The organism is Agathobaculum faecis (assembly GCF_014287995.1).
In the GTDB taxonomy this organism is placed as follows: Bacteria; Bacillota; Clostridia; order Oscillospirales; family Butyricicoccaceae; genus Agathobaculum; species Agathobaculum ammoniilyticum.
In genome coordinates, this window is sequence record NZ_JACOPL010000002.1 from 1 (window position 1) to 227,005 (window position 227,005).

General features: G+C 59.2%; 217 protein-coding genes, 3 tRNA genes, 1 riboswitch and 1 other annotated feature (1 of these 222 cut by a window edge). Of the genes, 113 read left to right on the top strand and 107 right to left on the bottom strand.

Features of this window, described 5'->3' with window-relative positions; genetic code table 11:
- A partial coding sequence (locus H8S45_RS01980) for a hypothetical protein (RefSeq protein ID WP_186949476.1) occupies window positions 1-618 on the top strand: 618 nt, incomplete at its 5' end.
- A 51-nt stretch (window positions 619-669) separates the two neighbouring features.
- Here the strand turns inward: H8S45_RS01980 and H8S45_RS01985 are convergent.
- Window positions 670-4,092 carry an S-layer homology domain-containing protein gene (locus tag H8S45_RS01985; RefSeq protein WP_186949478.1) on the bottom strand — a complete coding sequence of 1,141 codons (3,423 nt, stop codon included), beginning with the start codon at window positions 4,090-4,092 and terminating at the stop codon, window positions 670-672.
- A gap of 325 nt (window positions 4,093-4,417) precedes the next feature.
- On the bottom strand, window positions 4,418-6,679 hold the full coding sequence (locus tag H8S45_RS01990) for an S-layer homology domain-containing protein (RefSeq protein ID WP_054326642.1): 2,262 nt from the start codon (window positions 6,677-6,679) through the stop codon (window positions 4,418-4,420).
- 266 nt (window positions 6,680-6,945) lie between these two features.
- On the opposite strand from H8S45_RS01990, the gene H8S45_RS01995 reads away from it, so the two are divergent.
- From H8S45_RS01995 to H8S45_RS02005, 3 genes are all read left to right on the top strand, one after another.
- Entirely contained in the window at window positions 6,946-7,884 is a 939-nt protein-coding gene (locus tag H8S45_RS01995) for a glycosyltransferase family 2 protein (protein ID WP_054326641.1), read from the top strand.
- Window positions 7,881-8,294, top strand: coding sequence for a GtrA family protein (locus H8S45_RS02000; protein ID WP_186949480.1), 414 nt, complete (start codon window positions 7,881-7,883; stop codon window positions 8,292-8,294). The genes H8S45_RS01995 and H8S45_RS02000 overlap by 4 nt, the downstream gene beginning before the upstream one ends.
- A gap of 125 nt (window positions 8,295-8,419) precedes the next feature.
- Window positions 8,420-9,370 (top strand): S-layer homology domain-containing protein, encoded by a 951-nt coding sequence (locus tag H8S45_RS02005; RefSeq protein ID WP_147573745.1) that lies wholly within the window; start codon window positions 8,420-8,422, stop codon window positions 9,368-9,370.
- A 40-nt stretch (window positions 9,371-9,410) separates the two neighbouring features.
- Here the strand turns inward: H8S45_RS02005 and H8S45_RS02010 are convergent, their stop codons facing one another.
- Window positions 9,411-10,466 carry a tyrosine-type recombinase/integrase gene (locus H8S45_RS02010; RefSeq protein WP_082396893.1) on the bottom strand — a complete coding sequence of 352 codons (1,056 nt, stop codon included), beginning with the start codon at window positions 10,464-10,466 and terminating at the stop codon, window positions 9,411-9,413.
- A 224-nt stretch (window positions 10,467-10,690) separates the two neighbouring features.
- Here H8S45_RS02010 and H8S45_RS02015 point away from each other — a divergent pair, with 224 nt between their 5' ends.
- A complete protein-coding gene (locus tag H8S45_RS02015; RefSeq protein WP_186949481.1) occupies window positions 10,691-13,264 on the top strand; it encodes a X2-like carbohydrate binding domain-containing protein in 2,574 nt (857 codons plus the stop codon).
- A 136-nt stretch (window positions 13,265-13,400) separates the two neighbouring features.
- Here the strand turns inward: H8S45_RS02015 and H8S45_RS02020 are convergent, their stop codons facing one another.
- The 5 genes from H8S45_RS02020 to H8S45_RS02040 are packed head-to-tail and all read right to left on the bottom strand — an operon-like array spanning window position 13,401 to window position 18,817.
- Entirely contained in the window at window positions 13,401-14,231 is an 831-nt protein-coding gene (locus H8S45_RS02020; RefSeq protein WP_054326636.1) for an N-acyl homoserine lactonase family protein, read from the bottom strand.
- Between the two features lie 25 nt (window positions 14,232-14,256).
- Window positions 14,257-15,210 (bottom strand): ABC transporter permease, encoded by a 954-nt coding sequence (locus H8S45_RS02025; protein ID WP_107631328.1) that lies wholly within the window; start codon window positions 15,208-15,210, stop codon window positions 14,257-14,259.
- 11 nt (window positions 15,211-15,221) lie between these two features.
- Complete coding sequence (locus tag H8S45_RS02030) at window positions 15,222-16,169, bottom strand: ABC transporter permease (protein WP_054326634.1); 948 nt, start codon at window positions 16,167-16,169, stop codon at window positions 15,222-15,224.
- Window positions 16,166-17,683: a sugar ABC transporter ATP-binding protein gene (locus H8S45_RS02035; RefSeq protein WP_054326633.1), complete on the bottom strand. Its 1,518-nt coding sequence runs from the start codon at window positions 17,681-17,683 to the stop codon at window positions 16,166-16,168. The genes H8S45_RS02030 and H8S45_RS02035 overlap by 4 nt, the downstream gene beginning before the upstream one ends.
- An 18-nt stretch (window positions 17,684-17,701) precedes the next feature.
- The gene (locus tag H8S45_RS02040) at window positions 17,702-18,817 is read right to left on the bottom strand and encodes an ABC transporter substrate-binding protein (RefSeq protein WP_054326632.1); all 1,116 of its coding nucleotides are present in this window, start codon (window positions 18,815-18,817) and stop codon (window positions 17,702-17,704) included.
- Window positions 18,818-19,181: 364 nt separating this feature from the next.
- Between H8S45_RS02040 and H8S45_RS02045 the strand changes: the two genes are divergently transcribed.
- Genes H8S45_RS02045 through H8S45_RS02055 form a run of 3 tightly spaced genes read left to right on the top strand, consistent with a single transcriptional unit; the run spans window position 19,182 to window position 23,174 of the window.
- Window positions 19,182-20,159 (top strand): substrate-binding domain-containing protein, encoded by a 978-nt coding sequence (locus H8S45_RS02045; protein ID WP_054326631.1) that lies wholly within the window; start codon window positions 19,182-19,184, stop codon window positions 20,157-20,159.
- On the top strand, window positions 20,156-21,574 hold the full coding sequence (locus H8S45_RS02050) for a sensor histidine kinase (RefSeq protein ID WP_054326630.1): 1,419 nt from the start codon (window positions 20,156-20,158) through the stop codon (window positions 21,572-21,574). The genes H8S45_RS02045 and H8S45_RS02050 overlap by 4 nt, the downstream gene beginning before the upstream one ends.
- A gap of 13 nt (window positions 21,575-21,587) precedes the next feature.
- Window positions 21,588-23,174, top strand: a complete 1,587-nt coding sequence (locus H8S45_RS02055) for a response regulator (protein ID WP_054326629.1) — start codon at window positions 21,588-21,590, stop codon at window positions 23,172-23,174.
- A gap of 45 nt (window positions 23,175-23,219) precedes the next feature.
- On the opposite strand, the gene H8S45_RS02060 is transcribed toward H8S45_RS02055, so the two are convergent.
- From H8S45_RS02060 to H8S45_RS02070, 3 genes are read right to left on the bottom strand one after another with little or no spacing between them, the layout of a single operon-like run.
- Window positions 23,220-23,900 (bottom strand): PspA/IM30 family protein, encoded by a 681-nt coding sequence (locus H8S45_RS02060; RefSeq protein ID WP_054326628.1) that lies wholly within the window; start codon window positions 23,898-23,900, stop codon window positions 23,220-23,222.
- A gap of 36 nt (window positions 23,901-23,936) precedes the next feature.
- On the bottom strand, window positions 23,937-24,908 hold the full coding sequence (locus H8S45_RS02065; protein ID WP_153802376.1) for a hypothetical protein: 972 nt from the start codon (window positions 24,906-24,908) through the stop codon (window positions 23,937-23,939).
- Window positions 24,909-24,923: 15 nt separating this feature from the next.
- Complete coding sequence (locus H8S45_RS02070) at window positions 24,924-25,328, bottom strand: CBS domain-containing protein (protein WP_107631332.1); 405 nt, start codon at window positions 25,326-25,328, stop codon at window positions 24,924-24,926.
- Between the two features lie 252 nt (window positions 25,329-25,580).
- Here H8S45_RS02070 and H8S45_RS02075 point away from each other — a divergent pair, with 252 nt between their 5' ends.
- The 4 genes from H8S45_RS02075 (at window position 25,581) to H8S45_RS02090 (ending at window position 28,907) form a co-directional block, all read left to right on the top strand.
- A complete protein-coding gene (locus H8S45_RS02075) occupies window positions 25,581-26,603 on the top strand; it encodes an ABC transporter substrate-binding protein (protein WP_054326627.1) in 1,023 nt (340 codons plus the stop codon).
- Window positions 26,604-26,719: 116 nt separating this feature from the next.
- A complete protein-coding gene (locus tag H8S45_RS02080) occupies window positions 26,720-27,676 on the top strand; it encodes an ABC transporter permease (RefSeq protein WP_147573748.1) in 957 nt (318 codons plus the stop codon).
- Window positions 27,669-28,448 (top strand): ABC transporter ATP-binding protein, encoded by a 780-nt coding sequence (locus H8S45_RS02085; protein WP_107631334.1) that lies wholly within the window; start codon window positions 27,669-27,671, stop codon window positions 28,446-28,448. The genes H8S45_RS02080 and H8S45_RS02085 overlap by 8 nt, the downstream gene beginning before the upstream one ends.
- Window positions 28,449-28,523: 75 nt before the next feature.
- Window positions 28,524-28,907, top strand: coding sequence for a GNAT family N-acetyltransferase (locus H8S45_RS02090; RefSeq protein ID WP_054326624.1), 384 nt, complete (start codon window positions 28,524-28,526; stop codon window positions 28,905-28,907).
- A gap of 57 nt (window positions 28,908-28,964) precedes the next feature.
- On the opposite strand, the gene H8S45_RS02095 is transcribed toward H8S45_RS02090, so the two are convergent.
- The 16 genes from H8S45_RS02095 to H8S45_RS02170 form a co-directional block, all read right to left on the bottom strand.
- Complete coding sequence (locus H8S45_RS02095; protein WP_054326623.1) at window positions 28,965-29,528, bottom strand: manganese efflux pump MntP; 564 nt, start codon at window positions 29,526-29,528, stop codon at window positions 28,965-28,967.
- Window positions 29,529-30,075: 547 nt separating this feature from the next.
- A complete protein-coding gene (locus H8S45_RS02100; protein WP_054326622.1) occupies window positions 30,076-31,008 on the bottom strand; it encodes a transketolase family protein in 933 nt (310 codons plus the stop codon).
- Window positions 31,001-31,846: a transketolase gene (locus tag H8S45_RS02105; protein ID WP_054326621.1), complete on the bottom strand. Its 846-nt coding sequence runs from the start codon at window positions 31,844-31,846 to the stop codon at window positions 31,001-31,003. Before H8S45_RS02105 ends, H8S45_RS02100 begins: the two co-directional genes overlap by 8 nt.
- Before the next feature lie 59 nt (window positions 31,847-31,905).
- Window positions 31,906-33,036, bottom strand: a complete 1,131-nt coding sequence (locus H8S45_RS02110; protein WP_054326620.1) for an iron-containing alcohol dehydrogenase — start codon at window positions 33,034-33,036, stop codon at window positions 31,906-31,908.
- Window positions 33,037-33,128: 92 nt separating this feature from the next.
- On the bottom strand, window positions 33,129-34,100 hold the full coding sequence (locus H8S45_RS02115) for a transketolase family protein (protein WP_054326619.1): 972 nt from the start codon (window positions 34,098-34,100) through the stop codon (window positions 33,129-33,131).
- A gap of 26 nt (window positions 34,101-34,126) precedes the next feature.
- The gene (locus H8S45_RS02120) at window positions 34,127-34,957 is read right to left on the bottom strand and encodes a transketolase (protein WP_054326618.1); all 831 of its coding nucleotides are present in this window, start codon (window positions 34,955-34,957) and stop codon (window positions 34,127-34,129) included.
- A gap of 33 nt (window positions 34,958-34,990) precedes the next feature.
- On the bottom strand, window positions 34,991-36,028 hold the full coding sequence (locus H8S45_RS02125) for an NAD(P)-dependent alcohol dehydrogenase (protein ID WP_054326655.1): 1,038 nt from the start codon (window positions 36,026-36,028) through the stop codon (window positions 34,991-34,993).
- A 13-nt stretch (window positions 36,029-36,041) separates the two neighbouring features.
- Entirely contained in the window at window positions 36,042-36,821 is a 780-nt protein-coding gene (locus tag H8S45_RS02130; RefSeq protein WP_054326617.1) for an N-acyl homoserine lactonase family protein, read from the bottom strand.
- Window positions 36,822-36,827: 6 nt separating this feature from the next.
- On the bottom strand, window positions 36,828-37,913 hold the full coding sequence (locus H8S45_RS02135) for an alcohol dehydrogenase catalytic domain-containing protein (RefSeq protein ID WP_054326616.1): 1,086 nt from the start codon (window positions 37,911-37,913) through the stop codon (window positions 36,828-36,830).
- 30 nt (window positions 37,914-37,943) lie between these two features.
- The gene (locus tag H8S45_RS02140) at window positions 37,944-38,693 is read right to left on the bottom strand and encodes a DeoR/GlpR family DNA-binding transcription regulator (protein WP_054326615.1); all 750 of its coding nucleotides are present in this window, start codon (window positions 38,691-38,693) and stop codon (window positions 37,944-37,946) included.
- Window positions 38,694-38,810: 117 nt separating this feature from the next.
- A complete protein-coding gene (locus tag H8S45_RS02145; protein WP_054326614.1) occupies window positions 38,811-39,287 on the bottom strand; it encodes an RpiB/LacA/LacB family sugar-phosphate isomerase in 477 nt (158 codons plus the stop codon).
- Between the two features lie 235 nt (window positions 39,288-39,522).
- The gene (locus H8S45_RS02150) at window positions 39,523-40,266 is read right to left on the bottom strand and encodes an ABC transporter ATP-binding protein (RefSeq protein ID WP_054326613.1); all 744 of its coding nucleotides are present in this window, start codon (window positions 40,264-40,266) and stop codon (window positions 39,523-39,525) included.
- Between the two features lie 41 nt (window positions 40,267-40,307).
- A complete protein-coding gene (locus H8S45_RS02155; protein WP_054326612.1) occupies window positions 40,308-41,069 on the bottom strand; it encodes an ABC transporter ATP-binding protein in 762 nt (253 codons plus the stop codon).
- A complete protein-coding gene (locus tag H8S45_RS02160; RefSeq protein ID WP_054326611.1) occupies window positions 41,039-41,827 on the bottom strand; it encodes an ABC transporter permease in 789 nt (262 codons plus the stop codon). Before H8S45_RS02160 ends, H8S45_RS02155 begins: the two co-directional genes overlap by 31 nt.
- Window positions 41,824-42,615: an ABC transporter permease gene (locus H8S45_RS02165; protein WP_147573751.1), complete on the bottom strand. Its 792-nt coding sequence runs from the start codon at window positions 42,613-42,615 to the stop codon at window positions 41,824-41,826. The genes H8S45_RS02160 and H8S45_RS02165 overlap by 4 nt, the downstream gene beginning before the upstream one ends.
- A gap of 105 nt (window positions 42,616-42,720) precedes the next feature.
- On the bottom strand, window positions 42,721-43,833 hold the full coding sequence (locus H8S45_RS02170; protein ID WP_082396882.1) for an ABC transporter substrate-binding protein: 1,113 nt from the start codon (window positions 43,831-43,833) through the stop codon (window positions 42,721-42,723).
- Window positions 43,834-44,233: 400 nt separating this feature from the next.
- Between H8S45_RS02170 and H8S45_RS02175 the strand changes: the two genes are divergently transcribed.
- Entirely contained in the window at window positions 44,234-45,286 is a 1,053-nt protein-coding gene (locus tag H8S45_RS02175) for a zinc-binding dehydrogenase (RefSeq protein ID WP_054326608.1), read from the top strand.
- A gap of 100 nt (window positions 45,287-45,386) precedes the next feature.
- Here H8S45_RS02175 and H8S45_RS02180 read toward each other — a convergent pair whose 3' ends face one another.
- The 3 genes from H8S45_RS02180 to H8S45_RS02190 all read right to left on the bottom strand — a co-directional run bounded on the left by H8S45_RS02180 (window position 45,387) and on the right by H8S45_RS02190 (window position 47,946).
- Window positions 45,387-46,136, bottom strand: coding sequence for a DeoR/GlpR family DNA-binding transcription regulator (locus tag H8S45_RS02180; RefSeq protein WP_186949484.1), 750 nt, complete (start codon window positions 46,134-46,136; stop codon window positions 45,387-45,389).
- Between the two features lie 387 nt (window positions 46,137-46,523).
- A complete protein-coding gene (locus tag H8S45_RS02185; RefSeq protein WP_082396880.1) occupies window positions 46,524-47,372 on the bottom strand; it encodes a sugar phosphate isomerase/epimerase family protein in 849 nt (282 codons plus the stop codon).
- A gap of 16 nt (window positions 47,373-47,388) precedes the next feature.
- A complete protein-coding gene (locus H8S45_RS02190) occupies window positions 47,389-47,946 on the bottom strand; it encodes a VOC family protein (protein WP_054326605.1) in 558 nt (185 codons plus the stop codon).
- A gap of 696 nt (window positions 47,947-48,642) precedes the next feature.
- Between H8S45_RS02190 and H8S45_RS16835 the strand changes: the two genes are divergently transcribed.
- Complete coding sequence (locus tag H8S45_RS16835) at window positions 48,643-48,909, top strand: DNA-3-methyladenine glycosylase family protein (protein ID WP_390125103.1); 267 nt, start codon at window positions 48,643-48,645, stop codon at window positions 48,907-48,909.
- Between the two features lie 83 nt (window positions 48,910-48,992).
- Here H8S45_RS16835 and H8S45_RS02200 read toward each other — a convergent pair whose 3' ends face one another.
- From H8S45_RS02200 to H8S45_RS02215, 4 genes are all read right to left on the bottom strand, one after another.
- Window positions 48,993-49,352, bottom strand: coding sequence for a molecular chaperone Hsp90 (locus tag H8S45_RS02200; RefSeq protein WP_107631347.1), 360 nt, complete (start codon window positions 49,350-49,352; stop codon window positions 48,993-48,995).
- Between the two features lie 115 nt (window positions 49,353-49,467).
- The gene (locus tag H8S45_RS02205; RefSeq protein ID WP_082396878.1) at window positions 49,468-49,944 is read right to left on the bottom strand and encodes a phage holin family protein; all 477 of its coding nucleotides are present in this window, start codon (window positions 49,942-49,944) and stop codon (window positions 49,468-49,470) included.
- A gap of 278 nt (window positions 49,945-50,222) precedes the next feature.
- Window positions 50,223-50,756: a methylated-DNA--[protein]-cysteine S-methyltransferase gene (locus H8S45_RS02210; protein ID WP_107632159.1), complete on the bottom strand. Its 534-nt coding sequence runs from the start codon at window positions 50,754-50,756 to the stop codon at window positions 50,223-50,225.
- A gap of 191 nt (window positions 50,757-50,947) precedes the next feature.
- Window positions 50,948-51,023 (bottom strand) — tRNA-Thr (locus tag H8S45_RS02215).
- Between the two features lie 163 nt (window positions 51,024-51,186).
- On the opposite strand from H8S45_RS02215, the gene rpsF reads away from it, so the two are divergent.
- The 3 genes from rpsF to rpsR are packed head-to-tail and all read left to right on the top strand — an operon-like array spanning window position 51,187 to window position 52,280.
- The gene (gene rpsF / locus H8S45_RS02220) at window positions 51,187-51,483 is read left to right on the top strand and encodes a 30S ribosomal protein S6 (protein ID WP_054326603.1); all 297 of its coding nucleotides are present in this window, start codon (window positions 51,187-51,189) and stop codon (window positions 51,481-51,483) included.
- 14 nt (window positions 51,484-51,497) lie between these two features.
- On the top strand, window positions 51,498-51,986 hold the full coding sequence (locus H8S45_RS02225) for a single-stranded DNA-binding protein (RefSeq protein ID WP_054326602.1): 489 nt from the start codon (window positions 51,498-51,500) through the stop codon (window positions 51,984-51,986).
- A 21-nt stretch (window positions 51,987-52,007) separates the two neighbouring features.
- Entirely contained in the window at window positions 52,008-52,280 is a 273-nt protein-coding gene (rpsR, locus tag H8S45_RS02230; RefSeq protein WP_054326601.1) for a 30S ribosomal protein S18, read from the top strand.
- A 180-nt stretch (window positions 52,281-52,460) separates the two neighbouring features.
- Here rpsR and gyrA read toward each other — a convergent pair whose 3' ends face one another.
- The 8 genes from gyrA to dnaA all read right to left on the bottom strand — a co-directional run bounded on the left by gyrA (window position 52,461) and on the right by dnaA (window position 61,962).
- Window positions 52,461-55,001 carry a DNA gyrase subunit A gene (gene gyrA / locus H8S45_RS02235; protein ID WP_054326600.1) on the bottom strand — a complete coding sequence of 847 codons (2,541 nt, stop codon included), beginning with the start codon at window positions 54,999-55,001 and terminating at the stop codon, window positions 52,461-52,463.
- 70 nt (window positions 55,002-55,071) lie between these two features.
- Complete coding sequence (gyrB, locus tag H8S45_RS02240) at window positions 55,072-57,012, bottom strand: DNA topoisomerase (ATP-hydrolyzing) subunit B (protein ID WP_054326599.1); 1,941 nt, start codon at window positions 57,010-57,012, stop codon at window positions 55,072-55,074.
- A gap of 55 nt (window positions 57,013-57,067) precedes the next feature.
- Window positions 57,068-57,328: an extracellular matrix regulator RemB gene (gene remB / locus H8S45_RS02245; protein WP_054326598.1), complete on the bottom strand. Its 261-nt coding sequence runs from the start codon at window positions 57,326-57,328 to the stop codon at window positions 57,068-57,070.
- A gap of 174 nt (window positions 57,329-57,502) precedes the next feature.
- Window positions 57,503-58,603, bottom strand: a complete 1,101-nt coding sequence (gene recF / locus H8S45_RS02250; RefSeq protein WP_054326597.1) for a DNA replication/repair protein RecF — start codon at window positions 58,601-58,603, stop codon at window positions 57,503-57,505.
- Complete coding sequence (locus tag H8S45_RS02255) at window positions 58,600-59,124, bottom strand: hypothetical protein (protein ID WP_107631348.1); 525 nt, start codon at window positions 59,122-59,124, stop codon at window positions 58,600-58,602. The genes recF and H8S45_RS02255 overlap by 4 nt, the downstream gene beginning before the upstream one ends.
- Window positions 59,108-59,350, bottom strand: coding sequence for an RNA-binding S4 domain-containing protein (locus H8S45_RS02260; protein ID WP_107631349.1), 243 nt, complete (start codon window positions 59,348-59,350; stop codon window positions 59,108-59,110). Before H8S45_RS02260 ends, H8S45_RS02255 begins: the two co-directional genes overlap by 17 nt.
- A complete protein-coding gene (gene dnaN, locus H8S45_RS02265; RefSeq protein WP_186949486.1) occupies window positions 59,343-60,452 on the bottom strand; it encodes a DNA polymerase III subunit beta in 1,110 nt (369 codons plus the stop codon). The genes H8S45_RS02260 and dnaN overlap by 8 nt, the downstream gene beginning before the upstream one ends.
- 229 nt (window positions 60,453-60,681) lie before the next feature.
- Complete coding sequence (gene dnaA / locus H8S45_RS02270; RefSeq protein WP_107631351.1) at window positions 60,682-61,962, bottom strand: chromosomal replication initiator protein DnaA; 1,281 nt, start codon at window positions 61,960-61,962, stop codon at window positions 60,682-60,684.
- Between the two features lie 310 nt (window positions 61,963-62,272).
- On the opposite strand from dnaA, the gene rpmH reads away from it, so the two are divergent.
- The 14 genes from rpmH (at window position 62,273) to H8S45_RS02340 (ending at window position 74,572) form a co-directional block, all read left to right on the top strand.
- Entirely contained in the window at window positions 62,273-62,407 is a 135-nt protein-coding gene (rpmH, locus tag H8S45_RS02275; protein ID WP_054326593.1) for a 50S ribosomal protein L34, read from the top strand.
- 261 nt (window positions 62,408-62,668) lie between these two features.
- The gene (gene rnpA, locus H8S45_RS02280) at window positions 62,669-63,013 is read left to right on the top strand and encodes a ribonuclease P protein component (protein ID WP_054326592.1); all 345 of its coding nucleotides are present in this window, start codon (window positions 62,669-62,671) and stop codon (window positions 63,011-63,013) included.
- On the top strand, window positions 63,010-63,222 hold the full coding sequence (gene yidD, locus H8S45_RS02285) for a membrane protein insertion efficiency factor YidD (RefSeq protein ID WP_054326591.1): 213 nt from the start codon (window positions 63,010-63,012) through the stop codon (window positions 63,220-63,222). The genes rnpA and yidD overlap by 4 nt, the downstream gene beginning before the upstream one ends.
- A 116-nt stretch (window positions 63,223-63,338) precedes the next feature.
- The gene (locus tag H8S45_RS02290; RefSeq protein WP_054326590.1) at window positions 63,339-64,313 is read left to right on the top strand and encodes a YidC/Oxa1 family membrane protein insertase; all 975 of its coding nucleotides are present in this window, start codon (window positions 63,339-63,341) and stop codon (window positions 64,311-64,313) included.
- Window positions 64,314-64,316: 3 nt separating this feature from the next.
- Complete coding sequence (jag, locus tag H8S45_RS02295; RefSeq protein ID WP_107631352.1) at window positions 64,317-65,264, top strand: RNA-binding cell elongation regulator Jag/EloR; 948 nt, start codon at window positions 64,317-64,319, stop codon at window positions 65,262-65,264.
- 21 nt (window positions 65,265-65,285) lie between these two features.
- Entirely contained in the window at window positions 65,286-66,647 is a 1,362-nt protein-coding gene (gene mnmE / locus H8S45_RS02300; RefSeq protein ID WP_054326588.1) for a tRNA uridine-5-carboxymethylaminomethyl(34) synthesis GTPase MnmE, read from the top strand.
- Between the two features lie 258 nt (window positions 66,648-66,905).
- The gene (gene mnmG / locus H8S45_RS02305; RefSeq protein ID WP_147573752.1) at window positions 66,906-68,789 is read left to right on the top strand and encodes a tRNA uridine-5-carboxymethylaminomethyl(34) synthesis enzyme MnmG; all 1,884 of its coding nucleotides are present in this window, start codon (window positions 66,906-66,908) and stop codon (window positions 68,787-68,789) included.
- A complete protein-coding gene (gene rsmG, locus H8S45_RS02310; protein WP_186949488.1) occupies window positions 68,786-69,490 on the top strand; it encodes a 16S rRNA (guanine(527)-N(7))-methyltransferase RsmG in 705 nt (234 codons plus the stop codon). The genes mnmG and rsmG overlap by 4 nt, the downstream gene beginning before the upstream one ends.
- Before the next feature lie 194 nt (window positions 69,491-69,684).
- Window positions 69,685-70,506: a ParB/RepB/Spo0J family partition protein gene (locus H8S45_RS02315; protein WP_054326586.1), complete on the top strand. Its 822-nt coding sequence runs from the start codon at window positions 69,685-69,687 to the stop codon at window positions 70,504-70,506.
- A 150-nt stretch (window positions 70,507-70,656) separates the two neighbouring features.
- On the top strand, window positions 70,657-71,436 hold the full coding sequence (locus H8S45_RS02320; RefSeq protein ID WP_054326585.1) for a ParA family protein: 780 nt from the start codon (window positions 70,657-70,659) through the stop codon (window positions 71,434-71,436).
- On the top strand, window positions 71,436-72,311 hold the full coding sequence (locus H8S45_RS02325) for a ParB/RepB/Spo0J family partition protein (protein ID WP_054326584.1): 876 nt from the start codon (window positions 71,436-71,438) through the stop codon (window positions 72,309-72,311). The genes H8S45_RS02320 and H8S45_RS02325 overlap by 1 nt, the downstream gene beginning before the upstream one ends.
- A 10-nt stretch (window positions 72,312-72,321) precedes the next feature.
- Window positions 72,322-72,867, top strand: a complete 546-nt coding sequence (locus H8S45_RS02330) for a hypothetical protein (protein ID WP_054326583.1) — start codon at window positions 72,322-72,324, stop codon at window positions 72,865-72,867.
- Window positions 72,868-72,883: 16 nt separating this feature from the next.
- The gene (gene serS / locus H8S45_RS02335) at window positions 72,884-74,179 is read left to right on the top strand and encodes a serine--tRNA ligase (RefSeq protein ID WP_054326582.1); all 1,296 of its coding nucleotides are present in this window, start codon (window positions 72,884-72,886) and stop codon (window positions 74,177-74,179) included.
- A 3-nt stretch (window positions 74,180-74,182) separates the two neighbouring features.
- Window positions 74,183-74,572: a thioesterase family protein gene (locus H8S45_RS02340; RefSeq protein ID WP_054326581.1), complete on the top strand. Its 390-nt coding sequence runs from the start codon at window positions 74,183-74,185 to the stop codon at window positions 74,570-74,572.
- Between the two features lie 38 nt (window positions 74,573-74,610).
- Here the strand turns inward: H8S45_RS02340 and H8S45_RS02345 are convergent, their stop codons facing one another.
- Together H8S45_RS02345 and H8S45_RS02350 are read right to left on the bottom strand one after the other, a co-directional pair.
- A complete protein-coding gene (locus H8S45_RS02345; RefSeq protein ID WP_054326580.1) occupies window positions 74,611-75,054 on the bottom strand; it encodes a GyrI-like domain-containing protein in 444 nt (147 codons plus the stop codon).
- A 106-nt stretch (window positions 75,055-75,160) separates the two neighbouring features.
- The gene (locus tag H8S45_RS02350) at window positions 75,161-75,748 is read right to left on the bottom strand and encodes a GDSL-type esterase/lipase family protein (protein WP_159068133.1); all 588 of its coding nucleotides are present in this window, start codon (window positions 75,746-75,748) and stop codon (window positions 75,161-75,163) included.
- A 108-nt stretch (window positions 75,749-75,856) separates the two neighbouring features.
- Between H8S45_RS02350 and H8S45_RS02355 the strand changes: the two genes are divergently transcribed.
- Together H8S45_RS02355 and trxB are read left to right on the top strand one after the other, a co-directional pair.
- Window positions 75,857-76,180 carry a thioredoxin family protein gene (locus H8S45_RS02355; RefSeq protein ID WP_054326578.1) on the top strand — a complete coding sequence of 108 codons (324 nt, stop codon included), beginning with the start codon at window positions 75,857-75,859 and terminating at the stop codon, window positions 76,178-76,180.
- 21 nt (window positions 76,181-76,201) lie between these two features.
- Window positions 76,202-77,125 carry a thioredoxin-disulfide reductase gene (gene trxB / locus H8S45_RS02360; RefSeq protein WP_054326577.1) on the top strand — a complete coding sequence of 308 codons (924 nt, stop codon included), beginning with the start codon at window positions 76,202-76,204 and terminating at the stop codon, window positions 77,123-77,125.
- A 67-nt stretch (window positions 77,126-77,192) separates the two neighbouring features.
- Here the strand turns inward: trxB and H8S45_RS02365 are convergent, their stop codons facing one another.
- Together H8S45_RS02365 and H8S45_RS02370 are read right to left on the bottom strand one after the other, a co-directional pair.
- The gene (locus tag H8S45_RS02365) at window positions 77,193-77,861 is read right to left on the bottom strand and encodes a Crp/Fnr family transcriptional regulator (protein WP_107631356.1); all 669 of its coding nucleotides are present in this window, start codon (window positions 77,859-77,861) and stop codon (window positions 77,193-77,195) included.
- 63 nt (window positions 77,862-77,924) lie between these two features.
- A tRNA-Leu gene (locus tag H8S45_RS02370) sits at window positions 77,925-78,009 on the bottom strand.
- A gap of 166 nt (window positions 78,010-78,175) precedes the next feature.
- On the opposite strand from H8S45_RS02370, the gene H8S45_RS02375 reads away from it, so the two are divergent.
- The 7 genes from H8S45_RS02375 (at window position 78,176) to H8S45_RS02405 (ending at window position 85,568) form a co-directional block, all read left to right on the top strand.
- Window positions 78,176-79,513, top strand: coding sequence for a hypothetical protein (locus H8S45_RS02375; RefSeq protein ID WP_107631357.1), 1,338 nt, complete (start codon window positions 78,176-78,178; stop codon window positions 79,511-79,513).
- Between the two features lie 25 nt (window positions 79,514-79,538).
- Entirely contained in the window at window positions 79,539-80,228 is a 690-nt protein-coding gene (locus tag H8S45_RS02380) for a response regulator transcription factor (protein ID WP_054326573.1), read from the top strand.
- Window positions 80,229-80,305: 77 nt separating this feature from the next.
- Window positions 80,306-81,862: a sensor histidine kinase gene (locus H8S45_RS02385; RefSeq protein ID WP_054326572.1), complete on the top strand. Its 1,557-nt coding sequence runs from the start codon at window positions 80,306-80,308 to the stop codon at window positions 81,860-81,862.
- The gene (locus tag H8S45_RS02390; protein WP_054326571.1) at window positions 81,862-82,797 is read left to right on the top strand and encodes a DUF1385 domain-containing protein; all 936 of its coding nucleotides are present in this window, start codon (window positions 81,862-81,864) and stop codon (window positions 82,795-82,797) included. Before H8S45_RS02385 ends, H8S45_RS02390 begins: the two co-directional genes overlap by 1 nt.
- Window positions 82,798-82,878: 81 nt before the next feature.
- Window positions 82,879-83,745 (top strand): peptide chain release factor N(5)-glutamine methyltransferase, encoded by an 867-nt coding sequence (gene prmC, locus H8S45_RS02395; protein WP_082396870.1) that lies wholly within the window; start codon window positions 82,879-82,881, stop codon window positions 83,743-83,745.
- A 198-nt stretch (window positions 83,746-83,943) separates the two neighbouring features.
- Entirely contained in the window at window positions 83,944-85,104 is a 1,161-nt protein-coding gene (recA, locus tag H8S45_RS02400; RefSeq protein WP_082396868.1) for a recombinase RecA, read from the top strand.
- Complete coding sequence (locus H8S45_RS02405) at window positions 85,101-85,568, top strand: regulatory protein RecX (RefSeq protein ID WP_054326570.1); 468 nt, start codon at window positions 85,101-85,103, stop codon at window positions 85,566-85,568. The genes recA and H8S45_RS02405 overlap by 4 nt, the downstream gene beginning before the upstream one ends.
- 113 nt (window positions 85,569-85,681) lie before the next feature.
- Here H8S45_RS02405 and H8S45_RS02410 read toward each other — a convergent pair whose 3' ends face one another.
- On the bottom strand, window positions 85,682-86,011 hold the full coding sequence (locus H8S45_RS02410; protein WP_186949490.1) for a hypothetical protein: 330 nt from the start codon (window positions 86,009-86,011) through the stop codon (window positions 85,682-85,684).
- 113 nt (window positions 86,012-86,124) lie between these two features.
- On the opposite strand from H8S45_RS02410, the gene pepF reads away from it, so the two are divergent.
- The 5 genes from pepF (at window position 86,125) to H8S45_RS02435 (ending at window position 92,866) form a co-directional block, all read left to right on the top strand.
- Window positions 86,125-87,921 carry an oligoendopeptidase F gene (gene pepF / locus H8S45_RS02415; protein WP_186949492.1) on the top strand — a complete coding sequence of 599 codons (1,797 nt, stop codon included), beginning with the start codon at window positions 86,125-86,127 and terminating at the stop codon, window positions 87,919-87,921.
- Between the two features lie 133 nt (window positions 87,922-88,054).
- Window positions 88,055-89,386, top strand: coding sequence for a 30S ribosomal protein S12 methylthiotransferase RimO (gene rimO / locus H8S45_RS02420; protein ID WP_186949494.1), 1,332 nt, complete (start codon window positions 88,055-88,057; stop codon window positions 89,384-89,386).
- Window positions 89,387-89,388: 2 nt separating this feature from the next.
- Window positions 89,389-90,069, top strand: a complete 681-nt coding sequence (pgsA, locus tag H8S45_RS02425) for a CDP-diacylglycerol--glycerol-3-phosphate 3-phosphatidyltransferase (RefSeq protein WP_054326568.1) — start codon at window positions 89,389-89,391, stop codon at window positions 90,067-90,069.
- Window positions 90,070-90,213: 144 nt separating this feature from the next.
- On the top strand, window positions 90,214-92,121 hold the full coding sequence (locus tag H8S45_RS02430) for an NAD(+) synthase (protein WP_186949496.1): 1,908 nt from the start codon (window positions 90,214-90,216) through the stop codon (window positions 92,119-92,121).
- Between the two features lie 82 nt (window positions 92,122-92,203).
- Entirely contained in the window at window positions 92,204-92,866 is a 663-nt protein-coding gene (locus H8S45_RS02435; protein WP_186949499.1) for a VanZ family protein, read from the top strand.
- A gap of 46 nt (window positions 92,867-92,912) precedes the next feature.
- Here H8S45_RS02435 and H8S45_RS02440 read toward each other — a convergent pair whose 3' ends face one another.
- Window positions 92,913-93,260: a helix-turn-helix domain-containing protein gene (locus H8S45_RS02440; protein ID WP_054326564.1), complete on the bottom strand. Its 348-nt coding sequence runs from the start codon at window positions 93,258-93,260 to the stop codon at window positions 92,913-92,915.
- Window positions 93,261-93,441: 181 nt separating this feature from the next.
- On the opposite strand from H8S45_RS02440, the gene H8S45_RS16140 reads away from it, so the two are divergent.
- The 3 genes from H8S45_RS16140 (at window position 93,442) to H8S45_RS02455 (ending at window position 96,288) form a co-directional block, all read left to right on the top strand.
- Complete coding sequence (locus H8S45_RS16140) at window positions 93,442-94,056, top strand: SHOCT domain-containing protein (protein ID WP_054326563.1); 615 nt, start codon at window positions 93,442-93,444, stop codon at window positions 94,054-94,056.
- Window positions 94,057-94,163: 107 nt separating this feature from the next.
- Window positions 94,164-95,000, top strand: a complete 837-nt coding sequence (locus H8S45_RS02450) for a prephenate dehydrogenase (protein WP_054326562.1) — start codon at window positions 94,164-94,166, stop codon at window positions 94,998-95,000.
- 115 nt (window positions 95,001-95,115) lie between these two features.
- Window positions 95,116-96,288 carry an MFS transporter gene (locus H8S45_RS02455; protein ID WP_186949501.1) on the top strand — a complete coding sequence of 391 codons (1,173 nt, stop codon included), beginning with the start codon at window positions 95,116-95,118 and terminating at the stop codon, window positions 96,286-96,288.
- A gap of 48 nt (window positions 96,289-96,336) precedes the next feature.
- Here the strand turns inward: H8S45_RS02455 and H8S45_RS02460 are convergent, their stop codons facing one another.
- Window positions 96,337-96,930, bottom strand: a complete 594-nt coding sequence (locus tag H8S45_RS02460; protein WP_054326559.1) for an ECF transporter S component — start codon at window positions 96,928-96,930, stop codon at window positions 96,337-96,339.
- A 162-nt stretch (window positions 96,931-97,092) separates the two neighbouring features.
- Between H8S45_RS02460 and spoVAC the strand changes: the two genes are divergently transcribed.
- From spoVAC to H8S45_RS02480, 4 genes are all read left to right on the top strand, one after another.
- Window positions 97,093-97,545: a stage V sporulation protein AC gene (spoVAC, locus tag H8S45_RS02465; protein ID WP_082396864.1), complete on the top strand. Its 453-nt coding sequence runs from the start codon at window positions 97,093-97,095 to the stop codon at window positions 97,543-97,545.
- Window positions 97,542-98,570: a stage V sporulation protein AD gene (locus H8S45_RS02470; RefSeq protein ID WP_186949503.1), complete on the top strand. Its 1,029-nt coding sequence runs from the start codon at window positions 97,542-97,544 to the stop codon at window positions 98,568-98,570. The genes spoVAC and H8S45_RS02470 overlap by 4 nt, the downstream gene beginning before the upstream one ends.
- A gap of 5 nt (window positions 98,571-98,575) precedes the next feature.
- Window positions 98,576-98,932 carry a stage V sporulation protein AE gene (gene spoVAE / locus H8S45_RS02475; protein WP_107632161.1) on the top strand — a complete coding sequence of 119 codons (357 nt, stop codon included), beginning with the start codon at window positions 98,576-98,578 and terminating at the stop codon, window positions 98,930-98,932.
- 72 nt (window positions 98,933-99,004) lie between these two features.
- Window positions 99,005-99,967: a tRNA dihydrouridine synthase gene (locus H8S45_RS02480; RefSeq protein ID WP_242977877.1), complete on the top strand. Its 963-nt coding sequence runs from the start codon at window positions 99,005-99,007 to the stop codon at window positions 99,965-99,967.
- 108 nt (window positions 99,968-100,075) lie between these two features.
- Here H8S45_RS02480 and H8S45_RS02485 read toward each other — a convergent pair whose 3' ends face one another.
- The 5 genes from H8S45_RS02485 to H8S45_RS02505 form a co-directional block, all read right to left on the bottom strand.
- Window positions 100,076-100,957 carry an ROK family protein gene (locus tag H8S45_RS02485; RefSeq protein WP_186949505.1) on the bottom strand — a complete coding sequence of 294 codons (882 nt, stop codon included), beginning with the start codon at window positions 100,955-100,957 and terminating at the stop codon, window positions 100,076-100,078.
- A gap of 27 nt (window positions 100,958-100,984) precedes the next feature.
- Window positions 100,985-101,422, bottom strand: a complete 438-nt coding sequence (locus H8S45_RS02490; protein ID WP_054326556.1) for a PTS sugar transporter subunit IIA — start codon at window positions 101,420-101,422, stop codon at window positions 100,985-100,987.
- A gap of 14 nt (window positions 101,423-101,436) precedes the next feature.
- Window positions 101,437-102,084 (bottom strand): HAD family hydrolase, encoded by a 648-nt coding sequence (locus tag H8S45_RS02495; RefSeq protein ID WP_054326555.1) that lies wholly within the window; start codon window positions 102,082-102,084, stop codon window positions 101,437-101,439.
- A 75-nt stretch (window positions 102,085-102,159) separates the two neighbouring features.
- Window positions 102,160-103,566: a PTS mannitol transporter subunit IICB gene (locus H8S45_RS02500; RefSeq protein WP_107631369.1), complete on the bottom strand. Its 1,407-nt coding sequence runs from the start codon at window positions 103,564-103,566 to the stop codon at window positions 102,160-102,162.
- 74 nt (window positions 103,567-103,640) lie between these two features.
- Window positions 103,641-104,642: a Gfo/Idh/MocA family protein gene (locus tag H8S45_RS02505; protein ID WP_054326554.1), complete on the bottom strand. Its 1,002-nt coding sequence runs from the start codon at window positions 104,640-104,642 to the stop codon at window positions 103,641-103,643.
- A gap of 162 nt (window positions 104,643-104,804) precedes the next feature.
- On the opposite strand from H8S45_RS02505, the gene H8S45_RS02510 reads away from it, so the two are divergent.
- Window positions 104,805-105,614 (top strand): MurR/RpiR family transcriptional regulator, encoded by an 810-nt coding sequence (locus H8S45_RS02510; protein WP_054326553.1) that lies wholly within the window; start codon window positions 104,805-104,807, stop codon window positions 105,612-105,614.
- A gap of 38 nt (window positions 105,615-105,652) precedes the next feature.
- Here H8S45_RS02510 and H8S45_RS02515 read toward each other — a convergent pair whose 3' ends face one another.
- Window positions 105,653-106,336, bottom strand: coding sequence for an N-acetylmannosamine-6-phosphate 2-epimerase (locus tag H8S45_RS02515; protein WP_054326552.1), 684 nt, complete (start codon window positions 106,334-106,336; stop codon window positions 105,653-105,655).
- A 301-nt stretch (window positions 106,337-106,637) separates the two neighbouring features.
- On the opposite strand from H8S45_RS02515, the gene H8S45_RS02520 reads away from it, so the two are divergent.
- Window positions 106,638-106,859, top strand: a complete 222-nt coding sequence (locus H8S45_RS02520) for a hypothetical protein (protein WP_054326551.1) — start codon at window positions 106,638-106,640, stop codon at window positions 106,857-106,859.
- 84 nt (window positions 106,860-106,943) lie between these two features.
- Here the strand turns inward: H8S45_RS02520 and H8S45_RS02525 are convergent, their stop codons facing one another.
- From H8S45_RS02525 to H8S45_RS02550, 6 genes are all read right to left on the bottom strand, one after another.
- The gene (locus H8S45_RS02525; protein ID WP_054326550.1) at window positions 106,944-108,317 is read right to left on the bottom strand and encodes a penicillin-binding transpeptidase domain-containing protein; all 1,374 of its coding nucleotides are present in this window, start codon (window positions 108,315-108,317) and stop codon (window positions 106,944-106,946) included.
- Window positions 108,318-110,069: an FtsW/RodA/SpoVE family cell cycle protein gene (locus H8S45_RS02530; RefSeq protein ID WP_107631370.1), complete on the bottom strand. Its 1,752-nt coding sequence runs from the start codon at window positions 110,067-110,069 to the stop codon at window positions 108,318-108,320. It lies immediately after the preceding gene.
- 402 nt (window positions 110,070-110,471) lie between these two features.
- Window positions 110,472-110,831, bottom strand: a complete 360-nt coding sequence (locus tag H8S45_RS02535) for a hypothetical protein (protein WP_186949507.1) — start codon at window positions 110,829-110,831, stop codon at window positions 110,472-110,474.
- Between the two features lie 220 nt (window positions 110,832-111,051).
- The gene (locus H8S45_RS02540; protein WP_054326547.1) at window positions 111,052-112,245 is read right to left on the bottom strand and encodes a site-specific integrase; all 1,194 of its coding nucleotides are present in this window, start codon (window positions 112,243-112,245) and stop codon (window positions 111,052-111,054) included.
- 78 nt (window positions 112,246-112,323) lie between these two features.
- Window positions 112,324-112,530: an excisionase gene (locus tag H8S45_RS02545; RefSeq protein WP_002341493.1), complete on the bottom strand. Its 207-nt coding sequence runs from the start codon at window positions 112,528-112,530 to the stop codon at window positions 112,324-112,326.
- Window positions 112,523-113,665: an XRE family transcriptional regulator gene (locus H8S45_RS02550; RefSeq protein ID WP_147573768.1), complete on the bottom strand. Its 1,143-nt coding sequence runs from the start codon at window positions 113,663-113,665 to the stop codon at window positions 112,523-112,525. Before H8S45_RS02550 ends, H8S45_RS02545 begins: the two co-directional genes overlap by 8 nt.
- Window positions 113,666-114,191: 526 nt before the next feature.
- Between H8S45_RS02550 and H8S45_RS02555 the strand changes: the two genes are divergently transcribed.
- The 5 genes from H8S45_RS02555 (at window position 114,192) to brnQ (ending at window position 119,778) form a co-directional block, all read left to right on the top strand.
- Window positions 114,192-114,815: a helix-turn-helix domain-containing protein gene (locus H8S45_RS02555; protein ID WP_452039159.1), complete on the top strand. Its 624-nt coding sequence runs from the start codon at window positions 114,192-114,194 to the stop codon at window positions 114,813-114,815.
- 225 nt (window positions 114,816-115,040) lie between these two features.
- Entirely contained in the window at window positions 115,041-115,346 is a 306-nt protein-coding gene (locus H8S45_RS02560; RefSeq protein WP_147573769.1) for an ArsR/SmtB family transcription factor, read from the top strand.
- 128 nt (window positions 115,347-115,474) lie between these two features.
- Complete coding sequence (locus H8S45_RS02565; protein WP_407925828.1) at window positions 115,475-116,452, top strand: permease; 978 nt, start codon at window positions 115,475-115,477, stop codon at window positions 116,450-116,452.
- 282 nt (window positions 116,453-116,734) lie between these two features.
- A riboswitch (glycine riboswitch) is annotated at window positions 116,735-116,840 on the top strand.
- Between the two features lie 129 nt (window positions 116,841-116,969).
- Entirely contained in the window at window positions 116,970-118,337 is a 1,368-nt protein-coding gene (locus H8S45_RS02570) for an alanine/glycine:cation symporter family protein (protein ID WP_147573816.1), read from the top strand.
- A 139-nt stretch (window positions 118,338-118,476) separates the two neighbouring features.
- Window positions 118,477-119,778, top strand: coding sequence for a branched-chain amino acid transport system II carrier protein (gene brnQ, locus H8S45_RS02575; RefSeq protein WP_147573771.1), 1,302 nt, complete (start codon window positions 118,477-118,479; stop codon window positions 119,776-119,778).
- Between the two features lie 44 nt (window positions 119,779-119,822).
- Here the strand turns inward: brnQ and H8S45_RS02580 are convergent, their stop codons facing one another.
- Both H8S45_RS02580 and H8S45_RS02585 read right to left on the bottom strand, forming a co-directional pair.
- On the bottom strand, window positions 119,823-121,190 hold the full coding sequence (locus H8S45_RS02580; protein WP_147573772.1) for an esterase/lipase family protein: 1,368 nt from the start codon (window positions 121,188-121,190) through the stop codon (window positions 119,823-119,825).
- Between the two features lie 98 nt (window positions 121,191-121,288).
- Complete coding sequence (locus H8S45_RS02585; RefSeq protein ID WP_186949510.1) at window positions 121,289-122,587, bottom strand: hypothetical protein; 1,299 nt, start codon at window positions 122,585-122,587, stop codon at window positions 121,289-121,291.
- A 297-nt stretch (window positions 122,588-122,884) separates the two neighbouring features.
- On the opposite strand from H8S45_RS02585, the gene H8S45_RS02590 reads away from it, so the two are divergent.
- Together H8S45_RS02590 and H8S45_RS02595 are read left to right on the top strand one after the other, a co-directional pair.
- Entirely contained in the window at window positions 122,885-125,629 is a 2,745-nt protein-coding gene (locus tag H8S45_RS02590) for an S-layer homology domain-containing protein (protein ID WP_147573774.1), read from the top strand.
- 285 nt (window positions 125,630-125,914) lie between these two features.
- Window positions 125,915-127,282, top strand: a complete 1,368-nt coding sequence (locus tag H8S45_RS02595) for a citrate/2-methylcitrate synthase (RefSeq protein ID WP_054326539.1) — start codon at window positions 125,915-125,917, stop codon at window positions 127,280-127,282.
- An 84-nt stretch (window positions 127,283-127,366) separates the two neighbouring features.
- Here H8S45_RS02595 and H8S45_RS02600 read toward each other — a convergent pair whose 3' ends face one another.
- The 6 genes from H8S45_RS02600 to H8S45_RS02625 all read right to left on the bottom strand — a co-directional run bounded on the left by H8S45_RS02600 (window position 127,367) and on the right by H8S45_RS02625 (window position 133,721).
- Window positions 127,367-127,747 carry a desulfoferrodoxin family protein gene (locus H8S45_RS02600; protein ID WP_054326538.1) on the bottom strand — a complete coding sequence of 127 codons (381 nt, stop codon included), beginning with the start codon at window positions 127,745-127,747 and terminating at the stop codon, window positions 127,367-127,369.
- Between the two features lie 179 nt (window positions 127,748-127,926).
- Window positions 127,927-128,415, bottom strand: a complete 489-nt coding sequence (locus H8S45_RS02605) for a deoxycytidylate deaminase (protein ID WP_054326537.1) — start codon at window positions 128,413-128,415, stop codon at window positions 127,927-127,929.
- Window positions 128,416-128,442: 27 nt separating this feature from the next.
- The gene (locus tag H8S45_RS02610) at window positions 128,443-129,099 is read right to left on the bottom strand and encodes an ABC transporter ATP-binding protein (RefSeq protein ID WP_054326536.1); all 657 of its coding nucleotides are present in this window, start codon (window positions 129,097-129,099) and stop codon (window positions 128,443-128,445) included.
- A gap of 128 nt (window positions 129,100-129,227) precedes the next feature.
- Window positions 129,228-130,583 carry an MATE family efflux transporter gene (locus tag H8S45_RS02615; protein WP_054326535.1) on the bottom strand — a complete coding sequence of 452 codons (1,356 nt, stop codon included), beginning with the start codon at window positions 130,581-130,583 and terminating at the stop codon, window positions 129,228-129,230.
- A 66-nt stretch (window positions 130,584-130,649) separates the two neighbouring features.
- Window positions 130,650-132,146: a Na+/H+ antiporter NhaC family protein gene (locus H8S45_RS02620; protein ID WP_407923245.1), complete on the bottom strand. Its 1,497-nt coding sequence runs from the start codon at window positions 132,144-132,146 to the stop codon at window positions 130,650-130,652.
- A gap of 171 nt (window positions 132,147-132,317) precedes the next feature.
- Window positions 132,318-133,721, bottom strand: a complete 1,404-nt coding sequence (locus H8S45_RS02625) for an alanine/glycine:cation symporter family protein (protein WP_243182357.1) — start codon at window positions 133,719-133,721, stop codon at window positions 132,318-132,320.
- 397 nt (window positions 133,722-134,118) lie between these two features.
- On the opposite strand from H8S45_RS02625, the gene H8S45_RS02630 reads away from it, so the two are divergent.
- From H8S45_RS02630 to H8S45_RS02640, 3 genes are all read left to right on the top strand, one after another.
- Window positions 134,119-134,832, top strand: coding sequence for a radical SAM protein (locus tag H8S45_RS02630; RefSeq protein ID WP_307718891.1), 714 nt, complete (start codon window positions 134,119-134,121; stop codon window positions 134,830-134,832).
- Window positions 134,829-135,545, top strand: coding sequence for a queuosine precursor transporter (locus H8S45_RS02635; RefSeq protein ID WP_107631377.1), 717 nt, complete (start codon window positions 134,829-134,831; stop codon window positions 135,543-135,545). Before H8S45_RS02630 ends, H8S45_RS02635 begins: the two co-directional genes overlap by 4 nt.
- 874 nt (window positions 135,546-136,419) lie before the next feature.
- The gene (locus H8S45_RS02640) at window positions 136,420-136,593 is read left to right on the top strand and encodes a helix-turn-helix domain-containing protein (RefSeq protein WP_242977973.1); all 174 of its coding nucleotides are present in this window, start codon (window positions 136,420-136,422) and stop codon (window positions 136,591-136,593) included.
- 43 nt (window positions 136,594-136,636) lie between these two features.
- Here the strand turns inward: H8S45_RS02640 and H8S45_RS02645 are convergent, their stop codons facing one another.
- From H8S45_RS02645 to H8S45_RS02655, 3 genes are read right to left on the bottom strand one after another with little or no spacing between them, the layout of a single operon-like run.
- Window positions 136,637-137,914 carry a hypothetical protein gene (locus tag H8S45_RS02645; protein ID WP_054326533.1) on the bottom strand — a complete coding sequence of 426 codons (1,278 nt, stop codon included), beginning with the start codon at window positions 137,912-137,914 and terminating at the stop codon, window positions 136,637-136,639.
- Window positions 137,911-139,227: a DUF58 domain-containing protein gene (locus H8S45_RS02650; protein WP_147573776.1), complete on the bottom strand. Its 1,317-nt coding sequence runs from the start codon at window positions 139,225-139,227 to the stop codon at window positions 137,911-137,913. The genes H8S45_RS02645 and H8S45_RS02650 overlap by 4 nt, the downstream gene beginning before the upstream one ends.
- On the bottom strand, window positions 139,220-140,176 hold the full coding sequence (locus tag H8S45_RS02655) for an AAA family ATPase (protein ID WP_054326531.1): 957 nt from the start codon (window positions 140,174-140,176) through the stop codon (window positions 139,220-139,222). The genes H8S45_RS02650 and H8S45_RS02655 overlap by 8 nt, the downstream gene beginning before the upstream one ends.
- 208 nt (window positions 140,177-140,384) lie before the next feature.
- Here H8S45_RS02655 and H8S45_RS02660 point away from each other — a divergent pair, with 208 nt between their 5' ends.
- A complete protein-coding gene (locus H8S45_RS02660; RefSeq protein WP_054326530.1) occupies window positions 140,385-141,311 on the top strand; it encodes an AEC family transporter in 927 nt (308 codons plus the stop codon).
- A 43-nt stretch (window positions 141,312-141,354) separates the two neighbouring features.
- Here H8S45_RS02660 and H8S45_RS02665 read toward each other — a convergent pair whose 3' ends face one another.
- From H8S45_RS02665 to H8S45_RS02680, 4 genes are all read right to left on the bottom strand, one after another.
- On the bottom strand, window positions 141,355-142,782 hold the full coding sequence (locus H8S45_RS02665; RefSeq protein WP_054326529.1) for an MATE family efflux transporter: 1,428 nt from the start codon (window positions 142,780-142,782) through the stop codon (window positions 141,355-141,357).
- Complete coding sequence (locus H8S45_RS02670) at window positions 142,763-143,248, bottom strand: MarR family winged helix-turn-helix transcriptional regulator (protein WP_243182358.1); 486 nt, start codon at window positions 143,246-143,248, stop codon at window positions 142,763-142,765. The genes H8S45_RS02665 and H8S45_RS02670 overlap by 20 nt, the downstream gene beginning before the upstream one ends.
- 134 nt (window positions 143,249-143,382) lie before the next feature.
- Entirely contained in the window at window positions 143,383-146,010 is a 2,628-nt protein-coding gene (locus H8S45_RS02675) for a cation-translocating P-type ATPase (RefSeq protein WP_054326527.1), read from the bottom strand.
- Between the two features lie 359 nt (window positions 146,011-146,369).
- Window positions 146,370-146,552, bottom strand: coding sequence for a hypothetical protein (locus H8S45_RS02680; RefSeq protein ID WP_054326526.1), 183 nt, complete (start codon window positions 146,550-146,552; stop codon window positions 146,370-146,372).
- Between the two features lie 330 nt (window positions 146,553-146,882).
- Between H8S45_RS02680 and pyrR the strand changes: the two genes are divergently transcribed.
- From pyrR to carB, 4 genes are all read left to right on the top strand, one after another.
- The gene (pyrR, locus tag H8S45_RS02685) at window positions 146,883-147,413 is read left to right on the top strand and encodes a bifunctional pyr operon transcriptional regulator/uracil phosphoribosyltransferase PyrR (RefSeq protein ID WP_107631405.1); all 531 of its coding nucleotides are present in this window, start codon (window positions 146,883-146,885) and stop codon (window positions 147,411-147,413) included.
- A gap of 37 nt (window positions 147,414-147,450) precedes the next feature.
- On the top strand, window positions 147,451-148,368 hold the full coding sequence (pyrF, locus tag H8S45_RS02690; RefSeq protein WP_186949512.1) for an orotidine-5'-phosphate decarboxylase: 918 nt from the start codon (window positions 147,451-147,453) through the stop codon (window positions 148,366-148,368).
- A gap of 226 nt (window positions 148,369-148,594) precedes the next feature.
- A complete protein-coding gene (locus H8S45_RS02695) occupies window positions 148,595-149,689 on the top strand; it encodes a carbamoyl phosphate synthase small subunit (RefSeq protein ID WP_186949515.1) in 1,095 nt (364 codons plus the stop codon).
- Complete coding sequence (gene carB, locus H8S45_RS02700; RefSeq protein ID WP_186949517.1) at window positions 149,689-152,874, top strand: carbamoyl-phosphate synthase large subunit; 3,186 nt, start codon at window positions 149,689-149,691, stop codon at window positions 152,872-152,874. Before H8S45_RS02695 ends, carB begins: the two co-directional genes overlap by 1 nt.
- On the opposite strand, the gene H8S45_RS02705 is transcribed toward carB, so the two are convergent.
- The 8 genes from H8S45_RS02705 to H8S45_RS02740 all read right to left on the bottom strand — a co-directional run bounded on the left by H8S45_RS02705 (window position 152,861) and on the right by H8S45_RS02740 (window position 158,798).
- Window positions 152,861-153,040, bottom strand: coding sequence for a hypothetical protein (locus tag H8S45_RS02705; protein ID WP_186949519.1), 180 nt, complete (start codon window positions 153,038-153,040; stop codon window positions 152,861-152,863). The genes carB and H8S45_RS02705 overlap by 14 nt on opposite strands.
- A 109-nt stretch (window positions 153,041-153,149) precedes the next feature.
- Complete coding sequence (locus H8S45_RS02710) at window positions 153,150-154,310, bottom strand: bifunctional histidine phosphatase family protein/GNAT family N-acetyltransferase (protein ID WP_054326522.1); 1,161 nt, start codon at window positions 154,308-154,310, stop codon at window positions 153,150-153,152.
- Between the two features lie 3 nt (window positions 154,311-154,313).
- Window positions 154,314-155,222: a dihydroorotate dehydrogenase gene (locus H8S45_RS02715; protein ID WP_054326521.1), complete on the bottom strand. Its 909-nt coding sequence runs from the start codon at window positions 155,220-155,222 to the stop codon at window positions 154,314-154,316.
- Window positions 155,222-155,989 carry a dihydroorotate dehydrogenase electron transfer subunit gene (locus tag H8S45_RS02720; protein ID WP_054326520.1) on the bottom strand — a complete coding sequence of 256 codons (768 nt, stop codon included), beginning with the start codon at window positions 155,987-155,989 and terminating at the stop codon, window positions 155,222-155,224. The genes H8S45_RS02715 and H8S45_RS02720 overlap by 1 nt, the downstream gene beginning before the upstream one ends.
- A gap of 102 nt (window positions 155,990-156,091) precedes the next feature.
- Entirely contained in the window at window positions 156,092-157,222 is a 1,131-nt protein-coding gene (locus H8S45_RS02725) for an SLC13 family permease (RefSeq protein ID WP_262563736.1), read from the bottom strand.
- A gap of 108 nt (window positions 157,223-157,330) precedes the next feature.
- Entirely contained in the window at window positions 157,331-157,705 is a 375-nt protein-coding gene (gene rplL / locus H8S45_RS02730) for a 50S ribosomal protein L7/L12 (RefSeq protein ID WP_054326518.1), read from the bottom strand.
- Window positions 157,706-157,748: 43 nt separating this feature from the next.
- Window positions 157,749-158,336 carry a 50S ribosomal protein L10 gene (gene rplJ / locus H8S45_RS02735; protein WP_147573779.1) on the bottom strand — a complete coding sequence of 196 codons (588 nt, stop codon included), beginning with the start codon at window positions 158,334-158,336 and terminating at the stop codon, window positions 157,749-157,751.
- A gap of 11 nt (window positions 158,337-158,347) precedes the next feature.
- Window positions 158,348-158,515 (bottom strand) — a sequence feature (ribosomal protein L10 leader region).
- Between the two features lie 19 nt (window positions 158,516-158,534).
- Entirely contained in the window at window positions 158,535-158,798 is a 264-nt protein-coding gene (locus H8S45_RS02740) for a hypothetical protein (RefSeq protein WP_054326517.1), read from the bottom strand.
- A 105-nt stretch (window positions 158,799-158,903) separates the two neighbouring features.
- On the opposite strand from H8S45_RS02740, the gene H8S45_RS02745 reads away from it, so the two are divergent.
- A complete protein-coding gene (locus H8S45_RS02745; RefSeq protein WP_107631413.1) occupies window positions 158,904-159,077 on the top strand; it encodes a ribbon-helix-helix domain-containing protein in 174 nt (57 codons plus the stop codon).
- Window positions 159,078-159,137: 60 nt separating this feature from the next.
- On the opposite strand, the gene rplA is transcribed toward H8S45_RS02745, so the two are convergent.
- The 5 genes from rplA to rpmG all read right to left on the bottom strand — a co-directional run bounded on the left by rplA (window position 159,138) and on the right by rpmG (window position 161,410).
- The gene (rplA, locus tag H8S45_RS02750; RefSeq protein WP_147573781.1) at window positions 159,138-159,833 is read right to left on the bottom strand and encodes a 50S ribosomal protein L1; all 696 of its coding nucleotides are present in this window, start codon (window positions 159,831-159,833) and stop codon (window positions 159,138-159,140) included.
- A gap of 108 nt (window positions 159,834-159,941) precedes the next feature.
- Window positions 159,942-160,367, bottom strand: a complete 426-nt coding sequence (rplK, locus tag H8S45_RS02755) for a 50S ribosomal protein L11 (protein ID WP_054326515.1) — start codon at window positions 160,365-160,367, stop codon at window positions 159,942-159,944.
- 95 nt (window positions 160,368-160,462) lie between these two features.
- On the bottom strand, window positions 160,463-160,999 hold the full coding sequence (gene nusG, locus H8S45_RS02760) for a transcription termination/antitermination protein NusG (RefSeq protein ID WP_054326514.1): 537 nt from the start codon (window positions 160,997-160,999) through the stop codon (window positions 160,463-160,465).
- Between the two features lie 12 nt (window positions 161,000-161,011).
- On the bottom strand, window positions 161,012-161,242 hold the full coding sequence (secE, locus tag H8S45_RS02765; protein WP_054326513.1) for a preprotein translocase subunit SecE: 231 nt from the start codon (window positions 161,240-161,242) through the stop codon (window positions 161,012-161,014).
- Window positions 161,243-161,260: 18 nt separating this feature from the next.
- Window positions 161,261-161,410, bottom strand: a complete 150-nt coding sequence (gene rpmG, locus H8S45_RS02770; protein WP_054326512.1) for a 50S ribosomal protein L33 — start codon at window positions 161,408-161,410, stop codon at window positions 161,261-161,263.
- A gap of 261 nt (window positions 161,411-161,671) precedes the next feature.
- Here rpmG and ruvX point away from each other — a divergent pair, with 261 nt between their 5' ends.
- The gene (gene ruvX / locus H8S45_RS02775; protein ID WP_054326511.1) at window positions 161,672-162,115 is read left to right on the top strand and encodes a Holliday junction resolvase RuvX; all 444 of its coding nucleotides are present in this window, start codon (window positions 161,672-161,674) and stop codon (window positions 162,113-162,115) included.
- Window positions 162,116-162,176: 61 nt separating this feature from the next.
- Here the strand turns inward: ruvX and secA are convergent, their stop codons facing one another.
- Together secA and H8S45_RS02785 are read right to left on the bottom strand one after the other, a co-directional pair.
- Window positions 162,177-164,933, bottom strand: a complete 2,757-nt coding sequence (gene secA / locus H8S45_RS02780; RefSeq protein WP_107631416.1) for a preprotein translocase subunit SecA — start codon at window positions 164,931-164,933, stop codon at window positions 162,177-162,179.
- A 115-nt stretch (window positions 164,934-165,048) separates the two neighbouring features.
- The gene (locus tag H8S45_RS02785) at window positions 165,049-165,978 is read right to left on the bottom strand and encodes a calcium/sodium antiporter (RefSeq protein WP_107631417.1); all 930 of its coding nucleotides are present in this window, start codon (window positions 165,976-165,978) and stop codon (window positions 165,049-165,051) included.
- Window positions 165,979-166,274: 296 nt separating this feature from the next.
- Between H8S45_RS02785 and prfB the strand changes: the two genes are divergently transcribed.
- A complete protein-coding gene (prfB, locus tag H8S45_RS02790; protein ID WP_054326510.1) occupies window positions 166,275-167,399 on the top strand; it encodes a peptide chain release factor 2 in 1,125 nt (374 codons plus the stop codon).
- 29 nt (window positions 167,400-167,428) lie between these two features.
- Here the strand turns inward: prfB and H8S45_RS02795 are convergent, their stop codons facing one another.
- Window positions 167,429-168,334, bottom strand: a complete 906-nt coding sequence (locus H8S45_RS02795; RefSeq protein WP_147573782.1) for a LysR family transcriptional regulator — start codon at window positions 168,332-168,334, stop codon at window positions 167,429-167,431.
- A gap of 135 nt (window positions 168,335-168,469) precedes the next feature.
- Here H8S45_RS02795 and H8S45_RS02800 point away from each other — a divergent pair, with 135 nt between their 5' ends.
- The 4 genes from H8S45_RS02800 (at window position 168,470) to H8S45_RS02815 (ending at window position 171,224) form a co-directional block, all read left to right on the top strand.
- Complete coding sequence (locus H8S45_RS02800) at window positions 168,470-169,495, top strand: YeiH family protein (protein WP_147573783.1); 1,026 nt, start codon at window positions 168,470-168,472, stop codon at window positions 169,493-169,495.
- Between the two features lie 61 nt (window positions 169,496-169,556).
- Window positions 169,557-169,916 (top strand): sulfite exporter TauE/SafE family protein, encoded by a 360-nt coding sequence (locus H8S45_RS02805; RefSeq protein WP_054326509.1) that lies wholly within the window; start codon window positions 169,557-169,559, stop codon window positions 169,914-169,916.
- Window positions 169,916-170,293, top strand: coding sequence for a sulfite exporter TauE/SafE family protein (locus H8S45_RS02810; RefSeq protein WP_054326508.1), 378 nt, complete (start codon window positions 169,916-169,918; stop codon window positions 170,291-170,293). The genes H8S45_RS02805 and H8S45_RS02810 overlap by 1 nt, the downstream gene beginning before the upstream one ends.
- 46 nt (window positions 170,294-170,339) lie before the next feature.
- Entirely contained in the window at window positions 170,340-171,224 is an 885-nt protein-coding gene (locus H8S45_RS02815) for a DUF4349 domain-containing protein (protein ID WP_147573784.1), read from the top strand.
- A gap of 57 nt (window positions 171,225-171,281) precedes the next feature.
- Here the strand turns inward: H8S45_RS02815 and rny are convergent, their stop codons facing one another.
- Window positions 171,282-172,826 carry a ribonuclease Y gene (rny, locus tag H8S45_RS02820; RefSeq protein ID WP_107631422.1) on the bottom strand — a complete coding sequence of 515 codons (1,545 nt, stop codon included), beginning with the start codon at window positions 172,824-172,826 and terminating at the stop codon, window positions 171,282-171,284.
- A gap of 284 nt (window positions 172,827-173,110) precedes the next feature.
- On the opposite strand from rny, the gene pgeF reads away from it, so the two are divergent.
- From pgeF to H8S45_RS02840, 4 genes are all read left to right on the top strand, one after another.
- Window positions 173,111-173,911, top strand: coding sequence for a peptidoglycan editing factor PgeF (gene pgeF, locus H8S45_RS02825; protein ID WP_082397137.1), 801 nt, complete (start codon window positions 173,111-173,113; stop codon window positions 173,909-173,911).
- A 19-nt stretch (window positions 173,912-173,930) separates the two neighbouring features.
- Entirely contained in the window at window positions 173,931-175,541 is a 1,611-nt protein-coding gene (locus H8S45_RS02830; protein ID WP_054327372.1) for an ABC transporter substrate-binding protein, read from the top strand.
- A gap of 83 nt (window positions 175,542-175,624) precedes the next feature.
- Window positions 175,625-176,644, top strand: coding sequence for a tRNA 2-thiouridine(34) synthase MnmA (gene mnmA, locus H8S45_RS02835; protein WP_147573785.1), 1,020 nt, complete (start codon window positions 175,625-175,627; stop codon window positions 176,642-176,644).
- A 50-nt stretch (window positions 176,645-176,694) separates the two neighbouring features.
- Window positions 176,695-177,597, top strand: coding sequence for a DMT family transporter (locus tag H8S45_RS02840; protein WP_054327374.1), 903 nt, complete (start codon window positions 176,695-176,697; stop codon window positions 177,595-177,597).
- A 46-nt stretch (window positions 177,598-177,643) separates the two neighbouring features.
- Here the strand turns inward: H8S45_RS02840 and recG are convergent, their stop codons facing one another.
- Both recG and lexA read right to left on the bottom strand, forming a co-directional pair.
- Entirely contained in the window at window positions 177,644-179,686 is a 2,043-nt protein-coding gene (gene recG, locus H8S45_RS02845; protein ID WP_186949521.1) for an ATP-dependent DNA helicase RecG, read from the bottom strand.
- A 12-nt stretch (window positions 179,687-179,698) separates the two neighbouring features.
- On the bottom strand, window positions 179,699-180,289 hold the full coding sequence (gene lexA, locus H8S45_RS02850; protein WP_054327375.1) for a transcriptional repressor LexA: 591 nt from the start codon (window positions 180,287-180,289) through the stop codon (window positions 179,699-179,701).
- A 221-nt stretch (window positions 180,290-180,510) separates the two neighbouring features.
- On the opposite strand from lexA, the gene H8S45_RS02855 reads away from it, so the two are divergent.
- From H8S45_RS02855 to pth, 3 genes are all read left to right on the top strand, one after another.
- Window positions 180,511-180,861: an Asp23/Gls24 family envelope stress response protein gene (locus tag H8S45_RS02855; protein WP_054327376.1), complete on the top strand. Its 351-nt coding sequence runs from the start codon at window positions 180,511-180,513 to the stop codon at window positions 180,859-180,861.
- A gap of 93 nt (window positions 180,862-180,954) precedes the next feature.
- On the top strand, window positions 180,955-182,604 hold the full coding sequence (locus H8S45_RS02860; protein WP_107631427.1) for a DAK2 domain-containing protein: 1,650 nt from the start codon (window positions 180,955-180,957) through the stop codon (window positions 182,602-182,604).
- 51 nt (window positions 182,605-182,655) lie between these two features.
- Window positions 182,656-183,294, top strand: a complete 639-nt coding sequence (gene pth / locus H8S45_RS02865; protein ID WP_054327377.1) for an aminoacyl-tRNA hydrolase — start codon at window positions 182,656-182,658, stop codon at window positions 183,292-183,294.
- A gap of 36 nt (window positions 183,295-183,330) precedes the next feature.
- Here pth and H8S45_RS02870 read toward each other — a convergent pair whose 3' ends face one another.
- From H8S45_RS02870 to H8S45_RS02880, 3 genes are all read right to left on the bottom strand, one after another.
- Entirely contained in the window at window positions 183,331-183,597 is a 267-nt protein-coding gene (locus H8S45_RS02870; RefSeq protein ID WP_054327378.1) for a barstar family protein, read from the bottom strand.
- 66 nt (window positions 183,598-183,663) lie between these two features.
- Window positions 183,664-183,807, bottom strand: a complete 144-nt coding sequence (locus tag H8S45_RS02875; protein ID WP_147573789.1) for a sodium ion-translocating decarboxylase subunit beta — start codon at window positions 183,805-183,807, stop codon at window positions 183,664-183,666.
- Between the two features lie 15 nt (window positions 183,808-183,822).
- On the bottom strand, window positions 183,823-184,260 hold the full coding sequence (locus H8S45_RS02880; protein ID WP_054327379.1) for a hypothetical protein: 438 nt from the start codon (window positions 184,258-184,260) through the stop codon (window positions 183,823-183,825).
- 186 nt (window positions 184,261-184,446) lie between these two features.
- Here H8S45_RS02880 and H8S45_RS02885 point away from each other — a divergent pair, with 186 nt between their 5' ends.
- The 5 genes from H8S45_RS02885 to H8S45_RS02900 all read left to right on the top strand — a co-directional run bounded on the left by H8S45_RS02885 (window position 184,447) and on the right by H8S45_RS02900 (window position 190,841).
- Window positions 184,447-184,818: a BlaI/MecI/CopY family transcriptional regulator gene (locus H8S45_RS02885; protein WP_054327380.1), complete on the top strand. Its 372-nt coding sequence runs from the start codon at window positions 184,447-184,449 to the stop codon at window positions 184,816-184,818.
- An 18-nt stretch (window positions 184,819-184,836) separates the two neighbouring features.
- Window positions 184,837-189,138: a M56 family metallopeptidase gene (locus H8S45_RS02890; protein WP_147573790.1), complete on the top strand. Its 4,302-nt coding sequence runs from the start codon at window positions 184,837-184,839 to the stop codon at window positions 189,136-189,138.
- A 290-nt stretch (window positions 189,139-189,428) separates the two neighbouring features.
- Complete coding sequence (locus tag H8S45_RS02895) at window positions 189,429-190,556, top strand: sodium ion-translocating decarboxylase subunit beta (protein WP_107631429.1); 1,128 nt, start codon at window positions 189,429-189,431, stop codon at window positions 190,554-190,556.
- Window positions 190,557-190,574: 18 nt separating this feature from the next.
- Window positions 190,575-190,703 (top strand): hypothetical protein, encoded by a 129-nt coding sequence (locus tag H8S45_RS16525; protein ID WP_256435173.1) that lies wholly within the window; start codon window positions 190,575-190,577, stop codon window positions 190,701-190,703.
- Window positions 190,704-190,764: 61 nt separating this feature from the next.
- A tRNA-Val gene (locus tag H8S45_RS02900) sits at window positions 190,765-190,841 on the top strand.
- Window positions 190,842-190,906: 65 nt separating this feature from the next.
- On the opposite strand, the gene H8S45_RS02905 is transcribed toward H8S45_RS02900, so the two are convergent.
- Window positions 190,907-191,206, bottom strand: coding sequence for a helix-turn-helix domain-containing protein (locus H8S45_RS02905; RefSeq protein WP_054327386.1), 300 nt, complete (start codon window positions 191,204-191,206; stop codon window positions 190,907-190,909).
- A 124-nt stretch (window positions 191,207-191,330) separates the two neighbouring features.
- On the opposite strand from H8S45_RS02905, the gene H8S45_RS02910 reads away from it, so the two are divergent.
- A complete protein-coding gene (locus H8S45_RS02910) occupies window positions 191,331-191,612 on the top strand; it encodes an AbrB/MazE/SpoVT family DNA-binding domain-containing protein (protein ID WP_054327387.1) in 282 nt (93 codons plus the stop codon).
- 33 nt (window positions 191,613-191,645) lie between these two features.
- Here the strand turns inward: H8S45_RS02910 and H8S45_RS02915 are convergent, their stop codons facing one another.
- The 3 genes from H8S45_RS02915 to H8S45_RS02925 all read right to left on the bottom strand — a co-directional run bounded on the left by H8S45_RS02915 (window position 191,646) and on the right by H8S45_RS02925 (window position 193,000).
- Window positions 191,646-192,155, bottom strand: coding sequence for a CarD family transcriptional regulator (locus H8S45_RS02915; protein WP_054327388.1), 510 nt, complete (start codon window positions 192,153-192,155; stop codon window positions 191,646-191,648).
- Between the two features lie 126 nt (window positions 192,156-192,281).
- Window positions 192,282-192,821: a GNAT family N-acetyltransferase gene (locus H8S45_RS02920; protein WP_107631488.1), complete on the bottom strand. Its 540-nt coding sequence runs from the start codon at window positions 192,819-192,821 to the stop codon at window positions 192,282-192,284.
- 11 nt (window positions 192,822-192,832) lie between these two features.
- On the bottom strand, window positions 192,833-193,000 hold the full coding sequence (locus H8S45_RS02925; protein WP_162838363.1) for a hypothetical protein: 168 nt from the start codon (window positions 192,998-193,000) through the stop codon (window positions 192,833-192,835).
- 146 nt (window positions 193,001-193,146) lie between these two features.
- Between H8S45_RS02925 and H8S45_RS02930 the strand changes: the two genes are divergently transcribed.
- Window positions 193,147-193,461: a hypothetical protein gene (locus H8S45_RS02930; RefSeq protein WP_147573791.1), complete on the top strand. Its 315-nt coding sequence runs from the start codon at window positions 193,147-193,149 to the stop codon at window positions 193,459-193,461.
- A 46-nt stretch (window positions 193,462-193,507) separates the two neighbouring features.
- On the opposite strand, the gene H8S45_RS02935 is transcribed toward H8S45_RS02930, so the two are convergent.
- Window positions 193,508-194,791, bottom strand: coding sequence for an adenylosuccinate synthase (locus H8S45_RS02935; RefSeq protein WP_054327390.1), 1,284 nt, complete (start codon window positions 194,789-194,791; stop codon window positions 193,508-193,510).
- Between the two features lie 169 nt (window positions 194,792-194,960).
- On the opposite strand from H8S45_RS02935, the gene H8S45_RS02940 reads away from it, so the two are divergent.
- The 21 genes from H8S45_RS02940 (at window position 194,961) to H8S45_RS03040 (ending at window position 220,678) form a co-directional block, all read left to right on the top strand.
- Window positions 194,961-196,088: a cysteine desulfurase family protein gene (locus H8S45_RS02940; RefSeq protein WP_054327391.1), complete on the top strand. Its 1,128-nt coding sequence runs from the start codon at window positions 194,961-194,963 to the stop codon at window positions 196,086-196,088.
- Between the two features lie 34 nt (window positions 196,089-196,122).
- Window positions 196,123-196,824 carry a hypothetical protein gene (locus tag H8S45_RS02945; RefSeq protein ID WP_054327392.1) on the top strand — a complete coding sequence of 234 codons (702 nt, stop codon included), beginning with the start codon at window positions 196,123-196,125 and terminating at the stop codon, window positions 196,822-196,824.
- 33 nt (window positions 196,825-196,857) lie between these two features.
- The gene (locus tag H8S45_RS02950; protein WP_054327393.1) at window positions 196,858-197,349 is read left to right on the top strand and encodes a hypothetical protein; all 492 of its coding nucleotides are present in this window, start codon (window positions 196,858-196,860) and stop codon (window positions 197,347-197,349) included.
- A 34-nt stretch (window positions 197,350-197,383) separates the two neighbouring features.
- Complete coding sequence (gene thiI / locus H8S45_RS02955) at window positions 197,384-198,553, top strand: tRNA uracil 4-sulfurtransferase ThiI (RefSeq protein WP_054327394.1); 1,170 nt, start codon at window positions 197,384-197,386, stop codon at window positions 198,551-198,553.
- A 119-nt stretch (window positions 198,554-198,672) separates the two neighbouring features.
- On the top strand, window positions 198,673-199,902 hold the full coding sequence (locus H8S45_RS02960; RefSeq protein WP_054327395.1) for a competence/damage-inducible protein A: 1,230 nt from the start codon (window positions 198,673-198,675) through the stop codon (window positions 199,900-199,902).
- Between the two features lie 245 nt (window positions 199,903-200,147).
- Window positions 200,148-202,169: a 1,4-alpha-glucan branching protein GlgB gene (glgB, locus tag H8S45_RS02965; RefSeq protein ID WP_186949523.1), complete on the top strand. Its 2,022-nt coding sequence runs from the start codon at window positions 200,148-200,150 to the stop codon at window positions 202,167-202,169.
- Window positions 202,170-202,227: 58 nt separating this feature from the next.
- Window positions 202,228-203,439, top strand: coding sequence for a glucose-1-phosphate adenylyltransferase (locus H8S45_RS02970; RefSeq protein ID WP_054327396.1), 1,212 nt, complete (start codon window positions 202,228-202,230; stop codon window positions 203,437-203,439).
- Between the two features lie 10 nt (window positions 203,440-203,449).
- The gene (gene glgD / locus H8S45_RS02975; protein WP_107631494.1) at window positions 203,450-204,580 is read left to right on the top strand and encodes a glucose-1-phosphate adenylyltransferase subunit GlgD; all 1,131 of its coding nucleotides are present in this window, start codon (window positions 203,450-203,452) and stop codon (window positions 204,578-204,580) included.
- Between the two features lie 176 nt (window positions 204,581-204,756).
- The gene (gene glgA, locus H8S45_RS02980) at window positions 204,757-206,193 is read left to right on the top strand and encodes a glycogen synthase GlgA (protein WP_147573793.1); all 1,437 of its coding nucleotides are present in this window, start codon (window positions 204,757-204,759) and stop codon (window positions 206,191-206,193) included.
- A 39-nt stretch (window positions 206,194-206,232) separates the two neighbouring features.
- Complete coding sequence (locus H8S45_RS02985; protein WP_054327399.1) at window positions 206,233-208,680, top strand: glycogen/starch/alpha-glucan phosphorylase; 2,448 nt, start codon at window positions 206,233-206,235, stop codon at window positions 208,678-208,680.
- A gap of 186 nt (window positions 208,681-208,866) precedes the next feature.
- Window positions 208,867-210,771 carry a glycoside hydrolase family 13 protein gene (locus H8S45_RS02990; RefSeq protein ID WP_147573794.1) on the top strand — a complete coding sequence of 635 codons (1,905 nt, stop codon included), beginning with the start codon at window positions 208,867-208,869 and terminating at the stop codon, window positions 210,769-210,771.
- A 17-nt stretch (window positions 210,772-210,788) separates the two neighbouring features.
- Window positions 210,789-211,328 carry an NUDIX domain-containing protein gene (locus H8S45_RS02995; protein ID WP_147573795.1) on the top strand — a complete coding sequence of 180 codons (540 nt, stop codon included), beginning with the start codon at window positions 210,789-210,791 and terminating at the stop codon, window positions 211,326-211,328.
- Between the two features lie 61 nt (window positions 211,329-211,389).
- Window positions 211,390-212,088, top strand: a complete 699-nt coding sequence (locus H8S45_RS03000; RefSeq protein ID WP_054327402.1) for a response regulator — start codon at window positions 211,390-211,392, stop codon at window positions 212,086-212,088.
- Between the two features lie 3 nt (window positions 212,089-212,091).
- The gene (locus tag H8S45_RS03005; protein ID WP_107631498.1) at window positions 212,092-213,873 is read left to right on the top strand and encodes an ATP-binding protein; all 1,782 of its coding nucleotides are present in this window, start codon (window positions 212,092-212,094) and stop codon (window positions 213,871-213,873) included.
- Window positions 213,870-215,162 (top strand): hypothetical protein, encoded by a 1,293-nt coding sequence (locus tag H8S45_RS03010; protein WP_107631499.1) that lies wholly within the window; start codon window positions 213,870-213,872, stop codon window positions 215,160-215,162. The genes H8S45_RS03005 and H8S45_RS03010 overlap by 4 nt, the downstream gene beginning before the upstream one ends.
- Window positions 215,163-215,198: 36 nt before the next feature.
- On the top strand, window positions 215,199-216,023 hold the full coding sequence (locus tag H8S45_RS03015) for a hypothetical protein (protein WP_107631500.1): 825 nt from the start codon (window positions 215,199-215,201) through the stop codon (window positions 216,021-216,023).
- Window positions 216,024-216,180: 157 nt separating this feature from the next.
- A complete protein-coding gene (locus tag H8S45_RS03020; RefSeq protein ID WP_054327406.1) occupies window positions 216,181-217,476 on the top strand; it encodes a UDP-N-acetylglucosamine 1-carboxyvinyltransferase in 1,296 nt (431 codons plus the stop codon).
- A 69-nt stretch (window positions 217,477-217,545) separates the two neighbouring features.
- Window positions 217,546-218,355, top strand: coding sequence for an MBL fold metallo-hydrolase (locus H8S45_RS03025; protein ID WP_054327407.1), 810 nt, complete (start codon window positions 217,546-217,548; stop codon window positions 218,353-218,355).
- Window positions 218,337-218,819, top strand: coding sequence for a 23S rRNA (pseudouridine(1915)-N(3))-methyltransferase RlmH (gene rlmH, locus H8S45_RS03030; protein WP_186949525.1), 483 nt, complete (start codon window positions 218,337-218,339; stop codon window positions 218,817-218,819). The genes H8S45_RS03025 and rlmH overlap by 19 nt, the downstream gene beginning before the upstream one ends.
- Before the next feature lie 14 nt (window positions 218,820-218,833).
- Window positions 218,834-219,604 carry an esterase/lipase family protein gene (locus H8S45_RS03035; RefSeq protein ID WP_054327408.1) on the top strand — a complete coding sequence of 257 codons (771 nt, stop codon included), beginning with the start codon at window positions 218,834-218,836 and terminating at the stop codon, window positions 219,602-219,604.
- A gap of 132 nt (window positions 219,605-219,736) precedes the next feature.
- Window positions 219,737-220,678, top strand: a complete 942-nt coding sequence (locus H8S45_RS03040) for a 1-phosphofructokinase family hexose kinase (RefSeq protein ID WP_054327409.1) — start codon at window positions 219,737-219,739, stop codon at window positions 220,676-220,678.
- A 671-nt stretch (window positions 220,679-221,349) separates the two neighbouring features.
- Here H8S45_RS03040 and folD read toward each other — a convergent pair.
- From folD to yfmF, 4 genes are read right to left on the bottom strand one after another with little or no spacing between them, the layout of a single operon-like run.
- Window positions 221,350-222,201, bottom strand: a complete 852-nt coding sequence (gene folD / locus H8S45_RS03045) for a bifunctional methylenetetrahydrofolate dehydrogenase/methenyltetrahydrofolate cyclohydrolase FolD (RefSeq protein ID WP_054327411.1) — start codon at window positions 222,199-222,201, stop codon at window positions 221,350-221,352.
- 30 nt (window positions 222,202-222,231) lie between these two features.
- The gene (lgt, locus tag H8S45_RS03050; RefSeq protein ID WP_147573799.1) at window positions 222,232-223,179 is read right to left on the bottom strand and encodes a prolipoprotein diacylglyceryl transferase; all 948 of its coding nucleotides are present in this window, start codon (window positions 223,177-223,179) and stop codon (window positions 222,232-222,234) included.
- Window positions 223,180-223,209: 30 nt separating this feature from the next.
- A complete protein-coding gene (gene yfmH / locus H8S45_RS03055; RefSeq protein ID WP_186949527.1) occupies window positions 223,210-224,475 on the bottom strand; it encodes an EF-P 5-aminopentanol modification-associated protein YfmH in 1,266 nt (421 codons plus the stop codon).
- Entirely contained in the window at window positions 224,472-225,755 is a 1,284-nt protein-coding gene (gene yfmF, locus H8S45_RS03060; protein ID WP_186949529.1) for an EF-P 5-aminopentanol modification-associated protein YfmF, read from the bottom strand. The genes yfmH and yfmF overlap by 4 nt, the downstream gene beginning before the upstream one ends.
- Window positions 225,756-225,951: 196 nt before the next feature.
- Here yfmF and ylxM point away from each other — a divergent pair, with 196 nt between their 5' ends.
- Together ylxM and ffh are read left to right on the top strand one after the other, a co-directional pair.
- The gene (gene ylxM / locus H8S45_RS03065) at window positions 225,952-226,323 is read left to right on the top strand and encodes a YlxM family DNA-binding protein (RefSeq protein WP_054327415.1); all 372 of its coding nucleotides are present in this window, start codon (window positions 225,952-225,954) and stop codon (window positions 226,321-226,323) included.
- A gap of 1 nt (window position 226,324) precedes the next feature.
- Window positions 226,325-227,005, top strand: the beginning of a protein-coding gene (gene ffh / locus H8S45_RS03070; RefSeq protein ID WP_054327416.1) for a signal recognition particle protein. It continues 693 nt past the right edge of the window; only the first 681 of its 1,374 coding nucleotides appear in the window; its start codon is at window positions 226,325-226,327; the stop codon falls past the right edge of the window.

Consider the following 227,005-nt stretch of genomic DNA (forward strand, 5'->3'; position numbering starts at 1 on the left):
CACAAAATCACCGACCTGCCCGACCAGCCGAGCCTGCCGGCAAACGAGCTGAAAGCGCGGTTCGACAGCAGTCCGGAGGAGCTGCGGCAGGCGGTGAACGGAATCTGCGACGAGGCTTCACGGCTGGAGGCGCGTGTGGAGGGCATCGTGGTGGACACGTTCGGGGACACGATCGATCGGGAGATGCTCTCAGAGGAGCTTGCCGCCGAGCTGGACGCGAAAGCGACCCAGGCCGCGCTTACCGGCGTTGACAGCCGTCTGCAGTCCGCAGAAGCTACCCTGCAGGCGCACACCGCGCAGCTTGCACAAAAAGCGGAGGTGTATTTCGGCACCTACACCGGTGACGGCGCCGCCAGCCGTTTGATCAATATTGGTTTTACGCCAAAAGCCGTGATGGTGATGTGCGGCGGATATGCGACTTATTCCAAGGGTAGCCAGACCCATTGGTACGGCGGCCTGGCGCTGACGGGAAAGCCGGTGAAAGCATCGGACGGCAGGTCGGTATTGAACATCGAGGCGGGTGGTTTCCGCGTTTACACGGAGAGCACGCAGGTTTTTGCCGACTATGTCATGTCGAATACGGCAGAGCGGTCTTATCACTACATAGCCGTGAAGTAAAAAGGGAAAACCCCTCTCGAAAGAGAGGGGTTTTCGAATGCAAGCACGGAATTAAGCAACCGTAGTGGTAGCGGTGATAACCAGATCACCATTTACAATTGCGACACTCGATACTGCGGTATTGGTCGCGCCCGTCAGCGTGACATTGTTTGCCTGAATCGTCGATGCAAATTCGTTGTTGTTCGCATCAGTCAACTCGACAGTAATCTTCACAACAATCGTGTCACCTGTTGCGATGGTATCGCCGTCAACATTTGCAATAACGCAAGCAGCCTTGTCAACAACCGGAGTTGCCGTGTTAACCGCAACCGGGGTCAGAGTGGCGGACAGCGTACCCGGGTTGTAAGCATTCAGAGAGCCAGCATTAGTCGCTTCTGTAAAGTTTGCAATCGTCACAGCAGCAATCTTCTGCGTTGCCACCGAGAACTCCTGAGTATCCTCAGCGCTGCCAACCTTAACTACCAGCACATAGTCGCCAGCCGGCAGAGTAGCACCCTGAGTCAGCTTGCCCTGTGCAGCAGTTTCATTGTTGCTGGTGATAAAGCCAAACGGAGTCGTTTCGGTAACATTAGTGGAGTCTACCAGGTTGGTGCTACGGGTGGTAGCATCAGCTTTGGTGTAAACTTCCATCTTCGGGGTCTCGCCGATTGCATTCTCGTAAACAACGTTTACATCAAATGCAGTCGTACCGCCGAAAGTCAGGGACGGAGCCGCAGACTTGATTTCAACGGTAGCAGCAGACGGATCCGGAGCCGGGGTAGAGCCGTTGGCCGTAAAGGTCGCGGTAACATTGCCTGCGCCGGTAACGATCAGCGAATCAAACAGGTTGTATTCGCCGCCCTTGACAGACAGGGTAACCGTACCGTCGTTGTCGTTAGTCTCGATATCGGCAACATTGGTCAGCGTCAGCGTGCCATCCTTGTCAGCGTAGAACGAAAGCTGCATGATCGCGCCTTCGTAAGCCGCGCCCTCGTCGGTGTCGTTCGTGCGGGTGTTCAGCCACTGTACGTCAGACAGGCCGGAGATAGAGGGCAGCGTGTAAGCGCCATAGCGCTTGCCGGCGATCTCGTTAACGTCGATTACAATAACCTCGCCGCCGTATACCAGCAGGTTGGTCGCGTAGTAGGTAGTGCCGTTAACCTTCTGGCTATTCGCCTTGGTTGCAACGCCATCTTCCAAGCCGGTGCCAGCCTTGGAGTCAACGTACAGAACAGTGCTGTAATCATCCAGATCCTCATACGGGAGGTTAATCGTGCTGGATTCGATCGTGGTGCCCTTGGAGTTAACAGAGGTGATGGAACCAGCCGTTACACCAGAGGTGATCGCAACAGCGTCGGTCATGACCTTGTTGCCATCCTCATCATTGATCGCGGTGTAGCCAACGATAGTACCCTTGGTGAAGTCGTTCTCGCGGGACTTCTCAGCTACAACCTCAACGTTTTCAGCGCCGGTCCAAACGGTGAACTTGATGTTGCCGTTGGAGAGCTTAACAGCGTCCTTGGTGATGAAGCCGTAGTTCGCATTCGAAGAAATATTGTCGAATGTAGTACCCAGAGAACCGTTGCCGTTGAACTCAACAGCGATAACGGAAGCGCGGTTCAGGCCGTCTACGTCGGAGGTGAAGTAGCCCAGAGTAGCCTGATACAGGTTGTTGGAGCTGCCATCGACATCGAGCGTACCGTCGCTTACCAGCGCCTTGAGCTGCTTGCCGGTGATGTGCTTGATGTCAGCCTTGGTCGTGTTGGCCGGCGTACCGTGGCTGTCCGTCGTCCAAACGATAACGTCTGCGCTGTCAGAAATGCGGTCAGTGTCGACCTTATCGCCAGCGGTATCCAGATCCTCCTTGCCCTCGTAGGTGAAATCACCGTAGAAGTCAGCGGTGGAGGCAAGGGCAATCAGCTCATAGGTGCTGCCGGACTTGCTGTACTCGTAGAACTGGCCGGGAACAATAGCGGTACCCTTATCGCCGTTCTGCTGCGTAAAGTAGGTGTTCTTCAGGTTGATGGTCGCCTTGTCGCCGTTCGGGAACATGACGCGCGCCTGATCGTTGGACAGGCCGTCCTGGCCAACATAGGACACGAACAGAACGTCGGTCAGCTTGTCGGAACCAGCGGAGGTCTTGTCAGCGTAGAACAGAATGCCGTTTACGGCAACATATTCCGCCTCAACACCCGGCTTTACGTTGGTGTTGATGTCCTTGTTGGAGGAATCGGTTTCATTGAACCACTCGTCGCCGATCTGGTACTGCTTCCAGCCGGTCTTATCCTTGGTGGCCTCAACAGTGCCGGTCGCCTTGGAGGCTACGACGATATCGTTGTTGTCGTTGTACAGGTTCTTGGTGATAATGACCCAGTCGTCCTTCTCAACGTCCTCGTCGATCGTGTCTTCGGAGAACTTGTAGGTTTTGCTGCCCGCGATGATCTGCGAGGAAGCGACATAGGTAACCTTGGCAACGTCTACCGTCTTGATGTAAGCGGTATCGATCTTGTTGTTGTCATCGGTGTCGATCAGGGTGATCACGTCCGCCGACTGCTGATCCTTGAACGCGCCAGCCTTCCAGTTTTCGTTCAGCTCTTCGCCGTCACGGATTACAGTCACGCCGTCGGTTTCAACCGAGTAGCTCTCGTCGTCAATGACGATCTTGCCGGCGTCGACGCTGATCTCGTTCTGATTGACCGTGACAACACTGTTGTCGTCGATCGGGTAAACGCCGAGAACAGAGTTGTTCTTGCCGTCCTTGAACAGAACCTTGACCTTCTGGCCCAGCAGGCTCGAGTAGTCGGTGTCAACCTTGACAAAATGCTCGTCGTCGCTGTCGCTGTCGGTGCGGTCAGAAGAGGACATCTGGATATCGAGGTCGGAGCCGTCGATGCTGATCAGCGTACCAACGTTGGTCCACAGGTCCATCCACTTGCGGCCAACGGAGATCGAAGAGCCGCCCAGAGCGAGGCCGTCCTCGGAATCGTTGACGAAATCCTCAACGATTTCGGAGTAGCGGACAGCGGTCATATCCAGCGCGTTGGCGAGGATCTGCGCCGCGTCCTGACGGGTGCAGGCGCCGGTGATGGAAGAGTTAACGTCGTTCAGCAGGCGGTTGGTGGTTGCCAGGGTGACGGTGTTGGTCAGCCACTTGGTGCCGGTCAGACCAGCCTTGTCCGCGCGGTAGCCGCCCAGAACGAGCGCCATCTTGAGCGCTTCGCCGGTGGTTACGTTGCCGTCCGGATCGAACTGGGTCGCGGTCTTGCCCGCAACGATGCCGGTATTCTGCAGGTACTTGATGTAGCCCTGATACCAGCTGTCGGTCAGGTCGGTGAACGAAGTCGGGTTGTTCGCATGAGCGGAAGCGTCGTCGTTGCCGCCGTTGCGGATGACATAAATCATCTTGGCAAACTCAGCGCGGGTGACGTCTCCCTCAGGATTGAAGCTGCCGTCGCTGTAGCCATTGATAATGTTCAGCTCCGTCAGCAGGTCCACGGCTTCTGCGTTGAGACAATGTCCGCCTCATCCGTGAACGCCGCACCGGCAAACATGGTGAACGCGCATGCGAACGCCAGCACCAGTGCGAGAACCTTTTTCTGATGGCGGGCCTGTTCCTGATTTTCCCCTTAATCGCCCCGTTTTCGGCCAAATATCTTCTATTTTGCAACAAATCGAAAAAAACGCTTTTTCGCCGTTCCCCTGAAAACAGGAAAAGCTTTTTTCTCCTCCTCCCGCAGTTTCCGGCCGCTTTTTTACAAAAAGACAGCCCTCCTGCCGCGTCAGTATCCACGGCAGAAAGGCTGCTTTATTCACCTTTTATTCAGAGCATCGTCAGCAGCTTGGCAAATTCCGCGCGGGTAAAATTACCCGCCGGCTGCAGCGTACCGTCCGCATAGCCCTTGACCAGTCCCTTTTGCATGCACAACGCCACGGCGGCACGGTACTCCGGTGTGATCGTCTCCTGGTCGGAAATGGACGACAGGAGCTCGTCCGTTTCCGCCTCGTCCGGCAGCGCGCTACCTTTACCGACAAGCAGGTTCGCGAACACCTGCATGGCCTCCTCTCGGCTGATCAGGGCGGTAAAGTCAAGCTCCAGACCATCCAGCAGGCCTGCGGCCTGCATCGCGCTGACATCCTTTGCATACCAAGCGTCCGCGCTGACGCCCTCCAGCACCGTATCCGGCGTCTCGAGCGCCGCGCTCCGCGCGATGGTCGCACACAGCTCTGCGCCTGTGAGCAGGTCGTCCGGCCGGAACAGCCCGTCCGCGTCGCCCTGCATAACGCCGTCCTGCTTGACCTGCTGAATATACTCCGCGGCCCAATGGCTGTTGGGAACGTCACGGAAGCCGGTCAGGCTGGTCTCGCGAATAAACGGCGTTTTCAGCGCCTGGTAGCATTCGCCCGACTGATCGACCGCCTCCTGCAGCTGCTCGAATGTGAGCAGGTAACTCTCGGTATAGGCGCGGCGCGTTTCGCTCTCATATTCATTATAATAATAGGTCACGCCCTTTGTGCTCATGCGCGGGAAGCTGTACAGGTAAAACGCGTGCGTATCCGGCAGGAGCGCCTTGACCGTTTCCACATAGCCGCTCGAAAGAAGATCGTTCAGCCCATACTGCTCGCCCGTGCGGATATCAAACGCCAGGTTATTGTTCCAGACTGACGAGCCCGCGCCCTTTCCGCTGACGCAGTTCGCCCAAACCACCAGCACGGAACCCTCCAGCGACGCGCCGTAACCGCCTTCGAGCGCCTCATACTCCGCCGACACTGAGGGGCCTTCCAGGAAAAATTTGCGGATGGCCTCATTGATCTTCTTCTGCACATCGGCATCCGGCAGACCGGAGATCTCCGGAAAATCCACGTTCCAGCCATATTCGCTCCCATCCGCCTGATAGCCGAAAAAGCGCTCGTAATGCACGGTGGTCGCCGTGATGCCCTTGCCGAGATCGAACGAGGTCGGCTGCTCGAACAGCGTCCGCCCGTCGGAAAGGTTAACATACTTCTGCTTTCCGTCCTGCGTGACGCGCACCACGTTCTCGCTGAGCAGCGTCGGATTTTCCGCATTCTTCAGGCTGGCGAAATAGCCGCCGTTCTTTTTGAAAAAGATCAGGCTCCCGTCCGAGGTCCCGTGCCATGCCAGGCCGTAGCGCAGCTCGTCAAAGCCGCCGACATAGCTAAGCGTGCGGTAGGCGATGTTGCCGTTGGCGTCCACCGCCGCGGCCGAGCCGTCCTCGCTACGCGCCGCGTACAGCCCGTCCCCCATATAGGACAGGTAATAGTAGGTCGGCGGGGTGAGCAGCTTGCCTGTGGTGTCCATCAGCCCCCAACGGTTGGCCTGGCGGACCATGGCGACGCCACCGTGGAATTCCGAGATCGTGTTATACAGGAAATCCGTGATATAGCTGCCGCTTTCCAGAGAATACAGCGCCTGATTGGTCCCGTCGGAAAGCACAACCGTATCTGTGCCGAAAATGGTCATATAGGACGGGGTGATATGATGCTCCAGCGTGTAAAGGGTCTGCCCCTGCGTGTCGATGGCAAGGTAGGCGCCATCGGTCGTGCGCACCAGCGCGCGGCCGTTCAGGAAAACGCCTGCGTCGCTGTATTCCCCTTCAAAGGCCGCCGTACCATCCTGCCTGACGTAGGAATACAGGCCGGAGGCCGGGCTTTTGCAGAGCAGCAGGCCATCCGAAAAGAAATCCAGCGCGCCCGCGTAGGAGCCGACCAGCTCCCCCTGCAGGGTGTAGTAGACGCTGTGGTCGGCGTAGCGGTACGCCACCATATCTTCGGAAAAATCGACCGACACCGGCGACGCGGTATAAGGGATAACCAGTCTCCCCTCCCGATCGATCACCGCGGTCTGCCACTTTTCATCCTCGACCGCGGCCAGGCCGCAGTCCGCGAACTCGCCCGCCTGCGCATAGGCGAACGAGAGTACGGTCCTGCCCTCTTCGTCCAGATAGCCGGATCGGCTCACGCCGTCGATATCCGTGCGGGTCACGGGGAAGATCGTGCCCGCCGCCGCGGCTCCTATCACCATGATACACGCCACAAACAGGGCGGAAATTGTTTTTTTGAGCATAGTCATTTCCATCCTTGGATATTATCGTAATTAAATTATAGCGTTTCCTCCCATTTCTCACAATAGCAGGCGGAAAAGTGTAACAATCGTGACATAAGCGGGTATAATGTTACAGGTTTGTTGCAATGCGGCCGTTTTTTCTTTACATCGATATGGCAAGGGATTAAAATAATTCCAGAGTATAAGGCTCCACTGCCCCATCCGCGCGGTCTTTCGCGGCTCCAACGTAGTGCCTGCCTTTGACCGCTTCAGAGAGGAGAAAAGCCATGCCCATAATCTCGATCGTGGTCCCCTGCTATAACGAGGAGGAGGCGCTGCCCCTGTTCTATCAGGAGGCAACCCGTGTTGCCGGGGAAATGTCAGGGATCGATTTTGAATTCGTATTCATCGACGACGGTTCGCGCGATAATACCCTGTCCGTGCTGCGCCGCCTTGCCGCGGCGGACAGACGCGTGCGGTTCGTATCGTTTTCACGCAATTTCGGTAAGGAGGCCGGCATGCTCGCCGGTCTGGAGGCCGCGACGGGCGATTACGTCGCCCTGATGGACGCGGACCTGCAGGACCCGCCCGCCCTGCTGCCCGAGCTGTATCGCGCGGTCACCGAGGAGGGCTACGACTGCGCCGCCACCCGCCGCACCACCCGCGCAGGCGAGCCTCCCATCCGGTCGTTTTTCGCGCGCCTGTTTTACCGGCTGATCCATAAAATATCCGACGCGGACATCGTGGACGGCGCGCGCGATTACCGCCTGATGCGGCGCGCCGTGGTGGACGCGATCCTGTCCATGCGCGAGTACAACCGTTTTTCCAAGGGAATATTCGGCTGGGTGGGCTTCCGCACCAAATGGATCCCGTTCGTCAACGTCGAGCGTGTGGCCGGCGAAACCAAGTGGTCGTTCTGGAAGCTGTTCCGCTATTCGCTGGAGGGGATCGTGGCTTTCTCGACCGTACCGCTCGCGCTCGCATCCGTGCTGGGCGTGCTGCTGTGCCTGATCGCGTTCGTGTTCATCCTGGTGGTGCTGGTCAAGACGCTGGCGTTCGGCGATCCGGTCGGCGGCTGGCCGAGCATGATATGTGTCATTCTGTTCCTCGGCGGCGTGCAGCTTCTGTGCATCGGCATCCTCGGTCAGTACCTCTCCAAAACCTATCTGGAAACCAAGCGACGGCCGATCTATCTGGTGCGCGAAACGGAGGAAGGCATCAAATGAGCAGGCTGTCCGGCATTATTGACCAAAAGCTCGCCAGATTCCTGATTGTGGGCGTGGTCAACACGCTGGTCGGCACGGCGATCATGTTCGGGCTGTACAACCTTGCCCACTGCTCCTACTGGGTGTCAAGCGCGGCCAATTACCTGCTGATCAGCATCCTGAGCTTTTTCCTCAATAAATACTTTACCTTCCAGAGCAGCGAAAGGAGCGCGGGGGAGATCGTCCGCTTCGCGCTCAACATCGCGGCATGCTATCTTTTGGCCTACGGCATCGCCAAGCCGCTGTGCCGCGCACTCCTGTCCGGCGTGGCCGCGGGCGTGCGGGACAACGTCTCCATGTTCGCGGGCATGTGCCTGTTTACCGGCTTCAACTACCTTGGGCAGCGGTTTTTTGCGTTCCGCGGGAAATAAGCTTGCAATCCGGCCCGTATTGTGCTACCTTTTTTATAAAGGAGGTCCGCCACGGCGGGCATACCGGTTTCATCCAGAGAGGGAGCCGGAAAGGCCCTTCTCTGAGAAAAAGAGGAGGGTTTTTTGTGAAAAAATGTTTGCTTTCCCTGATTCTGGCCGTGTCTCTGTGCATGGGGTTAACCGTTCCGGCGTTTGCCGCACAGGCTGGGGACACCACGCTGACCGATATCCACGGCTGGCAGTACACGCTGTCCCAGCCGATCATCGGCACGGAAACCGTGCAGGACGTTATTGGGGGAGACGAGTTTACCGTGCTTCTCGTTCCTGCCGGCACGGTGCTGACGGTGGATGCGCCGCGCGGCTTCTGTGTCAGCACCTATGATGCAACAAGGGGCTGGATCACCACATTTGATCTCCACATCAATACGCTTGCGCTGGAAACCGGCAAGACAGTGATGTGTGTCCAGGACAACGGCGGTGCGTATGCCGGCGAGCAGCGAACCGCTTTCCGCGCCGTGGAGCAGGGCGGCTCCACGACCCAGCCCGCACAGGACACGGAAACCGATACCGGCTTTTCCGACGTAAAGAGCGGCGCCTACTACGCGGACGCAGTTGCCTGGGCTGTTGAGCAGGGCATCACCACCGGCACCAGCGACACCACCTTCTCGCCCGAGGAGCTTTGCACCCGCGGCCAGATCATCACTTTCCTGTGGCGCGCGGCGGGTTCGCCCGAACCGGAAAGCATGGCGGGATATTTTGCCGACGTTTCGAAGGACAGCTATTATTTCAAGGCTACGCAGTGGGCAAATGAGCAGGATATGACCACCGGAATCGGCTTTGATCCGGACTATTCCTGCACCCGCGCGGATGCGGTGGACTTCATGTGGAAAATGGACGGCAAGCCGGAATCGGCCGCGCCCGCCGCTTTCACCGACGTTCCGGACTACTATGCGGACGCGGTGGCTTGGGCGGTTGAGCAGGGCGTCACCACCGGCACCAGCGATACCACATTCTCCCCGTCCGATACCTGCACCCGCGGCCAGATCGTCACCTTCCTGTACCGCGCATTCGCATAAAGCAAACGTAAAAAGCGGCCATAAGGCCGCTTTTTACGCTTTACTGCAGCACGATCGCGGGCGTCGCGCCCTTGGCGATCGAGATCTTCTCCACATAGGGAACATGCGCGTAAACGTTCGCCGTGGTCGCGATATCCGCGTGGCCCAGCCATTCCTGGATCTGCTTGAGCGAAAAGCCCTGCTGGAGCAGGATGGTCGCAACCGAATGGCGCAGGTCGTGGAAGCGGATGCGCGGCAGCGCCGCCTTACGGCATACCCGCTCGAATTCGCGCGAAATATAGTCCGGCCGGAGGGGCGAACCGTCCTCATGGCAGCAGACATAGTCGGTCTTGCAGTATTTTTTGCCGTACCGCTTGCGGTTTTCGTTCTGGCGGCGGCGCAGGTCGCTCAGATAGCGCTTGAGTGAGTCGGAAAGCGGCAGGGTGCGGTAGCTGGACTTGGTCTTGACGCTGTCCGCGTAGATGACCCGCCCGCCCGACTGCACCGCCGTATGGTTGATGACCATGGTGCGGGCGCGCAGGTCGATCGCGCTCCAGCGCAGGCCCGCGCATTCGCTGCGGCGCAGGCCGTAGGTGGCCGCCAGCACGAACGCCGCCTCGGCCGGCGAGTGCAGCGCTGCGGCCAGGAATACGTTGATCTGCGTGCGGTTGTACACCTGCCCACGGTATTTGTAGCGCTTGGGCAGCATCACGTTGTCCGACGGGTTGAGCGGGATGATCTGCAGCGCGACCGCGTATTTCAGGCACTTGTGCATGATGGAGTGGAATTTGACGATCGAGGTCGGCGATAGGCCCTGCGAAAACTTCAGGTTGACAAAGTCCTGGAAATCCATCGGCCGCGCGGTGGCGAGCGTGGTGCCGCGCGCGGTGAAGAACGGCCGGATGTGCTTTTCAAACGCGTAGCGGTAGCCGTCCATCGTGTTTTCGCGGACCTGCGTTTTCATCTGGTCGAGCCACTGGTCCATAAAATCCACGAAAGAGGTTTTGGCCTCCTCCGAATAGCGCAGCCGCATCAGGTCCTCAGGACGCAGCATGAAGTGGATGTAACCGTCCTCCTCATAAATATGCGGCATACCCATAACAGGTGACATGTCCATCTTGATAAATCCCCTTTCCGCTTTTTTGATTGGATTTTATTTTATCACAAAAATTCGTATTTCGTCGAATTTTGTCGGTTTATTATGGATTAAGGGGCAGACGCTTCCATTTATGTATGATTTTTACATTGTTTAGGGTTCGGCCGCGTTTTCAAAAAATAACAGTACACAAACATTTCTTTTAATGGTAAAATAGGAATAACAATACCGAAGAGGTGATCGCTGTGAAAAGACTGATATCCGCAGTGCTGGCGGCCGCCATGCTGCTGTGCATGCTGCCGGCCGCGCTTGCTGCGTCCGATATCGAAAACCACTGGGCAAAAACCTATCTGACCGAGCTGCACGAGCTGGAGATCATCAACCCGTCCTCGTCCGGCCAGTACACGCCGGACCAGCCGATCGCCCGCTGGGAATTCATGCGCTATATCAACCGAGCGTTTGACTTCACCGAAAAAGCGTCCATCAGCTTTACCGACGTACCCTCCGGCTCCGCTTATTACGACATCGTCGCCACCGCTGTCTATTACGGCTATATCAACGGCGTGGGCAACAACAAAATGGACCCGCAGGGTACGCTTACGCGCGAGCAGGCCGCAACCATCCTGGGCCGCCTGCACAAGTATACGCCGGACGCCGATCCGGACGACATGACGTTTTCGGACAAATCCGCGGTGAGCAGCTATGCCCGCGCATACGTCGCCGAGGCGGTCGCGCTCAAGTACATCAACGGCTATCCCAACGGCACCTTTAAGCCGCAGGGTACCATCACCCGCGGCGAGATCGCCAAGATCCTATATTATTTTCTCGGCACCTCCCTGCATAAGGAGGGCGGCAGCTACACTGGCGCGGATCTGGACAGCGTTACCGACAACGTCTCCATCACCCTGCCCTGCACCCTGTCCAACGCAACCATCGACGGCAACCTCTATATCACCGAGGGGGTTGGTGCCGGAAGCGTGACCCTGCAGAATGTCACGGTGGAGGGCAGGATCATCGTCTCCGGCGGCTCGGTCGTGCTGAACGGCGTGTCCGCGCTCGACCTGACCGTTTCCAGCCCCTGCGACCAGACGCTCTCCGTCACCTGCTCGGGCAACACCAGCATCGCGCATACTGAGGTGCAGTCGGACGCCATGCTGTATGAAAGCGGCCTGGGCATCAGCGCAGGCGGCCTCTCCGATCTGGACGTCAACGGCGAAAACCTTTCGCTGACGCTGGACGCCGCACTCTGGGACGTCAACGTCAAGCAGGCCTGCACCATCCTCACGACCGGCAGCACCACGATCGACAGCCTGACCGCGGACGGCAAGGTCACGCTCACCGGCGGCGGCTCGGTACAGAAGGCCGCGCTCAACGTCAGCGGGTGCGACCTGGTGATGGAGCCCTCCACTGTCGAGCTGGCCAGCGGCGTGACCGCGACCATCGCCGGAGAGAGCGTGCAGTCCTCCAACAGCATTTCCATCTCCCCCGCCGCGCTGACGTTCGACGCCGGCAACGCGGATTCCATCGCCCATTCCTATGACTTTACCTTCAACGCGGATAAGGACGACCTGGTCCGCATCACCGTGGATGGCGACACGCTCACGCTCGGCGAGGATTACAACCTGCTGACCGATAAAAACGGCATCCGCATTTACAAGACCTATCTCACCACGCTCGAGGCCGGCACCTATACGGCCAAGCTCACGTTCTCGGACCGCTCGACCGCCGCGCTCACTATCATCACGAGCAATTCCGGCCAGATGGCGGTCAGCCCTTCGCAAATCACGTTTGACAAATACGAGGAATCCGCGGGCTACGCCAATGTGCCGCTCACGGTCTCCACACCGGCCGGCGTGACGCTCAGCAGCATCAAGCTCGGCAGCACAGTACTCGAACGCGGCACGGACTACACCTACAACACCTCCACCGGCCAGGTGGTGCTGATGGCCGAAACGCTCGCCAAAAAGAGCAAGGGTTCGTACACCATCAGCTTCGTACCCAGCAAGGGTTCGACCACCACCTGCTCTCTGACCATCACGGACTCCAAGCCGGTCAACAAGATCGCGCCGGAGGAGGTCGATTTTGACGCGAACACCAGCTCCGGCGGCTACCGCGATATCACCGTCACCCTGACGCCCGCCAACGGCGCGGAGCTGCGCAGGATCCGCTGCAATAACAAGGAGCTGGAGGAGGACTGGCAGTATAAGGTCAGCGGCAACCAGGTCACGCTGAACAAATCCGCGATTTCCGAATTTGCGGAAAAGGGCGCGTCCTATGCGGATTTCACCTTCGTCATGTCGAACGGCCAGAACCCCACGCTCCGCGTCAACTATGTCACCACCTATGCGCTGACCGCGAGCGTCGTGGACGACCTCGGCCTGCCGATCGAGGGCGCGTCCGTCACCTTTACGCCTGCGGACTCCGCCACCGGCACGGCCACCCAGACCGCCACCACAGACGAGGACGGCAAAGCCACCGTATACGTCAAGCGCGGCTCCTATACGCTGACCGCGGCGCATGAGCGCTTTACCGAATCGATCTCGCAGACAACGAGCGTATCCTCCTCCCGCACGGTCAAGATGACCGGCGAGATACTGGAAAACGTGCAGGTTGTCGTCACCAACAAATACGGCGCCATGCTGTCGGGCGCGGTCGTTTCGATCGGCGGCAAGGCGGCCACCACCGGCGCGGACGGCGTTGCCTCGTTCAGCCTCCGCCGCGACAATTATGTCATCCAGGTCTCCTGCAGCGGCTATACCACAACGACCAAACCCATCACAGTCACCGGCAGTATCCGCACACAGGTGCAGCTTGAGTGACGGCTATACCGGAACAACAACGCCGCCCGGCGCAGGCTGGGCGGCGTTTGTTATTTCCCAAAACGAAAGGCCGGTTTATCCGGCCTTTCGTTTGTCCTGACAAGGGACTGGTATAAAGAGAAGAAAAGAAGTTCGTTTACCGGTAAAATGATGGGAAATGGCGGTAGCTGCGGTCCTCCTCCAGATCATGCGAAAAAATCAGCTTAGCCTGGTATTCCCGCTCGAGCCTGCGCAGGCGTTTGACGCTTTTTTCATAGCCCAGACTGTCGTACAGGATGGTGGTCGGCCTGGTCGGCGGGCCGTAATTGAGGCGGCAGGAGCAGGCGTCGTTCGGAAACAGGTAGTTCCCGTTTTCCGCCTCCAACAGCAGCACCGCAACCGCCGGTGTGTGTCCGGACATCAGGAACAGCCGGACGCCTGGGAACAGCTCGACGTCCTCCTCAAGCAGGTGATAGGTAATCCCGCCCGCGGTGACGACGCTGCGCCAATAGGGGGAGGTGGTCTTCCGCTCCTCGTCATTGGTCAGTGCGGAGAGGCAGGCATACGCAAAATCCTCTCGGGGTACATACACGTTCTGCGCTGCTTTGGTACCCTTGAAAAACTTGATGCCGCCCGCGTGGTCATAATGCATATGGGACAAAATAATACAGGAAATATCCGAAAGCTCGATGCCGTGCCTGGGTAATATCCGATCGACATAATCCTCCCGTTCCATGCGGGGCTGGAAATATTCCTTCCAGTAATCCGGACGGGGGATGCCGTCTTCCCCGTCTGGGAAATCGCCAACATCATACAGGATATAGCCAGCCTCCGGATGGCGGATCAGGATAAACGACGCGGGAAACTCGGAGAACACGCTCTCCGTCCGCGGCTGGTGCGCGGTCGCCGGATTGGGTACCGCCACGTTAAAGGCCGGATCGTTCCAGATCGACCCATACCGGATGATGGCAAATTCAAGTCCTTTCATTTGTTTTGCTCCTTTATGCAGGGGGTTAGTCGTCTTTCTTCATTCCGCTGAGCAGCAGGCCCACCAGGATGATTACACCTTGGATGATATTCTGGTCCCCTGCGTCCATGTTGAGTACCGCGATCAGGCTGGACATGACCACCATGAACAGGCTGGCGAGTATGGTGCCGAAAATGCTGCCCTTGCCGCCGGTGAACGCCGCGCCGCCGAGCAGCGCGACCGCGATCGAGCGCGTCTGGTAGTCCTCGCCGAGCTGCAGGCTGGCGGTGCCGATATAGGCGGATATCTGCAGCCCTGCAAGCGCGGCAAACAGGCCGCAGAGCACATAGCAGGTCAATTGTATCCGCACTGGATCAACGCCCGACTGGTACACTGCCATTGGATTGACGCCGGTCGCCATGATATACCGTCCGATCGGCAGGAAACGCATGACCAGTATCACCACCGCCGCTATCACCAGCCAGACGATTGCGGCCATCGGTATCTTTCCGGCAAAGCCGGTACCCAGAAAACGGAAGTTATCCGGAATCGAGCCTTTCGGCGAGCCGCCGCTGTACAGCAGCGTCACGCCCAGCAGCAGCGTGCTCATGCCCAATGTAACCACAAAGCTCGGCATATGCATGACCGCGCACAGGAAGCCGTTGACCAGACCCACCACCATGCCGATGCACAGGCATAACAGCGCGACCGGCACGGCGCGGGACGGGTCGTTCATCATCATCTGCGCGGCAACCACGTCGATCAGCACCATGACTGCCGCGACCGACAGATCCAGCCCGCCGATCATCATAACGATGGTCTGGCCGATCGCGACCAGGATCATCGGCGCCGCCTGTCGGGTAAAGTCAAGCAGGTGCGCCGGCTTGACCGAGTTCGGGGACACAAAGCCCAGTATCACCACCAGCAGGAGCAGGCCCCAGAAAATGATGGGAACGTTCAGCCTGGCAAAGCGGTCTTTCCATTTTATGCTTTTTTCCATTTGCACCGCCCTCACCCTTTCTGCTTATCCTTGATTGAGAATACCAGCACCGTGACCAGCAGGATTAAGCCCTTGAAAACATACTGATAATACGAGCTGACGCCGACCATGTTCAGGATATTGCTGATTCCGGTCAGGATAAAGGTCGAGGCCAACAGGCCCACGATATTGCCCTGGCCCCCGAACAGGCTCACGCCGCCCAGTACGCACACGGTCACGGAATCCATACTGTAGGTCTCGCCCAGCGTGGCGTCGCCCGAGCCCATGCGCGCGGCGACGCAAATGCCGCCCACCGCCGCCAGGACCGAGCACAGGATATGCGCCTGCATGCGCACCCGCCCGACCGGTATGCCGGAAAGTGCGGCGGTCGTCGGGTTGCCACCGACCGCATACAGATTCCGTCCCAGACGGCGGCTGCCCAGCAGCCAGACCAGCAGCGCGCCGGCCACCGCCCACAGCAGCACCGCGTGCGGGAAAATGCCGATCCGCCCGAACAGCAGATCCATGAATTCATAGGGGATCGACCCGCCCGGTACGGGCCGGATTTTGAGCGCGACGCCGTTGACGATGCACATGGTGGACAGCGTCATGATAAACGGCGGGATGCGCAGGCGCACGATGCCGAAGCCGTTGAACACACCGACCAGCGCGCCCGCGGCCAGCGTAAGGAGGATATTGAGCAGGATACCCGCCGCGCCGCCGGACAGCTCCAGCGACATGATCGCGGTAGACATGCTGACCACCGCGCCGACCGACAGGTCAATGCCCGCCAGCAGTATGGTCAGCACCTGGCCGAGCGCCACGATGCCAAGCCCCACCGCCTGCTCCATGATGTTGCCGAGGTTGATTCCGGTCAGGAAGCGCGGAGAGGATACCGCGCCCACCACCGCAACGGCCAGCAGGATCGCGTAAACGATAAACAGATTGTCATGCCTTTTGATAAACGCACGCAGATTCATACCGCCGCCTCCTTCGCCACGCCCGTCGCAAGGCGCATCACGCTTTCCTCGGTCGCGTCCGCCGCTGCAAGCTCGCCGCTGATGCCGCCGCCGTAAACAACCAGGATGCGGTCGCTGACATTGAGCACCTCCATCAGGTCGCTTGATACCATCACGACTGCGACCTGTTCCTCGCGCGCCAGCTTTTTGAGCAGCGTATAAATCTCGATCTTTGCCGCCACGTCGATGCCGCGCGTGGGCTCATGCACCAAAAGGACCTTGGGTGCGGGCGACAGGCATTTCCCGAGCAATACCTTCTGCTGGTTGCCGCCGGACAGCTTTCGCACCAGCTTGGCCGAGCTTTCCGCCTTAATGTTCATCAGCTCCATGTAGCGCTGCGTTTCCTGCCGTTCCGCCTGCACGGTGAGGAACGGTCCGGTCTTCAGCCTGCGGAATACCGGCAGGCTGATGTTGCGATAGATCGGCAGGTCCAGGCACAAGCCCTCGTTCTTCCGGTCATCGGTCAGGAAGGTGACGCCGTGCGCCATCGCCTCCCTGGTGCTGCGGATACGGACCTCCTGCCCGTCAATAAAGATTTTCCCCGCGGCCAGCCGGTGCAGCCCAAACAGCGCACGCAGCAGCTCCCGCTGTCCCTGTCCCTCCAGTCCGGTCACGCCGAGTATCTCTCCCGCGCGGACGGAAAAACTTGCCGGCCCCTTGCCGGGCGCAATCACCAGGCCTTCGGCCTGCAGCCGTACCTCTCCCGCCGCCGCCTCGTCGCGCGGCGGGAAAATATTATCCAGCTTGCGGCCGACCATCAGGCTAACCACCTCGTCCTTTGTCGTCTCCTCCGTGCGCAGGGTCGCGGCCATAACACCGTCCTTGAGCACGGTAATACGGTCCGAGATATCAAACACCTCGTTTAGGCGGTGGGATATGTAAATGATCGTCCGTCCTTCGTCCCGCAGCCGACGCATGGCTGCGAACAGCGAGCTTACCTCTACCGGCGTGAGCGCCGCGGTCGGCTCGTCCATAATGATGATCTGGGTATCCAGCTCGATCGCTTTCATGATCTCGACCATCTGCTGCTGCGCCACCGTCAGGCTGCACACCGGCGCATCCGGTTCCAGTTCCATGCGCATCATGCGGGACAGCTCCTCTGTACGCCGCCGCATGGCTGGAAAATCAAGGTTCCCACCCTTTTTCCGCAGTTGACGCCCTAAAAAGATATTTTCCGCGATGCTCATGTGCGGCACCAGATTAAATTCCTGATGGATGATGCTGACGCCCGCCTGCTGCGCCTGCAGCGTGCCGGTGAATTTGACTGGCTTGCCGTTCAGGTACAGCTCGCCCGACGTCGGCTGGTAGACGCCGGAAAAAATACGCATCAGCGTGGATTTTCCGGCGCCGTTTTCCCCAACGAGGGTATGGATCTCGCCGGACGTACAGCTAAAGTTTACATGATCAAGCACCAGGTTATCGTAAAACGATTTGCAGATGTCCTTAGCTTCGAGAACCGTCTGTCGCAAATCCATTCCCTCTCTTCCTGTCAGTCACTCAAGATAGTACTGGTCCGCTACCTCCTTGGGCATCTTGGTGTTGCACCAATAGGCATCCGAGTATTCCGGCCGGACATACTGGTCAATATCGGCGTCGGTAATCGTCGGCACCGGAATATAGTTGTACTTTTCGATCGGCTCGCCGGCCAGCGCCTTGAGCGCGGCCTCAAGCGCGACCTCGCCCTGCCAAGCGGCATCGCTCGCCGCGATGGACTTGAAGCCTTCGGACTGCGCTTCTTTCCACAGCTTGAGGAAACCGTTGCTGTCCTCGCCGGTCATCGGTACCAGCGGGCGTCCTGCCGCCTGGAACGCTTCGATCGCGCCTTGCGTCATGGCACCGCCCTGCGACCATACGCCGTCAATATCCGGATAGGCCGCGAGCGCCTGCTCGGTCGCCTGCTTGCCCTTGTCATAGGCCCAGTCGGCATAATAGGTGGCGAGGATATTGATGTTCTTGCCGCCGTCCGGCAGCTCGTCCAGCGCTTTTTGCAGCCCTTGGTGGCGCATCTCGCCGACACCCGCGCCGGCCGTGCCGTCCAGAACGATGATGTTGCCCTTGCCATCCAGCTCATTGAGCAGCCATTTGCCCATAACATAGCCGAACTCGATCGCGTCCGTACCCACATAGCCGGTAAACGCACTCTCGTCCTCTACCTCGGAGTTGAAGACAATGACCGGTATGCCCTGGTCGATCGCTTTCCTGGTCACCGCGTTGGTGGCGGTCGTGGAGCCCGGCGCGACCAGCAGCGCATCGATGCCGCGCGCCATCAGGTCCTGAATATCGGATACCTGCTTGGAGGTATCGCCGCCCGCGTCCGTCGTATACAGGGTCACGCCCGCCTGCTCGGCCGCGTATTCCAGCTCGCGCACCATCTGCACGCGGAACGTGTTGACCACCGAGATGTTGGAAAAGCCAATGGTATACGGCCCGTCCTTCTTGAACTGCGAGGTATCCACCATGCCCTCGCCCACATCCGTGGTTTCGGCCTGGGCGTCACCCATATCCTCATCGGTCTGGCCGCCTGTTGTCTGGCCGCCGTTACCGCAGGCGGTCAGGGTCAGCATGCCCGCCAGCAGCAGGCTCAGTAATGATAGCATTCTCTTTTTCATAATATTGCCTCCTTATCTCTTGTCTCTTTCTTCTCCGTCTCCTGTCGGATCGCAGTTTTAGTATAAGGGTCAGTTCCCCGCATGGAAATGCACAAACTTACGAGAAATTTTCGCAGCCCGCCCCACTAACAAAAAAATATCAGAAAAATTCGTACCTCCTCCATTTTCCGCATTATTTTTTCTACATTCCCCATTTATTTTTCGTATTTTTTGCAAATATACAACATTTTCCTACACAATGCACCCATGCGGAATTTGTTTCCAGTTGCAACAGCCTCCGGTTTCCGATATGATTTTTTATTATGGTATACTGTTGCGGCCGCGCGTTTTATCCGCTGCGCCGGACGGAAATGGAGGAATGCTCATGCCGGTCAGAAAACCGCTCCTGCTCGCGATCGCCGCGATTGTCGCCGGCATGCTGCTGGTGGAAAGCGTGATCCTGTTCCAGCCCTCCGGCCGCGGCACGGCCACGCCTGACGTTGTGATCGGCCTTGTGCTGACCGACTGCGAGGACGACTGGAAGCAGCAGATGTACGACAGCATCCAGCAGGCCGCGCGCCGCAGCCATATCCAGGTAACCACCATCCAGACCGCGCGCACGCAGGCCGACCAGATCGACGCGATCCGCACGCTCCTGGTTTACCGGACGAATGCCATCATCTTTTCCCCGGTAATGGAAAACGGCTGGGAATACATCCTGTCCGAAGCCGCAGAGGCTGAAATCCCGCTGATTACGATTAACGAGCGTCTGTCCCAATCCGCCGCGGGCGGCCCGCAGGATAGCGCCTGTCAGGTCTACCATGTCGGCTTCGACTATTACGCCCTGTCCGGACAGCTTGCGGCAACGCTGTGCCAGAGCGGCAGCGACGGGTTCCAGCTCGTCCAGCTCGGCGGCACGGTAGCCTCCTCGGCGGCGCACGATATCTCGGACGGGTTTCAGGATTCGCTTTCCCAAAGCAGCCAATACCGTCTCTGCTTCAGCGTGGGCGGGGATTATATGCGCTCGCGCGCCTATGAGCTGATCCGCTCCCTGCTGCGCAACGAATATGAATTCGACACCGTGCTGTCCTATAACGATGGAATGACGCTCGGCGTGATCGACGCGCTCGAGGCAAACGGCCTGCGGCCGGGCAGCGACGTGCGTATATTTTCCCTCGGCGGCGGGGAAAGCGTGATGCAGGCCTTTTCCGATGGCAAAATCAACGCGCTCGGCCAGTGCGACCTCACCGATTTCGGCACAACGGTCATCGATCTGGTCTGGATGCTGGAACAAGGCGGGTCGCCCGCTGAGAACACGCTTCTCCCCGGGACCCTGCTGGTCAACGGAGGGATCGGGCCATGAAAAAACAGCAGAGCATTCAGCGCCGCCTGCATTCCTCTTATCTGTTCATCGTGGGCCTGCTGTCCGTGCCGACCATACTTCTGCTCCTGTTCCTGCTTCCCACGACCGCGCGTTACCACCAGCATATCAACTATATCTCGGATGCGCGCGCCATCGTCGATCTGTCCGGCGCCCGCCTGGAAAGCGAGCTTTGGGATATCGTTGCCGGAAACCAGGCTTACCAGGCAGGAGCGCAGGAGCACATCATGGATGAGATCTCCACCCGCCTGGACCGCCTGCTTTACGAAACCGAAATCTATGAAAGCCGCCAGCAGGTAGAGGCCGCCGTGCGGCTCGTGGATACGATGTCCTCCTATATGGAGGAGCTGGGCGCACCCTCCTACCGCCATTCGGTCATGTATTCCAACGAGCAGATCCTGCGCGAGATCCGAAGCGTGTCCGACCTGCTCCACACGGTCCTACAGGAGTATATTTTCATTGAGATCGGCGTGATCTCGGATATCAACGGACAGTTGCGCTCCTGCTCGATCGCAATCACCTTTCTCGCCGCACTGCTGCTGCTGGTGATCATCATGGCGGCGGTGGATTCCTGCCGGTCGGTGCAGCGGGACATCCGCGAGCCGATCGGCAGGCTGGAGGCCATGTCGGTCCAGCTCGCGGCGGGCAATCTGGAGGCGCGCGCCGCGCCGCCCTCCGTATCCGAGCTGGACACCCTGACCCGCAGCCTCAACACCATGGCCGACCAGCTTGACGAGCTGATCGAGAACCGCATTGCGGACCAGCGCAGTCTGCGCAAAGCAGAAATGCGCACCCTGCAGGCGCAGATCACCCCGCATTTTATTTATAACACGCTGGATACGATCGTCTGGCTGGCACAGCAGAAGGAAAATCAGGCGGTCGTGGATATCACTATGGCGCTGACCCAGTTTTTCCGTATCTCGCTGAGCGGCGGCAGCGACTATATCACTGTCGGCCAGGAGCTGTCCCATGTGGAAAGCTATCTGAAAATACAGGCCGTGCGCTATGAAAGCATCATGCAGTACCGCATCGATGTGGAGGCGTCGCTCGCCCCCTGTCCCATACTCAAGCTGTTGCTTCAGCCCCTTGTGGAGAACGCGATCTATCACGGCATCAAGAAAAAGCGGGGGCGCGGCCTGATCACTGTCACCGGCCGGCGCAATCCCGACCAGACCATGACGTTCTCAGTGTCGGATACCGGCATCGGCATGCCCGCGGAGCGGCTGGCAGAGGTGCGCGCGGCGCTGACCTCGGACGCCGGCCCGCAGGCCGGCTTCGGCCTGTACAACGTCAACCAGCGTATCCGCCTTTATTACAACAACTCCGGCCTGGATATTCAAAGCGCCTACCGGTCCGGCACGACCATATCATTCACCATCCCCTGCCGTATGGACTGACGGAGGAAACACCATGTATCAATTATTTATTGTGGACGACGAGGAGGTCGTGCGCAAAGGCATCCGCGAACTCCTGCAGAGCGCGGAAAACCAATACGCCATCTGCGGGGAAGCCTCGGATGGCGAGCTGGCCCTGCCCATGATCCAGGAGCTTAAGCCGGATATCCTGCTGACCGATATCCGCATGCCCTTTCTGGACGGCCTGGAGCTGTGCGAAATGATCCGCGCGAAAATGCCTTGGGTGCATATCCTCATTTTGAGCGGCCACGACGAATTTGAATACGCGCGCAAGGCGGTCTCGCTCGGCGTGGATGAATACATCCTCAAGCCGGTCACCATGCCGCAGCTTCTGGGAAGCCTGGAAAAGACCGCGCGCAAGATCGAGGAGGAGCGCGCCTCCTATTTCACCGGCCTGGATACGGAAAACGCCTCCGCGCGCAAACGCGGTGTAATGGTCAGCCATTTCCTCAACGAGCTGCTGGATGAGGTCTTTTCCGCCTCGGACGCGCTGGCGCGGGCGGAAAAGCTCGGCCTTTCGCTCGCCGCGCGGCAATATCTGATCTGCTGCCTGGACATCCGCTCGGATACAGGGGATGTTTCGGAAAGTCTGCTGCGCCGCCAATTCTGCCTGCTGCTCGGCCGCATGCTCGACGAACGGGAGGATATCCTGTGGTGCGGCCGCGGGGACGGCTTCCTCCTGCTGCTCAAGGCCGGAGAAAATGATGGACTCCTTGAAACCGCCTATGAAACCGCGCAGGCGCTCAAGCACGAGGCCGAACGCATGATGAACGCCAGCCTTTCCGCCGGCATCGGCTCGATCGTGCCGCGGCTGAGCGAGCTGCCGCGCTCCTATCAGGATGCCAGGCGCTCGCTCGGCGGGCTGGTCGGCCAGCCGCACGGCTCAATCCTCAGCGCGCTTGATCTGGAACACGGCCTGTTCCCCCAGTTCGATTTCACCGAAGCAGTCCCGCTTGCGGAACGGTTGCGCCACGTGTCGCAGGAGGATATCGATTTCCTGCTCGAGCACCACTTCGGCTCCGCGCGTGAGGAAAACGGCTCCAGCCTATTGTACCGGTATTACCTGCTGGCCGATCTGGTCGTTTCCTCCATGCGCCTGCTGCAGAGCATCGACGCGGAGCAGCCCGCCATCCTGCGGGACGCTGGAAACAGCGATACCCTGATGAAAGCTGTTGTGACCTATCCGGACACGCTTGCCTTTGCCCGCTCGCTGGTGGAGGCCGTCATCCTGCAGCGCGACCGCAAGCAGGGCGTGCGGTACGGGGAGGAGCTGCAACGCGCCAAGGACTATATCCGCCGGCATTTTGCGGACAACGACCTTTCGCTCAACACGGTGGCGGCCGAGGTGGGCTTCAGCCCCAACCATTTCAGCACGGTATTTTCCCAGCAGATGGGACAGACCTTTGTGGAATACCTGACGCGGTTCCGCGTCGAGCGGAGCAAACGCCTGCTGCGCGAGACCGACCTGCGGCTCGCCGACATCGCCTACGCCATCGGCTACAATGAGCCGCACTATTTCAGCTATATTTTTAAAAAATACACCGGCATATCGCCCAGTGTCTACCGGAAACAGGCGCAATAAAAAGGGGAGAGCGGCTTCGCTCTCCCCTTTGCTCTGGCTGACCGGTTACAGGCCCATCTCTGCTTTCAGTCTGGCAAGCTCTTCGTCTACCGCGGAGGAAGCGCCCGCTTGGGCGTATTTCTTTTCCAGCTCCGCGGCCTCGTCCTTCGGCTGCCCGTTCAGCTCGGCCATCGCGCTTGAACGGTCAAGCATCTCGTCGGCCTTGGCCTCCATGCGCTCGAACGCGCTCATCGCGCCCGCGGCCTTGTCCGCGGACGAGGAAAACTCGTTGACCTTCTGCTGGGTCTTGGCAACCGCGACCTTTGCCTTAATCATTTCGCGGCGGGCGTTCAGCGTGCCAATGTCCTCGACCAGCTTATCGTGCATCTGGCGCATCTTCTGTGCGTTTTCGTGCGCGGCGTCATAGGTCGCCTGCAGCGAGGCGGCCTTTTCAGTAAGCCGCTGCTTTTTGGCGAGGAACACGCGCGCGTCGCCCTCATTTCCAGCCTGCAGCGCCTTGCGCGCCAAACCGTCGTATTTTTCGGTCTCGACCCGATTATCCTCCACCATGCGCCTTGCGCGAGATTCCTGCGCCATCACGCCCGCGGTCTCCTTTTTTACCTCGGCCAAGTTCTCGGTCAGGTCGCGCAGGTATTGGTCGATCATTTTCGCCGGATCCTCCGCCCGATCGAGCAGGTCGTTGATGTTTGCCTTGATAATGTCGGTGAAACGTTCTAGAATGCCCATGATTTTTTACTCCTTTTCCACACGGTTTCTTTTTGCTTATGGTTTATCCTCATATTTCTTTGCCAGATCCTCAACTTCCTGGTCTTCGAACTTTTCCAGCGGCGTTTTCAGGATCTCCTCGGTGCGCTTCTGCTCCCGCTCCCGCTGCTCGCGGCGCTTTTTGAGCGTCAGGAACACCAGAACCGCCACGACCACCACGGCGGCGCAGACCGCCACCGGCACCACGGGCGATCGGGTCACGGTCATGATCCGCTCGCCGGTTTTGGCAAAGGCGTTGGAGAAAATCTCCTCCTCACTAATCGAATAGTCACTGTAATACCGGTCCAGATAGTCGGCAAGGATGCCGACCGCCTCGTCGTCCATCACGGACTTGGCCATGCTACCGGCCGTATAGCCGCAGTTATAGGAGCCATGCCCGTCGTCGCAGAACACCAGCAGGAAATGCCCCTCATCCTGAAATAGCTGCGGATACAGCTCCTCCGCTTTTTCGGTCAGCTCGCTGACCGAGGTAACCGCGCCGTTTGGCAGCAGGTACAGGTAGGGCTGCACGCCCGTTTCCCGATAAAACTGCTTCATGCCGGCCTCCAGACGGTTGGCGTTGCCAAACCAACCGCCCTCGTCCGTATAATAGCCGGTCTCCTGCACGGCCGAGGCGGGCAGCTTTTCCCGCTCCACCGTGGACTTGGCCACCCCGCCGCCTGAGGGAATACCGCCCGAAGCCAGCAGAACACCGATAAACAGCAGCACGGCGATCACGGCGACCAGCACCGTCATACCGCGTCCGCCGCCGTTCCCGCCGCTCGGCCCGCCTCCACCGTAGTAGCGGCGCGAATTGTGAATAATAACCGGTCCCGTGCGGAACCCGCCGAAGCCGCCGTGGAACCCGCCGCCGCCAAAGCTGCCGCCGCTGCGTCCCCCGCCGCCGGAAAAACCGCCGGAGGACCGTCCGCCGCCGCGAAAGCCGCCCCCGCCGCGGAACCCGCCTCCGCCGCCGCCTGATCTTCCCATTATGTTCCCCCTCCGTCAGTTTTTTTCCGCCCTGCAGGTATCGCGCAGGTGCTTGATCACGTCATGCCGCGTGACGATGCCGATGAACATGCCGCGTCCATCCGCGACCGGCACAAAGTTCTGCGCGGTTACGAGATCCACCATATCCTCCATTTTGGCGTCGATGCTCACCGACCGGTGCCGCACACGGCGCTCGACCTCGCCCACGGTCATTTTTTCGAGCTGCTCAGGCGTTTTGCGCAGCAGAAGGCGCAGGAAGTCCCCTTCCCCGATCGTGCCGATGTAACGCCCATTATGGTCGATCACCGGAATCGCGGTAAACCCGCTTTTCATCATATCGTCAAGCGCCTGCCGCACCGGACAGTCGTCGAACAGGTACGAAACCTCTATTTTCGGTTTGAGAAAAAAAGATATGTTCATATGGTTTTCCTCCGTTTGATTCCTTTGTTATTGTATAATGCCGCGGCCTTTCGGTCAACCGTTATCGGTCAATACTTACAGTTTATTTACAATTTGGCAGGGTATTCTTGTAAAAGTTGACAGCCAGCCGCGACCGCAGCAAAAAAATGTGCCCTGCAGCCTTGACTTATGCTCTTTTAACTGCTAAACTGTAAAAGTCAACAGGCTTTACCGGTTTTTGACACGCATTTTATGCAGAAAAGGGGTTTACTCATGAAAAAGAGATTGCTCGCCGCACTGATGGCCGGCGCGATGGCGCTTTCCATGGCTGCCTGCGGCAATTCCAACACTGATTCTACGACGCAGGACACCGGCAGCGGGGACGATGCCGCCGCACAGGCCGGCGATTACAATGTCGGTATCGTGCAGCTTGTACAGCATGAAGCGCTCGACGCAGCAACCCAGGGCTTTCAGGATAAACTGAAAGAGCTGATTGAGGCGGCCGGCGGCTCGGTCGAATACGCTTACCAGAACGCCGCGAATGATTCGGCCAACTGCTCCACCATCGTCAACGGCTTTGTTTCTTCGGGCGTGGACCTGATCATGGCCAACGCAACGCCTGCGCTGCAGGCCGCGCAGGCCGCGACCGCGGATATCCCGATCCTCGGCACCTCGATCTCGGACTACGGCACCGCGCTCGGCGTGGATAACTGGACCAGCACCTCTACCAGCGGAACCAATATCTCCGGCACGACCGACCTCGCCCCGCTTGACGGGCAGGCCGAAATGTTGCAGGAGCTGTTTCCGGATGCAAAGAACGTGGGCCTGCTGTTCTGCTCGGCCGAGCCGAACTCCCGCTACCAGGTGGACACCATCAAGCCTTTCCTGGAGGAGATGGGCTACACCTGCACCGAGTACGCCTTTACCGACTCGAATGACGTAGCCTCCGTCACCCAGAACGCGGCTTCCGCCTGCGATGTCATCTATATCCCCACGGATAACACCGCCGCCTCCTGCACGGAAGCGATCGCCAACGTGGTCCTGCCGGCGGGCGTGCCGGTTATCGCGGGCGAGCAGGGCATCTGCGAGGGCTGCGGCGTGGCGACCCTGTCCATCGACTATTACGAGCTGGGCGAGGTCACCGGTGAGATGGCGTTCGAAGTCCTTGTAAACGACGCGAACCCGGGCGAAATGACCATCGAACCCGCGCCCAACTTCACCAAGATGTACAACGCCGCCAACTGCGAGACGCTCGGCGTCACCATTCCGGACGGCTACGAGGCGATCGGCCAATAACCCGACCCACCGGACGAAAAAAGCGGAAAAGGCTTTGCTTTTCCGCTTTTTTTTGTTATACTATATGTAATGTGCTTTTGCACTTTATCAGATGATTACTTATTGGGGGAATCAAAGTGGAATTCTTCTCCAACCTGCTGTCCGCGCTGCCCGGCGCGGCGGCACAGGGTTTGATCTGGGGCCTGATGGCGATCGGCGTGTTCATCACGTTCCGCGTGCTCGACCTGGCCGACCTGACGGTAGACGGCACCATGGCCACAGGCGGCGCGGTGTGCATCATGCTGATGACGAGCGGTGTCAACGTCTGGGTGGCGCTGCTGTGCGCGTTCATCGCGGGCATGCTGGCCGGCCTGATTACCGGTATCCTGCATACCTTTATGGGCATACCCGCGATCCTCGCCGGTATCCTGACGCAGCTTGCGCTGTTCTCCATCAACCTGCGCATCATGGATAAAAAGGCCAACATGGCGATCAACCCGAACAATTATGACCTGCTGGTATCGCTGCGCAACGTCAAGCAGCTCACCCTCGAAAACCCAATCTTTGTCGCGGGGGTGTTCACCGTGATCGTGATTGCGGCGCTGTACTGGTTCTTCGGCACCTCGCTCGGCTGCGCTATCCGCGCCACCGGCGCCAACCCGAACATGAGCCGCGCACAGGGCATCAACGTCAATTTCAACAAGGTGCTCGGCCTGATGCTGTCCAACGGCCTGGTCGCGCTGGCCAGCGCGCTGTACTGCCAGTACCAGGGCTTCGCGGATGTCAACGCCGGCCGCGGCGCGATCGTTATCGGCCTGGCGGCGGTCATCATTGGCGAGGTCGTGTTCAGCCGCATTTTCCGCAACTTCGCGCTGCGCCTGCTGGGCGTGGCGTTCGGCGCGGTGATCTACTATGTGGTCATCCAGGTGGTGCTGACCGCCGGCCTGGACACCAACGACCTCAAGCTCATCACCGCAGCGGTCGTGGCGGTCTTCCTCGCCATCCCCTACTGGAAGAACAAATACTTCAAGGGCGCGGCCAAGGCGGTCGCCAAGTCCGGCGGCACGGAAAAGGAGGAGGACGGCAATGCTTGAGCTGAAGGGCATCTATAAAACGTTCAACGCGGGTACGGTCAACGAAAAGCGCGCCATCGACGGCCTGGATTTGACGCTGGAAAACGGCGATTTCGTCACGGTTATCGGCGGCAACGGCGCGGGCAAGTCCACCACGCTCAACCTGATCGCGGGCGTGTATCCGGTGGACGCGGGCCTGATCCGCTTAAACGGCTTCAACCTCACGAACCTGCCCGAGCATAAGCGCGCGCGCTTCCTCGGCCGTGTATTTCAGGACCCCATGATGGGTACGGCCGCCACCATGGGCATTGAGGAAAACCTCGCCCTGGCCTACCGGCGCGGCAAGTCGCGCGGCCTGGGCCACGGCATTACCAATGAGGAACGCGCCCTCTACCATGAAAAGCTCGCCACGCTCGGCCTCGGGCTGGAGGACCGCATGACCAGCAAGGTCGGCCTGCTGTCCGGCGGGCAGCGCCAGGCGCTGACGCTGCTGATGGCGACGCTGCAGAAGCCCGATCTGCTGCTGCTCGACGAGCACACCGCCGCGCTCGACCCCAAGACCGCAGACAAGGTGCTGCAGCTCACCGAGGAGATTGTCGCGCGCGACAACCTGACCACGCTGATGGTCACGCACAACATGAAAAACGCGATCCAGTACGGCAACCGCCTGATTATGATGGACGCGGGCAAGGTGATCGTCGATATCCGCGGGGAGGAAAAGAAAAACCTCACCGTGCGCGACCTGCTGGAAAAGTTCAATATCGAAAACGACCGCATGCTGCTCAGCGAATAACGGCGGCAGCCGGTTTCAGGAAAAAGGGCGCTTGTTTAGGCGCCCTTTTTCCCATATGATAAGAGGAGGATGAATATGGAATACAAGGTGGACGACCGGACGCTGCGCGCGGATGTGTTTCTCCCTTTCGTCAATGCGGTATGGCCGGGGGAATATGATCGGGAGCGGACGCAGACCGCGTTATCCAAAACCATCAATATCACCGCGTATGACAGCGGGACGCTTGTGGGATGCCTGCGCATCCTTTCGGACGGTTATTACTTTGGGACCATCACCGAGCTACTCGTCCTTCCCTCGCACCAGAGGCGGGGGATCCGCAGCCGGCTGCTCCGGCTCGCCCAAGCGCATACCCCGACCATGCTGTACTTCGGCGCGCAGCCGGAGGCGCAGGCGTTTTATGAGAAAAACGGCTGCCCGCGCGGGCTGACCGCGTACACTATCCCCAAAGACCACCGCTGATCCGCTTTTGCAGAAAAGGACGCCTTCCGGCGTCCTTTTCTCCTGTTTTGGCGACCATTACCCCAACACGCCCAGATGCTCAAGCAGGATCTTGAGCCCCATCAGGATCAGCACAACGCCGCCAAACAGCTCCGCACGGGCTTTATACTTCGCCCCGAATACGTGTCCTATCTTAACGCCCGCGCAGGACAGGCTAAAGGTCGTGGCCCCGATAAAGCACACCGCCGACACGATATCCACCTGCAGAAACGCGAACGTCACGCCCACGGCCAGCGCATCGATGCTGGTCGCCACCGCGAGCGGCAGCATTGTGGCAAAGGAAAAGGAATCGCTCAGGCTTTCCTCCTCCTGCGCGCGCGACTCGCGGACCATGTTGCCGCCGATCAGGGCCAGCAGCACAAACGCGATCCAATGATCCACGCTGGTAATCAGCGTTTGGAACCGCACCCCGAGCGCGAACCCGATCAGCGGCATGAGCATCTGGAAACCGCCGAAATACAGCCCCGTGACCAGCGCATGCCGCAGCCTGAGCGTGCGTACGCTCAACCCCTTGCAGATGGATACCGCAAACGCGTCCATGGACAGCCCCACCGCGATAATGAACAGCTCCAACAAACCCATTTCTTGTCCTCCTTGTCGTACACGGGCGGCAGAAAAGCATAAAAAATAAGACCCATCTGCCTCCTCGAACAGATAAGTCTCGTCATTTCATGCAAAGCCAGAGGAGCGTCCTCCCCAGTATGTTGGCCCTGCCGCACGGCTGGAACGCTCCGTGCCGACTACTCCCTTATTGCGCTTTATCATACCATATGCAGGCGCAGAAGTCAATATGATCTGCGGCAGGAGATGCGGGTTTACAGCGTATATTTCATCATATTATACAAATTAATATATTTACTTTTGTGCTATTTGTTTAAATATCGTCTTGTTTTCTCCTCTCAAACCGCGTATGATAAATACCATCCAAAAATCAAACCGCAAGGGAGGCCACAGAACATGAACAAGTTTTTGCAGGCGATCTGCACCATGAGTGAGCGCTCGATCGAGAACAATACCTATGTGCGCTATCTGATCCGTCAGTACAACATGCCGGAAAAGAAAAAGCGCGGCTGAGCCTGCGCCAAAGGGATGCCCCCATCCGAAGCGAATGCTTCGGATGGGGGTATTTTTATGCTTGCGCAAAGGCGGCCACGGCTTGGGCAATGCTTGCCGCGTCAAGGCCGTATAGCTGCGCCATATCGGGATATTCGCCGGAGCTGGTGTAAATATGCGGAGCGCCGATGCGTTTGATGCGGACCGGACAGTCCTCTGCACATATGTCGGCCACGATCGAGCCTAATCCACCGACGGTAAAATGCTCCTCCACCGTGACGATCTTTCCTGTCTCTGCCGCTTTGTGGATGGCATCACGGTCGATCGGCCGCAGTGTGTGGATCCCCACCACTGTCGGACGCAGGCCGGAGGCTTTGAGCTGTTCCACAGCCTCCAGTACATTCGGTGTCAGGTTTCCGGTCGAAATAATCGAAATATCGGATCCTTCCTCGTAAATGACCGCTTTTCCCAGTTCAAAAGGGCGGCGCACTTCCGGTACCGGCAACGCGGAGTTGTGAACGCGCATATAGACTGGCCCGCGATAGGTCAGCATGGCCTGGAAACAATCCTCCAGCTCATAGGCGTCCTGCGGTGCAAGAATCATCACATCAGGTATCGCCCGTACCAGTGCAATATCATCCAGTCCATAATGAGTCGGTCCCAGATCTGAATAGCTGAAGCCGCAATTCCGGCCGATCACCTTAACATTCTGGTGCATATAGCCGAGATCGATGCGGAAAAACTCATACGGTCGGCCAGTGACGAATGGGGCGGGGGCGCAAAAGATTGGCGTCAGGCCGCAGGTCGCCATACCGGAGGCCACACTTTCCGCACCGGCCTCCATAATACCCATTTCATAAAACCGGTCAGGGTACTTTTCAATAAACGGCCCAAAACCGGAATTCGGTCCGCTGTCCGCGGACAGCAGAACAATGCTGGGGTCCTTTTCCGCCGCCGCCATCATGCAGTCACTAAGCGCATTTTTAAAGCTCTTTACCTGATTACTCATTCTCAAGCGCCTCCAATTCTGCAGCATTTTCCTGTTCCGCCAGCTCCATCTCCTCAGGAGTCGGCAGCCAGAAATGGTATTTCCCTACATTTTCGGCCTTGGAAAAGCCCTTTCCTTTAATGGTTTTCGCAATAATCAGCGAAGGTCTTCCCTTTTCAAACGGCAGCGCATCCAATATCTGCACGATCTGTGCCATGTCGTGTCCGTCGATCTCACGAACCACCCAGCCAAAGCCCTCGAAATGCGCACGAATCGGTGAAAAATCCATGATGCGGGTCACATCTCCGCCAATCTGTAGGCCGTTGTTATCGACAATGGCAGTCAGATTATCCAGTTTATAATGGTGGGCGATTGCTGCCCCCTCCCAGTTCGTCCCCTCGGCAAGTTCACCATCCCCTAAGATGGTAAAAACCCGGGAGTCAAGCCCCTTTGCGCGTAATGCCAGCGCCATACCGCAGGCAATCGACAGGCCATGTCCCAGCGCGCCGGTATTTGCTTCAATTCCGGGCAGCTTTTTCATATCTGGATGCCCGGGCATGCGGCAGTTCAGACAGCCATAAGTATCCAGCAGGTCCTCTGGAAAAAAGCCTTTTTGGCACAGCGCGGTATATTGTGCAAGGCATTTGTGTCCTGCGGAAAGCACGAACCGGTCGCGGTCTTCCAGCTCCGGATTGTTGGGATCTACTTTCATTGTATGGAAATACAGCGCAGTCACGATATCAATACAGGAATTCGCGCCGCCCAAGTGTCCCGCCTTATGCGCCTTGCACATGCGGAGGATCTTTTGCCGGCATTTTGCCGCCGTAACCCGTAGTTCCTTGAGTTCTGTGTTGTTCATAAATCAATTCACACCTTTCTGATCGTCACAAGGCTTTTGTTCAGTTTTTCTTTTGCCGCTTAAAAACGGCGGCGGTAGATCTCAGCTGCCTGTTCCCGGGTGAATGGCACATAGCTCGCTACAAGTAAACGCTGCTTTGAGGCAAAAATGCTTTCGGTAAAGGGCTTGATATCCTGCTCTGTCATTCCCGTTTCCCGCAAAGGACGGTTGGGATACAGCTGGTTCAGCATTTTCTCCAAACGCTCAAACACAGGTGCTTCCCCGGCAAAGCCCGCTTCCTGTAGCGGCTTTTCTACAATGTCTTTCAACTCGGCAAGCGCCCCCTCCGGCCTAATCTGGTCATATATGGAGAATACGGCGGTCAAAAACTGGTAGATAGACTCACCGTGGCTTATTTTGTACTTTTCTCCCAGAGGATATGCCAACGCATGTACCGGACCCGCGCCGCCATTATTCACCGCCATGCCCGCCAGACAGCTTGCCTGGATAAAATCCTTTGCCAGCAGCGCTTTATACGCGGCACCTTTTTCGATCAGCTGCCTGTAGCCATTCAGGATCAACTGCACGGCCCGCGCCCCAACCGCGCGCGCCATCTCATTACCACGCGCAGCGGATACATAGGATTCCATCGAATGTCCCAGCGCGTCTACCGAGCAGTGAATGAAAAATTTAATCGGCAGTTCCGCTACCAGTTCGGGTACCAACACCGCATGGTCCGCGCTCAGGCGTTCATCCATAATCGCGGTTTTAAGGCCGGTGTCTTTCATTGTGATAATGCCGCCAAACGTTACCTCACTGCCCGTGCCGCAGGTCGTCGGCAGAATAATAAGCTGCTTATCCGTTTCAAAGGGCTGTTCTCCCCGTATTATCCGTCCTATCGGCCGGGCATCGCGAATGATCAGCACCTTTGCAATGTCGATCACGCTGCCGCCACCAACTGCAACCACGCGGTCGATTGGGAACGGCTGCATATCGGCCAGTATCTGATCTACGGTTTCCTCTTTCGGTTCCCCCGCATCGTATTTGTCCTTGAGAATGATCGGGCAGGACAGGCCCGCAGCTTTGATAAACCGTTCGTACAAAAACGTCTCGGTCAGCAGCAGGTCGCGCGGACCAAGTGCAAACTCTGCTGCAAACGCGGCAAATGTATCAATACAATGGACTTTAGGCTTGACACAAAATAACTGCATAGATATCTCCTCCCCTACAGAAAGGCAATGATCGTTCCAGCCGCCCGCCCCTGTCTTGGGCAGGCGGCTGGCTTCACGAGACATACCCCCGGTTATTTTTTGGCTGAAATCGCGTCCTTGGCCGCCGCCGCCACGTCGGCCGCAGTCATTTTCATGCAGATCTGTAGCTCGGGCGTGGTAGCGACCTCTCCGAAGCGATCCTGTATGCCGATACGGCGCAGCGGTGCAGCACAGCCGCCCTCGGCCAATACCTCTGCAACTGCAGAACCAAGTCCGCCGATTATGGAATGGTTTTCCGCGGTTACGATCGCACCGGTTTCGGCCGCGCATTTCAGGATGCACACCTTGTCGATCGGCTTGATGCAGAACATATCCACGACACGGGCTGAGATGCCTTCTGCCATCAGCTTTTTCGCGGCTTCCATGCAGGTCGTCAACATCAGGTTGCCCTCCGCAATCAGTGTCACATCCGTACCTTCAACCACTACATTGGCCTTGCCGATCTCGAACGTAGAGCCTTCCTCATAGATTTTAATATTACCCGTGCGCTGGACACGAAGATAAAACACACCCTCGGTATTCGCTGCCTGATCGACTGCCCATTTCATCATTACTGTATCGGTCGGCTCAAGGATCGTAATTCCCGCGATGGGCCGCATGAGTGCCAGATCCTCGTTCGCCTGATGCGTGCCTCCGTTTTCCCCTGCAGAGATTGCGGGATCGGATCCAACGATTTTAACGTTGTTCTGCGCATAAGCACAGGAGATGTAATTCTGGTCGCACATGCGGCGCGACGCAAACGCGGCAAATGAATGACAGAATGGGATTTTGCCGACTGCTGCCATCCCGGCGGAAACCGAAGCTAGCGATTGCTCTGCGATGCCGATATCAAAAAAACGCTCCGGATATGCTGCTTTAAACTGTGGCGCGTTAATGCAGTTGGCCAGATCGGCTTCCACGTCAACGATATTTTCGTTTTTCGCGGCCTGCGCGAGCAACTCATCCATATAGGCGCCCTTGAGGTCAAGTTCCTCGACAATATTTTCCTTTGCAAGCTTGATCATGTCCTGTTTTCCTCCTCTTTCCAATCTCAAAGCGCGGCCAGCTCGGCCTTGAGCGCCTCGATTGCGCCCGCGACCATCGCATGATCCATGCCCTTAACGCCGTGGTTACCGTTCACGGCCTCCTTTTCCGGCCAGCCCTTGCCCTTAACCGTGCGCAGGTTGATGAAACCCGGCTTGCCGGCGGCGCGGCACTGCGCGACCGCATCCGCGATCGCGGCACAATCATGGCCATCTACATCAAGTGCGAACCAACCGAAATCCTCTGCTTTCCGGCGCATGTCGCCCAACGGGCATATGGTATCGGTGAAATCATCAAGCTGTTGTTTGTTGTTATCCAGCATAATGATGAAATTATCCAGCTTTTGTGCGGGTGCGATTTGCATAGTCTCCCAGACCTGTCCCTCCTGCGCTTCCCCATCACCGATAATAGCGAAAACCGTGTTCTTCTTTCCGGAAAGCTTGAGGCCCATTGCCATCCCGCAGGCGCACGAAACACCCTGTCCCAGTGAACCGGCCGTCATATCGATGCCCGGTGTCAGATTTTTATCCACATGGCTGGGAAGATGCGTACCCAGGTGGTTGAGCGTATACAACCAGTCCATCGGGAAAAAGCCGCGCAGCGCAAGCGCCGAATACAGTGCCGGCCCACAGTGCCCCTTGGACAGTACCAGGTAATCACGATCCTCCCACTGCGGATTTTTCGGATCATGCCGCAGCACGCCGGCATACAATACCGCAATCGCGTCCGCAATCGACAAGCTGCCGCCGACATGGCCGTGCGAGTGCTCGGCCAGCATATCTAGCACATGAATACGGATCTCATATGCCAGCCTTTTCATTTCTGTTACATTGCTCATGTTTTTCGTCCTTTCCTTATTTGAAATAATCCTCTATTCCATTGTGATAACCGCTTTGACGCAGTTCACTTTGTCATCCACCGCATGATCAAACGCCTGCTGTGCCTGTTCAAACGGGTAGGAGGCGGAAACAATCCGCTTTACATCAATCCGACCTGATGCAACGGCCTGAAGCGCGATAGGATAAGTGTTGCAGTAGCGGAATACCGCGCGCACCTCTGCTTCTTTTTTATATAGATTGCGAAAGCTGAACGGCACGTCCGGCATGATGTTGCCGACCATGACAATCGTTCCCCCGCGCCCAACGATATGGCTGGTCTGCGCTGCCGTAACCGGACTGCCCGCTGTTTCAAAAACGATATCAACTCCTGCCCCGCCGGTCAGTTTCATAATCTGTTCGACCGTATTCTGTGTACCTGAGTTTACCGTGTCGGTCGCACCGAGTGCGAGCGCCTTATTCAGATGGCTGTCAAACAGATCGCAAACGATAATGCGCGATGCGCCCCAAGCCTTTGCCGCAAGCAGCGTGCATAGACCAATACAGCCGCCGCCCAATATAGCGACCGTTTTCCCAATCGTTACACCGCTGCGCTGTGCTGCGTGTATGCCGACGGAAAGCGGTTCCAGCAGCGCACCTTCTGTCATAGACAGATTATCCGGCAGCCGGTATGTTTTGAATGCCGGATATTTAATGTAGCGTTTGAGCGCGCCCTCCACCGGCGGCGTTGCCAGAAAGACAACATCCGGACAGAGATTATAACGCCCGCTCTCACAAAACGCGCATTTTCCGCAGGGGACACCCGGCTCGATTGCTACACGGTCTCCTACCTGAAAATCCTTTACATTTTCCCCGACCTGGTACACAACGCCGGCCGCTTCATGCCCCAAAACAAACGGCAGCGAATTTGGGAAAATTGAAAACGCCTTTCCCTCATAGAAATGCATGTCTGAGCCGCAAATGCCAACGCTCTTAACCGCAATCCCCAGCTCGTCTGTGCCGACCTCCGGCATGGAAACGTTGCACAGCTCAAATTTGCGTACATCCGTCATGACCATTGCTTGGTTCTGCATATTGCTCCACCTTTCAATCATAATAGCCCTCCATTGATTTGGTCAGCGTGCGGAACTGCTCCATATCATGGCCAAACAGGATATCTGCCCCTTCGTCTTGACTACGCTGGACAATACGCTCCACGGTTTTTACATAACCCTTGGCATCATATGCGATACCGGCGATCTGTACCGGTGGGCCGATGTGCTCCTTTGTATAGATAGTATCCGCTGCCAGCAGATATTTCGCGCCGCTGTCCAGTTCTGCCAGGATTCCCAGCATGCCATAGGAGTGGCCCGGTCCAAAATTCAGGATACGAAGCCCGGGCAACAGAGTAAATTCCTCTATATCCTCCGGCACCGGCCTCCATCTGATTTCTGCCTTGAGCCAGCTTTCGATATCCGACTGCATATGGAAGCCGGAGAAATCACGGCGGACATAATCACGCAGAGTTTTGCAGAGTTCCGTCCTACTGACGATTACCTCGGCATTCGGAAAAAATTTCAACCCACCTGCATGATCGATGTGCAGGTGCGACACCACCACATACCGGATATCGTCACACGCAAGGCCGAGTTGTGCAAGCCGTTCCTGCACATACCCGTTTTCGCCCGCGATGTAAGGGTTCACCTGCATATGCGCAGGCCAGGCGCCGCTCATGCCGTCCGGATCGCATCCTGTGTCAAACAGTACATATCCCTCCGGCGTATCAAATAGAAAGCTGTGGATCGGTATATCCGCTGTGCCTCCGCCTGTTACCTTGTTGTCACTTATAATACGGATCACACCGTTATCCAGCACATACATTTTCATACGCGTTCAAGCCTCCGGTACGAATGGGGCGTTTGGGTCTCCATTTGGATGAATAACCACCTTAAGCGCGGATTTATCTGTTTTATTGGTGTCCAGCGCGTGGAAATAGTCATCCAACGAAAAGGTATGTGTGACAAGTGTGCTCACATTGCACTTACCACTCCCCATATATTCGACCGCGCGCGGAAAATTATTGACCTGGCAGCTTACGCCAATATAGCTCTGGTTATTATAATGCAAATTATTTAGGAATTGAGCCGGGTTTTCCAGGGAAATAGCAGCATGATAGCTGCCATACTGAATCATGCGGCCACCTTTTTTAAGCAGCTTGACAAGGGTTTCCACCATAGACCAAGCGCCAGAAGTATCAATGATGCAGTCTATCCCATCTGGGAATGCCGCGCGCAGCTTTTTCAGGTTAGCTTGCTGGTCATTCCGGTCAATCAGCAGTGTTGGTACACCATAGCTTGCCAAAGTGTCCAACCTTGATTGCACCAGCCCGACCGCGACCGACCGCATCGCGTTGGAGAAATGGCAGAGCTGTGCAAGGATGATGCCGTGCGGTCCCATACCGCTGACGACAACTTGCTCGCCCGGCCGAATATTCGCTCGATCGAGAGCTTCTATCGCACAGGCAACCGGTTCGGCCACACTTGCTTCATCAAAGGAGAGGGTGTCAGGCAGCTTGACAACATTATCCTGACGGATAACCAGATACTGGGCAAAACCGCCATTGATGTTATGTCCGAGGGAGCCAAAGTTTTCACAGAACAGCGCCTTCCCGTTTTTGCAGTACCAGCACTTGCCGCATGGAACCGCATTATCCGCGGTCACTCGGTCGCCGGGCTGGAATGTCGTAACATTTTCCCCGACCTCCTGCACATAGCCTGCGAATTCATGCCCGTTAATCACAGGGTAACGCGCCAATCCGGTGCCGGTGGTATCATGCCCGATCTCTGCCCATTTACAGATGCCGCACGCCATCACCTTGATAATCACGTCATCCGCTCCGCAGGATGGATATGGAACCAGCTTGACAGAAGCGTTTTCTCTGCCGGCCTTTTCATAGACCAGCGCCTTCATCATCTTCATGCTGTGCTTTCCTCTCCTTTTCGATTTTATTTACTTTGCCACGATCACCTTAACGCCCAGCTTATCCAAATGGGTGGCAAGATCTGGGGAGGCGATCGGCTCGGAGGTAACGATGCAGTCTATCTCCTCAAATCGCGCAAATACCATAAGCGCGTCAATGTCAAATTTTCCGTGTTCAATCAACAAGATTACCTGGTCCGCAGCACGGATAAACGCCCGTTTGACTTCGGCCTGAAACGGTGTAACGCAGCTCAGTCCCTCCGTCCCCCGCACGCCGGTTGTGGATAAAAACAGCTTAGAAACATGAATCCGGCTTACATACTCCTCCACTTCTCTTCCAACCAGCGCGGCTTCCCGCACCCGCAGAAAACCGCCGGTCAGATAGGTCTGTATTTCTCCATGCGTTGAATACAAATGTGCGACTGGGATGGAATTTGTGACAATGGACAGGTTTTTCATTCCAACCATCTGATAGGCAAGCGCAAGGGTTGAGAAACCAGAATCGAGCAGCAGAGCGTCCCCCTCCTCAACCAGCTTGACTGCCGCACGGGCAATCGCAATTTTATCGGCTGAAAATTCCTTCATATGTACTATTTCAGGCTGGATATATTTGGCGTAGCCGTGCGTGCGCAAAATATATCCGTTCTTTTCCAGAAACGTCAAATCGCGACGAATTGTAGCGGGTGAATCTCCGACCCTGCGGATAATGTCGTTCACCGACATCTTTTCCTCCCGCACCAGCATGTCATATATTTTTTCCCTGCGCTCATCATTTTTCATACGCTACCTCGCCCACCATGGCTTCAAAACAAAGACTTTTCCGGCTACGTTCCGGTCATTTTCTGAAGCCGTTTACATTCCCCTGCCGAAAGCGCCTGTTATCCGCTTTGCCGTATTTTATTTGCCAAACTGCTCGTCTTCATAAGTAGCAAGATCCTTAGCACCATTTTTGATACGCTGTACGCGGAACTCCGGCAAACCCTGCCCCCATTCTGTTTTCATAAAAACGTCAATCATCTCGCATGCCATACGAAGGCTGGTCGTCGTTCCTCCCAATGCAATGATATTGGCGTCATTTACAATTCGGCTTTCGCGTGCCGCATACCAGCTTTCACACAACGCACAGCGAGCGCCTTTATTTTTATTTGTTGCAATGCTGATCCCCATTCCTGTTCCGCACATCACAACACCGCGATCACATTCGCCGCCTGTTACTTTTTCCGCTACGTTTCTGCCCACGATCATGTACGGGACAACATTCTCCTGATCTGTTGTTCCAACTTCCACAACCTCATGTCCCATAGCCCTCAGGTGCTCCAGTACCCCAGCACGAAGCTCCAGTCCGCCAGGATCTACACCAAATGCAATTTTCATTTCAACCTCTCCTTTTTGATTATAAAAAGATTTTTATGATTATATTTTAATCTTTTATTGATTAATAATCAATATTTTTTTGTTTTTTCATCGTTATATACAATTATTGATTAATTAATTTGTATATAAATAATTTTATAGTCATACTTCTATCAACAAAACAGACTTATTGAATTTATTCTATGAGTTAATCTATTTTTTTTATTGTTATATTAAAAAATCCAAACATTTATATTTACCACCACTTGATCATTTCGGTGATATGCTCACGATATTCTATAAACTGTGCATCCGCAACATTCCGAGGATACGGTAAATCAATATTTACCTCCTCTTTGATTGTTGTAGGCTTGGGCGACATAATCAGGCAGCGTTGTGCCAAATATACGGCTTCCTCGACATTGTGGGTAATAAATATAACGGTGGCTCCGGTTTCTTTCCAAAGCTTGATGACCTCATCCTCCAGATAGTATCTCATTTTGATATCCATTTGTCCGTATGGCTCATCCATAAGCAGCAGGTCTGGATACATCGCAAAGCTTCTGCCAATGACAACGCGCTGCTGCGCGCTGGCAGATAGTTCTCTTGGATAAGCGTTCATTACTTTCTCCAATCCGAGTAATTTTGCCATCCGGGCAACACGTTTATCAATTTCATCCTTTGAATAATGCTTGATCTCTAAATTAAAGCGTAAATTTTTTTCTACGGTCAGCCAAGGAAAGGCAGATGGCTCTTGAAATACAAAGCTCAAATTATGCTTTTTGGGGTCTGCAGGCTCTCCATCAATCAGGATCTCCCCTGCGGTCGGTTCAATCAGCTTTACCAGAAGGTTTAAAAAGGTAGTTTTCCCACATCCTGTGGGACCTACAATGCAAACAAATTCCCCCTTTTTTATATCAAACGAAGCATTATCCAAAACCAGCAGATCGCCAAATTTCTTTGTTAAATTACGGACTTTAACCTTGGTTTCCTCGCTCACAAAAGCACCTCCAGCTATTGATAAAGTAATAGGAACCTGAATTACAGCGCCAGATCCACTTTGGAAGCAATTTCATTGCGCAGTTCCAAAAAACGCGGATCCATATTGTTGCGTGGACGGGGCAGATCAGGAACAAACTCCTCCACCACTTGACAGGGCTTATTGCTGAGCAAAACAATCCGATCACCCAAGGTAACCGCTTCCTCCACATTATTGGTGATAAATACAATCGTGCATTTTTTCTGCTGCCATATACGCAGGATCTCTTCCTGCATTTGATACCGCGTTTGCGCATCGAGCGCGCCAAAGGGTTCATCCATTAAAATAATGTCAGAATTTGTCGCATAGGCCCGTGCGATACCGACTCGCTGCTTCATTCCTCCGGATAGCTGGGATGGATAACTTTTCTCAAATCCCTCTAGTCCCACTAGTTTAATGTATTCCATTGCTTCCTTGCGTCGCTTTTCCTTTGGAACCCCTTTAAATTTTCCATTCATCTCCACGTTCTCCAGAACGGTTTTCCAGGGATAGATCGCATACTGCTGAAATACAACGCCTATATTTCCATATACCTTTCGATTATCAGAATAAATGACCTGTCCTGCATCCGGCTCCTCCAGCTGCGCCATAACATTTAACAAAACGGTTTTTCCGCATTGGCCTGGCCCAAACAGAACAAGGAATTCATTTTCGCGTACCTCCAGGCTGATACCATCCAATACTTGCAGAGTACCGTTTTTGGTCGTAAAGCTCTTTTTAATGTCTTTTAGAACTACTTTTGTTTCAGGTATAGCCACGGACATAACACCCTTTCCAGTTTTGTAAATAGAAAATTGTATACAGCACAACCAACTGCTATCAGAATCATAGTCGCCATGACCATCTCATAATTCATACTGTCCATTGCAGATAAAATCACATATCCGAGGCCCGACCGGGCGACGATCATCTCTGACGCAACAACGCTCATCCAGCAACTGCCTAGCGAGGTTCTCATCCCTGCCACAATAGCCGGAATACTGTCCGGAAGGACGATATTCTTTAGCATGTTTGTATTGTTGGCACCCAAAATTTTGCCTGCCTTTATCAGTGTGGGGTCAACATGCGTCATACCATGGTAAGTATTGAGGCAGATCGGCACAAACGCACCGAATACGATCATGATGATGTTTGTTTTATCCCCAATCCCGAACCACAGGATAAATAATGGGATCCACGCAAGACCCGGCACCGGACGGATCATTTCAAAAATCGGCTGAAAAATCGCCCGGAAGGTTTTGAACCATCCCATAAGTACACCGAGTACGATGCCTATAATACATGAGAATACAAAACCTAGCGTAATGCGCTTCATGCTCGCGCCAATATGGACCAGAAGGGATGCGCTGCCTACTCTTTTCCGCTCAAACATTTCCACCAGCATAGAGACGGTTTCAATCGGTGTCGGTACGCGGGTATTGAGTCCGTAGATATGCCAGGCAATAAAAAACAGAACAACGGAAATAATGGAGAGAATCCATTTCCAATTACTGAAAAATTCTAAATTTTTTAACTGCTTCATTTCGGTTCCTCCGTAGACCAGGGCGCTATATTCCGTTCCAGAATACTCATCACATAGTTAATCAAGAAGCCGATGATACCTATTACCACAACACCGAGGAAGATCAGGTCTGTATCCATCAGCTTTCTTCCCTGATTCATCATATAACCCAAGCCAATCGTTGCAGCAACCATTTCAGCCGCTACCAGCGTAGCAAAAGCAATACCGAGAGAAATGCGCAGGCCTGTAAAAATCATGGGGATGGCAGATGGGATACCCACTCTAAAAAACATCTGCGCCCGCGAGGCTCCTCCAACCTGTGCAACATTCAAAAGCACCTTTTTGGTTCCTCTGATGCCCGTCCATGTATTGATTGTCAGCGAAACCATAGAACCAATAAAAATAATGCAAACCTTGCCGCTGTCGCCAATCCCGAATATCAGTAATACGATCGGCACCCATGCAAGCGTTGGAATCGGACGGAGCATTTCAAATATCGGGCGAAAAAAGCGTTCTGCCCCCTCAAAGAATCCCATCAGCAGGCCAAGGGGGATACCAATGATACAAGCCATGGCAAAGCCTTCTAAAACAATACGCAGGCTCGCCCAGGTATTCGCCTGAATGGTGGCGCCGTCCGGATATTCTGAACTAAGCTTTTCGATAAACAACTCAATGACTGAAGACGGTGCAGAAAGCTTGCCTGGGTCCACCAGTCCCAGACGGACAATCAGTTCCCATCCCACAAAAAAAACGATCAGCGAAATTACGCTTATCACCGTATACCGGTTCAGCTTTTTCTTCTTTTGCATTTACTAATGATCTCCTTTTAAAGATATGGCTGCTTGCACAGGTAGGTGAAAGCAGCCATATACCAATCCATAGCGTTACCTAATATCACACGTCAGGTCAAGGAGTTAGCTTTGTTCCGCCTCCAGCTCATCCAACGCGGCAAGGATAATGTCGTCGGCAATATAATCATCAGCGTTATATTCTGCAAACACCTCATCACTCATCTGATCCACAGAGTTCATAAATTCTGCAATCTTCATAAACCCATTGGCACAGATGCTGTCTTCGCCGCCCTCAAAATATTGACGGCTCCATTCCAGTGTAGGCATCTTGTAAAATGCACAGTCATTTGCTGCGCTCTCCTCGGTAACATCGACGTTATATTCGCTCTGCCAAATGTACATCCATTCTTTAAATAGGTCATCATCGTTTGCAAACTCATTTTGCGCGCGCATGACGCCCTTTGCAAACCCTTTCAGCGCTTCCTGTTTATTTTCCAGAGCATCTGGGCAGGCCATGATGGTTGCGATATTATCATAATCCGGATACAGTTCATCCAGGGAAGCTACCATTGTATAGTGCTCCGGATCCGCCTCAAATTCATTCCAGTTGGGGATGCCTGCTACCATAACGTCTCCCTCACCAGCTGCAAACGCTGCGGGGATCTGGTTCTGCTCCATATCGATCGAGGTCACATCATCGCTTGTCAGACCCAGCATCTCAAGAATGGCATTGATCGTATAGTGTCCGGACTGGCCCTTGGTCCAAAGCACAGTCGAGTTTTTCCATGCATCCGCCGATCCATAAATATTCGGATACTTTTCAATATGCCCCTGACCCGAAGTAATGATCTCGGAATCATTGCGCGCATACACACGGTAGGCCGCGTTGTCCGGGGCAAGATAGCAAAGCAGCTGGGAGCCAAAAGTCGTTGCGCCAGTCGTCGACATCATGCTTCCAAGAGAATACAAATCGATCTCCCCAGCGCGGGCCGCGTCATTGATCGAAGTACCGCTGTTGAAAAATGTAATCTGGAGGTCAACGCCGTAGTCCTCAAAATACCCCTGCTGCAGCGCATACCAAACCGTTACAGAGGTTGCAGTCGAGGGTGCGCCATAGAGCAATGTGGTCAGTTCGCTTCCATCAGAGCTAGTGGAGACATCATCGTTGCTGTTGCCACAGCCAACCAGTGCAAAGATCAGGGACAATGCTAAAATAGTACTGACTAACCTTTTCATAATATCCTCCTAATTTTGCTGCGCTACAGAAAAAATCAGAATTTCTTATTTTATAATCTTTTTCTGTTCTGTTGCAGCTTTATTATGATCACAATTATATATTCGCTCACTTGATATGTCAATATTGATAAATTATATAAATATTTATCAATCATTTTATGATCATTTCACAACTATTTTTTTCTTATATTTTAAATCCTATAAATTATTTGTTATATAACACAAATAGATAGATATTATTTTATTTATTTTCGTAGTTTTGTGTGTACATCGCCGCTTTATTCTTGACTTTCTTTTTGAAATAATATATCCTATATCTATCGTATAATCAATTTTACAATCACTATAAAATCAATTAATGTGTTTTATCCTCATTATAAAAGAATAAGGAGTGATTATAATGAAGGCTGTCTACCGGTATGGTTATGAGCCAAGGCAATATGAATTCCGTGATATGCCGGATCCAACCTGCGGTCCGGAAGATGTCATTATAGAGGTCAAATACGCTGCCATATGCGGTTCTGATGTTGCTACATATTTTAATGGGGGTGAAAAGGGAGGCATTTGCATTGTCGGGCATGAATTTGCCGGTACTGTAGTGCAGGTCGGCAGCCAGGTATCCGATTGGAAGCCCGGCGACCGTGTTGTTTCCGATAACACAGGACATGTCTGCGGAAAATGCCATGCCTGTACCAGCGGGTTATTCCTCAACTGTATGGAACGAGTTGCCCTTGGCTATGGCATGGATGGCGGTTTTGCCAAATATGTCAAAATACCAGGAGAGATCCTTCGTATCCATAAATGGGCTTTAATGCGTATCCCTGATGGGGTCCCTTATGAATACGCTGCCATCCTGGACCCTATCTGTAATGCTTATAAAGCTGTAGCTCAGGAATCCGGCTTACGGCCGGGCGAAAGCGCAATTGTTTTTGGCCCCGGTCCAATCGGGCTTTTAGCGACGCAGTTCTGCCATATCATGGGCGCAAAGGATGTCATAATGGTTGGCCTTTCTGCTGATAAAGCGCTTCGGCTTGATGTAGCATATGAAATGGGGGTTACTGAATTCATTGCATCGGATGCCGAGGACTTTGTTTCCCGCATCCACGAGGTTTGTGGAGTGGAAGGGGCTGATGTAGCGATAGACTGTGCCGGAGCCCCCTCAGTGCTCCTCCAGGCCATTTCTGGTGTGCGCAAGGATGGGACCATTGTTAAGGTTGGCGCGAGTACTGCTCCACTAAATTTTTCATTGAATGATTTAACATACCGCGCGCAGATTGTGAAGGGCCACCATGCCTATGATGTCATCTCATGGAGAAATTGCCTTGGCCTTCTTTCTAAAAACATGCTTCGGCTTGATCCGCTTATTACGCATATCCTCCCCTTGGAACAATGGGAGCGCGGCATCCATATGATGCGCAACCGTGAGGGCATAAAAATACTCCTGCAGCCTTAACCTTTCAATAAAAAACTGGTTTGGGACATAGTTCCCAAACCAGTTTTTTATTGTGATTCTATTCAAAACCTATACTGCAAAAGCATAAAGCTATATGTATTCATTGTTCCGCTATAATCAATTCCACCTGATTCTTTTCCAAGGCCATCAACTGCGCCTGATTCCTGATGGGCTGATCCACAATAATAATATCTAAATTTTTGAAGTCTGCAAATACACGAAGCGAATCCTTTTCAAACTTTTTTGCGTCGGCGAGTACAACAACTTTTTCCGAAGCTTCAATCAACGCACTCTTCAGGTTTGCTTGGAACGGTGTAACACAAGCCAGCCCCTGTGTTCCCCGCACACCTGTGGTTGTTAAAAACAAAATAGGGAATTTCATTGTACGAATATATTTTTCCGCCTCCGGACCAACCAGAGCTTCCTGCCTTCCCTCCAGATATCCGCCGATCACATAAGTCGTAACGTTGGTTGCCGCCAAAACATTAGCAGCGGTCAGTGAATTAGTAATCACCGTAATATCATCACGATTCGTTATTTGCTGCGCCAATGCCAGAGCAGAAGCGCCGGAGTCCAAAAAGATCGTCGAATTTGCCGGTATCAGTTTTGCTGCTTCCCGGGCAACCGCTACCTGCCCATCCGTTATCCTGATCTGGTGGACAATATCAGGCTGGATATATTTCGCATAGCCACGGCTTCTGCTGATATATCCGTTTTCCTCTAAAAAAGTTAAGTCTCTTCGGATTGTTGCTGGAGACTCTTTCATTATTTCGATCAAATGATTGACGGAAACAATACCATTTTTCATTAAATAATGAATAATATCCTGTCGCCGCTTTTCTATGTTCATAATGAGCCCCTCTATTTTATTATTATTTCCCTTTAAAATGACAAAAAAAGTCTAAAATCCTGTATATGTTTATATTAACAGTACAAGAAAGTAATGTCAATTATCTTTTGCCTGATACATCCTTTTTCTGACAATCTGTTTTTTCTTTCCAGAGGAGCTGCCGGTTTCTGAAAATACAAACCGGTTTCCAGCCTAACATCATGCCACTTCAAAGCAGTCGCCTGCTTTTATATGGTATGATACCAAATACTATTGAAAGCAATCCATATCCAATAAAAGCTGGAAATACAAGCACATATCCGCCAAGCCAGAACAGCAGACCCTGAAATAAAAGCACTATCACATCCAATGAAGCCATCATATATCGTCTGTGTAAGATTGTTTTTGTCATAGCACCTGTTGTTGCAGTGCTCTGTGGATGGTTTTCAAATCCATATGGGCAAGTGCGTCAAAGTTATCTTGCTCGGAGAGCGGGGAAGCTGTATAGTAATTTTCCGTAATGTAGCTTCCCTGATAGCCAAGCGTTTGAATGATGTTCATAACTTCATCAAAATGTCCGCAGCCCTGCCCGAGCAGGGTGCATCCGATACAATTATCTGGTCCATCCTTCAGGTGAAAATGATCGATTTTATTTAACCCGATCTGTTTGATTTCCTCTCGGGGATCAGCGGTATGGAATCGGATGGGATTAAAAATATCATAGCATATTCGTAAGGAAGGGCCGACTATATCACACATCCGTTTGATTTCCCAAACATCTAATGCGCTTTCAAATACGACCGTAATATCCTTTTCCCCTGCAATTTCGCACGCCGCGCGCAATGATTCAGAAAACTGAACAAAATCCCTTTCATTTTTTATCTGGCACATGAAGCCGGATGTAAGCATCAAACGTGGGATCTCCAGTGCGTAGCATGCCTTGACAGCTTCACATATGCTTTCCAAACCAACTCTTCCACATGCACTATCCAAGGGATGAATCATACAGGCCTGCCTGCATAATGTCCATAAATGTAGTGAATGGATTTGTAGCCCTGTATGATCGATTGCCCGGCGGTATTCATCCTGAATTCGTTGATCTGATAATGGATAACCGGCCTCCGATCCTCCCCTCTCTGCAATTTGTATGCAATCGAAGCCGATACGGGCTGCACATTCTATTGCCTCTACACCAACAAAAGGTAATACCCATTCGCAAATCCCTACTCGCTTCCTGTTACTATCCATATATGTCATCTATATCCTCCTATCGTCAGTTTCCGACATATCCTTCTGGATTTCCTGCAAGGGGATGGTTGGCCAATGGACCAACAACAATATTTCCGGCCTCAATAATAATTCCAAGCAGATCGCGTAAATCGTAAAAATAAAAATCTTTCTTTTCTCCATTCGGCATGGGTGCGCCCATCGTACCACAGGTCAGCGGTGGGATTCCCATTTGTTCCATTTTTTGAATAAATACCGTCCTGTCATGGATTTTACATGCGATATGATGAATTCCATTCTTTCCACCATTCTGGATCAGAAAATCTGAATATGGGTTTCCTAAGTTCTTATCCAACGGTTCAATGATTTCAAAGTCGATTCCACCCAAATCAAACCGATAATACTTTATATAAAATTCACAGTGCTTCCCAAGATATCTAGCCCCATCGAATTCACCACGGTCATAAAAATCTTTTGTACATCTTTTAATCAAAGTTGATTCATCTATATCAAATAGTTCACGAAAATTTTTCATTACCGCTTCCATATCATTCACGCAAATACTAACCTGAAATATAAGATCAATTTTTATTTTATCACTCATTTTTATCCTTTCCTTTCTATTATTCTTTATATATAATATTTTTTGCAACCAAATATATTATTTTAGATTATTCCATTAAAAATACGTTTTATTATGTATTATTGATTGTAATATGATATTATTTGATTATATTTTAATTTATATATATTGAATATGCAAGTTTTTTCCCATATAACCTGTTTTTTTGTAGCATTATACAAATCAGATTCTTATTTCTTGTTATACATCCTTTAACTACCTATAGTTAAATCCTACTAAAAAAGGGTATTGCCATATTGACGGTCCTTCCCCCACCTATCCATTATCCTTGTTTTCCATCCTGCAATATGATAGAACCAATATGTAAACCGCACGATCCTGCTGCAAATGAGGTGTCTGCCACTTGTATTTTCAATATGGCAAAGCGGAAACGGATTATCTAAAAAAGAAAGACGCCCGATTGGGCGCGTTGATCGATCAAATCGGTCCGATCCGCCGTGAGACCGACCCCGACCTGTTTTCCGCAGTTGTCCACCACATTGTCGGGCAGCAGATATCCACCAAAGCCCAGACTACCATCTGGAACCGGATGCGGGAAGCGCTCGGCACAGTTGACGCGAAAACCGTCATATCCGCCGGTTCCGCAAGGCGGAATATATCCTCGATTTTGCCCGCAAGGTCCAAAATGGCGCGTTTGATCTGGAACAGGTCTGGCATATGTCGGATGCGGAGGCGGTCGCCGCGCTTTCTTCCCTCAGGGGGATCGGCGCATGGACCGCGGAAATGATCCTTCTGTTCTGTATGGAGCGACCGGATGTATTCAGCTTTGATGATCTAGCAATCCAGCGCGGGCTGTGCATGGTGTACCATCACAGAAAGATCGACCGCCGTTTGTTTGAGAAATACCGCCGCCGGTTCAGCCCCTTTTGCAGTGTTGCAAGCCTGTATCTATGGGCTGTCGCAGGTGGGGCTGTGGAAAGATGAACGACTACGCGCCAGTACACAAAAAAGCGCGGGAAAATAAAAAAGCCGGAGATTTTCTCCGGCTTTTTTCCAACGATTAACGCTTATTTTAAAATATCTTCCTTTTTCGCAAGGATGTCCGCTACAATCGCGCACGCGGGGCAATCACAATATTGTGCTCCTGCCGCCTTTATCTCTTTGGCATGAGCCACAATACCGGCCGCAGTATCCGCGCCGAAATACGCCGCGCCTTGTTCCGACCCTGCAAATCCAATCAGGTTATCGATCGGCATGATATCCGCTTCCAGCTCCTCAACATACTTGCCTGTCTGCTCCTTTTCCGCAGCCGTACCGACCGCAGACAGCCAGGCTTGCGCAGCGGCTTTTGTTTCGCTGCTGCAGGTTGGCGCCTGCATCAGTTCATGCGTTTTGGCGGTAACATACTCCAGTATTTGTCTATCCATTGATCATATCCCCGCTTTCTTTATAAGGATTTGTCCTTATTCTATCATGCCAGTACACAAAGCGCAAGATGGCACCGTCTACCCCTGAAAAAAACATCCTACTCTGTCGTTTTTTTTACTTTTCTTCCCCGCTGTCCTTCGGAATCACCCGATCGCCCGCATCATTTACAACCGTCCGCACTGCGTTCAGTCCCTTGACGAATATTTCCGGTACGTCGATGCCCAGCGCCACCATATTTTCCACAATGGAGGTCAGTTCATTGATGATATACACCGCCAGTACAAACCAGCCCAAAAGCTGCAGAAAGCCCAAATCAACTCCAAGCTGCGCCCCCAGTGAAATCAGGAAGCCCGATACCGAGAACGCAATTGCGATAATCACCCAATAGCTGACCTTTTTCAAAACGCCGCGCGCCCCTTTCTCGCTCGACAGCGTTTGGGTTGCCCTTGATTTTGCATACCCGTATATGCAGTCGATCACATTGAGCGCCAGGAACAGAAGGAACACAAACCAGTATTCCCCAAATATCCACGTCAGAACCGCGATCACTGCGCCCCACAGCAAATTTGCCTTGTCAAAAAATTCCTGCATTTTTTCTCTCCTTTTTCTGATTTTTCCCATACCTATGGATAACTCCCCATCCCCGCCGCATGCCATACCACAGTCCGGTCATGATATCGTTAAAATCCCTGTCCTTTTGACCTCTGGTGGTCAATCCCGCCGCCTATATTTTTTGATATGTTGGGGCGTTCAGCAAAGCAAGGGCAGGCATACGGATTTCGCGATAAAAAAACCGCGCCCGCCCACAAAAGGGAGGCGCGGTTTCCGCTTTGAAAAGGAATGATGCAGAAAGACGCTTATATTTTCTTTTAAGGCGCCGTACTGTGTTTTGGCACAAAATACTCTTTCTTCAGGGCGCCCTCCAATTGGAGAAGGGCAATTTTTTTATCAATGCCGCCGGCATATCCCGTTAAGCTGCCGTTTGCTCCAACAACGCGATGGCAGGGGACGATAATGGATATCTCATTTCGCCCAACGGCTCCGCCCACCGCTTGGGCAGACATACGTTCCAAACCGCGCCTGGCCGCGAGCTGCTTTGCGATCTCCCCATATGTCGTGGTCTGTCCATAAGGGATAGAGGAAAGGATTTCCCATACCTCATTTTGAAAATCCGTGCCGATAAAATGGAGCGGGATTTTGAAATCCGGCTCTTTCCCCGAGAAATAAATAGCAAGCCATTTTTTAGCTTGTTCGAATACCGGAATCTCCTTTTCCTCACGCTCTTTGTCCAGATAAAACGCAAAATATTTTTGCCCCGCAAACCATAATCCGGTTAGGCCGAGCTCATCTGCGGCCAGCAAAATCTCCCCCAGGGGAGACTGGTAATGACTGATATACTGCATATTATCCCTACCTATCAGAAGCACCCTTTGTTCCCGTTTCTTTTTCTGCTCTATTATAATTTTACCATACAAGCTCCATAATTGCCAACAGCAGAAGCATTATCGGAACCCGAGGAGACACTGTCAGGTATTCAGAAAGCTTATTGGAAAAGAGTAAAAAACCCGTTATTTCTTTGGAAATAACGGGTTTTTGGAGCTTGCGGCCGGACTCGAACCGGCGACCTGCGCATTACGAATGCGCTGCTCTACCAACTGAGCCACGCAAGCATTTCAACTTGTCAGCCTTGTTAGTATACCATGATTCTGCGGTTTCGTCAATGTTTTTTTCTTGATTTTACTTGACTTTTTCTCCCTGTTCGATATAATAGTAAGGTATCCTTGCTCACATCATTGGATGTGGGCCAAAAGTCCAAAAGGAGGTGCTAAGAAAATGGCAAAGATTTCTGGCAAGTACGAGACGATCTTCATTGTCAACCCCACGCTGGAAGAAGCAGCGGCTACCGCTGTTGCGGACAAGTTCAAGTCTCTCGTCGAGGCAAACGGCACGAACGTGGAAGTGGAAGACTGGGGCAAGCGCCGTCTGGCGTACCCGATCGAGGACCAGACCGAGGGCGTTTACACCCTGATCCGTTTTGAGTCCGCTCCCGCTTTTCCGGCTGAACTGGACCGTATCTACAAGATCACGGACGGTATCATGCGTTCCATCATCGTCTGCCTGGACGACTAAGGCGGTGAACTGAAATGCTCAACAAGGCGATTCTGATGGGTCGTTTGACCCGCGATCCCGAGTTGCGCCATACCCAGAGCAATATGGCTGTGTGTTCGTTCCGCCTTGCGATCGACCGCGACCGCAAGGGCCCGAACGGCGAACGTCAGACCGACTTCATCGACTGTGTCGCATGGGGCCGTCAGGCGGAATTCGTTGCACAGTGGTTTGCGAAAGGCGTCATGGCGATCGTAGTCGGCCGCATCCAGTCCCGCCAGTGGCAGGACCAGAACGGCAACAACCGCACGGCCATTGAGGTCAACTGCGACGAGGTTTCCTTCGGCGAAACCAAAAAGTCCCGTGAAGCAAACGGCGGCTACGCAGGCGGCGGTTACGGCTATGATAACGGATCGCAGATGCGGCCCGAGCCTGCCGCGTCCCAGGTTGCTCCCGCATTCGATCTGCCCGCGGGCGATTCGGATTTTCAGGAGCTGGCCGACGACGACGGCGATGTCCCATTCTAACAAAGAGGAGGTTACGCGACAATGGAAGAAACCAAAAAGGAATTCACGCCCCGTCCGGAGCGTGCAGAGCGCCCGCAGCGCGGCCGTCGCCGCCGCAAGGTTTGCGCTTTCTGTGTTGATAAAATCGAGCACGTTGATTATAAGGATGCCGGCAAGCTGCGTAAGTATATGTCCGAGCGCGGCAAGATCCTGCCCCGCCGTATGACCGGCACCTGCGCGCATCACCAGCGCCAGCTGACCGAGGCGATCAAGCGCGCCCGTCACATTGCTCTGCTGCCCTACACCGCAGAGTAATCCGTTACGTTTTTTCAAAAAAGGATACAGAAAGACCGTTTTTCTTCGGAAAGACGGTCTTTTTTTATTTACCAAAAGGAGAGCAGACGGCCTGCTTATAAAAATTGTCCACAAGGATGTGGACAATTTTCTCGCTTTCCGAATAAAGGAAAAGCCGCCCCTAATGGGGCGGCAAAAAGCTTACGCCTGCGTTTCTTCCTCGGAAGCTTCCTCTTCCTCCTTATCCGTGCGCGCAATCGAGATCACCTTGACGTCCTCGCCTGTGCGCATCACAATAACGCCCTGGCTGCCACGTCCGCACTCGCGGATCTCCTCGCAGCCGGTGCGGATAATTACGCCGTCGTCCGTTATAATCATCACGTCGTTTTCATTATCCACGACCGCGATGCCCGCCACAAGGCCGGTTTTGGCGGTCAGATTATGCAGCGTCATTCCGCCGCCGCCGCGGTGGTGGATGGTAAAGTCCTCCACCGGCGTGCGCTTGCCGTAGCCGTTTTCCGTGATAGAAAGCACATACGCGCCCTTTCTGGCGCGCGCCGCGCCTACCACATAGTCGCCCTCGTTCAGCCGGATGCCGCGCACGCCGGTCGCGGTGCGGCCCATCGCACGGACCTCGGTCTCGTCAAAACAGATCGCGCGGCCCTCATGCGTGGCGATCAGGATATTCTGCTCCCCGTCGGTCAGGCGCACATCGACCAGCGCGTCGTCCTCGTTCAGGTTCAGGGCGCGCAGGCCCGCGCGCCGGATGTTCTGCAAGTCGCTCAGCACCACGCGCTTGGCGACGCCCTGACGGGTGACGAAGAACAGGAATTTATCATCCGCAAATTCCTTGATGGGGAACATGGCGGTGATTTTTTCGTCGTTTTCCAATTCCAGCAGGTTGACGATATTCATGCCCTTGGCCGAGCGGCCGGTCTCGGGTATCTGGTAGCCCTTAAGCTTGTACACCTTGCCGCGGTCGGAGAAGAACAGGATGGTGTCATGCGTCGAGGCGGTGAAAATATCCTTGGCAAAGTCCTCCTCGCGCGTACTCATCGCGGAAACGCCGCGCCCGCCGCGCCGCTGCGCGCGGTAAACCGAGGTCGGCTGGCGCTTGATATAGCCGAAATGGGTCAGCGTATATGCGCAGTCCTGCTGCTCGATCAGGTCCTCAATGTCGATCTCGTCCGCGACGTTGGCGATCTCGGTATGGCGCTCGTCGCCGTACTTTTGCTTGATCTCCTGCAGCTCGTCCTTGACCACCGCGAGGATGTTCGCGTCGCACGACAGGACCTCCTCAAACGAGGCGATGCGCCCCTCCAGCTCTTTGTACTCATCATTGATTTTCTCCTGCTCCAAGCCGGACAGACGGCCCAGACGCATGTCCACGATCGCCTGTGCCTGCGGCTCGTCCAGATGGAACTCAAAATGCTCCGATCCGTCCACGATGCCGAGCAAGGCGATCTGGTCGATCCAGAACGGCTCGGCCATCAGGTTTTCCTTGGCCTCGGCCTCGTTTTTGGAAGCGCGGATGATCTGAATGATGCGGTCGATGTTATCGGTCGCGACCTTTAGGCCCTCGAGGATATGCGCGCGGTCCTGCGCCTTTTTGAGATCAAAGCGCGTGCGGCGCTCGACCACGTCCTTCTGGAACGCGACATACTGGTCGATGATCTGCCGCAGCGTGAGCACGCGCGGCTGCAGCTTGCCCGCCGCGCCAGTCGGCACAAGAGCGATATGGATCATCGAAATGGTATCCTCAAGCTGGGTATAGGTGAAAAGCTGGTTGAGAATGACCTGCGCGTTGGCGTCGCGGCGGATATCCACCACGATCTGCATGCCCTCGCGCGAGGAATGGTCCTGAATATTGGTGATGCCGTCCACGCGCTTGTCCTTGACCAGGTTAGCCATCGCTTCAACCAGGCGCGCCTTGTTGACCATGTACGGGATCTCGGTGATCTGGATCTGGCTGCGGCCGTTCGCCAGCTCGACAATCTCGGCCTTGGCGCGCACCTTGATCTTGCCGCGGCCGGTGGCATACGCCGCGCGGATGCCGCTGCGGCCCATGATGACGCCGCCGGTCGGGAAGTCCGGCCCTTTGATGAACTGACAGATCTCGTCCAGCTCGGCCTCCGGATGGTCGATCACATAGCAGATGCCGTCGATCACCTCGGTCAGGTTATGCGGCGGGATGTTGGTCGCCATGCCGACCGCGATGCCCGACGAGCCGTTTACCAGAAGGTTGGGGAAACGGGAGGGGAGCACGAGCGGCTCCTGCCGCTCCTCGTCGAAGTTCGGGCCGAAATCCACTGTGTTTTTCTTAATATCCGCCAGCATATGATTGGCGATCCTGGCCATGCGGGCTTCGGTGTAACGGTAGGCCGCCGGGGGGTCGCCGTCCACCGAGCCAAAGTTGCCGTGGCCATCGATCAGCGGATAGTGCAGGGAAAACGGCTGCGCCAGGCGCACCAGCGCGTCGTATACCGAAGCGTCGCCGTGCGGATGATAGCGGCCGAGCACGTTACCGACCGTGGTCGCGGACTTGCGGTAGGGCTTGTCCGAGGTCAGGCCGTCCTCATACATCGCGTACAGGATGCGGCGGTGGACCGGCTTGAGGCCGTCGCGCACGTCGGGCAGCGCGCGGCCGACGATCACGCTCATCGCGTAATCGATATAGCTCTTGCGCATCTCCTTTTCCAGGTCCACCTGTAAAATTTTCTGCTGTTCGTATTCTTGACTCATTCTATGCCTCCGAAAATGTTGGCGTTATTGACCGGCCGGCCTGATACGGTACAGCCTGCCGAAAACCGCATCATACGTCCAGATTCATTACGTATTTCGCGTTTTTCTCGATAAATTCGCGGCGCGGCTCGACCTTTTCGCCCATCAGCAGCGCGAACGTCTCGTCCGCGGCGGCCGCGTCGTCCATCGTCACCTGCAGCAGCGTGCGGTTTGCCGGATCCATGGTGGTTTCCCAAAGCTGCTCAGGATCCATCTCGCCCAGACCTTTGTAGCGCTGCACGCGCACATTGTCGCCCATCTCGGCAATACAGGTGCGCTGCTGCTCCTCCGTATAGGTATAACGCACATCCTTGCCCTTTTCGTTCTTAAACAGCGGCGGCTGGGCGATATACACATGCCCGTGCTCGATCAGCGGCCGCATGAAGCGGAAGAAGAAGGTCAACAGCAGGGTGCGGATGTGCGAGCCGTCCACGTCGGCATCAGCCATGAGGATAATCTTGCCGTAGCGCAGCTTGGACAGGTCGAAATCATCGCCAAAGCCCGCGCCGAACGCGGTGATCATCGGGGTGAGCTTGTCGTTGCCGTATACGCGGTCCAGGCGCGCCTTTTCCACGTTCAGCATCTTGCCCCACAGCGGCAGGATAGCCTGGTGCCGTCGGTCGCGGCCCTCCTTGGCCGAGCCGCCCGCGGAGTCACCCTCCACGATGTAGATTTCGGTATAGGTGGGGTCCTTTTCGATGCAGTCCGCCAGCTTGCCCGGCAGGGAGGCCGAGTCCAGCGCGGATTTGCGGCGCGTCAGCTCGCGCGCCTTTTTGGCCGCCTCACGGGCGCGCGCGGCGGTCTGCGCCTTTTCGATGATGGTGCGCGCGACCTGCGGATTTTCCTCGAAAAAGGTCATCAGCTTGTCGGACACCATGGTGTCTACCAGCGCGCGCATATCGCTGTTGCCCAGCTTGGTCTTGGTCTGGCCCTCGAACTGCGCCTCCTGCAGCTTGACCGAGATAATCGCGGTCAGTCCCTCGCGCGCGTCCTCGCCCTTGAAGGATTCGTCGTCCTTGAGCAGCTTATATTTCCTGCCGTAATCGTTAAGCACGCGGGTAAGCGCAGCCTTGAAGCCGGTTTCATGCGTGCCGCCCTCAGTGGTGTTGATGTTATTGGCAAAGGAAAGGATCAACTCGTTATAGCTGTCCGTATACTGCATCGCGACCTCGGCCATCGAGGTATCGCGGCTGCCCTCCATATAAATAACCTGCTCGTGCAGAGGGGTCTTGGTGCGGTTGAGATGCTCGACAAACTGGCGGATGCCGCCCTCGTAGTGCATCACATCCTCCACCGGCTCGTCGTCGCGCTCATCCCGCAGGGTGATCTTGAGGCCCGCGTTGAGGAACGCCTGCTCGCGCAGGCGCTTTTCCAGCACGTCGTAATCAAATTCGGTCGTCTCGAAGATCTCCGGATCGGCATGGAAGCGGATGGTGGTGCCGGTTTCGCTCTCGCAGGGCGTATCGCGCATTTTAACGGCCGTCACGCCGCGCTCAAAGCGCATATAGTGCCTGGTATGCCCGTCGCGCACCTCGGCCTCCATCCAGTCGGACAGCGCGTTGACGACCGACGAGCCCACGCCGTGCAGGCCGCCGGACACCTTGTAGCCCGAACCGTCAAACTTGCCGCCCGCGTGCAGCACGGTCAGCACGACCTCGAGCGTGGGAATGCCCATCTGCGGATGGATACCGCAGGGGATGCCGCGGCCGTTATCCGCCACACGGATGATGTCGCCCTTTTCGATCGTGACCTCGATATGGGTGCAGTAGCCCGCCAACGCCTCGTCGATCGAGTTGTCCACGATCTCGTAAACCAGATGGTGCAGGCCGCGCGCGGAGGTCGAGCCGATGTACATGCCCGGCCGCTTGCGGACCGCTTCCAGCCCCTCGAGCACCTGGATCTGGCTCTCGTCATAGGCGTCGGTCACCTTCAGGTCGAGTACCTCGTCCTTAATTTCCAATTCTTCACTCATATTTCCAGATTTCCTTTCGAGAAATTGCGGTAACATACTTCCTTCATGCGCGGCGTTATACGGCATACCCCTTTTCCGCGCGCCTTTGCAGCGCCTGCGGCGAAAGCTGGGTCAGGTAAAGCGTTTCGCCCAGCGCGTTCTCGCACAGCACGGCCGCGCGCGGCAGGTCCTCGTACAGCTCGATGATACGCCCCTCCTCCTGCATGCGGGAGAGCAGCCCACGCGTCCGTTTGGACGCGGTCGCCGTATCCATATCGAACACCGCCACCACGGTCTGCAGGGGAACGATATAATCCTGTCCCAAATGCAGATACATAAAAAACCCCTGTTTTCACGAAAAATGGGCAGAAGAAAACACAATGGAGCATGCATCGGCCGGCGTTTTCTCCCGCCGTGCCTGGCATGCGCCACCGGCCCTGCCCCAACGTGGCATTCTATTATAGATTATACCACTTTTTTCTTCATTTGTGTACTGAAAAGCGCGAAAAGGTCAAATAATTTTACCGTTTTTTATATGGAAAACCGCGCCGGCGCGCAGCTTGTCCGATATCCCGTCCTCGCAGCAGGTAATCATCACCTGTCCGTCCGCGATGCGGTTGAGGACAAAATCCTGCCGCCGGCGGTCCAGCTCGGAAAGCACGTCGTCGAGCAGGAGTACGGGGTACTCCCCATCCTCCTGAAAGAACAGCTCGCGCTCGGCGAGTTTGAGGGAAAGCGTACACGTCCGCACCTGCCCCTGCGAGCCAAACGCGGCCGCGCTGCGGCCGTTCAGCAGGAGCGTCAGGTCGTCCTTATGCGGACCGGACAGGCAGCTTTTCGCCGCCAGCTCCGCGGATCGGTGGGCGTAAACATGCGCGGCAAGCTGCTGCTCGATCTGCTTTGCGTCCGCGAACGGGTCGGTGACCGAGGAAACCGTCTGATACGCGCCGGAAAGCGCCTCCTGCGGCGCGATATCGGCGTAGACGGCCGCCGCCGCTTCCAGCAGCCTGCGGCAGTAGTACGCGCGGTAGCGGATGATCCGCGCGCCGAAGTACGCCATGCGGAGGGAGAAATCCTCCCACAGGTTCAGCAGGGTGGGTTTTTCCTCGCTGTCGCGCAGGATGCGCGTCTTGTGGTCGTGCAGGCGGTTGTATTCCTCCAGATAACGCGCGTAATTGGGCCGAAGCTGGCACAGCGCCACATCCAGGAAGCGCCGCCGCGCGCCCGCGCCCGCGCGCACCAGCATCAAATCCTCCGGACAAAATAAAACGGTTTTCAAAAGCCCCTGCATATCCGCCTGGCGCTTCTGCCGCACTCCGTTTTTGTAGATTTCCATGCTTTTGGCGCGCGAAAGGCGCAGCTCTACGGTAAAATCCCGATCGTGCGCCGCAAAATCCGCGCGGATGAACGCATGGTCGGCCTCAAAGCGCAGGCCCTCTTTTTTCTGCGCCGTGCGAAACAGACGCATGGTCGAGCAGACCGCCACCGCTTCGAGCAGGTTGGTCTTGCCCTGCCCGTTCTCGCCGCAGACCAGGTTGACCGACGGGTCGAAAGCGAAGCGCGCCTTTTCATAATTGCGGAAATTTTCCAGCGCAAGCGTGTGAACGTTCAAAGCGCGCTCACCTGGATGGACGGGTTTTTCCTCTTCAGCAGGCCGAGCAGCGCGTCCTTACCGTCCGGAATGGCGGAAAGCGGGAAATAATAGGCGTTGTCCTTGGTCGTAAAGCAGAAGATCTCGCTGTCGTATACTGCGCCCGTAATCTCGTCATAAGGCAGAAAATAGTCGCGGACCAGGCCGTCGTTGCCGACCGTGACCTCCTTATCGCTGCAGCAGACCGTGCAGGGGACGCTTTCCTTGCCGAATTCTTCCCGATAGTATTTAAGGATCTTGTCCACCCTCCTGCCGTTCATGCCGCCGAACGTGTTGCGCAGCCACCAGAACAGCACCGCCGCAATGCCGACCAGGAACAGCACGAATCGGGTCGGCAGATAGGCAAGCACCAGCACCAGCACCATAATCCCTGCTTTGAGCAGCGAGGACCGTCTGCGCGTCCGGTAAAGCGGCAGCGACGGATAAATTTTTTCATAGAACCGGCGGAGCAGCGCTTCATCCTGGTTATAGTTGATCTCCATTGCCTGTCCCCTCCTCTTCGTTCCGTATCGCAACGGTTTCGCCGTTCAGCGTCACCGTATCGCCCGATCGCAGCTTTTTCCCGCGCATGGTGCAGGGCTGCCCATTCACCTGTACCTCGCCGGACGCGATGCGGAGCTTGGCTTCCCCGCCGGAGGCGGTCAGGTTCGCGAATTTGAGCAGCGCGTCCAGCTTGATGTATTCCGTGTCAATCCTGATTTCAGTCATTGGCCTTCAGCCTCACCGGCAGCACAAGGTAGGTGTACTTGTCCCCCTCCAGCGGGGAAACGACGACCGGATTGAGCGGGCCTTTGAGCTGTAGCAGCACGGTGTCGTCTCCCGCGGCGCGCAGCGCGTCCAGCACATAGCGGTTATTGAAGCCGATTTCCAGCTCGTCGATCGTCCCGTCGAACGCGCATTCGTCATAGCTCTTGCCGACCGCGGTGATGCACGACATCTGCACATAAGAGCCGTCAAAGTGGAAGCGCACCGGATTTTTCAGCTTTTCGGAGACGATCAGGGACACGCGCTCGATACAGGTGATCAGCTCATGCCGGTCGGCCTTGACCACATGCTCGAACTCGGCCGGTATCGCGGCGCGGTAGTTGAGGAATTCGCCGTCGATCAGGCGGGTGATGAGCGTGGTGCCGCCGATGCGGAACAGGATGTTTTTCCGGTCCGGAAAGATCTCGACATCCCCCTCCTCTTCGGTGAGGATGCGCTCAATTTCGCGCAGGGAGGAGCCGGGTACGACGAATTTCATGTCCCCGGAAATGCCCTCCACAGTTTCGCGGCGCACGGAAAGGCGGTACCCGTCCACCGCGACCACGTTCAGGCGGCTGCCCTCCAGCTCGAACAGGCATCCGGTATGGATGGGCTTGGATTCGTTATCCGAAACCGAAAAGATGGTCTGTGCGATCATGCTTTTGAGCATGGACTGGGGAAGAGAAAAGCCGGTTTCGCTCGACACCTCGGCCAGCGCGGGATATTCGTCCGCCTCAGTCGCAATCAGGTTGAACACCGCGCGGCCGCATTTGATGGTGGTCAGCAGCTTGTCGTCGGTTTCCAAGTAAACTGTGTCCTGCGGCAGCTTGCGCACGATATCGTAAAACAGGCGCGCGTTGAGGACGATGCTTCCGGATTCGATCACGTCGGCCTCGGCCGTGGTGCGGATCCCCATGGACAGGTCGTAGCCGGTCAGGGTGAGCGAATTGGGCGCGGTGTCAATCAGCAGTCCTTCCAGCAGCGGCATGGCGCTTTTTCCCGTGACCGCGCGGGAGGCGGTGCCGATCAGGCTGAGCAGGGTTTCTTTTTCACAGGAGAATTTCATTGGGCATTCTTCTTTCTTTTCGGAAATCTAACAAAAAAACAAGATAGGTTTTTATCGTCGTAGTAGAGGCTGGGGAAATTGGGGAAAAACGGTGTACAGCGAGATTTCCCGCGGGAAATGACGTACACAGCAGGCTGTGGATTGTTTTTTTGTCGTCCACAGTCGGCGGGGGCCGCATTTTTTTCCACAGGGCTTAGGCTGTGCAATCCACAGGGAATTGTGGAAAATCCTATTCCCCGCGGATGTTGTTGTGCAGCTTTTTGATGACGTCCTCGGTTTCGCGGGAATTTTTTCGTTCCTCCTCGATTTTGTTGCAGGCGTGCATGACCGTGGTATGGTCGCGCTTGAATATTTTAGCGATATCGGGGAAGGAATATTCCAGTTCCTGCCGGATCATGTACATGGCCATCTGGCGGGGATAGGCGACGTCCTTGGAGCGGTTCTGCGAGATCATCTGCTCGACCGGTATGTAAAAATAATTGGCGACCGCTTCCATGATGCGCTCGGGTGTGGGGTTAAGGCCGGGGTTTTCCGTGCGCAGCGCGTCGATCGCGTTTTCAGCCAGCTCAATGGTGATCGCTTCGTCCATCAGCTCGTGCATGGCCTTGATTTTTTTGACTGCGCCCTCAAGCTGCCTGATGTTTGCCTGGATGTTTTCCGCGATGTAGGTGGAAACATTGTCCGGCAGAGCCACGCCCATCTTGCCGGCCTTGTCGCGGATAATGGCGATGCGCGTTTCAAAGTCCGGCGGCTGGATATCGGCCAGCAGGCCCCACTCGAATCGGGTCTTCATGCGGTCTTCCAGAGTGTTGATCTCCTTGGGAGGGCGGTCGGAGGTCAGGACAATCTGCTTTTTCGCCTCGTACAGCGCGTTGAAGGTATGGAAAAACTCCTCCTGCGTGCGCTCCTTGCCAGCGATGAACTGCACGTCGTCCAGCAGCAGCAGGTCTACCACGCGGTATTTGTTGCGGAAGGCCTGTACGTTGCCCTCCTGGATGGCGGTGATCAGCTCGTTGGTGAAGTCCTCGCCCTTGACGTAGATGATGCGGAATTCCGGATGGGTCTTGCGGATGACGTTTGCAATCGCGTACATCAAATGGGTCTTGCCCAGACCGGAGTTGCCGTAAATGAAAAGCGGGTTGTTTTCCGCAGCGGGATGCTGGGATACCGACAGTGCGGCCGCGTGTGCGAACTTGTTCGACGAGCCGACGATGAACCGCTCGAAAGTATAATCGTCGTAAGGGGAGGAGCTGGCGGTCGGCGCGGTGTATTCGCCGGTCACGACCACAACCGAAACCGGATCGCCGAGAAGCTCCTGCAGAACGTTCTGCAGCGGGTCGATAAACCGCTGCTCGATGATCTCCTTTTTGAATTGTACAGGGGAATGCAAAATCAAACGGTTGTCCGCAAAAGAAACAACCGTGACATCGTCAAACCAGGCGGAAATGGTGGACGGTGAAAAATTGGGTTCCAGCCGTTCGAGCGCCATTTCCAGTATATTATTGGCCATGGGGCGCCTCCTGTCGATATAAATACAATTCTATAATAGCATAATCGGGCGGCGGATTCAACGCAAATTGTTGATAAAACAAACTTCTCGCCGTTGTTGCCACCCCAATTATTGTGCTGTTTTTTTACCAATCCCCAAGATGTTGATAAGAGGCTGAAAACATAAAAAAATCTTGACATTCGGCGCTTTTTATAAGATAATAATTATTGTCTCATATTCTGCGGACAGGCAGCGGCATATGCCCGCGTCATGCGCCGGACCTATGCCGGTGCCCATCCGTAAATCCATCAAACAGGGAGGTGCTCGAAGTATGAAGAGAACGTATCAGCCTAAGAAGCGTCAGCGCTCCAAGGAGCATGGTTTCCGCAAGCGCATGCGCACGTCGAACGGCCGCAAGGTGCTGGCCCGCCGCCGCGCGAAGGGCCGCGCTAAGCTCACTGCGTAAGCTTGGCTGGAAGCTACAGCTTCCATGCAGGTTTTGATAAAAAGCCTGCTTTTCTATTTTCATCGCGCCTGCGGCGCGGAAGTGTTCGTAACGAGCCGCTTATGCTGTAAGCGGTTCGTTTTTTCTTAGCAGAAAACCGGCGCAGATCGTTTGGGCGGCGCCCGCCGGAGCGGAAAAAGGGGCGTCCGCCGGCTTTGCAGTGTACTTAGATGCAAAGAGGTTCGTTTTTCAGGGGCATCGGAAAAACGAGGGGTTTCAGAAATGAAAAATACGATATCCTTAAAGGAAAACCATGAATTCCGGCGGCTGTACCACCGCGGCACATCGTCCGCGGGCAGGCATCTGGTGCTGTACTGCCGCAAAAACAAGCTGGGCCGCAACCGGCTCGGCCTGACGGTCAGCGCAAAGCTGGGCAAGGCCGTGCAGCGCAACCGCGTAAAGCGGCTGTTTCGGGAAGCCTACCGCTTGCATGAAAATGAATTTGCAAGGGGAATCGACATCGTGCTTGTCGCGCGCAGCCGCGCGGTGGGCGCGACCTATTTGGAAATTGAAAAATCGCTGCTGCGGGCGCTCCGCGAGAACCCGTCCGCCGCAGCACGGTCTTGAAACGCTTTATGCTGGCGGCGATCCGCTTTTACCGCCGGCATATTTCGCCCGCCAGACCGCCCTGCTGCCGTTATATCCCGACCTGCTCGCAGTATGCGATCGAGGCGATCGAAAAATACGGCGCGCTCAAGGGCGGCTGGCTGGCTTTCAAGCGGATCATGCGGTGCCATCCGTTTTCCAAACGGGGTCCATACGATCCGGTGCCGTAAGGGGGAAAGGGGGCGGCGCGGCCGTTTTCCATCCTCCGCGCGCTGCGGCGCGCGAGAAAAATTGAATTTCCTTCCGGCGGGGGCGGCCGTCCCCGCCGGATTACGGGAGGATTATAATGGGAGAAGCATTCGGTCTTATTATCGTCAGGCCACTCGGCCTGATCCTGCTGGCAATCTTCAAGGCGGTCGGGTCGTACGGCCTTGCCGTTATCCTGTTCGCGCTGCTCGTCAAGCTGATCTGCATACCGCTTGCCATTAAGGGCAAAAAGAGTATGCTTGCGATGAGCGCGCTCAACGCGGAGCTGCAGCAGCTTCAGAAAAAGTATGCCAACAACCGCGTCAAGCTCAACGACGAGATGCAGAAGCTGTATGACAAGCACGGCGTTAACCCTATGTCGGGCTGTCTGCCGCAGTTCATCCCGCTGCCGATCATGATGGGCCTGTACTACGCGGTGCAGCAGCCGCTCAAGTTCATGATGGGCTTCAGCGACGAGGTTATCGCTAAACTGGCCAACGAGGTGGGCGTGGATATCGCGACTGCCGGCTACTATGGCCAGATCACAATTGCCGAGAAGCTGGGCGATATGTTCCAGAGCGCAGGCAACGTCTGGCCTGAGGCCATCACCAAAATCACGGACGGTATGGGCGAACTGCTCAATATCGATTTCCATTTCCTCGGCCTGAACCTGGCGCAGACGCCGTCCATCACCGATCCCGGCTTTATCTGGATCATCCCGATCCTGTCGGGTGCGACCGCGTTCCTGTCCAGCTATGTCATGCAGAAGATGCAGAACATGCCGAGCAACGCCGCCGCCGGCCAGATGAAGATGCTCAACCTGCTGATGCCGCTGATGTCGCTGTATTTCGGCTTTATCCTGCCGGGCGCCATCGGCATCTACTGGATTTTCAACAACGTGTTCTCCTGCGTGCAGGAGATCATCCTGACCAAGTACCTGCGCGGCAAGCGTGAAAAGAAAGAGGCGGAGGAAGCCGCGCGCATCGAGGCCGCCAAGGAAGCCAAGCGCATCGCCAATCGGGAAGCGCAGCGGCAGCAGTCCCTGGAAGCCAAAAAGAAAAAGGGGGACAAATAAACCATGCAGAAATTCATTGAAACGACCGGGGAGACCCGCGACGCCGCGATCCAGGCCGCTTTGAAGCAGCTCGGCCTCGATCGGGACGACGTTTCGGTAGAAGTGCTGGATAATGGCAAAAAGGGCTTTTTGGGCATCGGCGCGACGCCGGCCCGCGTCCGCGTGACCTATGAGGCGCCGGACGAGCCAGTAAAGCCGGCCGAACCTGTCCACACCCCTGTGGAAAAGAAAAAGGAAGAGAAGCCGGAAAAGCTCTCCATCACCACGGATGACGATACGCCCCGTCTGGTCAAGGCCGCACCCGCAGACTTCGTGCCGGAAAAGCTGGAGGTGGAGCGCCCGCCGCGCCGCGAACGCCGCGAGCGCGGGGACCGTCCGCGCCGCGAGCGTCGGGAGCGCCGCCCGCGTGAGGAGCATCCCATCACGCCGTCCGTTCCCAAGGAGCGCGAGCTGATTCCGGTTTCCGAGGAATGCATGAAAAAGGCCGAGGTTCTGGCGACGGATTTCGTCGCCGGCCTGCTGGAAAAAATGGGTGTGGAGGGCAAGGTCACCATTCTGCCGCAGGTCGAATGCGACCAGCTCCGCATTGAGATTTCCGGACCGGATATGGGTCCGGTCATCGGCCGCCGCGGGGATACGCTGGACGCGATCCAGTACCTTGGCTCGCTGGTGCTGAACAACGCGCTGGACGAGCATGTCCGCCTGTCCGTGGATACCGAGAACTATCGCGTCAAGCGGATGGAAAGCCTGGAACGCCTGGCGCGCAAAATGGCGATGAAAGTCGTCAAGTCCCATCGCTCGATGACGCTCGAGCCGATGAACCCCTACGAGCGCCGCATCATCCATGCCGCGCTGCAGGATTTCAACGGCGTGACGACCTATTCGACCGGCACCGAACCCGGCCGCCGCGTGGTGATCGCGCCTGACAGCAGCTATCGCCCGCATCACTGATTTTCTTGGGGGATAGCATTGATGAACGATACCATTGCCGCCATTTCATCCGCGGGCGGTCCGATCGGATTGATTCGGGTATCGGGCGAACGGGCGATTGAAGCGGCCGCCGCGGTTTTTGATGCGAAAAACGGGAAAAGCCTGGTAGATGCTCCCTCGCAGAAGCTGGTTTACGGCACGCTACGGGATAAAAATGGCAAGGTCGTCGACTGCTGCTTTGCGGTCGCGCTGCACGCGCCGCACACCTATACCGGCGAGCCTATGGCCGAATTACAGTGCCATGGTTCGACTGCGGTGCTGCAGCTCGGGCTGGACGCTTTGTTCGCGCAGGGCGTCCGCCAGGCGGAAGCGGGCGAGTTTACCCGACGAGCTTTCCTCAACGGCAAAATGGGGCTTTCCGAGGCCGAAGCGGTTCATGACTTGATTACCGCGCGCACGGCCGAGGCCGCTCAAAATGCGGCCGCGCAGATCATGGGCGCGGTCGGCTCGCCAGTGCAGGAAATGCGGGACGAGCTGATCGGTATGGTTGCGCATTTCCACGCGGTTGTGGATTTTCCGGACGAGGATATCGACCCCGTGCTGTTCGAGGACGCGGCCGCGCTGCTCCACCGCACGACCAGCCGCCTGTACAGCATGGCGGAAAGCTATGAGCGCGGGCGTATCTTGCGGGAGGGCATCCCCTGTGTGATCCTGGGGCGGCCGAACGCGGGCAAGTCCACGCTGCTCAACGCGCTGCTGGGACGGGAGCGTGCGATCGTGACCGATATTCCCGGCACGACGCGCGACCTGATCGAGGAGAACGTCAAAGTGGGCCAGCTTTTGCTGCGCGTGACCGATACGGCTGGCCTGCGGGATACGAACGATCCCATCGAGCAGGCGGGCATCGACCGCGCGATGGCGGAGGCTGCGGCGTCTGCTCTGATCCTCGCGGTGTTCGACGGCTCCCGCCCGCTGGGTGACGAGGATATGCTGGTGCTCGCGCGTTCCGCGGGGCATCGGGCGATCGCGGTGGTCAATAAGGACGACCTGCCGCGCCGGCTGGAGGAAAAGCTGCTGAAAAAGCATTTCCTGCATATCGTACCCCTTTCCGCTAAGACGGGGGAGGGCCTGCAGCGGCTGCTCGACCTGATCCCCAGAACGGTCGGCTTTGGCGACGGCGCGTTTGACGGCGCGCTGATCACCAATTCCCGCCAGGCCGCCGCGCTGGCCCGCGCTGCGGAGCGGTGCGAGGCCGCGCTGTACGCCGCCCAGTCCGGAATGACGCCCGACGCCGTTGTGATGGACGCGGAGGGCGCGATCGCCGCGCTGGGCGAGATCACCGGCGAAACCGTGACCGAGGCTGTCGTCTCGCGCATCTTCAGCGATTTTTGTGTCGGTAAATAAACCGGCCGCCCGATGGAAATGCAGGGCCGCTGCTGAGGCAGCGGCCCTGTTTGCGTTTGCCGCTTTCTATAAGAGAATACGATCTGTATATTATAATATAAAAATAATATTATGTATTTAACAGAATCCACATTTGGCAGAAGTTATCCCAAGTTTACACAGAGTTATCAACAGCTATGTACAAAATAAAACACAGAAATACGGACGCTTTGCTGTATTTTACAGGACCATCCGGTCAGAAAAGGAGGATTGTGCGTCATGCTTTTTTCGTCTGAGCCGTTCGACGTTGCCGTGGTCGGGGCGGGGCATGCGGGGATTGAAGCCGCGCTGGCCGCGGCGCGCCTTGGCATGAAGACCGCCTGCTTTACGATCAACCTGGACGCGGTTGGCAATATGCCCTGCAATCCGGCGATCGGCGGCACGGCAAAGGGACATCTGGTGCGCGAGATTGACGCGCTGGGTGGAGAGATGGCGCGCGCGGCCGACGCGGCCTGCATTCAGTACCGTATGCTCAACCGTGGGAAAGGGCCGGCGGTACATTCACTGCGCGCGCAGGCTGACCGCGTGCAATACAGAACGTATATGAAGCATGCGCTCGAACAGCAGGAGGGCTTGCAGCTCATGCAGGACGAAGTCGTTTCGGTGGAAACCGAAAACGGCGCGGTCAGCGCGGTTACGACCGCGATCGGCGCGTGCCATCCGGTTAGGGCGGTCATCATCGCAACCGGCACCTTTTTGGGCGGCCGCATCATTATCGGGGACTATACGCGGGAAAGCGGACCAGACGGAATGGCGGCGGCAGGCCCGCTGACCGAGTCGCTGCGTGCGCTCGGCCTGCGGCTGCAGCGCTTCAAAACCGGTACGCCGCCGCGCATCCATCGCCGTTCGATCGACCTTTCCGGCTTGGAACTACAGAGGGGGGAGGAGGAGATCATCCCCTTTTCGTTCGATACCGAACAGCCGCCGGAAAACCGGGCGGTTTGTTACCTGACCTATACGACCGGCAGGACGCATGAGATCATCCGCGCGAACCTGAACCGCTCGCCGCTGTACGGCGGCAGGATCGAGGGGGTCGGCCCGCGCTACTGTCCGTCGATCGAGGACAAGGTCGTCCGCTTCGCGGATAAGCCGCGCCACCAGCTTTTTTTAGAGCCGATGGGGCTTGAGACGGAGGAGATCTATGTGCAGGGCTTTTCCTCCTCCATGCCGTTCGACGTGCAGCGCAATATGCTGCATACGGTTAAGGGGTTGGAGCATGCTGAGATCATGCGGCCGGCCTATGCTATTGAATATGACTGCGTCGATCCGTTGGAATTGCGTCCCACGCTGGAAACGAAAAAAATCAGAGGTTTGTATGGCGCGGGGCAGTTCTGCGGCTCCTCCGGCTATGAGGAGGCCGCCGCGCAGGGTTTGATCGCGGGCATCAACGCCGCGCTGTGCCTCAAGGGAGAGAAGCCGCTCATCCTTGACCGTGCGGACGGCTATATCGGCACGCTGATCGACGACCTGGTGACGCGCGGCACGAACGAGCCGTACCGGATGATGACCTCGCGCTCGGAATATCGTTTGCTGCTGCGGCAGGACAACGCAGACGAACGCCTGGTACCCATCGGCGTGCGCGTGGGGCTGAACCCGCCGGAACGTGGCGCGCGCGTGCGGCGCAAATATGAGCAGGTACAGCAGGAGATCAACCGCGTGGCGTCGGTGGGCGTGCCGGTGACGGATGCGCTCAACGGCTTTCTCGCGGGGAAGAACAGCGCGCCGCTCAAGGCGGGCTGCAAGCTGATCGACCTGCTGCGCCGCCCCGAGCTGTGTTATGCCGATCTTGCGCCGTTTGATCCCGACCGGCCGGCGCTGCCGGCGGTCATTCGGGAGCAGGTCGAGATCCGCATCAAATACGCGGGTTATATCGACCGTCAGGAGCGCGACGTGGAGCAGTATCGTAAGTTGCAGAGCCGTCCGCTGCCGCCTGAGCTGGATTACAGCGCGATTGATTCGATCCGCCTGGAGGCGCGGCAAAAGCTGAACGCGGTCAAGCCGCTCAATTTCGGACAGGCTGCGCGGATATCGGGTGTTTCGCCTGCGGATATCACGGCGCTGATGATCTATATGGAAACACGGTGGAAAGGAGGGAACGCATGAACGAACGCATGCTGCTGGAGGACGGACTTAAGCAGCTTTCCCTCTCTTTTTCTCCACAGTCTGTGGAAAAATTGCTACGCTTTTCCGACCTCCTGCTGGAAAAAAATCGGGTGATGAACTTGACCGCAGTGACCGATCCCACAGAGGTCGTGACGCGGCACTTCCTTGACTGCGCGGTGCTCGCGCCCCATCTGCCGGCTGGCCAGACCGTGCTGGACGTTGGTACGGGCGCGGGCTTCCCGGGTGTGCCGCTCGCCATCCTCTGTCCGGACACGGTGTTTACCCTGCTGGACGCGCAGCGCAAGCGTGTCGATTTCCTGCAGGAGACAATCTCGGCGCTCGGCCTGTCCAACTGCACCGCTGTCCACGCGCGGGCGGAGGAGTTCGCCAAAGCACATCGCGCCGCGTTCGATGTTGCGGTGTCGCGTGCGGTTGCCGAGCTGCGTGTGCTGTGCGAGCTGACCCTGCCGATGGTCAGAGTGGGAGGCGCGTTCTATGCCATGAAAGCCGCGGACTGCATGGATGAGGTCGGTTCGGCTGCGCATGCGTTCGCTGTGCTCGGCGCGCCCGCCGCCGAGCTGCTGCACTATACCGTGCCGCATGCCGGAGTAGAGCGCACGATGGTCCGCCTGCAGAAGCTCGAGGATACGCCCGACCGTTACCCCCGCCGCTTCAAAAAAATACAGACCGACCCCCTGTAATTACAAAATGTAAACCCTCTGTTGAGAAATAACAGAGGGTTATTTTTTGTCCGAAAATGCACGGAAATGTGTGTTTTCTGGTAGGAAATGACTGGTAACGGTCGAAAAAGCAAAGTTTTGCGGTCGATTTTCCTTGTCAAAATGTAATAATATGGTAATCTATTACCAAAGGACATAAGGAGGTAATGAATTTGATGTCGGTTTTGACACTTGTGACAGGAAAAGAGGATCGTACATTGCGTCGCATCCGCGTGAGCGATATTGCGCGCAACCCCAACCAGCCGCGTAAATATTTTGATCCTGAGGCGATTGCCCAGCTTGCGGAAAGCATCCGTCAATATGGGGTACTCAATCCGCTGACCGTGCGGCGCGCACCGAACGGCGGCTATGAGCTGGTCGCGGGAGAGCGCCGGCTGCGCGCGGCCCGCGTGGCGGGACTGAATGAAGTACCCTGTCTGGTAATCGCTGCGGATTCGCAGGATTCCTCCGCGATTGCGCTGGTGGAAAACCTGCAGCGGCGCGACCTGGACTTTTTTGAGGAAGCAAACGGTTTCAAGCGGCTGATCGACCAATACGGCTTGACGCAGGAGGAAGCCGCGCGCAAGGTTGGCAAAACACAGTCGGCGGTGGCGAACAAGCTTCGCCTGCTCCGCCTTTCGCCGCAGAATATGGAGATGATCCGCAGCGCGAACCTGACCGAGCGGCATGCCCGCTGCCTGCTCCGTCTGGAACAGGAGGAGGATCGGATCAACGCGACCAAGTTTATTATCGAGCATGATCTGAACGTCAGCCGCGCGGAACAGTATATCGATACCCTGCTAAAGGAAAAGGAAACGCCGTCGGGACAGGAGCGCAAGGTGATCCGGCTGATTAAAGATGTTCGCTTTTTCCTGAATACGCTCAACCGCGCGGTCGGCGTTATGGTGGACGCGGGTATCGGTGCGACCGTCGAGCAGCAGGAAAGCGACGACGGGCTGACGCTTACTATCTGCATTCCGCATGCCCGCTGCAACTAATTTTGATATTGATACGGCAGTGTTTCACGTGAAACAAAAATCTTGGGTTGTTTCATGTGAAACATTGCTGTTTTTTCTTTGCTTTTGATTGGTGTTGTGCTATAATAAAACCCGTAAGAAAATAAGGGAAAGCCGAGGAGAAAAACGCTTATGGGTAAAATCATCGCGTTCGCCAATCAAAAGGGCGGCGTCGGCAAAACGACCACGGCCATTAATCTTGCGGCTGCGTTGTTCGAGCGTGGCAAGCGCGTACTGCTGTGCGACTTTGACCCGCAGGGAAACGCAACGTCCGGCTTCGGCGTTGATCCGCGCTCTTTGAAGACCTCGATCTATGATCTGATCGTCGCGGATGAGCCGGATGTGAAAAGCGCCATTGTATCGACCAAATGGGTCGACCTGATCGGCGCAAATGTCAACCTGGCAGGTGCGGAGCTGGACCTCATCATGATGGAGGGACGGGAAAACCGTCTCAAGGGCGTGCTCGATCGTGTCAGGGAAGAATACGATTATATTTTCATTGACTGCCCGCCCTCACTGGGACTGCTGACGCTCAACTGTCTTTGCGCGGCGGACAGCTTCCTGGTGCCGCTGCAGTGCGAATATTACGCGCTGGAGGGCCTGAGCCAATTGATGACAACCGTCCGTATGGTGAAAAAGAGCATGAATCCGTCGCTCGCGCTGGAAGGCGTGCTGCTGACCATGTTTGACGGACGCACCAACCTGTCCATCCAGGTGGTCGAAGAGGTAAAAAAGCACTTTCCGGGCGAGGTATTCTCGTCGGTTGTGCCGCGCAACGTGCGCCTGAGCGAAGCGCCCAGCCACGGCAAGCCGATCACGGATTACGACCGGATGTGCCGCGGCGCGGAAGCATATCTTTCCCTCGCGGATGAAATACTGAAAAAGAATAAGCAGGAAAAGGGGAGAGTGTGATGTCATCGACCAAAAGGGGACTGGGCGGCGGCCTGTCCAATCTGTTCGGCGGCGATGTCACCGACCTGAGCGCCGCAGGCGCGGCGGCGGGCGGCGTCACCCAACTTTCCCTTTCCAGAATCGAGCCCAATCCCAATCAGCCGCGCAAGGTCTTCGACCCAAACGCGTTGGAGGAGCTGGCGGAGAGCATCCGCCTGCACGGCGTAATCACGCCGATCACCGTGCGCGCAGGGGAGAAGAGCGGCTACTACCAGATCATAGCCGGTGAGCGCCGCTGGCGCGCGGCGCGGATGGCGGGACTCAAGGAGATACCGGCCATGGTGCTGGAAGCGCGGGAAAGCGAGATCATGGAGCTGGCCCTGATCGAAAACCTGCAGCGGCAGGACCTCAATCCTATCGAGGAGGCCGAGGGCTATGACTTGCTGATGCGGCAGTTCGGGCTGACGCAGGAGGAGGTCGCGCGCCGCGTGGTCAAATCGCGTCCAGCGGTAGCGAACGCGCTGCGCCTGCTGGCGTTGCCCGACGAGGTACGTGTTATGGTCAGTGAGGGCAAGCTGTCCGGCGGTCATGCACGCGCCGTGCTGGCAGTGTCCGAAGCGGACAAACGTGTGGAAGCGGCCAGACAGATGGCCGGCATGACCGTGCGGCAGGCCGAGGCGTTGGCGAAAAAGCTGAACAAAAAGCCGGTGCAAAAGACCGAAAGCGCCGTTTTTTCCGTGGATTACCTGTCCGAAGCCGCGCGGGAACTGGAAAGTGTGCTCGGCCGCAAGGTCAGCATCCAGCAGGGGAAAACAAGCGGCACCTTGACGCTGGAATATTATGGATCAGACGATCTGGAACGCCTGATTGAAGCGCTGCGCAGCCTGCGCGTATAAGGAGGAAAACATGGACGAGCAGAAAAAAACGCCGGACGGGCCCAAGCCGGAAAAAAAGCTCAGCCGCACGACGCTTACCTTTTATATCATCGGCCTGTTTACCGTGGCGCTCGCGCTGATTTTAATCAGCTATATCGCGCAGGCTCGCGCGGACAGGCAGCTTGACACGCTGACTAACCAGTTGACCGAGCAGCAAACGGTCGCGCAGGGCGCGACACAGAAAATGGAAGACCTGCAAAAGCAGTTCGACGCGCAGAGCAAGGCGCTGGACGGTGTGCGCAGCGCGCTCGACAGCGAGCTGGCGCACACTGATGTGGTCGCCGCCGCTACGCTGCGCATGGAGGAACGCGACGTATACGCCGGCTTGGCGCGCATCAGCGCACAGCTTTTATCGGAAAACACGGAGGACGCGGTGCGGGAATACGACGCGCTGGTGGAAAAATACGGTGCAGAACGTCTGCTCGGCCGCGCAGCGGAAAATTCGTTCGGCTCGGATATCAACAAATTATTTGAAGCCGTGCAAAAGCAAATAGAGGATTTAACAACAGAAGAATAAAAAGGAGTAACGTAAAATGCTGGATATCAAATTTGTCAGACAGAATCCGGACGCGGTGAAAGAGAACATTAAAAAGAAGTTCCAGGACGAAAAGCTGCCGCTCGTTGACGAGGTCATCGAATTCGACGCCAAATTCCGCGCCGCCAAGACCCGCTGCGACGAGTTGCGCGCCATGCGCAACAAAAAGTCCAAGGAGATCGGCGGCCTGATGGCAAAGGGCCAGAAGGACGAAGCCGAGCAGGTCAAGGCCGAGGTCAAGGCCATGGCGGACGAGATGGCAAGGCTGGAAGAGGATGAAAAGACCTTTGCCGAGGAAGTCAAAAACCGTATGATGGTCATTCCGAACATCATTGATCCGTCCGTGCCGATCGGTAAGGATGACTCGGAAAATGTGGAGATCGAAAAGTTCGGCGACCCCGTTGTTCCGAATTATGAAATACCGTATCACGTCGATATCATGGAATCCTTTGATGGCATCGACTTGGATGCTGCCCGCAAGACGTCGGGCAACGGCTTCTATTACCTGAAAGGGGACATCGCGCGGCTGCATTCGTCCATCCTGTCCTATGCGCGCGACTTCATGATCGACCGCGGCTTCACCTACTATATCCCGCCGTTTATGATCCACGGCGACGTGGTCAAAGGCGTCATGTCCTTCAAGGAAATGGAGAACATGATGTACAAGATCGAGGGCGAGGACCTGTACCTGATCGGCACCTCCGAGCATTCCATGATCGGCAAGTTCATCGATTCGATTAACGACGAGGATACCCTGCCGCAGACGCTCACCAGCTATTCGCCCTGCTTCCGCAAGGAGGTCGGCGCGCACGGCATAGAGGAGCGCGGCGTTTACCGCATCCACCAGTTTGAAAAACAGGAAATGGTCGTGGTCTGCAAGCCGGAGGAGTCCCCGATGTGGTACGACAAGCTGTGGCAGAACACGGTGGACTTCTTCCGCTCGCTGGAGATTCCGGTGCGCACGCTGGAGTGCTGCTCGGGCGACCTGGCCGACCTCAAGGTCAAGTCGTGCGATGTGGAGGCGTGGTCACCGCGCCAGAAAAAGTATTTCGAGGTCGGCTCCTGCTCCAACCTGGGCGACGCGCAGGCGCGTCGTCTGGGCATCCGCGTGCGCGGCAAGGATGCCAAGGAACTGTACTTCGCGCATACGCTCAACAACACGGTTGTCGCACCGCCGCGCATGCTGATCGCGTTCCTGGAGAACAACCTGCGCGCGGACGGCTCGGTGGCTATCCCGCAGCCGCTTCAGCCGTATATGGGCGGCAAGACTGAGATTCGCAGAAAAGGAGAATGAGGCATGGAAATTGGCATCAAGGGCGAGCAGAAGCTCACCGTCACCGCAGATAAGCTCGCATCCAACGTCGGCAGCGGCCTGGTGGCCGTGTTTGCGACGCCGATGATGGTCGCCGCGATTGAGAATACCGCCGCGGCCAGCGTGGAGGCACATCTGGAAGCAGGCAAGACCACGGTCGGTACGCTGGTTAACGTCAGTCATGTTGCGGCGACGCCTGAGGGTATGGAGGTCCGCGTCGAGACCGAGCTGACCGAGATCGCGCCGAACGGCAAGATCTTAACCTTCCATGTCGCGGCCTATGACGAGGCCGGCCTGATCGGCGAGGGTACGCACCAGCGCGCCATTGTGGACAAGGCGCGCTTTGAAGCCAAGGCGCAGGCGAAAAAGGGATAAGGAAAAAGCGCCGCAATGCGGCGCTTTTCTGCTGTTTTTCAGAGAACAGGGACATAAAATTGGCACCTTCCCCGCTGCACGAGGGAAAGCGGATAGGCTTCCAGCATCGGGCGGGATGGGTCGGCGGATAATCCACAGCAACCGACGGTGCGGACAGCCGTGCCGTATATTTCGGAAAGCGCCTCCGGCGTGTGCGGCACAGTAAAACAGACGTAACGCCCGTCCGGCAGGTAGCCTGAACGGGTATCCGGTAGCCGCGCCGCCAGCCGGAGGACAAGGCAGGCGTCATACCGGCAGGCTTCGGGCGGCGTGCAGGCGGGGTCGTCCCAGGCGGCGCAGAAAATGACTGACCCCGCATCCAGCAGGTCGGCGTCCCGTGCCAGACGTTTGAGCCGTTCCACCAGCGCACGGTTTTCCGGTCCATAGGGGCCGGTGCGGCGCAGGAAAGCAATCGGCAGGGCGGGCAGTTCGATCAGTTTCATAACAGAATGTTCCTTTCAGTGGATTGACCGGTCTGGGAACAGGATAACCCGATTTAAAATGCTTTTCAAGGGTGTTTTTATAATATTTTAGAACTTTTTTCGGAAATCATTTTGCTCCGCAAAATGCTGCGGCGAACGCCCCGCCGGCCTGCGCGGCAAAACGCGCATGGCCCTCGGCCGTGAAATGCACCCCGTCGAAGCACAGGGGGATATCCCAGCATCCCGCGTCGGCAAAGGCCGCGCCGCTTTCGCCGGCCAGTATCCGGTAATACCCTGCAAGGTGCGCGGAGGCGGCGAGCAGCGCCTCCTCCCGCACCCAGTCGCCGGGATGGAAGCATGGCGGGGCGATCAGCAGGAAGGGAACGCCTAAGCTCGATAGGCATACGAGCAGACGCTCCATCCGCGCGGCCGCAGCCGCGGGCGGCACGCCGAGCAGCAGGTCATTCGAGCCGAGCATCACGCAAAGCCCGTCGAACGGCCGCAGCGCCGCGAGCTGGCCGCACAGCGTCCGCAGCTCGAATGGGGTATGCGGGATGGCGCGGCCGTTTTCCCCAAGGTTGTAGATGATCCATTCCGGCCGCGCGTTCAACCGCGCGGTCCAGCGCACACAGTCCGGCCAGCGTCCGCCGCCGAAGCCGCGCGGGTCGTAGCCCCAGGTGTTGGAATCCCCCAGACAGACGATCGCTTTAGACAAACCGGACCCCTCCTCAAAAGCTGTTGGTGACAAACTCACAGTAATCGACAGAAAAACGGGTATAATAAAAGCATACCAGAAATACAAATAGAAAAGGAGCTGTTGACAATGGCAATGCTGCATATTACCAAGGAAAACTATCAGGAACTCGTGGAACAGTCTGCGCAGCCGGTGCTGCTGGAATTCTGGGCGCCGTGGTGTACCTACTGCCGCCGGATTGCGGGCGTGGTCGCCAAGCTGCCCGAGGCCTACGCGGGGCGCGCGGCGGTCGCCCAGGTCAACATTGACGAGCAGCCCGAGCTGGCGCAGCGGTTCTCGGTCGATACCATCCCCTCACTCATCCTTGTGAAGAATGGGGCGGCGGGCGAGAAGCTGGTCGCGCCGGGTTCCAAGGCGGATATCGACGCTTGGATGCAGGCGCAGTCCGTATAAACAGGAAAGCGAGACAGGCCTATGGGAAAAATATATGATATGCTGGTCATTGGCGGCGGGCCGGGCGGCTATACCGCAGCGCTGTACGGCGCCCGTGCCGGACTGAGCGTGCTGGTGATCGAAAAGCTGTCCGCGGGTGGGCAGATGGCCACCACCGAGCAGGTGGAGAATTACCCGGGCTTTGACGAGCCGATCGACGGCTTTGAGCTGGGCGAGCGCATGCAGCGCGGTGCGGAGCGGTTCGGCGCGGAATCGCTGCTGGCGACCGTGACAGAGGCTAGCCTGGAAGGGCCGGTCAAGCGGGTCACGACCGACGAGGGCGTGGTCGAGGGGCGGACGGTGGTACTCGCCACAGGCGCGTCGCCGCGTCCGCTCGGCGTGCCGGAGGAGCAGGCGCTGGTCGGCCGCGGCATGGCCTACTGCGCAGCGTGTGACGGGATGTTCTATAAGGGACGGACGGTCTGCGTGGTCGGCGGCGGCAACACCGCGGTCGGGGACGCGCTGCTGCTTGCCAAGCTGTGCGAAAAGGTGTACCTGATCCACCGCCGCGATACGCTGCGCGCCTCCAAGGTATATGAAAAATCCCTGCAGGCCGCGGAAAACCTGGAAATTGTCTGGGACAGCCGCGTGACAAGGCTGCTCCATGCCGAGCGCGTCACCGGCGTGCAGGTGGAAAACGTCAAAACCGGCGCGGTCCGCTCGATCGCGTGCGACGGCGTGTTCGCGGCGGTCGGCCGCGTGCCGGACACCGCGCTGCTGGCCAGCCAGGTCGCGTTGGACGAACAGGGCTACCTGATCGCGGACGAGACGACGCGCACCAGCGTCGCGGGCGTGTTCGCGGTGGGCGACGTGCGCACCAAGGCGGTGCGGCAGATCGTCACCGCCGCGTCGGACGGTGCGGTCGCCGCGCATTTCGCGGAGGAATATCTCAACAGCATAACATGACGTTCCGACAGGGAGCGGACAAAAACGGCCGCGTAAGCGGCCGTTTTTTGATGCGGGCAGCGTCCGGTCAGCGCAGGCTGTCGCCGGCGGTGCGGTACAGGCCGTCGATATTGGTCAGCGCGATGCTGCCGCGCTCCAGCTGTACGAGCCCTTCGCTTTGAAAATACCGGAGCAGGCGGGTGACGACCTCTCGCGCGCTGCCTAGGTGCGCCGCAACGCGCTCATGCGTCAGCGGCAGGATATCCGCGCCGGACAGGCCGCGCTCTTCCAGCAGGAACGCCGCGAGGCGGCTGTCCAGCTTGCGGTTGAGGAGTTGGTCCATCAGCCACATCACCTCGGAAAAGCGCGCCGCCATCAACTCGTTGGTATAGCCGGCCACAGCCGCGGATTGCTCCATAAGCGTTTTGTAAACATCCGGCGGGATGCGGAGCACATCAGTCGGCTCCTCCGCGGAGATCATCACGTCAAACTGGATGCTGCGCATAATGCAGGAGGCGGAAAACAGGCAGATATCGCGTTCAAGCAGGCGGTACAGCGTCAGCTCCTTGCCCTCGCCGGACAGGGTGTAGGCGCGCAGCCGTCCCTTGACGACGATGAACAGCCCCGCGCAGTCGCTGCTGCCCGCGTGCAGGATATTGCCGGCCTCAAAGCGCGCGCTGGAAACGGCGCTTTGCAGCAGGTCGCGCTGCGCGTCGGTCAGTTTCGGCCAGAAAGGGAAATATTGCTCGACAGACATAGCAGAAGCCCTCCAGAATCAGTAAAGCGGAAAACCGGCCCCTCCAGGCCGGTTTTCGCCGTATGGTGCACCCGAGGGGAGTTGAACCCCTACCTCCTGCGAGACCAGAACCTAAATCTGGCGCGTATGCCAATTTCGCCACGGGTGCGGATACGTTTCCAGTATACCCGCAAAAAGCGGATTTGTCAATCGAAGCGCGCCCGCGCGCTGGAAAACCGGATAAAAATTATGCAATTTCCAGTACCAAACGGGTGGGCTTTGTGCTATACTAAATCTGTATAAGTGTCTGCATTGATTGTGAACGGGAGAGCTTCATGAAATTGATCCGAACCATCCCCGTGCTGGCCGTGCTGCTGTTTGCGCTGTCCGGCTGCACGTTCCCATCGGGCGACGACCTGCTCGCCGCGCCCAAGCCATCCGCCAACTACCAGACCCTGCAGGTCGAGCTGGAAAACCTGCTCTCGTCGGGCGTTACCTATACCGCGCCGACCGACGGGGAAAACCGCTCGCCTATCCAGCTTGTCGATCTGGACGGGGACGGGGCGGATGAAGCGATCGCGTTTTTCCGCGGTTCCAGCTCGGTGACGAGCAACGCGTTCAAGGTCTATGTTTATAAAAAACAAGACCAGCAGTATGTCTGCACGGGCGCGATCGAGGGGAAAGGCACCGCGATCCTGTCGGTCGATTACCCCACGATCACACCGGCCGGCCGGCGCGGCATGTTGATTGCCTGGAAGCTGCCGGGAGACGGCGTGGGCGCGCTGACCATGTGCGATTTTGATAAAAACTGCGCACCGGGCTTGCTGCTTGAGACCGAATACTCGGCCATGGAGCTGGCCGACCTGACAGGCGACGGCGCCAAGGACCTGCTGCTCATTACGAACAACCCCGCCGGACAGCGCGTGGCGCGGCTGTATCAGTACCATATCGGGTTGGACCTGGTAGGCGAGGCGGCTACCAGCGCCGAGGCGGTTTCGGTCGAACGGATGACAAGCGGCCGCGTACAGAAAAACCAGCCCGCTGTGTTTGCAGAGCAAAAAACAACGAGCGGTGTCGGACTGACAACAGATATTTTTGTCTATGAGGACGGGACACTGCAAAATCTCGCGCTGGACAGCGAGGACTCCATCCATCGGGGTACCTATCGGCCGGTATCGGTCTACGCGGCCGATATCAACGGCGACGGCGTGACCGAGCTGCCGCGCGCCGTACTCATGGCGGGCTACGACGAAGCCGCCGCGACGGACGCGCTTTTCATGCTCGATTGGTATGTGTATAGCGTGGATCGGCCGCCAGTGCTGATGATGACCACCTATCAGAATGTGTCTGACGGATGGATGTTTAAGATCGATGCAGAATGGCACGACCAGATCACGGCGGTCAAGACGAGCGAAAGCGGGATCAGCGCGGTTGAATTCGCGCAATATATCGGTGGTGGGCAGCAAATACCGTTGTTCACCATCTATTGCGTCACCGGAACGCTGCGGGATTATTATATCGGCCGTACCGACCTGCTTCAGCTCGGCCAGACCTCGCAGGCGGTCTACTTCGCGCGCTTTTCGGAGGACGCACAGCAGAGCGCGATCCAGATCGATGCCAACGGCGTAAAAGAGCGCTTCTCGCTCCTCACCCAGGCCTGGAGCAATGAATGAATGGTAAATCAAAGGAGGAACATCCATGAAACGCAAAATACTGGTTTTGGAAGATGAAGAAAATATCCGCTCCTTTCTGGTCCTCAACCTGAAGCGGAGCGGTTACGAGGTGATAGAGGCCGAAACAGGCGAAGCGGCGCTGGAAAAATACCATGCCAACCAGGATATCGCGGTTGCGGTGCTGGATGTGATGCTGCCCGGCATCGACGGGTATGAGGTCTGCCGCGCTATGCGCGCCGCGGGCTATCAGGCGGGCGTTATCATGCTGACCGCGCGCACCCAGGAGGCGGACAAGGTGACCGGCCTGATGAACGGCGCGGACGATTATGTGACCAAGCCGTTTTCCGTGATCGAGCTTGCCGCGCGCGTGGACGCGCTGTACCGGCGCGTGTCCGGCTCGCCCTTCTCGGAGGAGGATGTGATCAAGTCCGGCCCGTTCAAGCTCAACCTGCGCGCGCGAGAGGTACTCAAGAACGGCATCAAGATCGAGCTGACGCAGATCGAGTACGGGCTGCTGAAAGCGTTTATGGAGAACATCGGCAAGGCGCTCTCCCGCGACGAGCTGCTGGAGATGGTCTGGGGCCATCACTATGTGGGCGAGCTCAAGATCGTGGATGTAAATATCCGCCGCCTGCGCATCAAAATCGAGGATGATCCGGCGGAGCCATCGCATATCGTGACCGTGCGCGGCTACGGCTATATGTGGGAGGGTTGACCGCCGCAAGCAGGGAGCGCGCTGCCGCCCCCTGTGCGTTTGCCGCAACAGCCTGAGATGAGAAAGGCAGCTTACCTATGATTTATCGCAGATCTAAAAAACAGCCCAAGGCGCCGCCACAGCCAGCCGCGCCCAAGGTGTTGCACTCGCCGGGCGGCATCAAGGGCCGCTGGATGATGAACTCGCTTTCGTTCGTGCTGGTCATCCTGGCGGCCGTGGTTATTCTGGTCACGGTCGGCGTGTCCGGCTACTATTACGCCTCGGTGCGGGACAACCTGACCTCGCGCGCCACGCTCAAGGCCGAAACCTACCACAAGTATTTTACCGAAACCTACGACCAGTTTTACGCGCAGGCGGAATCTGACGTTTCCACTTTCAGCGAGCAGGAAAAGCTCGAGATGCAGTTCCTCGACCGCAACGGCCGTATCCTGCTGTCCACCTCGGCACTGACGGGCGGCGGCATGGCCTCCACCGAGGACGCCGCGCAGGCGCTGTCCACCCAGAAGACCGCGGTGTTCCCCGGCCGCGACCCGCTTACGGACGAGCGGGTCATGAGCGTGACCACCCCTCTCCTGTCCTCCCGCGGGGAGCTGATCGGCGGCGTGCGCTTCATCACCTCGCTGCGCATCGTTGAGCGGCAGATCTGGATCATCATCGGCATCGTCATTCTGGCCTGCCTGGTGTTCCTGATGCTGGTCGTCGCCTCCAACAGCTATTTTGTCAAGTCCATCGTGGATCCGGTCCTCAAGATCAACACGATCGCCAAGGAGATCGCGGCCGGCCGCTACGGGGTGCGCCTGCAAAAGACCTATGACGACGAGATTGGCGAGCTGTGCGATACGATTAACTACATGTCAGACGAGATCAGCCGCGCCGAGCGCATGAAGAACGACTTTATCTCCTCGGTTTCGCACGAGCTGCGCACCCCGCTCACCGCCATCGGCGGCTGGAGCGAAACATTGCTCGCGGGCGGGGGAGAGGACCCAGAGGAGGTTATGCAGGGCCTGACCATCATCCAGAAAGAGGCGGGCCGCCTGACCCGCATGGTTGAGGAGCTTCTGGATTTCGCGCGCATCGAGTCCGGCCGCATGAAGCTCGAGGTCGAGCTGTTCGACCTATCGATCGAGCTGTACGAGGCCGTGTATATGTATGAAAATCTGCTGCAGAAAAGCGGCATCCGGCTGAGCTACGACGAGGACGTGGACGCCAACTACTATATCAACGGCGACCGCCATCGCATGAAGCAGGTGTTCCTCAATATCCTGGACAACGCCGCCAAATACGGCGCGGACGGGAAAAAGATCGATATTTCCCTGCGGCGGGAGGGCGGCAAAATCGTCGCCTCGGTGCGCGACTACGGCCAAGGCATACCGGAAGCCGAGCTGCCTTTTGTCAAGGAGAAATTTTATAAAGGCTCCTCCAAGCAGCGCGGCAGCGGCATCGGCCTGGCCGTGACCGACGAGATCGTCGTCCTGCACGGCGGCACGCTGGATATCGCGTCCACGCTCGGCGCGGGTACGACGGTCACCATCACCCTGCCCGCCGCGGAGGCGGAGGAAGCGCTCGGCATCACGGGGGCTATCCCCAAGGTGCCGGAAACCCCTTATACCCCTGAACCCAAAGGAGATAGCTAATGCCAACGCAAAAGAAAACCACGATCGGCGGCCAGGCGATTATCGAGGGCATCGTGATGAAAGGTCCCAGACGGGTCTGCACGGTTGTCCGCAAGGCAAACGGCGAGCTGGTCGTAAAGGAGGAGGACGCGCACCAGCCCTCCGCGTTCTGGAAGCTGCCGGTGCTGCGCGGCGCCTACGGCCTGTTCATGGCCATGAAAGACGGCATCCAGGCAATCAACTATTCGGCCTCGTTCTTTGAGGACGAGGAGGTGGACGCGCCGCCCTCCAAATTCGAGATCTGGCTGGAAAATAAATTCGGCTCCGAGGGTCTGAACCGGCTGATCCTCGGTATTTCGACCGTAATCGGCATCGCGCTGCCGGTCGCGCTGTTCCTGCTGCTGCCGAGCTTCCTCGGCGGCTTTGTGCCGGAGGGCTGGGGCGTACTCGCCCGCAACGTATTGGAGGGCGCGGTGCGCGTGGTGATCTTCCTGCTGTTCATGTGGTCGGTGTCGCACATGAAGGACATCCGCCGCACGTTCGAATACCACGGCGCGGAGCACAAGACCATTTTCTGCTACGAGGCGGGCGAGGAACTGACCGTGGAGAACGTCCGCCGCCAGAACAAATACCATCCGCGCTGCGGCACCAGCTTTATGTTCGTGTTGATTATTATTGCGACGATTGTTTCGTCCATCGTGTTTTCCATCGTGGATATCACCAACCCGTTTCTGCGCATGCTGGCGCATCTGGTCCTGCTGCCGCTCGTGGTGGGCATCAGCTATGAGTTCAACCGCTACGCCGGCCGTTCGGAGAGCGTGCTTTCCCGTGCGCTGCGCTGGCCTGGCCTGATGATCCAGCACCTGACCGTGTTCGAGCCGGACGATTCCATGATTGAGGTGGCGATCACCGGCATGAAGGCGGTCATTCCGGAGGACGGATCGGACAACTGGTGAATAGGCGTCCATATCGCTGTATGGAAAGCCGCCGCGCGCCCTGCGGCATGCGTAAAACACATTTAGGGGGTGGGCCAAGCCTTGACCAAGACCATCAACGACGTATATATGGAGCTGTTCAAGCGCTTGAAGGAGGCGGACGATCCGCAGCCTTCTCTTTCCGCGCGCGAGATAACGGCATACGCCTGCAAGGCGGATAAAAACAAAACAGCCGACTGGGGTCATGTCTATCTGGACGACGCGACGGTGGACTATGCGCATCTGCTTTGCGACCGCTGTCTGGACGGCGAACCGCTTGCATACATACTCGGCGAATGGGATTTTTATGGGCTGACGTTCCAGATCGACCGCTCGGTGCTGATCCCGCGCTCGGATACCGAGCGTCTGTGCGAGTTGGTCATCGGACAGGCGCGGCAGCGGGTTTCGCCGCGCATCCTCGACCTGTGCTGCGGTTCGGGCTGCATCGGCATCGCCGCCGCGCATGAGGTGGAGGACGCGCGCGTCGCGGGTGTGGATATTTCCGAGGGCGCGCTGCGCGTTACGCGGGAAAACGCCCGTCGGCTGGGGGTGCAGAGCCGGTATGTCGCGCTCAAGGCGGACGTGCGCTTCCGCCCGCCGAACAATATGGGGCAGTTTGACATTCTGGTTTCCAATCCGCCCTACGTCACCCGCGCGGAGATGCGCGCGCTCGAGCCGAGCGTCGCGGATTACGAGCCGCACGAAGCGCTGTTCGGCGGGGAGGACGGGCTGGATTTTTACCGTTCGATCTGCGCCAAGTGGGGGGAGCTGCTCGTGCCGGGTGGCGTCATCCTGTTCGAGTGCGGCTACCGGCAGGCGACGCAGGTCGCCGCCATCCTGGAGGATAACCGTTTTGCCGGCATCGGCATCACGGAGGACCTTTCCGGGGTGCCGCGCATTGTGTATGGGTACAACACCCTGCTGGAATGAAACGGGGGAAAAGCCTCCGGAATATGTACCGCTCAGCGAACAGATCGAACGCGGCGCGCAGGCCGCCGCGCCGTCCACAGACGAAAGTGAAAAATAAAAAGCAGGAAAACATCGAACAAATTTTCGATTTTTCTTGCTTTTATTTTTTGCCACTGGTATAATGGATGCAGGAATCAACAAACAAGCAGGAGGCTCTTTATGGCTACCAAAAAACAGCTCGAACCGGTCGCGCCCGCGGCCGATAAAAAGAAAGCGCTCGCCGCGGCGCTCGGTCAGATCGAAAAGCAGTTCGGCAAGGGTTCGGTCATGCGTCTCGGCGAGAACGCCGGCATGCAGGTAGACCATATCCCGACCGGCTCGATCGGGCTGGATCTCGCGCTGGGCATCGGCGGCCTGCCGCGCGGCCGCATCGTGGAGATCTACGGGCCGGAATCCTCCGGCAAGACCACGGTTGCGCTGCACTGCGTGGCCGAGGCGCAGAAGCTGGGCGGCACCGCCGCGTTCATCGACGCGGAGCATGCGCTCGACCCCATATACGCCAAGGCGCTGGGCGTGGATATCGACAGCCTGCTGGTTTCCCAGCCGGATACCGGCGAGCAGGGGCTTGATATCGCGGAGGCGCTCGTGCGTTCGGGCGCAATTGATATTGTGGTCATCGACTCGGTCGCCGCGCTCACCCCGCGCGCCGAGATCGAGGGAGAAATGGGCGATTCGTTCGTCGGCCTGCACGCCCGCATGATGAGCCAGGCCATGCGCAAGCTGGCCGGCTCGATCGCCAAGAGCCAGTGCGTAGCTATTTTTATCAACCAGCTTCGTGAAAAGGTGGGCGTGATCTATGGCAGTCCGGAGGTCACGACCGGCGGCCGCGCGCTCAAATTCTACGCCTCCGTGCGTATCGACGTGCGCCGTACCGAGCATATCAAGTCCGGCGCGGAGAATATCGGCAGCCACACCCGCTGCAAGGTGGTCAAGAACAAGGTCGCGCCGCCGTTCAAGGAGGCCGAGTTCGACATCATGTACGGCGAGGGCATCTCGCGCACAAGCGAGCTGGTCGATCTGGGCGTCAAATACGGCATTGTGGGCAAGTCGGGCGCGTGGTTCTCGCTGGGCGAAATGCGCCTGGGACAGGGGCGCGACGCGGCCAAGCAGTATTTCAAGGACCATCCCGAGCTTGCGGACGATGTGCAGAAGCAGATCATGGAAAAAGTTGAGGAGGAGCGGCAGAAGGCGCATCAGACCGCGGCGGCCCGTCCGGCGTCCGTAGCGGCGCCTGCGGCCAAGCCCGCCGCACCCAAGGCCGGCGCTTCGCGGGCCGTGTCCATCGACGCGGACGATTTTGACGACCTGGATGAAGAATGAACGGGGATAAATACCACGCGGCGCTGGACGCGGCGGCGAGGCAGCTCTCATACCGCGCGCTGAGCGCCAGCATGCTGCGGGACAAGCTGCTCGACAAGGGCCACGACGAACAGGCAGCGGAGTACGCGGTCGCTTGGCTGCTGGAACGCGGCCTGCTGGACGACGCTGCCTACGCGGAAAGCGTGGTGCGTTCCTGCGCGCGCAAGGGGTACGGAGAGCTGCGCATCCGGCAGGAGCTGGCCCGCCGGGGCGTGGCGCGCGAGACGGCGGAAGAGGCGCTGCAGCCGTTTTCTCCGGACAGGGCGAAGCTGCGCGCGCTGCTTGACAAGCGGCTGCACGGCGATGTGTCCGACCGGCGGGAGGTCGAAAAGGCGGTCGCGGCGCTGCAGCGCCGGGGGTTTTCCTGGCCGGATATTCGGGCGGCGCTGGCTGAGTACGGGCAGGACCTGCCCGACACGTTCTAAAAGTGCATAAAAGAGCGCAAAAGGGGCGGGAAAGCAAATTTTCCCGCCCCTTTCTTAACAATCAGGTTTTTCCGTGCTATCCTTTCCCTAAAGAGAAGCCGCGCGCGGTTTCCTCAATAACCGACAATAAAAGGAGGAGCATGGATATGGGTTATGGATGGCTTAACATAGGGAGTATTCTGCTGGGAATCATCGCGCTGGCGGTGCCGTTCCGCGGTGTTGCAGCCGAGAAGAAATAGAAGCCGCGTCTCGCGGTCAGCGCGGCGGCGTGCGCGGCCGCCATCGGCCTGCAGGCGCTTTATCGCCTGCATCAGGTTTCCATTGGCGGCTGGGCCGGCCTTGCCGATACGGAGGGCCTGGCGGCGGTGGCAGGCGTTTTCCTTTTGGCGCTGACCGTCCCGATCAATTTCATTATGATCCGCGTACACTGTTCCGTCAGGCAATGAACCGTTTTTTCGCCCTCTGTTGGTAAACAGGGGGCTTTTTCTTGCATGTTCTGTCCGGTTGCGGTATCATAATAACATACAGTAAACCACACTGGAAAGGAAGGATTTCCATGGAAATGACCAGGATACCGGCACGCGCGGAGGTGCCGGACAGTGGCAAGTGGGCGGTCCGCGATCTGTTCGCGAGCGATGCGGACTGGCGTGCCGCCTACAACGCAGCCAAGGCGTTTGTTCCGCGCGTCGCGGCGTACCGCGGCCGCCTGTCCGAAAGCGGGGAGACGCTGCTGGAATTTTTCCGCCTGGACGACGAGATCAGCCTGGCGTTCGACGCGCTTGTCCATTACGCCCAGCGCCGCAGCGACGAGGATACCCGCGTCGCCGCGTATCAGGAGATGGTGAGCCAGGCGACGCGGCTCGCGGTGGAGTTGCAGGCCGCGGCAGCGTTTGAAACGCCCGAGCTGCTCGCCATTGACGATCAGACGCTCGCCCGCTTTTACCGCGAAACGCCCGCGCTCGAAAACTACCGGCTGGCGATGGACCGCGTGCGCCGCCGCCGCGACCATGTGCTTTCAGACAAGGAGGAGGCGTTGCTCGCGGCTGCGGGCGAGATGGCGTCCGGTCCGGACGATATCTACTCCATGCTCAATGACGCCGATCTCCGCTTTCCGGACGCGGCCGATCAGGATGGGAACAGGCATCCGGTCACGCACGGCACCTTTATCCCGCTGATGCAGTCCTATGACCGCGCGCTGCGCCGGTCCGCATTCGATTCGCTGTATTCGGTGTACGGCCAGTTCCGCAATACCGCAGCGGCGACGCTGTCCGCGCAGATGAAGCAGCTGCTGTTCTTTGCCAACGCGCGCAAATATCCCTCCACGCTGGACGCGGCGCTCGACGGGACCGAGGTGCCGACCGCCATTTACCACAACCTGATCGACGCGGTGCGCCGCTCGCTGGCGCCCATGCACCGGTATGTCGGCCTGCGCCGCCGCCTGCTTGGGCTGGAGGAGTTGCATATGTACGACCTCTATGTTCCGGTGGTCGAGGGCGTGGAGATGAAGTTCACCTTTGAGCAAGCCAAGGAAACCGCGCTCAAGGCGCTCGCCCCCCTGGGCGAGACATACCTGGACCTGCTGCGCCAGGGCTTCGCGGGCGGCTGGATCGACGTATATGAGAACGAGGGAAAGCGTTCGGGCGCGTATTCCGCGGGCGCGCGCGTTCATCCGTATGTGCTGCTCAATTTCAAGGGGACGCTGGACGATGTGTTCACGCTCGTACACGAAATGGGCCACGCCATCCATTCCTACCTGTCCAATCGCACCCAGCCCACCGCGTATCAGGATTATGTGATTTTCGTAGCCGAGGTCGCTTCCACCTGCAACGAAGCGCTGCTGATGGAATACCTGCTGTCGGTCACGCAGGACCGGAAGCAGCGAGCGTATCTTATCAACCATTTCCTCGAACAGTTCCGCGGCACGCTGTACCGCCAGACCATGTTCGCGGAATTCGAGCTGGCGGTGAACGGGATGACCCAGCGCGGAGAGGGTACGACCGCCGAAGCGCTCTGCGCGCTGTACCGGCGGCTCAACGAGCAGTATTTCGGCCCCGATATGGTCGTGGACGAGGAGATCGCGCTCGAATGGGCGCGTATCCCGCATTTCTATTATGATTACTATGTGTACCAGTACGCCACCGGCTATGCGGCGGCGATCGCGCTGTCGCGCCGCATCCTGCGCGAGGGTGAAAGCGCGGTCAGCGATTACCTGGGTTTCCTGTCCGGCGGCTGTTCGGCCGACCCGATCACGCTGCTGCGCGGCGCGGGCGTGGATATGGCAACCCCCGCGCCCATCGAGGACGCGACCCGCCTGTTCGACGAGCTGATTACGGAAATGGAGCGGCTGCTGTAAAGCGGCGGGGAAGAGGGAAGCCGGACGGCTTCCCTCTTTTTCTGCGCGCGCGGACGAAATACAACAGATGACAAAGGCGGGTTTGTGATGTATAATACCATTGGACAATAGTGGGACAAAAAAGGAGGATTCCATGCCGAAAATAGGACTGATTTCGCTCGGCTGCGCCAAAAACCTGGTGGACAGCGAGCATATGCTCGCCCTGCTGCGCGCGGCGGGCTGGGAGGTCGCCGAGGATATGGCCGAGGCGGACGTGGGCGTGGTCAACACCTGCGGGTTTATTGAAGCCGCCAAGACCGAGGCGATCGAGACCATTCTCGAAACCGCGCAGTACAAGCAGAGCGGCAAAATGAAAGGCCTGGTCGTGACCGGCTGCCTGGTGCAGCGCTACGCGGAGGAGATGCGCGCGGAGCTGCCCGAGATCGACGCAATCTGCGGCACGGGCAGCTATGAGAGCATCGTGGACGCGGCGAACGCCGCGCTCGGCGGGCATAAGGCCGCGTACCTGGCGGATATGGCCAGCGCCGCGCTAGAGGGCGGCCGCGACCGCCTGACCCCGCCATATACGGCCTATTTCAAAATCGCGGAGGGCTGCTCCAACCGCTGCGGCTACTGCATCATCCCCAAGCTGCGCGGGCCGTACCGCTCGCGCGGGATGGACGCGCTGCTCGCGGAAGCGCAGGCGCTGGCCGACGCTGGGGTGAAGGAGCTGATCGTCATTGCGCAGGACATCACCAAATACGGCATGGACCTGCCCGGGCATCAGCGCCTGCTGCCCGAGCTGCTGCGCCGCCTGTGCGAAATGGATTTCCATTGGGTGCGTCTGCACTACCTGTACCCCGACCAGATCACGGACGAGCTGGTGGAGGTCATTGCGTCCGAGCCCAAGATCGTCAAGTACCTGGACATCCCGCTCCAGCATGTATCAAAGCGCATCCTGCGCGCGATGCACCGCCCAGGCGATGGGGAGGAATTTGCCGCGCTGCTCCAAAGCCTGCGCGACCGCATCCCGGGCCTTGTGCTGCGCACCAGCCTGATTGTCGGCCTGCCGGGCGAGACCGAGGACGAATTTGCCGCGCTGTGTGCGTTTTTGCAGGACGTACAGATCGAGCGCGTGGGCGTGTTCGAGTTTTCGCCCGAGGAGGGTACCGAGGCCGCGGAATTACCCGACCAGATCGACGCTGCGGTCAAGGCTAACCGCCGCCTGATCGTGGAGGAGCTGCAGTCGGGCGTGCTGGACGATTACAACACCTCCCGCCACGGCGAGGTCATGGAGGTGCTGTGCGAGGGGTTTGACGAGGAGCAGCAGCTCTGGTACGGCCGCACCTACGCGGACTCGGTCGAAGTGGACGGCCATGTGTACTTTGAGGCGGAGGACGCGCCCGTAGCGGGCGGGTTTATCCCCGTCCGCATCACAGACAGCCTGGGACCCGACCTGCTCGGCGTCCGGCAAAAGGGGGAATAAAAATGACCACAGCAAACAAGATCACGCTGACCCGTATTGCAATGATCCCATTTTTTCTGTATTTCGCGTCGCAGCCGATGTTTTCCGTGGATTATCAGGCAAGCGGTCTGTTGTTCCCAACGAATACGGTTATCGCATTGGTGCTGTTCTGCGTGGCGAGCTTCACGGACTTTCTGGACGGTTATGTCGCCCGCAAGTATAACCAGGTGACCGATTTTGGCAAATTTGTCGATCCGTTGGCGGATAAACTGCTGGTGACGAGCGCACTTGTGCTGTTCGTGGGGCAGGGCGCAATGGCGGGCTGGATGGTGTGCGTCATTCTGGCGCGCGAGCTGATCATCACTTCGCTGCGCGTGGTGGCGGCCAACAAGGGCCGCGTGCTCGCCGCGACATGGACGGGCAAGGTCAAGACCTGTGTGCAGATTGGCGGTATTATTTTAATTTATCTGTATTATATCCTGATTGGTGCGGCCGGCAGCGGTGCATTCGACTCAATGATGGTGTCGTCTGACGGCAGTTTCACCAGTACCAGCACTGTTATGGTTATCAGTGGAACGGACGGCTATCCGATGTTCGCATACCTGGTCGGCTGGGTCGTGACGCTCGTCACTATCTACTCAGGCTTTGACTATCTGCGCAAAAACTGGGATATTATCAAGGATGGCGCGGTCAGGGAAAAATAACGGCGCAATACGGCACAAAGGGGGAAGACCGCGGTCTTCCTCCTTTTTCCGAGCGGATGTCCCGTGCATGGGCGCAAAAACCTTGCGTCCGTGCCGGAAAAAGGGTATACTAACCATATCTGAACTGTCTGGAGGAATACTGGAATGCAGGATGGATTTGTCAAAATTGCCGCCGCGACGCCCGCGCTACGGGTCGCGGACTGCGCCTATAACGCTTCCGAAATCGTCAGGCTGGCGGAACAGGCCGCGGATAAGGGCGCGCGCCTGATCGTGTTTCCGGAGCTTTGCCTGACCGGCTATACCTGCGGCGACTTGTTTTTGCAGCAGACGCTGCTGGATGGGGCGCTGGAAGCGCTCCGCACCGTGCGGGACGCGACTGTGGCGCTGAACGCCGCCGTGGTGGTCGGCCTGCCCCTGATGCATCAGTGCAAGCTGTATAACGTGGCGGCGGTGCTGTGCCGCGGCGCGGTGGAAGGGCTGGTGCCGAAGCACAGCATCCCGAATTATTCCGAGTTTTACGAGCAGCGCCACTTTACGTCGGGCGCGGGGCTGGATATGGAGCCGGTCGAGCTGCTGGGCCAAACCACTATGTTCGGTGGCGTGCAGGTGTTCTCCAGCGCGGCGATGCCGGATTTCGCGTTTGGCGTGGAGATCTGCGAGGACCTGTGGGTACCCGAACCGCCCTCCACGCGGCTGGCGCAGGCGGGCGCGACCGTGATCGTCAACCTGTCCGCGTCGGATGAGATCATCGGTAAGACCGCCTACCGCCGCGACCTGGTACGGCAGCAGTCCGCGCGGCTGCTGTGCGCCTACGCCTATGCGGACGCGGGCTTCGGGGAATCTACGCAGGACCTGGTGTTCTCCGGCCACGACCTGATTGCGGAAAACGGCGTGTTGCTGGCCGAGAGCCGCCCGTTCGAGAGCGGCGTGATCTACGCGGATATCGACGTGCAGCGGCTCGTGCATGAGCGCCGCCGCATGAACACGTTCACGGTATCGGGCGGCGGCTTTGCGGCCACGATGGAGGTAACGCCCGGCGAAAACGACCTCGCGGACCGCCGGTTCCCGCGCACGCCGTTCGTTCCCGCCAATAAGGCGCTGCGCAACGAGCGCTGCGAGGAGATCCTCACGCTGCAGGCGACCGGCCTTGCCACCCGTCTGCGCCACACGCATGCCAGGGCTGCGGTTGTGGGTCTGTCCGGCGGGCTGGATTCCACGCTCGCGCTGATCGTGCTGGTGCATGCGTTCGACCTGCTCGGGCTGGACCGCAAGGGCATCCTGGCGGTGACCATGCCCTGTTTCGGCACGACCGCCCGCACGCGCGGCAATGCGGAAAAGCTGGCCGACGCCTATGGCGTGACGCTGCAGACCGTGGATATCAAGGCCGCGGTGGATCAGCATTTTCGCGATATCGGTCAGAGCATGGACGACCTTTCGGTCACGTTTGAGAATGCGCAGGCGCGTATGCGCACGCTGGTGCTGATGAACCTGGCCAACAAGCTGGGCGGCATGGTGGTCGGCACGGGCGACCTGTCCGAGCTGGCGCTCGGCTGGGCGACCTATAACGGCGATCATATGTCGATGTACGGCGTCAACGCCTCCATCCCCAAAACGCTGGTGCGATATCTGGTCGCCTATGAGGCCGACTGTGCGCTCGGCGAGCTGTCCGACGTGCTGCAGGATGTGCTGGACACGCCGGTATCGCCCGAGCTGCTCCCGCCCAAGGATGGGGAGATCAGCCAGAAAACCGAGGATTTGGTCGGCCCGTATGAGCTGCACGACTTTTTCCTGTATTATATGCTGCGCTTCGGTTACCCGCCGCGCAAAATTTACCGCATTACACGCAAGACCTTTGCGGGTGTGTACGACGATGCAACGGTGAAAAAATGGCTCGTGACCTTTGTCCGACGCTTTTTCACCCAGCAGTTCAAGCGCTCCTGCCTGCCAGACGGCCCCAAGGTCGGCACGGTCACACTCTCCCCGCGCGGCGACTGGCGCATGCCCTCGGATGCATGCGCGGCGTTGTGGCTTTCCGAGGCGGAGCGCCTGTAAACGGGCATGGGGCGCTGGAAAAGCCCCGGTATAAAAGCCGCGCCGCTGGCGCGGGAATCCCCTCACAAAGGAGCAACTCCCTTTGAAAACCCTTGTCCGCAGGCTGGCGGCGGTCCTGACCGCCGTGCTGCTCTGCTTCAACCTGTATTATGAGCTGGCGCCCGGCTATATCGTGGGGCCCGAGCAAAAGCTCGCGGTCGCGGCGGCGTTCGCGCTGCTGCTCGGCACGGCGCTGTTTTACGGCGTGCCGGCCGGCGCGCGCGCCAAACGGCGGCACGACTATATGCTGCTTTTGTTCTGGTACTATCTGTGGGTGCTGGCGAACGTGCTGTTTTTTGATAATGCGTTCGGCCGCGGCTTCCACGCGGGCGCAGACCTCGGCGCGGTCAACCTGGAACCGCTGCGCACGATTAAAAATTATCTGATTGCCTACGGCTATGGCAATATCTCGCTGCGGCTGGTGGTACTCAACCTGCTGGGCAACCTGGCGGCGTTTGCGCCCATGGGCGTGTTCCTGCCCGCGCTGTTCCGCTGGCAGAGGAGCATTTTCTTCTTTACCGCCACGCTGACGCTCGGCATCACGGCAGTCGAGGTGGCGCAGGTGTATACCGGCGCCGGCTCGTGCGATGTGGACGATCTGATCCTGAACCTCGCAGGCGCGCTGATTGTGTTCGTCCTCTGCCGGATTACACCAATCTGGAAGCAGCTCTGCCGGGTCAACCCAAGGCCGCAGAAGGAAGCATAAAAAAGCAGGCTGGCATATGCCAGCCTGCTTTTTTGTTACTTCCCGCCTATTCCTTTAAAAAAGGGACGCTTTCCTTCAGCATGTTCAGAATGACCGCCAGCTGGTTGTCTGTGCAGGGGCCGAGAAGCTCGTTGATTTCCCGCAGGTAGACGCTTTTTTCCCGGCTCCTGCCGTTCCCCTTGCCTGAAGCCGGTATGATATCATTGGCGGTGATGCCGAAATACTCAATCAGGTCAACCAGCTTATCTAGGCTGAACCGACGCTCGCCGCGCTCGCACTGTCCAAGATAATTGGTTTCCGTCTCCAGTACCTCTGCCAGCTTCTCCAGCGTCAGCCCTTTCAATTTCCGGTATTTTCGTATATTTTTACCGATCTCAAAGGATAAGTCATCCATCCTTACAGCCCCTTTCCATGCTACATTTTATCGAGGCAGGACGATATTCACGAGTTACGCTTTGCAATGAAAAGCATTGCAAATTGCCAATAAAGCATATTGACTATGCAATTTGCATGTAATATAATAGCAATAAGCATAGATTATTAATCCATGCCGGACAAAATAGGGAGGGGATTACATGGAAGAAAAAATCATTATCAAATCCGTACAGTACAATATCAAGCTGATCAGCCTGATCATCGTTGGTATTGGCGTCGTTCTTTTTATTTGGCTCGGTCTGCCCTTGGCGATCGATATTTCGAACAGGAGAGATGGATTAGACCTGTCCTATTTTCTGACCAGCGCATTCCCGTATTATGCGTGCTTTACGCTGCTCCCATTCCTGATTCTCGCAGGGCTGTTCTATTGGTACTGCTCGCGGATCAGCATAACGGTGAGCGATAAGCGTGTTTTCGGCACGGCTGTGTTCGGCCAACGCGTCGATCTGCCGTTTGATATGATTTCCGCAGTCAAAACCACCAGGCTTTGGCGGGGGATTGCGGTCGCCACGGCTTCCGGTTTTATCAGATTCGTTTGGATCAAAAACGCCGCTGAGATACATACTGAGATCAACCGGCTTCTGCTGGAACGGCAGGACAAGCGGGCAGCATCCGCAGCGCGGCAGGAGGCTGCCCCGCAGTCCAACGCAACAGCCGGTGCGGAAGAACTGAAACGGTATAAGGAATTGCTTGACAGCGGTGTGATCACACAAGAGGAATTTGACGCAAAGAAAAAACAGATCCTGGGATTATAACAGCTGGCGGCCTGCATAGAGATGTGGACCGCCTTTTTCATTGACAAACCTCGTTCGCCACGCTACAATTTAACTAAGTAAAACATCAAGACCAAGGGGATTGTATCATGTTTGACACCGTACTTATTGCCGGCCTCGGCCTGATGGGCGGCTCGATGGCGAAAACCATCAAGGCGCGCACGCTCAGCCGTGTGCTGGGCTGGAACCGCACCCGCGCCACCGCCGAGCAGGCGCGCGCGGACGGCACGATCGACGCGGTCGCAACCGAGGCACTGTATAAGGAGGCCGACCTGGTCATCATCGGCCTGTATCCGCAGGCGACGGTGGACTGGCTGCTGGAAAACATGCCGAAAATGAAAAAGGGCTGCGTGGTGGTCGATATGGTCGGCGTCAAGCAGTTCATGGTCGAGCGGCTGGAGCAGGCTGCGCTCGACGCGGGCGTGCATTTTGTCGGCGGGCATCCGATGGCGGGGCGGGAGTTCTCCGGCCTGGATTTTGCGCTTCCGACCCTGTTCGACGGGGCGAGCATGATTTTCGTCCCCACCAGGAGCAGCACCGAGCGGGTGCTGGAGCAGCTCGAAGCGTATTTTACGGCGCTCGGCTTTGGGCAGACCGTGCGCTGCACGGCCGAACAGCATGACCGGATGATCGCCTTCACCTCGCAGCTGGCGCATGTCGTGTCCTCGGCCTACATCAAAAGTCCGGAGGCGGATAAGCATAATGGCTATTCCGCGGGCAGCTATAAGGATCTGACGCGCGTGGCCAAGCTGAACGAAACCATGTGGAGCGAGCTGTTTCTGTGCAACGCCGAGCCGCTTGCGCGCGAGATCGACGAGATCATCGGCCATCTGGACGAATACCGCCGCGCCATCCGCGCGCAAGACAGGGAAACCCTGACTTTGCTCCTGCGCGACGGCCGAGAACGAAAGGAACGCCTCGGTTGACGGAGAGCGAAAAGGCGCCGCTGAAAAAGCGGCGCCTTTGGCTTGTTCGCTCTTGCGCGGGAGCGGTTTCGGGTGTAAACTGAAAGGGCGACAATGGGAAATGGGGGAGAACAGGATGCAAGCATTGATGCGGCGCCGCTTGATGCGATGCGCTTACCGGACAATGCTGCTCGGCGGCCTGCTTGGGTCGAGTAGCGGCGTGGTGATGAGCCTGCTGCAGGACCGCTATGCGCTGGGGTACGAATGGGGCGGCGTGCTGCTCGCGGCGTTGAGCGTGGGAAATCTGCTGTCCGGCTTTACAACGGGTATGCTGACCGTGCGGCGCGGCATGCGCAACACGACGCTGCTGCTGTCGACCGGCGGTGCGGCCGGTTATTTCGCCATGGCGCTGACAGGGAACCCCTGGCTGCTGGTGCTGGCGTTCGGGCTGGTCGGCGCGGCAAAGGGCTGCGTGCTGAATACGGACAGCGTGCTGGTTGCGATATCAGCGGAGGACCGCACCCAGGGAATGAACCTGGCGCATTCGCGCTTTGCGCTCGGCTCGCTGGTATGCCCGCTGCTGATCGCGGCGCTCGGCTTGCTGCACTGGCGCGCGCCGATGATCGGGCTAGGCCTGTGCGGCTGCCTGCTGTGGCTGAGCTATTACGCGGGCCGACTGCCGCGTCGGGCGAGCCGGACGGCGGACGGCGGGGGACAGTGGGACTTTTTCCATTCCCGCCGCTTCTGGCTGCTGACCGCGGTGCTGTTTTTCCAAAACTGCACCGAGATCGCGGTCACCGGTTGGATGGTTACTTATTTCAAGGATACAGGCATCCTGTCCGGCACGGCCGGGCAGCTCACGGTCACAGTCATCTGGGGCGCAATGCTGGCCGCGCGGCTGGTGATCGCGTTGGTGCTGCATATCCGCAACGGCTTCCGTGCGCTGACCCTGATGACCGCCTGCTGCATCGGCGCGTACCTGCTTCTGCTACAGGCGGAAACGGCGGTCTCCGCGCTGGTGCTGCTGTTTGTGTTCGGCATCTCGATCGCGGGCGTCAACCCGACCGCGGTTGCGAGCGCGGGTAAATCGCTGTCGAGCGCGGGCGTGGGCGTGATGTTGCCTGCGGCAGGTGTCGGGGCGATCCTGATGCCGTATATCACGGGCCTGGTCGCATCCGCCTGGGGTATCCATGCGGGGATGATGAGCATTACGTTTGCGGTCGCGGGCATGTTTGTCAGCTCGGCGCTGCTGCTGGTCGTGCGCGAGCGGGGCGAAGCGCACACAGGCTCCCGTGACGAGCGGCCCTGATGGAAAAGCGCGGCCATCCGCCGGAAAGAATTCCGGCGGGCGGCTTTTTTAATTCTTTTGCGAGCTGTGCGCCAGATGGCGCGCGAACGAGGTGGACTGGAGCGCTTTTTGCAGCGCGGGCGTGAGCAGCATCGCGACGATCACACCGACCACGGCGTTGATCAGGCTGGAGGCGATGCTGGCCGCGCAGCCGGCCACCGCAGGGACAAAAGCCGAGCCAGCGAGCATCATGCCCATGATCTTGCCCCCGATATACAGGGTCGAATAGGTCAGCGCACCCGCGATGGCCGCGACAAGGTTGCGGATCGTCCGGCGTCCGTTTGCCCCGCCCCAGTGCGAGATCAGCCCGCACAGGCCGGCCATGATAAAGTACCGGAGGAATGTGACATAGGCGGTGGGCGCGTATTCCGGATCGGTCAGGTCGAACAGCGCGCAGCCGATGCCGGCGGCCAGGCCGCCGCGCCAGCCGCCCAGCAGCGTGCCTGCCAGCAGACAGATGCCGTTGCCCAGCTTGACCATGGTTGAGCCGCCGGGCGTCGGGATCTTGATTTTGAAAAAGAATGTGGCAATGAATACAAAGGCCGCGAGCAGCCCCACGGCCACGATATCATACAGCGTGATCTTTCGTTTGTTGTTTTCCATAACGGTTTCCCCCTTTTCTTTCCTCAGATAGGATACGGCATATTTGACCTGTTTTAAATAGCCAAACTTTGATTATTTTATAAGGTCAGATGGATAAACGGCAAAAAAACCGCGCAAAATAGCAGAAACATGGGAGTAGCCTCCCGAAGAGGAGAGATGCGCATGAAACTGGATAAGCAGAAATACCAGCAGATGTTGGAACAGAAAAGCCCGAATTCGCCGCTTTGGAAGGACTGTCTGAAGGCGTTCCTGTTCGGCGGGGCGATCTGCACGGTCGGCGAGGGCGTGAGCAATTTCTGGCAGTCGCGCGGCCTGGAGACAGCGGACGCGGCGGCGGCGACGGCCATCACCATGGTGTTCCTCGGCGCGCTGCTGACCTGCCTGCACCTGTATGAAAAGCTGGCCAAACACGCGGGCGCGGGAACGATCGTACCGATCACAGGCTTTGCCAACGCGATCGTGTCGCCGGCGATGGAATTCAAAAGCGAGGGGCTGGTGCTGGGCGTGGGGGCGAAGCTGTTTGTGATCGCCGGCCCTGTGCTGGTATACGGTATTTCGGCCAGCGTGCTCTATGGGCTGGCGCTGCTGCTGATGGGGGGAGGCGGCGCGGGATGATCCGGAGGATAGGGAAGCGCACGCTACAGTTTGCGGAGCGGCCGTTTCTGCTGTCGCATGCGGCGGCGGTCGGGAAAAAGGAGGGCGACGGCCCGTTGGGCGCGCAGTTCGACTTCGTGACCGAGGACGACCGCATGGGTCAGAAATCGTGGGAGCTGGCGGAAAGCGAACTGCAAAAGACCGCGATCGACCTCGCGGTAAAAAAGGCGGGTCTGCAGAAGAGCGATTTGGATGTGATCCTCGCGGGCGACCTGCTCAACCAGTGCATCGGCTCGTTTTTGGCCTCGGTGGGGTCGGACGTGCCGTATCTCGGGCAATACGGTGCCTGTTCGACTATGGCGCAGGGGCTGGCGCTCGGCGGGTGTCTGGTGGAGGGGTGCGCGGCGCGGCGCCTGCTCGCTGCCGCGTCCTCGCATTTCTGCTCGGCCGAGCGGCAGTACCGGTTCCCGCTTGCCTACGGCGGCCAGCGCACGCCGACCGCCCAATGGACGGCCACAGCGGCCGGCGCGGCCGTGCTGTCCGCCGCGGACCCGCGGGGCGGCTCCTCCGGCATCCGTGTCACGCATGCGCTGTTCGGCAGGATGGTGGAGATGGGCGTTAAGGACGCGAATAACATGGGGGCGGCGATGGCACCCGCCGCTTACGACACGCTTTCTACGCTTTTGTCCGACCTTGGTGCGCAGCCGGCCGATTTCGACTGCATCGTGACCGGTGACCTCGGCCATGTGGGGGCGGATATCCTGCTCACCCTGCTGCGGGAGGATAAGATCGACCTGTCGCCCGTGTACTCGGACTGCGGCAGCCTGCTGTTCGGGGACGAACAGGACGCGCATGCGGGCGGTTCGGGCTGCGGCTGCTCGGCCGCGGTGCTGTGCGGCCCGCTGCTGCGGGATATGGAGGGCGGCCGGCTCCGGCGCCTGGTGTTCGCCGGCACGGGCGCAATGATGAGCCCGACCTCGGTGCAGCAGGGACAGCCCATCGCGGGCATCTGCCACGCGGTCGTGATCGAAAGGAGCGGCGCATGAACTGGATGGAATATGTCAATGCCTTTTGGGTGGGCGGCGCGATCTGCGCGGTCTGCCAGGTGTTCATTGACAAAACAAAGCTGACGCCCGCGCGCATTCTGGTTAGCTTGGTGGTGATCGGCGTGTTCCTGCAGGCGATCGGGGTGTATCAACCGCTCGTGGATTACGCGGGCGCGGGCGCGACCGTGCCGCTGCTCGGCTTCGGCTATTCGCTGGCCAAGGGCGTGGCGAAGGCGGTCGCGGAAAGCGGCCTGCTGGGCGTGTTCACCGGCGGCGTGACCGGCGCGGCGGGCGGCATCGCGGCGGCGATCGTGTTCGGCTGCCTGTTCGCCCTGCTGGCAAAGCCGAAATCCAAAAGCTGAGCCGCTTGCGGGCAAGGGAAAATCCCGTTATAATAGAACACAATGGGATCAATTGACAAAAGGGGTTTTTCCATGCAGTATTATTTCGCCCCCATGGAGGGCGTGACCGGCGCGGTCTACCGCCGCGCGCATCATGCGTATTTCCCGGGGATAGACAAGTATTTCATGCCATTTATCACGCCGACCGCGAACGGCCGTCTGACCCCGCGCCAGAAGCGCGACGTCGCGGCCGAGGCCAACGCGGGCGTGCCTGCGGTGCCGCAGCTGTTGACCAGGTCCGCTCCGGATTTCATCTGGGCGGCGAACGCCCTGGCGGAGATGGGCTATCCGGAGGTCAACCTGAACCTTGGATGCCCCTCGGGTACGGTAACGGCCAAGGGCAAGGGCGCGGGTTTCCTCGCCCATCCGGACGAGCTGGACCGGTTTTTTGACGCGGTATTCTCGGCGTGCAGGGCGGCGGTGTCGGTCAAAACGCGCCTGGGTGTGCGCGACCCCGCGGAATTTGACCGCCTGCTTGCGGTCTACAACCGCTATCCGATTGCCGAGTTGACCATCCACCCGCGCGTGCGGGTGGATTTTTATCGGGGCGGCGTGCGCGAGGCGGCGTTTGCCGCAGCCCTGCCGCAGTGCCGCATGCCGGTCTGCTATAATGGAGACGTTGTCAGCGAAGCGGTCGCCGCCGCGGTCGGCGCGCGGTACCCCGCGGTGCGGGCGGTGATGATAGGCCGCGGGCTGGTCGGTGACCCCTCGTTGGTCACGCGGCTGCGCGGCGGCCCGCGTGCGGATAAGACGGTGCTGGAGGCGTTCCACAATACCCTGTACGAGCGCTACTGCGCCGCGTTCGGCGACCGCCGGATCGCGATGCTGCGCATGAAAGAGGTCTGGTTTTACCACCTGAACCTGTTTGCAGACAGTGAAAAATACGGCAAGCGGCTGCGTAAGGCGGCAGGACCGGACGATTTCCTCGCGGCAGCGGCGGCGGTGTTCCGCGATTTGCCGCTGCGCGAACAGGTGGAGCCGGGCTGGTTCCGCTAAAAAAGGAAAGGCTCCTATCCCGAAAGGATAGGAGCCTTTTTTGCCGCCCCGCAGTACGGAGCAGTAAGGGGGGGGGATCGCCGTCCCCTTGGGGGACGGCGGATTGTGTTACAGGGCTTGCTGCTGCAGCCAGCGGTACGCGCCCGCCATGCCCGCGCTGTTGCCCAGCTCGGCAAAGGCGAGATGGGTGTGTGCCAGCATGAACGGGTTGGCGAAGCGCTGCAAATGGCTCTCGAGCAGAGGGCGCAGATAGGCACTCTGCCCCATGATGCCGCCGCCGAGCACGACCGCCGCGGGGTCCATCACGCACATGCACGCGGCGACGCCCTGCGCGAGCGTCCCGCACAGCGCGTCGATCTCCTGCGCGCAGACCGTGTCGCCCGCCTGCGCGCGGGCGAAGATCTGCCGCCCGTCCAGCGTTTCGCCGGTCTGCTCTGCAACGCGTCGGATGAGCGCGGTGGTCGAGGCCTGCTGCTCGAACGCACGGCCGTTTACCGGCATGTAGCCGATCTCGCCCGCGCTGCCCGCATGCCCGTGCCAGACCTTTCCGTCCAGCACGACCGCGCCGCCGATGCCCGTGCCGACGGTCAGGCAGAGCACGCTGTCCGCGCCCCGCCCCGCGCCGTAGGCGGCCTCGCCAAGCGCGGCGCAGTTGACGTCGTTTTCGACCGCGCAGGGCAGGCGGAACGCCTGCTCGACCGCGGTTTTGAGGTTGCGCCCCGTATAACCGGGGATATTTTCATTGGCGTACAGGATCGCGCCCGTCCGGTGGTCCACCATGCCGGCGGTCGAGACCGCGATGCCAGACGGGTTGTACTTGCCGACCAGCCCGCCGACCAGGTCGAGCAGCTTGCGCTCCACGCCCGCGCCGCCGAGCGTTTTGGCGTCGGTCGGCGTTTCCCAGCGCGAGGAGAAAACGATTTCCCCGCCGGGATCGTGCGCGGCGCCGTATTTGATCGAGGTGCCGCCAATATCAAAGCATAGAACCATTGCGTATCCATCCTTCCGGCGGCCGGTTCAGGCGAGCAGAGCGCAGAACTCCTCCGGCGTTTTGGCCGAGAAAAGCTGCTCCATGCGGCCGTCGTCCATCAGGACCTCGGCCAGCTCGCCGAGCAGGTCGATGTGGCTGTCAGGGTCGGTCGCGGCCAGGGTGATAATCAGGCGGACCGGATCGTTGTCGCCCGCGCCGAACGATACCGGCGGATTGAGCGTGGAAAAAGCGAGCGCCAGACGGTTGGCGCCGCATTCCGGCCGCGCATGCGCCAGCGCCAGGCCCTTTGCCAGCACGAAATACGGGCCGTTCTTGTGTACGGATTCGATCATGCCCTCGATATAGCTTTGCTCGATATCTCCCGCGTCCCGCAGGGGGGCCGCCGCCTGGCGGATCGCATCCTCCCAGTCCGCGGCCGCAAGGCCGATCTGCACATCCTTTGCCGTGATCTTTTCTAACAGCATGGTAATGATTCCTCCTAAAACTCTGCGATCAGCGAGGGTACGTCCACGTCCGCGAGCGAATCGCACAGGCGGTACTGACCCTCAAAGGTACAATACTTGGTCACGTCGTTGGGTACGACCAGCACGCGCATATCCGCGTTGCGGCCGGCCAGCAGACCGTTGAGCGAATCCTCAACCACCAGGCACTCGGCCGGCGTGCAGCCGAGCTTTTCGGCCGCCTTGAGGAACAGGTCGGGGTTAGGCTTGATGCGTTCGACGTCTTCAGCCGTGACCAGCAGGTCGAAATACTGCATTAGGTGCAGGCGTTCGAGGTGTACGGTCGGCTTTTTGCGGCCGGAGGAGGTCGCCAGCGCGACCGACAGGCCGTTTTCCCTGGCGCTTTTCAGGAAGTCCTCCACGCCGGGCTTTGCCGGCAGGCGGCCGCTTTCCTCGATGAAGCACGCCAGCGTGTCCTGCGCGAACGCGTCGCGGTCCACGTGGATGCCCTTGGCGTCCAGCTTGCGGAACAGGTCCTCCGCATTGGAGCCGACACAGGCCAGGAATTCCTGCACGGACAGGTCGTACTGCTTGTGTACACGGAACCATTCGACATAGATCCGGTACCATACGACCTCGGTATCGACGATCAGGCCGTCAAAATCCATGATAATCGTTTTCAGCATACTGACTCTCTTTTCAATAAACGGGTAAAGGAAGCGCCGCCGCTGGACCAGCGGCGGCGCCGCCCTTACAGGCTGTTACTGCTTGTTTTCTCGGGCCTGCTTGATCTTTTCGATCAGCTCGTCATACTGGGGCGCGTTGATGAAGTCGGTCACTGCGATGCAGTAGGCGTCCTTCTGCACGTCCTTGACACGGTCGAGCAGCAGCTCCTGAGTGACGACTACCTGACATTCGGTCGGCAGGTTTTCGATTGCGATATGGAATACCGTAACGTCGTCCAGGCCGGCGGCCTTGCACTTTTTCTGCAGCACGGTCGCGCCCATGGCGGAGGAACCGATGCCGGCGTCGCAGGCGTAGGCGATGCGGGTAACCTTGGAGAAGTCAAAGTCTTCGATGCTCTCGAATACGGAGGAAATGCGGCTCTTCTTGCCCTTCAGCTCGTTCATGGTCTGCGCCGCTTCCTTGAGCGAAGCGTCGTCGCCGCCGCCCGCGCGCTTAATCAGCGGGATGGACAGCACGAACGTAATTGCGCACGCCACCAGGATGCCCAGGCAGATCTTGAGCTGGTCGCCGGGCGAGGACATCAGCATGATGGAGATGATGCTGCCGGGGGAGGCAACGCCGACCAGGCCGACGTTCAATATGGTGAACATCAGGGTGCCGCACGCGCCGCCGACGATCAGCGGGAGGATGAGGATCGGGTTCATCAGCACGAACGGGAAGTATATCTCATGGATGCCGCCGAACAGGTGGATGATGGAAGCGCCCCACGCGGAGGACTTGGAAGAACCCTTGCCGAAGAACATGTAAGCGAGCAGCACGCCCAAGCCGGGGCCGGGGTTGGATTCGAGCAGGAACAGGACGGATTTGCCCAGGCTTTCCAGCTGCAGCGTACCCATCGGGGTCAGGATGCCCTGGCCGATGGCGTTGTTGAGGAAGAGCGGCTTGGCCGGCTCGATCAGGATTGCGGTCAGCGGCAGCAGATTGTTCTGCACCAGGAAATCCACGCCAGCGGCGAACACGCCGGTCAGGGAGGCGATCGCCGGCCCAAGCCATACGCATCCGATCACGGCGATGATCGCGCCGATGATGCCGACCGAATAGTTGTTGACGATCAGCTCGAAGCCCATCGGGATCTTGCCGTCGATCAGCTTGTCAAACTGCTTGAGGATCCAGGCGGAAAGCGGGCCGAGGATCATTGCGCCGATGAACATGGTCACGCTGGAGCCGATGATGACGCCGATGGTGGCGACCGTGCCGATCACGCCGCCGCGGTAGTCATAGACCATCTTGCCGCCCGCAAATGCGATCAGGAGCGGGAGCAGGTAGTTGAGCATCGGGGTGATGAAGCTGCGAAGCATGTCGTTGTCGATGGCGATGCCGACTGCGGTCAGCAGGCCCCAGGCAATGAACGCGCCCAGATTCGGGATGACCATGCTGCTGAGCTTGCTACCAAATTTCTGCACCTTTACTCGTACTGACATTCTTTTGCCCTCCTTAAAATCCGTGAAATGAGTCTCTACCGTTTCTCTTTATGTGGAAAAGCGCGGGGGAATGCTTACAGGGAAACCTCCTTGCCCTCCGCGATCGAGCGCTCGATCGCGTCGACCACGCGGAGCGTGTTGAGGGCGTCCTCCGGCGTGATGATGGACTTGGTGCCGCTCAGGATGTTGCCGATAAAGGCCATGATCTCCTCGGACAGGTCGCCAGACGGCGCGCCGTTGCAGTTGTACCAGTGGCGCGAATCCGGATACAGGACGCCGCTGCCGGTCACGAAGCGTACGCCGTTGTCGCACGCATCGACATAGGCCACGCCCTTGGTGCCGACCAGCTCGACCTTGTCGTCGATGATCGTGGGCGAATTCTCCGGCAGCACCCAGCATGCCTCAAGGCACGCGACCGCGCCGTTTTCATAGGTGACGAGCGCGTAAATCACATCGTCCATGCCGTATTCCTTGAGCAGCACGCTGCGGGCCTTGGCGAACACCTTGACCGGCTTGCAGCCCATGAACCAGTTGACATAGTCGATGTCGTGGATCATGACGTGCATGGACAGGTCGGACGCGCCGATGTAGCGGCGGGGGCCGACGATCGGGCTGTTGCGGCGGCAGTACATATGGATGATGTCGCCCAGCTCGCCGGCGTCCAGGCGCTGCTTGATCATGTTGAAGCGCGGGTCAAAGCGGAGCAGGAAGCCCAGCGAGAACACTTTGTCGTAATCCTTGAGGATCTCGTACATTGCCTCCCCGTCGGCCAGCTCCTTGGCGAGCGGCTTTTCGAGCAGGATGTGCTTTTTGTTGGCGACCGCGATCTCGACCGCCTCGCGGTGCATGTTGTCGGGCAGGACGATCGAAACCGCGTCGATCTCCGGATTTTCGAGCAGGTCCTTATAGTTCTTATAAGTCTGACAGCCGTACTCCTTTTCCGCCTCCGCGCGGCGCTCGTCGTTAAATTCGCATACCGCGACGAGGTCTACGCCGGGCAGCTTGTTATAAATGCCTGCATGGATCTGGCCCATCTGGCCGAAGCCAATGACGCCTACTTTGAGGTTCTTGTTCATGATGCATTCTCCTTTTCTATGTTGGACCTTTTTGTGGAAGGTTTGCCCACGGGGTGGGGGGACGGCGCCGCGTTTTTTTCGGCGTTTTTGCGTTTGCCTGTTGCAAAATCGCGACGGTTATACTATGATTGTTAAAGAATAAACTATCTTCAGGAGGAAACCATGGCTGATCTGAGTTTTCAAAACCGGCTGCAGTTTTTCGGCTTCCGGCTCAGCAAAAGTGAACAGAAGATCGCCGCTTATATCGTCGCCCATCCGGAGCAGGCAGCGTCGATCGCCAGCCAGGAGCTTGCGCAGGCCATCGGCACGTCCAACTCCACGCTGACCCGCTTCTGCAAAAAGCTGGATTACCGGAATTATATCGAATTCCAGACCCTGCTGGCAGCCGAGGGGACGCCGGGCCAGACGCCCGACCAGACCATTCGCCGCATCGACCATTATTACGAGCGCACGCTGGACGCGGCCTGCGAGCTGGTGCAGCCCGAGGACTTGGACGCGTTTGTCGACCGAATTCACCAGGCGGACAAAATCCTGATCTTCGGCCTGGGCAGCTCGGGCCTGACCGCGAGCGAGTTCAACATGCGGCTGGTGCAGATGGGCTTTACCTCAAGCGTGATGACCGATACGTTCCTGATGCGCGTGCAGTCCAGCCTGTTCTCGCCGAAGGACCTGATTATCGCGGTGTCCAACTCCGGCGAAACGCCCGAGGTGGTCAGCGCGTGCCGGATCGCGAAATCGGCGGGCGTGCAGATATGCCTGCTTACGCAGAGTAGCCGCACCGAGCTGGCGAAGATGGCGGACGCCATCCTGCTGGCCGGGGACATCGGGCAGGTGGGGGACGAGAAGTTCATCAATTCCCAGATGCCCCTGGTGTTCCTGATCGATGCGATTACCTACCGGCTGTTGGAGGACCCGAAATGCAGGGAAAACCGCGACCGCGCGCTGTATACCCTGTTCCACCGGAATTTTTGAATCGGAAGAGCGCTCCGGCGCTCTTTTTTTGCGCCCGTTTACGTTGCGTAAATCGCGTCGGTAAAGGCTTTGGTGATCAGCTGGGGACGGGTGATCGCGCCGCCGGTGACAACCGCGTGCGCGCCCAGTTCGATGCAGCGGCGCGCCTTGGCCGGGGTATCGACGTGGCCCTCCGCGATGACCGGAATATGTACCGCGGCGAGAATGGCCTTGAGGCGGGAGAAATCGTCGTCCGCGATATTATGTCCCGCGGACTGGGCGGTATAGCCCATGAGCGTGGTGGAAACGCAGTCAAAGCCGAGCCGCTCCGCGCGGACCGCCTCCTCCAGCGTGGCGATATCCGCCATCAGCAGCTTGCCGGGCGCGGCGGCGCGGGCCTTTTGGAAAAAGTCCCCGAGCGTCTCGCCTTGATAGCGGGGGCGGTCGGTTGCGTCAAACGCGATCATGGCGCAGCCCGTTCCGGCCAGCTCTTCTATTTCGCGGAGCGTGGGGGTGATATAGATGGGGGAACCCTCGTAGTCCCGCTTGACGATGCCGATGATCGGCAGGTCGGTGTTTTGGGCGATTTCGTTGATATCAGCCGCGGTGTTGGCGCGGATGCCTACGGCGCCGCCCTCGGCCGCTGCGCGTGCCATGCGCCCCATGATGAACGAGGAGTGCAGGGGTTCGTTTTCCAGCGCCTGACAGGATACGATCAACCCGCCTTTGACCTGATCGAGCATACTGTCATCCTCCTATCGGTATTGTTTTCATTTTTATTATACAAAGTGAAAATATTTTCGTCAAGACGATGGAATAATTTGGATGGACAAATTTAAAAGGAATTTTTGAGCAGTTTGACCATATGTTCGTCTGTTTGAATAGGAAAGCAATAGTTAAATTGACATATATGGAAAAAGCGTGACAAAAAGGCGTATTCCGGCCGCGCCTGCCGCAAAATTACCGTCTCTATAGGAAAGTCCGTTTTAACGGACAAGCAATCCGCTATACTGAAGCCATCAAAAGGAAGCGGAGGAATACCGGATGAAAAAAAGACTGGGCAGTGCCCTGCAGGCAGCGGGGGGCGCGATCTTATTTCTGGCGGCGGGGGCGTCGGACACGGGCGCGGTTTCGGCCGGCGGGCTGGCCTTTTCTATCTTATGCGCCGCGCTTCTGTTTTTCACAGGCCGCGCGCTGCGCCGCCGGAAAAAGCCTGCATCCTGCCGCCGCATGGGGCGGGCGCTGCCTGCCGCCGCGGGACGGTAAGGGGGACGGCAAGGGGCGCCGAAAGCATGTGCTTTCGGCGCCCCTGTGTTTTTTCCTATCCGTATGTCCGTCCGCTGCGGAGAGTTAATAGCCCTTTTCGACCGCTGCGGTCAACACTCTGGAGGCCACCGTACCCGCGACCGACGAGCCGCCGCCGCCGTTTTCCACCAGCACGATGAACGCGTAAGGGGTCGCCTCGTCGCGCAGGAAGCCGGTGAACCAGGCGTTTGGGGTCTTGCCCCCGCCGACCTCGGCCGTGCCGGACTTGGCGCAGATGTCCATGCCCGGGAAGCGGTCCTGTCCATAGGTTTCGATCACGTTGTTGTGCATCATATCCGCGATGGTATCCGCAGTGTCCGCGTCGATCAACTTATCCGACTTATGGGCGAAGTAAAGACCGGTCGGCAAACCGTAGTCCGTGGTGGTTTTTTCGATCAGGCGCGGCAGGGCGGCCTTGCCGCCGTTGGCGATTGCGCCCATATACAGCATCATATTGATCGGACACATGGTATCCTCGCCCTGGCCGACGCCCGCCCAAGCGAGCTGGTTGTCGTTTCCGTCAAAGTTGAAGCGGCCCTCCGAGGTGCGGATGCCGTCCACCCGTATGGCGGTGGTCAGGCCGGCCGCGTCCGTATATTTCTGCATGGTATTCCCACCCAGTTCGACCGCGAGCTGGCCGAACACGCCGTTGCAGGAGTTCGCCAGCGCATCCTCAATGTCCATCTGCCCATGCGCATACGGGCAGGTGACCGTATCGCCCCCGATTTCGACCGAACCGGTGCAGTTCCAAGTGCGGGAAAACAGGTCGGGCAGGTTCTCGACCGCCGCGTTGAGTGTGACCACCTTGAAGATCGAGCCGGGGATGGAGTTCGCGGACAGCAGGCGGTTGACGTACACACCCTCCCACGAGGGGTCGTCCGGATCGATGGCCGGCGGGTCGGCGGGGTCGAACGACGGCGTGGATACCATGCACAGGATCTCGCCCGTCTTATAGTTGTACACGCCTACCGTGCCGTTCATGCCGCCGAGCGCCTGATAAGCGATATTGTTAAGATAGGCGTCGATCGTCAGGTACAGGTTGTTGCCCGTGCCGAGCGGAGAATACACGCCGGTCAGCAGGTTATAGCCGGAAAGCTTGTCCGCGAACGCGGTCAGCGCACCCGCGCCGATGTTGCCGGCCGGATCACCGACCGCGTGCAGGGTGGCGCGGCGCACGGCGCTGTCCGGATAATAGGTGCGGTTTCCGTTTTCATCCAGCGAGGAAAGCACGTCGCCGTCCCGATCGAGGATGGTGCCGCCCTTGAGCTGGCCGGAATTGCTGTACAGGTGGCGGTTATAGGGATAGGAGGCCCAGTCGCCGCCATCCACCACGAAACGGAAGCAGAACAGCAGCAGCCCGACGCCCAGCAGAGCCGCGAGGATCAGGCAGAACACGCCGCGTTTTTCGATTTTCCGCACTCAATCCACCTCCCCGCGCAGCTCGCGCCGGCTGGGCAGCCGGACCGCGAACGAAGCGTTTTGGCGCGTGTCCGTGGCCTTCAAAAAGGCGAGCATGCCCCACGCGGACAGCATGGACGAGCCGCCGTTCGAGACAAACGGCAGGGTCACGCCCGTGAACGGCAGGATATCCACCGCGCCGAATACGTTCAGGCAGGTCTGGAACACGAGCAGGCTGGTCGCGGCGCAGGCCGCGATTGTGTAAAAGCTCGACCGTCCCGCGCGGCAGGCACGCACCGCAAACACAGCCAGCGTGATGATGCACAGCACGGTCAGCACAGCGATTACCAGCCCCCACTCCTCGCACAGCATGCCGAACACGATATCCGTGTCCGCCGCGGCCAGACCGGAGAGCCAGCCCTTGCCCGCGCCCACGCCGATCATGCCGCCCGAAGCAGCGGCGGTCAGCGTGTGGGTCTGCTGGAAGCCCGCGCCGTACACATCCTCCCAGATATGGCCCCAGGAGGCAAAGCGCGCCGCAACATGCCCCTTGACGGTCAACAACACCATGCCGCCGGCGAAGCAGCCCGCGCAGATCAGGCCGAGCGTCGCGAAGTCGCCCGAGCGCAGGTAGGCGATGACCAGGAAGGTGACGAAAAACACCAGCGCGGTGCCGAAGTCGTTCTGCAGCGCCAGACACGCGCCGCAGATGCCGGTCAGGCCGATGAACAGCCACAGGTTGCGCTTGTTGAACAGGCGGTCGAGTGTGGCCGCGCCCGCGAAGATATAGCAGATTTTGGCCAGCTCGGAGGGCTGGAGCGACAGGCCGCCCAGCCGGATCCATGCCTTGGCGCCGCCCTCGCTTGACCCGATCAGCAGCGTGATCACCAGCATGCCGACCGCCGCCGCGCCCATGATCCAGCGCACCCTCTGCGCACGGGTCAGGTCGCGCAGGAAAAAGCCGAGGACCAGGAAGATCGCCAGCCCCATCAGGATGGCGACGAGCTGCTTGGGGCATTCGTCCGGCACGGTCGAGCCGGTCACGGCCAGCGACAGCGTGCACAGGAAAAAGGCGATGGTTTCCATCTCAAAGCCGATGCGTCGGAACGAGCGCAGCACGATAAAATAGCCCCAGCACACGGCCGTGAATGTGAGGAACGTGAGCGGGACGGTAACGGAGGCGTTCTCGCCCGCGGCAACGATGAGCTGCAGCGCGGTCAGCACCTGGAACAGCGTCAGCAGCACAAGCGAGCCCCACATGCCGGCCGGCCGGCCCTCCACGCGGCGCTCGGCCATTTGCTCGCGCTTTTCCTCGGCCGAGATCGGCACCAGCATAGTCGGGATGCCGCCGAACGAGAGCGTGTCCCCATCCTCGACGACCGCGTATTCGTCCACCGGCAGGTCGTTTACCTTGACGCCGCCCTTGGAGCCGAGGTCGTATACCGTCCACGAGCCGTCGTCCTCGCGGATGAGCGCGGCGTGCTGGCGGGACACCGAGGGGTATTCGAGCTGCACGTCGCACGCGGGCGCGCGGCCGATGATGTTTTCCCAGTGGGTGATGGGCAGGCGCACGCCGTTGGCCATGCCGAGATAGCCCCAGACCTCGTCCGGATGCTTGACTTTCCACAGCGAGCGGATCGCGCCGACCAGGATCATCAGCGCCAGCAGCGGGAACACAAAACGGACGACCGTTGTGTACCACGCGCCGACGAGCGGGTTTTCCGCCAGAAAGACGGTCAGCGTATCCAGAAGGCGCTGTAAAGCGTCGGTCATGTTTGGTTTCCTCCCTTCAGGGAACTTGGGTTGATAACCTATATATTATAGCACGGCTTGTCAAGCGAAGCGTGAACGGACGGTAAAAAACGGGGCTTTCAGCCGTTTTCCGCTCCTTCCTGCCGGAAAAATGCCGTGCGGCCGCGGGCTTCGTTTCGGAGGCTGCTGAATATTTTTCCTTTCGACTGTTTTTTTCCCAATTGGACGGATTCCAGCTTACCTGATAATGCACTCGTTAAATGGATGGAGCTGAAATTCATAAAGCTAAATGAAAGAACGGAGGGCAGAGGCTCCCTTTTACCCTTTGGACTGATCTAGGCTTACCGAATAATTTCTTCGTCGAAATGCACAGAAAAAGCTCCACCCTTTGAATAGGCGGAGTTTTTATGATATAATTATGTTTTATTTAACAGGTCGGGACTTAACTTTTTCTTTATTCGCAAATGCACTAACCAACATTGCAATAATGCTAATTAAGAGATAACATCCGCCATACAATAAAAACGCCGGCTCACCCATTTCAAAGAATGTCCATGTACCTTCTAAGAAAATGATAATTGTAACAATTGGCAGCCACCATAAAGTTTTAACATTCTTGCCTGCAAATACGCCAACGATTATAGAATAAATAGGATTAACAGTAAAAAGCAAAAAAACAGTGGTAATCATTCCAGCGTCATTTGGTACTAATGTAACAGCAAGCCACGGTAAAATAAACATGAGGAAAACCGATGCTATTAGATAATAAATAATCTTCTTCATATAGACCTCCTTAACTTGAACTGTCGTTCTGTATCTTTTGTATCATTCGATATAAATTATATATGTCTTTTTGACTATCTTTTTATATCTTCTCAAATGTCCGTAAAGCCTTATTTTATAGGCTCTACGGGCATTTTGCTTTTGTGGTAAACCTCGCATATCTAGGTCTATCTTCTTATATTTTCCCTGTCAATCGTGGTTAAAATCGTGGTAAATACTTCTATGCGATTAGACGCTGAACCTCTGATTTTGCGGTATCTATGGACGCATGAGCATACCAGTTCATTGTGATACTGATATTTGAATGTCCCATGATATACTGTAAATCTTTCGGGTTCATGTTCCTGCTTGCCAGTCTTGTACAGAATGTATGGCGTAGTGTATGCGGTGTGATATGTGGCAAAGGGTTATCCTTATGGTGCTTGTTGTATTTCTTTACCATACGGACAAAAAGCATATTGTAATCAATCGCAACTTTGGGCTTGCCTTTATGATTGATAAATAGAAAATTGCTCCGTCCGTCTATCACAAATGGTTCTGCCTTTGGGCGTTTCTTCATAACTCGTTGAAATGCCTGTATCGTTTCTCTGCTTAATGGCACTTGCCTTATTCCGCTCTTTGTTTTAGGTGTTTCAATATAATAGCCCTGTTCCTTGCTCTTTAGTAACTGGTGGTCGATAATCACAACTTCATTCTTGAAATCAATATCGGCTACTGTCAGTCCGCACAGTTCCGAGATACGAAGTCCTGTTTTTAACAGTATCAGCACATCATCATAATGCTTGTGATACACATTGTCCGACTTGATAAATGACAATAAGGCTTGTTCCTGTTCCTCTGTCAATGCGACTTTCTCTTTGGTATCATTTTCTAGGACTTCACTTAACTTGAAGTCAAAGGGATTTTTCCTTACGCAATCGTCTTGTATGGCGATATAGAATGACGCTTTTAACGAGCGTTTATGGTTGTTAATGGTATTGTAGGAAAAGCCTTTGTCTTTCATGCGTAACGCCCATTCTTTAGCGTCAGAGGGCTTGATTGTATCAATGCTCCTAGCACCTAACTTATCCTCTTTCAATAACCGCATGAGTTGTTCCCGTTGTTTTTGTGTGCTTTTCTTCACATTTGCCCTCTGTGCGTTCTGTTTGGCATAGAGTTGGCAAAGCGTCATTTTCTTGCCTGTGCTGTCGATATCGTCCTCAATATCCCGTCTTATCTGCTGTTCCAGTTCACGAAGTGAGGGTTTTTCCCGTTTTCCCTTTGGTGTCGGGTCTGTGGGTGTCAATCTCCAAGCATACACATATTTTGTGTTTCCAAATGCGTCTACATATTTATATAAGTATTTCCCGTCTGTTCGTTGGCTCTCTCCAGTATGCAGGATACGACCTTTGTTATCCCGTCTTTTTTCTTTCATGGTGTCTGCTCCTTTCCTTGTTGGAAAGAGCCTTGATATGACTTGTGTTCATCATAACACATACAAGGCTCATTTGCACTAGATAGCGTCCAATTTATCAATGACCTGTTCAAATTGTCGGCGTTTAATCTGTATGCGGTTGCCATTCATAATGAGCCAGCCAGCGTCCTTGTTTTCCTCTGCCAATCGTCTTAACTTGTTTTCTCCGATACGGAAATACTTTGACGCTTCTTCAATGGTAAGGGTATATTTTTCCCATACGGGAATATCCTGTGCATTACTCATAAAACACCCCCTCACTTTCGATTACATCTGCTATATCCGTACACATCTGTTCTACAAGCATTTCCTGTTTTTCGGAAAGGTGGGTACATTCATCAATCATTTTCATGTAGTTTGAGCCTGTCAGCCTGTCGATTTCCTCTATCATCACGATTGACGGCATGACCTGTCTTTCCAGCCATTGCAGAGTGCGTTCCATATTGACAGGTACGGGGTTCATTTCAAAAGGTAAACTGTCATGGGAAATGAATATCTCCCACAACGGATAGTCGGGAAAATCCACAAAATCGGTAATAAGGTAAAACACCAGCCCATGAGGGTTATATGTCAATAACAATTCCTCAACTGCCTGTACTGCCTTTTTATCACGCAGACGAATTTCAAAACGGTTGATAATATCCGTATGTTTCTTTTTGGTTGCCTGTTCCTTTTGTTTTTCGTACAGGCAGAAGTATTTTGTACTTGTTTTTGAGCCGATATAAAGGGTGCTTGCTAAATTGCGATTTTTTCCGCTTAGTTTACCGCCTTGCACATTTTCATAGTTTTTACAGCGACAATCCGCACCGCCATTTTTATATTTTTCAGACAAGATGGGAATATCCAGCAGACCGCACATATCATTGATTGCCAAGTCAAAACGTCGGATAACACCGCCACAGTCAAGACAGCGGTTTAAGAATGAATACCAATCCCTGTTCTGTGCCTGTAAGACATATTCCATGTTGCGTGAGCCTGCTCCTTTTAATTCCAAGAATACGCCCATGTGTTCATCATCAGAAGCCATAACCTTGATTTCCCCGTAGGCATAATGTTCTTTATAGCCATAATACCCATAGTCATAATGGATAAAATAATCTGCTTTCATGCCAAGCACCTTTCGGATAACTTCCAATGCGTCAGTCGTTGGAAAACGGACAGACAGATAATCCACGAGCAGATAAAAAGGCTTATCGCAGATATAGTAATTCAGACAACGCAGGATAATATTTTGTGTTTCCTTGCTGGCGTTGGCTTTTCCGTTCTCAAAGCGGTTGATACTATATCTTGATACATGGGTAAGACTTGCAAGTTCTCCTTGTGAAAGACCGCTTGCAAGACGTTTATTCTTCATTTCAAGTGCAAATTCTAAATTGTTCATTGTATTCCTCCAATCCCACAATAGCCTTGAAATACCTGTAAACCACTATTCAAAAGAATGTGAAGTTACTATCTTCTTAAAACTCCTCATTACTACTCACAGGTTTGGGGTTGTATGGTTTTTGACTTGTCTTTTGTGAAATAGTGCCCCCCTGTTAGATAACGGGGGCACAATCAAGGCTCGCAGGCTCGCCAGCCGACAAAGCATTTCTTCCCCTTGACACATGGTGTCATGGCGGTAAGCCTGAGAGGCTTCCGCCACCGTGTCAGAAATACTTTGTCAACAAATCCTGTTTTGCCTTTTCTAACAAGTTCCATTTCAACCGATATTCATATCTACAGGTTTAATCAGATAGATATTTTCTTTTGAATGTTTTTGTATTTCATTCTATTGTGCTTATTTGATTACAAGAACATAGTAATTCTTATATGCTTATTTGTCAATATCTTTTTTTGTCTTTACAAATCATATTAAGCATGATAGACTTATAATAGCGAAGATATAACGAGTTATGGAGGGGTATGCAATGAAAATAAGCCATTTAGGAAATAATATACAGACCATAAGAAAATTTAGGGGAATGAAACAACAGGAACTTGCGGACAAAATTGGTATCAATATGCAGAGCCTTTCCAAGATTGAAAGAGGGTTAAACTATCCTGCTTATGAAACGCTGGAAAAGATAATGGAAGTGCTGGACGTAACGCCCAATGAATTGTTGTCGGGGGAATGGAAGTATGTTAATCAATCTGAAAAGGAAGTCTGTCAGTTTTTAAGAGCCGAAGAACGTTTAAATGCAGAATTGAAACATGGACATTATGACAACTTCTTCGACAGCGAGGAAGAATGGCTGGAATATGAGTTAGAAAAGTTACGGGAATATATTACAGACTATATCAACGGGAAAAGCATTGAAGCGTCCGACCTTTACCCAATCAAAGAATTTATCCAGCATTTGAAATTCCAAAAACTGTTAGACCGCTATGATGATTTATACAGCATGGATATGTTTGGAGAAAGCATAGAGGGACATAAATATAGGACACCTTATCAAGTTGTAAAAATGATAAACCCGAACTCTAAAGAAGATATGGAACTGTTATCGAAATTACCGTGGGTAACGGGTAAATTTGATGATGAGGACGAGTAATCTTTTCCTCTTACGAGAAGATACAGCAAACAAAAAGCCCAGTAAAGAGTGCAAAGCACCACCAATGGTGGCAAGCTCTTGACAAGGCTTTTTCTTTTCTGTGTTGGGTAATCAAGAGGAAGAAAGAATAATACATCAAAATATTTTGATGTAATGTGTTGACAAATCATGTTGTAAGCCTTATGATAAATATATCAAAATTATTTGATGTGAGGAGTGATAATAATGAATGATTTTTCTAAAGACGCAAAAATTTTTAAGGCTCTTTGTGATACAAAAAGGCTTACTATTTTAGACTACTTAAAGAGTGGGGAAAAATGTGCGTGTGTTCTGATTGAAAACATGAACATAGGACAATCAGCTTTATCTTATCACATGAAAATACTTTGCGACTCTGGTATTGTTAATGCAAGACAAGAGGGTAAATGGACGCATTACAACTTAAGTAAAAAAGGAAGTGAATATGCGTCAAAACGATTGTTAGAATTAACAACACCAAATACTGAAAATCAATCACATTGTTGCAAATAAAGGTCATCGAAAGGTGGCTTTTATAAAACTTTATCACATCAAAAAAAATTGATATGTCATGTAAAGGAGGGACTTTATTGGGAGTAGTAAATTCAATATGGCTATTTTTTCAAGACCAAATATTAGGTATGAAATGGTTGAATGGCTTAATTGGTAATGGGCTATCATTGCTAGGGCTAGACATTAACAGTCGTTTAGGTGGAAGTATTCAATTCTTTTTATACGATGTAATCAAAATCACAATCTTGTTATGTTTACTGATTTTCTTTATATCGTATATTCAAAGTTATTTTCCACCCGAACGAAGTAAAAAAATTTTAGGGCGATTTCATGGTATCGGTGCAAATATCATATCCGCATTGTTAGGAACAGTTACACCATTTTGCTCGTGTTCTTCTATCCCGTTGTTTATAGGTTTTACAAGTGCAGGATTACCGTTAGGAGTAACTTTTTCCTTTTTGATTTCTTCGCCTATGGTTGACTTAGGAAGTCTTGTATTGCTAATGAGTATTTTCGGGGCTAAAGTTGCTTTTGCTTATGTGATTGTAGGCTTGATAATCGCTGTAATTGGCGGTACTTTAATTGAAAAAATGCACATGGAAAAATATGTGGAAGATTTCGTGAAAAATGCAAGTGATGTCGATATTAGTTCTCCTACTTTAACCAAAAAGGATAGAGTTCAATATGCAAAAGAACAAGTTGTAGGAACATTCAAGAAAGTATTTCCATACATTTTGATTGGTGTGGGTATCGGAGCAGTTATCCATAACTGGATACCTGAAACATGGATTGAAAGTATCTTGGGCAGGAATAACCCGTTTGGTGTTATTTTAGCCACTCTTGTCGGAGTTCCTATGTATGCTGATATTTTTGGAACAATTCCAGTAGCAGAAGCATTACTTTCAAAGGGTGCACAATTAGGTACAATTTTATCATTTATGATGGCTGTAACAACATTGAGTTTGCCGTCTTTAATCATGCTGAAAAAGGCAGTAAAGCCTAAACTATTGACCCTTTTTATTGCCATTTGTACGTTTGGCATTATTATTGTAGGTTATCTCTTTAATATTTTTATTAAATTTTCTATTTATTTTACAATACTTTAGTGTTTCTTTCAACGTATGAAAAGATGCCGAAGTTGCCTTTGGTTCTTTTCGAGCCTTGTATTGGTCGAGCAGTGAATTTAGTGAAAATGATGGAGTTGAAGCCCATCAGTCCAAATGTAAAAAGGGAGCGCAGGGGACCGCGCTTGACAGATGCACCGCGAAATGGTACACTAATATTCTAAGATTATATCGCGACAAACGAAGTTTGCAGGAAAAAGCCGCGCGGCTTGCCGAAGGAGCAAAACTCTCAGGTGTCCGGTTTTCCGGATGAGGACTGTAAACGGATGCGGCTCTGGAGAACGCCCCGCAGGGGGGGCTGCCGAAGGTGCAACGCGTGCGGCTGGGGGCCGCGCGCCAATCTCTCAGGCAAAAGGACAGAGTTTGGGGACTAATCGGGCACGGGCCGGCGCATTGCGCGCGGCGCGGCGTCCGTTCGTTTTCTGTGAGCCGGAACCCTTGGTGGTTCTGGCTTTTTTGTTTGCCGCGGAAAGAAAAAGGGGATTGTAAGACAATGTCAATGGATCAACTGGCTGATCTGGTAAGCAAGGTCAGCGACATCGTGTGGAACAGCGTGCTGCTGTATCTGCTGGTCGGCACGGGTGTCATTTTCACCATCCGCACGCGCTTTGTGCAGGTGCGCAAGTTCGGCGCGGGCTGGAAGCGGCTGTTCGGCAGCTTCTCGCTCAAGGGCGAAAAGGCGGGCAAGGACGGCATGAGCCCGTTCCAGGCGCTCACCACCGCGATTGCGGCGCAGGTCGGCACGGGCAACATCGCGGGCGCGGCCACCGCGCTGTACTCGGGCGGCCCGGGCGCGATCTTCTGGATGTGGCTTTCCGCGTTCTTCGGCATGTCCACCATCTACGGCGAGGCCGTGCTTGCGCAGAAGTATAAAACCGTGGACAAAAACGGCCATGTGACCGGCGGCCCGATCTATTACATCAGGGCGCGCTTCACCGGCAGGTTCGGCAAGTTCCTGGCCGGCTTCTTCTCGCTGGCGATCATCTTTGCGCTGGGCTTCACCGGCAACATGGTGCAGGCCAACTCGATCAGCGTGGCGTTTAAGACTGCGTTCGGCACGCCCCAGGTCGTCATCGGCGTGATCTGCGCGGTGATCGCGGGCTTCATCTTCCTGGGCGGCGTGGGCCGTATCGCGGCGTTCACCGAAAAGGTCGTACCCGTCATGGCGATCTTTTACATGGTCGGCTGCATCGGCATCCTGTGCGTCAACCACGCGGCGATCCTCCCCGCGCTCAAGTCCATTTTCGTGGCGGCGTTCGACCCGCAGGCGATCCTGGGCGGCGCGGTCGGCATCACCGTGCGCGAGGCGATGCGCTACGGCGTGGCGCGCGGCCTGTTCTCCAACGAGGCCGGTATGGGCTCCACCCCGCACGCGCATGCGCTGGCCAAGGTCGAAAAGCCGCAGGACCAGGGCGAGATCGCGATTGTCTCGGTGTTCATCGACACCTTTATTGTACTCACGCTCACCGCTATGGTTATTTTGACCTCGGGCCAGCTTCAGTCCGGCGTGCCGGACGGCCTGCAGGGTACTGAGCTGGCGCAGGCGGCGTTCAATGTCACGCTCGGCTCGGTCGGCAACGCGTTTGTGGCGGTGTGCATGCTGTTCTTCGCGTTCTCAACCCTCATCGGTTGGTACTTCTTCGGCGAGACCAACGTCAAGGCGTTGTTCGGCCAGAAGGCCACCAAGGTCTACGCGGCGATCGTCGTGGTGTGCATCGTGATCGGCTCGGCGCTCAAGGTCGATCTGGTGTGGAACCTGTCCGACCTGTTCAACGCCCTGATGGTGTTCCCCAACCTGATCGCGCTGCTGTTCCTGTCCGGCATTGTCGCCCGGGCGGCGCACGGCGAGGATATCACAAAAAAATAAACCCGCGGTTTTCCGGAGGCGCGCTTGCCAGCGCGCCTCCTTTTATTTTACCGCTTTGCCGTGTTAGTGTGCGTATTTGCGCGGAAATGGGAAACATAGTATAATAAGGCTTATGAAAAGAAGGAAAAGGGGGAGGCTTATGCAGCGGCTGCGCGGGAAGAACCTGCTGCTGGTCGGGTTCACATTGTTTTCCATGTTCTTTGGGGCGGGCAACCTGATCTTCCCGCCCTTCCTCGGCGCGCAGGCGGGTACGAACACCTGGCCGGCCATGGCGGGCTTTATCCTCAGCGCGATCGGCTTTCCGGTGCTGGGCGTGATCGCGGTGGCGAAGGCGGACGGCCTGCGCCGCTTGGCGGGGCGGGTGCATCCGGTCTTTGCGGCGGTGTTCACGCTGCTGGTGTACCTGTCGATCGGGCCGGGGCTTGCCATACCGCGCACGGCGAGCACCTCGTTCGAGATGGTCGCGCCGCTGGCCGGCGGCGGAGGAAGCGCGTTGCAGGCAGGCTACTCGGCCGTGTTTTTCGCCGTGGCGCTGCTGGTCGCGCTGCGGCCGGAAAAGCTGACCGACCGCCTGGGCAAGCTGCTCTGCCCGACGCTGATCGTGCTGATCGTGGCGCTGTTCCTGGGCTGTGTGGCCAGGCCGGTCGCCGCGCACTACGGCACGCCCGGGGCGGCGTATGCCTCCCTGCCAGCGGTCGAGGGCTTCCTCGGCGGGTATCAGACCATGGACACGATCGCGGCGCTCAATTTCGGCGCGGTGATTGCGCTCAACATCCGCGCCAAGGGCATTGAGGAGGAGAAGCAGGTCGTGCGCGGAACGATCCGCGCGGGCTGGGTCGCGGGCGCGCTGCTGCTGGCGATTTATTCCATGCTCGCGCATGTAGGTGCGCTATCTGGAGCGGCGTTCCCCGGCGGCGAAACCGGCGCGGACACGCTGACGCGCATGGTTTCCGCGCTATTCGGCGCGCCGGGCAGCGTGCTGCTGGCGGCGATCTTTGTGATCGCGTGCCTGAACACCTGTATCGGCCTGCTGTCCTGCTGCAGCGAGTATTTCCACGGACTGATGCCGCGCGTCTCTTACCGGATGTGGGTCGTCTTTTTCGCGGCGGTCAGCATGGCCATTTCCAATATCGGGCTGGCGGGCATCCTTAAGCTGTCCACGCCGGTCCTAAACGCGATCTATCCCGCGGCGCTCGCGCTGATCCTGCTGTCGTTCGCACCCGGCCTGCACCGGCGGCGGCTGGTCTATCCGCTCACCATCGGCTTTGTGAGCGTGCAGAGCGTGGCCGCGGCGCTCGCGCAGGCGGGCGTGTCCATCCCGTGCGTCACAGCGCTGCTGGACAAGATACCGCTCGCGCCGCTCGGCTTCGGCTGGGTGCTGCCGGGCTTGGCGGGGCTTCTGCTTGGGCTTCTGCTGTCCGGCCGGCCGGAGGAGGCGTAAAAAATAAAGAGGAGGAGGGGTGGAACGCCCCTCCTCCTCTTTATTCAGAACCCTTTTTCCTTTAGCCCTTTAACCAGCCCGATGTAAAATTCGCGCACATCAAAGCCGGGGATGTCCTCGCGCATCAGATCCACCACATCGCCATGCGACACGCCGCGCCGGCCGGACGCGGAAAGATTGCCGAGGAAATGCCCCCATTCTGCGGAGGAGCGGGCAACCAGCCCGTCGTTTGCCTCGCGGTCGTATTTGCGCACCAGATGCCAGGTCAGGTTGAGGGGGAAGCCCGCGCTCGACGGCTTTTGCATCGTGCTCATCACGCTCTGGTAAAACACGCCCTCCTGGTCGGGCGTTTCGCGGTTAAAGCACAGGCAGTTCTCCCGCGTGAGATCGCGCACGCCGCCGAGGAAATCCGGCGAGGCGTCGCCGAGCGTGCGGAACAGGCCGTTGTACCGGCGCTCCATCCAGGCGATCACGCCTTTCGGCAGGGTGCGCAGCAGCTCCTCCGCGAAGATGCAGCCGCGGTGCGGGGTGTTGACCGTGGTCAGGGACGCGACGTGCGGCGCAAGCCCCAGACGGGTGATCGCGTAGCGGCTGTCCAGTCCGCCCTTGGAGTGGGCGATCAGGTTGACCTTTTCCGCGCCGGTTTCCCGCAGAACGGCCTGCAGGCGTTCCGCCAGCTCGGCGGCGCTCTGCGCCACCGGCAGGGCGGACTGCTGCCCGCCGTAAAAAACGGTCGCGCCGCAGCGGGTCAGTGCCCGCGGGATGCGGCCCCAGTAGTTGACCAGCTGCCAGTCGCGGAAAAAGATGCCGTGAACCAGCACGATCGGGTAGCGCGTTTCACAGTCGCGGTTTTCCGCGTGGACGGCCTCGTTTTCCAGGCGGGAAAGCTCGAAATAATACTCATGCCGCACGGCTTTGAGCACGCGGTAGAACAGGTACAGATTGAAAAGCGGCACCCACCAGCACAGCAGGAGCAGCACCCGCCAGACCACGCGCAAGTGCTTGGAGGTGAGCAGCACGCGGAAAAAGCCGTTGACGAGCAGCGCGCCCACCAGCGGCACGAAAAGCAGCAGGTTCGCGGCGAGGAATACCCAGTCCGGCGCGGCGCCCAGCGCCGGGACCGCGCGGTGCAGCGCGCCCGTCGCCAGAAGAAGCGGGTAAAACGCCATTTCCGCCAGGATCACAAAAAATGCCACAAACAGCAGCTCGTAGCCGCCGAGCAGCGCGCGCAGGCGGTGCGTCGCCCCCTTGGCGCGCCGCGGACGGATATGGAACCAAAGATAGTACGCCAGCAGGCCGAACAGCAGCGGCAGCGTCAGCCAGTCGGGCGGTGGCGCCAGCGTTTCCAGCAGCGCGAGGTTTGCCAGCACGAACACCAGCAGCACCCGCAGAAAGCGTTTGCAGTACTCCATCGATCATCTTTCCCCCTTGCCAGGCCAGTATACCATAAAATGCTGCAGAAAAAAAGCCGGGAGGCCGTAAATGGCCACCCGGCGGCGGGTGCTTCCGCTTACATCAGGTCGAGCAGCTTGTAGCAGCGCGCCTTGGTATAGCTCTGCTTGAAGCTGGCCGCGGCGAGCTGGCCCGCAGTCTCGTCCTCGCTCTGGGCGGCGGCGTTTTCTGCGCCCTTGTCGCGCTCCTCCACCCAGGTCTTATAGCTGGCTTCCTCGGAGGCGTACTGGTCCGCGTTGAGGACGGTCGCCAGATAGTCGTACATCTCGCTGAGCAGGGTGTCCCAAGCCTCGAACGAGGTGGAGGTCAGCTCCAGCTCCTCCTCCGGCGTCGCGGCGGCAGAGATCTTCTGGTCGTTTGCCTCCTGCTCGTCGATGCGGCTGCTGAACATCTGCTTCTGCTGTTCCTGCTTCTGCTGGGTCTCCTCCTGGCGCTGGGCGGCCTCCTGCGCCTCGGTCAGCTGCTTTTGCAGGTCTTCGACCTGCTTTTTCTGGTCGTCGGTCAGGGTGTCGTCCGCGGCGAGCGAATCCAGCTTGCCCGCGGCTGCGTCATATTTCTGATCGCTCAGGTAGCTCTGCGCTTCCTGGATATCCGCGGCGAACTGATTGTCAGCCTGCGCGGTCTGCGCCTTCTGGATCATTTCCTCGATCGCGGCGTACAGTGTGGAATCCGGATCGGTGACGCGGTTCTGCAGCTGCTTGAGCGCGGCGACCGCTTCCGTGTACTGGCCGTTGTCCATGTAATCCTGTGCATCCTGATAATCGCGCAGAAGCTGGATGGTCGCGTCCAGCGCGGATGGGTCCTTGGCCTCGGCCTGCGCGGCGAGGTAGTATTCGAGCGCTTGGTCGAAATCGCCGCGGTTCATATACTTTTCCGCCAGAGTAAGGTTTTCGTCCGGCTGGCGGGACAGGAAAAACCAGACGCCGCCCCCGATCAGGGCGAGCACCAGGATGACGACCAGGGCGATCACCGCGCCCTTTTTGCCCTTGCTGGGCTTGCGGTAGGGCCGGTAGTCCGGCTCATCGCGGCGCTCAAAGCGCGTGGTGTGCGGGTCGTCCGGCGTACCCGCCGCGCGGCGGACGGGCGGCATGTCGATGGGCGGCAGCTCGTCGGGCGCGGGGGCGCGCGGGTCGGTCGCGCCGAGCGGGTCGGAAGACGCCGCGCCGCCGGCCGAGGGGTGCGCGTCGCGCATGGCGGCGTCAAAGGCCGAGGTGTCGATCGGGCCGTTCAGCTCCTCCGGCAGGGTGGTAAAAACGGCGGTTTCGTCGTTCACGCCGGCCTGCTCGACGGGCGCGCCGCAGAAAGGACAGAATTTGCCCGCGATGGGCAGCTCCTTGCCGCAGTTCTTGCAAAGCATAGGTGGGTTCCTCCTCTGAAACAATACGATTCAATACACTTTAGTATAGCACGGGGAAAAAAGGTTGTAAACCTCCCTCTGCGTTGGACGGTCGGGGCGGGATTGGGTTCCGGCGGGGCGGACGGGAAAAAACGGAAGCCTATCCAGCGGATACCCGCCTCCAGCGGGGCGGGGCATGGGGAGAAATACGGGGGAAATGCGCATTGTAGCGAAACTGAAACCGCGCTTTCGCTTGACAAGCCCGCCGGTCAACCGTAAAATGAAGATATTACGGTTCATACAGGGGGAAGCATTACCTTGAAAAGACGTGTTTTGAGCGGCCTGTTGGCCGCGGTCCTGCTTTTTACGACCGCCTTTGCCGCGGGCGCCGATCCGGTGCCGGAGGAGGAGACCCAACCAGCCGTGCTGACCTATGCGGTCGCGCTGCCCGAAGGCGCGGACGACAGTCGGATGGACGATGAGACAATGGAGCGGGTGCGCGCCGTATTGGAGCGGCGGCTGGCACAGCTCGACCTGGCGCAGGCGGAGGTGTCGTTCTCGGACGATCGGGCGGCGGTCACCGTGACCCTGCCCGTGGACGCACCCGACGAAGGCGTGGCGGAATTCCTTGCCCTGCAAGGCCGGCTTTCCTTCACGGACGCGGACGGGAAAGCATGGCTGACCGGCGCGGACGTATCCGCGGCCGAAGCGGGGCTGTCCGCGTCTGCCGAAGGGGAAGAGGCGCAGACTGCATACATATTGCTGACGCTGACGGATGAGGGACGGCGGGCATATGCCGAAGCGCAGGCCGCATTGGATGCGCGAGAGGATGGCAGCAGCACGCTGTCCGCTGTGCTTGACGGCGCAACCATCGCACAGGCGGCGCCCGGGGAGCAGGAGGGCGGCGACCTGCTGCTGACCGGCGATTTTACCGAGGACGAGGCGAAGCTGCTCGTCGCCCGCATCATGGCGGGCGAGCTGCCCGTTGCGCTTACGCTGACGGACGCACCCAGCCAGCCCGCTGTGCCGGAGGAGCCGTCCGAGCCGTCCTTCCCCGATATCGCGGGCCACTGGGCGGCCGCAGAGCTGGAACGCGCGGTCGAGCTGGGGCTGCTCAACGGCGTGGACGGGAAAATGCTGCCTGACAATCCGGTTAAGCGCTCGGAGGCCATCGTCATCCTCAACCGGACGCTCGGCGCGTCGGTGCAGGACGCTACTGCGGGCCTGAAAAACGTGCCGCAGAACGCCTGGTATGCGGCCGATCTGGGAAAAGCGATCCATCTGGGGCTGATCGACGCGGACGACAGCCGGAATTTCGACGCTGCCGCGACCCGCGCGGAGGCGTTCGTGCTGCTCGCCCGCGCGTTTGCCTATGACAGGGCGGAAGCCGCGTCCGATGTGCTGGACGCCTTTACGGATACCGCCTCCATGACCGCGGAGCAGAAGCAGGCGGCCGCAGCGCTGGTCGCGGCGGGGGTCGTCAACGGCGACACCGAAACTACGCTTGCGCCGTCCGGCGCGCTGACCCGCGCGCAGTTCGTGACCATGCTGCTGCGCATCGTCCCCTACTTCCCGACTGAGGACGCGGACCTGTCCGCGCTGACCGGCGGCGCGCTGCTGACCGGCAGCACGGTCGAGCTGTCCGGCTCCGCGCCGGCGGGCGACCGTGTGTTTGCCTGCGGCACAGAGGAAGTGACGCTCTCGGGCGTGACGGCGGACGGCCGCGTCGTACTCAAGGGCGCGGAGGCGGTCAAGCTGACCGCTTCAAAGGATACCGCGCTGTCCGTCCTTGCCGTCGATCCGGCGGGTACGGCCGAGGTGACGCTGCGGGACGATTCGCACGCGGATACACTGGTAATCGCGGGTACTGGCGGCGCGGTAGCCTGCCAGGGCGAGGCGTCCAACATCGAGATCACCGCCTCGAACCGCACGATCGACCTGTCCGGCATGGAAGCGGACACGCTCACCGTCACCGGCAGCGGCAACACCATCGTGGTGGACGGCGCGGTGCGCGCGGTATCGGTCAACGCAGGCGCGGCGGGCAACACGCTGACCCTGAATAAGAAGGTGGAGACGCTGCTTGTTGCGGGTGTCGGCACTAAGGTAGACGGAAAGGGAAAAGCGGAATCGGTCGATATCCGCGCCGTGGATTGCGAGGTTTCGCTCAGCGCGGACTCCAAGATCGAAAACATCGACCCGGGCCTAGCGGGGGTCACAATCGAAATGGACGTGCCGGCTTCGGTCAAGGCGGGCGGTTCGCTGCTGACCAAGGTCAGCTTCACGGGCGTGAGCGAGGAAAAGCTCTGCTCGGCCCAGTGGTATCAGAACGGCCAGCCGCTGGAGGCGTACCGCAACAGCCGGTTCGCGCTGACCGCGGACAAGACCTCCAGCCATACAACCTATTTCACCTTTACCAAGGATATGGAAACCAGCGTAACAATTGGCTTCCGGCTGACCTACGACAACCCTTCCACCGGCGAAACCGAGGAACTGTACGCGGAAAAGACCGTGCCGATCGAGAATTACTCGGACGAATGGTATTACCAGCGGGACGTTAACCGCGTGCTGAATCTGGTGTCCTCCACCTATCGGGGCAACTACACCACGGCCTATGCGGTCAATAACGACTATGAAACCTATGAAAAAGAGGTCTGGGTCAACGCGAAGGGCTATTCGAGCAGCACCAAATACCTGCTCTGGATCAACCGCGCCTACCAGCATGTCAATGTGTTTGAAGGCTCGAAGGGCAACTGGAAGCTGATAAAATCTTTCCTGGTCGGCACGGGCGCGGCCAGCACCCCGACCCCGACCGGCCTGACCACGGTTTCCTACAAGTCCGCGGGAGGCTGGACGACCAGCACCTATACCGTGCGGCCGGTGGTCGGCTTCTATCCGGGAACGGGCTATGCCTTCCATTCGCGCCTGTGCTATCCGGGAACGGATACCGAATATGATTACAGCGCGGGCTATCCGATCTCGCACGGGTGCGTGCGCATGTACAAGAGCGATATCTGGTGGATTTACAACAATATTCCGGTCGGCACGACGGTCGCGATATTCTGACGACGCCGGTAACAGGAAAGCGCCTGCGGGCGCTTTCCTGTTTTTTTCATGCGCCCGCCCTCTCCCTGCGGGCTGGACGAGGAAAGGGTTTTTCTTGGTTCAGCGCGGGAAAGGACGCTGCACAATACGGGCAGGACACTTGCGTGCAAGCATGTTGAACAAGCGGACAAAAGGGATAAAATACGCTTTTGTGGGTTTCAACAAGCGACGGTATTTGACATTTTTGCAGGACAGGAGTAAAATATATGCATAATGAACGATTCAAGCGGAAGGAGCAAGCCCGATATGACGACACAGCCGTCCTTTGTCAACCCAGTGCTTTTGCAGGAGCTCAGCGAGAGCTTCCGCCTGCATAACCAGATCCCGTCGGATCTGTATACCCGCTTCCGCATCAAGCGCGGCCTGCGCAACGCGGACGGCACGGGCGTCCTGGTCGGCGCGAGCCGCCTGGGCAACGTTCACGGCTACATACTCAACGAGGGCGAGCGCGAGCCGATCGAGGGCCGCCTGACCTACCGCGGCTATAATGTGTACGACCTGATCCACGGCCTGGAGCAGGAGGACCGCTTCGGGTTTGAGGAGGTCGGCTACCTGCTGATGTGCGGCGCGCTGCCCACCCGCCGCCAGCTGGACGAATTCCAGCGCTCGATCGGCCTGGAACGCGCGCTGCCCGATAATTTTACCGAGGATATGATTATGCGCGCGCCGAGTCGGGACATTATGAACAAGCTCGCGGGCGCCACGCTCGCGCTTTACTCCTACGACCCCAATCCGGACGAGACGACGGTCGAAAACATCATGCGGCAGGGCATCAGCCTGATGGCCAAGTTTCCGGTTATCATTTCGCATGCGTATCAGGCCAAGCGCCGGTATTTCGACGGGGATTCCATGTTTCTGCATGTACCCGACCCTGACCGCTCCACGGCGGAGAACATTCTGCATCTGGTTCGGCCGAACGGCAAGTATTCGGACGACGAGGCCAAGCTGCTCGACCGCTGCCTGATCCTGCACGCCGAGCATGGCGGCGGCAACAACTCCTCCTTCACTGTGCGTGTCACCTCCTCGTCGGGTACGGATACCTATTCCGCGATCGCGGCGGCGGTTTCCGCGCTCAAGGGGCCGCGGCACGGCGGCGCCAACCTGCGCGTCGTGCGGCAGTTTGAGGAGATGAAAGAAAACATCAGCGACTGGACGGACGAGGGCGCGGTCGCGGACTACCTCTGCAAGATCCTGGACGGGGAAGCGGGCGACGGGTCCGGCCTGATCTACGGTATGGGCCACGCCATCTATACATTGAGCGACCCGCGCGCGGTGGCGCTCAAAAAAGCCGCGCGCCCCCTGGCGGAGAGCAAGGGCTTCAGTCGGGAAATGGATCTGATCGAGTTGGTTGAAAAGCTCACGCCGGCCATTTTCGCGGAGAAAAAAGGCAGCGACAAGCCCATGTGCGCCAATGTGGACATGTATTCCGGCCTGGTGTATAAAATGCTCGGCCTGCCGAAGTCGCTGTATACGCCGCTGTTTGCAACCGCGCGTATCGTCGGCTGGATGGCGCACCGCCTGGAGGAGGTCACCACGGGCGGCAAGATCATCCGTCCGGCTTACAAGCCGCTCTGCAAATCCGTGGTATACAAAAATCTGGACGAACGCGGATAATGCGATTAAAAAAGCGTGTTTCCCCAAGAGGGAAACACGCTTTTTTCAAATGGATGCGTGGCGGGCGCGGGGGAAAGGGCGCGCTCAGAGCGAAGCCTTCCAAAGCCCGTGCAGGTTGCAGAATTCGTAAACCGCTTCCGCTTTTTCGCCCTCGGCAAGGCGGAACACGGCCTCCGGCGCTCCAGTGTGGTCGAGTACGGCGCGGTGTACGGCCTTATCGGTCACCAGCCAGATGAACGCGATGTGATGCTCCTCGGTCATGGGATGGGTCACCTCGCCGACGCAGGCACGGATCACATCGCCCTCGGCCTTGACGACCGGAACGTGCTTCTCCATGGCGCCGTCGGTTTCGCCGGCCTTGAATTCCTTCATTGGCTCGCCGCAGCAGATCACTGGAACGCCGTGATCCTCGATCTTCTCAATGATGTTGCCGCAGTGCATGCACTTGTAAATTTTTAACTCCATACGAAACTCCTCCTTTGCGTGTCTATTATGCCACGCGGTCCTGTGTTTACGCGCGCGGGAGGGGAAAAATACCCGCGCCGCGCGCCCGATGAGAGCAGCCGTTTCCGGCGGCCCGCTATAAAAAGCCGGCCAGTGCGTCCGGCTCCTTATCCTGGTGAAGATACCCCTGTCCAGCCGCGTCAATAGCCGCGTCGGCCGTCCAAAACGTCGTCGTGGTAGATCCAGTCGCGCACGCTGATGGTATCGTATGTATCGTTGTCGCGCCGGATGACCACCCGTTCGATACCCGCGTTGATAATCAGGCGCTTGCACATGGTGCAGGAATTGGCGTCGGGCATGATTTCGCCGGTGGACATGTCCCGCCCGACCAGATAGAGCGTCGCGCCGAGCATCTGTTCGCGCGGCGCCGCGATGATGGCGTTGGCCTCGGCATGGACCGAGCGGCAGAACTCGTACCGTTCGCCGCGCGGGATGCCCAGCTTCTGCCGGATGCAGGTGCCGATGTCGATGCAGTTCTCGCGGCCGCGCGGCGCGCCGGTGTAGCCGGTGGAAACGATCACGTCGTTTTTGACGATCACCGCGCCGAAATTGCGCCGCAGGCAGGTGCCGCGCTCGAGCGCGACCTGCGCCATATCCAGATAATAGTTGTCCTTATCCCGCCGGTTCATAACATGCCTCCTGGAATAAATACGGATTCAGCCGGAAAGCACGCCGCCCTCCAGATACAGCCGCCGCGCGGCGCGGGCGGCCGCCGTATGGTCATGCGTGATGAGTACGACCGTGTTGCCCCGCTCATGCAGCCCGTCGAGCAGGGAAAGCACCTCGGCCGCCGCTTCCGGGTCGAGTCCGGCCGTGGGCTCGTCCGCCAGAACGACGCAGGGGCGCGTGACCACCGCGCGCGCGATCGCGACGCGCTGCTGCTGGCCGCCGGAAAGCTGGTTTGGCTTGTGTGCCGTGCGGTGGGACAGGCCGACCGCACGCAGAGCCTCCGCGGCGCGCGCCAGCCGCTCCGGCCGCGCCACGCCCTGCAGGGTGAGCGGCAGGGCGACGTTCTCCAGCGCGGTCATGCCTGGGATGAGCTGGAAGCGCTGGAACACAAAGCCGATCTTCTCGCCGCGCAGGCGGGCGAGTGCCTGCGGCGGCAGGCCGGAAACGTCGGTCCCGCCGAGCAGGTAGCGGCCCTCGGTCAGCGTATCGAGCAGGCCGAGAATGTGCATCAGCGTGGACTTGCCCGAGCCGGACGCGCCGGTGATCGAAACATAGTCGCCGCGCCGGACGGACAGGTTGACGCCGCGCAGCGCGCAAACGCCGCTTCTGTCATATATTTTACTCGCATGGACAAGCTTTAGCAAGGCATTTCCCCCTTTTTCTTTTTTATTTTGGGAGGAAAAGCGCAAACTATACGCCGGCGGGACGCAGGGGGACGGAAAAGCCCGCCGGCAGACACGCCGCCGGCGGGCTTTTTTTCTCTGGCCGGGCGTTACAGCTCCGGTAGGTTCTTTTTCCAGAGGCCGCTCCGGTAAAACCAGAAGGAGATGCCGGTACCCAGTAGCCAGCCGATCGGCCAGGAGAGCCAGATGCCAAGCTCCTGCCAGAACCGGAACAGCAAAACCGAGAAGCCCACGCGCAGGATCAGGTCGGAGAACGTCGTCACCATGAACAGCCGCATGGCGCCCGCGCCGCGCAGCACGCTGTCGCACACGAATTTGACGCATAGCAGGCCGTAGAACGGCGCTACGATAAACAGGAACTGCCGCCCCACGCCGATCACGCCCGACGCGCTGCCCGCGGGGACGAACAGGCCGACGAGCGGGTTGGCCAGCAGCATGTAAAGCGCGGTGAAAATCATCGCGAGGCCGATGGAATAGCAGGCACCCGCCCTAAGTCCGGGCGGGATGCGGTCCAGCCTGCGCGCGCCGATGTTCTGCGCCACATAGCTTGACAGGCCGGAGGAGAACGACATGCAGCAGGTCAGCGCGAACATATTGACCTTGGTTGCGGCGGAAAAGCCCGCGATGACCGTCGCGCCGCACAGGTTGACATAATACTGGATGATGACGTTGCCGACCGAGACAAAGCTCTGCTGGGCGATCGAGGGGATGCCGTAGCCCACCAGCCGGCGCAGCATATCGAACGAAAAAAGCAGGAAATGGCCGCCCGTATCGAACGCATGCACGCGGCGCAGGAGCAACAGGAACGCCAGCACGCCCGCGCAGCCCTGGGCGATGAACGTCGCCCAGGCGACACCTGCGACGCCCCAGTGGAAAACCGCGACAAAAACCAGGTCGAGGATCACGTTGCTCACCGAGGACAGGATCAGCAGGACCAGCGGTGTGCGGCTGTCGCCCATGGCGTTGAAGATGCCCGTACACACATTGTAGAGGAACAGGAACAGCAGGCCGAAAACGTAAACGCGTAGGTAGAGCGCGCCGTCGGAAAAAATATCGGCCGGCGTTTTCAGCGCGTCCATGACCGTGTCCGTTCCCAGTGCGCCGGCCAGCGTCAGCAGCAGCGCGACCGCGGTTGTGGTCAGCAACGCGGTAGAAACCGCGCTTTTCATGCGCACATAGCGCCTGGCGCCGAACAACTGGGAAACCAGTACGCTTGTGCCGATGTTGATGCCGGTCGCCACGGCCATGAAAAGCTGGGTGACCGGATAGCTCGCGCCCACTGCGGCGAGCGCCAGCTCGCCCGCCTGGACGGAAACGGCGAAACGGCCGACAATGACCGAGTCGGCCATCTGGTAGAGCTGCTGGAACGCCACACTGAGAAGAAGCGGCAGCGAGAACCAGAACAGCTTTTGCGAGGGCTTGCCCTCGGTCAGATCAGTAGTCAAAAGGATACACCTTCCAAGGTAGAGAAATGGAATCCCCCGAAATCGGGGGATTCCTGCGTTTTGTTTTCAGTTTTGCGCGCGTTTTTTCTGCTGGGCGGAGATCACAAGAATCGCGCAGAACAGCAGGATCACGCCGACGACCAGGGCGACGAAGCCGTTGCCGCAGAAGCCACCGACCAAATAACCGATGAAGCAGAACACCGCTACCATCAGCGCGTAGGGAATCTGCGTGGAGACGTGGTCGATATGGTTGCACTGCGCGCCCGCCGAGGCAAGGATGGTCGTGTCCGAGATCGGGGAGATGTGGTCGCCGCAGACCGCGCCGGACAGGCAGGCCGCGACTGTCATGACCAGCATGGTGCTGGGTGCGTCGCCGAAGACCGCGACCGCGATCGGGATCAGGATGCCGAACGTACCCCAGGAGGTGCCGGTGGCGAATGCGAGGCCGAGCGCGATCAGGAAGAAGATCGCGGGCATCAGCACGGATACCATGGAATCGCCGTTGACAATCGAGGATACATAGCCGCCGATGTTGAGATAATCCTCCGAGCAGACGCCGGACAGCGTCCACGCCAGCGTCAGGATCATGATGGCAGGCACCATGGCCTTGAAGCCTTCGGTGAACGCCTCGCAGAACTGGCTGAACGTCAGGATCTTGCGCGGGATATACAGCAGGAAGGTGAATATCAGCGTAAAGAACGAGCCGAGTACCAGCGAGGTCGAGGAGGAGCAGTTGGCGAACGCGTCGATGATGTTCGCGCCCTCCAGAATGCCGCCCGTGTACAGCATGGCCGAAATGCACAGGACGATCAGCACACAGATCGGCAGGATCAGGTCGTATACCTTGCCCGTGCCGCCGACCACATGGTTTTCCTCCACGCTGGAAAGCTCGTCCTTCTTATGCTCGGCCTCATATTTACCCATGGGACCGAAGTCGAAGTCCGCCGCCATCAGCCATATCAGGAACATGAGCGTCAGGAGTGCGTACAGGTTCATCGGGATGGTCTGAAGGAACAGTGAGAAGCCGTCCATCGAGCTGGATTCAGGCAGCGAGGAGCCGACCGCGGCGGCCCAGCTGGAGATCGGCGCGATGATGCAGACCGGCGCGGCGGTCGCGTCGATGATGTACGCGAGCTTGGCGCGCGTGATGCGGTACTTGTCCGTGACCGGCCGCATGACCGTGCCGACGGTCAGGCAGTTGAAATAGTCGTCCACAAAAATGAAAACGCCCAAAAACGAAGTTGCGAACGCCGCGCCGCGTCGGGTACGGATGGTCTTGACCGCCCAGTTTCCGTATGCGCGGGAAGCGCCCGATTTTGTGACGAGCGATACCAGTATGCCGAGCAGCACCAGGAAAATACAGATCTCGATATTGTCCCCCAGCTTGCTGCCCATGACCTCAAACGTGGTCTCGACCGCGTGCAGCGGGTTGAAGCCGGTGAGCAGCAGCGCGCCCGAAAGGATACCGATCAGCAGAGACGAATATACTTCCTTGGTGATGAGCGCCAGCGCGATCGCAATGACCGGCGGCAGCAATGTCCAGACGGTGGATGTCAGGTCCATATTCAGTTCCCCCTCATTCTTTTTGCAGGATCCGCAGGCTCCATGCAAGTCTATTTTATTATTCTATATGCATTTCTCTGGCTTGACAAGATGGAATCCGGCATTTACAAAACGGATTGTGTAAATTTGTGCAATCTGTGCGGAAAGAGCGGGGGAGAAAAGGGGGATTTGTCAAATATCCTTCGCACGGCGGTAGCGGCGCCACTCCGCGAGCGCTTCCCGCCGCAGGGCGAACACGCCGACCAGGTTGGGCAGCGCCATCAGCCCGTTGAACGTATCCGAAAGCGCCCAAGCCAGGTCGAGCCGCATCGTGCAGCCGAGAGCAGCCGCGGCGATGAACAGTGCCTTGTAAAGCGGCGCGGACCGGCTGCCGAACAGGTACTCAGCCGCCCGCTGTCCATAATAGGACCAGCCGAGCAGGGTGGAAAACGCGAACAGCACCAGCGATACCGCGACAAAGCCGCCGCCGAGCGGGCCGAACACGGTAGAGAACGCCGCGGCGGTGAGCGCGGCGCCGGTCTGGAGTTGGGCGAGCAGCGGCGTACCCGCGGCAAGGCCGTACTGCGCGGCGTCGTAAACGCCGGAGGTCAGGATGACCAGCGCGGTCACGGTACACATCACGATCGTGTCGAAAAACACCTCGAATACCGCCCACATCCCCTGCTCGCACGGCTCTTTGGCATCCGCCGCAGCATGCACCATGACGGAAGAACCCAAGCCGGCCTCGTTGGAAAACACGCCGCGCGATACGCCGATGCGGATGGCCTGCGCCATGCCGTAGCCCAGCACGCCGCCCGCGCCCGCCTGCCAGTCGAACGCGCAGGCGACGATTTGCCCACAGGCCTGTGGAAGCGCAGCGCGGCCGTGCCACAGCACGGCCAGCGCACCGGCCATATAGAACAGCGCCATAAACGGGACCAGGGCTTCGGTCACGCGGGAGATACGCTTCAGCCCGCCCAGCATGACTGCGCCGAGCAACACGGCGGTCGCCAGACCGGTCGCGGGGGGCGGCACGCGGAACACGTTGGACAGGCCGCTGGCGATCGAGTTGCACTGGCTCATATTGCCGATGCCGAACGAGGCAAGGACGCAGAAAAGCGCGAACGCCGCGGCAAGGAACGGGCTGTGCAGCCCGTTCTTGAGATACAGCATGGGGCCGCCGCGCCAGGCCCCGTCCGGTCCGCGCTCGCGGTACAGCATGCCGAGCGTGTTCTCCGCGAACGCGGTCATCATGCCGAAAAAGGCGGATACCCACATCCAGAACACCGCGCCCGGCCCGCCAATGGTCAGGGCGGTGGCCACGCCCGCGATATTGCCCGTACCGACCGTCGCGGCCAGCGCGGTACACATGGTCGCAAAGGGGGAGACCGCGTTTTTCGAGCTGGTGCGCCGCGCCGCACCGGAAAAGCAGGAGAGCAGCGTCTTGCGCAGCCACAGGCCGGTATAGCGCACCTGGAACAGGCCGGTGCGCACGGTGAAATAGATGCCCGTACCGGTGAGCAGCACCAGCATGGGTACGCCCCATACAAATGCGCGCACCATTTCGTTCATCAGCGCGATTTTGTCAAGCATCATGGAATTCCCCCTTGTTCAGCGTCCATCCTAACTATATGCTTGACTTTCCGGTGAAATCCGCTATAATGGAAAAGCAACTGAAGAACAGACAGTTCGGAACCATCCTGTCTATAAACAAAACTACGGGAAAGGCTTCGATCGAAACGGAGTTCCGGTCGGGGCGGGCTGCGCCGCACAGTGCAGTACGCGGGAAAAGCCCAAGCGCGATTTTGCACGCCGCAAAAACGGCATGCAGAACCGTTGCCTTGTATCAAAAATCAGGCGCACGTCCTGGCTTTTGATGAAAATTTGTATGCTGCGCAAATATGCAAATTTTCTGTCGGATATGCGCCTTGCGGCGCGGTGATGGTGTACCGTTACGGTGCGCCTTATTTTTTTGCAAAAGGGAGGGGGATCGGTGGAACTGACCCGCTATTCGGTGATCGAGGGCAAGAACCCGCGCGAGATCGTGCTGCTGCGCGGCCGCGGCTGCGCGTGGCGGCGCTGCAAGTTCTGCGATTACCATTTGGACGCATCGCGCGATGAGCAGGCCAATCTTGCGCTCAACCGGAAGGCATTGTCTCAGGTCATGGGGGTGTTCGGCCGGCTGGAGGCAATCAACTCCGGCTCATTCGCGGAGCTGGACGAATCCACTGTGCGCGAGATCGAGCGCGTCTGCCGCGAAAAAGGCGTCCGCGACCTGCACATCGAGAGCCATTGGCTGTTCCGAAGGACGCTTCCCGCCCTGCGCGCGCGGTTTTCAGCGCAGGGCGTGCGGCTGCACGTCAAGATCGGTGTCGAGACGTTCGACGCGGACTACCGCGAGCGCGTGCTGGACAAGGGCATCGATGCGGCCGATCCCGCTGAAATCGCGGCCGATTTCGATGACTGCTGCCTGCTGTTCGGCCTGGCCGGACAGACCGCGGAGAGCATGGCGCGCGATATCCGCACGGGCCTTGCCTATTTCGACCGAGTATGCGTCAACATCATGGTTCCGAACACCACGTCTGTCAAGCCGGATCAGGCGGCACGGGACGCCTTTATCCATCAGGTGTATCCGCTCTATCGGGATGAGCCCCGCGTGGACATCCTGCTGGACAACACGGACTTTGGTGTAGGAGAACTGGAATGACAAATGAAATTTTACTGGCGGTTTCGCTCGTTGTGCTGTATGGGACGGTGCTTCTGTGGTTTTACCTGTTCGGTACGGGCGGGATGATGGCGTTCACGGTGTTTGCGACGATCGCGGCAAACATCGAGGTGATGATTTTGGTGGATGCGTTCGGCATGGAGATGACGCTCGGCAACATCCTGTTCGCAACGACGTTCCTTGTGACCGATATCCTGAGCGAGGTCGCGGGGAAAAAGACCGCGCAGCGTGCGGTTTGGGCGGGCATCGCGGCAAACGTGCTGTTTATCCTCGTCTCGCAGTCCTGGCTGCTGTATGCGCCGTCGGTGAACGACTGGGCGCAGGAGCCGATGCGGGCGGTGTTTTCCAATACGCCGCGCATGATGCTTTCCTCGCTTGCGGTATACGCGGTCGCGCAGATCTTCGACGTCTGGCTTTACCATAAATGGTGGGCCTTTACTGAAAAGCGCACGGGCGACCACCGCGCGTTCCTCTGGCTGCGCAACAATGGTTCGACGCTGGTTTCCCAGCTCGTCAACACGGTTCTGTTTACCGCGCTGGCATTCTGGGGAACGTATGACATGCCGACGCTGCTGTCAGTCGCGCTGTCGAGCTATGTGATCTTTATTTTTACCTCGCTGCTGGATACGCCGGTCGTATACGCGGCGCGGCGGCTGTATGAGAAAAAAATGGGCCGCGCGGCGCAGGAGGATTGACTGGTTTGCGTTTCCGCTTTGGCGAAAGCGGGGAAGCTGCGCCTGCGCGGCGCGGGCGGACAAGAGGGGAGAAACCAACGGTTTCTCCCCTCTTGCCAATCACCCCTTTTCCCTGATGCACAGGCCGGAGGCCGGAACGGCTGCGCCGTTCCTATTTCTGACCAGGACCGCTCCGAAAAAATACGGGGGCTGTTGCGGGAGCTCTGTTCGCGCGGAGGTTAGAACGGGACAGCGGGAAAACGGATGCCGCCTGTCCGAAACGGTCTATGCGCGCGTAACAGCGCGCGCGGGAGGGGGAAAGCCGCCGCCATCCTGCCCCCTGGGGTGGAAGCCGTTGTGCTTACCGTGATATAGCAAATGGGCGGCAGATGGAACGCGCGACCCACCTTGCGCGCGGAGCGCGCCCTTATTTGCGGGAGCAAATGCCGTAAACCGGCCTTGCGGAAGCGCCAAAGCCCTGCAGCCGCGAAAAAAGGAAAGCAGGGAATTCAAAAGGGGAGGAAAACCCATGCGGGTTGTCCTCCCCTTTTGCCCCCGCGCCGGGCGGCGCACCGTCCCCGTTGCCGAGGGGATATAAAGCGGTCAATACTTCCGGCGGTGTTTCTCTCGAACGGCATCCTCCCGCGCCATAGCGAGACAGAGCCGGAGCATCCCGCGCCAGAAGCGCTGCGGGTCGTCCTGTTCCAAGCGCTGGAGGTAGTCTTTATCATGGCGGTGTTTTAGAGCAAAAAATTTTTCATTCATCATATATCACTTCAACAATATATACATAATAGTATATTATAAATAATGAATTGTCAATTTGATTATTTATAATTAATGTATATATCAGGTGATATAAATGAATTCTATCAGATTGACAGTCCGTGAGGCTATGGAATCAAACGGATTGAATCGTTACAAAGTTAATAAATTAACGGGAATCCCGTATCAGACATTGGATAGATACTTTAAGAATGAAGTGGCGCGGTATGACAGTGATGTATTACTGAAACTGTGCGTCGCCCTCGACTGCGGCATCGAAGACCTGATCGAAGTCGTCCGCTGAACCGGACGCAAAAAGCACGGATGGAAAAGCCATCCGTGCTTTTTTATGCTCTGCGGCGGGAGACGCGCAGCTTTTTCCACAGCATCGCGGCTTCACGCGCGGTCAGGAAATCCCCGCCGCCGAAATACCGCGCGTCGAGCGCGTCCGACAGGAACCGCAGTTCCCCCTCGCAGTCGGGATAGAGCGCGTTCATGCGCATAAGGAACTGGCGGCAGGTTTCGCCCTCCTGCCGGCCGAGCCGCCTGCGGCGCGCCTGCCGCTGGATGCGGTGCAGCACGCCGGGCGCGGTGTTGCGCTCGGTCACATACCGCATTGCAAACCGTATCCGCGTCTGCAGCCGCGCCCAAAGCCCGCGCAGCAGCGCGGACAGGCGCGGCCGCTCGCGCTGGACGCCCAGCTCGCCGCGCATCCCGCCCACCGTCAGGCGCAGTCTGCCGCGGCGCAGCAGCAGGATCAGCGCGGCCGCCAGCCCGACGATAATCAGCACGAGCAGCGCGTACAGCATCAGCTCGGAAAACCGCGCGGCCTGCTCGGACTGCTCGGCGGTCACGTTGCCGGGTAGGGGCGTTCCCTCCAGCGTGCCGGACTCATCCGGCGTGAAGTGGGACAGGAGCCACAGGAAAAACGCGTTGAACGCGTGGTACAGGCGGGAAACGAGCGCCCGCAGGAGCGCCCATCCGCCCAGCAACACGGATTTGATCTGTCCGCTCAGCGTCAGGATCACACCGCCGGCAATCAGCGCCATGCCACCCACGGCGGCCAGCAGGATCGCCGCGCCGCGCCCGCCCGCATGGGAAGCGGAACGCCCGCCTGCCGAGCGGCGCGCGACCGCGGCCGCCATCGTCAGCACGGCGGCCAGCAGCAGCGGCAGCAGAGGGCGCATCGGCCGTCCCGTCAGCGAATAGTAGGCCAGACCGATGAACAGGAGTACGATGTTTCCATCCAGATGCGAGATCAGGCGCTCGGGCGTGACCGGACGAAGCAGGGTGCCATAGCTGATATAATAGCAGCTCAGCCACATGATGACTGCGAACAGGATGCCCATGGTCGAGGAAAAGCGGCCGTAGACCGCGAAGGATACCGTGGCCTGCGCCGCGAAAAACAGCGCCGTGACCAGCGCAAGGCGGCGCACCGGCTGCGCGCGCCGCAGCAGGCGGCTGAGGCAGAAATGATACGCCAGCAGGAAGCAGGCCCATACGGGCAGGCAGGCCGAGGTGAACGAGCCGGTCTCGACCTGTGAGAAAAAGCCGAAAACAAACGACAGCGAGGCGATGGTGGAAAACAGCACCGCCGCGCCGAACAGGGGGGAGCGCCCGTTCATACCGCCGCCCCCTTTGCCAGCCGCCGCAGCGGCACAACACGCAGGTCAGGGTCGGCGGACGAGGCGACGCCCGCGGCGGCAAATACGGTCACACGCGTCGCACCCAACCGGCCGACCAGCCCATGCACGGGTCCGTCCGGCGCGCAGGTGATCAGATAGACGCGGCCGGCCTCGGACGCGGCGGTCAGGACGGCGCGCTCGTCAAAGCGGGAGGGCGCGCACTGTTCCAGCCGGTCGCCGTTTTCCGCGAACAGATGCTGCGCCAGGCAGTCGTAGCCCGCGAGCAGGCCGAGCAGCTCAGCGGCGGAACGGCCCTCGACCGGCGGCAGGGTAACGGCCGAATACCGGCGGGAGGCGGGCAGCGCAAGCCCGCAGGTCACGCCGCGCCGGAACAGCCGCGCGATGACCGAGCCGAGGAGCTCAAGCGCTTGCTCCAGCTCGGCATAATCCGTGGACAGGCCGCAGAACGATTCCCCGTCCAGCACGAACAGCGCGGAAAGGGGCTGGATGGTTTCGTAAAAGTTGACCTTAAGCTCCTGCGTGCGCGCCGCCATGCGCCAGTTGATGCGCTTCCAGCTGTCACTCGGCTGGTAGGGGCGCAGGCCGCGCAGCACGGCCATATCCTCCTGATAGCCGGCCGAGCCGGCCGACTGCCGCCACTGTTCCTGCAGGAACAGTGAAATATCGACCGGCACGCTGCGCGGGTAAACCAGTACTTGGGGAAGCTTGCTCGGCGGGCAGGGGGCCTCGACCTGGGACAGCCCGAAGCCGTCGCCCGAACGGAGCATCAGCCGGTCCATGCGGTAGACGCCGCGCCGCCGCGCAGTCCACACGCTGCGCAGGGTGAGCGTTTCGTGGCCCATTACGAATGAAAAGGTGCGGCGATAGGCGTCGGGGGCGGGGCGGTCCGCTGTGTCCGGCGTGGATTCCCGCCCCTGCGCTTCGCCGGAAAGGCAGGCGTACCGCTCGAAGGTCTCGTCAGGCGTGAGGCAGTCGCGCTCGGGAATTCCCTGGGACAACTCCAGCCAGATCAACGGCAGAAGCTTGTCGTTTTTGACTGTGTAGGAGAACGTGGTCTCCATGTCCGGATACAGGCGGGTGCGGGAGCAGTCAACCTCCAGCGTGACATGCCGGATCGACCGCGCGCCCCACAAAAACGCCGCGCCGGACAGCAGGAACAGGAACGCGAAGGCCGCGGACAGCACGAGCAGGTCCCCGACCGCGGCGGCTACGCACAGGATAAGCCACAGCGCGACCGCGGGCAGGGAAACGAGTATGCTGGACGCGCGCCCGAACTGTAGGCGCTTATTCATCGTAAATACCGCTCTGGGCGGGCGGCACGGGTACGCTTTCGAGCAGCTCCGCGACCACGGTCTCGCCCGTCCGTCCGGCGAGCTGGGCCTCGCTTTCGAGCAGCAGGCGGTGCGGCAGGACAAAGCGGGCGAGGTACTGCACGTCGTCCGGCGTGACGAACGCGCGCCCGCGCATGGCGGCCCAGGCTTTGGCTACGCGGAACAGTGCGCGAGAGGCGCGGGGGCTGGCACCCATGGCGACGCCGGGGCAGCCGCGCGTCGCGGCGACGAGCGCGACGATGTACTCCGTAACCGCGTCCGACACCTGTATATTCTGAAGCGAGGCGCGCAGCGCGAGGATCTCCTCTGGTCCGGTGACCGCCCGCACCTGGTCGAACGGCATGGCGTCGCCCAGGTTGCGCAGCATCTGGGCCTCCTCGGCCGCGTCCGGATAGCCCATGGACAGGCGCATCAGGAAGCGGTCCATCTGTGCGGCGGGCAGGCGGAACGTGCTTTCGGATTCCACCGGATTCTGGGTGGCCAGCACGAAGAACGGCGCGGGCAGGGGCAGCGTTTCGCCGTCAATGGTGACGTGCTGCTCCTCCATGGCCTCGAGCAGCGCGGACTGGGTGCGCGGCACGGCGCGGTTGATCTCGTCCGCGAGCAGGATGTGTGTGAACACCGGTCCGCGCAGCAGCCGGAATTCGCCGGTGCGCTGGTCGAAGATGTTCATGCCCGTGATGTCCGAGGGCAGCAGGTCGGGGACGAACTGCACACGGCGCGACGCGCAGCCGGACGCGAGCGAGAGGGTCTTGACGAGCGTGGTCTTGCCGACACCGGGCAAGTCGTCGAGCAGGATATGCCCGCCGGCGAGCAGCGCCGCAATGATCAGCTCGATGCGGTCGTGCTTGCCGAGGATGATTTTTTCGGTTTCCGCAGCCAATTTTGCTGCAAATGCAGAGATTTCCATAGTTGTTCCTTTCCAGCCTTGTTTCGTTCAGATTGCCGCAATAAAAAAAGCCTGCCTGCGTGGGATAACGGGATATCGTATTCTACCATAAAGCGGGGGGGAAAGTAAATCAGCCGCGCCCGCCCTCTTGACAGCAGCTCGTCAACGGCGGTATAACTGAAAGATAAGGGAAAAGCCGTTGTCTGGAAACGGCAGGGGGAATGGGGAAATGGATATGTTCTGGTCGCTTGCTGGGGAAGTCGGGAAGCTGTTCCTGATGATGCTCATCGGCTTTGTGGTTTACCGCCTGGGCATCATCACGGTGGAGGAAAGCAAAATCCTTTCCAAGATGATGCTGTACATCGTGTTGCCAGCGGTCGTGCTGCATTCGTTCATGGTCGAGTTCACGCCGGACAAGACCAGGGGGCTGCTCCTGTCCTATGCGGCGGCGCTGGGCGTCAGCCTGGTGCTGGTGGCCGCCGTCACGCTGCTCAAGCGCCCGCTGCATCTGACGCCGGTGGAGTCGATGTCGGTCATCTATTTCAACACCGGCATCGCCGTGCCGATTGTGGGCGCCGCGATCGGCCAGGAGTGGGTGGTGTATGCCACGGCGATGATCTGCGTGCATACGTTCCTGGTGTGGACGCACTGTAAGTTCACCCTGTCCGGCGAGCGCACCGTAAGCTGGAAAAAGCTGTTCCTCAATCCCAACATGATCTCCATGCTGATTGGCATCGCGCTGTTTACGCTGCAGCTTCCAGTGCCTGCGGTGGTCAGCGGAACGGTGGAGGGAATGGCCGACCTGTTCGGCCCGCTCAGCATGGTCGTGACGGGCATTTTGATCGGCAGCCTGAGCTGGGAAAGGGTGCGGTCGTACCGCAGGCTTCCCCTTGTGGTCGGGCTGCGAATGGTCGCCTGCCCGCTGGCCGCGCTCCTGTTGGTCAAGGCGCTGCATCTGGCGCAGATGGCGCCGGACGGCTCGCTGATCCTGACTGCCGCGCTCTTGTCCGTGGCCACGAATTCAGGCAGTACGATCACTCAGATGGTGCAGGTCTACGGCGGGGACGCGGAGTATTCCAGCGTGATCTGTGCGGTGACGTCGCTCCTGAGCATGGCGGCGCTGCCGCTGTTCGGGCAGATGGTCCGGATACTGTAGGGAAAAGCCGGCAGGCGCCGCGGGTATGCCCGCGGCGCTGATTTTACGCCTCCGCGGGCGGCATCTGCCCGATCTGCTGCCGCAGGCGGCGCATCTCCGGCACGATGAAGAACGCGACGATCGCGGCAGAGGCCGCATCCGCGATGGGGGCGGAATACAGGATGCCGTCCAGGCCGAAGAACAGCGGCAGGATCAGGATGAGCGGGATCAGCAGCAGGAGCTGGCGCAGCATGGACAGCACGGATGCTTTAAGCGGCTGGCCGGTGGCCTGGAAATAGTTGGTGGATACGATCTGGAAGCCTGCGCAGAAGATGCTGAACAGGTAGATGCGCAGACATTTGACCGCAAAATCCGTGAACGCGGCGTTTTCCTTGCCGAAAATGCCCACAATCGTCTCAGGAAACAACTGGCAGAGCAGCCAGCAGAACGCAATCAGACCTGTGGCGAATGTGACCGCAAGCAGATAGGTGCGGCGGATGCGGGCAAAGTTTTTCGCACCCCGATTGAAGCCGAGGATGGGCTGCGCGCCGATCCCCACGCCGATGCCGAACGCGGCCATAATCATGGCGATCTTCATCACGATGCCCATGGCGCTCAGCGCCACGTCGCCGCCGATGGCGCTCTGGTCGCCGTAATGCACCAGGGAATTATTCATCACAACCTGCATGATGCAGCCGACCGACTGCGTGATGCCGGAGGAGACGCCAAGCGCCATCGCGCGGCGCACCAGATACCAGTCCGGCCGGCGGTAGGCGCGGCGCAGGCGCATGTGGCGCGGGTTGCCGCGGCTCGGCCGCAGGAAATACAGGGTCAGTACAACGGCGGAGATGATCTGCGAGGTGATCGTGGCAATCGCCGCGCCCTTGACGCCCCAGTGCAGGACGAATATGTAGATGGGATCGAGGATCGTATTCAGGAAAGCGCCGATCATCATACCGTACATGGACATGCGCGGATGGCCGTCCGTGCGCGCTAGGTTGGACAGCACGACCGAAACCATGTTAAAGGGCGTGCCGAGCAGGATGATCGAGGTGTAGTCGAGCGCGTAAGGCAGGATGGAATCGGTCGCGCCGAACGCGCGCAGCAGGGGGCGCAGGAAGAGCAGGCCGAGGACCATCAGCACGACGCTGAGCAGGATGGAAAAGGAGAACGCGGTGTTGAGCGTACGCTCGGCTTCCTCCTCGTTCTTTTCCCCCAGACGGATGGCCGCGTGCGCGCTGCTGCCCGCGCCGATCAGGGTGGAGAATGCCAGCAGGATGGTCATGACCGGAAAAGCGACCGTTGTCGCGGCGTTGCCCAGATAGCCGACGCCCTGCCCGATGAAGATTTGGTCCACGATGTTGTAAATCGAGTTGATCAGGCAGGAGACGATGGCGGGAAGGGAGAAGGTCACCAGCAGCCGGCCGACCGGCTTGCAGCCGAGCGGGTTCTGGGGAACGGAGGCGTTCGGTTCAGCCCGCAGGGTCTGCATGGGGCAGCTCTCCTTTCCGGCCGGCGATTTCCTTCAGTGTGTTGCAGGAATGTTCCGACATGGCGCGCAGGGCGGCCAGCAGGCGCTCGCGCTCGGCTTCCCCCAGCCCGCTGGTGAGCGACGCGGTCCAGTAATCCCGCACCGTGTACACGCGCTCGACAAGGGCGCGCCCCTTGTCGGTCAGGTGGAGATGGTGGACGCGCTTATCCTGCTCGTCGGGCGTGGCGTAAACATATCCCTCCCCGCCGAGCTTTTGGACTGCGCGCGTCACCGTACCCTTGTCAAAGCCGCCGAAACGCGCGAGGTCGAGCAGGCTGACGCCGTCCTGCTCGAAAATACACAGCAGGAAGAATTGCTGCCCGCCGCCGATATTATCCCGCTCCAGCGCCAGGTCGAAATACCGCTGGGTGTTGCGCTGCAGCAGGGATATGTACCGCAGCACAGTGATTGGTTGATGCTTCATCATGTTCATTCCTCAAATAGTTGATTGCGCAATAATTATCGCAGTATTATCGTACACCTTATCGGTTGCGCTGTCAACTATAAGGGGGCTAGAAAAGGGACGCGGGCAGGGGATTACTGTCCGCGTCCCTGCAGGGCTTAACGGGAGGACCGGAGGCTTTTGCAAAGCTGAATTACCAGCGTGGGCAGGAACGCGAGCAGCGCGGCCGCGCCGAGCTGTCCCACGGTGAACGGCGCGACCTGGAACAGTCCCTGCAGGCCGGGGATCAGCAGCACGGCGGCCAGCAGCGCGACACCCGCAGCAAAGGCGCACAGGCTCGCCTTGTTGGTCAGCAGGCCGAGACGGAAGAGCGGCAGACTGCCGCGGCAGTTAAAGCCGTGGAACAGGCGCGCGAGCGTCAGGGTGGCGAACGCGAGCGTCATGGCAAGGCCGTCGCCGCCGGCGCGCAGGCCGATGAAATACGCGGCCATAGCGGCGCAGGCGATGAGCGCACCGTAAAGAAAGATGCGCAGCAGCAGGTCGCGGGTGAGGATCGGTTCCCCAGGGTCGCGGGGCTTCTGGTCCAGCAGATCGCCGGACGCCGGCTCCACGCCGATCGCAATTGCGGGCAGAGAGTCGGTCAGCAGGTTGATGAACAGCAGGTGGACGGGCGCGAACGGCACGGGTAGCGCGAGGATCGAGGTGAAAAGCACGCACAGGATGCCCGCCATGTTGCCCGAGAGCAGGAAATTGATCGCGTTTTTGATGTTGGTGTATACGCTGCGGCCGTTGACGACCGCGCCCACAATCGTGGCGAAATTGTCGTCGGCCAGGATCATGGAGGCCGCGTCCTTGGAAACTTCGGTACCCGTGATGCCCATGGCCACGCCGATGTCGGCGGCCTTGAGGGCGGGCGCGTCGTTGACGCCGTCGCCTGTCATGGAAACAATGCGTCCTTTGCGCTGCCAGGCCTCGACAATGCGGATCTTATGCTCGGGGGAGACGCGCGCGTAGACCGAAACGCGCGCCAGCCGCTCGTCCAGGGCGCTGTCGTCCAGCTCATCCAGCTCAACGCCGGAAAGCGCCTCGTCTCCGTCGCGGAAAATGCCGATCTGCCGCGCGATCGCGGTGGCCGTGACCTTGTGGTCGCCTGTGATCATGATGGTGCGCACGCCGCCGCGCGCCGCGTCCGCGACCGCGCGCACCGCCTCGGGGCGCGGCGGGTCGATCATGGAAACCAGGCCGATAAACGTAAAGCCGTGTTCGTCCGCCAGCGTCAGCCCGCGCACGGCGTCGAGCGTCCGGCTGGCAAACGCCAGCACGCGCAGCCCCTCCTGCGACAGCTCGAGGTTGACCGCCGCGATCCGTGCCTTCCATTCCTCCGTCATGGGAACCGGACCGGCGGAGGTGAGGACATAGTCCGACCGGTCGAGCAGCACGTCGATCGCGCCCTTGGTATATAAGGTGGGTACGCCCTCAATATCGTGCAGCGTGCTCATCAGCTTGCGGTCGGAGTCGAACGCAAGCTCGGCCAGGCGTGGGTGCTGCTTCCGGTAGGCGCTTTCGTCCACGCCGAGGCGGTCGCCGATCATGACCAGTGCGACCTCGGTTGGGTCGCCGATCGCCTCGCCAGTCTGCTCGTCGGTGGTGGCGTCGCTGGCGAGCAGGGCGGCCTTGAGCAGCAGGCGCTGCACGTCGTTGGCAAGGTCGAGGTGCGATTCGTCCAGCAGCATGTCGTCCGCGTAGATCTTCTGCGGGGTCATCTTGTTCTGGGTCAGCGTGCCGGTTTTATCCGAGCAGATCACGGATACCGCGCCCAGCGTTTCCACCGCCTTAAGCTCCTTGATAATGGCGTTCTGCCGGGCCATCTTCTGTGTACCCATGGCCTGAACGATGGTCACGATCGAGCTGAGCGCCTCGGGAATCGCGGCCACGGCCAGCGCGACCGCGAACATCAGCGAATCCAGCACCGCCTGAAAGCCCCAGCTGCCCGCGTGGTACAGCGAAAGCGCGAACACGCCCGCACAGATCGCCAGGATGATGCCGGCCAGACGGCGGCTGAAGTCGTCCAAGCTGCGCTGCAGCGGGGTCTTGCGCTCACGGGTCTGGTTCATCAGGGCGGCGATGCGGCCCAGTTCGGTCTGCATGCCGGTCGCGGTGACGACCATGACCGCGCGGCCATAGGTCGCCAGCGAGCCGGAGAACACCATGTTTTTCTGGTCGCCGAGCGCGACCTTGCCGCCGGCAAGCGGGTCGGCGGTCTTTTCCACGCCCTCGCTTTCGCCGGTCAGCGAGCTTTCGTTGACCTTGAGCGAAAAATTCTCCAGAATGCGCCCGTCCGCGACGATCATATCGCCGGCCTCCACCTCCACGATATCGCCGGGAACGACCTCGGCGGAGGGGACGACCAGCCGCGCGCCGCCGCGTACGACCTTGGCCGAGGGCGAGGACATGGCCTTGAGGCTTTGCAGAGACTTTTCCGCCTTGCAGTGCTGGACCGTGCCGAGCACGGCGTTCAGAAGCAGCACGGCGAAAATGACGATCGTGCTCTCCGCATTGCCGGACAGCATGGAGATCACAGCCGCTGCGAGCAGGATAACGACCAACAGGTCCTTAAACTGGGAGAAAAACACCTGCAGGACGGATTTACCGCGCTCTTCCGCAAGGGTGTTGCGTCCGTACCGCGCAAGGCGCGCGGCGGCCTCGGCGGGGGAAAGGCCGGCGCGGTCGCTGTCCATATCGCTGAGCGCCTGCGCGGCTGTGCGGTCATAGAAAACAGGTTGCATGTAGCCAAAACTCCTTTTTGTCAAAAAAGTGGGGATGCGGCGGGGGATGGGATAGTTTGCCGCCGGCGGCCGGTTTTTATCTGCGGCGGATCCTGACGCAAATAAAAAAGACTTTTGAGTAAGCGCTTCGCGGCGTGGAAGCGCTTACTCAAAAGTCTTGTGACCGGCCGTGCCGGCGTCCGCCGCCAGACCGGAAATCCGGACGGGATGTTGACAGCGGAACTTATCCTACTCCCTTTTGAGGATGTAACCATTATAGGGGAGGCGCGCGCGTTTGTCAAGAGGAGCTTGCTGCCGTGCCCTGTAGGAAAAAGCGGCGGCGGGGGAGAAAGCGCGCTTTCTTCCCCCGCCGCCCCGCCTCAGCCGATCATATGGCCGACGCCCTTCGCCGCCTTGTGCATTGCATGCTCGGCCTTGTTTGCCGCATGCTGAGCGCTCCGGCGTACCGAGGGGTTCATCATCGCGCCCGCCGCGACCATAGAGACGACCGCACCCGCCACCGCGCCGGTCGCAATGCCGGAAATGAAGGGAGATACACGCATAAAAGTCCGCCGCCTTTCATAATTTGATTTGCTTCGGTGCTGCAAGCATAGTATGTCCGGAATGTGCGCAGACTTGCATGTGTGCGGCGGCAACAAAAATTGCATAAAAAAACAAATTTGTTTTGGAGCTTCGACTGTTTACAAAACCCGCGGCATACGATATAATATATCCAACAATCCGCCTTTAAGGCGCGGCCCGTGAGCCGCCAAGGCAGAAAACAGTGCGTACGCTGTCGGCCGCAGAGTGGGGGACAGGTGTAGCTTGGTACGGCTTTCTGCTTGTGGCGCAGGAGGCTGTTTTTTTACCATTTTTTGAGGGGAGGCCGCAGGATGGCCGGGCAGAAGGCCGTAATTATGGACGCGGACGGCGTGCGCCGCGCGCTGACCCGCATTGCGTTTGAGATCATCGAAAAAAACAAGGGCGCGGAGGACCTGCTGCTCGCCGGGGTGAAAACGCGCGGCGTGTTCCTGGCGCAGCGCATCGCCGCCAAGCTCGGCGAGGTGGAGGGCAAGGCGCCGCCTGTACTCGAGCTGGACGTCACCCCCTGGCGGGACGATAAGCCGCGCGCGGACGGGCCGTTGCCGCCGCCCGATCCTCGCATCGGCGGCGCGACCGTGGTGCTGGTGGACGACGTGCTGTACACTGGCCGCACCGTGCGCGCCGCGATCGAGGCCGTGTCGCACTGCGGGCGCGCGGGCCGCATCCAGCTCGCCGTGCTGGTGGACCGCGGCCACCGCGAGCTTCCCATCCGGCCGGACTATATCGGCAAAAACCTGCCCACCGCGCGGGGCGAGCGCGTATGCGTCCGCCTGACCGAGGTGGACGGGGAGGACAACGTTGTGATCCTGGGCAGTGAGTAGAATAACCGCCATGCAGCGATAGAAAGGAAGAACATCTATGTCGATCCAAACATTAGTAGAAAAGATCAAGGAAAAAGGCAACCCCACCGTCGCGGGGCTGGACGCCCGCCTGGAATACATCCCGCAGCATATCGCGGGCCGCAACATGATGCTGCACGGCGAAACGCTGCGCGCAGCGGCGGAGAGCATGGTCGCCTTCAACTGCGGCCTGATTGACGCGCTGTGCGATATTGTACCCGCAGTCAAGCCGCAGGCGGCGTATTACGAGCTTTTAGGCTCGTACGGCGCGATGGCTCTCAAAGAAACCATCGACTACGCGCACGCCAAGGGCATGTACGTCATCGGCGACATCAAGCGCAACGACATCGGCGCGACCGCGACTGCGTATGCCGAGGCCTACCTCGGCAAGACCCGCGTGGGCGACACCGAAATCGCGCCCTACGGCTGCGACAGCGTGACCGTCAACGGCTACCTGGGTACGGACGGGGTCGAGCCTTTCCTCAAGGAGTGCCGCGAGCGGGACAAGAGCCTGTTCCTGCTGGTCAAGACCTCCAACCCCTCCTCGGGCGAGCTGCAGAACCGCGATATGGAGGGCAAGCCGCTTTACGCCCGCATGGCCGAGATGGTGGCCAGGTGGGGCGAGGGGCTGGACACCCCCTGCGGCTACAACCAGGTCGGCGCGGTGGTCGGCGCGACCTGGCCGGAGGAGCAGAAGATCATCCGCGGCCTGCTGCCCAGAAGCTACTTCCTGGTGCCGGGCTACGGCGCGCAGGGCGCGACCGCCAAAGACATCGCAAACGCCTTTAACGACGATGGACTGGGCGCGATCGTCAACTCCTCGCGCGGCATCATGTGCGCGTGGAAAAAGACCGGCAGAAACGGCGAGGACTACAAGGAAGCCGCCCGCGCGGAGGCCATCCGCATGCGGGATGAGATCGTCGCGGCGATCCGATAAAATCTGATAGGGGGGATCGGGTACCCCCATCAGGATAATTCGCGCCATTAGGCGCGTATCAAATGGAAAATGGCGGCAAGCCGCCATTTTCATCAAAATCGGGAGCACATATCACGGTTTTGATACAAGGGCGAAGATATGGACGCATCCGCGCGGCGGCGCGGTGCGTCCCCTCGATCGGAAGCGTGGTTCCGATCGAAGTAATAAGGAGCGTGGAGATACAAGAATGAAAAAAGCGTATTTACTGCTCGCGGATGGCACCCTGTTCGAGGGGTATTCCGTCGGCTACGAGGGACAGAGCATCGGCGAGGTCGTTTTCAACACCGGCATGGCCGGCTATCAGGAGGTGCTGACCGACCCCTCCTACTACGGCCAGGTCGTCACCATGACCTACCCGCTGATCGGCAACTACGGCATCAATTTTGAGGATTACGAGTCCCGCAAGAGCTGGGTCTCGGGCTTTATCATGCGCGAGATCGCGGAGCATCCCTCCAACTGGCGCTGCCGCCTGACGCTGGACGAATACCTCAAGGAGCAGAAGGTCGTCGGCCTGGCGGGCATCGACACCCGCCGCCTGACCCGCAAGCTGCGCGGCGAGGGCGTCATGAACGGCGTGATCTACACCGAGGGCTTCGAGCCGGACGAGCAGACCGTCGCGGCGATGAAGGCTTACGTCGTCAAAGATGCGGTGAGGGCTGTTACCTGTGAGGAAAGCCGCACCTATCCCGCCGAGGGCGAGCAGAAGTACCGCATCGCGCTGTACGACTACGGCGTGAAGTACAATATCGAGCGCGAGCTGCAAAAGCGCGGCTGCGAGGTCGTCACCATTCCGGCGCTCACCCCGCCCGAGGAGGTCGTGGGCAGATTTGACGGCGTGATGCTCTCCAACGGCCCCGGGGATCCCGCGGAAAACGTGGAGATTATCGCCAACCTGAAAAGGCTGCTGGAAAGCAATATCCCGATCTTCGGCATCTGCCTGGGCCACCAGCTTTTGAGCCTGGCCATCGGCGCGGAAACCTGCAAGCTCAAGTACGGCCACCGCGGCGTCAACCATCCGGTCAAGGACCTGGACGCGGACCGCACCTATATCACCAGCCAGAACCACGGCTACGCGGTCGTGGGCGAAAGCGTCAATCCGGCGATCGCCCGCGTGCGCTATGTCAACCTCAACGACGGCACGGTTGAGGGCGTGGAGCACGTCGGCCGGCCGGTGTTCACCGTGCAGTACCATCCTGAGGTCTGCCCAGGGCCGATGGACACCTCGTATCTGTTTGACAAATTCATCGAAAACATCGAAAAAGCGAAAGGGGGCGCTCAGTAATGCCGCTGCGCAAGGATATCCATAAGGTAATGGTGCTGGGCTCCGGCCCGATCGTCATCGGCCAGGCGGCCGAATTCGACTACGCGGGTACGCAGGCCTGCCGCGCGCTGCGCGAGGAGGGCCTCGAGGTCGTGCTCGTCAACTCCAACCCCGCGACCATCATGACCGACAAGGCCATGGCGGACAAGGTCTACATCGAGCCGATGACCGTGGAAGCGGTGCAGGAGATTATCAAAAAGGAGCGTCCGGACTCGCTGCTGCCCAACCTGGGCGGCCAGACCGGCCTCAACCTCGCGATGGAGCTGTGCGAGAGCGGCTTCCTGGACCAGATGGGCGTCAAGCTGCTCGGCGCCAAGCCGGACACCATCGCCAAGGCCGAGGACCGCCAGATGTTCAAGGACACCATGGAAAAGATCGGCGAGCCGTGCATCGCCTCCAAGGTCGTGCATACGGTGGAGGACGCGGTCGAATTCACCCGCGAGATCGGCCTGCCGGTCATCATCCGTCCGGCGTACACGCTCGGCGGCACGGGCGGCGGCATCGCCTACACCTGGGACGAGCTGCGCGAGATTGCCGCGACCGGCATCATGTACTCCCGCGTGGACGAGATCCTGGTCGAGAAGTGCATTACCGGCTGGAAAGAGATCGAATACGAGGTCATGCGCGACGCCAAGGGCAACGCCATCACCATCTGCAACATGGAAAACGTCGATCCGGTGGGCGTACACACGGGCGACTCGGTGGTCGTCGCGCCCAGCCAGACCCTGTGCGACAAGGAATACCAGATGCTGCGCACCTCCGCGCTCAACATCATCACCGAATTGGGGATAGAGGGCGGCTGCAACGTGCAGTTCGCGCTGCATCCGACCTCGTTCGAGTACGCGGTCATCGAGGTCAACCCCCGCGTGTCGCGCTCGTCCGCGCTGGCCTCCAAGGCCACCGGCTACCCGATCGCCAAGGTGACGGCCAAGATCGCGGTCGGTTACGGCCTGGACGAGATCGAGAACGCCGTGACCAAAAAGACCAAGGCCTGCTTCGAGCCGACCATCGACTACTGCGTGGTCAAGTTCCCGCGCTGGCCGTTCGACAAGTTCGTGTACGCGGACAATACGCTCGGCACCCAGATGAAGGCCACCGGCGAGGTCATGGCCATCGACAACAGCTTTGAGGGCGCGCTGATGAAGGCCGTGCGCGGCTGCGAGATCAAGCTGGACAGCATGATCGTCCCGCGCATCCGGCAGCAGACCGACGCGGAGGTCAAAAAGGGCGTGGCCCGCACGGACGACCAGCGCCTGTTCCACATCTGCGAGGCGCTGCGCCGCGGCATCATGACCATTGAGGAGATCCACGAGGTCACCACGATGGACACCTTCTTCCTGCACAAGTTCCAGAACATCATCGACACTGAAAAGGCGCTTGCGGCGGCGGACACGATCGACGCGGCGCTGTACCTGCGCGCTAAGAAGATGGGCTTCCTCGACAAGACGATCGAGCAGCTTTCCGGCAAGGATATTTCCGCGGTAAAGCGCCTGCCGGTCTACAAGATGGTGGACACCTGCGCGGCCGAGTTCGAGGCCGAAACCCCGTACTACTACTCCACCTACGACGAGGAGAGCGAGGTCAAGCCCGCCTCCGGCAAGAAAAAGGTGCTGGTGCTCGGCTCCGGCCCCATCCGCATCGGCCAGGGCATCGAGTTTGACTACTGCTCGGTACACGCGGTCTGGGCGCTGCAAAAGCTCGGCTGTGAGACCGTTATCATCAATAACAATCCGGAGACCGTGTCCACCGACTTCGACACGGCCGACCGCCTGTATTTCGAGCCGCTCACGCCCGAGGACGTGACCGGCGTGGCCGCGGCCGAGAAGCCGGACTTCGCCATCGTGCAGTTCGGCGGGCAGACCGCCATCAACCTGGCCGCGCATATCGAAAAGCTGGGCATCCCGATCCTCGGCACACCCGCATGGAGCATCGACGCAGCCGAGGACCGCGAGAAGTTCGACGTGATCCTGGAGAAGTGCGGCATCCCGCGTCCGGCGGGCCATACGGTCATGACCGAGGAGGAGGCTGTCAAGGCGGCGGACGAGCTGGGTTATCCGGTGCTCGTGCGCCCGTCCTACGTTCTCGGCGGTCAGGGCATGGAGATCGCCTACAAGGAGGAGGACGTGCGCGAGTTTATGCAGGTTATCTCCCGCAACAAGGTCGAGAATCCGGTGCTGGTCGATAAATACATGATGGGCCGCGAGATCGAGGTGGATGCCATCTGCGACGGCGACGACATCCTCATCCCAGGCATCATGGAGCACTTTGAGCGCGCGGGTGTACACTCGGGCGACTCGATCTCCATTTACCCCTCCATCAACATCGAGCAGAAGCACAAGGACACCATCATCCGCTACACCGAGGCGCTGGCCAAAAACCTGGCCGTACTCGGCCTGGTCAACATCCAGTTCGTGCTGTATAACGATCAGGTTTATGTCATTGAGGTCAACCCGCGCTCCTCGCGCACCGTGCCGTATATCTCCAAAGTCACGGGCGTACCCATGGTCGATCTGGCCACCCGCTGCATGTTCGGGGAAAAGCTGCGCGACATGGGCTGCGGCACCGGCCTGCATCCGGAGAGCGATCACTACGCGGTCAAGGTGCCGGTGTTCTCCTTCCAGAAGCTGCGCGACCTGGACACCCAGCTCGGGCCGGAAATGAAATCCACCGGCGAGGTGCTGGGCGTGTCCACCTCGTTCCGCGAGGCGCTGCTTAAGGGCCTGACCGGCGCGGGCTTCCAGATGAAGAAAAAGGGCGCGGTGCTCATTTCCGTGCGCGATTCGGACAAGCAGGAGGCCATCCGCATCGGCGAGCGGTTCGAGTCCCTCGGCTTTGACATCTACGCCACCAGCGGTACGGCCAACGTCCTCAACCGCCACATGGTCGCGACCAACGCCATCCGCAACGTGGACGAGCCATCCCCCAACATCATCGACCTGATCGAGTCCGGCAAGATCGACTATGTAATCGCCACCTCGGTCAAGGGCCGCCATCCGGAGCTTGGCTCGGTGCATATCCGCCGCACCGCGGTCGAGCGCGCCATCCCTTGCCTGACCTCGATCGACACCGCCTCCGCGCTGCTGCGCTGCCTGGAGGGCGATGTGAAGATCGAAAACTGTGAGATGGTGGATATTAACAAAATCTGAGGCTGTATTGTATAGAAAAAGCACCGGAAACACGCTTTCCGGTGCTTTTTGTCTGGGAAAATGCTTTACAGGGTGGATTCTGAGGCGGCAGGCCTGCGACGCAGGATGTCAACACCAGCAGGACGGCGGCCGCAGCAGTCAGCGCGCCCGTTGCCTTTGCGTCCATATGTGCACCTCCCTTTTGTGCTTCCAGCATAGCAGAAAGCCTGCTCCGCGGCAACCGAGATACAGAAGAAGGGCGCTCTACCAGCGGTAGAATGCCCCTCCAAAGTGTGTCAATCCACGCAGATGCGCTTGAACATACGGTAATGCAGGCCGTTTTCGTCCCGATATTCGCCGTGCTGCTCGAAAGCGAATTTGCGGTAGAAGCCCTGCGCGCGGGCGTTGTGCTCGGCCGCATGCGCGCATAAGTACGTCTTGCCGAGTGCGCGGTATACGCTGATTGCCTGGCCGAGGATCTGCCCGCTCAGGCCGCGGCCGCGATAGCGTTCGTCGATGCAGAAGCCGCCGACCAGCCCTATGTCCGGCTCGTCGTCATACCAGGTCTTGAGGTAGACCAAGGCGGCTTCCTCACCGCTTTCCAGACAGCCGAAGCAGCACGCGCGCGGGCTGACCCGCTGGGCGCGCGCCACGTCCGCCAGCAGCGCGTCCGGATCGAGATTCGCGTCCGTGCCGTAGGCGTTCCGGTGCAGCTCGCGCAGGAAAGCGACGATCTTGCCTGCGTCGCCCGCGTCCATCGGGTCGGCGCGGCGGAACCAGAGCTGCGGCGTTTCCGGCACGCCCTTGTTGTCCTTCCAGCCGATAGCGGCAAAAGTGGAAAGGCGCTCCGGCAGGTGGGAGGCGTCGTTCTCGTACACCACCGCGAGCCGATCCGGCCCGTCGAATTCAAATTTCGCCACGCAGGTGTTGTCGCCCCAGCCGATCTCGCCCATCTGCTCGGGCGTGAAGCTGTGCGCGATGGTCAGCGCGCCGCGGATGGCCGAGCCGTGGGTAACGACCGCGATCGTGCCGCCCTCGTGCTGCCGCACCAGCCCGCGCACCCCGTCCAGCATGCGCTGACCGGCCTGTAGCACGCTTTCGCCGTGCGGCGGGCGCGCGTCCCACGGGCGGGCGCGCCAGACCGCATATTCCTCCGGCCAAATGCGCGGCAGCTCGGCCCAAGGGAGGTCCTCCCAGTCGCCCATGTCGATCTCGCGCAGCACGGGGCGGAGCTCTACGTTCAGCCCGTGTGGCTGGGCGACCGCCTTGGCGGTTGTGCGCGCGCGGAACAGGTCGGAGGCGTACACCGCGTCCAGCGGCACGCCCTCGAAGCGTTTGGCCAGACAGGGGAGCTGCTCGTAGGCGCGCGGGGTGAGCAGGCTGTCATACTGCCCGTGACAGCGGCGGTAGACGTTGCCTTCGGCCTCCGCGTGGCGGATCAGGTAAACCGTGGTCATAGCTCACGCCTCGACCGCGCCGGACAGCTCGCGGACGGATTTCACACCATGCGCGTCCATCCACGCCTCCAACTCCTGAAGCGCCTTGACCGGCGCCAGCGGGTCGGCAAACAGCACCGTACCCATCGCGACCGCGTCCGCGCCCGCGAGCAGCATCTCCACGATATCGCGTCCCGTACGGATACCGCCCATGCCGAGGATCGGCACGTCCACCGCCCGGCGCACCTGGTACACCATGCGCACCGCGACCGGAAATACCGCCGGTCCGGACAGGCCGCCCATCACGCTGGACAGGATGGGCCTTCTGGTTTCGATGTCAATACGCATGCCCAGCAGGGTGTTGATGAGCGAAAGCGCGTCCGCGCCCGCGGCCACCGCCGCGCGCGCGATCTCGGTGATATCGGTCACGTTCGGGCTGAGCTTGACGATCAGCGGCTTTTTCGCCTTGCGCTTCGCCGCGGAGACGACCTCCTCGACCATCGCGGGCTGGGTGCCGAACGCCATGCCGCCGCACTTGACGTTCGGGCAGGAGATATTCATTTCGATCAGGTCCACGTCCGCGTCCGAGATCTTTTCCACCATGCCCTCGTATTCCTCGACTGTGCTGCCGGACACGTTGGCGATGATCGCGGTGTCATACCGCCGCAGGAACGGGATCTGCTCCGCGATGAAGCGGTCGATGCCCGGGTTCTGCAGGCCCACGCAGTTCAAAATGCCCGATGGGGTTTCCGCGATGCGGGGCGCGGGGTTGCCCAGGCGCTCGGTCGGGGTCAGGCCCTTGACGCCGATACCACCAAGCGTGGACAGGTCGAAAAATTCGCCGTACTCGTGCCCGAAGCCAAACGTGCCGGACGCGGTCGTGAGCGGGTTTTTCAGCTCCACGCCGCAGAAATTGACTCTCAGATCCGCCATTACCACGCGACCTCCTTTGCGTCGAACACCGGCCCGTCCTTGCAGACGTGGCCGTATCGGGTTTCACCGTTTTCCGCCTTGAGCGCGCACGCGCATACCAAGCACGCGCCGATGCCGCAGCCCATGCGCTCCTCCATCGAAACCTGGCAGGGCAGGCCTGCGTCCTCTGCGAGCGCGGCGATGGCCTTCAGCATGGGCTTGGGGCCGCAGGCGGCCACACCGGTCGCGCCGGCGAGCAGCTCTTTCAATACGTCGGTCACAAAGCCGTGGCGGGCATAGGAGCCGTCGTCGGTCGTGACAAAGGTTTCGCAGACGGCCTGGAAATCTGCCTCAAGGATGACCGCGCCCCGATTGCGGAAGCCCAGCACCGCGCGCGGCTGTGCGCCCGCGTCCTTTGCGGCTTTCGCGGTCTGCAGCATGGGCGGCACGCCGATGCCGCCGCCGATCAGCACCGGCTTTGCGCCGAGCGCGGCCACGCCGAACCCGTGGCCGAGCGGGCCGAGTACGTCCAGCACATCGCCGGCCTGCCGCGCGGCGAGCCACTTCGTCCCCTCGCCCTTAGTCTGGAACACGACGCGCAGCGCATCGCCCTGCCAGCCGCAGATCGAGATCGGTCGGCGCAGCAGGTTGCCCTCGCCGCACGCAATATGCACGAACTGGCCGCACTGTGCCTGTGCGCAGATGGCGGGCGCGTGCATCGTGAGGGCATATAACCCCTCGCCCAGCCGCGTATTGGCCACGACCCGGCAGTTTTCCTGTATTGACATAACATATCCCCCTTCTGGTGGTTTTACGCTTCATGTTCCTATTGTACAGGAAAAACGCGGAAAAGGAAAGACAATGCGGGAACTTTCCCGCGCGCGCCGTTTTCATCCGGTCAGGCCGAGCAGGACGGCAAGGAGGGAGAGCAGCGCCAGTCCGGCGAGGTTGGCGGCGGCGAACACGGCCAGAAAGCGCGGCAGCGAGGCGCCCTCGGCGCGTAAGTACAGCTTGAGCGAGATCAGGCTGGCAAGCGAGGCGATCGGCGTACCCAGCCCGCCGACGTTCACGCCCGCCAGCAGGGCCTGCCAGTTGCCCGTAAAGCCGGAGAGCAGTACGGCGGCGGGTACGTTGCTGATTACCTGGCTGGCGGCGAGCGAGGTCCAGTAGGAGCTGCGCCCCATCAGCAGCTCGAGCGCGCCGCGCACAGGCTCGATGCGGCCCATGTTGCCCGCGAAGATGAAAAAGCACACGAACGTCGCGAGCAGCGCGTAATCCACTTGGGCGAACAGCCCGCGCGCAAACAGCAGCAGGCACAGCAGGACGACGCCGGTCAGGACGCTGTAATGCAGCACATGCACCACGGACAGCAGGCACAGCACGAACAGCAGGCACAGCAGGACGAACAGGCGTGGCTGTGTGATGGACTCGCGGCGCGGGAAAGCGATTTCGATTGTTTCGCCCGGCGTGGCGAGCGCGGCCGCGGACAACGCCAGCAGACTGGCTGCGGCCAGCGGCAGGACGACGGACAGGAACGAGCGGAAAGACAGCGTGTAATACGAGCACAGAAACAGGTTCTGCGGGTTTCCGACCGGTGTCGCCATGCTGCCCAGGTTCGCCGCGAGCGTTTGCAGCACCACCACGCGGACGAGCGCCTCCGTCCTGCTGATGCGGCCGAGTACCAGCACGGTGAACGGGACGAAAGTGAGCAGCGCCACATCGTTGGTAATCAGCATGGAGCAGAAGAACGGCAGCAGCGTCAGCACAAGGTAGAGCAGGCGAAGCTGCTTCCGGCCGGACAGCAGGCGCTGGGAAAGCACCTGGAACAGGCCGCATTGCTGCAGGCCGGCCACCACCGCCATCAGGCAGAACAGCAGGCACAGCACGCGCAGGTCGATATAGCCGGCATAGCCCGCGTCCGGCGGCACGGCCAGCATGGACAGGGCCGCGCAGAGCAGCGCGATGGACAGCACCGCCTCCCGCCGCAGGAAGGCGCAAAGGCGCGTCGGAAGAGAATGCACAACATTTTCCCTCTTTCTCATTTCTCTGATACAGGTGCGGAATGGATGCAAAAAACGGCAGGTATTGCGTGAGCAATACCTGCCGTTTCCGTCAAGCAGAAAAGCGGCTTACTTGAGCTCGACCTTGGCGCCGGCAGCCTCCAGCTTCTCCTTGATCTCGTTCGCCTCAGCCTCCGGAGCGGCCTCCTTGATGGTCTGCGGAGCGGAATCAACCTTCTCCTTGGCTTCCTTCAGGCCCAGGCCGGTGATCTCGCGGACAACCTTGATTACGTTGATCTTGGAGGAGCCAGCCTCAACCAGAACAACGTCGAAATCGGTCTTGGCCTCGGCAGCCGCAGCGCCGTCAGCCGCGCCGCCGCCAACGCCGGCAACAGCAACAGGCGTAGCGGAAACGCCAAATTCTTCTTCCAGAGCCTTTACCAGCTCAGAGAGCTCCATAACCTTGAGCTCTTTTACAGCATCCATAATCTCCTGAACAGTCATGGGATAAACCTCCATTATAAGTGATTTGTCAATGATTTTTTAATTATTCCGCAGCGGGAGCTTCCTCTGCTGCAGCTTCCTCCGCAGCCGGAGCCTTCGCGGCGACCAGCTCGGCCACCTTCATCTCCTCGTTGCCCTCCGCCTTTTTAACAATAGCGTCGCAGGCAATAGCAAGCTGCATAATGGGGAAATTGAAGCTGTACAGAACCTGCGCGACAAGGACTTCCTTGCTCGGCATGTTGGCCAGCTTCTTCACCTCGTCCGTGTCGATTACCTTTCCTTCCAGGTAACCGGCCTTGATGGTGAAGTTCTCGTGGGTCTTGGCGAAGTCGCCCAGGATCTTCGCGGGCGCGATCACGTCCTCGGACGTGGAGATCGCCAGCGCGGAAGTACCGTTCAGGTGTTCGTCCAGCGCGTCGAAGCCCAGCTCCTTGGCGGCAAAGCGGATCAGGGTGTTCTTGATGACCATATACTCAACGCCCGCTTCGCGGAGCTGGCGGCGGAGCTTGGTGTCATCCTCAACGTTGATGCCCTTGTAATCCACCAGGACGCCGGCGGGAGAATTCTTGATCTTCTCCACCAAGGAAGCGACCAGAGCTTTCTTTTCCTCCAGAACCTTTGCATTCGGCATCTTAATTCACCTCCTAAAAAATAAAAGTACCCTCCCGGTGCAAAGACACAGGGAGGGTACACAGAAAACCTCATAAAGGATCCTAAAAAATCCGTTCCGTGTTGACCTCGGCGGGCGGCGGGGAACGCCATTAAAGCCATGCGGCTGCCAGCTGTCTTTGACCAAGCTCATATATTATATCCGAAAAGCGCGGTGCTGTCAAGGGGATTTAAAATAAAAATCATCCGAAAGTTCGGGCCTGCGCAGCTCGTCCAGATATTCCTCGTACTCCTCGCGGGGGGTGAGGTCCCTGCGCCGGAAATAGCCGCAGGCGTCCTCGTCAAAGCGCACGGGGCGGGAAACATCGAAGTCAACGCACAAGCCGTAATCAGTTTCGTAATAGTCTTCCATATTTTCGTGATAGAGGAACAGCGTCTGATAATACCTGCAGTCCTTGCAGCGGAAGTCGTTTCGGTTGCGCATAGAATATCCCCTCCTTGCTCAAAGTATACACTATATAATGACTATTTGCAACCAATTACATTAAACTTATTGCATCGGTATAATAGTAGGCAGGAGGGCGCTATTATGGCTGAACCGTACTTGAAATATAGAAAACGTTTTACTTCATCGCTGAAAAATGAGCTGGTTCCTCTGTTTGATGGCTTGGCACAGCAGACGCGGATTCCCAAATCTCGGTTGCTGGACGAAGCCATCGAGGACCTGCTCAAGAAATACCATTATGAAATCCCCGAAAAATAAAAAGCGCGCCGTATGGCGCGCTTTTTGCATCCCTGTGGGTCGGTTATGCCGCAATGGGGCTTAGCCCATCATCTTCGCCGCGTTCACCTTGACGCCCGGCCCCATGGTGGAGGCCACGACGCAGGAGCGGATATACTGGCCCTTGGCCGCGGCCGGCTTGGCCTTGATGATCGCGCCCATGAGCGCGTCAAAGTTATCCTGCAGCTTTTCCGTGCCGAAGGACGCCTTGCCGATCGGGCAGTGGATGATGTTGGTCTTGTCCAGACGGTACTCGATCTTACCGGCCTTGGACTCCTGAACGGCCTTGGCAACGTCCATGGAAACCGTACCCGCCTTCGGGTTCGGCATCAGGCCCTTGGGGCCGAGCACGCGGCCCAGGCGGCCGACAACGCCCATCATGTCCGGCGTGGCGATAACCACGTCAAACTCAAAGAAGTTCTCCTTCTGGATGCGCTCCATCAGGTCCTCCGCGCCTACGATATCGGCGCCGGCGGCCAGCGCCTCGTCCGCCTTGGGGCCCTTGGCGAAAACAGCGACGCGCACGTTCTTGCCGGTGCCGTGCGGCAGCACAATCGCGCCGCGCACCTGCTGGTCCGCGTGGCGGGAGTCAACGCCCAGCTTGACGTGCAGCTCGATGGTTTCGTCGAACTTGGCCTTTGCGGTCGAAATAACGGTGGAGAGCGCCTCGGACGGATCGTACAGACGGGTGCGGTCGATCGTCTTTGCGCTGTCTACATACTTTTTACCTTTATGCACAATAAATCCTCCTTAAGTGGTAATGCGGGAATAGGCTAAACCTAACCCTCCCACTTTGACCGGCGCCTGCAAAAAGCGCGGTCAAAATCCATTCAGCTTATTCTTAAATTATTCCTCGACGGTAATGCCCATCGAGCGCGCGGTACCCGCGATCATGCTCATCGCGGCTTCCAGGGAAGCGGCGTTCAGGTCGGGCATCTTGGTCTCCGCGATCTTCTGGCAGTCCGCCTTGGAAAGCTTGGCGACCTTGGTCTTGTTCGGTACAGCCGAACCGGATTCGATGCCGCAGGCCTTCTTGATGAGGACCGGCGCCGGCGGGGTCTTGGTGATGAAGCTGAACGAACGGTCCGCGTAGACCGTGATGATAACCGGAATAATCATGCCGGCATCGTTCTTGGTGCGCTCGTTGAATTCCTTGGTAAAGGCCATGATGTTAACGCCATGCTGGCCGAGGGCCGGACCGACCGGGGGAGCCGGGGTCGCCTTGCCCGCGGGAATCTGGAGCTTGATATAACCTACTACTTTCTGTGCCATGTCGAAAGGTTCCTCCTTCAAAAAATGTGGTGGCTGGCGAGTATGCGTTCATACTCTCCCACTTGCCGTGAAAACGGAACGTGCGTTCCGGTGGATCACTCCTCGAGTGTTTCCACCTGGTCGAGCTCAAGCTCGACAGGGGTTTCGCGCCCGAACATGGAAACCGTGACGTTTACCCTGTTCTTGTCCGGCTCAAGGGCCGAAACGACGCCGATAAAGCCGGCCAGCGGCCCGTCGATGACGCGCACACTGTCGCCCACTGCGTAGTTGACCTCGATCTCGCGCTTCTCCACGCCCATCGCGGCGATCTCGTCCTCGGTCAGCGGGATCGGCTTGGAGCCGCCGGACTTGTCCTGCCCGACAAAGCCGGTACAGCCGCGCGTGTTGCGGACCAGGTACCAGGTTTCGTCGGTCATGACCATCTTGACGAGCACATAGCCCGGGAAGAGCTTGCGCTCGACCTCGCGGCTTTTCCCGTCCTTGACCTCGGTGACGGTCTCGGTCGGGATGTTGACCGCGGGGATCAGGTCGTGCAGCTTGCGGTTTTCGACCGCTTTTTCGATCGAAGAGGCTACCTTGTTTTCGTAGCCGGAGTATGTGTGGACCACATACCATTTTGCAGCGTCTGACATAAATGCCTCCTTTTAGGCGGCGAAATGCGTAAGCAGCGTCTGGATGCCGAGATTGAATACGAGGTCAAGGATCCAGATAAAGATACCGATGACGATAACGCAGGCGATAACGACAAGCGTATTGTTCACTGTCTGCTGGCGGGTGGGCCAGACGATCTTGCGGCACTCGCTTTTCAGTTCGCGGAACCACTTGCCAATCCGTGCAAAGAGACCGGGCTTCTTAACCTTGGTTTCTTCAGCCATGAAGCTACTTCCTTTCTCTTACTTCGTCTCGCGGTGCAGCGTGTGCTTCCGGCAGAAACGGCAGTACTTGTTCATTTCCAGACGGTCCGGATCGTTCTTCTTGTTCTTGTTCGTGTCATAGTTCCTTTGCTTGCACTCCGTGCAGGCGAGCGTAATCTTAACGCGCATAAATAACGGCACCTCCTTTTAATATTTCGCCCCATCCCATACCCCTGCGGCATGGGCGCGGGACTGTTTGCCTCCCTTTGCCAGTGTTCCGGCGCCATTTTCCGAGACACGCGAAAAATGGGCGCAAAAAAAGAACCTGCATAGGTTCTTTCAGTATAGCATGGGGGTGGTGGGCGGTCAAGGTTTTTTTGCGAAAAAGTGCTGAAATTTTTATGTTTTTATGATATACTGAGTTTAACCACAAGATATAGGAGTATACATATGCGTATTTTGGGCGTCGATTACGGCGACGCGCGTACCGGCCTTTCGGTTTCCGACCCATCGGGCTTTCTGGCCGGCTCGCCGAGCGTCATCCACGAATGGAATTATGAAAGGCTGGTGGACCGGCTGGTGGCATTTGTCGCGGAAAACAGGATCGAGGAGATCGTGCTGGGCTGGCCGAAAAACATGGACGGCACGGCGGGGCCGCGCGCGGAAAAGTGCGAGGCGCTGGCGCGCACGCTGGAGGAGCGCACCGGCCGGCCGGTGACGCTCTGGGACGAGCGGCGCACCACGGTCGCCGCGCACGATATCCTGCACCAGAGCGGCAAAAAGAGCAAAAAGCACCGCGAGAGTGTGGACGCGGTCGCCGCGTCGCTGATCCTGCAGGGCTATCTGGATTTCAGACGCCGGCAGCAACAGGCCGGCGGCAGGCGGGAGGAATAAAAAGGGGAGGGCAGCCCGGCGGGCCGCCCTCCTTTTTCCCGCGGCAGGCCGCGGGGCGCTTTTATTTATATGGGTTATCCGCCTTGAGGTAGCAGCATTTTTTGTACTTTTTGCCGCTGCCGCACGGACACGGATCGTTCGGGCCGATCTTTTTGCCCACGCGCTTGGGCTCGGGCTTGGCCGTGCCGTCGGACGCGCCGGCGGCGCTCGTCTCCTTGGCGACCTGCTCGCGCTTGGGCTCCTCGCGGGTGCGCACCTGCGCCAGGAAGATCATGCGCACGGTGTCCTCGCGGATGGCGTCGATCATCGCGTCGAACATGTCGAAGCCCTCGCGCTTGTACTCGACCACCGGATCGTGCTGGCCGTATGCGCGCAGGCCGATGCCGTTGCGCAGCTCGGTCATCGCATCGATATGGTCCATCCACTTGGTATCCACATTTTTCAGCAGCACCACGCGCTCCAGCTCGCGCATGATCGGCGGTGTGAGCGCCTGCTCCTTTGCCTCGTAGACGCGGTGCGCCTGGTCCGCCAGCACGTTGGTGAGCTGGTCCGCGGTCAGGTCGTCGCACTCCTCGGGCGTGAACGTGCAGTCCTCCGGCCGCAGGAATACGCCGAGGAACGGTCGCCGTGCCTGCTCGACCATCGCAGGCTCGATGACGGTATGCTCACCGACCGCCGCGTGTACCGCGCGGGCGATGGTGTCGTCGATCATTTTGACAATGCTGTCTTTGACATCCTTGCCCTCAAGCACCTGCAGGCGCTGGCTGTAGATGGTCTGGCGCTGGGTGTTGAGCACGTCGTCGTACTCAAGCACATGCTTACGGGTGGCAAAGTTGCGGGATTCGATCTTTTTCTGCGCGTTTTCGATCGCGCCGGACAGGATTTTCTGGTCGATCGGCTCGTCCTCCTCGATGCCGAGGGAATCCATCATATTCTGGATCTTTTCCGAACCGAACAGGCGCATCAGGTCGTCTTCAAGCGAGATATAGAACGAGGATTCGCCCGGGTCGCCCTGACGGCCGGCACGGCCGCGGAGCTGGTTGTCGATGCGGCGGGATTCGTGCCGCTCGGTACCCAGGATATACAGGCCGCCCGCCGCGCGCACCTTTTCCGCGTCCGCGTCGGTTTCCTGCTTGTATTTCCGGTACAGCTCTTCAAACTTCGCGCGGATGGCGAGTACCTCGGGGTCGTCGGTTTCCGCGTGGCCGTTGGCCTCGTAGAGCAGCTCGGGGGTGTAATCGCCCTTCTTCAGTTCGTCGAGCGCCATGGTTTCGGCGTTGCCGCCGAGCATGATGTCCGTGCCGCGGCCGGCCATGTTGGTCGCGATCGTGACCGCGCCCGGCTTGCCCGCCTGCGCGACGATATCCGCCTCGCGCTCGTGATACTTGGCGTTCAGGACGGTGTGCCTGATGCCCTTGGCCTTGAGGATCTTGGATAGCTCCTCGGATTTCTCGATGGACACCGTGCCGACCAGGATGGGCTGACCCTTGGCATGGCATTCCTCGATGCGCGCGATGGTGGCTTTGATCTTGCCGCGCTCGTTCTTGTACACCGCGTCCGGATTGTCCTTGCGGGCGACCGGCTTGTTGGTGGGGATCTCGATTACGTCCAGCTTGTAGATGTGGCGGAACTCCTCCTCCTCGGTCAGCGCGGTGCCGGTCATGCCGGACAGCTTGCCGTACAGGCGGAAATAGTTCTGGAAGGTGATGGTGGCGAGCGTCTTGCTCTCGTGCTGGACCTTGACGCCCTCTTTGGCCTCGATCGCCTGGTGCAGGCCCTCGTTATAGCGGCGGCCGAACATCAGGCGGCCGGTGAACTCGTCGACAATGATGATCTGCCCGTCGCGCACGACATAGTCCACATCGCGCTGCATGACGCCGCGCGCCTTGATGGCTTGGTTGATGTGGTGCTGCAGCGTGGTGTTCTCCGGATCGGACAGATTGGCCACCTGGAAATACGCCTCCGCCTTGGCCTGGCCGTGCGGGGTCAGGGTTGCGGTGCGGGCCTTTTCGTCCACGATATAGTCCGCGTCGATATCGTCCTGCTCCTCCTTGGCGTCAACCTCCTTGACGCGAAGCTGCTTGAGGCCGGCCGCGAAGCGGTCCGCGAGCTGGTACAGCGCGGAGGACTGCTCGCCCTGGCCGGAAATAATCAGCGGGGTACGCGCCTCGTCGATCAGGATGGAGTCCACCTCGTCCACGATGGCGAACGCATGGCCGCGCTGCACCATGGACTGCTTGTAGATCGCCATATTGTCGCGCAGGTAGTCGAAGCCGAACTCGTTGTTCGTACCGTAGGTGATATCCGCCTCGTACATGGCTTTGCGTCGGGCCGGCTCGACCTCATGGATCACCAGACCCACGGTCAGGCCGAGGAAGCGGTAGACCTTGCCCATCCACTCGCTGTCGCGCTTGGCGAGGTAGTCGTTGACCGTGACGATATGCACGCCTTTGCCGGCAATCGCGTTGAGGTATGCGGGCAGGGTGGCGACCAGCGTCTTGCCTTCGCCGGTTTTCATCTCCGCGATGCGGCCCTGGTGCAGCACGATGCCGCCGATAACCTGCACGCGGTAGTGCCGCATGCCCAGCACGCGCCACGCCGCCTCGCGGCAGGTGGCGAACGCCTCGGGCAGGAGCTGGTCGAGCGTTTCGCCGTTCTGGTAGCGGGTTCTGAACTCGTCGGTCTTGGCGCGCAGCTCGGCGTCGGACAGCTTTTTATACTGCTCCTCCAGCGCGTCGACCCTGTCCGCGATGGGATTGATCTTTTTCAGCTCATGACTCGAATGGGAGCCGAAGAGTTTGGTCAAAAAATTTGCCATCTGTTTGATTCAGCCTTTCAGGAGGGAATACGCGTCCCTTTTTCATCATATCAGACCTATTATACCACATATATACGCGGATACAAACAAATTTTTTGTGAACAGGGGGCGTGGCCTACCGCGCGATCAGATACACGGTATATGCAATGTAGCACAGCGCCATCAATGCGCCGGGGAAGCGGCCGAGCCGGCCCCTGCGCGCGGGCAGGTAAAAAACGATGGTGATGCCGATCAGGACAAGGCAGTCCACGATCGAGGTGGACAGCACCGGAATCGGCGTAATCACGGACGAAACGCCGAGGATCAGCAGGATGTTGAAAATGTTGGAGCCGATCACGTTGCCCATGGCGATTTCATTCTGTCCCTTGTGCGCGGCGACCAGCGAGGTTACCAGCTCGGGCAGCGACGTACCGATGGCCACGATGGTCAGGCCGATCAGCGTTTCCGACAGACCGAACATGCGCGCGACGCCGGTCGCGCCGCTTACCGCGAGCTGCCCACCCAGGATGATGCATGCAAGGCCGAGCAGGATATTCACGCCGATCATCAGCGGCGGCATGACGATATCCTCGGCCGCGTCGTCGAGCGGGCTGCGGCCCGTCAGCGCGGCGTGGATCTGTAGGAACAGCGTCAGTGCGAACACAGCGAGCAGCACCGCGCCCTCGAGCCGCGAGAGGGTCAGGTCGGGCGCGATCATCGCGCAGAGCATGACCGCCGCCAGCAGGGACAGCGGCCAGTCGCGCCGCAGTAGCGTGCGGTCCATCACCAGCGGGCAGATCAGCGCGGAAAGGCCGGCCACGACCAGCAGGTTGAACAGGTTGGAGCCCAGGACGTTGCCGACCGCGATCTCATTGGCGCCCTGGAGCGCGGCGGTCACGCTGACCGCCAGCTCAGGCGCGGAGGTGCCGAACGCCACAATGGTCAGACCGACGAGCAGCGGCGACACCCCCAGCCGCCGCGCCAGCGCGGACGCGCCCGCGACAAATTTGTCCGCGCCCCATACGAGCAGCGCGAAGCCAAGAACAAGCATGATGAATGACTGCATAAAAAACACCCCTAAGAAAAAATAACATATTTGTACGCAAAAAAAGAGACTTTTATTGCGCCTTGAGCAATAAAAGTCTCGCTGCTTCCGGAACGACACGGGCTGCCAAAACAGCCGGGTATGGCGATGCCGACCACGCACCGGACAGGCGCGTGAGCTACTCCCTTTTACTTATACAGACCTAAATATAGAGACTGGCGCCGCATTTGTCAAGCAAAACTGGAAAAAATCTTTACATTTGCGGGATGGGCCGTTATACTATAAGGTACTGAAAAATTCATGAAGGAGCATTTTGCATGCTGCAATTCGAGGAATACAAGGTCAAGCTGAACAATCTGAAGCCCGAGCTGGAGGAACTGTACCGCTCGCTGGGCATGGAGCAGGCAAAGCGCGAGGTGGAGGAGCTGGAAATCAAGTCCGCCCAGCCCGGCTTTTGGGACAATCCGGAGGAGAGCCAGAAGATTGTCTCCCGCATGGGCGCGCTCAAGGGCAAGATTGAAGCCTATGAGCGTATGAGCAGCCTGTGCGAGGACCTGCTGACCATCTGCGAAATGGCCATTGAGGAAAACGACGAGTCCATGCTCGAAGAGCTGGAAAGCGGCTATCAGGAGTTGGAGGAGGGCGTGGCCGAGCAGAAGCTGTCCACCCTGCTTACCGGCGAATACGATAAAAACAACGCGCTGGTGTCCTTCCACGCGGGCGCGGGCGGCACCGAGGCCCAGGACTGGTGCGAGATGCTGTACCGCATGTATACCCGCTGGGCCGAGCGCCACGGCTATACCTATAAGATCATGGACTATCAGGATGGGGACGAGGCCGGTCTGAAAAGCGCGGACATCCTGATCGAGGGTGAAAACGCCTACGGCTTTCTCAAGGGTGAATCCGGCGTACACCGCCTGGTGCGCATTTCGCCGTTCGACGCCTCCGGCCGCCGCCATACCTCGTTCTCCGCGGTCGAGGTCATACCGGATATTCCGGATGATTCGGCGGACTTCGAGATCAAGCCCGAGGACTACGAGATGCAGGTGTTCCGGTCGAGCGGCGCGGGCGGCCAGCACATCAACAAGACCTCCTCCGCCGTGCGCCTGATCCATAAGGCGACCGGCATCGTGGTTTCCTGCCAAACCGAACGCAGCCAGTTCCAGAACAAGGACAACTGCCTGCGCATGCTGCGTTCCAAGCTGGTCGAGATCAAGGAACGCGAGCATCTGGAAAAGATTTCGGACATCAAGGGAGACCAGAAGAAGATCGAATGGGGCAGCCAGATCCGCTCCTATGTCTTTATGCCATACACGCTCGCCAAGGATACGCGCACGGGCTTTGAAAACGCCAACATTGGCGCCGTGATGGACGGCGAGATCGACGGGTTCATCAACGCGTATCTGTCCGCGCTGGCGACCGGAAACTGGGCCGGCAAATAACCGCAGAAACAAATCAAAGGGAGGAAGCCTCAGGCTTCCTCCCTTTTGCTGTCGGACGCGGTGCGCAGCAGGTCGAAGATCTCGCGGTACGTTTGCGCGAACACGCTGCTTTTCCGCCAGAGGAAGGTGAAATCGTGCAGGACCGGAAAACCGGACAGCGCGATCTCACGCAGCGCGCCGCTTTCCAGCTCGGCGCGGACGGTCGGCTCATACAGGAACGCGACGCCCTGCCCCATGCGGACGAGCGCTTTGATGGCGTTCAGACTGCCGATCTCGGTGACCGCGCGGAAGTCCCGCACGGTCAGGTTATGCTCCCGCAGGCGGCGCTCCAGGATCTCCCGCGTGCCGGAGCCGGGCTCACGGGTGAGCAGGCGCTCGCCGAGCAGGTCCTCCAGGGTATGCACTGGCTGCCGGAAACGGTAGCCGGGCGCGCAGACCGCTACATATCGTTCGGTCAGATAGGGCAGGCTGTCGTATTCGCTTTTTTCAAAAAAGCCCTCCACAATCGCAAAATCAATGTCGCCCCGATCAAGTCCGCGCAGCAGCTCGGCGGTGTTGGCGACGATCATGCGGAGACTGACGTTCGGCTCCGCGGCCAGCAGGCGCGCGAGCGGGGCGGGCATGACGTATTCCCCGATGGTGAGCGTCGCGCCGAACACCAGCCGCCGCCCGCCGCCGGACAGGCTGCCCAGCGCGTCGCGCAGGTGCTGCGCGTCGTGGCGCATGGTGGTCGCGGTGCGCAGGAATAGCCGCCCCGCGTCGGTGAGGGTCAGCTTTTTCCCCTCAAAGGAAAAAAAGCGGACGCCGTACTGCGCCTCCAGCGCCCGAATGTGCTGCGAGACCGCGGGCTGCGTAATATGCAGCGCGGCTGCGGCGCGCGTAAAGCTCATGCAGCGGCAGACCGCCAGAAAGGTATCCACACGGAAATCCAACATAGAGATCAGCTCCTGCCTTTATCATAACATAAAATTATGATAAAATAAAGAATGATAATTTTACATAATAAGAGCGGCGGCGTATACTATTTCCAGACAAAAATGGGAAACAATGTGGAGAGAGGTAACGCAAAGATGGAATTTTTCAAAAAGAACGGTCTGGGACTGCTGCTGTGTCTGGCCATCGCGGTGCCGGCATGGCTGCTGGGACAGGCGGTGCCGGTTGTGGGTGGGCCGGTGTTCGCTATTTTAATCGGTATGACACTCACACTTTTCTGGAACGATAAGGGCAGGATGCAGGCGGGGATCGCCTTCACCTCCAAAAAAATCCTGCAATACGCGGTCATCCTGCTGGGGTTCGGGCTGAACCTGTCCGAAATCGCCAAGGTGGGCGCGCAGTCGCTGCCGATCATCGTGTCCACGATCACGACCTCGCTGGCCATGTCGGTCCTGCTGTGCAGGCTGCTGAAGATGAAGGCCAATATTTCAACCCTGGTCGGCGTCGGCTCCTCGATCTGTGGCGGCTCGGCCATCGCGGCGTCCGCGCCCGTCATCGGCGCGGACGATGAGGAGATTGCACAGGCGATATCGGTTATCTTTTTGTTCAATGTGATCGCCGCGCTGACCTTCCCGACGCTGGGCGGCGCGCTTGGCCTGTCGAACGATGGATTCGGGCTGTTCGCGGGTACGGCGGTCAACGATACCTCGTCCGTCACGGCGGCCGCGGCGGCATGGGACGGGGCCCATGGCAGCAATACGCTGGACACCGCAACCATCGTCAAGCTGACGCGCACGCTCGCCATCATCCCGATCACGCTGGCGCTTGCCGTCTGGCGCGCGGCAAAGGCCAGACAGTCGCGCGGCGTCACGAGTGGCACGTTTTCGCTCAAAAAGGTTTTTCCGTTTTTCATCCTGTTCTTTGTGCTGGCGTCGGTCGTGACGACGGTCTGCACGGCGGCGGGCATACCCGCGGCAGCTTTTTCACCGTTCAAGGCGCTGTCCAAATTTTTTATCGTCATGGCGATGGCCGCGATCGGCCTGAATACCAATATCGTCAAGCTGGTCCGGACGGGCGGCAAGCCGATCCTGATGGGGCTGTGCTGCTGGGTCGGCATCGCGTGCGTCAGCCTGGCGATGCAGCGCGTGCTGGGTATCTGGTAACGGCGGAAAACGCACATAAAAAAGGACCCTCCGGCGCAAACTGTCGCCGGAGGGCTTTTTTATGAAAAACAATACCAGGTATGCCGTAACGGGCGCGCTGGCGGGCGCGGCCAATGGCTTTTTCGGTGCGGGCGGCGGGCTGTTTCTGGTGCCGCTGCTGGTAAGCTGGTGCGGCATGGAGCAGCGCCGCGCGTTCGCGACCTCGGTCGCGGTCATCCTGCCGCTCAGCGCGGTATCGGCAGCGATCTACTGGATGAAGGGCGGGCTGGATGTGGCGGCGGCGTGGCCCTATCTGCTGGGCGGCGCGGTTGGCGGCGTGATTGCAGGCCGTATTTTCCAGAAAATGAGCATGGTCTGGCTGAGGCGGGTGTTCGGGCTGCTGATTCTGTATGGCGGCGTAAGGGCGGTGCTGCTGCTGTGATGACGGTGATTGCGGTGGCGGCCGGCCTGCTGACCGGCATCCTGTCCGGCTTCGGCATTGGCGGCGGCTCGCTCCTGCTGCTGTATCTGACGCTGTTTGCAGGCGTCGACCAATACCAGGCGGGTGGGATCAACCTGCTGTACTTTATCGCCTGCGCCCCCGCCGCGCTGTATTCGCATATCAAAAACGGGCTGGTGCAGAAGGACGCGGTCAAGTGGTGCGTGGCCGCGGGCGTGCTGACCTCGATCGCGGCGGCGCTTGCGGCCGCGCGCATGGATACCGGCTGGCTGCGCCGGGCGTTCGGCGTGTTCCTGCTGTATATCGGCGCGAAAGAGCTGTTTACAAAGCGGAAACAATCGGGAACAGAGGGAAAATAATCCCCGTCTAACAGGATAACCAACAAAGGGAAAGGGGTGTCCTGATATGAAAAGACGAGGGTTTTCTCTGCTGTCTGCGCTGGTCCTGCTGCTGGCGCTGACGGCCTGCGGCGCGTCGGGTGGCGCGGACGCTTCCGGCAGCACGTCGGCGGCGGAGGACAACAACGCCGGCTGGACGGAGAGCGCGGCCGCGCCGTCGGAGGGCGGCGGGACGGTTGATTTTGCCGCGGTGCGGCAAAACGCAAAGCTCATCCTGTCCGCGGATCTGACGCTGGAGACGCAGTCGTTCGACCAGGCCGGCGCGGATATCGAAGCGCTGGCAGCCGGCGCGGGCGGCTATATCGAGGCGAGCAGCGTGTCGGGCGAGTTGGGCAGCCGGTACGCCAGCTATACGCTGCGCGTGCCGCAGGGGAAATTCGAGACGTGCTTCGCCCAACTCGGCGAGACCTGCCATGTGGTGTCGTCGAGCCGCTGGAGCGAGGATGTGACCGAGCAGTACACCGATATCGAAACGCGCCTGGCCACGCTGCAGACCAAGCATGAGCGGCTGGTGGAGTTGCTTGGCCAGGCCGCCCAGATGGAAGACATCATCTCGCTGGAAAACGCCCTGGCGGATTGCGAATATGAGATCGACAGCCTGACCGGCGAAAAACGCCGTTACGATAACCTGGTCGATTTCGCAACCATCACGGTATCGCTGCGCGAGGTGCAGGCGCTGACCGCGGTTTCCGGCGGCACGGGCTTTGGCGCGCAGCTCATGCAGGCGGCGCAGAGCGGCTGGCGCGGGCTGGCCGGCTTTGTGCGCGGCGCGGTGCTGTGGGCGGTCGCGGCCTGGCCGCTGTTGCTCGTGGCCGGCGTGGGCGGCGGTGCGGCGCTCCGGTTCCGCCGACGCAGGAAAAAAGGCGCCCCACCGGACGAGCCGAAGCCATAAAAGGGTAAAAAACAAGGGACAGACGGGCGTCTGTCCCTTGTTTCCTGCTTGCAGAGGTTACTTGGCGTAATCGACCGCGCGGGTCTCACGCACCATATTGACCTTGATCTGGCCGGGATAATCCAGCTCATCCTCGATCTTTTTGGCCACGTCGCGGGCGAGCAGCACCATCGCGTCGTCCGAAATCTTATCCGGATTGACGATAATGCGGATCTCACGGCCCGCCTGGATGGCGTACGAGCTGGAAACGCCGGGCGTTTCGTTGGCGATGCCCTCCAGCTTTTCCAGGCGCTTGATATAGTTTTCCAGGTTCTCGCGGCGCGCGCCCGGGCGCGCTGCGGAGATCGCGTCCGCCGCCTGCACCAGGCAGGCGATGGTGGTCTTGGCCTCCACGTCGCCGTGGTGCGCCTCGATCGCGTGGACGATGCCGGGCGCCTCCTTGTATTTACGGGCCAGGTCGACGCCGATCTGCACATGGCTGCCCTCGACCTCATGGTCGATCGCTTTGCCGATGTCATGCAGCAGGCCGGCGCGGCGCGCGGGTACGGGGTCGATGCCCAGTTCGCTGGCCATCATGCCGGCGATGTGCGCGACCTCAATCGAATGCTGCAGCACGTTCTGGCCGTAGCTGGTGCGGTAGCGCAGGCGGCCGAGCGTTTTGACCAACTCGGGATGGATGCCGTGGATACCGGTTTCAAAGGTGGCGCGTTCGCCCTCGGATTTGATGATCTGCTCCACCTCACGGCGGGATTTTTCCACCATTTCCTCGATGCGTGCCGGATGGATGCGTCCATCCACGATCAGCTTTTCCAAGCTCAGGCGCGCGATCTCGCGGCGCACAGGGTCGAACGAGGAAAGCGTAATGGCCTCCGGCGTGTCGTCGATGATCAGGTCCACGCCGGTCAGTGTTTCGAGCGTGCGGATATTACGGCCCTCGCGGCCGATGATGCGGCCCTTCATCTCGTCGTTGGGCAGCGGGACGACCGATACGGTCGCTTCGGAAACATGATCGGCCGCGCAGCGCTGGATGGCGGTGGAAATGATCTCGCGCGCGGTCTGTTCGCTTTCGTCCCTGACGCGCTGGTTGATCTCGCGCAGCTTAACCGCCGCGTCGTGCGTGGCCTCAGCCTCGATCGACTGGACCAGCATCTCGCGCGCCTCGTCGCGGGTCATGCTGGCGATCTGCTCCAGCTTTTCGAGCTGCTCGGCCTTGACACGGGCCAGGTCGTCCTTTTCCTTCTGGGCTGCCTCCAGCTGGCGGGAAAGGTCTTCGTTTTTGCGCTCGAGCGTATCGCTTTTCTTGTCCAGCGCCTCCTCGCGCTGGATCAGGCGGCGCTCGAGCTGCTGGGTCTCGTTGCGGCGCTCCTTGAGCTCGCGGTCGGCTTCGGTGCGCTGCTTGTGGATCTCGTCCTTGGCTTCGAGAATCGCTTCCCGCTTTTTGGTTTCGCCGGCCTTGATGGCCTCGTTGATGATGCGCGTCGCTTCGGTCTCGGCGGAGCCGATCTCTTTTTCCGCAACACGCTTGCGGTACAAAAAGCCAATGACAACGCCCACAACGAGACACACGATACCGGTCACGAGCGGTATGATGATGTCGTTCATTGCTTTGGTGTGTCCTCCTATTGATTTTTTTGAGTGCAGTGGCCCCCTGTCGGACAGAGGTACGGTTATAATGCCCTTGAAAAAAGCCGTGCGTATTTTTACGCAGGCTATATAACAGCAGGTATTATACTAAAAATATTGTAAAGCCTGTTGGTCAAACTGTCAAGAAAAACACGTCCGCGAGCGGGCAGATTTTGGCGCTTTTTGAGAAGAACGGTTTTGCGCCCTTGTGGAGGGGGGCCGCATTTGATATAATAATACAACTGAATCGGGAGGAAAAACGCATGCATCGATCCATGTGCCGCGTTCAGAGCGGCCCATTTGTTTATTATACCTGCCGCCGGCTGCCGGTGCGGCATGCCTTTACGACTAAGTACGGCGGCGTGAGCACGGGACACTGTGAAAGCCTCAACCTGGGCTTCAGCCGGGGGGACGAGGAGGCCAGCGTGCGGGAAAATTACCGCCGCCTGGCGGAAGCGCTCGGCGTGGATGAAAAACGCTTCACGCTGACCCGTCAGATCCACGAAACCGAGGTTTCGGTTGTCGGGGAGGAGCAGGTCGGCATGGGGCTGCACCGCCCGATGGCGTGGCGGTCGGACGCGATCGTGACAGCGCTGCCGGACACGCCGCTCTGCGGCTTTTACGCGGACTGCGTAGTGACCCTGCTGTACGATCCGGCGACGCATACTGCGGGCGTGGCCCATGCGGGCTGGCGCGGCATGGCGGGCGGCATCCTGCCCAAAACCGTGGAGGTGATGGTGGCGCGCCTGGGGGCGAGGCGCGAGAGCCTGATCGCGGTCTTGGGGCCGTCCATCCGGCAGGAGTGCTTTGAAACCGACGCAGATGTGCCGGAGGCGATGGAGCGCCTGCTCGGCGTGGCCGTACGGCCCTATATTCGGGAAAAGGGAGCAAAATTCCATGTCGATCTGCAGGGCATCGGCGTAAAGCTGCTGCGGGACGCGGGGCTCGCGCCGGAAAACGTGATCGACAGCGGGCTGTGTACCATGTGCCACAGCGATGAATTCTGGTCGCACCGCGCGACCCGCGGCGTACGCGGCGTACAGGGCGGCGTGATCTGCCTGTGACGGAAAGGGAGTCCGTTTTATGAAATGGAAAAAACGCGCGCTGGCGGCACTGCTGGCGGCGCTCTGCCTGCTGACGGCCTGCGGGGAAGGCGGGCTGGGCGGGGATGACGGGCCGGTTGATACGGTCGAGGTGTCGGACGCATATTTTGGCATGGCTTGGTACCAGAACGGCACGCTCAATCCGGTGCTGGACAGCACCAGCATCAACCGCCTGTTGTGCGAGGCGCTATATGAAGGCCTGTTCGAGGTCAGCGGCAATTTTACCGCGCAAAATGTGCTATGCGCATCGTATACGGGCGATGGGACAACGTTCACCTTTACGCTGCGGGACGACGTGACGTTCTGGTCGGGCGAGAAGCTGACTGCGGCCGACGTGGTCGCCAGCCTGCAGGCCGCGCAGTATAATGAGGCGTCGCCGTACCATAACCGGCTGGTCGAGGCTGCCTCGATCGAGGCGCTGTCCGGCAGCGAGGTGCGTATCGTGCTGTCCTCGCCCAACATTAATTTCCCCCGCCTGCTCGACATCCCGATCTACCGGCAGGGTTCGGCCGAAAGCGGCGACTTCGCCGACGGGACCGGCCCGTTCCAGCCGGTCAAGGACGGCAACCAGTGGAAGCTGGAGGCCAATGAGAGCTGGCACGGCGGGTTCCTCGGCTCCATCCGCCATATCACGCTGGTACCCATGACACGGGCGGACGCCGCGGAATCCAGCTTCCGCACAGGGGATGTTTCCCTGCTGCGCGAGCCGCGCATCGCACCTGACGGGGCGAGTACGATCATCGGCGGGTCGATCGACACCGTGCGCACCGCGAGCGCGGACCTGCATTACCTGGGCGTCAATTACAGCAACCCCTATCTTGCCAACGCCAAGGTGCGGCAGGCGCTCAGCGCCGCGCTCGGCCGGCAGAGCCTGTGCGACACGCAGCTGCAGACCTTTGCCGCGCCGGCGGTCTTGCCGGTCAATCCGCAGCCCGCAGCCGACGGGCTGACGCTCAATATGTCCGCCGATACCGAGACCGCCGCGCGTCTCCTGCGCGAGGGACTGGAGCAGGCCGGCGGCGCGGGGGACACGGGACAGGACGACGGCGAAACGGATACGGGTGAGGAAGACGCCGACGGAGAGGCCGGCGGGACGGATACCGGCAGCGGCGGCGCGTCCGGCGGGGACGCGGCCCTGTCCATCCGGCTGCTCGTCAACGCCAACAATACGTTTAAGGTGGCGGCGGCGGAACAGATCGCGGCCTCCTGGAAAGCGGTCGGCGTGTCGGTGACCGTGGACCGGCAGCCGTATGAAACCTATGTGTCCATGCTGCAGTCGGGCGATTTTGACGTATATTATGGGGAAACGCTGCTGACGCCGGATTTTGACCTGCGCCCGCTGCTTTCCTCCGACGGCAGCCTGAACTACGGCGGCTATTCCAGCCAGACCATGTCCGCCGCCGTCGCAGCCGCGCGCAGCGGTGACAATCTCGCGGCGTTCTACACGGCGTTCGCGGAGGAAATGCCCTTTATCCCGATCGCGTTCGAGTGCGGGCAGCTGATCATCCGCAAGGGCCTGATCGATAATTTCAGCCCCGCGCCGTACAATGCGTTTGCAGGGCTGGAGGAGTGGACCTCGTCCGGCGAATAAGCGGCGGACGTTCTGTGAAAATGAGCGCGGGGCGCTCATTTTCTTTTTGATGGCAGCCCCGAACAGTAGGAGATTTTACAAGAATGATGGAAAAAGTTGTGTTAGGATTATCAGGCGGCGTGGATTCCGCGGTCGCGGCGGCGCGCCTGCGCGCGCAGGGCTTTGCGGTATACGGGCTGTTCCTGGAGGTCGGTTTGGGCGGCACGGAGGCCGCGCAGCAGGCGGCAGACGAGCTGGGCATCCCGCTTTACGTCGCGCACCGGCGCGAGGCGTTCGAGCAGCAGGTGTGCGCCTATTTCGTGGACTGCTACCGCACCGCGCGCACGCCTAACCCGTGCGTGGTGTGCAACCCGCTGGTCAAGTTCCGTGCGCTGACCGACTATGCGGATGAGATCGGCGCGCCCTATGTCGCCACCGGCCACTACGCCCGCACCGGACGGGACGCGCAGGGGCGCGCGCTCCTGCTGCGCGCCCGCGCGGAAAAGGATCAGACCTATATGATGCACCGCCTGCCGCGGCGGACGGTCGCGCGCTGCCTGTTCCCGCTGGGGGAAAGCGCGGGTAAGGACGAAACCCGCGCTGCGGCGCGCGATATCGGCCTGTCCGTGTCCGAAAAGCCGGACAGTATGGATATCTGCTTCATTCCGGACGGGGATGTGCAGGGCTGGCTCGAGCGCCACGGCGCGGCCTGCCCGCCGGGCAATTTTGTGGACGAGGCGGGCAATGTTCTGGGGCGGCACAAGGGGCTGCACTGCTATACGGTCGGCCAGCGCAAGGGGCTGGGCGTGGCTGCGGCAGGCCGCCTGTTCGTCCACGCGCTGCGGCCGGAGACCGACGAGGTGGTGCTGTCGCTCGAGGACGTGTTCGAAAAGGAAATCAAGGTGCGCGACGTACACTACATCGCGCCCGAATACGCGGAAAACGGCGCGTTCCCCTGCGAGGTGCGCGTGCGCTTTTCCAGGCGCAGCGACCGCGCGCTGGTTTATCCGGAGGCCGGCGGCGCGCGCATCATGTTCGAGGACGTGGTCCGCGCGCCCGCAAGGGGGCAGAGCGCGGTGTTTTATGACAACGATATTGTGATCGGCGGGGGCTTTATCTGCTGAGCCCGCCGGGGCGCGGATGGCCGCGACCGCTGCATAGAGAGGGGGATACCATGAGGGAAAATCACAGGCTGCAGGGGCATTTGCTCGCTATGCTGACTGTGCTGGTATGGGGTACGACATTTGTTTCGACCAAGGTGTTGCTGCGCGCGTTCACGCCGCTGGAAATCATGGTCGCCCGCTTCGGGCTGGGCTTTGTAGCGCTGTTCGCCGCAGGGCGCGGGCTCGTCAGGCCGCAGAAATGGCAGCATGAGCTGCTGTTCGCACTGGCGGGGCTGACCGGCGTGTCGCTGTACTTTCTGATGGAGAATATCGCGCTGACCTATATTTCCGCGTCCCTGGTCGGCGTGATCGTGGCGGCGGCACCGCTGTTCACCGCGCTGGTCGCGGCGGTCGTGCTGCGCGAGAAACTCAGCCGCTGGTTTTTCCTCGGCTTTGTGTGCGCGATAGCGGGTGTGGCGATGACGTCGCTGGCGGGGGTGAGCGAGCTGAACCTCGACCCGCGCGGCGTACTGCTCGGCGTGGGGGCGGCGTTTGTTTGGGGCGTGTATTCGGTGATCGTGCGCAAGCTGGGCGCGATGGGCTACCGCACCGTGCCGCTGACCTGCCGCATTTTCGGCTACGGCCTGTTGTTCCTGCTGGTGCCCGCCCTGCTCGAGGGCTTTCCCGCGCTGCTGTCTGCATGGACCGAGCCGCTTCACGTCGCGAACCTGCTCTTCCTCGGCCTGCTGGCCTCCGCGACCTGCTTTGTGACCTGGAACCGGGCGGTGTTCCTGCTGGGGCCGGTCAAGACCAGCGCGTACATCTATGCCACGCCGGTGATCACCATTATCAGCTCGGCGCTCATCCTGCACGAAACTATGACGCCAATCATGTGGCTGGGCACCGTGCTGGCGCTGGCCGGCCTAGTGCTCTCCGAGCGGCGGGAAAAGCCGGCGGGCGGAGAGGACGCATAAGGGCATAAACGGAAAAAGGGCGGAAGCCATAGCGGCTTCCGCCCTTTTAGTTGAACACCTCGTCGTCCCGTGCGGCGAACATGCGCTGCACGCGCGCAGATAAGGTTGGATAGCCCTCCAGACGCGGATCGGCGGCAAGAATGGCCTCGGCCTCCTCGCGGGCGGACTGCATGAGTGCGAGGTCGGCCGCGAGATCAGCAACATGCAGCGCAGGCAGGCCGTGCTGCCGCCGGCCGAAAAAGTCGCCCGGCCCGCGCTGGGCGAGGTCGGCGCGCGCGATCTCGAACCCGTCGCCGGTCCGGCACAGGATTTTCAGGCGTTCGCGGGCAGATTCTCCCTTGTCCGCGCCGAAAAACACGCAGTAGGACTGCCGCGGCCCGCGCCCGACCCGCCCGCGGAGCTGGTGGAGCTGGGACAGGCCGAAGCGGTCCGCGTCCTCCACTACCATCAGGTTGGCGTTCGGCACGTCCACGCCGACCTCGATCACGGTCGTGGCAACCAGGATATCATACTGCCGCGCGGCGAAATCGCGCATCACCTGCTCCTTGTCCGCGTTTTTCATGCGGCCGTGCAGCACGGCAACGCGGCGGTGCGGCAGGGCGGCCTGCAGGTCCTTTGCGTGCTGCTCCGCGCTTTTGAGGTTTAATTCGCCCTCCTCGACCAGCGGGCAGACGACGTAGGCCTGCCCGCCTGCCGCAATCTGCTTGTCGATAAAGGCGGTGATGCGCCGGCGCATATTTTCTCCCACCGCGTAGGTCTCGACCGGACTGCGGCCGGGCGGCAACTCGTCCAACACGGATACGTCCAAGTCGCCGTACAGAATGAGCGCGAGCGTGCGCGGAATGGGCGTAGCTGACATGACCAGCACATGCGGCGTTTCCCCCTTGGCCGAAAGCGCGGCGCGCTGTGCCACGCCGAAGCGGTGCTGCTCGTCCGCAATGACCGCGCCCAGCCGGTGAAAGGCCACGCCCTGCTGGATGAGCGCGTGCGTGCCGACCACGACCTGCGCCGCGCCGGTTTCGATTGCGGCGAGCGCGGACCGCTTCTGCGCCGCGGTCATCGAGCCGGTGAGCAGGGTGCAGGAAATGCCCAGCCGGCCCAGCAGGGGGGCGAGCGTTTCCGCGTGCTGGACGGCGAGGATCTCGGTCGGCGCCATGAAAGCGGCCTGCCAGCCGTTCTGCGCGGCCAGCGCGCACAGCGCTGCCGCCACGACCGTCTTGCCCGAGCCGACGTCGCCCTGCACCAGCCGGTTCATCGGCCTGCCGGAGGCGCAGTCCGCCGCGACCTCCCCGATCGCGCGGCGCTGCGCGCCCGTGGGGGCGAAAGGCAGCGCGTCCAGATAGGCGTCCAGCCCGCTCTGCGCGAAAAGGATGCCGGAATCGGCGCGGCGGCGCTCCTTGAGCTGCTGCAGGCCGCAGCACAGCAGGAACAGCTCCTCGAACACCATGCGGCGGCGCGCCTCGGCAACTTCGTCCGCTGTCTGTGGGCGGTGGATGGCGGCCAGCGCGTCGGCTGCGTCCGGCAGGCGGTATTTGGCGCGCAGCACCTCGGGCAGCGGGTCGGGCCAGCCGCCCGGCACGGCGGCGAGCGCGGCTTCGGTCACGCGCTCCAGGTCGCGCTGGGTCAGCCCTGCGGTCAGCGGATAGACCGGCACGATGCGGCCTGGGTGGTCCGCGTCCGGCGCGACCTTTTCGGACTGGGGCGAAATGAGCGTCCGCGCGCGGCCAAAGCCCTGTATGCGGCCGTAAAACACATATTCCTGCCCCGCGCGCACCAGCGCGGCGGCGTAAGGGTTGTTGAACCAGGTGACGTGCAGTAAGCCGGACTCGTCAAAAATCGTGCATTTGACCAGCGTCAGCCCCTTGCGGATGCGGCTGAGCTTGGGTTCGGTACCCACGACCGCGCGGACGGTGTATTTGTCCTCCGCGCCGATATCCGCGATGCGGGTGATGCGGGTGCGGTCCTCATAGTCGCGCGGATAGGTCTCAAGCGCGTCGCGCAGGGTGCGGATGTGCAGTTTTTCAAACAGCTTCGCCTTTTTCGGGCCGATGCCCTTGACGAATTGGATGCTGTCGTCCAGTGCCGGCATAGGCGTCGCTCCTTAATATTCCCGATAGACCGCTTTGACCACGCCGAGGATCTGGCAGCCCGTACCGTTGATAGGCGGGTAGGCCGGATTTTCCGGCATCAGCCATACGCCGTCCTGCGTGAGGTTCAGCGTTTTGCAGGTGGCCTCGTCCTCCAGCAGGGCGATGACGATATCGCCGCTGCGAGCCTGCGCGTCCTGCCGGACGATGACGAGGTCGCCGTCCAGGATGCCGGCGCCGGTCATGGAATCGCCGCGGATGCGCAGGGCATAGTATTCCCCGCCGCCGGCCGCCGGCTCGAACGGGACGTATCCGATATGCTCCTCCACCGCAAGGATGGGCAGGCCGGCCGTTACCCGCCCGAGGATGGGGACGCGCGGCACCATGGACGGGCCGCTGACCGGCGTCAGCGCGCGGGATTTATGGTCGCTCGGCTCGAGATAGCCCGCCTCCTGCAGCTTTTTCAGATGCGCGTGTACGGTCGAGGGGGAACGCAGGTCCATTTCAGCGCAGATCTCTCGCACGGAGGGCGGGTAGCCATGCTCCAGGGAGAATTCGCTGATATAATCGAGGATGCGCTGCTGTTTTGGGGAAATTTTTTTCATGGGGTCTGCACTCCTTCACACCTTGCCTGAAAGGAACATACGTTCGCATTTTCTTCATTATACCGTATTATGGCGGGAAAAGCAAACATTTGTTTCTATTGTTGCCGGAAATTTATAGATTCATGACATGCTTTCCGCATTTTGCTTGTATTTACAGGGCATTTGATATAAAATATAAGGTAAGTAACCAGACAGCCAACCAATCACAGGGAGGGTTTTCTATGACGATCAAGACTGATCTTGGATATATCGAAATCACAAACGAAGTGCTGGCCGGCATCGCGGGCTATGCGGCTTCCTCCTGTTTTGGAGTGAAGGGCATGACCATCCGCTCGATGTCGGACGGACTGGCGCACCTGCTCGGACGGGAGAACCAGTCCCGCGGCGTTAAGGTGGCCGAGGCACCGGACGGCGGCGTCGATATCGACCTGCACATCGCGGTGGAACACGGGGTGAACATCGCGACCGTGTGCCGCTCGATCATCGGCGAGGTGCGCTACCATGTGGAGCGTCTGACCGGTGTAGACGTAAAAAACGTGGACGTTTATGTGGAGAGCATTCGCGCGGACTGATAAGCAGGGGGTGCAGACCCCTGTATCCCCATACCGCCGCCGTTCGCGGGGCGCGGACGCGGTCTGAAAACAGAGATTAGGGAGAGTATGCATATGGCAGATCAGAAAATAGACGGCGCGCTTTTCAAATCCATGGTGATCGAGGGCGCGCTCGCCATTGCGGAAAACAAGGAGCGCGCCAATGAACTGAATGTGTTCCCCGTACCGGACGGCGATACAGGCACCAATATGTCCATGACCATGGCGTCCGCCATGACCGAGCTGGACAAGCTGGAGGAGCCGACGCTGGCAAAGGCTGCGGACACGGCCGCCTCCGCGCTGCTGCGCGGCGCGCGCGGCAATTCGGGCGTTATCCTGTCGCTGCTGTTCCGTGGCATGGCGAAAAAGTTGCGCGAGGCGGAGCAGGTGGACGGGCGTGCGCTGGCGCTCGCGCTGCGTGAGGGCGTGGACACCGCCTACAAGGCGGTCATGAAGCCGGCCGAGGGTACGATCCTGACCGTGTCGCGCGTATCCGCCCAGCACGCGGTCGAGGCCTGTCAGGCCGATTCGGCGCTGTCCGCAGAGCAGGTGCTTTGCGCAGTCCTCGAACGCGGGCGGGAGGCGCTCGCGGAAACCGTACACCAGAACCCCGTGCTGGAAAAGGCGGGCGTGGTGGACGCGGGTGCGTTCGGCTTCCTGACCATCCTGGAGGGCATGCTGGACGGGCTGCGTGGCGTCCGCAAGGAGCGCGCGGCCGCGCAGCCGGCGGCGAAGGCCGCCGCGGACTTCGCCGCCATTGCGGACGAGGAGATCACGTTCACCTACTGCACTGAGTTCATTGCCGCGCGCAAGGACAAGGCCCGCAACGTCGGCCGCCTGCGCGCGATCCTGAGCGATATTGGGGATTCGCTGGTTGTAGTGGAGGATGACGACATCGTTAAGGTGCATGTGCATACCGACCAACCGAACAGAGCGCTGGAGGAGGGGCTGAAATTCGGCCCGCTGCTCACGGTCAAAATCGAGAACATGCGCGAGCAGCACACCGCCAAGGTGATCGAGGGTACGGCGGACGCGCCGGCCGAGCGCGTGATCGCCCCGCCGGAGAAAAAATACGGCTTTGTCGCGGTCGCGGCGGGCGACGGCCTGAAAAATGTGTTCACTGACCTGGGCGTGGACATGGTCGTGCAGGGTGGCCAGACCATGAACCCCTCGACCGACGATATCGTGCGTGCGGTGGACGCGGTGCCGGCGGAAACCGTGTTCGTGCTGCCCAACAATAAAAACATCATCATGGCGGCGGAGCAGGCCGCGCACCTGGCGGAGGGCAAAAAGCTGGTGGTCGTGCCGACCCGAACCATTCCGCAGGGGATTTCCGCGATGCTCGCCGCCGATCTGGACAGCGAGCAGGACAGCGGCCTCGCGGCGGCGATGGCCGACGCGGCGGCGCAGGTGCGCAGCGGACAGGTGACCTACGCCGCGCGCGACAGCGAGTTCGACGGAAAGAAAATCAAACAGGGCGAATACCTGTCTCTGTGTGAAGGCAGGCTGTGCGCGAGCGGCCGCGAAAGCGTGGTGCTTAAAAAGCTGGTGCGCGAGATGGTGACCGACGACAGCGCGTTCGCCACCGTGATCTACGGCGAGGGCGTCAGCGCGGAGCAGGCCGCCGAGGTGGAGGCGTTGCTGCGCCGCGAGAACAAGGATATGGAGATCTCGGTCATCGACGGCGGACAGCCGGTGTACTATTATATCCTGTCGGTAGAATAAAAAACAGCAGACGCCTCCCGTCGGGGGAGGCGTTTTGTTTGGAGAAGGACCATGTCAGTATTCGATATTTTCAAAAAGCTGGACGAGCAGAAAGCCGCGCAGGCGGCGGGGCCGGTGGAATGGCTGGTCGTCGGCCTGGGCAACCCGGGCAGCAAATATGACAACACGCGGCATAACGCGGGTTTCCGCGCGCTCGAAGGCTGGTGCGCGCGCAGCGGACGGAGGATCGACCGCATGAAATTCAAGGCTCTGGTGGGCGAGGCCGCGCTCGGCGGCAGCCGCGTGCTGCTGATGAAGCCGCAGACGTTCATGAACCTGTCCGGCGAGGCGGTGCGCGACGCGGCGGCGTTTTACAAGATACCGCCCGAACGCATCATCGTGCTGTCGGACGACGTGTCGCTCGACGTGGGTACGCTGCGCGTGCGCGCGAAAGGCTCCGCGGGCGGGCAGAACGGGCTGAAGAACATCATCTACCATCTGGGCAGCGAGGATTTCCCGCGCGTCAAGATCGGCGTGGGCAAAAAGCCGCATCCGGATTACGACCTGGCGGCCTGGGTGCTGGGCAAGTTCACTGCGGACGAGCAGAAAGCCATCGACAAGGCCTGCGCGGACGCGGTGGAGGCCGCGGCTTGCATCATTGCGGAAGGCTGCGCCGCCGCCGCGCAGAAATACAACGGCAGGCGACTGTGAAAACAGCGTCCGGACCCGCAGGTCCGGACGCTGCTTTTATTCGGCCGAAAGCACGAACGACGGGTTCTCTGCCGCCGCGTCCGCCAGGACGCGCAGCAGCAGTTCGCCGTAGTTCCCCATGTTGTCAACCAGCTTTTCCGCGTGCCGCAGCGTCAGCCGCGCGGGCGGGCAGGCGGTCAGCAGGTCGTAAAGCGCGTCCAGCGTGCGCCCGTAATCGGCCGGAAACCCGAACGCCTTTGCCAGCGCGTCATGCGCCTGCGCGCGCGTATACAGGGTTTCCGCATCCAGAAGCAGCTCCCTCATCTTGTCCATTCCCCCAAATATGAAAAATGCAGGCCCGTTCCGGAAACGGGACGTCCGGTTTTCAGCCTATTCCGCGCGCGGGCCGGAAACAATGATCTCCGTCGGGCCGTCTGCGCCGCCGATCACGCCGACCGAAACGGCCTGCGCGCAACCGGCCAGCAGCGCAGCCGTACCCAGCAGCGCCAGCAGGAGGCATACCGCCTTTTTCATTCCGCACCTCTCTTCCTATGTCGCGTTCGGATAGAACAGGATATACAGCTTGTGATAAAATTCCTGCCCGCGGCCCCCCTCGATGCCGCGCAGCTTGCCGTCTACAAACACAAAGCCGTCCGCGTTGACGCTGATTGAGCTGCCGTTTTCAAAGGTGACGGTCAGGCGGTTGGCGGTCAGCTTATCATCGCCGGGCTGGAAAAAATGCGGATAGGGCGTATAGGTGTAGCCGCCGAGCAGGTCGGTATAGGAAGCGATCTGTTTTTCATCCGTCACTGCGGGGAGCGAGGTGTCGTTTTCGCTCAGCATCAGCGACGCCTGCACGCCCTTGCCCGCGATATCGGTAAAGGACTGGTGATAAAATTTGATGTACAGCATGCGCCCCGCGATGAACAGGAGAATGACCAGCAGGGTGCCGCAGAGCGCAAAACCAAGCGCTGTCGATTTACGCATGATACTTGCTCCTTGATCCGTAAAAATATGGCTTTTGTCCATATCAGGACACTATTAGCATACCGTAAAACCGGAGGGCTGTCAATGTTCCAAACTGTAAACAAAGTATGACTTGACAGGAAAATTCTACTGATGTAGAATAAGGCTGGAAAAAGGTTTTACAACCGTAGAAAAAGGGGTGGGACTATGGACGAAATCAAACGCCTGCCGGATGCGGAGCTGGAGGTCATGCAAACGATCTGGGCGCTTCAGCCGCCGGTGACCGCGGCCGAGGTGCAGCAGAACGCGCCCAAGGAGTGGAAGCCGACCAGCGTGCTGACCTTCCTCTCCCGACTGTGCGAAAAGGGCTTCCTGCGGTGCGAAAAGCAGGGGCGGCAGAACTATTATACGCCGCTCGTTCGGGAGGAGGCATACCTCCAGCGGGAGAGCCGCAGCTTTGTGCAGCGCCTGTGCGGCGGCTCGGTGAAAAATCTGGTGGCGAGCCTGTCGGACGCGGGCGCGCTGACCGAGCGGGATATCGACGAGCTGCGTGCCTTTCTGGACGCGCAGGGGCGGTAAGGACAGGAGGGGTAGGATATGGCACAGAATGAATTGCTGCTGGGGCTGGCGCAGGCCGGCCTGACGGTGTCGGCGGTCGCGCTCGCGCTGTTTTTGCTGCGCAGGACGCTGAAAAAACGCTATCCGGCGCGGGCGGTCTGCGTGATCTGGGCGCTGCTGGCGGTGCGGCTGCTCTTTCCGGTGCAGCTCACGCTGCCCGACCCGCCCATACAGCTCACGCCGCCCGAGAGGACGCTGTATGTGACCTATCATCAGGATGAGACGCAGGCGGCGGGTGCGGCGCAGGACGGTGTGGCGCAGCCCGCACTGCCGCGAGGCGCGTGGATGACCGAAAGCGAGTTTACGCAGAGCGTACAGGTGCAGGAGAACTGGAAAAGCGCCATTCATGTGGACGGTGTGCTGGCGCTGGTCTGGCTGACCGGCGTGCTGTACAACGTGTTTTGGCAGGCGCGGGATTACCGCCGCTACATCCGGCGCCTGAAGGAAGCTTCCGCGGATGTGCAGAGCGAGGCGCTGCACGGCATTTTCGAGGAGCAGAAGCGCTCGCTCGGCATCCGCCGCGCCATTCCGCTGTGTGTGAGCGGTGCGGCGGACTGTCCGATGCTCGCGGGATTTGCCGAGCCGGTGTTGTGGCTGCCGCAGGAAGACCTGTCCGAAGAGGACGCCATGTTCATCTTCCGGCATGAGCTGACGCATTATAAGCGTGGCGACCTGTGGCTCAAGCTGCTGCTGGTGGCGGCGCGGTCGGTACACTGGTTCAATCCGCTGGTGCGCCTGCTGACGCGCTTTGCACAGGAGGATATCGAGCTGGCGTGCGACGACGCGGTGGTGCGCGGTATGGACGGGAGTCAGCGTCGCGCTTACGGGGAAACCATCCTGCGGTCCGCGCAGGCACAGGCGCAGCGGCGGGCGCTGGTGTCGTGCTTCACGGGGGATAAGGAAACGCTCATGCGCCGCTTTGAAGGGCTGTTCGACAAGCGCGCGAAAAAGCGCGGCGCTGCGCTCATTGTGGCTGCGGCGGTGCTGGTCGCCTCGCTCGGATGCGCGGTGTCGGTAGGAGAGAGTAAGGAAAAATTGACAGAGGAAACGCGGCTGGAGATTGCGGAATGGTGGGCAGCGCAGATACACGAGCATATCAACGGCGAAGCGGAGCTGCTTGCCAGCACAGCGGTGCTGCGCGGGGAGGAAACCTATGCCGTAGCTGACCTGCTGCTGATAGAGGAACAGGGAAACATCCCCTATCGGGCGGTGCAGCAGTTGGATTTTCAACGCGATATGGACGGCAAATGGATGATGAAAAGCGCAAAGCCGGTTGCACGGGATGGCGTGACCTCGCTGGAAGAATTCCGCATCCTGTACGAAAACGACCTCGGCCTGCCGGAAAACACTGGGACGGCATCGGACGACGCTGCGGAGCAGTGCAGAGAGATTTTGCGGCTGTCCGGCGGCAGCACGGAGGTCGTCCGCCGCTGGGACGTGACCAACGACGGTGAAAACGACCTGGCCGAGGTGCGGCATACCTTTGACAATGGCGAACAGCTCAGTATCATTATGGCGGCCGGTCAGCCGCAGGACTATACCTACGGCGGCGGGGAAAACGCCCGTACCGCCGCCGACCTCGCGCAGCAGTACGCGCGCGCGGTGGCATATAAGTCGGTGTGGCCGCTGTATCCGGTGCTGTCCGAACAGGAGCAGCAGGCGCTGGTGCGGCAGCAGCAGCACCTTGCCGGCAGCGAGGACGAAAACGCCGTATGGTATACCAAATACGGCGGCTCGTCGCCTTCCTACCGCAATTATGTGATCGTACCGACCGAGGAGGCAAATACCTGTGTCGCGGTGTTCCAGATGTACGGCGGCGGCACGACCGATTACCGCTCCGCGATTGCAATTACCGCCGGTGAGGAAAACGGCCGCAGGGTCATTTCCAAAATGCAGCGGTGTGACGATCACCTGTCGTTCATACAGGATCAGCTGGCAGGACAGGACGCGGGCTATACCATGCGTGAGATATTTGGCCTGTATTATGACTCAGGCCTGCCCTGGCCCGACCTGCAATACGGCAATACCGGGGAAACGGTAGTTAATGCCTCGTTTTATAATGGCGGCCCGATCACTGATCTGGAACAGCCGCTGACCGCAATCGAAAATATCTTCGGCTATTTCGGTGAAACATACGAAGAGATGGAAGGCAACACAACATACATCCGGATGCGGACATGGCTCACCGCCGAACTGATTTCGCAGACGGATACCGAAGCCGTCGTGCGCCTGCACTTCATCGACGGCAGCCCGTCCGTTGATGTGCGCATGGAGAAGACCGAGGGTTATTGGCTGCCGGTCGGGCTGGCGGAACCGCTTGACGGGGGCTTTGCCGCCACGGGGGGCGGGGTAAGCCTGCCCGTGGGCGAGACCACCGAGCAGGCGGTGCGCAACGCCGCGGGCAGCATCCCGCTGCTGCGGGCAGGCGACACCATCGAGCTTTTGTTCGACCCCGCGCCGGCTGGCGAGGTCACGATTGCGGACGCGGTCGTCCGTGAGGACGGTGCGCGCCAGTACGACGAGCGGGTGACCGAAACGGACAGCTTTTCCTATACGGGCGGAGCGTCCAGCATGTCGTACAGCTATCCCGTGGAACATATCACGGCGGAGGCGCTGTCCTCGACGCAGCCGGCTGATGTGTACCGCGGCGTGACCGTGTCCTACACGGCGGCGGATGGAACGGCGCATACCGCCGCATTCGTATTCCGCATAGCGGGCGGCGCGGCGGAAGCCAGCCGCACAATCGACTCCACCGCTTATGTGAACGACGTCTACGGCTATACCCTCACCCTGCCGGCGTGCTTTGTCGGGCAGGGGTATGTAACCGAGAAGGATGGCTGCGCCATGTTCGGCCTGAAAAACGCGTGGCCGGAAGCGACCTCCGACCCGTATGGGGCGGGTACGGTGATGATGCTTGCCGTAGAAGCGACAGACTATCTGCAATCTACCTTTGGCGAGGACTGGCCGGTACCCAGCAAGACGCTGGCCGAGCGCGACGGGCTGACCTATTACCTGACGTTTGCGTCCGACGTGCAGTATGATACGCAGGACAGGGACATCGCGGCCGCGTATCAGGAGATGGATCAGGCCGCGTGGGCGCTGGACGGCGGCTCGCTTACCATCCATGCGCCGGACGAAGCCCAGCGGCGGGCGCGCATGGAAACCTATCTGAACGGTGTGGCGTTTCTGGATGGGCTTGCGCGCTATACGCGGGACTACGACAGCACGATCTGGACCGAGCGTGACACGGTCGGGATAGACGGCGGCAGCGCGACGGTGGCGTATGAGCTGTGGGACAGGCAGCACCGCCCATACCGCGCGGTGGAGGCGCTGGAGGCCTCCGACAAGGGCGGTTATCACCTGACCCGACAGGAGTGGTTGCTGGATGAAACCACGCCGACCGATTCGCTCGAACGCTTCCTGCTGCGGTACGACAACAGCGGGCTGGGCCTGCCGGAGTTCAGCGAAGCGCGGGTGCGCGCCCTGCTGGCGAACGCTTCGCTCACCGCCCTGCGCGATCCGGCGCGGGCGATGGAATGGACGCTCGGCCTGTCGGGCGGCACGGCGGGCGACCGCATTGTGCATCCGGTGAAGCAGGGCGAAAGCTGGGTCTATACCTTTGCGGACGGCGGTCAGGTGCGCGTCGGCATGAGGGCCGTGCGGCTGGGGGATGCGGTGCAGCCCATCTACCTGCCGGTCTGGTGGTCTTTGGACACGGCGGGCGGCTCGGGTTGGGAATTCGATCCGTACAGCTACATGATGCGCAAGGAAACAAACGATTTTTCCGGCTGCACCGTGGAGGAGCTGGCGTATTACCTTAGCCTGTCGGACGGCGCATATGCCGAGAATATCCTGCATGAACTGGACCTGCAGTGGCGCTGGTCGCCGCAGGAGGTGGAAAACGCGGTTGCGGGCAACGATATCGCGCGCGCGGCCTGGGAACGGCACCGCGGCAGCTTTGAAGCGCGGTTCCCGCCGGATGAGATTGAGGCCGCGTACCAGGCCGTGCGCGATTACACGGCGGCAAATGGGTTTTCGGTCGAAAACCTGCGCTATGATCCGGCCAGCGAGCGTGCATGGTCGGAAAACATTATGGAAAGCGGCGTGCTGCGGGACAACGTGCAGGAGGACGGCCTGACGATCGACAATGTAATTACCGTCATAGGCGACGCGCGCTTCGGCGAAGGCGCATGGCGCGACAAGGCCGACGGTTACTCGTTCACCCTGTACCGCGGCGCAGACGGCAAGTGGGTGCAGGAGGATGGTGCCTTTGGCTACTGACCCGATAAACCTTAGCGAATCCTTTGCGGGTTTCCGCTTGACACCCCAGCGGGCCCGATGGTAAGATATCCTTAAACAAAGGGGAGTAGTCGGCGCGGCATGCCGCGCGGCAGCGCCAACAAGCATGGCGGGGCGTGCGATCCCGTTCTGGCTGTTGCCTGAAATGACCAGACCTGCGTTTTCCTGTGGGAAGACGCAGGTCTGTTTGTCTTTCCCAGAGGCATCCCAGGTCCGGAAAGCGGCGTCTGGAATGGAGATTCTGCCATATATTATGTATAGGGGGCGATAACGTGGAATTTTTGTATGAGGGCCTGCTTTCGATCACTTGGCAGCAGGTGGTGATGTACTGCGTCGGTGGGTTCCTGATCTGGCTGGCGATCGAAAAACAGTATGAGCCGTCGCTGTTGCTGCCCATGGGCTTCGGCGCGATCCTGGTCAACCTGCCGCTTTCCGGCGTGATCGACCAGATGACGCAAGGCGTGGGCGAGACAAACGGCATTATTCAATGGCTGTTTGAAGCCGGCATCGAGGCGAGCGAGGCGTTCCCGCTGCTGCTGTTCATCGGCATCGGCGCGATGATCGACTTCGGCCCGCTGTTGGCAAACCCCAAGCTGTTCCTGTTCGGCGCGGCGGCGCAGGTCGGCATTTTCCTGACCATCATCGCGGCCGCGCTGCTGGGCTTCGACATCATCGACGCGGCCTCCATTGGTATCATCGGCGCGGCGGACGGGCCGACCTCGATCCTGGTGTCGCAGGTGCTCGGCTCGCGCTATGTCGGCGCGATTGCGGTTGCGGCGTACAGCTATATGGCGCTGGTGCCGATCATCCAGCCGTTTGCGATCAAGCTGGTGACGACAAAGAGGGAACGCGCGATGAAAATGCCTTACGCGGCCGGTCAGGTCAGCCGCCGCACGCGCATCCTGTTCCCGATTGTGGTGTCGATCGTCGCCGGACTGGTCGCGCCCGCGTCCGTGTCACTGGTGGGCTTTTTGATGTTCGGCAACCTGATCCGCGAGTGCGGCGTGCTGGAGAGCCTGTCCAAAACCGCGCAGCATGAGCTGGCCAACCTGATTACCCTGCTGCTGGGCATTACAATCTCGTTCTCCATGCGCGCGGCGCAGTTTGTGACAAAAGAAACGCTGCTCATCCTGTGTCTGGGGCTGATCGCGTTCGTGCTGGATTCAATCGGCGGCGTGCTGTTTGCCAAGGTACTCAACCTGTTCTGCAAAAACAAGGTCAACCCCATGATCGGCGCGGCAGGCATATCGGCCTTCCCCATGTCCGCGCGCGTGATCGAGAAGCTCGGCATGCAGGCCGACTGCACCAACCACCTGCTGATGCACGCGGTGGGCGCGAACGTCGCGGGTCAGATCGCCTCGGTCGTGGCCGGCGGCGTGATCCTTGGATTTTTCATGTGAGAAAGGGGCGCGTAAAGGATGAATGAAGCTGTATGGACGGCGATTGCCCTACTCGGGCAGGGCATGGCGGGTATTTTTACCGTGCTGATCGTGATTGCCCTGATCGTGGCGCTGATGGGGAGGCTGGATAAAAACAATAAAACTTGACCGCAGAAAGGCTTGCAAACCCCGTCCTGTTCTGGTATAATAATCAGGTAACCAAATGAATGGGGTTGTAGCTCAGCTGGTCAGAGCGTTCGCCTCACACGCGAGAGGTCGTGGGTTCGAGCCCCGCCAACCCCACCAGTGGAAAACCGTCACGAAAGTGACGGTTTTTTCGTTTTTTGAGGACGGGGAGCCGCGTCCGGCGTTCATTCGGGACGCTGGTTTTTGCGCCGGAGGTGCGTGACGAGCTGGTGGACCAGGGCGATATCATCGCCCGTCAGGCCATCGATGGAGATGGTCTGCGTTTGCGGTACGCAGAGAATAAAATCGGTCGACACCCCAAAAAGCTGCGCCAGTTCGACGATATACTGCGTGCTGGGGACACTGATGCCCATTTCCCAGGCGTTCACGCTGGAGCGCGTGATATCCAGGCGGCCCGCAAGCTCGGCTTGCGACAGGCCGAAATTTTCACGCAGCGTCTTGATGCGTTCGGCTGTTGCTATCATTTTCATCACCCTTTTAGTATAGGGTAATGTAATCGAATTGATACTGCATTATCAAATAGATGTTTGCAATTGACATATAAAGCCGCGGGCAGTATACTGATACTGGGTGATAAAGGTGATAAATATGAAAGCTACGGGGATTGTGAGAAAAGTGGACAATCTGGGGCGGATCGTACTGCCGATGGAGCTGCGCCGGACTATGGATATCGCGCGCGACGACCTGCTGCAGATCAGTATGGCGGGCGGTGAGATCCGCCTGACCAAATTCCAGCCGGCATGCCTGTTCTGCGGCGAGTCGCTGGAGGTCGTCGATTTCAGGGGCAAACGGGTGTGCAGAGGGTGCATCCGCAAGCTCCAAAAAAGCCTGAAAGTGAACAAACGCCGTCCTGTTCGGGGGCGGCGCTGAAAAAACCCTGCCGCGGCTGCGGCAGGGTTTCTGTTATGCGTGAACGCATGTCTTGTGCGATGCGATTGAGCGGGCGATATAGGGCTGCACCTCCTTGAGCGGGATACCGAGAGCGACCGCCAGTTCGCTATGCAGCAGATCTTCCGCGCGCTTGCGGTAGCGCTGGTCGATTTGGCTGACGCGCCGGCCGTTGCGCCGGGATTTGGCGTACACCGTCTTAATCAGCTGCACCAGCTCATGACAGTCGTGGCTCTGCAGCGCGGCCTGGTAGTGCTCGCTCGCCAGCCGGAGGCTGTGGGTGGTGAAGCTATCCTCCTCAATAGCGGGGATGGATTCGATCAGCGCTTCGGCCTGCTCCCTGGAAATGACCGGACGCATGAACACCGGGGAATCGACCGGTATATAGATGGTTTCCGTGCCGTATACGGGCGTGAGGGTGTAGTAAAGGCGGCCCTCGTCCCTGGCGAAAGCAGGCTGTCCCACCGCGGTCACCTCACAGACGCCGCTGGTCCCGTAAACGATGAATTCGCCCGTGTGATACATTTTATTCCTCCTCGCAAATATGGCCGATGCGGAAGCGTTCCGCACTTCTGCGTTATAAAACTCGGCTGTTCTATATAAGATTATAGCATATTTTGTGGGGAAATGTAAGCGAAAATTATTTTTTGTTCACAGGCCGGCCCGTGCGGCCGCTTCGTGCGTCAGGTAAAAGTGCAGGTGGTCCTTGATCTCGCCGTTATAGAGCAGCTCCGCGCGGTGCAGCGTCCCCTCGTATGCAAAGCCGCATTTTTCCAGCACGCGGCGGGAGGCTGGGTTGTCCGGATAGCAGGTGGCCGAGATCAGGTCGAGCGCCATCTGCTCAAAGCCGAAGCGGAGGACCGCCCGCACCGCCTCGGTCATATAGCCCTGCCCCCAATAATCCACACCGAGCGCGTAGCCGAGCGAGCGGGCCGAGCCGTACTGCCGCGCGGAGTCTGCAATCAGGCCCACCGAACCCATCAGGCGGCGGTCGCCCCTGCGTTCGACCGCCCACACGCTCGGCTGGTCAAGAAAGACAAGGTGCAGGATGTCGCTCGATTCCAGCAGGCTTTCGTGCGGCTTCCAGCCCGCATTCCGGCCGACCGGCTCGTCCTTGGAATAGGCGTAGAGGGCCTCGGTATCGTCCTCACGGAAGGGGCGCAGCGTCAGACGTTCGGTGATCAGCTCCATAAAAACTCTCCTCAGGTTTCATCGGTATCCAGATGGTCAAGCGCGTATTGGCAGCATTGGGTGACGAGCTGGTTGAGGGACACGTCCTTCTGCTGCGCGACCGATTCCAGCTCCTGCACCAGCTCGCGCGGCATGCGAAAGGTTTTGTTGACATATTCCGTCTTTTTGACTTGAAACATTTTTTCACCGCCTTACTCCCTTACTCCATATTATAAGTGCAATGAAGCGGTGAATATACGCGCGCATTTTACATGATCATTTATCTTGCAAAATATCTTGTAAAAATAATTGCAGCATGCTATACTGAAAAAAAGGAGGGGCGCGGATGAACGGCGAAAAGCGGCGTACGCCATGCGGCGGAGCGTTAAGGAGGATACTGGCGGCGGCGCTGCTGGCGGTTTTTGCGTTTTTTGCGGGCCGCTCCTGCGAGCGGGACCATCTTTCCCCAGAGCAGGGCGCGGGCATGCGGGTCACCCTGACCCTGTATGACGGGGCCGGGCGTCCGGTCTGCCGCGCAGACCGCGTGGTGAGGCAGGACGGGCGGCAGGGCCGGTGGGAGTGCCGGGGCAGCATCGCGCCGGAGGAGCGGGACGGCTCGTATGTGCTGACGGTGCAGGAGGAAACGGGCGAAAAACGGTAGGATAAAGAAAACGGCTGCGAAAGCAGCCGTTTTTATTATGCGTCCGTCAGGCCAGCTCGATGACCTGGTCGCGCGCCGGTCCAACGCCCAGCATGGTGATCGGGCAGCCGATCAGGCGCTCCAGCTCGCGGATGTAGCTCTGCACGGTCTGCGGCAGCTCGGCAAACGAGCGGCAGTCCGTGATATCCTCGTCAAAGCCGTCGAACTCCTCGTACACAGGCTCGCAGCCGTCCAGCGCCAGGAAATTGGCGGGCAGCTCGGTGACGGTTTCGCCGTTCTTCAGCCGGTAGGCCACGCACACCTTGAGCTTGGGCAGGCCGCGCAGCGGGTCGATCTTGTTGATTACGGCCTCAGTCATGCCGTTGACACGCACCGCGTAGCGCGCCACAACCGCGTCGAACCAGCCGGTGCGGCGCGGGCGGCCGGTGACCGTGCCGAATTCGCCGCCGGCATTCCGGATGTAATCACCGGTGTCGTCGAACAGCTCGGTCGGGAACGGACCCTCGCCCACGCGGGTTGTGTAGGACTTGAATATGCCCATGATGCTGCGCACCGCGGTCGGGCCGACGCCCGAGCCGATGCAGCAGCCGCCCGCTACCGGATGCGACGAGGTGACGAACGGATAGGTACCCATATCCAGGTCGAGCAGCGTACCCTGCGCGCCCTCGAACAGCACCTCCTTGCCAGCCTGAACCGCTTCCCAGGTCAGGAGCGAGGTGTCGGTCACATAGGGGCGCAGGCGCTCGGCGTAGGCGCGGTATTCCGCGACGACCGCGTCCGCGTCGATCGGCTCGCCGCCGTACACGCCCGTAATCACGCGGTTTTTGTACGCGCACGCCTCGCGGACGACGGTTTCAAACCGGTCCGGATCGACAAAATCATGCATGCGTACGCCGCTGCGCTCGGATTTATCCATATAGGTCGGGCCGATGCCCTTTTTGGTCGTGCCGATGGCGGTGCCATCCTTGGCCTTTTCGGCCTCGCTCAGCGCGTCCAGTTCCAGGTGCCACGGCAGGATACAATGGCAGCGGGCGTCGATGAACAGCTTGTCAGTCGAAACGCCCTTTTCGTGCAGGCCGTCGATTTCGCCCAAGACCGCCTTGGGGTTGACGACCACGCCCGGCCCGATCACATTGACGCACGCCGGATACAGGATGCCCGAGGGGATGAGCTGCAGCTTGTATTTTTCGCCGCCCGCGACGACCGTGTGGCCCGCGTTGTTGCCGCCCTGGCTGCGTACGACCAGATCGGCCCTGCCCGCGAAAATATCGATAAATTTACCCTTGCCCTCGTCGCCCCACTGCGCGCCGAGGATCACCTTACCTGGCATAGGAGTTCATTCCTTTCTTGCACTTGCGCATGCTTTCCGCATGTCATACAGATAAAGTATAGCATAGGGGAGCACGCTTTTCAATCCTGATTTTGCGGGTTTTGGCTTGTAAAAGGCCGGCCGGCGATGTAAAATAATTGCGTAAAGCAATCATAAGGAGTTAACGAGCATGCATTATCTGGACAACGCGGCGACGACGCGCGTGCTGCCCGAGGCGGCTGACGCCGCGCTGCGCGCCATGTGCGAAGCGTTCGGCAATCCGTCGAGCCTGCACAGGATGGGGATAGAAGCGTCGCGTCTGCTGGAGGACAGCCGCAGGACGGTCGCTTCAGCGCTGGGCTGCCTGCCGGAGGAGACGTACTTTACCTCCTGCGGCACGGAGAGCACCAATATCAGCTTGCGCGGTGTTTCCCACCTCAACCGCCACAAAAAGGGGCGTGTCATCACCACCGAAATCGAGCACGCGGCCACCCTTAACACCTGCAGACAGCTTGCGGCCGAGGGGTTTGACGTGGCGTTCCTCGCGCCGGACGCGACCGGCCATATTACGGCTGCGGCGCTGGAAGCGGCGCTGACCGAGGACACGGTCCTGCTGTCCTGCCAACTGGTCAACAATGAGATCGGCACGGTGCAGCCCGTGGCCGAGCTGGGGGCGCTGCTCAAGGTCAAGGCGCCGCAGGCGCTGTTTCACATCGACGCGGTACAGGGGCTGTGCCGCGTACCCCTCGCGCCTAAAAAGTGGAAGTGCGATTTGATGAGCGTTTCCGGACACAAGATTGGCGCGCCCAAGGGTATCGGCGCGCTGTATGTCAGGAAGGGGCTGCGCCTGCCGCCGCTGATGTTCGGCGGCGGGCAGGAAAAGGGGCTGCGTCCGGGGACCGAGGCGCTGCCAAATATCGCGGCGTTCGCCAGGGCGTGTGAGATCCGCATGGCGCGTTTTGACGAGGATTATGCGTATGTGGCAGCGCTCGCGGCTTATCTCAGGGAACAGGTGGCGGCGTCCCTGCCGGACGCGGCGTTCAACGGCGCGGGGGATATCCCGCATGTGGTCAACCTGTCGCTGCCGGGCTGCAAAAGCGAGGTTATGCTGCGCGTACTCGAAAGCGACGATGTGTACGTTTCGAGTGGGTCCGCCTGCTCCAAGGGCAGGCAGAGCGGGGTGCTGCGCGCGCTCGGCCTGCCGAAAGAGCGCACGGACAGCGCTCTGCGCGTCTCGTTCGCGCCGTGCAATACAACCGAAGATGTGGACGCGTTTATCCGCGCGGCGCAGAAGGGTGTGCGGATGCTGCGCCGGTAAGCGCGTCGCCTGGGGAAAAGGGGGGAGGACAGCCGTGGCAAAGAAAGGGAAGCTACTTTCCGCGGTCAGCGTGGCGCTGCTGGCCGCGCTGTGTGTTGCGCTTCCGGTGGCGGACCGTGTGTGGTATGGCGGCGCGCTGCTCGGCGGGGGACAGATCGCTTTTGCGATCCTTGTGATATGGGGGGCGGCGCTGCTTGCGGTTGAGCTTCGGAAAAAGCCGGAAAATCGCCGGTGGTCGGCCACGGTATCGCCCAGAGCCCACATCGCGGGCGCCGTAATCGACGTCGCGGTGATCCTGCTCCAGATCCATGGGGGGATGCATGGCCTGCTGCTGGGCTGCTTGACGATCGGCCTGTTCGCCGCTGCGGGGTTGGAATCGCTGTTGTCCATCCGGAACAGCTCGCGCGTCGGGCGGGGGCTGTTCCTGATTGCACTGAGCATGCTGCTCTGCACAGCGGGTTACTTCCTCGCCGTGCGGCCCATCCCGCTGGCGCAGGCGGAGCAGCTCGCGTGCGGGATGGGGTATGAGCAGCTCGCGCACGAGGGCATTTCGCACGGCAACAGTCTGTGGGAGGAGGACGGCCGCGGCCGCATGGGGTTCTACGAGAATGCGACGGTGGCGGACCGAGCGCTTGGCCACTACGCATTTTCCGCGGAGAAGGACGGGCGTCGCTTCATGGTCTATGTGCCGGTCGCCTCGTCCGGCGCGGTCGTACAGTCCGAGGTGGGCGCATGAAAGCGGGGCAATATCCGGCGCGGCAGTACGGCCTTGCGGCGGTACTGTGGCTCGCCTGCGTGGTTCGGCTGGCTGACATTTGGCGGGCATTACGGCGGCAGGGTTGGATGCAGGGTGCTGTTTCCGATCGTGCTGGGTTCTGGGATCGGCGGGGCGCTGGTGTTGGCGTGCTTTTTTGCGGAGTACCCCTGGCTGCTGGACGCTTGGCTCTGCGTGGGTTACCTGAGCTATATCCTGCTGATGGACCGGAACGGGCGGGAGTATACCCCCAGCGGGATGGCAGGGCTTTACGGCGTGTTGCTCCTCATTGCGTTTGTCTGGTTCGCGGCGCTGCGGCCGTTTCCGGTGGATGAGGCCGCGCGGATTGTGAAGCAGGAGGGCTACCGGCAGCCCGTATTGGCCTATCGGTATGTCTGCGACCATGGCGGCAGGCTGGGCGCGTATCATTTTGAGGCGCAGAAAGACGGGGAAATCCGTGTGGTCGCGATGGACGTGCAGAGCGGCACGCTCACGGTGGACCGGTAGCGGGTTTGATACATAAAAAATAAAAGGAGATCGTATGAAGGAAGTATTATTGCTTAAATGCGGGGAGATCGTCCTCAAGGGCCTCAACCGCAAAACCTTTGAGGACCGGCTGCTCAAAAACCTGTCGCGGCGCATGAAGCACGTCGCGGACTGTGGGATTTCCATGCGGCAGTCGGTCGTGTACGTCGAGGTGCCGGAGGAGGCCGACGCGGACGCGGTCATGGACTGCGCGCGGCATGTATTCGGCTTCGCGACTATCTCGCGCGCAGCCGTGTGTCCGGAAAAGACGCTCGAAAGCGTGATCGAGACCGCGCAGTCCTATCTGGCGCCGCGCTTTGCGCAGGCAGGGACTTTTAAGGTGGAAACCAAGCGCGGGGACAAAAAATTCCCTATGACCTCGACCGAGATCAGCCAGCGGGTCGGGGGCGAGCTGGCCGACCGTTTTCCGGCGGTCAAACCGGATATGCACTGCCCCGACCTGACCGTGCATGTCGAAATGCGTGAAAAGTACGCCTTTGTGCATGCCGGCCCCGAGCCGGGCGCGGGCGGTATGCCGATCGGCTCGAATGGCAGGGCCGCGCTGCTGCTGTCCGGCGGCATCGACAGTCCGGTTGCGGGCTGGATGATGGCCAAGCGCGGCCTGGAGCTGGTGGGCATCCATTTCTTCAGCTATCCCTACACCTCGGAGCGCGCCAAGGAGAAGGTACTCGAGCTGGGGCGCAAGCTGACCGTGTGGTGCGGCCGCATGAGCGTGATGGTGGTGCCGTTCACCAGGATCCAGGAGGAGATCCGCGAAAAGTGCCATGAGGAGCTGTTTACGCTCATCATGCGGCGCTTCATGATGCGCATTGCGGAAAGGGTCGCCGTGGAATATGGCTGCGGCGCGCTGATCACGGGCGAGTCGCTCGGCCAGGTGGCCAGCCAGACCATGCCCGCGATGGCCGTGACCGGCGCGGTGTGCGGGCTGCCCGTGTTCCGCCCGTGCATCGGCATGGACAAGGAGGAGATCGTGACCATCGCGCGTAAGATCGACACCTTTGAAACCTCCATCCTGCCCTATGAGGACTGCTGTACGGTGTTCACCCCCAAGCACCCGAACACCAAGCCCAAAATGCCGAAAATCCTCGAGGCGGAAAGCCGCCTGGAGGTGGACGCGCTGGTGGAAGAGGCGGTCGCGGGGGTGGAGATCATCCATCTGCCGTGAGTATAGGGGGCTTCAAAAGCCCCCTATATACGAAAGACGGTTCCGTAGGAACCGCCTTTCGATATCCGAATGACGCAAACCGATTTTATGCGCGCTACGGCGCGAAAGGAGAAGCAGTTATGAATGCAGAACTGATCGCCGTCGGAACCGAGATCCTGCTCGGCGACATTGTCAACACGGATGCGCAGCTCATCTCGCAGGGACTGAGCGAGCTTGGCATCAACGTATTTTACCAGACCGTGGTCGGAGACAATCCGGCTCGCCTGCGCCATGTGGTCGAAACGGCGCGCGACCGCGCGGACATCATCATCACCACCGGCGGCCTCGGCCCCACGCTCGACGACCTGACAAAGGAAACGCTAGCCTCGGTCTTCGGGAAAAAGATGGCGTTGCACCAGCCCTCGCTCGACCGCATCAAGGGCTTTTTCCAGACCATTGGCCGAGAGATGACGCCGAACAACGAAAAACAGGCCTGGCTGCCCGAGGGCTGCACCGTGTTCGTCAACGAATGGGGGACCGCCCCGGGCTGCGCGTTCGAGGCGTATGGCAAGCATGTCATCATGCTGCCCGGCCCCCCGCGCGAGTGCAACCCCATGTGGAAGGAATGCGCGATGCCCTACCTGTACAAGTTCGCGGGCGGCTGCATCGTCTCGCGCAATATCCGCGTGTTCGGCCTGGGTGAGAGCAATATGGAAACCATTCTGCACGACATGATGGCCGAGAGCAAAAACCCAACTATCGCGCCCTACGCCAAGACCTCGGAGTGCTTCGCGCGCGTGACCGCCAAGGCGGACACGCCGGAGGAATGCGAAAAGCTGCTCGCGCCGGTTGTGGAAAAGATCTGCGGCCTGCTGGGCGAGGATGTGTACGGCGTGGATGTGGATTCGCTGGAGCAGGTCGTGGGCGACGGACTGCGGGCGCGCGGCCTGACGCTCGCCGTGGCGGAAAGCTGCACGGGCGGGCTGCTGTCCAAGCGCATCACGGACGTGCCGGGCTGCTCGGTGTATTATCTGGGCGGCGTATGCTCCTATGCTAACGAGGTCAAGACGCGCCTGCTGGGCGTCCGGAAGGAGACGCTGGATACGGTCGGTGCGGTGTCGCCCGAGGTGGCCGAGCAGATGGCCGCGGGCGTGGCGCAGGCGCTGGGCGCGGATGTGGGCGTGGGCATCACGGGCGTGGCCGGACCGGGCGGCGGGACTGACGACAAGCCGGTCGGCCTGGTGTACATCAGCGTATGGCACAAGGGGCGGAACTACACCCGTAAGATGAAGTCCATGAACGGGCGCGACCGTGTGCGCATGCAGGCGGCCTCCACCGCGCTGGATATGATACGCCGGAACATTTTCTGAACAGAACATAGGGATATTGTGCATTATCTCAACATTTCCCGACAAAAGCTGTTGAAACCGAACAAAATTTTCATTAAAAAAGTCTGGTAATTGTGTAAAATTGCTGGACTTTTTTTCTCTGTTGATGTATACTATATCCAACTAAAGCCAGGCTTGCTGCGGAAAAACAAGCGAAATAGACAAAAAATCGTAAAAAAATGGAAAAAGGCTTGTTTTAGCGGTTTATAAGAGGGAGAGGATGCAATATGAAGAAGAAAAGCGCATCGCCGGCCGGCGGGAAGCGGAGTAAGCTCTTCTATTCGGGAAGAGACTGCCGCGCGTATGACTATATGGGCGCGCACCCGCTGGTGCAGGACGGCGAACCAGGATACCTGTTCCGTGTTTACGCGCCGGAGGCCGAAAAGGTTTCGGTCATGGGCGAATTCAACGGCTGGGACCGTGAAGTGGATTACATGGAGCGGGACGAGCAGGGCATCTGGGAAAAATTTATCCCGCATGTTCCGGAATATGCCGCATATAAGTATAGCGTATGGGCAAAATCGGGCGATGTGTTCGATAAATCCGATCCCTACGGCTTCCACGCCGAAACCCGCCCGGGCAACGCCTCCAAGGTGTTCGACATCGAGGGCTACGAATGGAGCGACACCTCCTGGATGGAATGGCGCAAAAGCCATCTGCCCTACTCCAGTCCGGTGAATATTTACGAATGCCATCTCGGCTCCTGGAAGCTGCATGAGGACGGGAACTTCTATTCCTACCGCCAGCTTGCGGACGAGCTGGTACCCTATGTCAAGGAAATGGGCTATACCCATATCGAATTCATGCCCCTGACCGAATACCCGTTCGACGGTTCGTGGGGGTATCAGGTCATCGGCTATTTCGCGGCGACAAGCCGCTACGGTACGCCCAAGGATCTGATGTACCTGATCGACAAGGCGCACCAGGCCGGCATCGGCGTCATCATGGACTGGGTGCCGGCGCATTTCCCCAAGGATGGATGCGGGCTGGTCGAGTTTGACGGCTCGTATCTGTACGAATACGCCGACCCGCTCAAGATGGAGCACAAGGAATGGGGGACGCGCGTGTTCGATTACGGCAAGGTGTCCACGCGCAACCTGCTGTTCTCCTCCGCGATGTTCTGGATCGAAAAATTCCATATGGACGGCCTTCGCGTGGACGCGGTCGCCTCCATGCTGTATCTGGATTACAACCGCCAGCATGAATGGCGCCCCAATATCCACGGCGGCCGCGAGAACCTGGAAGCCATCGATTTCCTGCGCCTGCTCAACGAGTATATCCTGACCGACCATCCGGACGTCATGATGATCGCGGAGGAATCCACCGCCTGGCCGATGGTCACCAAGCCGGGCTACGACGGCGGCCTGGGCTTCAATTTCAAGTGGAACATGGGCTGGATGAACGACATGCTGTGCTACTGCTCGGCGGATCCGTTCTTCCGCAAGGATATGCACGACAAGATCACGTTCTCGTTCATGTACGCGTTTTCGGAGAATTATATCCTCCCGCTGTCGCATGACGAGGTGGTGCATGGAAAGTCCTCGCTGATCGGCAAGATGCCCGACCCGTATGAGAATAAATTCGGCGGCCTGCGTGCGCTGTACGGCTACATGGCCGCGCACCCGGGCAAGAAGATGCTGTTCATGGGCGGCGAATTCGCGCAGTTCTCCGAATGGGCCTATCAGCGCGGGCTGGATTGGATGCTGCTGGATTATCCGGCGCATAAGCAGATGCAGACCTATGTTAAGGCGCTCAACCATTTCTATCTGGAAACGCCGCAGCTCTGGGAGCAGGATACCGACTGGCGCGGCTTTGAATGGATCAGTCATGAGGACAACCGCAATAACATCATTGCGTTCCGGCGGATCGCGGCAGATGGAAGCGATATCGTGATCGTGGTCAACTTCTCGCCGGAGATGCAGGAGGTCTACCGCATCGGCGTGCCGTTCGCGGGCAGCTATGAGGAAATATTTACCTCGGACAGGACGGAATTCGGCGGCAGCGGCCTGTCCAACGGCAGGGTGAGGAGCGAAAACAAGCCGCTGCACGGGCAGGAGCAGTCCATCAGGATCCAGATTCCGCGGTTCGGCGTGCTGTTCTTCAAGGGCAAGCCGCGCGCCAAGCGCCGCACCAAGGCCGAGATCGAAGCGGCCAAGAAAGCCGCGGAAGCCCAAAAGGGCAAAACGTCCAAGGCGGTCGCCAAACCGGCGGAAAAGGCGCCGGCTGTCCGTCCGGACGGGGAAAAGTAGGAAAAATGCCGTTCCCACGGCATATATAGAGTAAACCGCAGAAAAAGGAGAGTCATCAATGTATCGGAAAAAAGAATGCGTGGCCATGCTGCTCGCAGGTGGACAGGGCAGCCGCCTGTATGTGCTGACGAAGAACGTCGCCAAGCCCGCGGTACCGTTTGGGGGCAAGTACCGCATTATCGACTTCCCGCTGTCCAACTGCACCAATTCGGGCATTGATACGGTGGGCGTGCTCACGCAGTACGAGCCGCATGTGCTCAACGCCTATATCGGTTCGGGCCAGACCTGGGACCTCGACCGCCTGCGCGGCGGCGTGTACGTCCTGCCGCCGTACCAGAAGGGCAAGGCCTCCGAGTGGTACAAGGGTACGGCGAACGCGATCTACCAGAATATCGCATTTATCGACGAGTACGACCCCGAATATGTGCTGATCCTTTCGGGCGACCATATCTACAAGATGAACTACAACAAGATGCTGCAGCAGCACAAGCAGACCGGCGCGGACGCGACCATCGCGGTGCTGGACGTGCCGCTGGCCGAGGCGTCCCGCTTCGGCATCATGAACTGCAAGCCGGACGGCACGATCTATGAATTCGAGGAAAAGCCCAAAAACCCGAAGTCCACGCTGGCGTCCATGGGCATTTATATCTTCTCCTGGAAAAAGCTGCGCCAGTATCTGATCGAGGACGAGGAGAACAAGAAGTCCTCCAACGACTTCGGCAAGGATATCATTCCGACCATGCTGGGCAACGGGGAGAAGATGGTCTCCTATCGGTTCGAGGGCTACTGGAAGGACGTCGGCACGATCGAATCCCTGTGGGAAGCCAACATGGACCTGCTCTCGCCGAATTCCGGACTCAACCTCAAGGACGATAGCTGGAAGATCTACGGCCGCACCACGGGCTCGCCCCCGCACTTTACGGCCAAGGACGCGGTCGTCAAGCACACGCTGCTTTCCGAGGGCTGTGAGATCGCGGGCGACGTTTCCGAATCCGTGCTGTTCTCGGACGTGAAGATCGCAAGGGGGGCAAAGGTCGAGTACTCCATCCTTATGCCGGGCGCGGTTGTGGAAGAGGGCGCGACCGTGCAGTATTCGATCGTGGCGGAGAACGCCGTGATCGCCAAGGACGCGGTCGTCGGAGGCAGCCCGTCGGATGGCGACGTGGAAAAATGGGGCGTTGCCGTTGTCGCAGAGGGCGTGCGCATCGGACGCGGCGCCAAGCTGGCAGCGAAGGAAATGGCAGACGAAGACCTGCCGGACATGATTTAAGGGGGCGGACATGATGAACAGTGTTTTAGGCATCATCATTGCGTTTGACAATGACAACGATCTGCGTGAGATCACCGAGCACCGCACGGTGGGCGCGGTGCAGTGGGGCGGCCGGTACCGCATCATCGATTTTATGCTGTCCAATATGGTCAATTCCGGGATTTACCGCATCGGCGTGCTGATGAAGGACAAGTATCAGTCCCTGATCGACCACATCAGCAACGCAAAGGACTGGGACCTGTCCCGCAAGAACTCGGGCGTCACCCTGCTGCCGCCGTATTCGTATGCGCGCAAGGCCTCGCCGCTCGTCACCGGCGAGTACCGCGGCAAGATCGACGCGCTGGCCGGCGCGGTCGATTTCCTGCAGAAAAACAAGGCGGATTACGTTGTGGTCGCGGACGGCGATATCGTCGCCAACGTCCCGCTGGACGACGTGCTCGACCGGCATATCAAATCCGGCGCGGACCTGACCATGGTCTGCACCAAGAAGCAGAAGGATTCCCCGTATGCGACCTATGTTGAGCTGAACCGCAAAAAGGAAGCGGTCGATATCCGCGTGGGCGATTCCAACGAGGGCAAGTGCAAGCACACCTCGCTCGGCATCTATGTGATGAGCCGCCAGTACCTCATCCACATGCTCTCCGACTGCGTTACACACAACTGCATCCACTTCGAGCGCGAGTTCCTGACCCGCGCGCAGATGGACGGCACGGTCGCCGGCTACCTGTTCAACGAATACGCGGTCAAGATCGAGGATACGTTCGATTATTTCCGCTCGAACATGGATATGCTCGATAAGGAGGTGCGGGACGAGGTGTTTCTGCGCACCCGCCCGATCCTGACCCGCATCAAGGACGAGGCGCCCGCGTATTATGGCGACAAGGCCGAGGTGGAGGACAGCCTGATCGCGGACGGCTGTACGATCGAGGGCTATGTGAAAAACTGCATCCTGTTCCGCGACGTGGTGATCGAAAAGGGCGCAAAGGTCGAGGACTGCATCATCATGGAGGGCGGGCGTATCCTGTCCGACGCGTCGCTGCGCCATGTGATCACGGATCGCAACGTCATCGTCCGCAACGGACGCACCATGATGGGCCATGAGAACTACCCGATCACGATTGCCAAAAACGCTACAGTTTGATCAAGAAATTGTTAAAACCATGACAAAAAGGCCAAAATGAGGCTGTAAAGCGAGAAATGTTCGTTGAATTTCCCTATATTGCAGGGAGACAGAATTTAGTATAATGAAAATACCGAGGTACGGAAGCGGGGGCCTCTCCCCGCTTTCGCGCCGCCTATTGGGGAGGCTCGGCTCTTATGAAAATCATGTACGTTACCAGCGAATGCGCCCCGTTTGTAAAAACCGGCGGCTTGGGCGATGTCGCGGGCTCTCTGCCCAAGGCCCTCGCGGCAAAGGGACACGACGTGCGCGTGTTCTGCCCCCTGTATTCGTCGATCGGCCAGGAATGGCGGGAAAAGTTTTATTACCTGAAAAACGCCTATGTGCGCTTGGGCTGGCGCAACCAGTACTGCGGTGTGTTCCGCTATGAGTCGGATGGCGTGACTTTCTATTTCATCGACAACGAGTACTATTTCGCCCGTGGCCAAGTCTACGGCGAGTATGACGACGCGGAGCGCTTCGCCTATTTTTCCAAGGCGGTACTCGAGGTACTGCCCGACCTGGAATGGAAGCCGGATGTCATCAACTGCAACGACTGGCAATCCGCGCTGGTGCCGGTGTACTATAACCTGATGTTCTCCGCGCGCCCCTTCTATGAGAATATCAAGACCGTGTTCACCATCCACAATATCCAGTACCAGGGCCGCTACGGCCGCGAGATCCTCGAGTATGTGCTTGGCATCGACGACGCGCATTTCCGCTCCGGCTTCATGGCGATGGACGGGGACGTCAACCTGATGAAGGCCGCGATCGTGGCCTCCACCGCGGTCACGACGGTTTCGCCTACCTACGCGGCCGAGATACAGACCGAGTATTATGGCTACCGCCTGGATTCCGTGCTGCGCATGAACAGCTACAAGCTGCACGGCATCCTCAACGGCATCGATATGGATGCGTTCAATCCGGAAACCGACCCCAAGCTGTTCAAAAACTACGGGCCGCGCAATCCGGAGGACAAGACGGTCAACAAGCTCGAGCTGCTCAAGCTCTGCGGCCTGGAGGGCGACGAGAACACGCCGGTCATCGGCATGGTCACCCGTTTTGTGGACCAGAAGGGCCTGGACCTGATCGAAGCCGTGCTGCACGATATCCTGTCCGACGACCTGCGGCTGATCGTGCTGGGCAAGGGCGACTGGCGGTACGAGCAGATGTTCCTGGAGGCCAAGCGCCGCTATCCGGCCAAGATCTCCGCGTCCATCATGTTCTCGGGCGACTTGGCCAACCGCATTTACGGCGGCTGCGACATGTTCCTGATGCCGTCCAAATTCGAACCGTGCGGGCTGGCGCAGATGATCTCGCTGCGCTACGGCACCATCCCGATCGTGCGTGAGACCGGCGGCCTGAAGGACACCGTGCAGGCGTTTGTCGATTACGCCGGCACGGGCAACGGCTTCACCTTCGCCAGCTATAACGCGCATGACATGCTGCATGTGATCCGCGAGGCCTGCGGCGTGTTCCGCTATAACAAGCCCGCGTGGAACAAATTGATGCTCCAGGGCATGAAGAGCGACTTCAGCTGGGGCAGCTCGGCTGATAAATACATAGAGGTTTACCACTCTGCCCTGGGGTGGTAAAACCCGCAAAGCAAATTAAGTGAGGAGACAAGAGATACCATGCCAAAGAACCTGTACACCAAGAATGCGCTGAAAGAGGCCATCGCCGGCAAGCTGCAGCGGCATTTTGCCTGCGAAGTGGCGGACGCCACCAAGGATCAGATTTATGAGGCCTGCGCGCTCGTTGTCCGCGACGCGCTGACCGAGCATATGATCCAGACCCAGAACGAGGTCGAAAAATATGGGGAGCGGCAGGTGCATTACCTGTGCATGGAATTTCTTGTCGGCCGCAGCCTGCGCAACAACGCTTATAATCTGGGCATGCTGGACGAATTGACCGCGGCGCTCAAGGAAATGGGCTACGAGATGGCCGATATCTTCGAGCAGGAGGCCGACCCCGGCCTCGGCAACGGCGGCCTGGGCCGCCTGGCCGCCTGCTATATGGACGGTATGGCCACTACGGGCGTGCGCGGCACAGGCTACTCCATCCGCTATGAGCACGGCATCTTCAAGCAGAAGATCGAGGACGGGCAGCAGGTGGAGCTGCCGGATTCCTGGCTCGCTTCCGGCGACGTATGGCAGATACCGGCCATGGACGATACCCGCGAGGTCAGGATCGGCGGTACGATCGATACCCATTTTGACGAAAACGGAAAGCTGGTCGTGGAATACCACGATTACACGCCGGTGCTGGCGGTGCCGTATGATATGCCGATCTCGGGCTATGATACGGGCAACATCGCGCGCCTGCGCCTGTGGGAGGCAAAAAGCCCGATTGCGCTGGATATGAAGCTGTTCTCCTCCGGCGAATACCTCAAGGCGCTGGAAAAGCACGCCATGGCGGAGACGATCTCCATGGTCCTGTATCCGGAGGATAACCATCGCGAGGGCCAGTCCCTGCGCCTGAAGCAGCAGTATTTTCTGGTTTCGGCGACGCTGCAGGATATCTGTGCCAAGCACAAGGCCAAGTACGGCACGCTCGCCAACTTTGCGCACAAGCATGTGCTGCACATCAACGACACCCATCCGACGCTGGTCATCCCCGAGCTGATGCGTATTCTGATGGACGATAACGATATGTCCTGGGAAAATGCGTGGAACATCACCAGCCAGTCGGTCGCCTATACCAACCATACGGTCATGCCCGAGGCGCTGGAGTGCTGGCCGGTATCGCTCGTGCAGGAGCTGATGCCGCGCATCATGCAGATCATCCACGAGATCAACGAGCGCTTCTGTCGGGACCTGTGGAACTACTTCCCGAACGATTTCCAGAAGATCTCCAGGCTCGCCATCGTGTCGGACGGGATCGTCCGCATGGCGCATCTGGCCATCGCCGGCTCGTTCTCGATCAACGGCGTGTCCGCGCTGCATTCAGACATCCTCAAGGAGCGCGTGTTCAAGGATTTCTACACGATCTATCCGGCGAAGTTCCGCAACGTTACCAACGGCATTGCGCACCGCCGCTGGCTGTGCGAGGCCAACCCGAAGCTGGCCGCGCTGATTGAGAGCAAGATCGGCAAGGGCTACCGCAAGCACCCCTCCGAGCTACAGGTACTCGCCAACTATGGCGAGGATAAGGCGCTGCTCGCCCAGCTCGGCCAGATCAAGCGCGACAACAAGCTGCGCCTGGCGGAGTATATTAAGGAGCATAACGGCATCGAGGTCAACATGGACTCGATTTTCGACGTGCAGGTCAAGCGCCTGCATGAGTACAAGCGCCAGATGCTCAACATTCTGCATATTATCTCGCTGTACCACAAGCTCAAGGATAACCCGGGCATGGACTTCGTGCCGCGCACGTTTGTTTTCGGCTCCAAGGCCGCGCCGGGCTATGCGGTGGCGAAAAAGACCATCCAGCTCATCCATTCGATCGCCAATATGATTAACAACGATCCGGATATCGGGGATAAGCTCAAGGTTGTGTTCATCGAGGATTACAAGGTTTCCTTGGCGGAGATGATTATGCCGGCCGCGGAGATCTCCGAGCAGATCTCGATCGCGGGCAAGGAAGCCTCCGGCACGGGCAACATGAAGTTCATGATGAACGGCGCGCTGACCATCGGCACGATGGACGGCGCCAACGTGGAGATCTGCGAGGCCGTGGGCCGCGAGAATATCTTCATTTTCGGCATGGAAACGCCCGAGGCCGAGGCGCTCGCCGCTTCCGGCAACTATGAGCCTATGCTGATCTACCAGAACGATCCGGTCATCAAGCGCGTGATGGATCATATGATCCACGGCTTTGGCGATGGGGTGGATTATACCGACCTGGCGAACCTGCTGCTGCACGGCGGCAACGGCGGGCCGGCCGACCGGTATATGAGCCTGAAGGACTTCTCCTCCTACGCGGTCGCGCAGGAGCGCGTGGGCGAGATGTACCGCCGGCCGGAGAACTGGAACTATATGTCCCTGATGAATATTGCCAATTCCGGCCGTTTCGCCGCGGACCGCTCGGTCGCGGAATATGCGCAGAATATCTGGCGCGTCAAAACAAACTTTGCATTTTAAAAAAACACAACAAGGGAAAGGGGTTGCCTGCGGGCAGCCCTTTTTTCTGTGGGGGAGAGCGCCGCACCTGCGGCAAAACAGTGAAGAGATTGTGAACAAAACGACCGTACAGGCCGTTTTTTGTTTACCGGCAGGCCGTTTTGTGCTATACTATATAAAGAGTTTTTATGTTTGGGGGAACTGTTTTTGAAAGCCATTCCCGATTGTATGTTCCACTCCCGTGAGCTTGCCTGCAAGAAGCCCTACGGCGCGGTAAAGGCAGGGGAAACGGTCGAGTTTTCTGTTTATCCCAGGCGCGAGCGCGGCATCCAGTATGTGACACTGTGGGTCGAGGAGGATGGCGGTCAGCCGGAAGCGTTCCCGATGCGCTGGTATGGGCTGGCTGGCGCGCGGGACCGGTACAGCACGTCGTTCACGCCCGATCACGCGGGGCTGTACTGGTACTACTTCACGGTAGACGGCTCGGACGGTCCGGTGTACGCCATGCGCGGCTATGGCGGCCGCTGCGAGATTCTGGACACCCTGGGGGACAAATATCAGCTCACGGTCTACGATCCGGCGTACCGGCCTCCCTCCTGGTTTGGGGAAGGCATTACCTACAATATCTTTCCGGACCGCTTCTGTCGGGACAGAATGCCCGTCCAGCCCGAGGGCGAGGGCGTCGCGCCGCGCGTGCTGCATGAGAACTGGGACGACATTCCGGTTTATCAGCCGGATGGGAACGGCGAGATCCTCAATAACGATTTTTTCGGCGGCACGCTGCGCGGTGTGATCGAAAAGCTGGATTACCTTGAGAGCCTGCATGTGCGCACGATTTATTTCAATCCGATCTTCCAGGCGTATTCCAACCACCGCTATGACACGGGCGACTACAAGCGCGTCGATCCCCTGCTCGGCAGCGAGGAGGACTTCCAGACGCTGTGCGTGGAGGCGGCGGCGCGCGGCATGCGCGTCGTATTGGACGGTGTGTTCAACCACACGGGCTACGACAGCCGCTATTTCAACGGCCGCGGCCGGTATGACAGCGTAGGCGCGCACCAGTCGCAAGAATCGCCCTATTACCGCTGGTTTGATTTCCAACAGTGGCCGGACCAATACGGCTCCTGGTGGGGCATTTATACGCTGCCGCAGGTGCGCGAGATGGACGAGAGTTATCTCGACTATATCATTGACAACGAGGACAGCGTCATCCGCCGCTGGCTGCGCTTGGGCGCCTCCGGCTGGCGGCTCGACGTGGCCGACGAGCTGCCGGACGCCTTTATCCGGCGCCTGAACGCGGCGGCCAAGCAGGAAAAGCCGGATGCGCTCATCATCGGCGAGGTGTGGGAGGACGCCTCCAACAAAATCGCCTATTCCGAACGCCGCCGGTATTTCCAGGGCGGCGAGCTGGACTCGGTCATGAACTACCCGTTGCGCGACGCGATCCTGGCGTTCCTGAACGGCGGAACGGCCGAGCATTTCGCGGAAACCATGGAGTGCATTCGCGAAAATTATCCGCGCGATGTGTTTTATAACCTGATGAATGTGATCGGCACGCACGATACCGCGCGTGCGCTTACCATCCTCGGTGTGTCCGAAGAGGAGTGGCACATGGACCGCGACGGACGCGCGCATTATGCGCTCCCACCAGACCGGCTGGAAAGCGCGCAGCGGCGGCTGCGGCTGGCCGCGGTCATCCAGTTCACCATGCCCGGCTCGCCCACCATTTACTATGGGGACGAGGCAGGGCGGCAGGGCTTTGAGGACCCATTCAACCGCCGTACCTATCCATGGGGCGCGGAGGACCGCGCGCTGCTGGGCTTTTACCGCAAGCTGTGCGCGCTGCGCGCGGACAGCGACACGCTCGCGCGCGGCGGGCTGCGCTTCCTTCGCTGCGAGGGCGCGCTGCTGCAGTACGAGCGGGAGACCGAGCATTCCCGCCTGCTGATCCTGGTCAACCGCGGCCACCATGCGGTGCGCACCCATGCGCGCGCAGTCTATGCGGTTGATATGCTGGACGGGGCGGAATTCGACCGCGCGGACAGCCGCGGCATCCATGTCACGGTGCCGCCGGAAACCGCCTATATTCTGCGCTGCTTCGGCACGCCGTGAGAAAGGGAGCATAAGAGATGGATATGAGAGAGAAACAGCTTTCCTACCAGTATTTTTTTGAAGGGAAGATCATGAAAGCGCGGCTGGACGAGGTCCTGCTGCCAAACGGCAGGAGGGCGCGGCGCGAGGTGTGCGAGCATGTCGGCGGCGTGGGCGTGCTGCCGGTCGATCGGTCGGGCAACATCATTCTGGTGAGGCAGTTCCGCTATCCGTATGATACCGAGCTGCTGGAGATACCGGCCGGCAAGCTCGACCACGGGGCGGAGGACTTCACCGCGTGCGGCGCGCGAGAGCTGAAGGAGGAGACCGGCTGCACGGCCGGCCGCATCGTGCCGCTTGGCGCGCAGTACCCCTCGCCCGGTTTCCTGACCGAGGTGGTGCATCTGTTCGCGGCGCTCGACCTGACCGAGGGAGAGATGCAGCCGGACGAGGACGAATTCGTCGAGGTGGTGCGCCTGCCCATCGCCGAGGTGGAGGCCATGATCGCGCGGGATGAGATACGCGACGCGAAAACCATTGTTGCGATGTACCGCGCAAGGCTAAAGGGCCTGCTGTAAGAACGGAAACCGGCGGACCGGCGGTTTCCCGCGTAACCCACCCTCTGAAAAGGAGGAATCTATGGAAAAGAAAACGATCCTCGTGGTGGAGGATGAAAAGGCCATCGCGGATATTTTGGTGTTCAACCTGCAGCGCGAGGGCTATGATACCATCGTGGCATACGACGGGACGGAGGGCCTGCGGCACGCGCTGGAGGACGCGCCCGACCTGATCCTGCTCGACGTGATGCTGCCTGGCATGGACGGCTTCGAGGTCTGCAAGCGTGTACGCGAAAAATTCCACAACACGCCGATCATCATGCTGACCGCGCGCGAGGAGGAGACCGACAAGGTCATGGGGCTTGAACTGGGGGCGGACGATTATATCACCAAGCCGTTCTCCATGCGCGAGCTGATGGCGCGCGTCAAAACCAATATGCGCCGCACGGTGTCGGGCGAGGAACGGGAAAAAGCGCCCTTGCCGTCCGGCGGCGGGCTGCGTATTTCCAAGGACAACGGCATGGTGTACAAAAACGGGCGTCCGCTGGAGCTGTCGGCGCGTGAATTCGACATCCTGTGCTTTCTTTCCGCGGCGCCGGGGCGCGTTTTTTCGCGCGAGGAGCTGATGGAGCAGGTATGGGGCTATGAATATTACGGAGACCTGCGCGCGGTGGACGTTGCGATCCGGCGCCTGCGCGAAAAGGTGGAGGATCAGCCCGCAAGCCCGCGGCACATTATGACCAAGCGGGGCATGGGCTACTATTTTGCCGACGGGGAGTAAGCTATGTTTCGATCCTTACACATGAAGCTTGTGCTGATCCTGGTGCTGATGATCGTTTCGGTCATGGCCGTGGTGGGTACGTTCCTGATCAACAGCGTCAGCACGTTCTATATTGACAGCTTTTACGAGGATATGCAGAACGTGTTTAACCAGACGGATGTGATGCAGTCGCTCGAAAACGCGGCCCAGGCAGGAACAACGGATATCCAGACTGTCGTGGACAGCTACGAGGGGCAGCTTGGCATCGATAATTACCGGACCTATTATATTCTGGACAGCCAGGGGCGCGTGCTGGCAAGCTCAAACGCGCTCCGCGAAGCCTCGTTCACGCGGACAAGCAACGTCATCGCGGCGATGGCGGGAGAGACGGGTACCCGCTCGTCGGTCGCGGACAGCGTGATGGACGTTGCGGTCCCGATCCGCGCGGGGGACGGCGACCAGGTCGATTATATTGTGTACATTGCGGATGACAAGCGCGAGGTGTCGGACATGTCCTGGCGGTTCTTCCAGATCGTCATGCAGGCGATGATGTTCGGTCTGCTCGCGGCCATCCTGCTTTCCTTTCTGCTTTCCAAAACCATCACCACCCCGATCGAGCGCATCACCGAGGGCGCCCGTTCGATCGCGAAGGGCAACTTTGATCAGGAGCTGGGCGTGCAGTCCTCGGACGAGATCGGCGAGCTGACACGCTCGTTCAACTACATGGCGGGTCAGCTCAAGAACACGGTCGGCGAGGTGCAGGGCGAACGAGACAAGCTGAACACCCTGTTCCTGCATATGACGGACGGCGTAGCAGCGTTCACGACCGCGGGCCGGCTCATCCATATGAATCCGGCGACCGAAAGCCTGCTGGGCGTGCGGGTGGAGGACGGCCTGACATTCGACGAAATGTTCGCCGACCTGGATATGCCCAATTCGGACGAGACCGCCATGCGGTCGTTCCTGACCAGTGAGATTACGCGCTTCGGCCGCGTGCTTTCGGTCACACTCGCGCCGTACGGCGCGCTGGACGGGGAGGGCGGCGTGATCGCGGTTATCCACGATATTACCGAGCAGCGCCGGCTGGACGACGCGCGCCGTGAGTTCGTGGCGAACGTATCGCACGAGCTGCGCACGCCGCTGACTAATATCCGCTCGTATACCGAAACGCTGCTGGACGCGGCGGGCGACATCCCGATCGATACGGAAAAGCAGTTCCTCGGCGTTATCTCCAGCGAGTCCGAGCGCATGGCGCGCATCGTGACCGACCTGCTGACACTGTCCAAGCTGGACTATGGCCGGATGGAGTTGCGTATGACGCGCTTCCCGCTGGGGGATATGCTGAAAAACGTGGCCAACGCCATGAAATTCACGGCGGAGGACAGCGGGCATGAGCTGACTGTGGATACGCCGGACGACCTGCCGCAGATCGTGGGCGACCGCGAGAGGATCGAGCAGGTTGTGGTGAACATCCTGTCCAACGCGGTCAAATACACGCCGGCGGGCGGCCATGTGCGTCTGTCCGCGCGCATGGCCGGAGCCAACCGCGTGCGTATCACAGTGGAGGACGACGGCGTGGGTATTCCGGCGGCGGACGTGCCGCGCCTGTTCGAGCGCTTCTACCGCGTGGATAAGGCGAGGAGCCGCGAGGCGGGCGGCACCGGTCTGGGCCTGGCGATCGCCAAGGAGATCGTGGAGCAGCACGAGGGCAAGATCGCGCTGGCCAGCGAATATGGCAAGGGTACGACTGTGACCATCACCCTGCCGACCGACCTCATCCCGAATCGGGAGGAGGGGCCGGTATGAACCAGGCCGGACATTCGGTGAAAAACACCGCGAAAAACGTTTCCCTGATCGTGCTGGTTCTACTGCTGGGCGTGCTTTGCGCGGCCAACTGGCTGGCGGGCATGAACATCGACCAGATGCCGGCGGACAACCTGCTGCGGCGCGCGTACGACCATGTGTTCGGCGGCGCGGTCGGGTACGAGCTACGCTCGTCCGGCGTGGCGGCGGCCGAGCCCGCGCAGCTCGCGCTGACCACGGACGGACAGCTTTACGGCGTGCAGTACAGCCTGACCGACATCGACGCAGGCCTGGAAGCGGTCCGTCCGCTGTGGGCGGCGGTACTGTCGGACGGGGAGCTGGAGCAGGCGGAAGAGGCGGAGCTGGTCGCAGCCCTGCGGGCCGGGGACTGCGCGCTGCTGCGCTATCACGGCGCGATCCCGCTGAGCGTTGCAGCCGGCTGGATGGGCGGCTCCTGGCAGAGCGACCTGGCGGTTGAGACGCTGGTTTATACGGCGGGCAGCGGCCAGCTGTTTGTGCGCACGGATACGGGCGCGCTGTACGCCGCCGCGGCGGACGCGGACGAAAGCGTGCTGCGCGCCGCGCAGCAGGGCTTCCGTGGCCTGTCCTGCCAGTTTTCCGGCGAGGCGTATGCGGTTTATCCGGAAACGCTGCTGTTTGATCGGGAAACGCTGTCGCTCCCCCTGCTCAAAGCGGGGAGCATCGACCTGTTCGACCCGCAGAGCGGCACCGGATTGGAGGACCTGCTCGATGCGTTCGGCTTTACGCCGTATGCGAACTATTATTCCGAGCAGAACGACCGCGTTCGGGTGTTTGTAGACGATGTGAGTACGCTGCGCGTGAACGCGGCCGGCCTGATCCAGTACGCGGCGGGCGCGGACAGCACGGTGCGCGCCTACGACGCGGGGGAGGCCGCCGGCCGTGCCGCGCTGGACGCCCAGCTTGACTGCGCGCGGACGATCCTGGACACGGCGGTGCGCGCGGGGGAAACCGACACCCACGCCTCGCTCTACGCGGTGCAGCACAACGGCAACCGCACGACGCTGGTGTTCCTGCAGATGTACGGCGGCGTCCCTGTGCTGGGGGACAACGATTTCGCAACCTTTGTGTTTGAAAACGGCTCGCTCACCTCCGCGACCATCCGGCTGCAGCGCTTCCACGCGGACGAGGTGCGCCGCACTGTGCTTCCCGCGCGGCAGGCGGCGGCGGGCGCGCAGGGGGAAACGCGCAGTCTGATGGTCGCCTACCGCAGCGACGGAGACTATTTTGCGCCCGGCCGGTTTTATCTGTGATGCGGTGCGCACGGCGGGAGAGGAGGAACGGACGCTTTGCAATGGGGTAAGGTAAAAAATATACTGATCGTCATTCTGGTGGCGGTCAATGCGTTCCTTTTATGTAATCTGGGCGTGAAGCAGTGGCAGGACTGGGAGCGTGTCCGCGAGTTGCAGGCCAATCTGGGCGAACTGCTTTCCGGCTACGGGATAGAGCTGGATGCGTCGTTTCGCCTGCCCGGGGACACGGTGCTGCCCACGCTGTCGGTCGACCGCAGCCGCACCAGCGAGGAGGCGGTCGCCGCGGCCGCGCTCGGCGGCGAGCTGGAGCGTACGGAGCGCGAGGACGGCGCGGTGCTGCTGGAGGGCGCGTCCGGTTCGTTGGAATGGCAGGCGGACGGGAGGCTGCAGGGCGAGTGCGCGACCGGAGAGCCTGCGCCGGAGGAGGAAAAGCAGGCGCAGCGTCTGGCACAGCGGCTGCTGGAAAAATGGGGCCTTGCGTCGGACGACGCGGCGTATACAGCGGATGGCCTGTCCGTGACCATGACAGGCACCGCGGCCGGATTGCCGGTTTTCAACCGGCAGATATCCCTGCGGTTCGACGGGCAGGGCGGCGTCGCCGTTTCCGGCCTGTGGAGCTTTGGCACGCCCTATACGACCGTGCAGGCGAGCGGCACGGTCTGCGTCGCCTCGGACGCGCTGCTTGCATTCGCGGCAAACGGGCAGGACTGCACCCGCATCACCAGCATGACCATCGGCTACCGCCTGCAGTCGGACAGCGGCAGGCGCCTGCAGTTGATGCCCACTTGGAAGATCGGAACGGATTCGGGGGATTATTTGGTGGATTGTGCTAAAAAAACGATACTCGAGCAGGAAAATTGAAAAAGGGCTTTCCTTTATCGGAAATTGTGGTAAAATATATAGGTGAAATTTTGCGCGGATGCACCACGGGGGCGTCCGTTTTCATAAAATAGAGTATGGTATTTGACAGCTGCGGCCGACCGGCCGCGCGGACCAAAGAGTGAGGAGTAGGTGGATTTTGACCAAGTATGTAATCAACGGCGGTAAAACGCTCAACGGCGAGGTTACGATTTCGGGCGCAAAAAACGCGGCGGTCGCGATCGTGCCGGCGGCGTTGCTGGCGGATGGGCCGGTGCGGATTGAAAATGTGCCGAAGATCATTGACGTAACGCTGCAGCTCGAGATCATGCGGGAGCTTGGCGCGCAGATCCGCCTTGTGAACGCGACGACGGTCGAGATCCGCAATTCCCAGCACCCGAGCCTCAAGCCGCATGAGCTGGAGCGCAAGCTGCGCGCCTCGTACTATCTGCTCGGCGTGCTGCTCGGCAAATACGGCTTTGCGGAAGTCGCGATGCCAGGCGGCTGCAACTTCGGCGGTGTGCGCCCGATCGACCAGCATATCAAGGGCTTCGAGGCGCTCGGCGCCAAGGTTACGCTGCCCAAGGGCGGCTATATCCGCGCGGAGGCTCCCGAAGAGGGTCTGCACGGCGCGCACATCTATTTTGACGTGGTTTCGGTGGGCGCGACCATGAATATCATGCTCGCCGCGGTTCTCGCCAAAGGCCAGACCATTATGGAGAACTGCGCCAAGGAGCCGCATATCGTCGATCTGGCGAACTTCCTCAACGCGATGGGGGCAGACGTCAAGGGCGCGGGTACGGACGTGATTAAGATCCGCGGCGTGGAGCGGCTACAGGGCGGCAGCTATTCCATCATACCGGACCAGATCGAGGCCGGCACATTTATGGCCGCGGTCGCGGCGTGCGGCGGCTCGGTGTTGGTAAAAAACGTTATCCCCAAGCATCTGGAGTGCATCACCGCCAAGCTCAAGGAGATGGGCGTGGAGGTCACGGAATTCGACGATTCGGTGCTGGTGCGGAGGGAGAACCGCCTGACGCGCACCAACATCAAGACCATGCCGTACCCAGGCTTCCCGACCGACATGCAGCCGCAGATGACAACCGCGCTTTGCCTTGCGGAAGGCACGAGCATCGTCACCGAGGGCGTGTGGGACAGCCGCTACCGCTATACTGAGGAGTTGGCGCGCATGGGTGCGAGCATCCATGTGGACGGCAAGATCGCGGTTATTGAGGGCGTCGAGGAGTTCAAGGGCGCGCCGGTGCGCGCGCACGACCTGCGCGCGGGCGCGGCCATGGTTATCGCGGGGTTGGCGGCCAAGGGTGTGACCGAGGTTGAGCAGGTGCAGAACATCGAGCGCGGCTACGAAACGCTGGTGGAGAAATTTGTGGCGCTTGGCGCGGATATGTACCGTTCGGAGATACCGGATTCCATGGGCATGGCGGAGCGCGCGTAACACAAGCAGGATGCAGACAGCGGAGGGGGCAACCTCTCCGCTGTTTTGGAAAGCAAAGGGGTTTAGTCAGTGGCGGAACGGTATTATTACAGCATTGCAAGCGGCTCGACCGGCAACTGCGGCCTGTATGTGGCCGGAGGCGCCGCAATTCTGATTGATCTGGGGGTGTCCCTGCGCAAGATCACGGCCGCGCTCACGGCGGTCGGACTGGGGCTGGACGACCTGTCGGCCGTGCTGCTTACGCACGAGCATATCGACCATGTGAAGGGCCTGCCGATGTTCCTGAAGAAAGCGGGCGCGCCGGTGTTTGCCTCGCGCGGCACGGCGGAGGCGCTTGCGCAAAAGGAGCCGCTCTGCCGCGACCGGCTGAACGTATTTGAAAGCGGCGAGGCGTTCTGGGTGCGGGACGTGGATGTTGAGACCTTTGAAACGCCGCACGACGCGGCGGACAGTGTCGGCTACATATTGTCCCACGGTGAAAGCCGGTTCGGGTTTGCGACCGATCTCGGCTTTGTGCCGCGCGATGTGGCGGACAGGCTGCGCGGCTGCGGGACGGTCGTACTGGAAAGCAACCACGACCCGCATATGCTGCAGGCGGGGCCGTACCCGTACCCGCTCAAGATGCGCGTGGCAGGGCCGGCTGGTCACCTGTCCAATCCGGACTGCGCGGCATTTGCCGCCGATCTGGTCAAAAACGGGACAAGGACGCTGATCCTTGCCCATCTGAGCGAGAAAAACAATATACCGGAGCTGGCGTTCCAACAGACCAGGGCTGCGCTGCGCGGTCTGCCCGCCTGTGCGGTCCATATCGCGCCGCGCGAGCGCATGGAGGAGCCGGTCCTGTTCGGGGAGGAAGAAGCATGCTCTCTGTCCGGCTGATTTGCGTCGGCAAGCTGGGCGAAAAGTTCTGGGCGGACGCGGTAAAGGAATATGAGAAACGCCTTGGCGCGTACTGTAGGCTGGAAATCGTCGAGCTGCCGGAGGCACGGCTGCCGCAGGCGCCTTCGGCGGGAGAGGTGCGGCAGGCGCTTGAGAAAGAGGCCGGTCTGATCGAGGAAAAGCTCCCGCAGGGGACGGCGGTGGTTGCATTGTGTGTGGAGGGACGGACGATGTCGTCCGAACAGCTTGCCGACTATCTGGGGCGGCTGACGGTTTCCGGAACCAGCAGGGTGTGCCTGGTGATCGGCGGCTCCTGCGGGCTGTCGGAGCGCATCAAGCAGCGCGCGGCGCTGCGCCTGTCCATGTCTCCCATGACGTTCCCGCACCATTTGGCGCGCGTGATGGTGCTGGAGCAGGTATACCGCGCGCTGAATATTGCCGCAGGCGGCAAATACCACAAATGACAGGAAAAGACGCTATGACGAGATATCCGATTATCCTGGCGCACGGGCTGGGGGTGACCGATCAGGGCGGCCTTTACACGCCGTGGGGGCGTGTGCCGGATCTGCTGCGCGCCCGAGGCGCCGTCGTTTACCTCGGTGGGCAGGACGCTTGGGGCAGCATCGAGACCGGCGCGGCGCAGCTCGCGCGCACGGTGCGCCGCGTCCTCAGGGAGCAGGGCTGCCGACGGGTGAATATCATCGCTCATTCCAAGGGCGGGCTGGAGGCGCGGTATCTGATCTCCAACATGGGATACGGGCGGTATATTGCTTCGCTTTCCATGCTGTCCACGCCTAACCGCGGCTCGCGTGTAGCCGAGCTGCTGCTGTACGCCCGTCCGGGCGTTGCGCTGTGGGCGTGTGGGAACGACGCCTACTGGTCGCGGCACGGCGATGAAAAGCCGGATTCCCTGCGCGCGGGCGAGCAGCTTACGCCGGCATATCTCGTGCGTTTCAATCGGGACAACCCGGATGCGAACTGCGTGTTTTACCAAAGCTGGGGGACACGGATCGGCACGGTGCATCCGGATGGCGCTATGATGCTGACGCGCGGTTTGTTTTACCCCGCGCACGGGGCGAGCGACGGGCTGGTCACGCCGGCCTCCGCGCGGTGGGGCCTGTACCGCGGCACGCTGGACGGGGTTTCCCACCAGCAGGTGGTGGACGTGTTCCGAAAGGACGCGCCGGGCTTTTCTGTGAAGCGGTTTTATATCAGCCTGGCGCGCGGGCTGGCGGAAAAAGGATTATAGGGGCGGCGGCTATCGTTTTTGGATACGCTGCCGCTTTTTGTTTTGCCTCGAATATTTCGAAAAAGCATTTACATTGTCCGTCCGATTCGGTAAAATAGAAAGAAGAGAGAAATTGTTTCAGGAGGGGCTCCTATGATTATCACGATAACGCTCAATGCCGCGCTCGACCGCACGCTGCGCATCGAACAGCCGTTGGTCGTGGGCAAGCTCAACCGGGCGGTGTCCAGTTATCTGGAACCGGGCGGCAAGGGTATCAATGTTTCCCGCGCCGTCAAAGCGCTGGGCGGGGACAGCGTGGCGTTGGGTTTCTCTGCGGGTACAAACGGCCGTATGATGAAAGATATGCTGACTTCTGCGGATATTCACCATGATTTTGTCGATGTTTCGGGACAGATGCGTGTCAACACACAGATCATCGACGCGCAGGGCGGGCATACGGAGGTCAACGAACCGGGCAACAAGCTGGAAGACGCGGATTTCCTCCGTCTGCTGGACCGTATGGATAATTACCTAGATAAGGGCAATATTTTTGTCCTGGCCGGCTCCACGCCGCCGGGCTTTTCTATGCAGAATTACCGTAAGCTGTGCCAGACGATCAAAAAACGCGGCTGCAGGCTGATTATCGACGCGCAGGGCGAGCTGCTGCTCGAAGCGCTTCAGTGCGAACCTGATGTGGTCAAGCCGAATATCTTCGAGTTGGCGGAGGCGGTCGGTGATAAGCCCTCGACCGATCCAGAGGTTGTCTTGGTTTCCGCGCGCAAGATGCTGGATATGGGCGCGGGTACGGTCTGTGTTTCCATGAGTCAGGAGGGCGCGGTGTTCGTTTCCAAAAGCGAGGACGAAGCGCTGTACGTCAACACCAACCCGCGCATCTACGACGAAGGCGCGGTCGGTACGGGCGACGCAATGGTTGGCGCGATCGCCAATTCGATGAACAAGGGCCTGCGGTTTGACGAAATGGCGCGTTTTGCGGTCGCTACCGCGCGGGCGAGCAGCCGGCTGGCCGGAACCGAGATGGCGACGCTCAAAAAGGTCTACGAGGTCTACGAGACGACGCAGGTCTACATACTGTAAATATATAAAAAACGGGGAGGAAGTGGTTTTCCTCTCCGTTTGCGTTTCCGCTTTGGCGAAAGCGGGGAAGCTGCGCCTGCGCGGCGCGGGCGGACAAGAGGGGAGAAACCGACGGTTTCTCCCCTCTTGCCAATCCCCCCTTTTCCCTGATGCGCAGGCCGGAGGCGGGAACGGCTGCGCCGTTCCTATTTCTGATCGGGACCGCTCCGAAAAAAATACGGAGGCTGTTGCGGGAGCTCTGTTCGCGCGGAGGTTAGATCGGGACAGCGGGAAAACGGATACCGCCTGTCCGAAACGGTTCATGCGCGCGTAACAGCGCGCGGGAGGGGGGAGCCGCCGCCCACCCCACCCACCATCCCCTTGGGGTGGAAGCCGTTGCGCTTACCGTGATACAGCAAATGGGCGGCAGATGGAACGCGCGACCTACCTTGCGCGCGGAGCGCGCTCTTATTTGCGGGAGCAAATGCCGTAAACTGGCCCTGTGGAAGCGCCAAAACCTTGTAGCCGTGAAAAAAGGAAAGCAGGGAATTCAAAAGGGGAGGACAACCCATGCGAGTTGTCCTCCCCTTTTGCCCCCGCGCCGGGCGGCGCACTGTCCCCGCACGGAGGGGCGGCATCGTGTTGTATCCACGGATAAAACGTCGTACGCTGGCACGCCTTCTGTTTCCAGCTCAAAGACTGTGCTGAAGCTTTGCGGCCTTGAGCGTGTTCTTCATCAGCATGGTGATGGTCATTGGTCCCGCGCCGCCCGGCACCGGCGTCATATAGGACGCCTTTTCCATGACCTCCGGCGCAACATCGCCGCAGACCTTGCCCTCGGCGTTGCGGTTGATGCCGACATCGATCACAACCGCGCCGTCCTTTACCATGTCCGGCGTGATAAAGCCGGCCTTGCCCACGGCGGCGACCAGGATGTCCGCGCGGCGGCACACCGCCGCAAGGCCGCTGGTGCGGCTGTGACAGATCGTGACCGTGCCGTGCCGGTGCAGCAGCAGCATGCTCATAGGCTTGCCGACGATGTTCGACCGACCGACCACAACGCACTCCTTGCCCTTGGGGTCGATTCCATATTCATCGAGCAGCTCCATCACGCCCGCGGGGGTGCAGGGGACAAAGTCGAAGTTGCCCACCATAATTTTGCCCACGTTGACCGGATGGAACGCATCCACGTCCTTTTTCGGGTCGATCGCGTCGATCACCGCCTGCTCGGAGATATGCTCCGGCACCGGCATCTGGCACAGGATGCCCGAAATCTGGGGGCTTTGGTTGAGCTGCGCGATCAGGCCGAGCAGCTCCTCCTGGGAGGTTTCCGCGGGAAGCGCATACTTCTCGCTATAAAAGCCGCATTCGGCGCAGGCTTTCTCTTTATTGCGGACGTAAATCTCGCTGGCAGGGTCGTTGCCCACGATGATAACCGCAAGGCCGGGCGTAACGCCTTTTTCTTTCAGCGCCTTGGTCTCCGCTAGGATGCTGCCGCGCACCTTTGCGGAAAGCGCTTTTCCGTCCATTCTTACTGCACTCATGTCATATCCTCCTCTTATGATGGAAACGGGTCACTTTTGTTCCGGCGCGCTTTCCGCGGCCGGGCTGCCGTTCGCCGCAGGCTCCTGCGCGGGCGCGGCGCTCTCCTGCGCCGTTTTCGGCTTTTCACTGCCTGCGGGTTGCTCCACCGGCACAGGGGCTTCCGCCGGTACGGGCGCCGGCGGCTGGTAGAATTTTTTGCTGACCGCAATGCGGTTGTATTTGCGAACCAGAATGACGATGGCTGCGGCGCAGCTGATCACGGCCAAGATCTGGGACACGCGCATCGGCCCGAGGTACAGGCTGTCCGTGCGCAGGCCCTCGATCCAGGCGCGCCCCAGGCCGTACCAGGCGACGTACAGAAGTGCGATCTCGCCCTCGAATTTGCGCTTTTTGGAGATGAAATGCAGGGCGATAAAGCCAACCAGGTTCCATAGGGACTCATACAGGAACGTCGGGTGTACCGGACTGCCCGCGTCGATCGTCATGCGCCAAGGGAGCAGCGTTGTGCCGCCGTGCGCCTCGCCGTTGATGAAGTTGCCCCAGCGGCCGATGCACTGGCCGATCAGCAGGCCGAGCGCGGCCATGTCGCACAGGCCGGCAAACGACAGCTTTTTGAAGCGGCTGTAAGCGAACAGGGCGATCAATACGCCGATCACTGCGCCGTAGATCGCGATGCCGCCGTTCCAAACGGCGACGATCTCGGCCGGATGCTGGCTGTAATACTCCCACTCAAAGACAACGTAGTACAGGCGGGCGCAGACCACGCCCACCGGCACACAGATGATCATGCAGTCGATCAGGTTATCCGAGGTGAAGCCGAATTTTTTGACGCGGAAATTCAGGTAGAGCGCGGCCAGGATAAAGCCGACGCAGATGATGATGCCGTACCAGTAGATTTCCTTGCCGAATACCGTGAATGCGACGCGGTTGATGGTGAATTCCAGGCCAAGCCCTGGGAATGCGATGACGTGTTCCATGATGATTGCTTCCTTTGCTGTTTTGTTGATTTACTGCTGCGGCTCGACGACCGAAAGGGAGGAACGGTCGCGCCGCGCCCAGCGGGCGAACATGGCCTGGACGTCGTCCGGACTGATGGTGTCGAATAGGGCCGCGAAATCGAGGTAGTGCTCGCCCGCGAAGAGCGCGCCTACCTCCTGCCGCGCATAGCTTTCGGGCGCGTCCAGCACGCGCAGGTGCAGGCCGTACACGGCTTTTTTCATGCGGGAGAAAAGCGCGTGGTCCGCCCCCTCGTGCGCCAGGCGCGCGACCTCCTGCTCGACCGCGGCACGGACCGCCTCCGGATCGCGGCTCTCGCCGCCGAGAATGGCGGCCGCGCCCTCCGGAATGACCGTATAGTCGGTATCAAAATCCCGTCCGATCAGGCGTTTCTCGTAAAGCGAGGCATACAGCGGGGAATTGTCGCCGCACAGGATGCGCACGGCCAGTTCGCCGAGCAGGCTGCGGCGTAGGCGGCTTTCGTCCGGCTCCAGAGGGATATCCTTGAAGCCGAGCAGGAACTGCGGCTGCGATACCTGCATGCAGCGGGTCACGGTCAGCTCGTTTACCGTCTCGCGGCGCGTGCCGTAGTGCCGCCGGCCGATCTCGGGCGCGTCCTGCGGGGAGAACTGTGCGGCAATCCGGCAGGCTTCGTCAAAATCCGCGGTGCCGCAAATGACGAGCGCCATGTTTTTCGGGCTGTAAAACGCCCGGTGGCAGGCGTACAGCGTTTCCGGCGTGATCTGTGCGATGCTCTCCGTGCTGCCCGCGATGGACACACGGACCGGATGCGTGCGGTACAGCCCCTGGAACAGGCCGACGAATGCCTGCCAGCCAGGGGTGTCGTCCATCATGCCGATCTCCTGCCCGATGATGCCCCGCTCCTTTTGCACGTTTTCCTCGGTGAAATACGGCGTGAACACAAATTTCAGCAGGATCTCGAGGTTTTCTTCAAACCGGTCGGTGCAGGAAAAATGATAGGCGGTCATGGTCTGGCTGGTGAAGGCGTTCGGGCTCGCGCCCGTGCGCGCGAATTTCTGCAGGGCGTTGCCGTCCTGGTCTTCAAACATCTTGTGCTCCAGAAAGTGCGCCACGCCCGCGGGCGTATCGTAGCGCCGGCCCTCGCAGGTGAACGAGGCGTCCACAGAGCCGAAATTGGCAGCCAGGATGGCGAAGGTTTTGCTGAAGCCCTCCTTAGGCAGATAGCAGATGCGCAGGCCGTTGTCCAGCGTGCGCGTTTCCATGCGCTCGCGCAGGGCGGAATATTGCTTGCTCATTGCGCCGCCCCCTTCATAAAGTATACCATGTCGAGCGTGGTCGCTTGCGCCGCGGCGACCACCTGCCCGAGCGTAACAGCTTCGGTTTGCTGGATGCGGTCCTCGGGCGCGGTCAGCGTACCGGCCGCCGCCTGGCCGAGCCAGTAGCGCTCGAGCGCGAGCGGGTCGTCCAGCATGGCGCGCCAGTTGGTCACCAGGGTTTTTCGGGCGGATTCCAGCTCCGGCTCGGTGATATCGCCCTGCCGGCAGGCGTCGAGCTGGCGCAGGATCTCATCCCGCGCGGTCGCGAAATCCCTGTTTTCAATGCCGGAATTGACCTGCATGATACCCTTGGAGGCGATGAACTGCGCACTCGCGTAGTAGCAAAGCGATTGCTTCTCGCGCACGTTGACAAACAGCTTGGAGCTGGTCGAGCCGCCGTAAATGGTCTGGAACATCCAGTAGGCCGCGGGGTCGCCGCCGGTCAGGCAGCTCCCGCCCGTGCGGAAGCCGAGCGACAGCTTGCCCTGCGTCACCGGCTCCTCCTCCACGACCTCGCGCGCGTCCCCTGCGGGCTGCGCGGCGACCGTGGTGTGCGGCAGATAAAACGGCCGTTCGGTCCGGCGGGCGAGGGGCGTATCCAGGAAAAGATGCGCCACTGCCTCCGGAGCGAGCGTGCCGCAGTAAAACAGCTCGACCTGAGCCTCCTCCAGCGCGCGGAGATACGCGGTATACAGCTTGTTCTCCGTGATGCGGCCGGCCTGCTCCGCGGTGCCGAGCGCGGGCTGTCCGTAGGCCTCCTGCGCGCACATCAGCTCGGTCAGTCGCTTGGGCGCCCAGGTGCGGGGATCGTTTTTCTGCGCGGCGATCCGGTCGATTAGGTTGTCCCGTTCGCCCGTGGTGTAATCCGGACAGAACACACCGTCCTGCAGATACGGGTCGAACATCAGGTCGGCCAGCAGGCGGACGACACGTCCGGTCAGTCCGGCCGCGCCGGGGGCGTAGGCCTCGTCGATGCAGTCGGACAGAAAGCCGATGATCAGGGTTTCGCCCTCCTTGCGCACGATGGCTTCTATGCGCGCGCCGTACAGCTCGTCGAGCGTCGTGCCGAGCGCGCGCAGGTCGGGAAGCTGCGCCGTACCGCGCCGCAGAACCTGCGGCAGACAGGCGCGCAACGCGGCATCCGGCCCGCCGAGGGGCAGCAGCAAGGCCGCGCGCAGCACCGCCCGTTTGAATTTCGGCGTGGTCACGCAGGTAAGGTTTACCCCCGCGCCCAGCTTTTTTCGGGTCACTTGTTGCATATTTTGCCTCATTTCCGGAAAAAATTTTCTATCGTGTTTTATTATAGCATCATTCATAGTGTGAATCAAACGTAGATTATGTGAACAAATCCGTGCCGGTTGCTATTTTACCCTTGACAGGCCGGAAATTATACGGTAAAATAAGCGTGTTCGATGTAAAGGGATAACGCTTTACAGCTTCAAGGGAGGCCCGCCGATGAAAGGCAAACCGCTCGAAATGAGCCTGCTGTTCGACTTTTACGGCGAGACGCTCACGGAAAAACAGCGCGAGCTGTTCGACTTGTATTATAATGAAGATCTTTCGCTTTCCGAGATCGCGGAGCACGCGGGCATCACCCGTCAGGGTGTGCGCGACGCTGTCAAGCGCGCGGAGCATGCGCTGCAGGAGATGGAGGACCGCCTCGGTCTGGTCAGCCGCTACGGCGATACGGAAAAACGCGCGGAAGCGCTGGCGCGCGAGGTCGGGCGCTTACGCAGCCTGAACGCTGAAAAACTGCACAGCAGCGAGGCGGAGGAGATCGCCTCCCGCATGGCGCTGCTGCTCGCCCAGCTTAGGCAGGAGGCTTAATATGGCTTTTGAAGGCCTTACCGAAAAAATTTCATCCGCATTCAAGGGCCTGCGCAGCAAGGGCCGGCTGACTGAGGCGGACGTCAAGGACGCGATGCGCGAGATCCGCATGGCGCTGCTCGAAGCGGACGTCAACTTCAAGGTCGCCAAGGATTTCATCAAGGCGGTCACGGAAAAAGCGACCGACGCGGAGATCCTGGATAGCCTGTCCCCTGCGCAGCAGGTCATCAAGATCGTCAACGAGGAGCTGATTGCGCTTCTGGGCGGGCAGACCACCCGCCTGACGATCGCGCCCAACCCGCCCACCATTGTGATGATGGTCGGTCTGCAGGGCGCGGGCAAAACCACCAACTGCGCCAAGCTGGCGGGTTTGCTGCGCAAGCAGCAGCAGCGCCGGCCACTGCTCGTCGCGTGCGACGTATACCGCCCTGCGGCGATCGACCAGCTCAAGGTCGTCGGCCGGCAGCTTGACATCACCGTGTTCGACGAGGGCCAGGGCGATCCGGTCGAAATCGCAAAGCACGGCATCGACCACGCCAAACGCAACGGTTATGATCTGGTGTTCCTCGACACCGCGGGCCGTCTGCACATCGATGAAAAGCTCATGGACGAGCTGAAAAATATCAAAGCGGCCGTCACGCCGACCGAGATCATCCTCGTCGTTGACGCGATGACCGGTCAG

What these genes read in the sequence shown, in the direction of transcription:
- H8S45_RS01990 (WP_054326642.1), bottom strand. Translation starts at nt 6,679, where the DNA reads ATGCTCAAAAAAACAATTTCCGCCCTGTTTGTGGCGTGTATCATGGTG.
- H8S45_RS01995 (WP_054326641.1), top strand. Translation starts at nt 6,946, where the DNA reads ATGCCCATAATCTCGATCGTGGTCCCCTGCTATAACGAGGAGGAGGCG.
- H8S45_RS02000 (WP_186949480.1), top strand. Translation starts at nt 7,881, where the DNA reads ATGAGCAGGCTGTCCGGCATTATTGACCAAAAGCTCGCCAGATTCCTG.
- H8S45_RS02010 (WP_082396893.1), bottom strand. Translation starts at nt 10,466, where the DNA reads ATGGACATGTCACCTGTTATGGGTATGCCGCATATTTATGAGGAGGAC.
- H8S45_RS02020 (WP_054326636.1), bottom strand. Translation starts at nt 14,231, where the DNA reads ATGAAAGGACTTGAATTTGCCATCATCCGGTATGGGTCGATCTGGAAC.
- H8S45_RS02025 (WP_107631328.1), bottom strand. Translation starts at nt 15,210, where the DNA reads ATGGAAAAAAGCATAAAATGGAAAGACCGCTTTGCCAGGCTGAACGTT.
- H8S45_RS02030 (WP_054326634.1), bottom strand. Translation starts at nt 16,169, where the DNA reads ATGAATCTGCGTGCGTTTATCAAAAGGCATGACAATCTGTTTATCGTT.
- H8S45_RS02035 (WP_054326633.1), bottom strand. Translation starts at nt 17,683, where the DNA reads ATGGATTTGCGACAGACGGTTCTCGAAGCTAAGGACATCTGCAAATCG.
- H8S45_RS02040 (WP_054326632.1), bottom strand. Translation starts at nt 18,817, where the DNA reads ATGAAAAAGAGAATGCTATCATTACTGAGCCTGCTGCTGGCGGGCATG.
- H8S45_RS02045 (WP_054326631.1), top strand. Translation starts at nt 19,182, where the DNA reads ATGCCGGTCAGAAAACCGCTCCTGCTCGCGATCGCCGCGATTGTCGCC.
- H8S45_RS02050 (WP_054326630.1), top strand. Translation starts at nt 20,156, where the DNA reads ATGAAAAAACAGCAGAGCATTCAGCGCCGCCTGCATTCCTCTTATCTG.
- H8S45_RS02055 (WP_054326629.1), top strand. Translation starts at nt 21,588, where the DNA reads ATGTATCAATTATTTATTGTGGACGACGAGGAGGTCGTGCGCAAAGGC.
- H8S45_RS02060 (WP_054326628.1), bottom strand. Translation starts at nt 23,900, where the DNA reads ATGGGCATTCTAGAACGTTTCACCGACATTATCAAGGCAAACATCAAC.
- H8S45_RS02065 (WP_153802376.1), bottom strand. Translation starts at nt 24,908, where the DNA reads ATGGGAAGATCAGGCGGCGGCGGAGGCGGGTTCCGCGGCGGGGGCGGC.
- H8S45_RS02070 (WP_107631332.1), bottom strand. Translation starts at nt 25,328, where the DNA reads ATGAACATATCTTTTTTTCTCAAACCGAAAATAGAGGTTTCGTACCTG.
- H8S45_RS02075 (WP_054326627.1), top strand. Translation starts at nt 25,581, where the DNA reads ATGAAAAAGAGATTGCTCGCCGCACTGATGGCCGGCGCGATGGCGCTT.
- H8S45_RS02085 (WP_107631334.1), top strand. Translation starts at nt 27,669, where the DNA reads ATGCTTGAGCTGAAGGGCATCTATAAAACGTTCAACGCGGGTACGGTC.
- H8S45_RS02090 (WP_054326624.1), top strand. Translation starts at nt 28,524, where the DNA reads ATGGAATACAAGGTGGACGACCGGACGCTGCGCGCGGATGTGTTTCTC.
- H8S45_RS02095 (WP_054326623.1), bottom strand. Translation starts at nt 29,528, where the DNA reads ATGGGTTTGTTGGAGCTGTTCATTATCGCGGTGGGGCTGTCCATGGAC.
- H8S45_RS02100 (WP_054326622.1), bottom strand. Translation starts at nt 31,008, where the DNA reads ATGAGTAATCAGGTAAAGAGCTTTAAAAATGCGCTTAGTGACTGCATG.
- H8S45_RS02105 (WP_054326621.1), bottom strand. Translation starts at nt 31,846, where the DNA reads ATGAACAACACAGAACTCAAGGAACTACGGGTTACGGCGGCAAAATGC.
- H8S45_RS02110 (WP_054326620.1), bottom strand. Translation starts at nt 33,036, where the DNA reads ATGCAGTTATTTTGTGTCAAGCCTAAAGTCCATTGTATTGATACATTT.
- H8S45_RS02115 (WP_054326619.1), bottom strand. Translation starts at nt 34,100, where the DNA reads ATGATCAAGCTTGCAAAGGAAAATATTGTCGAGGAACTTGACCTCAAG.
- H8S45_RS02120 (WP_054326618.1), bottom strand. Translation starts at nt 34,957, where the DNA reads ATGAGCAATGTAACAGAAATGAAAAGGCTGGCATATGAGATCCGTATT.
- H8S45_RS02125 (WP_054326655.1), bottom strand. Translation starts at nt 36,028, where the DNA reads ATGCAGAACCAAGCAATGGTCATGACGGATGTACGCAAATTTGAGCTG.
- H8S45_RS02130 (WP_054326617.1), bottom strand. Translation starts at nt 36,821, where the DNA reads ATGAAAATGTATGTGCTGGATAACGGTGTGATCCGTATTATAAGTGAC.
- H8S45_RS02135 (WP_054326616.1), bottom strand. Translation starts at nt 37,913, where the DNA reads ATGAAGATGATGAAGGCGCTGGTCTATGAAAAGGCCGGCAGAGAAAAC.
- H8S45_RS02140 (WP_054326615.1), bottom strand. Translation starts at nt 38,693, where the DNA reads ATGAAAAATGATGAGCGCAGGGAAAAAATATATGACATGCTGGTGCGG.
- H8S45_RS02145 (WP_054326614.1), bottom strand. Translation starts at nt 39,287, where the DNA reads ATGAAAATTGCATTTGGTGTAGATCCTGGCGGACTGGAGCTTCGTGCT.
- H8S45_RS02155 (WP_054326612.1), bottom strand. Translation starts at nt 41,069, where the DNA reads ATGTCCGTGGCTATACCTGAAACAAAAGTAGTTCTAAAAGACATTAAA.
- H8S45_RS02160 (WP_054326611.1), bottom strand. Translation starts at nt 41,827, where the DNA reads ATGAAGCAGTTAAAAAATTTAGAATTTTTCAGTAATTGGAAATGGATT.
- H8S45_RS02165 (WP_147573751.1), bottom strand. Translation starts at nt 42,615, where the DNA reads ATGCAAAAGAAGAAAAAGCTGAACCGGTATACGGTGATAAGCGTAATT.
- H8S45_RS02170 (WP_082396882.1), bottom strand. Translation starts at nt 43,833, where the DNA reads ATGAAAAGGTTAGTCAGTACTATTTTAGCATTGTCCCTGATCTTTGCA.
- H8S45_RS02175 (WP_054326608.1), top strand. Translation starts at nt 44,234, where the DNA reads ATGAAGGCTGTCTACCGGTATGGTTATGAGCCAAGGCAATATGAATTC.
- H8S45_RS02180 (WP_186949484.1), bottom strand. Translation starts at nt 46,136, where the DNA reads ATGAACATAGAAAAGCGGCGACAGGATATTATTCATTATTTAATGAAA.
- H8S45_RS02185 (WP_082396880.1), bottom strand. Translation starts at nt 47,372, where the DNA reads ATGACATATATGGATAGTAACAGGAAGCGAGTAGGGATTTGCGAATGG.
- H8S45_RS02190 (WP_054326605.1), bottom strand. Translation starts at nt 47,946, where the DNA reads ATGAGTGATAAAATAAAAATTGATCTTATATTTCAGGTTAGTATTTGC.
- H8S45_RS16835 (WP_390125103.1), top strand. Translation starts at nt 48,643, where the DNA reads ATGTCGGATGCGGAGGCGGTCGCCGCGCTTTCTTCCCTCAGGGGGATC.
- H8S45_RS02200 (WP_107631347.1), bottom strand. Translation starts at nt 49,352, where the DNA reads ATGGATAGACAAATACTGGAGTATGTTACCGCCAAAACGCATGAACTG.
- H8S45_RS02205 (WP_082396878.1), bottom strand. Translation starts at nt 49,944, where the DNA reads ATGCAGGAATTTTTTGACAAGGCAAATTTGCTGTGGGGCGCAGTGATC.
- H8S45_RS02210 (WP_107632159.1), bottom strand. Translation starts at nt 50,756, where the DNA reads ATGCAGTATATCAGTCATTACCAGTCTCCCCTGGGGGAGATTTTGCTG.
- rpsF (WP_054326603.1), top strand. Translation starts at nt 51,187, where the DNA reads ATGGCAAAGATTTCTGGCAAGTACGAGACGATCTTCATTGTCAACCCC.
- H8S45_RS02225 (WP_054326602.1), top strand. Translation starts at nt 51,498, where the DNA reads ATGCTCAACAAGGCGATTCTGATGGGTCGTTTGACCCGCGATCCCGAG.
- rpsR (WP_054326601.1), top strand. Translation starts at nt 52,008, where the DNA reads ATGGAAGAAACCAAAAAGGAATTCACGCCCCGTCCGGAGCGTGCAGAG.
- gyrA (WP_054326600.1), bottom strand. Translation starts at nt 55,001, where the DNA reads ATGAGTCAAGAATACGAACAGCAGAAAATTTTACAGGTGGACCTGGAA.
- gyrB (WP_054326599.1), bottom strand. Translation starts at nt 57,012, where the DNA reads ATGAGTGAAGAATTGGAAATTAAGGACGAGGTACTCGACCTGAAGGTG.
- remB (WP_054326598.1), bottom strand. Translation starts at nt 57,328, where the DNA reads ATGTATCTGCATTTGGGACAGGATTATATCGTTCCCCTGCAGACCGTG.
- H8S45_RS02255 (WP_107631348.1), bottom strand. Translation starts at nt 59,124, where the DNA reads ATGGAGATCAACTATAACCAGGATGAAGCGCTGCTCCGCCGGTTCTAT.
- H8S45_RS02260 (WP_107631349.1), bottom strand. Translation starts at nt 59,350, where the DNA reads ATGACTGAAATCAGGATTGACACGGAATACATCAAGCTGGACGCGCTG.
- dnaN (WP_186949486.1), bottom strand. Translation starts at nt 60,452, where the DNA reads ATGAAATTCTCCTGTGAAAAAGAAACCCTGCTCAGCCTGATCGGCACC.
- dnaA (WP_107631351.1), bottom strand. Translation starts at nt 61,962, where the DNA reads ATGGCCAATAATATACTGGAAATGGCGCTCGAACGGCTGGAACCCAAT.
- rpmH (WP_054326593.1), top strand. Translation starts at nt 62,273, where the DNA reads ATGAAGAGAACGTATCAGCCTAAGAAGCGTCAGCGCTCCAAGGAGCAT.
- rnpA (WP_054326592.1), top strand. Translation starts at nt 62,669, where the DNA reads ATGAAAAATACGATATCCTTAAAGGAAAACCATGAATTCCGGCGGCTG.
- H8S45_RS02290 (WP_054326590.1), top strand. Translation starts at nt 63,339, where the DNA reads ATGGGAGAAGCATTCGGTCTTATTATCGTCAGGCCACTCGGCCTGATC.
- jag (WP_107631352.1), top strand. Translation starts at nt 64,317, where the DNA reads ATGCAGAAATTCATTGAAACGACCGGGGAGACCCGCGACGCCGCGATC.
- mnmE (WP_054326588.1), top strand. Translation starts at nt 65,286, where the DNA reads ATGAACGATACCATTGCCGCCATTTCATCCGCGGGCGGTCCGATCGGA.
- mnmG (WP_147573752.1), top strand. Translation starts at nt 66,906, where the DNA reads ATGCTTTTTTCGTCTGAGCCGTTCGACGTTGCCGTGGTCGGGGCGGGG.
- rsmG (WP_186949488.1), top strand. Translation starts at nt 68,786, where the DNA reads ATGAACGAACGCATGCTGCTGGAGGACGGACTTAAGCAGCTTTCCCTC.
- H8S45_RS02315 (WP_054326586.1), top strand. Translation starts at nt 69,685, where the DNA reads ATGTCGGTTTTGACACTTGTGACAGGAAAAGAGGATCGTACATTGCGT.
- H8S45_RS02320 (WP_054326585.1), top strand. Translation starts at nt 70,657, where the DNA reads ATGGGTAAAATCATCGCGTTCGCCAATCAAAAGGGCGGCGTCGGCAAA.
- H8S45_RS02325 (WP_054326584.1), top strand. Translation starts at nt 71,436, where the DNA reads ATGTCATCGACCAAAAGGGGACTGGGCGGCGGCCTGTCCAATCTGTTC.
- H8S45_RS02330 (WP_054326583.1), top strand. Translation starts at nt 72,322, where the DNA reads ATGGACGAGCAGAAAAAAACGCCGGACGGGCCCAAGCCGGAAAAAAAG.
- serS (WP_054326582.1), top strand. Translation starts at nt 72,884, where the DNA reads ATGCTGGATATCAAATTTGTCAGACAGAATCCGGACGCGGTGAAAGAG.
- H8S45_RS02340 (WP_054326581.1), top strand. Translation starts at nt 74,183, where the DNA reads ATGGAAATTGGCATCAAGGGCGAGCAGAAGCTCACCGTCACCGCAGAT.
- H8S45_RS02345 (WP_054326580.1), bottom strand. Translation starts at nt 75,054, where the DNA reads ATGAAACTGATCGAACTGCCCGCCCTGCCGATTGCTTTCCTGCGCCGC.
- H8S45_RS02355 (WP_054326578.1), top strand. Translation starts at nt 75,857, where the DNA reads ATGGCAATGCTGCATATTACCAAGGAAAACTATCAGGAACTCGTGGAA.
- trxB (WP_054326577.1), top strand. Translation starts at nt 76,202, where the DNA reads ATGGGAAAAATATATGATATGCTGGTCATTGGCGGCGGGCCGGGCGGC.
- H8S45_RS02365 (WP_107631356.1), bottom strand. Translation starts at nt 77,861, where the DNA reads ATGTCTGTCGAGCAATATTTCCCTTTCTGGCCGAAACTGACCGACGCG.
- H8S45_RS02375 (WP_107631357.1), top strand. Translation starts at nt 78,176, where the DNA reads ATGAAATTGATCCGAACCATCCCCGTGCTGGCCGTGCTGCTGTTTGCG.
- H8S45_RS02380 (WP_054326573.1), top strand. Translation starts at nt 79,539, where the DNA reads ATGAAACGCAAAATACTGGTTTTGGAAGATGAAGAAAATATCCGCTCC.
- H8S45_RS02385 (WP_054326572.1), top strand. Translation starts at nt 80,306, where the DNA reads ATGATTTATCGCAGATCTAAAAAACAGCCCAAGGCGCCGCCACAGCCA.
- H8S45_RS02390 (WP_054326571.1), top strand. Translation starts at nt 81,862, where the DNA reads ATGCCAACGCAAAAGAAAACCACGATCGGCGGCCAGGCGATTATCGAG.
- recA (WP_082396868.1), top strand. Translation starts at nt 83,944, where the DNA reads ATGGCTACCAAAAAACAGCTCGAACCGGTCGCGCCCGCGGCCGATAAA.
- H8S45_RS02405 (WP_054326570.1), top strand. Translation starts at nt 85,101, where the DNA reads ATGAACGGGGATAAATACCACGCGGCGCTGGACGCGGCGGCGAGGCAG.
- pepF (WP_186949492.1), top strand. Translation starts at nt 86,125, where the DNA reads ATGGAAATGACCAGGATACCGGCACGCGCGGAGGTGCCGGACAGTGGC.
- rimO (WP_186949494.1), top strand. Translation starts at nt 88,055, where the DNA reads ATGCCGAAAATAGGACTGATTTCGCTCGGCTGCGCCAAAAACCTGGTG.
- pgsA (WP_054326568.1), top strand. Translation starts at nt 89,389, where the DNA reads ATGACCACAGCAAACAAGATCACGCTGACCCGTATTGCAATGATCCCA.
- H8S45_RS02430 (WP_186949496.1), top strand. Translation starts at nt 90,214, where the DNA reads ATGCAGGATGGATTTGTCAAAATTGCCGCCGCGACGCCCGCGCTACGG.
- H8S45_RS02440 (WP_054326564.1), bottom strand. Translation starts at nt 93,260, where the DNA reads ATGGATGACTTATCCTTTGAGATCGGTAAAAATATACGAAAATACCGG.
- H8S45_RS16140 (WP_054326563.1), top strand. Translation starts at nt 93,442, where the DNA reads ATGGAAGAAAAAATCATTATCAAATCCGTACAGTACAATATCAAGCTG.
- H8S45_RS02450 (WP_054326562.1), top strand. Translation starts at nt 94,164, where the DNA reads ATGTTTGACACCGTACTTATTGCCGGCCTCGGCCTGATGGGCGGCTCG.
- H8S45_RS02455 (WP_186949501.1), top strand. Translation starts at nt 95,116, where the DNA reads ATGCAAGCATTGATGCGGCGCCGCTTGATGCGATGCGCTTACCGGACA.
- H8S45_RS02460 (WP_054326559.1), bottom strand. Translation starts at nt 96,930, where the DNA reads ATGGAAAACAACAAACGAAAGATCACGCTGTATGATATCGTGGCCGTG.
- spoVAC (WP_082396864.1), top strand. Translation starts at nt 97,093, where the DNA reads ATGAAACTGGATAAGCAGAAATACCAGCAGATGTTGGAACAGAAAAGC.
- H8S45_RS02470 (WP_186949503.1), top strand. Translation starts at nt 97,542, where the DNA reads ATGATCCGGAGGATAGGGAAGCGCACGCTACAGTTTGCGGAGCGGCCG.
- spoVAE (WP_107632161.1), top strand. Translation starts at nt 98,576, where the DNA reads ATGGAATATGTCAATGCCTTTTGGGTGGGCGGCGCGATCTGCGCGGTC.
- H8S45_RS02480 (WP_242977877.1), top strand. Translation starts at nt 99,005, where the DNA reads ATGCAGTATTATTTCGCCCCCATGGAGGGCGTGACCGGCGCGGTCTAC.
- H8S45_RS02485 (WP_186949505.1), bottom strand. Translation starts at nt 100,957, where the DNA reads ATGGTTCTATGCTTTGATATTGGCGGCACCTCGATCAAATACGGCGCC.
- H8S45_RS02490 (WP_054326556.1), bottom strand. Translation starts at nt 101,422, where the DNA reads ATGCTGTTAGAAAAGATCACGGCAAAGGATGTGCAGATCGGCCTTGCG.
- H8S45_RS02495 (WP_054326555.1), bottom strand. Translation starts at nt 102,084, where the DNA reads ATGCTGAAAACGATTATCATGGATTTTGACGGCCTGATCGTCGATACC.
- H8S45_RS02500 (WP_107631369.1), bottom strand. Translation starts at nt 103,566, where the DNA reads ATGTCAGTACGAGTAAAGGTGCAGAAATTTGGTAGCAAGCTCAGCAGC.
- H8S45_RS02505 (WP_054326554.1), bottom strand. Translation starts at nt 104,642, where the DNA reads ATGAACAAGAACCTCAAAGTAGGCGTCATTGGCTTCGGCCAGATGGGC.
- H8S45_RS02510 (WP_054326553.1), top strand. Translation starts at nt 104,805, where the DNA reads ATGGCTGATCTGAGTTTTCAAAACCGGCTGCAGTTTTTCGGCTTCCGG.
- H8S45_RS02515 (WP_054326552.1), bottom strand. Translation starts at nt 106,336, where the DNA reads ATGCTCGATCAGGTCAAAGGCGGGTTGATCGTATCCTGTCAGGCGCTG.
- H8S45_RS02520 (WP_054326551.1), top strand. Translation starts at nt 106,638, where the DNA reads ATGAAAAAAAGACTGGGCAGTGCCCTGCAGGCAGCGGGGGGCGCGATC.
- H8S45_RS02530 (WP_107631370.1), bottom strand. Translation starts at nt 110,069, where the DNA reads ATGACCGACGCTTTACAGCGCCTTCTGGATACGCTGACCGTCTTTCTG.
- H8S45_RS02535 (WP_186949507.1), bottom strand. Translation starts at nt 110,831, where the DNA reads ATGAAGAAGATTATTTATTATCTAATAGCATCGGTTTTCCTCATGTTT.
- H8S45_RS02540 (WP_054326547.1), bottom strand. Translation starts at nt 112,245, where the DNA reads ATGAAAGAAAAAAGACGGGATAACAAAGGTCGTATCCTGCATACTGGA.
- H8S45_RS02545 (WP_002341493.1), bottom strand. Translation starts at nt 112,530, where the DNA reads ATGAGTAATGCACAGGATATTCCCGTATGGGAAAAATATACCCTTACC.
- H8S45_RS02550 (WP_147573768.1), bottom strand. Translation starts at nt 113,665, where the DNA reads ATGAACAATTTAGAATTTGCACTTGAAATGAAGAATAAACGTCTTGCA.
- H8S45_RS02555 (WP_452039159.1), top strand. Translation starts at nt 114,192, where the DNA reads ATGAAAATAAGCCATTTAGGAAATAATATACAGACCATAAGAAAATTT.
- H8S45_RS02560 (WP_147573769.1), top strand. Translation starts at nt 115,041, where the DNA reads ATGAATGATTTTTCTAAAGACGCAAAAATTTTTAAGGCTCTTTGTGAT.
- H8S45_RS02565 (WP_407925828.1), top strand. Translation starts at nt 115,475, where the DNA reads ATGAAATGGTTGAATGGCTTAATTGGTAATGGGCTATCATTGCTAGGG.
- H8S45_RS02570 (WP_147573816.1), top strand. Translation starts at nt 116,970, where the DNA reads ATGGATCAACTGGCTGATCTGGTAAGCAAGGTCAGCGACATCGTGTGG.
- brnQ (WP_147573771.1), top strand. Translation starts at nt 118,477, where the DNA reads ATGCAGCGGCTGCGCGGGAAGAACCTGCTGCTGGTCGGGTTCACATTG.
- H8S45_RS02580 (WP_147573772.1), bottom strand. Translation starts at nt 121,190, where the DNA reads ATGGAGTACTGCAAACGCTTTCTGCGGGTGCTGCTGGTGTTCGTGCTG.
- H8S45_RS02585 (WP_186949510.1), bottom strand. Translation starts at nt 122,587, where the DNA reads ATGCTTTGCAAGAACTGCGGCAAGGAGCTGCCCATCGCGGGCAAATTC.
- H8S45_RS02595 (WP_054326539.1), top strand. Translation starts at nt 125,915, where the DNA reads ATGACGACACAGCCGTCCTTTGTCAACCCAGTGCTTTTGCAGGAGCTC.
- H8S45_RS02600 (WP_054326538.1), bottom strand. Translation starts at nt 127,747, where the DNA reads ATGGAGTTAAAAATTTACAAGTGCATGCACTGCGGCAACATCATTGAG.
- H8S45_RS02605 (WP_054326537.1), bottom strand. Translation starts at nt 128,415, where the DNA reads ATGAACCGGCGGGATAAGGACAACTATTATCTGGATATGGCGCAGGTC.
- H8S45_RS02620 (WP_407923245.1), bottom strand. Translation starts at nt 132,146, where the DNA reads ATGGACCTGACATCCACCGTCTGGACATTGCTGCCGCCGGTCATTGCG.
- H8S45_RS02625 (WP_243182357.1), bottom strand. Translation starts at nt 133,721, where the DNA reads ATGATGCTTGACAAAATCGCGCTGATGAACGAAATGGTGCGCGCATTT.
- H8S45_RS02635 (WP_107631377.1), top strand. Translation starts at nt 134,829, where the DNA reads ATGACAAATGAAATTTTACTGGCGGTTTCGCTCGTTGTGCTGTATGGG.
- H8S45_RS02640 (WP_242977973.1), top strand. Translation starts at nt 136,420, where the DNA reads ATGGAATCAAACGGATTGAATCGTTACAAAGTTAATAAATTAACGGGA.
- H8S45_RS02645 (WP_054326533.1), bottom strand. Translation starts at nt 137,914, where the DNA reads ATGAACGGGCGCTCCCCCCTGTTCGGCGCGGCGGTGCTGTTTTCCACC.
- H8S45_RS02650 (WP_147573776.1), bottom strand. Translation starts at nt 139,227, where the DNA reads ATGAATAAGCGCCTACAGTTCGGGCGCGCGTCCAGCATACTCGTTTCC.
- H8S45_RS02655 (WP_054326531.1), bottom strand. Translation starts at nt 140,176, where the DNA reads ATGGAAATCTCTGCATTTGCAGCAAAATTGGCTGCGGAAACCGAAAAA.
- H8S45_RS02660 (WP_054326530.1), top strand. Translation starts at nt 140,385, where the DNA reads ATGGATATGTTCTGGTCGCTTGCTGGGGAAGTCGGGAAGCTGTTCCTG.
- H8S45_RS02665 (WP_054326529.1), bottom strand. Translation starts at nt 142,782, where the DNA reads ATGCAGACCCTGCGGGCTGAACCGAACGCCTCCGTTCCCCAGAACCCG.
- H8S45_RS02670 (WP_243182358.1), bottom strand. Translation starts at nt 143,248, where the DNA reads ATGATGAAGCATCAACCAATCACTGTGCTGCGGTACATATCCCTGCTG.
- H8S45_RS02675 (WP_054326527.1), bottom strand. Translation starts at nt 146,010, where the DNA reads ATGCAACCTGTTTTCTATGACCGCACAGCCGCGCAGGCGCTCAGCGAT.
- H8S45_RS02680 (WP_054326526.1), bottom strand. Translation starts at nt 146,552, where the DNA reads ATGCGTGTATCTCCCTTCATTTCCGGCATTGCGACCGGCGCGGTGGCG.
- pyrR (WP_107631405.1), top strand. Translation starts at nt 146,883, where the DNA reads ATGGCCGGGCAGAAGGCCGTAATTATGGACGCGGACGGCGTGCGCCGC.
- pyrF (WP_186949512.1), top strand. Translation starts at nt 147,451, where the DNA reads ATGTCGATCCAAACATTAGTAGAAAAGATCAAGGAAAAAGGCAACCCC.
- H8S45_RS02695 (WP_186949515.1), top strand. Translation starts at nt 148,595, where the DNA reads ATGAAAAAAGCGTATTTACTGCTCGCGGATGGCACCCTGTTCGAGGGG.
- carB (WP_186949517.1), top strand. Translation starts at nt 149,689, where the DNA reads ATGCCGCTGCGCAAGGATATCCATAAGGTAATGGTGCTGGGCTCCGGC.
- H8S45_RS02705 (WP_186949519.1), bottom strand. Translation starts at nt 153,040, where the DNA reads ATGGACGCAAAGGCAACGGGCGCGCTGACTGCTGCGGCCGCCGTCCTG.
- H8S45_RS02710 (WP_054326522.1), bottom strand. Translation starts at nt 154,310, where the DNA reads ATGACCACGGTTTACCTGATCCGCCACGCGGAGGCCGAAGGCAACGTC.
- H8S45_RS02715 (WP_054326521.1), bottom strand. Translation starts at nt 155,222, where the DNA reads ATGGCGGATCTGAGAGTCAATTTCTGCGGCGTGGAGCTGAAAAACCCG.
- H8S45_RS02720 (WP_054326520.1), bottom strand. Translation starts at nt 155,989, where the DNA reads ATGTCAATACAGGAAAACTGCCGGGTCGTGGCCAATACGCGGCTGGGC.
- rplL (WP_054326518.1), bottom strand. Translation starts at nt 157,705, where the DNA reads ATGACTGTTCAGGAGATTATGGATGCTGTAAAAGAGCTCAAGGTTATG.
- rplJ (WP_147573779.1), bottom strand. Translation starts at nt 158,336, where the DNA reads ATGCCGAATGCAAAGGTTCTGGAGGAAAAGAAAGCTCTGGTCGCTTCC.
- H8S45_RS02740 (WP_054326517.1), bottom strand. Translation starts at nt 158,798, where the DNA reads ATGCGCAACCGAAACGACTTCCGCTGCAAGGACTGCAGGTATTATCAG.
- H8S45_RS02745 (WP_107631413.1), top strand. Translation starts at nt 158,904, where the DNA reads ATGGCTGAACCGTACTTGAAATATAGAAAACGTTTTACTTCATCGCTG.
- rplK (WP_054326515.1), bottom strand. Translation starts at nt 160,367, where the DNA reads ATGGCACAGAAAGTAGTAGGTTATATCAAGCTCCAGATTCCCGCGGGC.
- nusG (WP_054326514.1), bottom strand. Translation starts at nt 160,999, where the DNA reads ATGTCAGACGCTGCAAAATGGTATGTGGTCCACACATACTCCGGCTAC.
- secE (WP_054326513.1), bottom strand. Translation starts at nt 161,242, where the DNA reads ATGGCTGAAGAAACCAAGGTTAAGAAGCCCGGTCTCTTTGCACGGATT.
- rpmG (WP_054326512.1), bottom strand. Translation starts at nt 161,410, where the DNA reads ATGCGCGTTAAGATTACGCTCGCCTGCACGGAGTGCAAGCAAAGGAAC.
- ruvX (WP_054326511.1), top strand. Translation starts at nt 161,672, where the DNA reads ATGCGTATTTTGGGCGTCGATTACGGCGACGCGCGTACCGGCCTTTCG.
- secA (WP_107631416.1), bottom strand. Translation starts at nt 164,933, where the DNA reads ATGGCAAATTTTTTGACCAAACTCTTCGGCTCCCATTCGAGTCATGAG.
- H8S45_RS02785 (WP_107631417.1), bottom strand. Translation starts at nt 165,978, where the DNA reads ATGCAGTCATTCATCATGCTTGTTCTTGGCTTCGCGCTGCTCGTATGG.
- prfB (WP_054326510.1), top strand. Translation starts at nt 166,275, where the DNA reads ATGCTGCAATTCGAGGAATACAAGGTCAAGCTGAACAATCTGAAGCCC.
- H8S45_RS02795 (WP_147573782.1), bottom strand. Translation starts at nt 168,334, where the DNA reads ATGTTGGATTTCCGTGTGGATACCTTTCTGGCGGTCTGCCGCTGCATG.
- H8S45_RS02800 (WP_147573783.1), top strand. Translation starts at nt 168,470, where the DNA reads ATGGAATTTTTCAAAAAGAACGGTCTGGGACTGCTGCTGTGTCTGGCC.
- H8S45_RS02805 (WP_054326509.1), top strand. Translation starts at nt 169,557, where the DNA reads ATGAAAAACAATACCAGGTATGCCGTAACGGGCGCGCTGGCGGGCGCG.
- H8S45_RS02810 (WP_054326508.1), top strand. Translation starts at nt 169,916, where the DNA reads ATGACGGTGATTGCGGTGGCGGCCGGCCTGCTGACCGGCATCCTGTCC.
- H8S45_RS02815 (WP_147573784.1), top strand. Translation starts at nt 170,340, where the DNA reads ATGAAAAGACGAGGGTTTTCTCTGCTGTCTGCGCTGGTCCTGCTGCTG.
- rny (WP_107631422.1), bottom strand. Translation starts at nt 172,826, where the DNA reads ATGAACGACATCATCATACCGCTCGTGACCGGTATCGTGTGTCTCGTT.
- pgeF (WP_082397137.1), top strand. Translation starts at nt 173,111, where the DNA reads ATGCATCGATCCATGTGCCGCGTTCAGAGCGGCCCATTTGTTTATTAT.
- H8S45_RS02830 (WP_054327372.1), top strand. Translation starts at nt 173,931, where the DNA reads ATGAAATGGAAAAAACGCGCGCTGGCGGCACTGCTGGCGGCGCTCTGC.
- mnmA (WP_147573785.1), top strand. Translation starts at nt 175,625, where the DNA reads ATGATGGAAAAAGTTGTGTTAGGATTATCAGGCGGCGTGGATTCCGCG.
- H8S45_RS02840 (WP_054327374.1), top strand. Translation starts at nt 176,695, where the DNA reads ATGAGGGAAAATCACAGGCTGCAGGGGCATTTGCTCGCTATGCTGACT.
- recG (WP_186949521.1), bottom strand. Translation starts at nt 179,686, where the DNA reads ATGCCGGCACTGGACGACAGCATCCAATTCGTCAAGGGCATCGGCCCG.
- lexA (WP_054327375.1), bottom strand. Translation starts at nt 180,289, where the DNA reads ATGAAAAAAATTTCCCCAAAACAGCAGCGCATCCTCGATTATATCAGC.
- H8S45_RS02855 (WP_054327376.1), top strand. Translation starts at nt 180,511, where the DNA reads ATGACGATCAAGACTGATCTTGGATATATCGAAATCACAAACGAAGTG.
- H8S45_RS02860 (WP_107631427.1), top strand. Translation starts at nt 180,955, where the DNA reads ATGGCAGATCAGAAAATAGACGGCGCGCTTTTCAAATCCATGGTGATC.
- pth (WP_054327377.1), top strand. Translation starts at nt 182,656, where the DNA reads ATGTCAGTATTCGATATTTTCAAAAAGCTGGACGAGCAGAAAGCCGCG.
- H8S45_RS02870 (WP_054327378.1), bottom strand. Translation starts at nt 183,597, where the DNA reads ATGAGGGAGCTGCTTCTGGATGCGGAAACCCTGTATACGCGCGCGCAG.
- H8S45_RS02875 (WP_147573789.1), bottom strand. Translation starts at nt 183,807, where the DNA reads ATGAAAAAGGCGGTATGCCTCCTGCTGGCGCTGCTGGGTACGGCTGCG.
- H8S45_RS02880 (WP_054327379.1), bottom strand. Translation starts at nt 184,260, where the DNA reads ATGCGTAAATCGACAGCGCTTGGTTTTGCGCTCTGCGGCACCCTGCTG.
- H8S45_RS02885 (WP_054327380.1), top strand. Translation starts at nt 184,447, where the DNA reads ATGGACGAAATCAAACGCCTGCCGGATGCGGAGCTGGAGGTCATGCAA.
- H8S45_RS02890 (WP_147573790.1), top strand. Translation starts at nt 184,837, where the DNA reads ATGGCACAGAATGAATTGCTGCTGGGGCTGGCGCAGGCCGGCCTGACG.
- H8S45_RS16525 (WP_256435173.1), top strand. Translation starts at nt 190,575, where the DNA reads ATGAATGAAGCTGTATGGACGGCGATTGCCCTACTCGGGCAGGGCATG.
- H8S45_RS02905 (WP_054327386.1), bottom strand. Translation starts at nt 191,206, where the DNA reads ATGATAGCAACAGCCGAACGCATCAAGACGCTGCGTGAAAATTTCGGC.
- H8S45_RS02910 (WP_054327387.1), top strand. Translation starts at nt 191,331, where the DNA reads ATGAAAGCTACGGGGATTGTGAGAAAAGTGGACAATCTGGGGCGGATC.
- H8S45_RS02915 (WP_054327388.1), bottom strand. Translation starts at nt 192,155, where the DNA reads ATGTATCACACGGGCGAATTCATCGTTTACGGGACCAGCGGCGTCTGT.
- H8S45_RS02920 (WP_107631488.1), bottom strand. Translation starts at nt 192,821, where the DNA reads ATGGAGCTGATCACCGAACGTCTGACGCTGCGCCCCTTCCGTGAGGAC.
- H8S45_RS02925 (WP_162838363.1), bottom strand. Translation starts at nt 193,000, where the DNA reads ATGTTTCAAGTCAAAAAGACGGAATATGTCAACAAAACCTTTCGCATG.
- H8S45_RS02930 (WP_147573791.1), top strand. Translation starts at nt 193,147, where the DNA reads ATGAACGGCGAAAAGCGGCGTACGCCATGCGGCGGAGCGTTAAGGAGG.
- H8S45_RS02935 (WP_054327390.1), bottom strand. Translation starts at nt 194,791, where the DNA reads ATGCCAGGTAAGGTGATCCTCGGCGCGCAGTGGGGCGACGAGGGCAAG.
- H8S45_RS02940 (WP_054327391.1), top strand. Translation starts at nt 194,961, where the DNA reads ATGCATTATCTGGACAACGCGGCGACGACGCGCGTGCTGCCCGAGGCG.
- thiI (WP_054327394.1), top strand. Translation starts at nt 197,384, where the DNA reads ATGAAGGAAGTATTATTGCTTAAATGCGGGGAGATCGTCCTCAAGGGC.
- H8S45_RS02960 (WP_054327395.1), top strand. Translation starts at nt 198,673, where the DNA reads ATGAATGCAGAACTGATCGCCGTCGGAACCGAGATCCTGCTCGGCGAC.
- glgB (WP_186949523.1), top strand. Translation starts at nt 200,148, where the DNA reads ATGAAGAAGAAAAGCGCATCGCCGGCCGGCGGGAAGCGGAGTAAGCTC.
- H8S45_RS02970 (WP_054327396.1), top strand. Translation starts at nt 202,228, where the DNA reads ATGTATCGGAAAAAAGAATGCGTGGCCATGCTGCTCGCAGGTGGACAG.
- glgD (WP_107631494.1), top strand. Translation starts at nt 203,450, where the DNA reads ATGATGAACAGTGTTTTAGGCATCATCATTGCGTTTGACAATGACAAC.
- glgA (WP_147573793.1), top strand. Translation starts at nt 204,757, where the DNA reads ATGAAAATCATGTACGTTACCAGCGAATGCGCCCCGTTTGTAAAAACC.
- H8S45_RS02985 (WP_054327399.1), top strand. Translation starts at nt 206,233, where the DNA reads ATGCCAAAGAACCTGTACACCAAGAATGCGCTGAAAGAGGCCATCGCC.
- H8S45_RS02995 (WP_147573795.1), top strand. Translation starts at nt 210,789, where the DNA reads ATGGATATGAGAGAGAAACAGCTTTCCTACCAGTATTTTTTTGAAGGG.
- H8S45_RS03000 (WP_054327402.1), top strand. Translation starts at nt 211,390, where the DNA reads ATGGAAAAGAAAACGATCCTCGTGGTGGAGGATGAAAAGGCCATCGCG.
- H8S45_RS03005 (WP_107631498.1), top strand. Translation starts at nt 212,092, where the DNA reads ATGTTTCGATCCTTACACATGAAGCTTGTGCTGATCCTGGTGCTGATG.
- H8S45_RS03010 (WP_107631499.1), top strand. Translation starts at nt 213,870, where the DNA reads ATGAACCAGGCCGGACATTCGGTGAAAAACACCGCGAAAAACGTTTCC.
- rlmH (WP_186949525.1), top strand. Translation starts at nt 218,337, where the DNA reads ATGCTCTCTGTCCGGCTGATTTGCGTCGGCAAGCTGGGCGAAAAGTTC.
- H8S45_RS03035 (WP_054327408.1), top strand. Translation starts at nt 218,834, where the DNA reads ATGACGAGATATCCGATTATCCTGGCGCACGGGCTGGGGGTGACCGAT.
- H8S45_RS03040 (WP_054327409.1), top strand. Translation starts at nt 219,737, where the DNA reads ATGATTATCACGATAACGCTCAATGCCGCGCTCGACCGCACGCTGCGC.
- folD (WP_054327411.1), bottom strand. Translation starts at nt 222,201, where the DNA reads ATGAGTGCAGTAAGAATGGACGGAAAAGCGCTTTCCGCAAAGGTGCGC.
- lgt (WP_147573799.1), bottom strand. Translation starts at nt 223,179, where the DNA reads ATGGAACACGTCATCGCATTCCCAGGGCTTGGCCTGGAATTCACCATC.
- yfmH (WP_186949527.1), bottom strand. Translation starts at nt 224,475, where the DNA reads ATGAGCAAGCAATATTCCGCCCTGCGCGAGCGCATGGAAACGCGCACG.
- yfmF (WP_186949529.1), bottom strand. Translation starts at nt 225,755, where the DNA reads ATGCAACAAGTGACCCGAAAAAAGCTGGGCGCGGGGGTAAACCTTACC.
- ylxM (WP_054327415.1), top strand. Translation starts at nt 225,952, where the DNA reads ATGAAAGGCAAACCGCTCGAAATGAGCCTGCTGTTCGACTTTTACGGC.